Annotated in this window: 205 protein-coding genes, 7 tRNA genes, 3 rRNA genes and 1 pseudogene (1 of these 216 running past the window's edge); 96 read left to right on the forward strand and 120 right to left on the reverse strand. The window is 66.1% G+C overall.

Annotated elements, in window-relative coordinates; translation table 11 throughout:
• From kdsB to rpsT, 6 genes are all read left to right on the forward strand, one after another.
• Window positions 1-651 carry the 3' portion of a 3-deoxy-manno-octulosonate cytidylyltransferase gene (gene kdsB, locus CAL26_RS17020; RefSeq protein ID WP_094848016.1) on the forward strand. It extends 114 nt beyond the left edge of the window, so 651 of the gene's 765 nt are visible here — the last part of the coding sequence; its start codon lies beyond the left edge, outside the window; its stop codon occupies window positions 649-651.
• Window positions 652-743: 92 nt separating this feature from the next.
• Window positions 744-1397: an adenylate kinase gene (gene adk / locus CAL26_RS17025; protein WP_094848017.1), complete on the forward strand. Its 654-nt coding sequence runs from the start codon at window positions 744-746 to the stop codon at window positions 1395-1397.
• Between the two features lie 24 nt (window positions 1398-1421).
• The gene (locus tag CAL26_RS17030) at window positions 1422-2180 is read left to right on the forward strand and encodes a 3-hydroxyacyl-CoA dehydrogenase (protein WP_094848018.1); all 759 of its coding nucleotides are present in this window, start codon (window positions 1422-1424) and stop codon (window positions 2178-2180) included.
• Between the two features lie 46 nt (window positions 2181-2226).
• On the forward strand, window positions 2227-3804 hold the full coding sequence (gene murJ / locus CAL26_RS17035; RefSeq protein WP_094848019.1) for a murein biosynthesis integral membrane protein MurJ: 1578 nt from the start codon (window positions 2227-2229) through the stop codon (window positions 3802-3804).
• 301 nt (window positions 3805-4105) lie between these two features.
• On the forward strand, window positions 4106-5146 hold the full coding sequence (locus CAL26_RS17040) for a FecR family protein (RefSeq protein ID WP_094848020.1): 1041 nt from the start codon (window positions 4106-4108) through the stop codon (window positions 5144-5146).
• A 101-nt stretch (window positions 5147-5247) separates the two neighbouring features.
• Window positions 5248-5511, forward strand: coding sequence for a 30S ribosomal protein S20 (gene rpsT / locus CAL26_RS17045; protein ID WP_086065801.1), 264 nt, complete (start codon window positions 5248-5250; stop codon window positions 5509-5511).
• Window positions 5512-5653: 142 nt separating this feature from the next.
• On the opposite strand, the gene garL is transcribed toward rpsT, so the two are convergent.
• The 4 genes from garL to CAL26_RS17065 form a co-directional block, all read right to left on the reverse strand.
• Window positions 5654-6418 (reverse strand): 2-dehydro-3-deoxyglucarate aldolase, encoded by a 765-nt coding sequence (garL, locus tag CAL26_RS17050; protein WP_094848021.1) that lies wholly within the window; start codon window positions 6416-6418, stop codon window positions 5654-5656.
• An 87-nt stretch (window positions 6419-6505) separates the two neighbouring features.
• The gene (locus CAL26_RS17055; protein ID WP_256988506.1) at window positions 6506-7627 is read right to left on the reverse strand and encodes an Ldh family oxidoreductase; all 1122 of its coding nucleotides are present in this window, start codon (window positions 7625-7627) and stop codon (window positions 6506-6508) included.
• Between the two features lie 70 nt (window positions 7628-7697).
• A complete protein-coding gene (locus tag CAL26_RS17060) occupies window positions 7698-8399 on the reverse strand; it encodes a FadR/GntR family transcriptional regulator (RefSeq protein ID WP_094849933.1) in 702 nt (233 codons plus the stop codon).
• Between the two features lie 155 nt (window positions 8400-8554).
• On the reverse strand, window positions 8555-9484 hold the full coding sequence (locus tag CAL26_RS17065; RefSeq protein ID WP_094848022.1) for a dihydrodipicolinate synthase family protein: 930 nt from the start codon (window positions 9482-9484) through the stop codon (window positions 8555-8557).
• A 206-nt stretch (window positions 9485-9690) separates the two neighbouring features.
• On the opposite strand from CAL26_RS17065, the gene CAL26_RS17070 reads away from it, so the two are divergent.
• Entirely contained in the window at window positions 9691-10662 is a 972-nt protein-coding gene (locus tag CAL26_RS17070) for a Bug family tripartite tricarboxylate transporter substrate binding protein (protein WP_094848023.1), read from the forward strand.
• 66 nt (window positions 10663-10728) lie between these two features.
• The gene (locus CAL26_RS17075; RefSeq protein ID WP_094848024.1) at window positions 10729-11688 is read left to right on the forward strand and encodes a 2-hydroxyacid dehydrogenase; all 960 of its coding nucleotides are present in this window, start codon (window positions 10729-10731) and stop codon (window positions 11686-11688) included.
• A 24-nt stretch (window positions 11689-11712) separates the two neighbouring features.
• Here CAL26_RS17075 and CAL26_RS17080 read toward each other — a convergent pair whose 3' ends face one another.
• Window positions 11713-12030, reverse strand: coding sequence for a DUF3579 domain-containing protein (locus tag CAL26_RS17080; protein WP_256988644.1), 318 nt, complete (start codon window positions 12028-12030; stop codon window positions 11713-11715).
• A gap of 247 nt (window positions 12031-12277) precedes the next feature.
• Here CAL26_RS17080 and argF point away from each other — a divergent pair, with 247 nt between their 5' ends.
• The gene (argF, locus tag CAL26_RS17085; RefSeq protein WP_094848026.1) at window positions 12278-13219 is read left to right on the forward strand and encodes an ornithine carbamoyltransferase; all 942 of its coding nucleotides are present in this window, start codon (window positions 12278-12280) and stop codon (window positions 13217-13219) included.
• A gap of 78 nt (window positions 13220-13297) precedes the next feature.
• On the opposite strand, the gene CAL26_RS17090 is transcribed toward argF, so the two are convergent.
• Window positions 13298-13906 carry a DUF4286 family protein gene (locus CAL26_RS17090; RefSeq protein WP_094848027.1) on the reverse strand — a complete coding sequence of 203 codons (609 nt, stop codon included), beginning with the start codon at window positions 13904-13906 and terminating at the stop codon, window positions 13298-13300.
• 272 nt (window positions 13907-14178) lie between these two features.
• On the opposite strand from CAL26_RS17090, the gene CAL26_RS17095 reads away from it, so the two are divergent.
• The 3 genes from CAL26_RS17095 (at window position 14179) to argG (ending at window position 18413) form a co-directional block, all read left to right on the forward strand.
• Window positions 14179-15627 (forward strand): amidase, encoded by a 1449-nt coding sequence (locus CAL26_RS17095; protein WP_256988645.1) that lies wholly within the window; start codon window positions 14179-14181, stop codon window positions 15625-15627.
• Between the two features lie 53 nt (window positions 15628-15680).
• Window positions 15681-16994, forward strand: a complete 1314-nt coding sequence (locus tag CAL26_RS17100; protein ID WP_094848029.1) for an MFS transporter — start codon at window positions 15681-15683, stop codon at window positions 16992-16994.
• An 84-nt stretch (window positions 16995-17078) separates the two neighbouring features.
• Window positions 17079-18413, forward strand: coding sequence for an argininosuccinate synthase (gene argG, locus CAL26_RS17105; RefSeq protein WP_094848030.1), 1335 nt, complete (start codon window positions 17079-17081; stop codon window positions 18411-18413).
• 159 nt (window positions 18414-18572) lie between these two features.
• Here the strand turns inward: argG and CAL26_RS17110 are convergent, their stop codons facing one another.
• The 6 genes from CAL26_RS17110 to CAL26_RS17135 all read right to left on the reverse strand — a co-directional run bounded on the left by CAL26_RS17110 (window position 18573) and on the right by CAL26_RS17135 (window position 24605).
• Window positions 18573-20483: a potassium transporter Kup gene (locus CAL26_RS17110; protein WP_094848031.1), complete on the reverse strand. Its 1911-nt coding sequence runs from the start codon at window positions 20481-20483 to the stop codon at window positions 18573-18575.
• Entirely contained in the window at window positions 20480-21505 is a 1026-nt protein-coding gene (locus CAL26_RS17115) for a sensor histidine kinase (protein WP_256988646.1), read from the reverse strand. Before CAL26_RS17115 ends, CAL26_RS17110 begins: the two co-directional genes overlap by 4 nt.
• Window positions 21506-21688: 183 nt before the next feature.
• A complete protein-coding gene (locus CAL26_RS17120; RefSeq protein ID WP_094848033.1) occupies window positions 21689-22360 on the reverse strand; it encodes a response regulator transcription factor in 672 nt (223 codons plus the stop codon).
• Window positions 22361-22432: 72 nt separating this feature from the next.
• Window positions 22433-22903 (reverse strand): ExbD/TolR family protein, encoded by a 471-nt coding sequence (locus CAL26_RS17125; protein WP_094848034.1) that lies wholly within the window; start codon window positions 22901-22903, stop codon window positions 22433-22435.
• Entirely contained in the window at window positions 22904-23782 is an 879-nt protein-coding gene (locus CAL26_RS17130; protein ID WP_094848035.1) for a MotA/TolQ/ExbB proton channel family protein, read from the reverse strand.
• Between the two features lies 1 nt (window position 23783).
• Entirely contained in the window at window positions 23784-24605 is an 822-nt protein-coding gene (locus CAL26_RS17135; RefSeq protein ID WP_094848036.1) for an energy transducer TonB, read from the reverse strand.
• Window positions 24606-24852: 247 nt separating this feature from the next.
• Here CAL26_RS17135 and hisD point away from each other — a divergent pair, with 247 nt between their 5' ends.
• The 10 genes from hisD (at window position 24853) to CAL26_RS17185 (ending at window position 35345) form a co-directional block, all read left to right on the forward strand.
• The gene (gene hisD, locus CAL26_RS17140) at window positions 24853-26175 is read left to right on the forward strand and encodes a histidinol dehydrogenase (protein ID WP_094848037.1); all 1323 of its coding nucleotides are present in this window, start codon (window positions 24853-24855) and stop codon (window positions 26173-26175) included.
• A 2-nt stretch (window positions 26176-26177) separates the two neighbouring features.
• Window positions 26178-26948, forward strand: a complete 771-nt coding sequence (locus CAL26_RS17145; RefSeq protein WP_373454487.1) for an SDR family NAD(P)-dependent oxidoreductase — start codon at window positions 26178-26180, stop codon at window positions 26946-26948.
• Window positions 26945-28036, forward strand: a complete 1092-nt coding sequence (locus tag CAL26_RS17150; RefSeq protein ID WP_094849935.1) for a LacI family DNA-binding transcriptional regulator — start codon at window positions 26945-26947, stop codon at window positions 28034-28036. Before CAL26_RS17145 ends, CAL26_RS17150 begins: the two co-directional genes overlap by 4 nt.
• A complete protein-coding gene (locus tag CAL26_RS17155) occupies window positions 28033-28995 on the forward strand; it encodes a 3-hydroxyacyl-CoA dehydrogenase (RefSeq protein WP_094848038.1) in 963 nt (320 codons plus the stop codon). Before CAL26_RS17150 ends, CAL26_RS17155 begins: the two co-directional genes overlap by 4 nt.
• 48 nt (window positions 28996-29043) lie before the next feature.
• The gene (locus CAL26_RS17160; RefSeq protein WP_256988508.1) at window positions 29044-30042 is read left to right on the forward strand and encodes a Bug family tripartite tricarboxylate transporter substrate binding protein; all 999 of its coding nucleotides are present in this window, start codon (window positions 29044-29046) and stop codon (window positions 30040-30042) included.
• A gap of 31 nt (window positions 30043-30073) precedes the next feature.
• Window positions 30074-30937 carry an isocitrate lyase/PEP mutase family protein gene (locus CAL26_RS17165; protein WP_094848040.1) on the forward strand — a complete coding sequence of 288 codons (864 nt, stop codon included), beginning with the start codon at window positions 30074-30076 and terminating at the stop codon, window positions 30935-30937.
• 58 nt (window positions 30938-30995) lie between these two features.
• Window positions 30996-32000, forward strand: a complete 1005-nt coding sequence (locus CAL26_RS17170; protein WP_094848041.1) for a tripartite tricarboxylate transporter substrate binding protein — start codon at window positions 30996-30998, stop codon at window positions 31998-32000.
• A gap of 44 nt (window positions 32001-32044) precedes the next feature.
• Window positions 32045-33439 carry a 3-isopropylmalate dehydratase large subunit gene (leuC, locus tag CAL26_RS17175; RefSeq protein ID WP_094848042.1) on the forward strand — a complete coding sequence of 465 codons (1395 nt, stop codon included), beginning with the start codon at window positions 32045-32047 and terminating at the stop codon, window positions 33437-33439.
• Window positions 33436-34044, forward strand: coding sequence for a 3-isopropylmalate dehydratase small subunit (leuD, locus tag CAL26_RS17180; protein ID WP_094848043.1), 609 nt, complete (start codon window positions 33436-33438; stop codon window positions 34042-34044). The genes leuC and leuD overlap by 4 nt, the downstream gene beginning before the upstream one ends.
• 122 nt (window positions 34045-34166) lie before the next feature.
• Window positions 34167-35345 (forward strand): iron-containing alcohol dehydrogenase, encoded by a 1179-nt coding sequence (locus CAL26_RS17185; RefSeq protein WP_094848044.1) that lies wholly within the window; start codon window positions 34167-34169, stop codon window positions 35343-35345.
• Between the two features lie 80 nt (window positions 35346-35425).
• Here the strand turns inward: CAL26_RS17185 and CAL26_RS17190 are convergent.
• From CAL26_RS17190 to rnr, 6 genes are all read right to left on the reverse strand, one after another.
• Window positions 35426-35501, reverse strand: a tRNA-Val gene (locus CAL26_RS17190).
• Window positions 35502-35675: 174 nt separating this feature from the next.
• Window positions 35676-35948 (reverse strand): HU family DNA-binding protein, encoded by a 273-nt coding sequence (locus tag CAL26_RS17195; RefSeq protein WP_066637942.1) that lies wholly within the window; start codon window positions 35946-35948, stop codon window positions 35676-35678.
• A gap of 250 nt (window positions 35949-36198) precedes the next feature.
• Window positions 36199-36879, reverse strand: a complete 681-nt coding sequence (locus CAL26_RS17200) for a Fe2+-dependent dioxygenase (protein ID WP_094848045.1) — start codon at window positions 36877-36879, stop codon at window positions 36199-36201.
• 15 nt (window positions 36880-36894) lie between these two features.
• A complete protein-coding gene (locus tag CAL26_RS17205; RefSeq protein WP_094848046.1) occupies window positions 36895-38139 on the reverse strand; it encodes a cystathionine gamma-synthase family protein in 1245 nt (414 codons plus the stop codon).
• 36 nt (window positions 38140-38175) lie between these two features.
• Window positions 38176-38913: a 23S rRNA (guanosine(2251)-2'-O)-methyltransferase RlmB gene (gene rlmB, locus CAL26_RS17210; protein ID WP_094848047.1), complete on the reverse strand. Its 738-nt coding sequence runs from the start codon at window positions 38911-38913 to the stop codon at window positions 38176-38178.
• A gap of 51 nt (window positions 38914-38964) precedes the next feature.
• On the reverse strand, window positions 38965-41379 hold the full coding sequence (gene rnr / locus CAL26_RS17215; protein WP_373454520.1) for a ribonuclease R: 2415 nt from the start codon (window positions 41377-41379) through the stop codon (window positions 38965-38967).
• Between the two features lie 183 nt (window positions 41380-41562).
• Between rnr and CAL26_RS17220 the strand changes: the two genes are divergently transcribed.
• A tRNA-Leu gene (locus CAL26_RS17220) sits at window positions 41563-41647 on the forward strand.
• 163 nt (window positions 41648-41810) lie between these two features.
• Window positions 41811-41895, forward strand: a tRNA-Leu gene (locus CAL26_RS17225).
• Between the two features lie 161 nt (window positions 41896-42056).
• Here CAL26_RS17225 and CAL26_RS17230 read toward each other — a convergent pair.
• Complete coding sequence (locus CAL26_RS17230) at window positions 42057-42494, reverse strand: GNAT family N-acetyltransferase (RefSeq protein ID WP_094848049.1); 438 nt, start codon at window positions 42492-42494, stop codon at window positions 42057-42059.
• A 126-nt stretch (window positions 42495-42620) separates the two neighbouring features.
• Between CAL26_RS17230 and CAL26_RS17235 the strand changes: the two genes are divergently transcribed.
• The 4 genes from CAL26_RS17235 to CAL26_RS17250 all read left to right on the forward strand — a co-directional run bounded on the left by CAL26_RS17235 (window position 42621) and on the right by CAL26_RS17250 (window position 47070).
• Window positions 42621-43565, forward strand: a complete 945-nt coding sequence (locus CAL26_RS17235) for an AEC family transporter (RefSeq protein ID WP_094848050.1) — start codon at window positions 42621-42623, stop codon at window positions 43563-43565.
• A gap of 94 nt (window positions 43566-43659) precedes the next feature.
• Window positions 43660-44937, forward strand: coding sequence for an arsenic transporter (locus tag CAL26_RS17240; RefSeq protein ID WP_094848051.1), 1278 nt, complete (start codon window positions 43660-43662; stop codon window positions 44935-44937).
• A gap of 93 nt (window positions 44938-45030) precedes the next feature.
• Entirely contained in the window at window positions 45031-46692 is a 1662-nt protein-coding gene (locus tag CAL26_RS17245; RefSeq protein ID WP_094848052.1) for an FMN-binding glutamate synthase family protein, read from the forward strand.
• Window positions 46693-46788: 96 nt separating this feature from the next.
• On the forward strand, window positions 46789-47070 hold the full coding sequence (locus tag CAL26_RS17250) for a hypothetical protein (protein ID WP_094848053.1): 282 nt from the start codon (window positions 46789-46791) through the stop codon (window positions 47068-47070).
• Window positions 47071-47171: 101 nt separating this feature from the next.
• Here CAL26_RS17250 and CAL26_RS17255 read toward each other — a convergent pair whose 3' ends face one another.
• A complete protein-coding gene (locus CAL26_RS17255; protein WP_094848054.1) occupies window positions 47172-48563 on the reverse strand; it encodes a sigma-54-dependent transcriptional regulator in 1392 nt (463 codons plus the stop codon).
• A 272-nt stretch (window positions 48564-48835) separates the two neighbouring features.
• Between CAL26_RS17255 and CAL26_RS17260 the strand changes: the two genes are divergently transcribed.
• Window positions 48836-49918, forward strand: coding sequence for a sigma-54 interaction domain-containing protein (locus CAL26_RS17260; RefSeq protein ID WP_256988512.1), 1083 nt, complete (start codon window positions 48836-48838; stop codon window positions 49916-49918).
• 3 nt (window positions 49919-49921) lie between these two features.
• Here the strand turns inward: CAL26_RS17260 and CAL26_RS17265 are convergent, their stop codons facing one another.
• Window positions 49922-50374 carry a PRC-barrel domain-containing protein gene (locus CAL26_RS17265; protein ID WP_094848055.1) on the reverse strand — a complete coding sequence of 151 codons (453 nt, stop codon included), beginning with the start codon at window positions 50372-50374 and terminating at the stop codon, window positions 49922-49924.
• A gap of 275 nt (window positions 50375-50649) precedes the next feature.
• Between CAL26_RS17265 and CAL26_RS17270 the strand changes: the two genes are divergently transcribed.
• Window positions 50650-52128, forward strand: coding sequence for an RNA polymerase factor sigma-54 (locus CAL26_RS17270; protein WP_256988513.1), 1479 nt, complete (start codon window positions 50650-50652; stop codon window positions 52126-52128).
• A 146-nt stretch (window positions 52129-52274) separates the two neighbouring features.
• Here the strand turns inward: CAL26_RS17270 and CAL26_RS28140 are convergent, their stop codons facing one another.
• Window positions 52275-52607 (reverse strand): hypothetical protein, encoded by a 333-nt coding sequence (locus CAL26_RS28140; RefSeq protein ID WP_143277450.1) that lies wholly within the window; start codon window positions 52605-52607, stop codon window positions 52275-52277.
• A 165-nt stretch (window positions 52608-52772) separates the two neighbouring features.
• On the opposite strand from CAL26_RS28140, the gene CAL26_RS17280 reads away from it, so the two are divergent.
• Window positions 52773-53141: a hypothetical protein gene (locus CAL26_RS17280; protein WP_094848057.1), complete on the forward strand. Its 369-nt coding sequence runs from the start codon at window positions 52773-52775 to the stop codon at window positions 53139-53141.
• 114 nt (window positions 53142-53255) lie between these two features.
• Here the strand turns inward: CAL26_RS17280 and CAL26_RS17285 are convergent, their stop codons facing one another.
• The 4 genes from CAL26_RS17285 to CAL26_RS17300 all read right to left on the reverse strand — a co-directional run bounded on the left by CAL26_RS17285 (window position 53256) and on the right by CAL26_RS17300 (window position 56063).
• Window positions 53256-54764: a phospholipase D-like domain-containing protein gene (locus CAL26_RS17285; RefSeq protein ID WP_444876511.1), complete on the reverse strand. Its 1509-nt coding sequence runs from the start codon at window positions 54762-54764 to the stop codon at window positions 53256-53258.
• A gap of 81 nt (window positions 54765-54845) precedes the next feature.
• Window positions 54846-55157 carry a hypothetical protein gene (locus tag CAL26_RS17290; RefSeq protein ID WP_094848059.1) on the reverse strand — a complete coding sequence of 104 codons (312 nt, stop codon included), beginning with the start codon at window positions 55155-55157 and terminating at the stop codon, window positions 54846-54848.
• A gap of 19 nt (window positions 55158-55176) precedes the next feature.
• The gene (locus tag CAL26_RS17295) at window positions 55177-55692 is read right to left on the reverse strand and encodes a hypothetical protein (protein WP_094848060.1); all 516 of its coding nucleotides are present in this window, start codon (window positions 55690-55692) and stop codon (window positions 55177-55179) included.
• A gap of 32 nt (window positions 55693-55724) precedes the next feature.
• Window positions 55725-56063, reverse strand: a complete 339-nt coding sequence (locus CAL26_RS17300) for a DUF883 family protein (RefSeq protein WP_094848061.1) — start codon at window positions 56061-56063, stop codon at window positions 55725-55727.
• A gap of 221 nt (window positions 56064-56284) precedes the next feature.
• Here CAL26_RS17300 and egtD point away from each other — a divergent pair, with 221 nt between their 5' ends.
• The 3 genes from egtD to CAL26_RS17315 all read left to right on the forward strand — a co-directional run bounded on the left by egtD (window position 56285) and on the right by CAL26_RS17315 (window position 58780).
• Window positions 56285-57307: an L-histidine N(alpha)-methyltransferase gene (egtD, locus tag CAL26_RS17305; RefSeq protein WP_094848062.1), complete on the forward strand. Its 1023-nt coding sequence runs from the start codon at window positions 56285-56287 to the stop codon at window positions 57305-57307.
• 27 nt (window positions 57308-57334) lie between these two features.
• Complete coding sequence (gene egtB, locus CAL26_RS17310; RefSeq protein WP_094848063.1) at window positions 57335-58651, forward strand: ergothioneine biosynthesis protein EgtB; 1317 nt, start codon at window positions 57335-57337, stop codon at window positions 58649-58651.
• 52 nt (window positions 58652-58703) lie between these two features.
• Window positions 58704-58780: transfer RNA gene (locus tag CAL26_RS17315), tRNA-Met, on the forward strand.
• Between the two features lie 73 nt (window positions 58781-58853).
• On the opposite strand, the gene CAL26_RS17320 is transcribed toward CAL26_RS17315, so the two are convergent.
• The gene (locus CAL26_RS17320; RefSeq protein WP_094848064.1) at window positions 58854-59204 is read right to left on the reverse strand and encodes a hypothetical protein; all 351 of its coding nucleotides are present in this window, start codon (window positions 59202-59204) and stop codon (window positions 58854-58856) included.
• A gap of 127 nt (window positions 59205-59331) precedes the next feature.
• Window positions 59332-59535 (reverse strand): cold-shock protein, encoded by a 204-nt coding sequence (locus CAL26_RS17325; RefSeq protein WP_086065836.1) that lies wholly within the window; start codon window positions 59533-59535, stop codon window positions 59332-59334.
• A gap of 404 nt (window positions 59536-59939) precedes the next feature.
• Between CAL26_RS17325 and CAL26_RS17330 the strand changes: the two genes are divergently transcribed.
• Window positions 59940-60278 carry a hypothetical protein gene (locus CAL26_RS17330; RefSeq protein WP_094848065.1) on the forward strand — a complete coding sequence of 113 codons (339 nt, stop codon included), beginning with the start codon at window positions 59940-59942 and terminating at the stop codon, window positions 60276-60278.
• 2 nt (window positions 60279-60280) lie between these two features.
• On the opposite strand, the gene CAL26_RS17335 is transcribed toward CAL26_RS17330, so the two are convergent.
• From CAL26_RS17335 to purB, 3 genes are all read right to left on the reverse strand, one after another.
• Window positions 60281-60598, reverse strand: coding sequence for a hypothetical protein (locus CAL26_RS17335; RefSeq protein ID WP_256988514.1), 318 nt, complete (start codon window positions 60596-60598; stop codon window positions 60281-60283).
• A 90-nt stretch (window positions 60599-60688) separates the two neighbouring features.
• Window positions 60689-60919 carry a hypothetical protein gene (locus CAL26_RS17340; protein ID WP_094848066.1) on the reverse strand — a complete coding sequence of 77 codons (231 nt, stop codon included), beginning with the start codon at window positions 60917-60919 and terminating at the stop codon, window positions 60689-60691.
• Window positions 60920-61173: 254 nt separating this feature from the next.
• On the reverse strand, window positions 61174-62550 hold the full coding sequence (purB, locus tag CAL26_RS17345; RefSeq protein ID WP_094848067.1) for an adenylosuccinate lyase: 1377 nt from the start codon (window positions 62548-62550) through the stop codon (window positions 61174-61176).
• A 170-nt stretch (window positions 62551-62720) separates the two neighbouring features.
• On the opposite strand from purB, the gene CAL26_RS17350 reads away from it, so the two are divergent.
• Window positions 62721-63335 carry a glutathione S-transferase gene (locus CAL26_RS17350; protein WP_094848068.1) on the forward strand — a complete coding sequence of 205 codons (615 nt, stop codon included), beginning with the start codon at window positions 62721-62723 and terminating at the stop codon, window positions 63333-63335.
• A 15-nt stretch (window positions 63336-63350) separates the two neighbouring features.
• Here the strand turns inward: CAL26_RS17350 and CAL26_RS17355 are convergent, their stop codons facing one another.
• Both CAL26_RS17355 and mnmA read right to left on the reverse strand, forming a co-directional pair.
• On the reverse strand, window positions 63351-64166 hold the full coding sequence (locus CAL26_RS17355; RefSeq protein WP_094848069.1) for a sulfite exporter TauE/SafE family protein: 816 nt from the start codon (window positions 64164-64166) through the stop codon (window positions 63351-63353).
• A 21-nt stretch (window positions 64167-64187) separates the two neighbouring features.
• Complete coding sequence (gene mnmA, locus CAL26_RS17360; RefSeq protein ID WP_094848070.1) at window positions 64188-65309, reverse strand: tRNA 2-thiouridine(34) synthase MnmA; 1122 nt, start codon at window positions 65307-65309, stop codon at window positions 64188-64190.
• Window positions 65310-65400: 91 nt separating this feature from the next.
• Between mnmA and CAL26_RS17365 the strand changes: the two genes are divergently transcribed.
• The 3 genes from CAL26_RS17365 to CAL26_RS17375 are packed head-to-tail and all read left to right on the forward strand — an operon-like array spanning window position 65401 to window position 68303.
• Window positions 65401-66519 carry a Re/Si-specific NAD(P)(+) transhydrogenase subunit alpha gene (locus tag CAL26_RS17365; protein ID WP_094848071.1) on the forward strand — a complete coding sequence of 373 codons (1119 nt, stop codon included), beginning with the start codon at window positions 65401-65403 and terminating at the stop codon, window positions 66517-66519.
• The gene (locus tag CAL26_RS17370) at window positions 66520-66867 is read left to right on the forward strand and encodes an NAD(P) transhydrogenase subunit alpha (RefSeq protein ID WP_094848072.1); all 348 of its coding nucleotides are present in this window, start codon (window positions 66520-66522) and stop codon (window positions 66865-66867) included.
• Window positions 66864-68303: an NAD(P)(+) transhydrogenase (Re/Si-specific) subunit beta gene (locus tag CAL26_RS17375; RefSeq protein ID WP_094848073.1), complete on the forward strand. Its 1440-nt coding sequence runs from the start codon at window positions 66864-66866 to the stop codon at window positions 68301-68303. Before CAL26_RS17370 ends, CAL26_RS17375 begins: the two co-directional genes overlap by 4 nt.
• Here CAL26_RS17375 and glcF read toward each other — a convergent pair.
• The 8 genes from glcF to CAL26_RS17410 form a co-directional block, all read right to left on the reverse strand.
• On the reverse strand, window positions 68287-69546 hold the full coding sequence (glcF, locus tag CAL26_RS17380) for a glycolate oxidase subunit GlcF (RefSeq protein ID WP_094848074.1): 1260 nt from the start codon (window positions 69544-69546) through the stop codon (window positions 68287-68289). The two genes, CAL26_RS17375 and glcF, sit on opposite strands and share 17 nt — an antisense overlap.
• A gap of 7 nt (window positions 69547-69553) precedes the next feature.
• Complete coding sequence (gene glcE, locus CAL26_RS17385; RefSeq protein WP_094848075.1) at window positions 69554-70663, reverse strand: glycolate oxidase subunit GlcE; 1110 nt, start codon at window positions 70661-70663, stop codon at window positions 69554-69556.
• A 13-nt stretch (window positions 70664-70676) separates the two neighbouring features.
• A complete protein-coding gene (locus CAL26_RS17390) occupies window positions 70677-72179 on the reverse strand; it encodes an FAD-linked oxidase C-terminal domain-containing protein (RefSeq protein WP_094848076.1) in 1503 nt (500 codons plus the stop codon).
• 77 nt (window positions 72180-72256) lie between these two features.
• Window positions 72257-73666: an FAD-binding oxidoreductase gene (locus tag CAL26_RS17395; RefSeq protein WP_094848077.1), complete on the reverse strand. Its 1410-nt coding sequence runs from the start codon at window positions 73664-73666 to the stop codon at window positions 72257-72259.
• Window positions 73667-73817: 151 nt separating this feature from the next.
• Window positions 73818-74888, reverse strand: coding sequence for a 3-deoxy-7-phosphoheptulonate synthase AroG (gene aroG / locus CAL26_RS17400; protein WP_094848078.1), 1071 nt, complete (start codon window positions 74886-74888; stop codon window positions 73818-73820).
• Window positions 74889-74981: 93 nt separating this feature from the next.
• Window positions 74982-75155, reverse strand: coding sequence for a hypothetical protein (locus CAL26_RS28375; RefSeq protein WP_179283383.1), 174 nt, complete (start codon window positions 75153-75155; stop codon window positions 74982-74984).
• A 15-nt stretch (window positions 75156-75170) separates the two neighbouring features.
• Window positions 75171-76628 (reverse strand): metalloprotease TldD, encoded by a 1458-nt coding sequence (gene tldD / locus CAL26_RS17405; RefSeq protein ID WP_094848079.1) that lies wholly within the window; start codon window positions 76626-76628, stop codon window positions 75171-75173.
• An 18-nt stretch (window positions 76629-76646) separates the two neighbouring features.
• Window positions 76647-77474: a carbon-nitrogen hydrolase family protein gene (locus tag CAL26_RS17410; RefSeq protein WP_094848080.1), complete on the reverse strand. Its 828-nt coding sequence runs from the start codon at window positions 77472-77474 to the stop codon at window positions 76647-76649.
• 117 nt (window positions 77475-77591) lie between these two features.
• On the opposite strand from CAL26_RS17410, the gene CAL26_RS17415 reads away from it, so the two are divergent.
• The gene (locus CAL26_RS17415) at window positions 77592-77960 is read left to right on the forward strand and encodes an H-NS histone family protein (protein WP_094848081.1); all 369 of its coding nucleotides are present in this window, start codon (window positions 77592-77594) and stop codon (window positions 77958-77960) included.
• 164 nt (window positions 77961-78124) lie between these two features.
• Here CAL26_RS17415 and CAL26_RS17420 read toward each other — a convergent pair whose 3' ends face one another.
• A complete protein-coding gene (locus CAL26_RS17420) occupies window positions 78125-78775 on the reverse strand; it encodes a DUF4136 domain-containing protein (RefSeq protein WP_094848082.1) in 651 nt (216 codons plus the stop codon).
• 165 nt (window positions 78776-78940) lie between these two features.
• Between CAL26_RS17420 and pepN the strand changes: the two genes are divergently transcribed.
• Window positions 78941-81643 (forward strand): aminopeptidase N, encoded by a 2703-nt coding sequence (gene pepN / locus CAL26_RS17425; protein ID WP_094848083.1) that lies wholly within the window; start codon window positions 78941-78943, stop codon window positions 81641-81643.
• Window positions 81644-81668: 25 nt separating this feature from the next.
• Window positions 81669-82691 carry a class 1 fructose-bisphosphatase gene (locus tag CAL26_RS17430; RefSeq protein WP_094848084.1) on the forward strand — a complete coding sequence of 341 codons (1023 nt, stop codon included), beginning with the start codon at window positions 81669-81671 and terminating at the stop codon, window positions 82689-82691.
• A gap of 92 nt (window positions 82692-82783) precedes the next feature.
• Here CAL26_RS17430 and CAL26_RS17435 read toward each other — a convergent pair whose 3' ends face one another.
• The 3 genes from CAL26_RS17435 to CAL26_RS17445 all read right to left on the reverse strand — a co-directional run bounded on the left by CAL26_RS17435 (window position 82784) and on the right by CAL26_RS17445 (window position 85140).
• Window positions 82784-82999 (reverse strand): YgdI/YgdR family lipoprotein, encoded by a 216-nt coding sequence (locus CAL26_RS17435; RefSeq protein WP_094848085.1) that lies wholly within the window; start codon window positions 82997-82999, stop codon window positions 82784-82786.
• 123 nt (window positions 83000-83122) lie between these two features.
• Entirely contained in the window at window positions 83123-84115 is a 993-nt protein-coding gene (locus CAL26_RS17440; RefSeq protein ID WP_094848086.1) for a quinone oxidoreductase family protein, read from the reverse strand.
• 71 nt (window positions 84116-84186) lie between these two features.
• Window positions 84187-85140: a DMT family transporter gene (locus tag CAL26_RS17445; RefSeq protein ID WP_094848087.1), complete on the reverse strand. Its 954-nt coding sequence runs from the start codon at window positions 85138-85140 to the stop codon at window positions 84187-84189.
• A 144-nt stretch (window positions 85141-85284) separates the two neighbouring features.
• Between CAL26_RS17445 and CAL26_RS17450 the strand changes: the two genes are divergently transcribed.
• The 4 genes from CAL26_RS17450 (at window position 85285) to CAL26_RS17465 (ending at window position 90189) form a co-directional block, all read left to right on the forward strand.
• Window positions 85285-85785 carry a MarR family winged helix-turn-helix transcriptional regulator gene (locus CAL26_RS17450; protein WP_094848088.1) on the forward strand — a complete coding sequence of 167 codons (501 nt, stop codon included), beginning with the start codon at window positions 85285-85287 and terminating at the stop codon, window positions 85783-85785.
• Window positions 85786-85929: 144 nt separating this feature from the next.
• Entirely contained in the window at window positions 85930-87366 is a 1437-nt protein-coding gene (locus CAL26_RS17455; RefSeq protein ID WP_094848089.1) for an efflux transporter outer membrane subunit, read from the forward strand.
• Between the two features lie 19 nt (window positions 87367-87385).
• A complete protein-coding gene (locus CAL26_RS17460) occupies window positions 87386-88579 on the forward strand; it encodes an HlyD family secretion protein (RefSeq protein WP_094848090.1) in 1194 nt (397 codons plus the stop codon).
• A complete protein-coding gene (locus CAL26_RS17465) occupies window positions 88576-90189 on the forward strand; it encodes a DHA2 family efflux MFS transporter permease subunit (protein ID WP_094848091.1) in 1614 nt (537 codons plus the stop codon). The genes CAL26_RS17460 and CAL26_RS17465 overlap by 4 nt, the downstream gene beginning before the upstream one ends.
• A 98-nt stretch (window positions 90190-90287) precedes the next feature.
• On the opposite strand, the gene CAL26_RS17470 is transcribed toward CAL26_RS17465, so the two are convergent.
• From CAL26_RS17470 to CAL26_RS17480, 3 genes are all read right to left on the reverse strand, one after another.
• Window positions 90288-91145, reverse strand: coding sequence for a hypothetical protein (locus CAL26_RS17470; protein ID WP_256988515.1), 858 nt, complete (start codon window positions 91143-91145; stop codon window positions 90288-90290).
• A 536-nt stretch (window positions 91146-91681) separates the two neighbouring features.
• Window positions 91682-92743, reverse strand: coding sequence for a tartrate dehydrogenase (locus CAL26_RS17475; RefSeq protein ID WP_094848093.1), 1062 nt, complete (start codon window positions 92741-92743; stop codon window positions 91682-91684).
• 121 nt (window positions 92744-92864) lie between these two features.
• A complete protein-coding gene (locus tag CAL26_RS17480) occupies window positions 92865-94403 on the reverse strand; it encodes a helicase HerA-like domain-containing protein (RefSeq protein WP_094848094.1) in 1539 nt (512 codons plus the stop codon).
• A 149-nt stretch (window positions 94404-94552) separates the two neighbouring features.
• Between CAL26_RS17480 and CAL26_RS17485 the strand changes: the two genes are divergently transcribed.
• The 7 genes from CAL26_RS17485 to CAL26_RS17515 all read left to right on the forward strand — a co-directional run bounded on the left by CAL26_RS17485 (window position 94553) and on the right by CAL26_RS17515 (window position 99900).
• Window positions 94553-95287 (forward strand): YebC/PmpR family DNA-binding transcriptional regulator, encoded by a 735-nt coding sequence (locus CAL26_RS17485; RefSeq protein WP_094848095.1) that lies wholly within the window; start codon window positions 94553-94555, stop codon window positions 95285-95287.
• 111 nt (window positions 95288-95398) lie between these two features.
• The gene (purD, locus tag CAL26_RS17490; protein ID WP_094848096.1) at window positions 95399-96703 is read left to right on the forward strand and encodes a phosphoribosylamine--glycine ligase; all 1305 of its coding nucleotides are present in this window, start codon (window positions 95399-95401) and stop codon (window positions 96701-96703) included.
• A complete protein-coding gene (hemF, locus tag CAL26_RS17495) occupies window positions 96703-97635 on the forward strand; it encodes an oxygen-dependent coproporphyrinogen oxidase (RefSeq protein WP_094848097.1) in 933 nt (310 codons plus the stop codon). The genes purD and hemF overlap by 1 nt, the downstream gene beginning before the upstream one ends.
• Window positions 97632-98222, forward strand: a complete 591-nt coding sequence (gene nadD, locus CAL26_RS17500; RefSeq protein ID WP_094848098.1) for a nicotinate (nicotinamide) nucleotide adenylyltransferase — start codon at window positions 97632-97634, stop codon at window positions 98220-98222. Before hemF ends, nadD begins: the two co-directional genes overlap by 4 nt.
• A gap of 72 nt (window positions 98223-98294) precedes the next feature.
• Entirely contained in the window at window positions 98295-98690 is a 396-nt protein-coding gene (gene rsfS / locus CAL26_RS17505; RefSeq protein ID WP_094848099.1) for a ribosome silencing factor, read from the forward strand.
• Window positions 98691-98742: 52 nt separating this feature from the next.
• Entirely contained in the window at window positions 98743-99213 is a 471-nt protein-coding gene (rlmH, locus tag CAL26_RS17510; RefSeq protein ID WP_094848100.1) for a 23S rRNA (pseudouridine(1915)-N(3))-methyltransferase RlmH, read from the forward strand.
• A gap of 57 nt (window positions 99214-99270) precedes the next feature.
• On the forward strand, window positions 99271-99900 hold the full coding sequence (locus CAL26_RS17515) for a Maf family protein (RefSeq protein ID WP_094849937.1): 630 nt from the start codon (window positions 99271-99273) through the stop codon (window positions 99898-99900).
• A 60-nt stretch (window positions 99901-99960) separates the two neighbouring features.
• Here CAL26_RS17515 and CAL26_RS17520 read toward each other — a convergent pair whose 3' ends face one another.
• From CAL26_RS17520 to CAL26_RS17545, 6 genes are all read right to left on the reverse strand, one after another.
• The gene (locus CAL26_RS17520) at window positions 99961-101292 is read right to left on the reverse strand and encodes a dicarboxylate/amino acid:cation symporter (protein WP_094848101.1); all 1332 of its coding nucleotides are present in this window, start codon (window positions 101290-101292) and stop codon (window positions 99961-99963) included.
• A gap of 175 nt (window positions 101293-101467) precedes the next feature.
• A 5S ribosomal RNA gene (gene rrf, locus CAL26_RS17525) occupies window positions 101468-101580 on the reverse strand.
• Window positions 101581-101809: 229 nt separating this feature from the next.
• Window positions 101810-104696, reverse strand: a 23S ribosomal RNA gene (locus CAL26_RS17530).
• A 367-nt stretch (window positions 104697-105063) separates the two neighbouring features.
• Window positions 105064-105139 (reverse strand) — tRNA-Ala (locus CAL26_RS17535).
• Between the two features lie 11 nt (window positions 105140-105150).
• Window positions 105151-105227: transfer RNA gene (locus CAL26_RS17540), tRNA-Ile, on the reverse strand.
• 84 nt (window positions 105228-105311) lie between these two features.
• Window positions 105312-106842, reverse strand: a 16S ribosomal RNA gene (locus CAL26_RS17545).
• The 16S, 23S and 5S rRNA genes sit together here with 2 tRNA genes alongside, the layout of an rRNA operon.
• A gap of 603 nt (window positions 106843-107445) precedes the next feature.
• On the opposite strand from CAL26_RS17545, the gene rng reads away from it, so the two are divergent.
• Window positions 107446-108930: a ribonuclease G gene (gene rng, locus CAL26_RS17550; protein WP_094848102.1), complete on the forward strand. Its 1485-nt coding sequence runs from the start codon at window positions 107446-107448 to the stop codon at window positions 108928-108930.
• Window positions 108931-108948: 18 nt separating this feature from the next.
• Here the strand turns inward: rng and CAL26_RS17555 are convergent, their stop codons facing one another.
• The 3 genes from CAL26_RS17555 to msbA form a co-directional block, all read right to left on the reverse strand.
• On the reverse strand, window positions 108949-109509 hold the full coding sequence (locus tag CAL26_RS17555) for a DUF924 family protein (RefSeq protein WP_094848103.1): 561 nt from the start codon (window positions 109507-109509) through the stop codon (window positions 108949-108951).
• A 70-nt stretch (window positions 109510-109579) separates the two neighbouring features.
• A complete protein-coding gene (locus CAL26_RS17560) occupies window positions 109580-111193 on the reverse strand; it encodes a copper resistance CopC/CopD family protein (RefSeq protein WP_179283384.1) in 1614 nt (537 codons plus the stop codon).
• Window positions 111194-111365: 172 nt separating this feature from the next.
• Window positions 111366-113180, reverse strand: coding sequence for a lipid A export permease/ATP-binding protein MsbA (gene msbA / locus CAL26_RS17565; protein WP_179283385.1), 1815 nt, complete (start codon window positions 113178-113180; stop codon window positions 111366-111368).
• A gap of 67 nt (window positions 113181-113247) precedes the next feature.
• Between msbA and CAL26_RS17570 the strand changes: the two genes are divergently transcribed.
• The 3 genes from CAL26_RS17570 to CAL26_RS17580 are packed head-to-tail and all read left to right on the forward strand — an operon-like array spanning window position 113248 to window position 115336.
• Window positions 113248-114264: a glycosyltransferase family 9 protein gene (locus CAL26_RS17570; RefSeq protein ID WP_094848106.1), complete on the forward strand. Its 1017-nt coding sequence runs from the start codon at window positions 113248-113250 to the stop codon at window positions 114262-114264.
• Between the two features lie 14 nt (window positions 114265-114278).
• Window positions 114279-115043 (forward strand): YdcF family protein, encoded by a 765-nt coding sequence (locus CAL26_RS17575; protein WP_094848107.1) that lies wholly within the window; start codon window positions 114279-114281, stop codon window positions 115041-115043.
• Window positions 115043-115336 carry a YkgJ family cysteine cluster protein gene (locus CAL26_RS17580; protein WP_094848108.1) on the forward strand — a complete coding sequence of 98 codons (294 nt, stop codon included), beginning with the start codon at window positions 115043-115045 and terminating at the stop codon, window positions 115334-115336. Before CAL26_RS17575 ends, CAL26_RS17580 begins: the two co-directional genes overlap by 1 nt.
• Before the next feature lie 14 nt (window positions 115337-115350).
• Here CAL26_RS17580 and CAL26_RS17585 read toward each other — a convergent pair whose 3' ends face one another.
• The 6 genes from CAL26_RS17585 to dnaE are packed head-to-tail and all read right to left on the reverse strand — an operon-like array spanning window position 115351 to window position 123475.
• Window positions 115351-116079 (reverse strand): polysaccharide deacetylase family protein, encoded by a 729-nt coding sequence (locus CAL26_RS17585; protein ID WP_094848109.1) that lies wholly within the window; start codon window positions 116077-116079, stop codon window positions 115351-115353.
• A gap of 8 nt (window positions 116080-116087) precedes the next feature.
• The gene (locus CAL26_RS17590; RefSeq protein WP_094848110.1) at window positions 116088-117212 is read right to left on the reverse strand and encodes a glycosyltransferase family 4 protein; all 1125 of its coding nucleotides are present in this window, start codon (window positions 117210-117212) and stop codon (window positions 116088-116090) included.
• Complete coding sequence (locus CAL26_RS17595) at window positions 117209-117985, reverse strand: glycosyltransferase family 2 protein (RefSeq protein WP_094849938.1); 777 nt, start codon at window positions 117983-117985, stop codon at window positions 117209-117211. The genes CAL26_RS17590 and CAL26_RS17595 overlap by 4 nt, the downstream gene beginning before the upstream one ends.
• Window positions 117986-118017: 32 nt before the next feature.
• Complete coding sequence (locus CAL26_RS17600; protein ID WP_094849939.1) at window positions 118018-118866, reverse strand: polysaccharide deacetylase family protein; 849 nt, start codon at window positions 118864-118866, stop codon at window positions 118018-118020.
• An 11-nt stretch (window positions 118867-118877) separates the two neighbouring features.
• Entirely contained in the window at window positions 118878-119978 is a 1101-nt protein-coding gene (locus CAL26_RS17605) for a glycosyltransferase family 4 protein (RefSeq protein WP_094848111.1), read from the reverse strand.
• Window positions 119975-123475 (reverse strand): DNA polymerase III subunit alpha, encoded by a 3501-nt coding sequence (gene dnaE, locus CAL26_RS17610; RefSeq protein WP_094848112.1) that lies wholly within the window; start codon window positions 123473-123475, stop codon window positions 119975-119977. The genes CAL26_RS17605 and dnaE overlap by 4 nt, the downstream gene beginning before the upstream one ends.
• A 141-nt stretch (window positions 123476-123616) precedes the next feature.
• On the opposite strand from dnaE, the gene lpxO reads away from it, so the two are divergent.
• Window positions 123617-124516 carry a lipid A hydroxylase LpxO gene (gene lpxO / locus CAL26_RS17615; RefSeq protein WP_094848113.1) on the forward strand — a complete coding sequence of 300 codons (900 nt, stop codon included), beginning with the start codon at window positions 123617-123619 and terminating at the stop codon, window positions 124514-124516.
• Between the two features lie 33 nt (window positions 124517-124549).
• On the opposite strand, the gene hrpA is transcribed toward lpxO, so the two are convergent.
• Both hrpA and CAL26_RS17625 read right to left on the reverse strand, forming a co-directional pair.
• Complete coding sequence (gene hrpA / locus CAL26_RS17620) at window positions 124550-128527, reverse strand: ATP-dependent RNA helicase HrpA (protein ID WP_094848114.1); 3978 nt, start codon at window positions 128525-128527, stop codon at window positions 124550-124552.
• A gap of 37 nt (window positions 128528-128564) precedes the next feature.
• Window positions 128565-130361, reverse strand: coding sequence for a DUF342 domain-containing protein (locus CAL26_RS17625; protein WP_094848115.1), 1797 nt, complete (start codon window positions 130359-130361; stop codon window positions 128565-128567).
• Window positions 130362-130633: 272 nt separating this feature from the next.
• Between CAL26_RS17625 and CAL26_RS17630 the strand changes: the two genes are divergently transcribed.
• The 3 genes from CAL26_RS17630 to CAL26_RS17640 all read left to right on the forward strand — a co-directional run bounded on the left by CAL26_RS17630 (window position 130634) and on the right by CAL26_RS17640 (window position 133210).
• Window positions 130634-131413, forward strand: a complete 780-nt coding sequence (locus tag CAL26_RS17630) for an SDR family oxidoreductase (RefSeq protein ID WP_094848116.1) — start codon at window positions 130634-130636, stop codon at window positions 131411-131413.
• Between the two features lie 78 nt (window positions 131414-131491).
• A complete protein-coding gene (gene argA, locus CAL26_RS17635) occupies window positions 131492-132847 on the forward strand; it encodes an amino-acid N-acetyltransferase (protein ID WP_094848117.1) in 1356 nt (451 codons plus the stop codon).
• A gap of 90 nt (window positions 132848-132937) precedes the next feature.
• Entirely contained in the window at window positions 132938-133210 is a 273-nt protein-coding gene (locus tag CAL26_RS17640) for an oxidative damage protection protein (protein ID WP_094848118.1), read from the forward strand.
• Between the two features lie 75 nt (window positions 133211-133285).
• Here the strand turns inward: CAL26_RS17640 and phoU are convergent, their stop codons facing one another.
• From phoU to rmuC, 3 genes are all read right to left on the reverse strand, one after another.
• Window positions 133286-134011 (reverse strand): phosphate signaling complex protein PhoU, encoded by a 726-nt coding sequence (gene phoU / locus CAL26_RS17645; RefSeq protein WP_179283386.1) that lies wholly within the window; start codon window positions 134009-134011, stop codon window positions 133286-133288.
• Between the two features lie 168 nt (window positions 134012-134179).
• Window positions 134180-134857: a ribose-5-phosphate isomerase RpiA gene (rpiA, locus tag CAL26_RS17650; RefSeq protein ID WP_094848119.1), complete on the reverse strand. Its 678-nt coding sequence runs from the start codon at window positions 134855-134857 to the stop codon at window positions 134180-134182.
• Between the two features lie 45 nt (window positions 134858-134902).
• Window positions 134903-136291: a DNA recombination protein RmuC gene (gene rmuC, locus CAL26_RS17655; RefSeq protein WP_094849941.1), complete on the reverse strand. Its 1389-nt coding sequence runs from the start codon at window positions 136289-136291 to the stop codon at window positions 134903-134905.
• A gap of 166 nt (window positions 136292-136457) precedes the next feature.
• Between rmuC and CAL26_RS17660 the strand changes: the two genes are divergently transcribed.
• Window positions 136458-137213 (forward strand): YrbL family protein, encoded by a 756-nt coding sequence (locus CAL26_RS17660; protein ID WP_094848120.1) that lies wholly within the window; start codon window positions 136458-136460, stop codon window positions 137211-137213.
• A gap of 45 nt (window positions 137214-137258) precedes the next feature.
• Here CAL26_RS17660 and CAL26_RS17665 read toward each other — a convergent pair whose 3' ends face one another.
• The 14 genes from CAL26_RS17665 to CAL26_RS17730 form a co-directional block, all read right to left on the reverse strand.
• A complete protein-coding gene (locus CAL26_RS17665; protein WP_256988516.1) occupies window positions 137259-137951 on the reverse strand; it encodes a DNA-3-methyladenine glycosylase in 693 nt (230 codons plus the stop codon).
• A 19-nt stretch (window positions 137952-137970) separates the two neighbouring features.
• Window positions 137971-138327: an arsenate reductase gene (locus CAL26_RS17670; RefSeq protein ID WP_094848122.1), complete on the reverse strand. Its 357-nt coding sequence runs from the start codon at window positions 138325-138327 to the stop codon at window positions 137971-137973.
• Window positions 138324-139133 carry an ABC transporter permease subunit gene (locus CAL26_RS17675; RefSeq protein ID WP_094848123.1) on the reverse strand — a complete coding sequence of 270 codons (810 nt, stop codon included), beginning with the start codon at window positions 139131-139133 and terminating at the stop codon, window positions 138324-138326. Before CAL26_RS17675 ends, CAL26_RS17670 begins: the two co-directional genes overlap by 4 nt.
• Window positions 139130-140041, reverse strand: a complete 912-nt coding sequence (locus CAL26_RS17680) for an ABC transporter permease subunit (RefSeq protein WP_094849942.1) — start codon at window positions 140039-140041, stop codon at window positions 139130-139132. The genes CAL26_RS17675 and CAL26_RS17680 overlap by 4 nt, the downstream gene beginning before the upstream one ends.
• Window positions 140042-140046: 5 nt before the next feature.
• Window positions 140047-141174 carry an ABC transporter ATP-binding protein gene (locus CAL26_RS17685; protein ID WP_094848124.1) on the reverse strand — a complete coding sequence of 376 codons (1128 nt, stop codon included), beginning with the start codon at window positions 141172-141174 and terminating at the stop codon, window positions 140047-140049.
• A gap of 5 nt (window positions 141175-141179) precedes the next feature.
• Window positions 141180-142295, reverse strand: a complete 1116-nt coding sequence (locus CAL26_RS17690) for a polyamine ABC transporter substrate-binding protein (RefSeq protein ID WP_094848125.1) — start codon at window positions 142293-142295, stop codon at window positions 141180-141182.
• 84 nt (window positions 142296-142379) lie between these two features.
• Entirely contained in the window at window positions 142380-143099 is a 720-nt protein-coding gene (locus tag CAL26_RS17695) for a 3-deoxy-D-manno-octulosonic acid kinase (protein ID WP_094848126.1), read from the reverse strand.
• On the reverse strand, window positions 143089-143517 hold the full coding sequence (locus CAL26_RS17700) for a group II truncated hemoglobin (RefSeq protein ID WP_094848127.1): 429 nt from the start codon (window positions 143515-143517) through the stop codon (window positions 143089-143091). Before CAL26_RS17700 ends, CAL26_RS17695 begins: the two co-directional genes overlap by 11 nt.
• A complete protein-coding gene (locus tag CAL26_RS17705) occupies window positions 143514-146066 on the reverse strand; it encodes an ABC transporter permease (RefSeq protein ID WP_094848128.1) in 2553 nt (850 codons plus the stop codon). The genes CAL26_RS17700 and CAL26_RS17705 overlap by 4 nt, the downstream gene beginning before the upstream one ends.
• Window positions 146067-146181: 115 nt before the next feature.
• A complete protein-coding gene (locus CAL26_RS17710; RefSeq protein ID WP_094848129.1) occupies window positions 146182-146388 on the reverse strand; it encodes a hypothetical protein in 207 nt (68 codons plus the stop codon).
• Window positions 146389-146632: 244 nt separating this feature from the next.
• Window positions 146633-148003 carry a DNA repair protein RadA gene (gene radA, locus CAL26_RS17715; RefSeq protein ID WP_094848130.1) on the reverse strand — a complete coding sequence of 457 codons (1371 nt, stop codon included), beginning with the start codon at window positions 148001-148003 and terminating at the stop codon, window positions 146633-146635.
• Between the two features lie 59 nt (window positions 148004-148062).
• Window positions 148063-148779, reverse strand: a complete 717-nt coding sequence (locus tag CAL26_RS17720; protein ID WP_094848131.1) for an SDR family oxidoreductase — start codon at window positions 148777-148779, stop codon at window positions 148063-148065.
• 134 nt (window positions 148780-148913) lie between these two features.
• Window positions 148914-149924: a tripartite tricarboxylate transporter substrate binding protein gene (locus CAL26_RS17725; protein WP_179283387.1), complete on the reverse strand. Its 1011-nt coding sequence runs from the start codon at window positions 149922-149924 to the stop codon at window positions 148914-148916.
• 35 nt (window positions 149925-149959) lie between these two features.
• A complete protein-coding gene (locus CAL26_RS17730; protein ID WP_094848133.1) occupies window positions 149960-151174 on the reverse strand; it encodes an alpha-hydroxy acid oxidase in 1215 nt (404 codons plus the stop codon).
• 248 nt (window positions 151175-151422) lie between these two features.
• Between CAL26_RS17730 and CAL26_RS17735 the strand changes: the two genes are divergently transcribed.
• The 6 genes from CAL26_RS17735 to CAL26_RS17760 all read left to right on the forward strand — a co-directional run bounded on the left by CAL26_RS17735 (window position 151423) and on the right by CAL26_RS17760 (window position 156396).
• Complete coding sequence (locus CAL26_RS17735; RefSeq protein ID WP_094848134.1) at window positions 151423-152379, forward strand: LysR substrate-binding domain-containing protein; 957 nt, start codon at window positions 151423-151425, stop codon at window positions 152377-152379.
• A 114-nt stretch (window positions 152380-152493) separates the two neighbouring features.
• Window positions 152494-153474, forward strand: a complete 981-nt coding sequence (locus tag CAL26_RS17740) for a tripartite tricarboxylate transporter substrate binding protein (RefSeq protein WP_094848135.1) — start codon at window positions 152494-152496, stop codon at window positions 153472-153474.
• Between the two features lie 25 nt (window positions 153475-153499).
• Entirely contained in the window at window positions 153500-154144 is a 645-nt protein-coding gene (locus tag CAL26_RS17745) for a flavin reductase family protein (protein ID WP_094848136.1), read from the forward strand.
• Window positions 154145-154185: 41 nt separating this feature from the next.
• Entirely contained in the window at window positions 154186-154803 is a 618-nt protein-coding gene (locus CAL26_RS17750) for a glutathione S-transferase family protein (RefSeq protein WP_094848137.1), read from the forward strand.
• Window positions 154804-154828: 25 nt separating this feature from the next.
• A complete protein-coding gene (locus CAL26_RS17755) occupies window positions 154829-155452 on the forward strand; it encodes a carboxymuconolactone decarboxylase family protein (RefSeq protein ID WP_094848138.1) in 624 nt (207 codons plus the stop codon).
• Window positions 155449-156396 (forward strand): amidohydrolase family protein, encoded by a 948-nt coding sequence (locus CAL26_RS17760; protein ID WP_094848139.1) that lies wholly within the window; start codon window positions 155449-155451, stop codon window positions 156394-156396. The genes CAL26_RS17755 and CAL26_RS17760 overlap by 4 nt, the downstream gene beginning before the upstream one ends.
• A 28-nt stretch (window positions 156397-156424) precedes the next feature.
• Here CAL26_RS17760 and CAL26_RS17765 read toward each other — a convergent pair whose 3' ends face one another.
• From CAL26_RS17765 to CAL26_RS17790, 6 genes are all read right to left on the reverse strand, one after another.
• Window positions 156425-157387, reverse strand: a complete 963-nt coding sequence (locus CAL26_RS17765; RefSeq protein WP_094848140.1) for a LysR family transcriptional regulator — start codon at window positions 157385-157387, stop codon at window positions 156425-156427.
• A 39-nt stretch (window positions 157388-157426) separates the two neighbouring features.
• Window positions 157427-158398: a tripartite tricarboxylate transporter substrate binding protein gene (locus CAL26_RS17770; RefSeq protein WP_094848141.1), complete on the reverse strand. Its 972-nt coding sequence runs from the start codon at window positions 158396-158398 to the stop codon at window positions 157427-157429.
• A 62-nt stretch (window positions 158399-158460) separates the two neighbouring features.
• A complete protein-coding gene (locus CAL26_RS17775) occupies window positions 158461-160845 on the reverse strand; it encodes an acyl-CoA dehydrogenase (RefSeq protein WP_094848142.1) in 2385 nt (794 codons plus the stop codon).
• Window positions 160842-162074: a CaiB/BaiF CoA transferase family protein gene (locus CAL26_RS17780; RefSeq protein WP_094848143.1), complete on the reverse strand. Its 1233-nt coding sequence runs from the start codon at window positions 162072-162074 to the stop codon at window positions 160842-160844. Before CAL26_RS17780 ends, CAL26_RS17775 begins: the two co-directional genes overlap by 4 nt.
• Window positions 162075-162102: 28 nt before the next feature.
• The gene (locus tag CAL26_RS17785) at window positions 162103-162900 is read right to left on the reverse strand and encodes an enoyl-CoA hydratase/isomerase family protein (RefSeq protein ID WP_373454488.1); all 798 of its coding nucleotides are present in this window, start codon (window positions 162898-162900) and stop codon (window positions 162103-162105) included.
• 43 nt (window positions 162901-162943) lie between these two features.
• Window positions 162944-164164: a CaiB/BaiF CoA transferase family protein gene (locus tag CAL26_RS17790; protein ID WP_094848144.1), complete on the reverse strand. Its 1221-nt coding sequence runs from the start codon at window positions 164162-164164 to the stop codon at window positions 162944-162946.
• 162 nt (window positions 164165-164326) lie between these two features.
• On the opposite strand from CAL26_RS17790, the gene CAL26_RS17795 reads away from it, so the two are divergent.
• On the forward strand, window positions 164327-165304 hold the full coding sequence (locus CAL26_RS17795; protein ID WP_094848145.1) for a Bug family tripartite tricarboxylate transporter substrate binding protein: 978 nt from the start codon (window positions 164327-164329) through the stop codon (window positions 165302-165304).
• Window positions 165305-165336: 32 nt separating this feature from the next.
• On the opposite strand, the gene alr is transcribed toward CAL26_RS17795, so the two are convergent.
• Window positions 165337-166482, reverse strand: coding sequence for an alanine racemase (alr, locus tag CAL26_RS17800; protein WP_094848146.1), 1146 nt, complete (start codon window positions 166480-166482; stop codon window positions 165337-165339).
• A 155-nt stretch (window positions 166483-166637) separates the two neighbouring features.
• On the opposite strand from alr, the gene hpnC reads away from it, so the two are divergent.
• The 3 genes from hpnC to hpnE are packed head-to-tail and all read left to right on the forward strand — an operon-like array spanning window position 166638 to window position 169747.
• On the forward strand, window positions 166638-167468 hold the full coding sequence (gene hpnC, locus CAL26_RS17805; RefSeq protein WP_094848147.1) for a squalene synthase HpnC: 831 nt from the start codon (window positions 166638-166640) through the stop codon (window positions 167466-167468).
• A gap of 1 nt (window position 167469) precedes the next feature.
• Window positions 167470-168333 carry a presqualene diphosphate synthase HpnD gene (gene hpnD / locus CAL26_RS17810; protein ID WP_094848148.1) on the forward strand — a complete coding sequence of 288 codons (864 nt, stop codon included), beginning with the start codon at window positions 167470-167472 and terminating at the stop codon, window positions 168331-168333.
• Between the two features lie 19 nt (window positions 168334-168352).
• Window positions 168353-169747 (forward strand): hydroxysqualene dehydroxylase HpnE, encoded by a 1395-nt coding sequence (gene hpnE, locus CAL26_RS17815; RefSeq protein ID WP_094848149.1) that lies wholly within the window; start codon window positions 168353-168355, stop codon window positions 169745-169747.
• A 55-nt stretch (window positions 169748-169802) separates the two neighbouring features.
• Here the strand turns inward: hpnE and crcB are convergent, their stop codons facing one another.
• Window positions 169803-170180 carry a fluoride efflux transporter CrcB gene (gene crcB, locus CAL26_RS17820; protein WP_094849944.1) on the reverse strand — a complete coding sequence of 126 codons (378 nt, stop codon included), beginning with the start codon at window positions 170178-170180 and terminating at the stop codon, window positions 169803-169805.
• Between the two features lie 280 nt (window positions 170181-170460).
• Here crcB and CAL26_RS17825 point away from each other — a divergent pair, with 280 nt between their 5' ends.
• Both CAL26_RS17825 and CAL26_RS17830 read left to right on the forward strand, forming a co-directional pair.
• Window positions 170461-171435, forward strand: coding sequence for a D-2-hydroxyacid dehydrogenase family protein (locus CAL26_RS17825; RefSeq protein WP_094848150.1), 975 nt, complete (start codon window positions 170461-170463; stop codon window positions 171433-171435).
• Window positions 171436-171485: 50 nt separating this feature from the next.
• On the forward strand, window positions 171486-172388 hold the full coding sequence (locus CAL26_RS17830) for a LysR family transcriptional regulator (protein WP_143277451.1): 903 nt from the start codon (window positions 171486-171488) through the stop codon (window positions 172386-172388).
• Between the two features lie 81 nt (window positions 172389-172469).
• On the opposite strand, the gene CAL26_RS17835 is transcribed toward CAL26_RS17830, so the two are convergent.
• The 4 genes from CAL26_RS17835 to alaC form a co-directional block, all read right to left on the reverse strand.
• The gene (locus CAL26_RS17835) at window positions 172470-172979 is read right to left on the reverse strand and encodes an NUDIX domain-containing protein (protein WP_094848152.1); all 510 of its coding nucleotides are present in this window, start codon (window positions 172977-172979) and stop codon (window positions 172470-172472) included.
• A gap of 91 nt (window positions 172980-173070) precedes the next feature.
• Entirely contained in the window at window positions 173071-174480 is a 1410-nt protein-coding gene (gene thrC / locus CAL26_RS17840) for a threonine synthase (protein WP_094848153.1), read from the reverse strand.
• A complete protein-coding gene (locus CAL26_RS17845; protein ID WP_094848154.1) occupies window positions 174477-175781 on the reverse strand; it encodes a homoserine dehydrogenase in 1305 nt (434 codons plus the stop codon). The genes thrC and CAL26_RS17845 overlap by 4 nt, the downstream gene beginning before the upstream one ends.
• A gap of 212 nt (window positions 175782-175993) precedes the next feature.
• A complete protein-coding gene (gene alaC / locus CAL26_RS17850; RefSeq protein ID WP_094848155.1) occupies window positions 175994-177178 on the reverse strand; it encodes an alanine transaminase in 1185 nt (394 codons plus the stop codon).
• Window positions 177179-177346: 168 nt separating this feature from the next.
• Between alaC and CAL26_RS17855 the strand changes: the two genes are divergently transcribed.
• The 6 genes from CAL26_RS17855 to CAL26_RS17880 all read left to right on the forward strand — a co-directional run bounded on the left by CAL26_RS17855 (window position 177347) and on the right by CAL26_RS17880 (window position 183780).
• Complete coding sequence (locus CAL26_RS17855) at window positions 177347-177802, forward strand: Mth938-like domain-containing protein (protein ID WP_094849945.1); 456 nt, start codon at window positions 177347-177349, stop codon at window positions 177800-177802.
• Window positions 177799-178263, forward strand: coding sequence for a peroxiredoxin (locus CAL26_RS17860; RefSeq protein WP_094848156.1), 465 nt, complete (start codon window positions 177799-177801; stop codon window positions 178261-178263). Before CAL26_RS17855 ends, CAL26_RS17860 begins: the two co-directional genes overlap by 4 nt.
• A gap of 81 nt (window positions 178264-178344) precedes the next feature.
• Complete coding sequence (locus CAL26_RS17865; RefSeq protein WP_094848157.1) at window positions 178345-180051, forward strand: PhoH family protein; 1707 nt, start codon at window positions 178345-178347, stop codon at window positions 180049-180051.
• 9 nt (window positions 180052-180060) lie between these two features.
• A complete protein-coding gene (pdxA, locus tag CAL26_RS17870; protein ID WP_094848158.1) occupies window positions 180061-181107 on the forward strand; it encodes a 4-hydroxythreonine-4-phosphate dehydrogenase PdxA in 1047 nt (348 codons plus the stop codon).
• 105 nt (window positions 181108-181212) lie between these two features.
• Window positions 181213-182211, forward strand: coding sequence for a bile acid:sodium symporter family protein (locus tag CAL26_RS17875; RefSeq protein WP_094848159.1), 999 nt, complete (start codon window positions 181213-181215; stop codon window positions 182209-182211).
• 135 nt (window positions 182212-182346) lie between these two features.
• The gene (locus tag CAL26_RS17880; RefSeq protein WP_094848160.1) at window positions 182347-183780 is read left to right on the forward strand and encodes a 3-deoxy-D-manno-octulosonic acid transferase; all 1434 of its coding nucleotides are present in this window, start codon (window positions 182347-182349) and stop codon (window positions 183778-183780) included.
• A 6-nt stretch (window positions 183781-183786) separates the two neighbouring features.
• Here the strand turns inward: CAL26_RS17880 and CAL26_RS17885 are convergent, their stop codons facing one another.
• The 10 genes from CAL26_RS17885 to CAL26_RS17930 form a co-directional block, all read right to left on the reverse strand.
• Complete coding sequence (locus CAL26_RS17885) at window positions 183787-185175, reverse strand: replicative DNA helicase (protein ID WP_094848161.1); 1389 nt, start codon at window positions 185173-185175, stop codon at window positions 183787-183789.
• Entirely contained in the window at window positions 185172-185993 is an 822-nt protein-coding gene (locus CAL26_RS17890; protein ID WP_094848162.1) for a hypothetical protein, read from the reverse strand. The genes CAL26_RS17885 and CAL26_RS17890 overlap by 4 nt, the downstream gene beginning before the upstream one ends.
• A gap of 104 nt (window positions 185994-186097) precedes the next feature.
• Window positions 186098-186553, reverse strand: coding sequence for a 50S ribosomal protein L9 (gene rplI, locus CAL26_RS17895; protein WP_086065930.1), 456 nt, complete (start codon window positions 186551-186553; stop codon window positions 186098-186100).
• Window positions 186554-186566: 13 nt separating this feature from the next.
• Entirely contained in the window at window positions 186567-186839 is a 273-nt protein-coding gene (rpsR, locus tag CAL26_RS17900; RefSeq protein WP_066352664.1) for a 30S ribosomal protein S18, read from the reverse strand.
• 116 nt (window positions 186840-186955) lie between these two features.
• Window positions 186956-187273 carry a primosomal replication protein N gene (gene priB / locus CAL26_RS17905; protein ID WP_094848163.1) on the reverse strand — a complete coding sequence of 106 codons (318 nt, stop codon included), beginning with the start codon at window positions 187271-187273 and terminating at the stop codon, window positions 186956-186958.
• Between the two features lie 65 nt (window positions 187274-187338).
• Window positions 187339-187713: a 30S ribosomal protein S6 gene (rpsF, locus tag CAL26_RS17910; RefSeq protein WP_094848164.1), complete on the reverse strand. Its 375-nt coding sequence runs from the start codon at window positions 187711-187713 to the stop codon at window positions 187339-187341.
• Window positions 187714-187979: 266 nt separating this feature from the next.
• Window positions 187980-188795 (reverse strand): GTP cyclohydrolase FolE2, encoded by an 816-nt coding sequence (folE2, locus tag CAL26_RS17915; RefSeq protein ID WP_094848165.1) that lies wholly within the window; start codon window positions 188793-188795, stop codon window positions 187980-187982.
• Window positions 188796-188902: 107 nt separating this feature from the next.
• A complete protein-coding gene (gene dxs, locus CAL26_RS17920) occupies window positions 188903-190792 on the reverse strand; it encodes a 1-deoxy-D-xylulose-5-phosphate synthase (RefSeq protein WP_094848166.1) in 1890 nt (629 codons plus the stop codon).
• A 45-nt stretch (window positions 190793-190837) separates the two neighbouring features.
• Window positions 190838-191749: a polyprenyl synthetase family protein gene (locus tag CAL26_RS17925; RefSeq protein ID WP_094848167.1), complete on the reverse strand. Its 912-nt coding sequence runs from the start codon at window positions 191747-191749 to the stop codon at window positions 190838-190840.
• A complete protein-coding gene (locus CAL26_RS17930) occupies window positions 191746-192027 on the reverse strand; it encodes an exodeoxyribonuclease VII small subunit (RefSeq protein ID WP_094849946.1) in 282 nt (93 codons plus the stop codon). The genes CAL26_RS17925 and CAL26_RS17930 overlap by 4 nt, the downstream gene beginning before the upstream one ends.
• A 283-nt stretch (window positions 192028-192310) precedes the next feature.
• Here CAL26_RS17930 and CAL26_RS17935 point away from each other — a divergent pair, with 283 nt between their 5' ends.
• From CAL26_RS17935 to CAL26_RS17945, 3 genes are all read left to right on the forward strand, one after another.
• Complete coding sequence (locus CAL26_RS17935; protein ID WP_094848168.1) at window positions 192311-193465, forward strand: aromatic ring-hydroxylating oxygenase subunit alpha; 1155 nt, start codon at window positions 192311-192313, stop codon at window positions 193463-193465.
• A gap of 136 nt (window positions 193466-193601) precedes the next feature.
• Complete coding sequence (locus tag CAL26_RS17940) at window positions 193602-193904, forward strand: ArsR/SmtB family transcription factor (protein ID WP_094848169.1); 303 nt, start codon at window positions 193602-193604, stop codon at window positions 193902-193904.
• An 85-nt stretch (window positions 193905-193989) separates the two neighbouring features.
• Window positions 193990-194964 (forward strand): zinc-dependent alcohol dehydrogenase family protein, encoded by a 975-nt coding sequence (locus CAL26_RS17945; protein WP_094848170.1) that lies wholly within the window; start codon window positions 193990-193992, stop codon window positions 194962-194964.
• Window positions 194965-195021: 57 nt separating this feature from the next.
• Here the strand turns inward: CAL26_RS17945 and CAL26_RS17950 are convergent, their stop codons facing one another.
• Window positions 195022-195873, reverse strand: a complete 852-nt coding sequence (locus CAL26_RS17950) for a sulfurtransferase (RefSeq protein WP_094848171.1) — start codon at window positions 195871-195873, stop codon at window positions 195022-195024.
• Window positions 195870-196751 carry a DMT family transporter gene (locus tag CAL26_RS17955; protein WP_094848172.1) on the reverse strand — a complete coding sequence of 294 codons (882 nt, stop codon included), beginning with the start codon at window positions 196749-196751 and terminating at the stop codon, window positions 195870-195872. The genes CAL26_RS17950 and CAL26_RS17955 overlap by 4 nt, the downstream gene beginning before the upstream one ends.
• A gap of 191 nt (window positions 196752-196942) precedes the next feature.
• Here CAL26_RS17955 and htpX point away from each other — a divergent pair, with 191 nt between their 5' ends.
• Window positions 196943-197821: a protease HtpX gene (gene htpX, locus CAL26_RS17960; protein WP_094848173.1), complete on the forward strand. Its 879-nt coding sequence runs from the start codon at window positions 196943-196945 to the stop codon at window positions 197819-197821.
• Window positions 197822-197884: 63 nt separating this feature from the next.
• On the opposite strand, the gene CAL26_RS17965 is transcribed toward htpX, so the two are convergent.
• Entirely contained in the window at window positions 197885-199276 is a 1392-nt protein-coding gene (locus CAL26_RS17965) for an L-serine ammonia-lyase (RefSeq protein ID WP_094848174.1), read from the reverse strand.
• Window positions 199277-199494: 218 nt separating this feature from the next.
• Between CAL26_RS17965 and CAL26_RS17970 the strand changes: the two genes are divergently transcribed.
• Complete coding sequence (locus CAL26_RS17970; protein ID WP_094848175.1) at window positions 199495-201156, forward strand: Na/Pi cotransporter family protein; 1662 nt, start codon at window positions 199495-199497, stop codon at window positions 201154-201156.
• Window positions 201157-201218: 62 nt separating this feature from the next.
• Here the strand turns inward: CAL26_RS17970 and CAL26_RS17975 are convergent, their stop codons facing one another.
• Window positions 201219-202010, reverse strand: a complete 792-nt coding sequence (locus CAL26_RS17975; protein WP_094848176.1) for a dienelactone hydrolase family protein — start codon at window positions 202008-202010, stop codon at window positions 201219-201221.
• 185 nt (window positions 202011-202195) lie between these two features.
• Window positions 202196-204913 (reverse strand): DNA polymerase I, encoded by a 2718-nt coding sequence (gene polA / locus CAL26_RS17980; protein ID WP_094848177.1) that lies wholly within the window; start codon window positions 204911-204913, stop codon window positions 202196-202198.
• On the opposite strand from polA, the gene CAL26_RS17985 reads away from it, so the two are divergent.
• The 10 genes from CAL26_RS17985 (at window position 204912) to CAL26_RS18030 (ending at window position 212630) form a co-directional block, all read left to right on the forward strand.
• Window positions 204912-205595: an LOG family protein gene (locus tag CAL26_RS17985; protein ID WP_444876512.1), complete on the forward strand. Its 684-nt coding sequence runs from the start codon at window positions 204912-204914 to the stop codon at window positions 205593-205595. The genes polA and CAL26_RS17985 overlap by 2 nt on opposite strands.
• Window positions 205596-205844: 249 nt before the next feature.
• On the forward strand, window positions 205845-206717 hold the full coding sequence (locus CAL26_RS17990; protein WP_094848178.1) for an urease accessory protein UreD: 873 nt from the start codon (window positions 205845-205847) through the stop codon (window positions 206715-206717).
• Window positions 206718-206736: 19 nt separating this feature from the next.
• Window positions 206737-207039 (forward strand): urease subunit gamma, encoded by a 303-nt coding sequence (ureA, locus tag CAL26_RS17995; protein ID WP_086065947.1) that lies wholly within the window; start codon window positions 206737-206739, stop codon window positions 207037-207039.
• Window positions 207040-207104: 65 nt separating this feature from the next.
• Entirely contained in the window at window positions 207105-207707 is a 603-nt protein-coding gene (locus tag CAL26_RS18000) for a HupE/UreJ family protein (RefSeq protein WP_094848179.1), read from the forward strand.
• 37 nt (window positions 207708-207744) lie between these two features.
• Window positions 207745-208050 carry an urease subunit beta gene (locus tag CAL26_RS18005; RefSeq protein ID WP_086065949.1) on the forward strand — a complete coding sequence of 102 codons (306 nt, stop codon included), beginning with the start codon at window positions 207745-207747 and terminating at the stop codon, window positions 208048-208050.
• A gap of 16 nt (window positions 208051-208066) precedes the next feature.
• Window positions 208067-209770, forward strand: coding sequence for an urease subunit alpha (gene ureC, locus CAL26_RS18010; protein ID WP_094848180.1), 1704 nt, complete (start codon window positions 208067-208069; stop codon window positions 209768-209770).
• A 31-nt stretch (window positions 209771-209801) separates the two neighbouring features.
• Entirely contained in the window at window positions 209802-210536 is a 735-nt protein-coding gene (gene ureE, locus CAL26_RS18015; RefSeq protein ID WP_094848181.1) for an urease accessory protein UreE, read from the forward strand.
• A complete protein-coding gene (locus CAL26_RS18020) occupies window positions 210508-211200 on the forward strand; it encodes an urease accessory protein UreF (protein WP_256988647.1) in 693 nt (230 codons plus the stop codon). The genes ureE and CAL26_RS18020 overlap by 29 nt, the downstream gene beginning before the upstream one ends.
• A gap of 48 nt (window positions 211201-211248) precedes the next feature.
• On the forward strand, window positions 211249-211875 hold the full coding sequence (ureG, locus tag CAL26_RS18025) for an urease accessory protein UreG (protein WP_094848183.1): 627 nt from the start codon (window positions 211249-211251) through the stop codon (window positions 211873-211875).
• Window positions 211876-212030: 155 nt separating this feature from the next.
• Entirely contained in the window at window positions 212031-212630 is a 600-nt protein-coding gene (locus tag CAL26_RS18030) for a nitroreductase family protein (RefSeq protein ID WP_094848184.1), read from the forward strand.
• 122 nt (window positions 212631-212752) lie between these two features.
• Here the strand turns inward: CAL26_RS18030 and CAL26_RS18035 are convergent, their stop codons facing one another.
• From CAL26_RS18035 to scpB, 9 genes and pseudogenes are all read right to left on the reverse strand, one after another.
• Window positions 212753-213754 carry a tripartite tricarboxylate transporter substrate binding protein gene (locus tag CAL26_RS18035; protein WP_094848185.1) on the reverse strand — a complete coding sequence of 334 codons (1002 nt, stop codon included), beginning with the start codon at window positions 213752-213754 and terminating at the stop codon, window positions 212753-212755.
• A 191-nt stretch (window positions 213755-213945) separates the two neighbouring features.
• A complete protein-coding gene (gene typA, locus CAL26_RS18040; protein ID WP_094848186.1) occupies window positions 213946-215772 on the reverse strand; it encodes a translational GTPase TypA in 1827 nt (608 codons plus the stop codon).
• 10 nt (window positions 215773-215782) lie between these two features.
• Entirely contained in the window at window positions 215783-216520 is a 738-nt protein-coding gene (gene truB, locus CAL26_RS18045) for a tRNA pseudouridine(55) synthase TruB (RefSeq protein ID WP_094848187.1), read from the reverse strand.
• Between the two features lie 36 nt (window positions 216521-216556).
• Entirely contained in the window at window positions 216557-216958 is a 402-nt protein-coding gene (gene rbfA, locus CAL26_RS18050) for a 30S ribosome-binding factor RbfA (RefSeq protein WP_086065957.1), read from the reverse strand.
• 16 nt (window positions 216959-216974) lie between these two features.
• A complete protein-coding gene (gene infB, locus CAL26_RS18055) occupies window positions 216975-220139 on the reverse strand; it encodes a translation initiation factor IF-2 (protein WP_094848188.1) in 3165 nt (1054 codons plus the stop codon).
• A gap of 115 nt (window positions 220140-220254) precedes the next feature.
• Window positions 220255-221736, reverse strand: coding sequence for a transcription termination factor NusA (nusA, locus tag CAL26_RS18060; protein WP_094848189.1), 1482 nt, complete (start codon window positions 221734-221736; stop codon window positions 220255-220257).
• A complete protein-coding gene (gene rimP / locus CAL26_RS18065) occupies window positions 221733-222221 on the reverse strand; it encodes a ribosome maturation factor RimP (RefSeq protein WP_094849948.1) in 489 nt (162 codons plus the stop codon). Before rimP ends, nusA begins: the two co-directional genes overlap by 4 nt.
• A 249-nt stretch (window positions 222222-222470) precedes the next feature.
• Window positions 222471-224258, reverse strand: a pseudogene (gene rluB / locus CAL26_RS18070) (23S rRNA pseudouridine(2605) synthase RluB); the annotation flags it as partial.
• An 803-nt stretch (window positions 224259-225061) separates the two neighbouring features.
• Window positions 225062-226204 (reverse strand): SMC-Scp complex subunit ScpB, encoded by a 1143-nt coding sequence (scpB, locus tag CAL26_RS18075; RefSeq protein WP_094848190.1) that lies wholly within the window; start codon window positions 226202-226204, stop codon window positions 225062-225064.
• Between the two features lie 79 nt (window positions 226205-226283).
• Between scpB and CAL26_RS18080 the strand changes: the two genes are divergently transcribed.
• Window positions 226284-226360, forward strand: a tRNA-Met gene (locus CAL26_RS18080).
• Window positions 226361-227013: 653 nt separating this feature from the next.
• On the opposite strand, the gene CAL26_RS18085 is transcribed toward CAL26_RS18080, so the two are convergent.
• A complete protein-coding gene (locus CAL26_RS18085) occupies window positions 227014-228057 on the reverse strand; it encodes a CobW family GTP-binding protein (RefSeq protein WP_306437111.1) in 1044 nt (347 codons plus the stop codon).
• A 5-nt stretch (window positions 228058-228062) separates the two neighbouring features.
• Window positions 228063-228443: a RidA family protein gene (locus CAL26_RS18090; RefSeq protein WP_179283389.1), complete on the reverse strand. Its 381-nt coding sequence runs from the start codon at window positions 228441-228443 to the stop codon at window positions 228063-228065.
• Window positions 228444-228485 lie beyond the last annotated feature (42 nt).

A 228485-nucleotide genomic window follows, 5' to 3' on the forward strand; every position in this document is an offset into this window, starting at 1 on the left:
TTGTCCGGCGCCAGCCGCGTACTCGTGGCGACCGACGACCACCGCGTGGCCGACGCCGTGCGCCAGCACGGGCATGAGGCCCTGATCACCCGCGGCGATCATGCCACCGGCACCGACCGTCTGGCCGAAGCCGTCGATCTTCTGGCTCTGCCCGACGATGCCATCGTCGTCAACGTGCAGGGCGACGAGCCGCTTATCGAACCGGAGTTGATCGATGCCGTCGCCCGCCTGCTGGCGCGGCGGCCGGACGCCGCCATCGCCACCTGCGCATCGCCCGTGGCCGATGCCGCGTCCCTGTTCAACCCGAACATCGTCAAGGCCGTCTGCGCCGCCGACGGACGCGCGCTGTATTTCTCGCGCGCCCCGATCCCCTGGGCGCGCGATGCGCTCGCGGACGGCGAAAGGCGTATGGCGGTGGGACTTCCGGCATGGCACCATGTAGGCCTCTATGCGTATCGTGCCGAATTCCTGCGCCGCTTCCCCCACCTGCCCCAAGGCACGCTGGAACGCTACGAAGCGCTCGAACAACTGCGCGCGCTCGAGCACGGCTACACCATCCTGATCCACCAGGCGCCGCAGGCGCCGGCGGCCGGCGTCGATACCCCGGCCGACCTGGAACGGGTGCGTGCGGTCTACGCAAATCGGTTATAAGGGTTCGACCTTTGTCACACCCGTGGGCAGGCCCCATGGGTGATACGGCATAATCGGGCCCAGCACAAAAATGACACTCATCAGGAGCTTCTATGCGTCTCATCCTGCTCGGCCCTCCCGGCGCCGGTAAAGGCACCCAAGCGGGTTTCATCACCCAGCAGTTCGGCATACCGCAGATTTCCACGGGCGACATGCTGAGAGCGGCCGTCAAGGCCGGCACCCCGCTGGGACTCGAGGCCAAGAAGATCATGGACACGGGTGGCCTGGTTTCCGACGAAATCATCATCGGCCTGGTACGCGACCGCCTGCAGCAGCCCGACTGCGCCAACGGCTATCTGTTCGACGGCTTCCCGCGCACGATCCCGCAGGCCGACGCGCTGAAGGATGCCGGCGTCAAGCTGGACTACGTCGTCGAAATCGAGGTCCCTGAAGAAGACATCATCGAGCGCATGAGCGGACGCCGCGTGCATCCCGCCAGCGGCCGCAGCTATCACGTGCGCTTCAACCCGCCCAAGGCCGAAGGCAAGGACGACGTTACCGGCGAAGCCCTGGTCCAGCGCGACGACGATCGCGAGGAAACCGTGCGCAAGCGCCTGTCGGTCTATCGGGAGCAGACCCGTCCGCTGGTGGACTACTACGCCGGCTGGGCAAAAACCGACGCCAGCGCCCCGCGCTACCGCAAGATCTCCGGCGTCGGCGCGGTCGAGGAAATCCGCGCGCGACTGTTCGCCGCCCTGCAGAACTGAGCTCACCAGGCAGCCTAGCGAATCATGGAAATCGCCAATAAGGTCTTTATCGTCACCGGCGGCGCCTCGGGCCTGGGCGCGGGCACGGCCCGCATGCTGGTGTCCCACGGCGCGCGCGTGGTCATCGCCGACGTCCAGGACGAAGCAGGCGGCACGCTGGCCGCCGAACTCGGCCAGCGCTACGTGCACTGCGACGTCACCCAGGAAGCCGACGCCCAGGCCGCGGTGAACGCGGCCACCGAACTCGGCCCACTGTTCGGCCTGGTCAACTGCGCCGGCATCGCGCCGGCGGGCCGCATCGTCGGCAAGAACGGGCCGCACGCGCTGGACCTGTTCCAGAAGGTGATCGGGATCAACCTGATCGGCAGCTTCAACATGATGCGCCTCTGCGCGCAGGCCATGACGGCCAACGCGCCGGAACCCACCGGCGAGCGCGGCGTATTGATCAACACCGCGTCCGTCGCGGCTTTCGACGGCCAGATCGGCCAGGCCGCCTATGCGGCGTCGAAAGCCGGCGTGGCCGGCATGACGCTGCCCATCGCCCGCGACCTGTCCAAGGTCGGCATACGCTGCATGACCATCGCGCCCGGCATTTTCGGCACGCCCATGATTTTCGGCATGCCGCAGGAAGTGCAGGACTCGCTGGCCGCCAGCATCCCCTTCCCCGCCCGCCTGGGCCGGCCGGAAGACTACGCCAAGCTGGTGCACAGCATCATCACCAACGACATGCTGAATGGGGAAACCATCCGCCTGGATGGCGCCATCCGCATGCCGCCCAAGTGATATCGCGCCCCACCCGTAACGCCCGTCCGTCTTCACCGTCCGCACCATGAGCCTGTTGCGATCGGCCGCCACGGTCAGCAGCTTCACCTTGCTGTCCCGTATCGCCGGCCTGATTCGCGACATGCTCATCGCCCGCGCCTTTGGCGCCGGGCCGCTGACCGACGCATTCTGGGTCGCCTTTCGCATTCCCAATCTGCTGCGGCGGCTGTTCGCCGAAGGCGCGTTCGCGCAGGCGTTCGTGCCCATCCTGGGAACGGTCCGTACCCAGCATGGCGACGCGCACGTGCGTACCTTGCTGGACCGGGTCGCCCTGCTGCTGACCTGCGCGCTGATGGTGCTGACGCTGGTCGGCATCGCGCTGGCGCCGTGGGTGGTCACGGCGATGGCCAGCGGCCTGCGCGGCGAAGCGGGCACGCAGGCCTTCGACGCGGCGGTCTGGATGACGCGGATGATGTTCCCGTACATTCTTTGCATGTCCCTGGTGGCGTTCGCGTCCGGGGTATTGAACACCTGGCGTCGCTTCGCGGTCCCGGCTTTCACGCCGGTGCTGCTGAACCTGTCCATGATCGCGGCCTGCCTGTGGCTGGCGCCGCGCTACCACCCGCCGGTCTATGCGCTGGCCATCGGCGTGATGGCGGGCGGCGTGCTGCAACTGGCCATCCAGTGGGTGGCGCTGGCGCGCCTGGGCCTGGTGCCGCGCTACAGCCCGCACGTGCGAGAAGCCTGGTCGGATCCCACCGTGCGGCGGATCCTGAAGCAGATGCTGCCGGCCATCGTCGGCGTGTCCGTGGCGCAGATTTCGCTTCTGATAAACACCAACATCGCCACCTGGCTGCCGCCGGGCAGCGTGACCTGGCTCTCCTACGCGGATCGGCTGATGGAGTTCCCCACCGCACTGCTGGGCGTTGCGCTGGGCACCGTGCTGCTGCCCAGCCTTTCCGCCGCCAATGCGCGCAACGACGCCGCCGCCTACAGCGCGCTGCTGGATTGGGGCCTGCGCTTGACGCTGCTCCTGGGCTTGCCTGGCGCGCTCGGCCTGGCGCTGCTTTCCGATGGCGTGGTGGCGACGCTGTTCCACTACGGCGCATTCGGCGCGCACGACGTCCTGCAAACGCGCATGGCGGTCATGGCCTACTCCGTCGGCTTGATCGGCCTGCTCGCGGTGAAAATCCTGGCGCCGGGTTTCTACGCCCGCCAGGACATCCGTACCCCGGTCAAGATTGCCATCGTCGCATTGATCGCCACGCAGGCGCTCAACCTGGTGCTGGTGCCTCGCCTGGCGCACGCGGGCCTGGCCCTGGCCATCGGCCTGGGCGCGTGCCTGAACGCCCTGCTGCTGCTGACCGTCCTGCACAGGCGCGCCGTCTACCGCCCCAGCCCCGGCTGGCTCCCGTTCCTGCTGCGCCTGCTGCCCGCGCTGGCCGCCCTGGGCGCCGTCCTGCTCTACGCGGACGCCCGCCTCGACTGGATTGCCCTGCAGGCGCGCAGCTGGACCCGCGTGGGCCTGCTCGCCACCGTACTGGCCGCCAGCGGTGCCGCCTACTTTGGCGTGCTGTTCCTGTGCGGTTTCCGCCCGCGCGACTTCAGCCGGCGCTCGGCCGCGGCCTCCGCCGAGGCGGCCTGAGCATCGGTGTTGTATCCGCAAGACATCGAGGGGAAAATCCCGCGTGGCGGCAGAGCAAGGCTCAACGCGCGGGCTGAACACGCGGGTCTAGTCCGCGGGCCTAGTCCTTAAGGGCTTTAATAAGGGTCTTATAGGGGTCTTATAGGGGTCATAAGGGCCCGAAAGCAGGCCGGACGTCGCGCGCTCGCCGGATTTTTTGCTTACTTCACTGGCGAATTGCCCCTCTTCTTGATAAAACGCTTTAATATTTACAATTCGACACCCTTGCCGGCTACCGGACGCCGGTTCTTTGGAAGCCACTTTGGATCAGGACGCCACCCCGGACAAATCGACGCCCGTCGCAGACCAGGTCGTAAACTGGCTGCTGCTGCTGCGTTCGGGCCGCGCGTCGCAGTCCGACTACGCGGATTTCCTGGCATGGCGCGCGCAGAATCCCATGCATGAAAGCGCGTGGCAGCAACTGACGTCCGCGCTGGGCTCTTCCTTCGGGCGCCTCAGCGACTTCTATCCCATCGGGTTTTCCACCTCGAACAGCCGGCCGCCCCTGACGCCCGCGATGGCGGCGTATCGTTCGACGCCACGCACCCCGCTGCCTCCGGCGCCCGTCATCAACCCGGCGCGCCGGCGTTTCGTCGCAAGCGGCGCCGCCGCGGTGACCGCCGTGCTGGTGGGCACCGCGGTACTGAACGAAATTTATCCGCTGCACAACCTGACCGCCGACGCCGCCACGGCCACGGGCGAACGACGGCTCTATATGCTTTCCGACGGCAGCCAGATGCTGCTGGACGCGCGGTCCCGCGTGCAACTGGATTTCGCGGGCGCCCAACGCAATGTGCGCCTGCTCGAAGGTGCGATCACCGTATCGGTCGCCCATGATCCCAACCGGCCCTTCGTCGTCACCACGGACCAGGGCACGGTGCGGGCGCTGGGCACGCGGTTCATGGTGCGCCAGCAGGCCAGGCGTTCACTGGTGGTCGTGCATGAACACGAAGTCGAAATCCAGACGCTGGAAAAAGCGCGCGGCGTCATCGGCGCCGGCATGGGCGCGCGCTTCGACGACGCGCGCGTCGACTCGCCCCGGGCCGAACTGCTGGCGGACGCGGCCTGGGAAACAGGCTGGATCGCCGTCCGCAATCGCCCGCTGGCGGACGTCATCGCCGCGCTGCGCCCCTACCGCGGGGGCATCCTGCGGGTCTCGATGGCGGCCGGCGGCCTGCCCGTCACAGGCCAGTTCCCGCTGGATGACACGGACGCCACCCTGGACACCCTGGAACAGAACGTGCCGATCAATGTCCGGCGCTACACGCCCTGGCTAGTCACCATAGACGTCGTGCAGGCGTGAGTCAGCACCACGCGGTTACGCGCCTAATCTCGCGTCAGGCTTGCTTTTCGGCGCGACCTTGCTAAAATGTTGAGCTTTGCCGAATTTCTAACTGACTCTACATGGCCAATACTGCCCAAGCCCGCAAGCGCGCCCGCCAATCGGTGGAGCGCAACAAGCACAATTCCAGCCTGCGTTCCATGCTGCGCACCGCGATCAAGCGCGTTCGCCAGGCCGTGGAAGCCGGCGACAAGACGGCTGCTGCCGCTGTGCTGCAAAAGGCGACCAGCGTGATTGACCGCGTCGCCGACAAGAACATCATCCACAAGAACAAGGCTGCTCGCCACAAGAGCCGTCTGGCTGCCGCCGTCAAGGCGCTGGCCTGATACGCCTGTTCTGATCGGATAGCCGCCCCCTTCGCTGGGGTGGTGCCGGCTTACGCGCAAGATCCGCAGCGCCGCCGGTTTCCATCGGCAAAAAGAAAAGGACGCCAGCTGGGCGTCCTTTTTTTGTTCCCACCGTGCCGGCCTATCGAAACGCGTCCCGCAGGGCGAAGGTCGCCTGCTTGAACACGCCCAGGTCGGTACCGACGGCCACGAAGTGCATGCCCATGTCCAGGTACCGTCTCGCATCCGCGGGAACGGGGGCGAGTATGCCGACGGCCTTGCCGTGCGCGCTGGCGCGTTCATACAGATGGCGAATGGCGGCCTGGACCTCGGGGTGCGATGGATTGCCGATATGCCCCAACGCCGCCGCCAGATCCGACGGGCCGATGAAGATGCCGTCCACGCCTTCGACGGCGGCGATGTCGTCGACCGCATCGATGCCCGGGCGGCTTTCTATCTGCAGCAGCACGCAGATATTCTCGTTGATCGACTGCAGGTAGTCCGGCACCGTGCCGAAGCGGTTGCTGCGTTGCAGGCCGGCCACGCCGCGCATGCCGGCGGGCGGGTAGCGCGTGGCGGCCACCGCCCGGCGCGCCTCGTCCGCGGATTCGATGAAGGGAATCAGCAGGTTGTAGAAGCCGATGTCCAGCAGCCGCTTGATTTCCACGGGATCGTTGATCGTCGGCCGCCCTACCGCCGCCGATTCGCTGCCCTGCAGGGCCTGCAGCTGCTGCAGGAACATCGGCACGTCATTGGGCGAATGCTCGCCGTCCAGCAGCAGCCAATCGTAGCCGGCCAGCCCCGCCAATTCGGCGGTGATGTGGCTGGCCATGCTCATCCAGAAACCGATGACGGTCTCGCGGGCAAGTATGCGTTGGCGAAAACGATTGGGTATGGGTGAAGTCATCCTGGTCCTTCCTGGATAGTGCCGGCGCGGGAGCCCTGCGCCATGGATACCGGCGCGCCCCGCCGGCGGAGGGAGTCACGTCCTCGATCACCCTTGTGCCAAAGGCTCCAGCACGTAGCGGGCGTTGCAACGCTGGCAGATGTCACGCAACCGCGTATCCAGGGCCGCCGGGATCGGTATGCCGTGGGCTTCGCGATGGATACGTGCCTGCGCTTCCGGTTCGCCGGCCACCAGCACCGGGACGTCGGGCCGTGCCGGCGGCGTGTCGTGCATGGCGTCGATCATGTCATCCAGGTCCGCCTCGAAGGATCCCGCGTCGCGGAACGCATCGGGATTCAAGGCCAGGAAAAAATGCCCGATGTTGTCCGGATCGCGCGGGCCGCGGCGCCTGGCATGCAGCGCGGCGAAGCCGCTGCCGCTCAGTGTCGAACCCAGGATCTGCGCCATCATCGCCAGGCCGTATCCTTTGTGGCTGCTCATGGCCGGCGTGCCGCCCAGCGGGGTGAGCCCGCCGTCCGGGTGCGTAAAGATGTAAGCCATGGCCTGCGCCGCATCCGTGACCGGTTCGCCGCGCCCGTCGATCGCCCAGCCTGGCGGCAGCGCCTTGCCATGGAAGTCGTACACCTTGACCTTGTTGGCGGCCACCGTGGTCGTCGCCATATCGAGCACGAAGGGCTCGTTCTGCGCCGCCGGCGCGGCGAAGGCGATGGGATTGGTGCCCAGCATGGGCATGGCGCCGCCGGTCGGCACCATGATGATGCCGTTGGCGCTGCTCGTCACCAGCCCCACGACACCACGCCGCACGGCAATGCGTGCGTAGACGCCGGCCGCGCCGAAGTGATGGGAGTTGCGCACGGCCACCGCGCCCACGCCATGACTCAGCGCCTTGTCCACCGCCAGATGCATGGCCTGCGCGGCCACCGGATAGCCCAGTCCGCCCATGCCGTCCAGCAAGGCGGACGCCACGCCGTCGCGCACGACGCGCGGCCGCGCGTCGATCGCCAGCGTGCCCGCTCGGACTTTGTCCTCATAACTGGGCAGCATGGAAATGCCGTGCGAATCGATCCCCAGAAGATCGGTTTCGGCCATCAGCGCCGCGGCGGTATCCGCCAGGTCCCGCTGCATGCCCCAGGCCGTCAGCACCAGCACGATCTGCTCGCGCACCGATCGCGCCGATGCGCGAAAGCCCGCTGTTTGTTCGCTTACCACTCCCTGTCTCCTTTCTTATGTAGGCAGCGTTCGCGAGCGCCGCCGCCGACTCCGTTGCGCGCGCGGGCCTTCAGTCGCGTTCGCGATCCACCAGGCGGTGGCGCGCCTGTCCCAGGTGGAACTGCATGGCGGTGCGCGCGCGCTCGCCGTCCTGCTCGCGTATGGCCGCGAGAATGCTCGCGTGTTCGTCCATCACGCGCTCCGCGCGCTGCCGTGAACCGGTGCGCGTCAGGTTCAGCGACAGGCGCATGAAGCCCTGTATGGATTCGTGGATCGTTTCCAGCACGCCAGGGAAGAAATCGTTGCCGCTGGCTTCGGCGATGCTGGCGTGGAAAGCCAGGTCCAGCTGCGCGGACACCTGGCCTTGCGCCAGGCCTTCGGCGAACGCCTTGTGCGCCTCGACGATCTTGTTCAACTGTTCGTCGGTGCGGCGCAGCGCCGCCAGGCGCGCGGCGTCGCCTTCCAGCGCGACCCGTACTTCCTGCGCGCGCAGGTAGGCACCGACGTTCTGTACGTCGCCAAAGGTCTTCAGGCGCGGCGCCGGCTGATGGATGACGAAGGTGCCCAGGCCTTGGTACGCGCTGACCAGCCCGTCGGCCCGCAGCCTGAGCAAGGCTTCGCGCACGACCGGGCGCGACACGCCGAATTGTTCGCAGATTTCGTGCTCGGACGGCAGCTTGTCGCCTACGTTGAGATCGCCCGAAGCGATGCGATCGAATATCTGCCCGTACAACTGGTCGCCCAGTCGGACGCGTTGGCCGCGATCCAGCATACGCGCGCTATCGATACCCACGACGACATCGACCGGACGAGCGCCGTCCGCATCGTGCGGACGTTGTTTGATGGACACGTCGCTCTCCTTTTGATCAAGGATCCATCGTACGCGATCGCCCGTACCGGCGGCCGTGGAATCCCCCGGCCGATCGGTCAGGCCGCGAGCGCATCGCGATCGCGCGCCAGCAAGGCGCGCGCGACAGGCGCCACACGCTCGCGCTCAGCCGGAGTCAAGCCGGTCAACAAGGGCAGCATGGGGCCCATATCGGCGATGCCCGCGAGCGTGACCGCATCGTGCAGGACGCGGATGGGGCTGATGGCATCGCGGCAATCCTCCAGCGGCATATAAGCGGCCCGCACGCGTTCGGCTTCCGGCAAGCGGCCCTGCCGCAGCAGGTGCAGCAATTGCATGGAGCCGCGCGGGGCGATGCACACCGAACCCGACGTGAAGCTTTGCAGTCCGAAGTCGCGGCAGTGAACGATGGCAGGCCGCTCGCCGATACCGCTGACCACGAGGCGTGGATCCACCGCTTTCAACAGGGCGGACAGGTAGGGATCCTGCAGCGGGTCCTGCCGCACCACCGCGTACTTGACGGCGACGATGCGGCCTTCTTCGACCAGGCGTCCCAGCGTCGACGGCGCGATGTAGTCGGACGCCTTGATATACACCACGACCGGACGGGAAATGGTGTCGCTGAAGCGGCGCACCCCATCGGCCAGGCCCGCGTCCGTGTAGGGAAAGGACATGGGCAGCAGCATGGCCGTCGGAAAGCTCCGCGTCTTCAGAATGGCGGCCTGGTCCATCAACTTGCCGTAATCGGGGCCCGCCGAAGGCAGGATCCAGGTGTCGGGACCGGCCTGTTCCGCCAGGAAATCCAGGATGCGCGCGTACTCGCTGACCGCGACGTTGTAGAAGTTCGCATTCCCGCCGTACATGATGCTGCGTACGCCGCCGTCTTCCAGATGCCGCAGCAGGGCCGTGTTCGCATGCGCATTCAGGCTGAGATCGGCATTGCGGGCAAGGGGTGGAACCGCGATCACCGAACGACGCAGGTCGTCCACCGTCACTGGCGTGGTCTTCATGGGGCTACTCCTCTGGCGTCGAGAGATACGCGGGTACGGCAACGCAATGCGGCACAGGCGTCCGCTGTGCGGGCAGTATACTTGGTTGACATATAGCGGTCCAATACATATAGTTGTTTTACAAGCATGTAGTCGGACAACTGACAAAAGTGAAGCCGCGGCTCGCCGCCGATATCGACGACTTCACCATAAACCGGAGACAACTCATGACCACGCCTATGCGCGCCCTCGCGGCGACCGCCGCCCTTGCGCTCGCCGCCGCCTTCCCCGCCGCCGCCAAGTATCCCGACAAGCCGGTCACCGTCATCGTTCCCTTCGTCCCTGGAGGATCCTCGGACATCACGGCGCGCGCCGTCCTGCCGGGCATGAACAAGCTGTTCGGCCAGACTTTCCTGGTCGAAAACAAGCCGGGCGCCAATGGCTCGATCGGCGCCCAGGCGCTGGCGCGCGCGACGCCGGACGGCTACACGATGATGGTGGGTTCCATCGGCACCTTCGCCATCAACCAGGCGCTGTACAAGGACTTGTCGTACAACCCGAGCAAGGACTTCAAATTCCTGACGATGGCGGTGCGCAATCCCAACGTGCTGGTGGCGTCGCCCAATTTTCCGGCCGCGAGTGTCGCCGACCTGATCGCCTATGCCAGGAAAAATCCGGGCGCGGTGTCCTACGCCTCGTCCGGCACCGGCTCGTCGGACCACCTGTCGGCGGTGCTGTTCCGCCAGAAAACCGATACGTCGGGCGTCGATGTCCCTTACCGCGGCGGCGGCGCGGCCATCAGCGACCTGATGGGCAATCAGGTGAATGTCTCGTTCCAGAACCTGGGCGCCGTGCTCAATCACATCAAGGCCGGCAAGCTCAAGGCCCTGGCCACGACAGGCGACCAGCGCATCCCGGAGCTGCCCGACGTGCCGACCATGGCGCAGGCAGGCGTGAAGGACATGATCGTCTATTCCTGGCAGGGCTTCGCCGTGCCCGCCGCGACGCCGGCCGCCATCGTGACCCAGTTGTCGGACGGCCTGCGCAAAACGCTGCGGGATCCCGCGGTGGAAAAGACGCTGCATGGCCTAGGCTTCGAAGTCGTCGCCGACAGCCCCGAAGCCTTCACGAAATTCCAGCAGGCCGAGGTCAAGCGCTGGCAGGACGTGATCGCCAAGAGCAATATCAAGTTGGAGTAAATTAGCCGCTCCCGCTTCCAGGCGCCCGGCGACTAGCGGACCGGGCGTCCCCATCGGACGTACTCAATGACCACCAAGCATCGCATCATCCAGGTCGGCTCCTATGCCGGCTCTCCCACCGCGAACGCACGGCTCGCGCAGGATTACGACGTCGTCGAGCTGTGGAAGTATCCGGACCGGAAAGCCGCCCTGGCCGAACACGGCAAGGGTGTGGATGTGCTGGTCACCTCCGCCAATTTCGGCTGCACGGCGGAGATGATCGACGCCCTGCCCGACCTGAAGGCGATATGCAGCTGGGGCGTGGGCTACGAAACGATAGACGTCCAGGCCGCGCAGCGGCGCGGCGTGCAGGTCAGCAACACGCCTGACGTATTGACCGACTGCGTCGCCGATCTGGCCTGGGGCCTGATGATCGCCTCGGCCCGCCGCATCGCCTACGGCGATCGCTTCGTGCGCACCGGGCGATGGGGCCAGGTACATGGCAGCATTCCGCTGGGCAGCCGCGTCAGCGGCAAAAAATTGGGCATCGTCGGCCTGGGCCGCATCGGCCAGGCGATCGCCAGGCGCGGCGCCGGCTTCGACATGGACGTGCGCTATCACAGCCGCAACAAGCGCGACGACGTTTCCTACGCATACGAAGCGTCGCTGGTGGACCTGGCGCGCTGGGCCGATTTCCTGGTCGTGGCCACGGTGGGCGGCCCCGGCACGCGCCACCTGATTTCGCGGGAAGTCCTGGAAGCGCTGGGTCCGCAAGGCACCGTCATCAATATCGCGCGGGGCCCGGTCATCGATGAAACGGCGCTGGTCGAAGCGCTGCAATCCGGCAAGCTCGGCAGCGCGGCGCTCGACGTGTTCGAGCATGAGCCCAAGGTGCCGGATGCGCTGAAGGCGAACGACAACGTGGTGCTGCTACCCCACATCGGCAGCGCGACCTACGAAACGCGTCGGGAGATGGAAAACCTGATGATCGAAAATCTGCAGGCCTTTCTTCAGACCGGCAAGGTGATCACGCCCGTCACGGAATAAGCAATCGGAACGGCGGAATCGCCATCACGACGGATGGCCGATTTCGCGTTCCTCGGTTTTCAGCCGGTTGTCCTTGGCGAAGTCCATGACGAACTTCCAGGCCAGGGGTTCGAGATCGCGCAGGCGTTCGTCCACGACGACACTGCTGTGGCCATCGATGATGACGGGCAACACGTAGGGCGAATAATAGAGCGGGCTGGCGGGCGCACTGCCCGGAGGCCGGAATTGCGCCATGACGCCGGCCAGCCGCTCGGCCCAATCACTGGGGCGAAAACGCTGGCCTTCTTCCGTAACACCGAGGATAACGATTTGTCGCACGCGGAATACCGTTGGTTCTGCTATCGGCGACGGGCGCTGCGCGCCGTCAGGTGACCGGCCGCGACGCCCGGGTCGCGATGCCGATTGTATATGATTGCTGCTTGGCAGCATTGTATTCGGCCTATCGCCTCGCGGTCGAACAGCTGGCATTCTTGCGGTTTTCCCGCGCTTTTCCACGCATCTCCGCCGTGACCGTCGTTTTTTAAAAAAGAACGGGCATAATGAGGCGCCCCGCCGCCAGTGGGCGGGACCAACGATGTGCAGACCGACCATGACAACAGCAAGCACCCAGAACGGCCCCCTGCGCCACTTCCTGCAGTTCCGTGATTTTTCCGCCGCTGAAATCGACTATGTGCTGGACCGCGCGCGCCTGATCAAGGACAGGTTCAAGCGCTACGAACCGCACATGACGCTGCACGATCGCACGCTCGCCATGGTGTTCGAAAAGGCCAGCACGCGCACGCGTGTGTCCTTCGAGGCCGGCATGTACCAACTGGGCGGATCCGTCATCAACCTGACGTCCAACGACTCCCAGCTCGGACGCGCGGAACCGATCGAGGACACCGCACGCGTCATTTCGCGCATGGTCGACATCGTCATGATCCGCACCTTCGAGCAGACCCGCATCGAGCGGTTCGCCTCGCATTCCCGCGTACCGGTCATCAACGGCCTGACCAACGAATTCCACCCCTGCCAGATCCTGGCCGACATCTTCACCTACGTCGAACACCGCGGCCCCATCCGCGGCAAAATCGTGGCCTGGGTGGGCGATGCCAACAACATGTCCTATACCTGGTTGCAGGCGGCCGAAATGCTGGGATTCACGCTGCACGTGTCGACCCCTTCGGGATACGAACTCGACCCCGTGCGCATCGGCACCCCGTCGGCGACGGTGCTGCGGCAGTTCAAGGATCCCATGGAAGCCTGCCGCGGCGCCCACCTGGTCACGACCGATGTCTGGACCAGCATGGGCTACGAAGCGGAAAACGAACAGCGCCGCGCGGCCTTCGCCGACTGGTGCGTGGATGCCGACATGATGGCCGTGGCCGCCGCCGATGCCATCTTCATGCACTGCCTGCCCGCGCACCGGGGCGAGGAAGTCACGGGCGACGTCATCGACGGCCCGCAAAGCGTGGTGTGGGACGAGGCGGAAAACCGCCTGCACGTGCAGAAGGCCCTGATGGAATTCCTGCTGCTGGGCCGCCTGTCGTAGTATCGGGCCGGGCGTGATGGCCCGGCATCGAGCGGCTGGCCGCATCGCGGGCCATCCGTTCAACGCGAGCGTGTACTTTCAGCCGATGGCCTTGAACATGGTGCGCTTCGTATTGCGAAACGACGGACGCACCCGATCGCTCCAGGCGCTGGCGCGCACGGCCAGCCAAGGTGGACTGCCGAAGGTCTCGACACTCTCCAGGTCATAACACGCGTGATAGCGTGGCGACGACTCCGCGCAAGCGTAGCGTTCCGCCCGTACCGTACCTGGCACGCCAGCCAGGCCGGGCAAGTGTTCCTGGTCGTACCAGTCGTTCAGATCCTGCTCCGCCTGGGGCAACACATCCGTCTCCACGACGTAATGCCACGGTGCGGGACGTTCGCGGGAAGCCCCCGGCAGGTCCGCCAGGCGCCGCAGCCACTGCGTTCTGGCATCCGGATACAGGCCCGCCACCCGCTCCCGCATGGCAGAAAGCGCTGCCTCGGCGCCATCCCGGGGCAACCGGCAATAGACATAGGTTTCCGCGGCCTCGACCGCCGCATACCCCTGGATGACCACGTGCGCCAAGCCCGCGCGCAATTTTTCGGCAAGCGCCGCCAACCGCGCGGCCGACAGGGGTTCGCCGGGGATCTTCAATAGAAGGACATCGGCCCGTTGTCCGGTGATGCCTTGCGGTGTCTCGCTCATCTTTCCTCCAGGAAAACACGCATGGTCGCGCAAGGCGGCCGCGGCGGCAATGCGCACCCCGCGTGCTTTCTCACGGCCTGGACGCGCACGCCGTCGCCGCCGTCCGCGCCCGCCCTGCCGAGTTAGGCTGCCCGGTGCCGTGCGTGGCCCGGATTAACCCTAGATCGGGTGAATCCCGATGCGCTGGGCCATGAATATAGTATACAAAGTACGCTATAAATTTCTCTTCGGAGCATGCTTTGGACGCGGCCACCAACCCTGCCTCGAATGGACTGCGCTACTGGACCTTGTCTCGCAGCCTGCAAGCGTTGAGGCAAGGCGAGGTCACCGCCGAATCGCTTGTGGATGCCTGCGCCGAGGCCTTTGCCGACAGTCATGCGCGGATCAATGCGCTGGTGCTTCAGGACTACGCAGCCGCGCAAGCCCAGGCGCGTCGCGCCGATGCCGCGCGCAAGCGCGGCGAGCCGCTGGGCGCCCTGCACGGCATTCCCTTTTCCATCAAGGAAAGCTTCGACGTCGCCGGCTGGCCGACGACCTGCGGCGACCCCGCGCATGCCGGGCAGTTGGCGGCACGCGATGCCGATGTCGTGCAGCGCCTGCGGGCCGCAGGCGCCATCCTGGTAGGCAAATCCAATGTCCCGCTCCATTTACGTGACTGGCAAAGCTACAACGCCCTCTACGGCACGACACGCAACCCGCGCGACCCGTCCCGCACGCCGGGAGGCTCTTCCGGCGGCAGCGCCGCGGCGGTCTGCACGGGCATGAGCGTGTTCGACGTGGGTTCCGATATCGGCTCTTCCCTGCGCAACCCTGCCCACTATTGCGGGGTCTTTTCGCACAAAAGCAGCCACGGCCTGGTATCGCTGCGGGGCCACGGCATACGCAATACGGATCCCGCCCCCGACATCAACGTCGCCGGTCCTGTCGCGCGGTCCGCGGTGGACCTGGAAATCGTGCTGCGGGTACTGGCCGGGAATGACGGACAGGCCGGCCAGGCGCGTACGCCGCTGCCAGCCGCACCGGACCGTGCGCCCAGCGGGTTTCGCGTGGCAGTGCTGCCCACGCATTCCTTCGCGCCCGTCGATGCGGAGGTTTCCCGCGTCATCGAAGACCTGGGACGGCAACTGCAAGGCCAGGGTATGCGGGTCTCCTGGAACGCCAGGCCGGCCATCGAGGCGGAAGCGCTTTGGCGGACCTACATTTTGATGTTGCGCGCCGCGACCTCGGCCTACATGACCGACGCCGCCTACGAGGCGGCATGCGAACGTGCGGGTCGCGCGGACCCTGCCGACCTGTCCTACGCGACGCTGCAGTATGTCGGGGCGACGCTGGATCACCGGACCTGGCTCAGGCTGGCTGACATCCGGCGCGGTATCGCACAGGCGTGGGCTGATTTCTTCACCGATCACGATGTCTTGCTATGCCCTGCCGCCGCCACGGCGGCCTTCGAGCTGAATGAGCAGGGAGACCCTTGGCAACGCAGCCTGAACGTCAACGGGGCACCCCAGCCCATGACGACCCAATTGTTCTGGGCGGGACATTCTGGACTATGCGGCCTGCCGTCTACCGTCGCCCCCGCCGGACTCACGCCTGCCGGCTTGCCGGTAGGCGTGCAGATCGTCGCGGCACGCTCGCATGACCTGACTTCGCTGCATTTCGCGCAATGGCTGGAGCGGCAGGGCCATGCCTTCCAGCCGCCCACGATCACGCACGCGGCCTGACCCCGCCGCCGCATACACAATCCAATCCACCCACGATACGAAGGGGAAAGGTCATGTTCACCTGGTTCACCGAGTTGTCACGCATGGAGCGCAAGGGCTTCTATGGCGCGTTCCTGGGGCATGCGGTCGATGTCTTCGACTTCATGATCTACTCGTTCCTGATCTCGACCCTGCTTGCGCAATGGAACATGAGCAAGGCCGAGGCCGGCGCCATCGTTACTTACACCCTGGTCTCGTCACTGGTCGGCGCAATATTGGCGGGGGTGCTTGCCGATCGTTATGGACGCGTGCGCGTGCTGCGTTGGACCATCGTTGTATTCGCCTTCGCGTGCTTTCTGTGTGGACTATCGCAGAACCCGCAGCAACTGATGATTTTCCGCATCATCCAGGGACTGGGCTTCGGCGGCGAATCGTCGCTATGCATGGTGCTGGTGACCGAGATGATCCGCAACCCGGCGCACCGCGGCAAATACTCCGGCTTTACCGCCAGCAGCTACTCATTCGGCTGGGGCGCCGCCGCCTTGGCCTATGCCGCCATGTACGCCCTGATGCCGCCCGAATATGCATGGCGCGCCTGCTTTTTCCTGGGCATCCTGCCGGCCCTGGTCGTCATCTATCTGCGGCGGAATCTGGTTGAACCGGAAATCTTCATCGCGGCGCGGTCTGCCGCCGGAAAAGAGCTGCGCAAGCCGGATCCGCTGCGGGTGGTGAAGTCTCCGCTGCTGATCAAGACCGTGCTTTGCAGCCTGCTGTCCGGCGGCATGCTGGGCGGCTACTACGCGATCGCGACATGGCTGCCCACTTACCTGAAAATGGAGCGCGGGCTCTCGGTGTTCGGCACGAGTTCCTATCTGGTGGTCATGATTCTCGGCTCTTTCCTGGGCTACGTGGCAGGCGCCTACGCCACGGACCGCTTCGGGCGCCGGGCCACCTACGTCCTGTTCGCGGTCGGTGCCATGGCCATGGCGCTGATCTACATGCTGATTCCGATTTCGAACACCTCCATGCTGTTCCTGGGATTTCCCATGGGCATTCTCATGCAGGGCATGTTTTCCGGAATCGGCGCCACCCTGTCCGAATCCTATCCCAGCAGCGTGCGCGCGACCGGCTACGGCGTCTCGTATAACGCGGGACGCGTCATCGGTTCGCTGTTTCCGCTAAGCGTCGGCTGGCTGAGCGGCGGCACCCTGGCGCTGGGCGTCTCCATCGCGGTGGTCGCGGGCGTCGGCTATGCCCTGGTGATCGTGTCCGCGCTGCTGCTGCCCGAGACCAATGGACTGGACCTGTCCCGCATCGAGGAAGACGGCGCCGCACCGTCCGACGGATTGGACATCGCGCCGGCGGCGAGCGCCACGCGCGCCGGTTGAGTGCCGCGGGCTCGCCTGGAGAATCACGCAAACGCGGTAAAATGCACGGTTTTCTACCTCCAGGCGACACAAGGCGATAACGTCATGGCAACCATCCTTCAGCACATCCCCGTCGGCCAGAAGGTCGGCATCGCGTTTTCAGGCGGGCTGGACACCAGCGCCGCGCTTCACTGGATGCGCGAAAAGGGCGCCGTGCCCTTTGCCTATACCGCCAACCTGGGCCAGCCGGACGAGCCCGACTACGACGAAATCCCGCGCCGGGCCATGCAGTACGGCGCCGAAAAGGCCCGTCTGGTGGATTGCCGCAGCCAGCTCGTGGCCGAAGGCATCGCCGCGCTGCAAAGCGGCGCCTTCCATATTTCCACCGCCGGCATCACGTATTTCAATACGACCCCGATCGGCCGCGCCGTCACGGGCACCATGCTGGTGGCCGCGATGAAGGAAGACAACGTCAATATCTGGGGCGACGGCAGCACGTTCAAGGGCAACGACATCGAGCGCTTCTACCGCTACGGCCTGCTCACCAATCCGGAACTCAAGATCTACAAGCCCTGGCTGGACCAGGCCTTCATCGATGAGCTCGGCGGCCGCGCGGAAATGTCGGAATACATGCGCCAGTCCGGCTTCGAATACCGCATGTCGGCGGAAAAGGCGTATTCCACTGATTCGAACATGCTGGGCGCCACGCACGAAGCCAAGGACCTGGAACACCTGAATTCAGGCATCCGCATCGTGCAGCCCATCATGGGCGTCGCCTTCTGGCGCGACGACGTCGACGTCAAGCGCGAAGAAGTCAGCGTGCGTTTCGTCGAAGGCCGCCCGGTGGCGTTGAACGGCGTGGAGTACAACGACCCGGTCGCGCTGATGCTGGAAGCCAATCGCATCGGCGGGCGCCATGGCCTGGGCATGAGCGACCAGATCGAGAACCGCATCATCGAAGCCAAGAGCCGCGGCATCTACGAAGCCCCGGGCATGGCCCTGCTGTTCATCGCCTACGAACGCCTGGTCACCGGCATCCACAACGAAGACACCATCGAGCAGTATCGCGAAAATGGCCGCAAGCTCGGCCGCCTGCTGTACCAGGGCCGCTGGTTCGACCCGCAGGCCATCATGCTGCGCGAAACGGCGCAGCGCTGGGTGGCGCGCGCCGTCACCGGCGAAGTCACGATAGAGCTGCGCCGCGGGAACGACTACTCCATCGTCAACACCGAATCGGAAAACCTGACCTACAAGCCCGAGCGCCTGACCATGGAAAAGGGCGAATCCGTGTTCTCGCCGCAGGACCGTATCGGCCAACTGACCATGCGCAACCTGGATATCGTCGATACGCGCGACAAGCTGTTCACCTACGTCAAGGCCGGCCTGCTGGCCCCGTCGGCGGGCGCCGCGCTGCCGCAGCTGAAAGACGAAAAGAAGTAGACCCACCCCCGAAGCGCTGCGCGCTTCCCCCTCTAGGGGGCGACACTGGCGGACCGGCGGAGCCGGATCCGCAGTGTCCCGGATCTGGGGGCACCTGTTTTCTTGACCGCCCGCCGGATCCGCGGTGTCCCCGATTGGGGGCACCTTTATTCCGCGGAGCTAGAGCTCCACCTGCATGCCCATTTCCACCACGCGGTTGGGTGGAATCTTGAAGAACTTGGTGCTGCGGGTGGAGTTGCGCGCCATGAAGGCGAACACCGCGCGGCGCCAGCCGCGCATGGCCGGGCGCTTGGCGGCCACCACCGTCTGCCGCGAAAGATAATAGGACGTGCGCATCGGCTCCAGATCGACTTCCGGATATGCCTCGGCCACTTCGCGCAAGGCTTCCGGCACGTCGGGCTCTTCCTTGAAACCGTAGGTCAGCACGGCCTGCCAGCTGGAAGCGCTCAGCTTGGTCAGCGAAAACCGTTCTTCCGGCGATACATAGGGCACGTCGGCACTGCGTATCGTCAGGAACACCACGTGGTCGTGCAGCACCTTGTTGTGCTTCAGGTTGTGCAGCAGCGCGGGCGGCACGTTGCCCGGATTCATCGTCATGAATATGGCGGTGCCGTGCACGCGCGCGGGCGGGAACTGCTCCAGCTGCTCCATGAATTCACCCAGCGGCTGGCGGTCGCGCTGCTGCTGGCGGCTGAGCAGGTAGCGGCCACGCCGCCACGTCAGCATCAGCGTGAACACCACGATCCCGACCAGCAAGGGCAGCCAGCCGCCCTCTTCCACTTTCAGCGCGTTGGCCGAGAACAGCAACAGGTCGAACACCAGCAGGAAGCCCAGTATGGCCCACCACATGGCGCGGCGCGGCCCGCTGACGGCGGCGCGCGACATCAGCGACAGCAGCAATACGGACGTGGTCAGCATGGTCCCCGTCACCGCGAAGCCATATGCCGCCGCCAGGTTGTCGGAGCTGCGGAACACCACCACCAGCACCAGCACCGCGACCAGCAGCAGCGCGTTGACCTGCGGCAGGTAGATCTGGCCCTTCTCGATCGCGGAGGTGTGCAGGATTTCCATGCGCGGCCAGTAGCCCAGCTGGACGGCCTGGCGCGTCATCGAATACGCGCCGGAAATGACCGCCTGCGATGCGATGATGGTGGCCACGGTCGCCAGGCACACCAGCGGCACGACACCCCACTCCGGCGCGAGCAGAAAGAAAGGATTGGCGATCGCCTTGGGATCGCGCAGCAGCAGCGCGCCCTGGCCGAAATAGCACAGCGTCAACGCGGGCGCGACCATCCAGAACCAGGCGCGGCGGATGGCGCCGCGGCCGAAATGCCCCATATCGGCATAGAGCGCTTCCGCGCCCGTCAGGGCCAGCACCACCGACCCCAGCAGCACGAAACTCGCGCGCGGCGATTCGATGACGAAGTGCAGGCCCCACATCGGGTTCAAGGCCTGCAGGATGGCCGGCGTCTGGAAGATCTGCCATGCCCCCAGCACCGCCAGCGTGGCGAACCACAATCCCATGATGGGACCGAACAATTTACCCATCACGCCCGTGCCATGCGACTGGACCATGAACAGGCCGACCAGCACGACCAGGGACAGGGGCACCACCCAATGTTCGAAGCGGTGCGACACGACGCTGATGCCTTCCAGCGCCGACAGCACCGAAATGGCCGGCGTGATCATGCTGTCGCCGTAGAACAGGGCCGCGCCGAAGATAGCCAGCGCGATCAACAGCATCCGCACCTTGCCCTGCCGTCCGCGTATGGCCAGCTCCAGCAGGGCCAGCGTGCCGCCTTCGCCCCGGTTGTCCGCCCGCAGCACCAGCATGACGTACTTGAACGACACCACCAGCATCAGCATCCAGAACAGGATGGAGAGCACACCCAGCACGTGGGCGGGCTGCAGGTCGCCATATCCCACCAGGCACTGGCGCAAGGTATAGAGCGGACTGGTGCCGATATCGCCGTAGACGACCCCCAGCGCTCCTATCATCAAGGCGGCCTTGGAAGAAGGCGCGTGGTGCGGCGCCGCCAGGGTGGGCGCGCTTGCGGTTCCGGTCGTCATACGTGAATGTCGTGTCGGGTCAATTGAGCGCCCTTGCGAGGACCGGGAAACACCACGGTCAGGCGCGTGCCCGGAAATTCGGGGCGGCTGGAAAGCTTCCACCACGCGCCGTGCGCGTGTGCGATTTCGCGGACGATGGCCAGGCCCAGGCCGGAACCGCCCGCGGTCGCGGCGGGCGATCGGTAAAACGCTTCGAATACCCGGTCCTGGTCCTCGACCGGGATGCCCGGCCCGTCGTCCATGACGGTCAGGCTGGGCGGGTTGTTGCCCACCGTCAGCGTGATCCGGCCGCCGGGCGGGCCGTAGCGCAGGGCATTGTCGATGAGATTGCCCAGCAGTTCATCCAGCAGCAGCGGATCGGCGTCGACCCAGACCGGTGCCTCCGGCGCGTTCAGGTCCAGTTCAAATTGGGCGGCGCGCACCCGCGGTATCCATTCCGCCCCGCTGGCGCGCACCCATTCGCATAGATCGATGCGCACGAAGCTGTCCTGCGGACGGGCATTGGGATCGGCGCGGGCCAGTACCAGCAACTGCTGTCCCAGGCGGATCATCCGGTCGCTGACGGCCTTGATACGTTCGGCGCGGGCGCGCACGTCGTCCGGCAAGGGCCGGGCGAGCATCAATTCCGATTCCAGCCGCAGCCCGCTCAAGGGCGTGCGCAGCTGATGCGCGGCGTGGCCGATGAAGCGGCGCTGCGCCGCCAGGGACGAGTCCAGGCGCGCGAGCAGATCGTTGGTGTGCAGTACCAGGGGCTCCATCTCGGCGGGGACGCCGGCGACTTCCAGCGGCTGCATATCGTCGATCGAGCGTTGCCGGATCTCTTCCGACAGCAGGTTGACGGACCGCAGGCCGGAACGCACGCCATGGACGACCACCCAGGCGAACAGCGACATCAGGATGATCTGGCCGACCACCATCAGCAGGAAGAAATCTTCCAGCTCCCAGAGGGTCATGTCGATCTTGTGCGTCATGACCCATGTCAGGGCCAGGTCCAGCAGGACGAGCAGCAGGATGGCGGGCAGCAGCCGCACCACCAGGTAACGCGCGAGCGATCCCCGGGGAAGAAGCAGACCAGACTGGAACGAGCGCTGGACTTGCGGGCTGCTACGGGTGCGATCGGACGGGATATCCACGGTCATGTTCGTAGGCGAACCCGGCCGGACGACCCTGTCCGGGTTTCTTGGTCACCGCGCGGAAGCCGGCTTTCAGGCCGCTTCCACATCCAGCAGGTAGCCGAAGCCGCGCACGGTTTGAATACTGGCACCCGTGCCTTCCAGGCGCTTGCGCAGGCGGTACACGTAGACTTCCACCGCGTTTTCGCTGAAATCGGCGTCCCAGGCGGACAAGGAATTGACGATCTGCCGCTTGGTGACGACGCGACCGACGCGCGCCATCAGCATTTCCAGGACGGAAAGTTCACGCACGGAAAGCGACAGGCGTTCGCCGTGGACGCGGACTTCGCGCCCAACGGTGTCGAAAACCAGGGGGCCGACTTCGACCAGCGGCTGCGCCTGCCCGCTGCGCCGCCGGAAAAAGGCGCGCACCCGGGCGGCAAGTTCGGGCAGTTCGAAGGGTTTGGTGACGTAGTCGTCCGCCCCCGCGTCCAGCCCGGCCACGCGGTCTTCAAGACCGTCGCGCGCCGTGAGTATGAGCACCGGCACCTGATTGCCGTCCACCCGCAGTTGGCGCAGGACGTCCAGGCCGCTCATGCCGGGAAGGTTGAGATCGAGCAGAAGCAGATCGTAAGGTTGGCCCGCCAGGGCGCCCAGAACCTTGTCGCCGTCGGTGAGCCAATCGACCGCATACCCCTGGTCGGCCAGAAACTCCTGCAGCGCATGGCCCAGGGTTGTGTCGTCTTCGATTACGAGTACTCGCATGGCGCGATTCTAGCGCGATCCGACCCGCAACGCGTCAAGGTTCCGGGCCGCCGATACGAAAAATTTCGTCAATCAACGGGCGGGCGCCGGCGCCGCGCCCTGGGCGGGCGTGCCAGCCGGCGTGGCCGGCGCGGGGTTGGTCACGAAGCCGATACGCCCCAGGCCGGAGCGGCGCGCCGCGCCCATGACCTTCGCCAGGGTTTCGTAACGGGTATTCAGGTCGGCCCGGATGCGGAGCTCGGGCTGGGGCTGCCCGCCGGCCGCCGCCGCGAAGCGACTGGCCAGTTCCGCCTCCAGGACGGGCTGATCGTCCCAGAACAGCTGCCCATTGGCATCGATCGCCAGATCGATGGTCTTGGGCTCTTCCTTGACCGGCTCCGCGCTGACCTGCGGCATATTGATCCGGATCGAATGGGCCAGCAATGGGGCGGTGATGATGAAAATCACCAGCAGCACCAGCATGACGTCGATCAGCGGCACCATGTTGATTTCCGACATCGCGTGCCCGCCGGAACCCTTGTTGTCGAATCCGCCGAAGGCCATTTACTCGCTCCCACGCACCGGATGCGCGCCGGTGCGGCGCATCGCCCGTACTTTGCCGTCCGACAGGGCCACCTGCTGACCCGTGGTCAGGAATGCGAACAGATCGTGCGCGAAGGCGTCGAGCCGCGACAGGAAAACGCGATTCTTGCGCACGAAAGCGTTATAGGCCAGCACCGCCGGAATGGCCACCGCCAGGCCCAGGCCGGTCATGATCAGCGCCTCGCCCACCGGGCCGGCGATACGGTTGATGGTGACGCCATCGGCCATGCCGATGCCCACCAGGGCGTGGTAGACGCCCCACACCGTGCCGAACAGGCCGACGAAAGGCGCGGTGGACCCGACCGAGGCCAGTACGGTCAGCCCGTTTTCGAGCTTGGCGGTTTCTTCGTCGATCACCTTGCGCATCGTGCGCGTCACGAACTCGCCATTGGACCCCGCCTCGGAAAGCGTCACGGCGCCGTACTTGGCATGGTGCGCCTGCGCGTGCATGGCGTGGGACGCCAAGTGCGAGAACGGATCGCGCGCGCCATGCGTGGCGATTTCGTTTTCGACCTGCTCCAGCGAACTGGAGCTCCAGAACTTGTTGAGGAAATCCTGCGAACGCTTGCGGATCATGGCGCTGTTGATCGCCTTGACGACGATCAGGTACCAGGTGATCAGGGACATCAGTAGCAGGATGACGAACAGCGTCTTGCCGACGACGTCGCTCTGCGCGACGAAATGCATGATGCCCATGTCGGGCGTCGGCAGCGGCGCGGCCGCCCCCTGCATGGCGGGCGCCTGCAGCGCCGTCCCGGCAGCCTGCCCCGCGCCGGGGGCAGCCGGCGCGGCGGGCGTGGCCTGCGCCAGCACCATGGCGATGTGGTGTGCGATGGACATCTCAGTTCCTTATATTGAAATCGAACGGAATACGTGCCTGGACCGTATAGGCGACGCCGTTGCGCGTATAGGGCTTGAATCGGACCCGGCGCACGGCATCCAGCGCGGCTTCGTCCAACCGGGGGAAACCGGAAGACGCCACGACCGTCGCTCTTTCGATCACGCCCTGGGGGTTGACGACCACCAGCACCGTCACCCGGCCTTCTTCCCGGCGCCGCTTCGACGCCATGGGATAGACCGCGGACGGCCCCGCGCCCAGATACTCGATGTTGGAGACGGTTTCGGGCTGATCGCGTGGCGGACCCTGGCGCGGCGCCTGGGTCGTCGTGGCGCCATCGGGCGCGCCGGTGGGTGGCGAAGGCGGTGCCGGCGGCGGCTCCACGGGCTTGGGCGGCGGCGTTTCCTTGACCGGCTGAGGCTTCGGCTTGGGCTGTGGCTTGGGCTTCGGTTTGGGCTTGGGCGCGGGCTCCACCGGCTTTTCGATGACGGGTTCGGGTTCCGGCTCGGGCTCGGCTTTTTCCGGCGGGGTCGGATCCGGTTCGGGCTGGGGCTGGACCTGCGGCTCCGGCGGCGTGGGCGGCTGAACCTCGGGTTTGGGCGGTTCGGGCGTCTCGGGCGCCTTCGCGACCTGCGGGACTGGCGCTTCCACCACGCTGACCATGATGGGCTGGCTTTCCGGGGGAAGCGGCACCACCTCCTCGGTGGAGAGCATGGCGCCCGCGACCACGGCATGCACGGCCACCACGACGATTCCCGCTCCCAGCCTGACGCCCAGGGAAGAATTCGACGATGTGGACCAACTGCTTCGTTTGTTGCTAGGCATGAACCAGCCCGATGCCCTGTCTTGAGTTGAACCTCGAGCCGCCGAGGGAACAGGCGGTTCGGAATGAGTCCGACATGCTATCTCAAATAGGAATTATTCGCAAAATCATTCGAGACTAGGAACACAGATGGTCGGGGAGGCCGCCCGCCCCCTTTCCGGCCAGGGCTAGGGAAACCACTTAGTTTGCATACGAATGCATAGTCCTTAGCCTGCATACGTATGCAAACTCCACGCTCAGGAACCCGACATGATTCGCTATCTCAAGCGCGGCCGTGACGCGCAGACCCGCGCCGATGACGACACCGCCGTCCGCAATACCGTGGAAGGCATCATTCGCGATATCGAAAGCCGCGGCGATACCGCCGTGCGTGAATACAGCAAGAAGTTCGATAAATGGGAACCGCAGGAATTCCGCCTGTCGCGCGCCGCCATTGAAAAGGCCATGAAAAGCCTGTCGGCCCGCGAGCTGGAGGACATTCGTTTCGCGCAGGCGCAGATCCGCAATTTCGCGCAGATCCAGCGCGATTCCATGAAGGATGTGGAAGTGGAAACCCGCCCCGGCGTGTTCCTGGGCCATCGCCACATTCCCGTCAATGCCGTGGGCTGCTACATACCGGGCGGCAAGTATCCGATGCTGGCGTCGGCCCACATGAGCGTGCTGACCGCCAAGGTTGCCGGCGTCAAGCGGGTGATCGCCACTGCCCCGCCCTTCCAGGGCGAACCGCATCCGGCCATCGTGACCGCCATGCACCTGGCCGGCGCGGACGAGATCCTGGTCCTGGGCGGCGTGCAGGCGGTCGTGGCGATGGCAGTGGGCACCGGCAGCATCGCGCCGGTCGACATGCTGGTGGGGCCGGGCAATATGTTCGTGGCCGAGGCCAAGCGGCAGTTGTACGGCCGCGTGGGCATCGACCTTTTCGCGGGGCCCACCGAAACGCTGGTCATCGCCGACGACTCGGTCGACGGTGAATTGTGCGCGGTCGACCTGCTGGGTCAGGCCGAGCACGGGCCCACGTCCCCCGCCGTGCTGCTGACCGATAGCGAGGCCTTGGCCAAGGCCACCCTGGCCGAAATCGACAAGCAGCTGCAGCGCCTGCCCACCGCCGACATCGCGTCCAAGTCATGGGCGGAGTTCGGCGAAGTCATCGTGTGCGACAGCCGCGAGGAAATGCTGCAGAAGGCCGACGAGCTGGCCTCCGAGCACGTACAGGTGATGACGCGCGACCCGGACTGGTTCCTGGACAACATGACCAACTACGGCGCCCTGTTCCTGGGCCCGCGCACCAACGTCGCCTTTGGCGACAAGGTCATCGGCACCAACCACACGCTGCCCACCAACAAGGCCGCGCGCTATACCGGCGGCCTGTGGGTCGGCAAGTTCCTGAAGACCTGCACCTTCCAGCGCGTGACGACGGATGCGGCCAGCGCCGAGATCGGCGAGTACTGTTCGCGCCTGTGCCATATGGAAAACTTCGCCGGCCACGGCGAACAGGCCAACATCCGCGTGCGCCGCTACGGCGACCGCGCCGAGGTGCCGTGGTACGAGCCCGTGGCGGAGTTGCAAAAGTGACAATGGCGATGCAGCTGCCCGCCTTCAGCGGCTTCCGGCTGGACGGCAAGCGCGCCCTGGTCACCGGCGGCGGCCGGGGCCTGGGCCTGGCATCCGGCGTGGCGCTTGCGCGGGCCGGCGCCCACGTCACGCTGGCGGCAAGGTCGGCGGCGGAACTGCAGGCGGCCCGTGATGCCATCCGCGCCGAAGGCGGCAGCGCCGACTTCATGGTGCTGGACGTGACCGACCCGGCCGCCGTGAAGCGCGAGATCGACAGCCGGGCGGCCTTTCATGTGCTGGTCAACAACGCCGGCATGAACCGGCCCAGGCTGTTGACCGACACGCCCGACGAAGACATCGACGCGGTGTTCACGCTGAACGTGAAGGCGGCGTTCTACGTGGCGCGCGAGGTGGCGCGCGGCCTGCAGGCGCAGGGCCTGCCGGGCTCCATCATCAACGTGTCTTCGCAGATGGGGTTGGTGGGCAGCCCGCGCCGCACGCTGTACTGCGCCAGCAAGCACGCGCTGGAAGGCATGAGCAAGGCCCTGGCCTGGGAGCTGGGGGCCGCGGGCATCCGCGTCAATACCTTGTGCCCCACCTTCATCGACACGGCGTTGACGGCTCCCATGTTCGCGGATCCGGCGTTCCGCAATTTCGTGATCGACAGGATCGCCCTGGGCCGGCTGGGCCGTGTCGAGGAAGTCATGGGGCCGATCGTATTCCTGGCCAGCGACGCGTCCAGCCTGATGACCGGCAGCGCACTGGTGCTGGACGGCGGGTGGACGGCGGCATGAAGGCCAAGGTGAACGCCCACGACGTTGCGCGCCTGGCGCAGGTGTCGCAGTCCGCCGTCAGCCGCGCCTTCACGGAAGGCGCGAGCGTGGCGCCCGACACGCGCGAACGCATCCATGCCGCGGCCCGCAAGCTGGGCTATCGTCCCAACGCCATCGCGCGCAGCCTGATCACGCGGCGCAGCCGCATTATCGGGCTGGTCATGAGCTACCTGGAAAACCAGTTCTATCCGCTGGTGATCGAACGCCTGTGCCAGGCGCTGAAGCAGGACGGCTACCACGTGCTGCTGTTCATCAGCGAGACGGAAGACGCCGACAACGTGCTGAGCGAGATCCTGCAGTACCAGGTGGACGGCATCGTCATGGCGTCGACCTCGCTGTCGTCCGAACTGGCCAACGACTGCAACACGGCCGGCATACCCGTGGTGCTGTTCAACCGCGTGGCCAAGATGGATCCGCTGGGCGAGTATTCGACCAGTTCGGTCACCTCGCAGAACCATGAAGGCGGCAGGCTGGTGGGCGAACTGCTGGCACGCACGGGGCATCGCCGCATCGCCTGCCTGGCCGGATCGCCAAATGCATCCACCAGCAGGGACCGCGAGGCGGGACTGTGCGAAGGCCTGGCCGCCGCGGGCTTGCAACTGTACGCGCGGGCGGTAGGCAACTACGACTTCGCGCAGGCGCGGCAGGCGGTGCTCGACCTGTTCAGCGACCCTGCCAGGCGCCCGGATGCGCTGTTTGCGGCCAACGACCACATGGCCATCGCGGCGCTCGAAACCCTGCGCAGCGAGCTGGGCCTGCAGGTGCCTCGCGACGTATCGGTGGTGGGTTTCGACAATGTGACCCAGGCCGGCTGGCCTTCGTTCAACCTGACCACCGTGCAGCAGAACGTCGACGAGATGGTCGAGGCGACGCGCACCATCCTGTTCGACCAGATCGGCGGCCACGTGTGGGCGCGCCGGGTCGCCGTGCCGTGCGTGCTCGTCGAGCGCGGCACGGTGCGGGTGCGCGAAGCAGGCGGCGAAAACACGGACCAGGATGGTCCCGCCGCGGCCCGGTCCGCCAGTAAGAATCGCAGGAAGACACTATGAACCAGGATGTGCATACGCTATGCCATGGCCGCCCCGTGGCGGTCGTCGGCGCCGGCCTGGTCGGCGCTGGCTGGGCAATCGTCTTCGCCCGCGCGGGCTTGCGCGTGAAGATGTTCGACACCGACCCGCGGGTTCTGGGCAACGCTACCCCGCTGATCGAATCGCAACTGGGCGCGCTGCGCCGCCACGGGCTGATCGACGAAGAGCCCGCCGCCGTGCTGGCGCGCATCGCCCCGGCGGCCACGCTGGCCGAAGCGGTTGAAGGCGCGAGCTACGTGCAGGAATCCGTGCTCGAACGCGTGGACGTGAAACGTGAATTGATGATCGCGCTGGATGCGCTGCTGGCGCCCGACGCGGTGGTGGGCAGCTCCACGTCCGGCATACCCGGCTCGGCATTCGCCCTGGACCTGTCGATCTCGCCACGCGTGCTGATCGTGCATCCGGTGAACCCGCCCTACCTGGTGCCGGTGGTCGAACTGGTGCCGTCGCCCCAGACGGCGCAAGCCTCCGTCCGGTCCACCGACGCCCTCATGCAGGCCGTGGGCCAGACAGTGGTGCACGTGCGCAAGGAGGTGGAAGGCTTCGTGCTGAACCGCCTGCAGGCCGTGCTGCTGCGCGAAGCCTGGGCGCTGGTGCAGGAAGGCGTGGTCAGTTGCGAAGACGTGGACAAGACCGTGCGTGACGGCCTGGGCTGGCGCTGGTCGTTCATGGGGCCGTTCGAAACCATAGATCTGAATGCGCCCGGCGGCGTGGCCGATTACGCCGTCCGCCTGGGCCCGCTGTACCAGCGCATTGCCGACTCCCGCAGCCATGCGGAGATGTGGGATGCCGGCCTGATCAGCCAGGTGGAAGGACAACGGCGCCAGCACCTGTCGCATGACGAACTGGAATCGCGGCGCGCGTGGCGCGATGAACGACTGATGGAATTCGCCGCTGCCCGCCGCAGGGGCGAATCCTAGATTCCATAGCGCCCCAAGCCCCATACAAACATAACAACGGAGACATCGATGACGCTTACCCTTGCCATGCCGGCCCGCACCCGCCGTCACGTATTGGGCCTTGCACTGGCGCTTGCCGCCTGTCTGCCCGCGGCCCACGCGCTAGCGGACTACCCCAGCCACCCGATCCGGCTGATCGTGCCCTTCGCGACCGCCGGCGTCACCGACACCAGTGCGCGCCTGGTCGCCGAGAAGCTGGGCCAGGAGCTGGGCCAGACCGTGATCGTGGAAAACAAGCCGGGCGCCGCGGGCAACATCGGCACCCAGATGGTGGCGCAGGCCGAACCCGACGGCTACACCCTGCTGCTGGGTTACGACGGCACGCTGGTGATCAACCCCAACGTGTATGCGAAGGTGCCTTTCGATCCGGTCAAGAGCTTCGCGCCGATCGGCAAGATCGGCGACGCCATCCTGCTGATCGCCGCCAACCCGAAGCTCGGCGTGAAGGACCTGAAGGGCCTGCTGGAATACGCCCGATCCACGCCGCAGGGCGTGTCCTACGGCAGCGCGGGCACGGGCAGCACCACCCATCTGGCGGGTGAGATGCTGCGCCAGCGCACCGGCATTCCCATGACCCATGTGCCCTACAAGGGCGGCGGCCAGGCCTTGATCGACGTCGTCGGCGGCACCTTGCCGGTCACCTTCGCCGCGGTCACCGGCGCCATGCCTTTCGTCAAGGGCAAGCAGATCGACGCCATCGCCGTCACGTCCGCCGAGCGTGCGCCGTCGCTGCCCGAGGTGCCCACGCTGATGGAGTCCGGCGTGAAGGACTTCGAGATCAACTCGTGGGTGGGGCTGCTCGCCCCCGCGCGCACGCCCCGGCCGGTCATCGACAAGCTGAATGGGGCGCTTCAGAAAGTGTTGAACGACCCGGCGATGAAGGAGCGGCTGGCGCAACTGGGCATCGTGGCCACGCCCGGCACCCCGGAAGCCTACGGGCAAGAGATCGTGCGCGACCTGGCGAAGAACAAGGAAATCGTCAAGGCCGCGAACATCAAGCTGGATTGAAGCTGTATCACCGATACCAACAGGAGGCCCCATGGCCAATCCCATACTTCGACAGAAACTCTCCACCGGGGAATTCATCGTCATCCCCGGCGTGCAGGACATGATCGCGACCGTCATGGCCGACAAGGTCGGCTTCGACATTCTCTACGGCACGGGCTATTGGCTGACCGCGTCCAGCCTGGGGCTGCCGGACGCCGGCATCGCCACGTACACGCAAATGGTGGACCGCATGCGGACCATCACGCGCACCTCGAAGGCCGCGCTCATCGCCGATGCGGACACCGGCTACGGCGGCCTGCTGAACGTGCACCATACGGTGCGCGGCTACGAAGACGCGGGCGTCACCGCCATCCAGATCGAAGACCAGGAATTCCCCAAGAAGTGCGGCCACACGCCGTTCAAGCGCTGCGTGCCCGTGGAGGACATGGTCGAGAAGATCAAGGTGGCCTGCGAAGCGCGCCAGGACAAGGAGAACTTCCTGGTCATCGCCCGCACCGACGCGCGCGCCAGCCTGGGCGTGGACGATGCCATGCGGCGGCTCGAGGCCTATGCCGAGGCGGGCGCCGACATCCTGTTCTTCGAGGCGCCCCAGAGCGAGGAAGAAATGCGCCGCGCCTGCGAGGCGTTCGACAAGCCCATGATGGCCAACATGGCCGATGGCGGCAAGACGCCCATCCTGCCGGCGTCCGTGCTAAAGGAAATCGGCTATTCGCTGGCCATTTTCCCCGCCATGACCAGCCTGGTGGCGGCCGCCGCCATGGAGAAGGCGCTGCGCCACCTGAAGGAAGCCGGCACCAGCCTGTCGCCCGACATTCCCATGACCGACTTCAACGAATTCTGCAAGCTGATCGGATTCGAGGAAGTGTGGGATTTCGAAAAGCGCTGGGCCCGTTAGACATCGCGCACCAGCCAGACATCGCGCATCCAAGACCAACTCAAACAAGGAGACAACCATGACTTCCAACGCACCTAGCCGCGCCTTTCATTTGCACATCGGCGCGCTGTTCCGCGTCGCCGCCCTGGGCACGGCGGCCTCGTTGTGCGCCGTGGCCGCCGCCTCGGCGCAGGCCGCATGGAAACCCGACCGACAAGTCACCATCGTGGTGCCCTACGTGCCCGGCGGCGGCACGGACGCCAGCGCGCGCGCCACCGCGAAGCTGCTGGGCGAGCAATGGGGCCAGCCGGTGGTGGTGCAGAACATGCCGGGCGCCGATGGCCTGATCGGCACGCGCCACGTCATGGAAGCCAAGCCCGACGGCTACACCCTGCTGCTGCAGACGCCGGCCATCGTGCTCACCAAGCACACGCCGGCCTTCAGCGGCGCCGATCCGCTGACCCAGTTGGTTCCCGTGACCAACGTCGCCCAATCGCCCGGCGTGATCGTGGCCAACGGCAAGTTCCCCGCCGCCTCGCTGCCCGAGCTGATCAGGCACTGCAAGGCCGCGCCCACGCCCTGCTCCATGGGCACCGGCGAAAACGTGGCCAAGCTGTTCGGCCAGCAGTTGAAGGCCGAAGCCCTGCCGAACCTGATCGTGGTCAACTACAAGGGCACCGCCGCGATCATTACGGACATGATCGCCAACAACGTGAACTTCGCCGTCACGGGCGTGGCCTCGGCGCTGCCGTATCAGAAATCGGGGCAGCTGAAGATCGTGGCCAACCAGGGCAAGCATCGTTTCCCGCTGGCGCCCGACGTGCCCACCGTCATTGAGACTGGCATGCCGGAGTACGAGTACACCACGTGGTTCGGCCTGTTCGCGCCCAAGGGCACGCCGCCGCAGGTGACGCAGGCCATCTATAGCGCGGTGAAAGAGGCCATGCGCAGTCCCGACCTGCAGAAGTCCATCGCCACGGTGGGCGCCGAACCGCTGGTGAATACGCCTGCCGAGTTCGCCGCCCAGGTGCAAGGCGAGGACCAGCGCTTCACCGCGCTCGCCAAGCGTTTCCCGCTGGACTGATCCATGCTGAAGGCCGACCGGCGGCCCGATAACCAGGAAAGAAGATGAGCAAGCAGACCTTATTCGACAAAGTCTGGGATGCCCATGTCGTGGACGAACTGCCGGACGGCACCACCGTCCTGCACGTCGACCGGCATCTCATGCATGAACTGACGTCGGTGGACGCAGTCGCGGCGCTGGAGCGCCGCAACCTGCCGCTGCGCAACGCGAACCTGACCTTCGCCAACCTGGACCACGTGATCTCCAGCGCGCCCGGCCGGCGCGCCGGTGACGAAGCGTGGAGCACCGCGGCGGTGGAGACCTTCCGCCGGCAGTCCGCACAGCTGGGCATCGACCTGTTCGACCTGGACGATGGCCGCCAGGGGATCGTGCACGTGACCGGGCCCGAGCAGGGACTGTCGCTGCCCGGCACCACGGTGTTCTGCGCGGACAGCCACACCTGCACGCACGGCGCCTTCGGCGCGATCGGCATGGGCATGGGTTCTTCCGAGCAGGTGCAGGTCATGGCCAGCCAGACGCTTCGCCAGCGCAAGCCGCCGGTCATGCGCGTCATGCTGCGCGGCACGCCCGCGGCGGGCACGACGGCCAAGGACGTGATCCTGCACGTGATCGGGCAATTGGGGGTCACGGGCGCGCAGGGCCATGCGGTGGAGTATGCCGGCCAGGTGGTCGAAGGCATGGGCATGGAAGCGCGCATGACGCTGTGCAACCTGAGCATCGAGCTGGGCGCGCGCGTGGGCATGATCGCGCCGGACGACACCACCTTCGAATACCTGCGCGACCGCCCCTACGCGCCGCGCGGCCAGGACTTCGATGCGGCGGTGGAATACTGGCGTACGCTGCGCAGCGGCGCCGATGCGGTGTTCGACCGCGAGGCCGTCGTCGACGTGGAAGGCATCGGCCCCCAGGTCACGTGGGGCACCACGCCCGAACAGGTCATCCGCATCGACGGGATCGTGCCGGACCCCGCCGCCGAGGCCGACCCGCAGCGCCGCGCCACCGCGCAGGCCGCGCTGGACTACATGAAGCTGCGGCCCTTGCAGCCCCTGGCGGGCACCCGCATAGACCGCGTGTTCATCGGGTCCTGCACCAATAGCCGCATCTCCGACCTGCGCGCCGCCGCCGAGGTAGCGCGCACTGGACGCGTGGCGCCCCATGTGCGCGCCTGGGTCGTGCCGGGTTCGCTGCTGGTGCGCCGGCAGGCCGAACGCGAAGGCCTGCACCGCATTTTCCTGGACGCGGGCTTCGAATGGCGCGAGCCCGGCTGTTCGATGTGCGTGGGCGCCAACGGCGACATGGGCGCGCCCGGCGAGCGCTGCGTGTCCACGTCCAACCGCAATTTCGTCGGCCGCCAGGGGCCGGGCGTGATGACCCACCTGGCCAGTCCGGCCACCGCCGCCGCATCGGCGCTGGCGGGCGAAATCCGGAGGCCGGCATGAAGGCATTCGACGTCTGCACCGGCCATGCGGCCGTGATCGAACGCAACGACATCGATACCGATGTCATCGTGCGCATCGAGCGCATCGCGCAATTGAAGCGGGGCGAGTTCGCACCCTGGGCTTTCGAGATCTGGCGCTATCGGCCGGACGGCAGCGAGAACCCGGACTTCGTGCTGAACCAGGAGCCCTTCCGGTCGGCGAATATCCTGATCGCGGGCCGGAACTTCGGCTGCGGCAGCTCGCGCGAAATGGCGGTCTGGGCGCTGGACGAGTTCGGCATCCGCTGCGTGATCGCGCCCAGCTTCGGCGATATCTTCCACAACAACTGCCTGCAGATCGGCGTGCTGCCGGTGCGGCTTTCCGCCGAACGGATCGAGCCCTTCGCGGCGGCGGCCAGGCAAGAAATCCCCATCACGGTGGACTTGCGCGATTGCGCCGTGCGCCTGCCCGACGGCACGTCGGCGACGTTCACGCTGCCCGAGTCGCAAAGAACGGCGCTGCTGAGCGGGCTGGACGACGTGGACATGGCGGTGGCGCGGGAAGACCGCATCGCGGCGTTCCAGGCGGCCGACCGCCAGCGCCGGCCGTGGGCCTATCCACGCTGATCGGGCTGTACTGCCCCACATGGGCGCGATACATTGACGCCGACGTGGTGAAGCCGACATGGTGACGCGGACATGAGCCGGCGCGTATACCGACGCGCCGCGGCCATCGGCGGGAGACAATGATGATGACCTTCACTTTCAACACGGTGCCCAGCATCCATGCGGAATACGGTGCCGCGCGGCGCCTGGGCCAGATCCTGCGCGAGCGCTTTCCGGCCGCCGCGCGCATCGCCGTGATCACCGACGCATTCCTGCTTCGCAGCGGCCTGCTGGGACCGGCACTGGACAACCTGGCCGCGCATGGCTGGGACGCGACGGTGGTGGACGACGTGATCGCGGATCCGCCCGAACACGTGGTGCTGACCAGCGCACATCGCGTGCGCGACAGCCGTGCCCAGGTCGTGCTCGGCCTGGGCGGCGGTTCGTCGATGGACGTGGCCAAGCTGATCGCGGTGCTGAACGGCGGCGAGCAGCCGCTGCACGAGATGTACGGGGTGGGCAACGTGCAAGGTCCCCGCCTGCCCCTGGTGCTGATGCCGACCACGGCGGGAACGGGCTCGGAAGCCACGGCCGTCTCCATCGTGACCACCGGTGAAACCACCAAGAGCGGCGTGGTCTCGCCCGTGCTGTATCCGGACATGGCGCTGCTGGACGCCGAACTGACCATCGGCCTGCCCGCCGCCATCACGGCGGCCACCGGCATCGACGCCATGGTGCACGCCATCGAGGCCTATACGTCGGCGCGCCTGAAGAACCCCTTGTCCGACATGCTGGCCGCAAAGGCGCTGCGCCTGCTGAGCGACAACCTGATCACGGCTTGCGAACAGCCGGGCAATCGCGCGGCGCGCGAGGCCATGCTGCTGGGCGCCACGCTGGCCGGCCAGGCCTTCTCGAACGCGCCGGTCGCCGCGGTGCACGCGCTGGCGTACCCGCTGGGCGGCCATTTCCACGTGCCCCACGGCCATTCCAATGCACTGGTGCTGATGCCGGTGCTGCGCTTCAATGCGCAGGCAGCGGCGCCCTTGTACGCGGAGCTGGCCGATATGGTGGGAGCGGGCACGACCGTGGCATCCGCCACGCCCGCAGAAATCGCGATGGCGAAGACCGACGCCTTCATAGCCCATCTGGACGGATTGATCGATCGTACGGGCATCAAGCGCCGCCTGCGTGACGTCGGCGTCAGCGCCGCAGACCTGCCCCGCCTGGCCGCGGACGCGATGCTGCAACAGCGCCTGCTGGTGAACAACCCACGGCCGCTGCAAGAGGCGGACGCATTGGCGATCTATGGGGCGATACTGTAGGGGATACTGCGCGCAGCATCCTTGGTTTTCAAAAAACCATGAAAATCAAGGATTTGAATGATGGGACAGTGGGGGGGCAGTGGTGGGTGCTACAGGGGTCGAACCTGTGACCTACGCCTTGTAAGGGCGCCGCTCTACCAGCTGAGCTAAGCACCCCGGGGAATGAGTGGGGCCACTCTTGATGCCTTCGCGGAGCCAGCCGCGAAGCGCGAATTATAGCGATCGCCCGGCAAGGCCGCAAACGAGTCATCCGCAACAACGCAGGCGGCCGCTGCCGGCCATGCGTTCAGTGATATCCGTGCCGCCGGGCGATCATGATCGAGCGATCGATCAGTTGACTGCGTCCTTCAGGGCCTTGCCGGCGCGGAACTTCGGCACCTTGGCCTTTTTGATTTTGATGCTTTCACCGGTGCGGGGATTGCGACCGGTACGTGCTGCACGGGACGACACGGCGAACGTGCCGAAACCAACCAATGTTACGGTGCCGCCCTTCTTCAACGTCGACTTCACGGCGCCGATCAAGGCGTCGAGCGAACGGCCCGCGGCCGCCTTCGAAATATCGGCCTTGCTGGCGATGTGGTCGATGAGCTCAGTTTTGTTCATGCAGGATTACCCCTCACAGGTATGGTGCCCTGGGGACCGCGCGGCGATCGGCAAGGCATTCGAACGACTTCTTCTTGAACGGTTTGCATGACAAACCGCGACGCTTAAATTGCTACGCCGCCCATGATCCTGCCGGCGTTGAGCGGGCAAACCAGGAGCGACGTAGAGGCGTATTAGGCACCGGCGACACAAGGCTGTCAAGAAAAAATCCGCCGAAAACCCGCGTAGTTACTCGCTTTGCGTCGTGATGCTACACGTCGACCCAGCGCCGCAGCAGATTGTGATAGACGCCGGTCAATTGCACCAGCGAAGGGTGTTCCTTTACGTCCTGCGTCAGTCTTTGAATCGCGACATCGAGCTCGAGCAGCAGCGACCGCTGCGCGTCCTCGCGCACCAGGCTCTGCAGCCAGAAGAAGGAACTGATGCGCGCGCCGCGCGTCACTGCATTGACACGATGCAGGCTGGTGCCTGGATAAAGCACCATATGGCCCGCCGGCAGCTTGACGCTGCGCGGACCATATACGTCATCGACGACCAGTTCGCCACCGTCGTAACTATCGGGCTCGGACAGGAACAGGGTCGCCGACAGATCGGTGCGTACGCGCTCCGCGCTGCCGGGAATCGGCCGCACCGCGTTATCGACGTGGTAGCCGAAGTTCTCGCCGCCTTCATAACGGTTGAACAAGGGCGGAAAGATCTTGCGTGGCAAGGCGGCCGCCATGAACAGCGGGTTGCGCGCCAGCCGTTGCAGGACCAGATTGCCCATCTCCTGCGCCAGCGGATCGTTCTCCGGCAACTGGCGGTTCTGCTTGACCTGCGCCGACTGGTGGCCGGCCGTGACCTTGCCATCGACCCAACTGGCGGCTTCGAGCCGCCGCCGCATTTCCGCGGCCTCGGCACTGGTGAAAACTTCGGAGATTTGAATCAGCATCGCGGAGCTCCTGGCTCAGGTGTTCATACAGGCGCGCAACGCCTGGTCGAAATCACCCAGCAGGTCTTCTTCGTCCTCGATGCCGACGGACACGCGTATGAAGCTGTCGGCAATGCCCATCTGCGCGCGCCGCTGCGCGCCCATTTCGTAGTAGATGGTATGCGCGGCGGGCAAGGCCAGGGTCCGGGTGTCGCCCAGGTGCGTCGCCAGGATGACGACCCGCAGGCGATTGAGGAACCCGAAGCAATCGATGCCGTCCACCAGCTCCACGCCCATCAAGGCGCCGAAGCAGCCATCGAACAGCTCCGCCGCGCGCGCATGTTGCGGGTGCGACGGCAAGCCCGGATAAAACACCTTGGCCACGCCGGGATGCGCGTCCAGCATGCGCGCCAGCGCCAGCGCGTTGTCGCAGTGCTTGCGCATGCGCAGCGCCAATGTTTCGGAGCCGACGGCGATGCGGTGCGCGGCGTCGGCCGCCAAGGTGCCGCCCATGTCGCGCAGCCCTTTCTTCTTGATCTGCAGCAAGCCCCAGCCGGTCGGCGGGCCCTTGCGATAGGACTCGAAGATGTTCGGATAGCCCGACCAGTCGAACAGTCCCGTGTCGGTGATCGTGCCGCCCAGCGCATTGCCATGGCCGCCGATGTACTTCGACAGCGAATTCATGACGAGCGACGCCTGCACGTCGATGCCGCGCAGGATCCATGGCGAAGTCAGGGTATTGTCGACCAGGTAGACCAGCCCGCGGTCGCGGCAGAGGCTGCCGATGGTGACCAGGTCGGCGACCTGCGTGCCCGGGTTGGCGATGGTCTCGACGAACACCATGCGCGTATTGGGCCGCAAGGCCGCCTTCACCTGTTCGGCGTCGGTGGCGTCGACGAAGGTGATCTCCACGCCGAGTTCGACCAGGGTTCCGAACAGGCTGTTGGTATTGCCGAAGATGAACTGGCTGGAGACCAGGTGGTCACCCGCGCGCAGCAGCGTCGTGAAGACCGCCGCCAGCGCGGCCATCCCGGTGGCGAAACTGACGGTCGCCACGCCTTTTTCCATTTTGGTGACGCGCGCCTCCAGGGCGGCCGTGGTCGGCGTGCCCTGCCGTGCATACGTATAGCCCGACTTGCCCTGGAACACCGCCGCCAGCTCCTGCGCGTCGGCATAGCCGTACTCGGAAGAGACATGGATGGGCTTGTGGACCGCGCCGTGCTCGACATCGTCGCGCCGATCGGAATGAAGAATGGTGGTGGTGAAGCCGGATTTATCCATGATCGCGCGCGCCGAATTCGGGGAAGACCGGGGATTTTACCCCTGGCGCTGACGCACGGTTTCGTACAGGCAGACGGCGCTCGCCACGCTGACGTTCAGGCTTTCCACCGAACCCAGCATCGGTATGTGCACGAGCTCGTCGCAGGTTTCGCGCGTCAGCCGCCGCATGCCCTCGCCTTCGGCGCCCATCACCCAGGCCATGGGCCGGCGCGCATCCACGCCGTGCATGGGCGTGGTCGCCTGGTCGTCGGTGCCCACCAGCCAGACGTCACGGTCCTTCAGGGCCCGCATGGAACGCGCCAGGTTGGTGACCATGATGTACGGGACCGTATCCGCCGCGCCGCAGGCGACACGCTGCACCGTCGCGTTCAATCCGACCGCGCGGTCGCGCGGCGCAATGACGGCATGCACGCCGGCGGCATCCGCCGTACGCAGGCAGGCGCCCAGATTGTGGGGATCCGTCACGCCATCCAGCACCAGCAGGAATGCCGGCTCTTCGATTACGTCCAGCACGTCGTCGATGTCCGCGGCCAGCTGGGCCGGCTCGGCCAGGGCGATGACGCCCTGGTGCCGAGTGCCGCGCGCCAGGCCTTCCAGCCGCTCCACGGGGACGGGGTGGACCTTGCAGCCGGCCTGTCCGGCCTGCTCCACCAGCGACGCCATGCGTTTGTCGCGCCGCGAGGCCTCGACGTAGATCTCCTTGATCGAGGACGGCGCGTGGCGCAGGCGCGCCACCACCGCGTGGAACCCTGCCAGAACCTGGGTCGACGCCATGAAAAAATACCTCTCTTGTAACTACCCCGCCCGGCTCGGGCGGGACCATGCTCAGCGGCGCTTGCGGGCGGCCGATTGGGTGGAAGCCTGGACCTGCCGCGCCGCGACGCGGTCGGCTTTCTTGGCTTCCGCGCGCCGCACCTTGGCGGTCTGGCCCTTCAGGGCCTTGGGCTTGGCGCCCGCGGCTTTCTTGATGCGGCGAGGCGGTTCTTCCGGCCCGCGTTGCGCGGCCTTGCGCAAGGACTCGAAGCTGGTGCCCTTGACCAGCCGGAATTCGATGCGGCGGGCTTCCAGGTCGACGCGCGCCACCTGCACCTGGACCTTGTCGGTCAGGCGGTAGCGCATGCCGGTACGTTCGCCGCGCAGCTCGTGCAGCGCGTCGTTGAACTGGAAGTACTCGCCGCCCAGTTCCGATACGTGGACCAGGCCTTCCACATGCAGCGTGTCCAGCGTGACGAAAATGCCGAAGCTGGCCACGCCCGTGACCGTGCCGCTGAAGTCTTCGCCGACGCGTTCCTTGACGAACCAGCACTTCAGCCAGGCCTCCACGTCGCGCGACGCATCGTCGGCGCGGCGCTCGCTGGAGGAAAGCAGCAGGCCGAGCTTTTCCCAGATGGCGTGCTCGTGCTCCTTGTGGGCACGGCCGATCACCACGGGCTCGTCGTGCAGGGACGGCACGTAGCGTTGGCCCGCCAGCAGCGCCTTGATGACGCGATGGGTCAGCAGGTCCGGATAACGCCGGATGGGCGAAGTGAAATGCGTATACGCCGGATAGGCCAGTCCGAAGTGACCGACGTTCTCGGGGCTGTAAACCGCCTGCTGCATGGAGCGCAGGCACATGGTCTGGAGCAGCGGATAATCGGGACGCGCCCGCACGCTGTCGAGGAATTCGCCGTAATCCTTGGCCGTGGGCGTATCGCCGCCGCCCAGCGTCAGGCCCAGCGTGCGCAGGAATTCGCGCAGGGATTGCAGGCGATCGGGCGTGGGGCCTTCATGGATGCGGTACAGGCCGGGATGCTTGCTGCGGGCCATGAAATCCGCGGCGCAGGTGTTCGCCGCCAGCATGCATTCCTCGATGAGCTTGTGCGCATCGTTGCGCACGACGCCGACGATCTGCTCGATGCGGCCAAGCTCGTTGCAGACGATCTTGGTTTCCACCGTATCGAAATCGATGGCGCCGCGCTTGCGCCGCGCCTGCGCCAGCAACTGATACAGCTCGTACAGGTTCTGCACCTGCGGCATGACGCCCGCCATCGCGGCGGCCGTGGGGCCGCCGGGCTGCTGCAGCGCGGACCAGATATTGGTGTAGGTGGTGCGCGCATGCGAATGCATGACGGCGTTATAGAACTGATAGGCGGTCACCGTGCCGGCCTTGGCGCCGCTGGCGGGGATGACCATGTCGCAGACCAGCACCAGCCGGTCGACCTGCGGATTCAGCGAACAGAGGCCGTTGGACAGGTTCTCCGGCAGCATGGGAATGACGCGCCGGGGGAAATACACGCTGGTGCCGCGTTCGAGCGCGTCGTCGTCCAGCGCGTCGTTGGGGCGCACATAATGGCTGACGTCGGCGATGGCCACCAGCAGGCGCCAGGCGGGGCGCTTGCGCTGGCCCGAGCCCAGCTCGACGGCTTCGCAATACACCGCGTCATCGAAATCGCGCGCGTCCTCGCCGTCGATCGTGATGAGCGGGACGTCGCGCAGATCGACGCGGTCTTTCAGATCCGTTCTGCGTACGGAATCCGGCAGGCGGGCCGCCTGCTTGCGCGCGGGCTCGGTGAATTCGACCGGAACGTCGAACTTGCGCACCGCGATTTCGATTTCCATGCCGGGATCGTCGATCTCGCCCAGGACTTCGGCGACGCGCCCCAGGGGCTGCGTGTGCCGCGTCGGCTGCTCGATGATCTCGACCGACACCACCTGGCCATGCTGCGCGCCATTGGTATCGCTGGGCGGAATCAGGATGTCGTGCTTGATGCGCTGGTCTTCCGGCACGACGATGGACAGGCCATGCTCATGCAGAAAACGGCCGACCAGCTTGTTGGTACGGCGTTCGATGACTTCGACAATGGTGCCATCGGGCTTGCCGCGATACTCGCCGCTGGGCTTGACCAGCACGCGATCGCCATGCAGCACCTTGAGCATTTCGCGCGGCGAAAGGAAGATATCCGGTCCGCCGTCGTCGCGGACCAGGAAGCCGAAGCCGTCCCGGTGGCCCTGCACCCTGCCCGCCACGAAGTCCAGCTTGGTGGCCAGCAGCAGCACGCCCTTGCGATTCGGCAGGAGCTGGCCGTCGCGCTCCATGGCGGCCAGACGACGATCGAAACCGACGGAGGTCTCCGGCCGGGTGACACCCATGCGTTCCGCGAGTTCGGCCGGCGATAGCGGCGCACCGGCGGAGCGCAAGGCGCGCAAAATGGCTTCACGGCTGGGGACGTCGGGATCGAAATCGGGTGGCGCCTCTGGCACGACCGTGGGTCTGTTCTTGTTAGCGGCGTCGTCGCTCGATCGTTTTGCCAAAGTCGAAATTCCTGTTTATAATGCGCAGCTTCTGTGTTTCACAGAGGTGTTTACGTAGATACGGTTTTCGCAAAGATCCGCGGCTTTCAGTCCGGTAACTGTGCAAAAGCGGTATTCTAACGAAAATACAGTGCCCAGGTGGCGGAATTGGTAGACGCGCATGGTTCAGGTCCATGTGCCGCAAGGTGTGGAGGTTCGAGTCCTCTCCTGGGCACCACGAATTCGCAAACCCCCGATGTGGAAACGCATCGGGGGTTTTGTTTTTCCGGGGGTTTTGTTTTTCCGCCCAGGCTTGCCGCCCACTTGCAGCGTCCGGAAAAAGTGTGCATAATCGCGCCTCTTCGTTGCCACGGTGTTGATTGCGGCGGCGAATGAATCGGGCCCAGGTGGCGGAATTGGTAGACGCGCATGGTTCAGGTCCATGTGCCGCAAGGTGTGGAGGTTCGAGTCCTCTCCTGGGCACCACCCCGATCTCGCGTAGTCACGGCGGAAACGCCGTGATGATCGGATCAAGGATCGACAGCGATCGATCGGAACGACAAGTTCGAATGGCAGGCCAGAAACCCCGTAGACACGTGCTGACGGGGTTTTTTGTTGCCCGCCGCCCTTGGCGGGGGCGGCGCTTCTCAGGCGGAAAGCGTCCTGGCCATGGCCACGTGCGGAATGCCTGCCTCCATGAACTCGTCGCCCTCCACCACGAAGCCCTGGCCTTCATAGAAACCGCGCGCATGGGTCTGCGCGTTCAGCATCAGTCTGCGGTGGCCGCCCGCCCGCGCCGCCTCCACCAGAGCCTGCAACAGGCGCGCGCCCACGCCCAGGCCACGCGCACGGCGGTGCACCGCCATGCGGCCGATATGGCCGTCGGGGAGCAGCCGGCCCGTACCGAGCGCCGCCCCATCCGCGTCGTAAGCCACCGCGTGCACGCAAACCGCGTCGTATTCGTCCATCTCGATTTCCGGCGGCACGTTCTGCTCCAGAACGAATACCGCATGGCGCACCGCCCCGGCATCGTCCCGCAGACGTGTCCAATCGCCGACGACGACGGTGATCGATGGCTGGCTCATCCTGCTTTCCTTCCTGCAAACGAAACCCCGATTTTCGCCAGCGCCGGCCGGCGAGGCAACTGGCGCGACGGCGCCAGGCCGCCCGGTGGCTTTAGAATGGGCTCCTTTTTTCAACCGATATTCCACATGCACGCCGTTGCCACCGCCGCCCTGCCGGTATTCGCCTTGATCCTGGTGGGCTGGCTGGCCGCGCGCAGGCGGCTGATGGGCCCGTCGGCGAGCGACGTCCTGAACCGCTTCGTCGTGTATCTGTCACTGCCGGCGCTGCTTTTCCGCGCCATGTCGCAAGTGACCTGGGACCAGTTGGCGCACGCGGGCTATGCGCTGTCCGTCATCGGCGGCATCGCCGCGGCTTTCGCCGTCGCCCTGATCGCGCATCGCGGCAGGGGCACGCCCTTGACCGACGTCAGTATCGAGGCCCTCAGCAACTCCTACGCGAACGTCGGTTTCATGGGCATCCCGCTATGCCTGGTGGTGTTCGGCCAGCCGGGCCTGGCGCCCGTCATCGTGGCGACGTTGATGACGGCCTGCGTGCTGTTCGGCGCGTCCATCGCGCTGATCGAAGCGGACCAGCGGCAGGGCCAGCATATGGGCAAGACCTTTGCCAAGGTGGGCGGCGCGCTGATACGCAACCCGCTGGTGGCATCGCCCCTGCTGGGTTTCGCCTGGTCGGTCAGCGGCGTGCCGCTGCCGGAATCCATCGACCGGTTCCTGGTCCTGCTGGGCAATGCGGCGAGTCCCTGCGCGCTGATCGCCATCGGCCTGTTCCTGGCGCAGACGGAAGCCGGCGCGGACGGTACCGCCGTCGCGCGCGTCGTCACCACCAAGCTGCTGGTGCAACCGGCCGTGACGGCCGTGCTGGCCTTCGGCGTCTTCTCCATGCCGCCGGTATGGGCCTGGACGGCGGTGCTGATGGCCGCCCTGCCCATAGGCACCGGCCCGTTCATCCTGGCGCGGCTGTATGGGCGCGACGCTCGCCTGGCATCCCGAACCATATTGCTGTCGACGCTGGTGTCGGTCCTGACGATTTCCGCGCTGGTCGCATGGATAGAGGCCCACGGCGTGCGTTAGCGCCGCGGCGCTGTCCCGCCAGCATTCGAATGCGTGCCAGACCACCCGCCCTTTCTTCCGCCGCTCTCTTTCACACCCTGCCCGCCAACCCGCCATGATCGCAGCCTGCATCTTCATATTGACCCTTGCCCTGGTCATCATCCAGCCGCGCGGCCTGGGCGTGGGCTGGAGCGCAGCGGGCGGCGCGATCCTGGCGCTGGTGCTGGGCGTGGTGCACCTCGGCGACGTAGCCGAGGTCTGGCACATCGTCTGGAATGCGACGGCCACCTTCATCGCCATCATCATCACCAGCCTTATCCTGGACGAAGCGGGCTTCTTCAAGTGGTGCGCCTTGCACGTGGCCAAATGGGGCCGCGGCCATGGCCGGCGCTTGTTCGTCCTGATCGTGCTGCTGGGTGCGATGGTCACCGCCCTCTTCGCCAACGACGGGGCCGCCCTGATCCTGACGCCTATCGTCATGGAAGTCCTGCTGGCCTTGGGTTTCGGCGCGGGCGCATCGCTCGCGTTCGTGATGGCGGCCGGTTTCATCGCCGACACGGGCAGCCTGCCGCTGATCGTGTCCAACCTGGTGAACATCGTCTCGGCGGACTTCTTCGACATCGGCTTCGCACGCTATGCATCGGTCATGGTGCCGGTCAACTTCGCGGCGGTGGCGGCTTCGCTGGCCATGCTGGGCCTGGTCTACAGGCGGGCCATCCCGCGCCATTACGACGACGGCCAGCTTCCCGAACCGCGCAGCGCGATACGCGATCCGGCCACCTTCCGCGCCGGATGGATCGTGCTCGCCCTGTTGCTGGCCGGCTTTTTCATACTGGAGCCCATGGGGATACCGGTGAGCGCCATCGCCGCGTGCGGCGCGCTCGGACTGCTGCTGGTCGCCGGGCGCACCCATATTGTCGGCACCCGGCGCATCATGCGCCATGCGCCCTGGCACATCGTCGTGTTCTCGCTCGGCATGTACCTGGTCGTGTATGGGCTGCGCAATGCCGGCCTGACGGCCTACCTGACGAGTTTCCTGTCATGGTGCGCGCAGGGCGGTGTCTGGGGCGGCGCATTCGGCGCGGGCGTCGCCGCCGCGACGCTGTCTTCGGTCATGAACAACCTGCCGGCGGTCCTGGTGGGCGCCCTGTCCATCGCCGACGCGTCGGCGACCGGCGCCGTGCGCGAAGCCATGATCTATGCGAACGTCATCGGCAGCGACCTCGGGCCCAAGATCACCCCGATAGGCAGCCTGGCGACGCTGTTGTGGCTGCATGTCCTGGAGCGCAAGGGCATGCATATCGGCTGGGGGTATTACTTCCGCATCGGCGTGGTCCTGACCGTTCCCGTCCTGCTGGCCACCCTGGCGGCGTTGGCGTGGCGTTTAAGTTGAAACGCCTGACGGACACGGCTTTCTGTTATGGTGAGCCGCGTTTCGATCCCACGGCCGGCAACAGGCGGCCGATATCCGTCAGGAAGCAGAAAAATGTCCTGGTTCGCCATCAGGTTTTCCACTTTGGCATTCGTCCTGGCCGGCGCGATCGGCACCGGCGCGCTGGCCGCGCTGTCCTCGCTGGCATGGCTATGGGCAGCCGTCCCGCTCTGCGCGCTCGCGGTCCTGGGCATCTACGACGTGGTGCAGACGCATCACGCCATCCGTCGCAACTACCCTATCCTGGGTAACCTGCGTTTCCTGTTCGAGGCCATCCGCCCGGAAATCCGCCAGTACTTCCTGGAAGACGATACCAACGCAACGCCCTTTTCACGGGCACAGCGCTCCATCGTGTACCAGCGGGCAAAAAAGCAGGTGGACAAGCGTCCCTTCGGCACGCAGGAAGAGGTCTACAACGACCGTTATGAATGGATGAACCATTCGCTGGCGCCGACGCACGTCGCCGACAGCGATTTCCGCGTCACGATAGGCGGGCCCGAGTGCAGGCAGCCTTATTCGATGTCCGCATTGAATATTTCCGCCATGAGTTTCGGCGCCCTGTCCGGCAACGCCATCACGGCCTTGAACGAAGGCGCCCGTATCGGCGGCTTCGCCCACGACACGGGCGAAGGCGGCATCAGCCCCTATCACCGCAAGCCGGGAGGCGCGCTGGTCTGGAATATCGGGTCCGGTTATTTCGGCTGCCGCGACGAGCAAGGCAATTTCTCGGCGGAAGCATTCATCCGCAATGCGCGCGATCCGCAGGTCAGGATGATCGAGATCAAGCTCTCGCAGGGCGCCAAGCCCGGCCATGGCGGGATCCTGCCCGGCCCCAAGGTGACGCCCGAAATCGCCGCGACGCGCGGCGTGGCGCCCTGGAAGGATTGCAACTCGCCGGCGGGACATAGCGCCTTCGATACACCCATCGGCCTGATGCGCTTCGTGGCCAGGCTGCGCGAATTGTCCGAAGGCAAGCCGGTGGGCTTCAAGCTTTGCGTCGGCCATCCCTGGGAATGGTTCGCCATCGTCAAGGCCATGCTGGAAACCGGCATCACGCCGGACTTCATCGTCGTCGACGGCGCCGAAGGCGGTACCGGCGCCGCGCCGCCCGAATTCGTCGATCACGTCGGCACGCCCCTGCGCGAAGGCTTGCGCCTGGTACACAACACGCTGGTGGGTGTGAACCTTCGCGATCGCATTCGCATCGGCGCGTCCGGCAAGATCGTCACGGCTTTCGACATGGCGCGCACCATGGCGCTGGGCGCGGACTGGTGCAACGCGGCCCGTGGCTTCATGTTCGCGATAGGCTGCATCCAGGCGCAGTCCTGTCACACCGACAAGTGCCCCACGGGCGTTGCCACCCAGGACCCGGTGCGGCAACGCGCCCTGGTGGTACCCGACAAGGCGCAGCGCGTGGCCAACTTCCACGCGAATACGCTGCACGCACTGGCCGAGCTGCTGGGGGCGGCGGGATTGACGCATCCCAAGGCGCTGCGGCCGCATCACATCGCGCGCCGCATTTCGCCATCGGAAGTCCGGCTGCTGTCAGCCATCTTCCCGGAGCTGGCGCCGGGCGAACTGCTGGAAGGAAAATTTCGGCACAAGGTGTTCGAGACCGGTTGGGCGATGGCGCGCGCGGACTCCTTCCAGCCTGCCCAGGACATCACGACCGTGCAGGCCCTGGCCGACAGCCCTCCCGAGGCAGTGCCGGCCTGATCGCGCGCGTCGGGCGGCCGCGGGGCACAGTGCTTGCGTCGAGCTCGCCATGCGCGGCGTCACCATGCCGCGGTTCGACGCATCAGGAGGACTTCCATGGCAACACGATATAACCCCGACGCCGATCTCGCGGGCGCTTCCCTGCCCGGCCACGGCAACCGCGCGCTGGGCCCGAGCGACTCATCGGATTCCGCGAGTGACCTGGGCCCCGGCGCGCCGGACACCGATACGGATTCCAACGGCACCGGTGACCGCGCCGACGTGGAAGGCGAGCCGGACGGCCCGGTGGCCGACGATATCGCGATCGACCGCATTGTCGGCGAAGAGGAAGCCGGCCTGGCCCACACCCGCCCCAACCCCACCCGCAACGGCGGGTGAGACGCAGACCCGGCCTGGCGACGTATCGCCAAGGCCGGGCCAGGACTTGCTCGGAAAAAGGCCTTGGTCTGGGGGGACCTGGCCCGGACCTGCCCGCGACCTTACTTGGCGGTACGGCCCACGGATTCCGGCTTCCCGCCTTCGCCGTTCACCTTGGGAAAGTGTCCCGCGGCGGCGTACTCTTCCAGCCGGTTGTAGAGCGTCTTCAGGCTGATGCCGAGTATTTCGGCGGCATGCTTCTTGACCCCGCCGCACTGCTCGAGCGTGGCGAAAATCAAACGCCGATCCGCGTCGGCCAGCGGCACGCCCACCGGCACCGTGATCTGCGAACCCGTGGCGGTCTTTTCCGGCGACATCTGCAGGGGGACGATACCCGCGCGGATCTCGTTGTCGTCAGCCAGGATGAAGGCGCGATGCACGTAGTTCTTCAGCTCGCGCACATTGCCCGGCCAGCTGTGATTGCGCAGGCTTTCCAGCGTGTCCACCGCGAATTTCTTGTCCGCCCCACGCTCCTTGTTGAGCATGTCCAGGTAGCGCTGGGCGATCAGGATGACGTCGTCGCCCCGCTCACGCAAGGGCGGCAACTCCACCGGGAACACGTTCAGGCGGTGGTACAAGTCTTCGCGCAGCTTGCCTTCGGCAACGGCCTCCTCGGGGCTGCGGTTGGTCGCCGCCACCACGCGCACGTCGCTGGCGATTTCCCGGTTCGTGCCCACCCGCATGAACAAGCCGGTTTCCAGCACCCGCAGCAGCTTCACCTGCAGGTCGATGGGCATTTCGGTGATTTCGTCCAGGAACAGCGTGCCCCCGGCCGCGCGTTCGAAATAACCCTTGTGCTGGCGGTCGGCCCCGGTAAAGCTGCCGCGCTCGTGGCCGAACATTTCGCTTTCGATCAGATTGGGCGAAATCGCACCGCAGTTGACCGGCAGGAAGGGGCCTTTCTTTCTTCCGCTGAGCTCATGGATGGCCTGGGCAGCCAATTCCTTGCCCGTGCCGCTGTCGCCCATCAGGAATACCGTGGCCTCCGTCGGGGCCACCTTGGCGATCTGCCGGTAGAGCTGCTTCATGGGCTGCGACCGCCCCAGCATTTTGCCGAAACGATCTTCGTCCTCGAAGGGGCCTCCCCACGGGGACAGATCAGCGTTGCGGGGCATGCGCCCCAACACCATTTTCAGCCGCTGGATATTGACCGGCTTGAGCAGATAATCGATGGCGCCCAGCCGCAGGGCATCCACCGCGCTTTCCACACTGGCGTGGCCGGTAATGAAGACGACATCGACATTGGGCGAGCTCAGGGCCTGGAAAATATCCAGGCCGCTGCCATCGGGCAATTGCAGGTCGGACAGCACCAGGTCCGGCGACTGGCGCAGGATCTGGATCTTTGCCTCGCGCAGATCGCTGGCTTGGGCTACGGTGAACCCTTCGTCCTTGACGATTTCAGCCAGCGCGGTCCGCACTGGCGATTCGTCATCGACGATCAAAACATGTGGCATGCGCAGTTCCGTGAAGTTCGCTTTCTTTCTGGTTTATAAAAGCATGGGGCGCAATGCGCGCGCCGCGAGTCTTTTATTCTAGCCTCCGCCGGGCGCGACCTGTATCGCGTGTAAGAGCGAGGGCGGTGCATAATGCGGACCATTCGCGGCACCGAAGCTTATCGTGCGCCGTTTTACCGAAACGTAAACAATTCGTACAGTTAGCTAAGATTTTCATCTACTTTCAAGTGCTTGCAACGGCGAGTATTCCGGGTAAGTAGGATTCATCAGATATGCAGCCCAACAATATCGCGGGCGCCGGCCCCCGGCGCCCGGCAGCCAAACGAGCCAACAAGGAAATGGGAAGTTCCAACGCCAGCGCGGCAACGCGCCCTGGAGGCCGCGCCGACCCGGCCGCCTTTCCCGATCCTGCGTCCATGGGGAAATGCGACGCCATGCGCAAGCTGGCCGAGCAGATCGACAAAGTGGCCGGCACCGACGCCAGCGTGCTGATCGTCGGGGAAAGCGGCACCGGCAAGGAACTGGTGGCACGGGCCATCCATGGCGGCAGCACCCGCTCAGACCAGCCCTTCGTGCCGGTGAACTGCGGCGCGATCCCGGCGTCGCTGATCGAAGCGGAACTGTTCGGGCATGAGAAAGGCAGCTTCACCGGCGCCATCGCCCAGAACATCGGTTATTTCGAACACGCCAGCGGCGGCACCCTGTTCCTGGACGAAGTCACCGAAATGCCGCTGGACATGCAGGTGCAACTGCTGCGTGTGCTGGAAACCGGCACCTTTCACCGGGTGGGCGGCCTGCAGCCCGTGAAGGTCAACGTGCGCATCGTTGCGGCCACCAACCGCGACCCCTATACCGCGGTCAACGAAGGCCGTTTCCGCGAAGACCTGCTGTATCGCCTGGCCGTCGTGCCGCTACGGGTGCCGCCGCTGCGCGAACGGCTGGACGACGTCCCCTATCTGGCGCAGCGCTTCCTGGACGGTTTCAATGCCGCCGAAGGCACCAGCAAGACCTTCTCCAAGCGCGCGATGGAAACGCTGCAGGGCTACGACTGGCCCGGCAACGTCAGGGAATTGAAGAACACCATCCATCGCGCCTACATCCTGGCCGACAACGTGGTGGAAGTCGCCGGGCCGGCGCTGTCGCGCCGCCAGCCCAAGGCCCAGGTGGCGCAGGGCACGCTGAAGATGGCGGTGGGCACCTCGCTATTGCAGGCCCAGCGCGAACTGATCCTGGCCACGCTGGCCCACCACCAGGGCGACAAGCGGCTGACGGCCCGCACGCTGGGGATCAGCCTGAAGACCCTGTACAACCGGCTGGGCACCTATGACGGCGGCGCCCCGACCCATACGGGTTAGGCGTCAGGACCAGTACGGGGGCTGCCCGTAGTATTCGTGGATACCGGCCGCCCATGACGGGTCGGCCATCCGCGGCCAGTTGTCCTTGTCGAAACCGGCCGCGTTGCGCATCCGCTCCAGATCGATATCCAGCAGGAAGCATTTGCGATCGGTATCCAGGGCCAGCGCACCCCAGGGAATGGCGAACAGCTTATCGCCTATCCCCATGACCCCGCCTCGTACCAGCACCGCGTAGGCAATGCGTCCGGTCGGCACGTCGATCATGATGTCCTGCAGGGTGCCGAGCTTTTCTCCGGACAGGTTCAGCACGTCATTGCCTTCCAGCGTCGCGGCCGCCATGATTTCGGGGCCTGGTCCGACGCTGGATTTCTTCGCCGATCCCACGATGCGGGTTTCGGCGGGCGATCCCGCCGCGGCGGCGCGCGGCGGCGGTACGGTGTCACGGCCATGATCCATATTGCTCTCCTGCACTAAACCGTAAGGCCAGCCACCAGCCTGGAACTTTTACATGAGCTGGTAATTCCGTCTGGCAAGAAGCCACCCTCACGCACCCTCGGCGCGCGCGACTATCCGGGGCCAGCATACGGCGTGCCTTGAAAACCCAATGAATACGCGGGTTTGCCAAAACGCAGGCGCACGCACACCCCCTGACAAAAAGTTGGCACGCACTTTGCTTTTGTCTTCTTGAATGGGATGGACGTTTCATCCCTGCAGTTAAACGGAGACAGCAATTGGCACATCAAGCCACGTACGAACTCAGGGCGCGTCAGCAGACCAGCCTGACGCCGCGGCTCCAGCAATCGGTGAAACTGCTGCAGATGTCCGCGCTGGAATTCACCCGCGAAATCGAGCAAGCGCTCGCAACCAATCCTTTCCTGGAAGAAGGCGACGACGACACGGCAGGCTCGGACGCCGCCAGCAGCACGGCCACCCATACGGACGCTGTGCTGAACGACACCCTGGCCAGCACGGCCGAGCTGCAGGCGCCCGCGATCACCGAGGCGCCGCCGGAAGTCGTGATCGAACTGCCTGAGCTTCCCGACATGCAATCCGAGTACTCGGGCGACTACCCGGCCGCACGTGCCTCCGGCGACGGCGACAGCGACGTCGGCCAATGGGCGCGCAGTACCGAGGATCTGCGCGACCGCCTGTGCAGCGAACTCTGCAGCTATCGCCTGGCGGAGCGCGACCGGCTGATGGCGGAATACATCATCGAAGGACTCGACGAAGAAGGCTACCTGCGCACGGACCTGACCGAACTCGCGGGGGAAGGCGTATTCGACCCGCCGCCGGAACGCGAAGAATGGGAAGTCGCGTTGAAGCTGGTGCAGCAGCTGGATGTCCCCGGCCTGGCCGCGCGCAACCTGGCGGAGTGCCTGAAGCTGCAGCTGGTCGCGATGGACGGCGACACCCCGGGCCGCGATCTGGCGCTGCACATCGTCGAGCATGAGCTGGAACGCCTGGGCAAGCACGATTTCTCGGGCCTGGTGCGCGCCTGCCAATGCAGCGACGACGCGATGCGCGAAGCCTGCGCGCTGATCCGCCGGCTGGATCCTCGCCCCGGACTGCGCTACGCGCAAGACGACTCAAGCTACGTCGTACCCGACGTCGTTGTGCAGAAGTTCAACAACCAATGGATCGTCACGCCCAATCGCGCGGCGATGCCGCGCGCGCGACTGCATCGCGCGTACGCGGACCTGTTCCGCAATGCACGCTACAGCGACCGCTCGCCCATGGCGCAGGAACTGCAGGAAGCCCGCTGGCTGATCCGCAACGTGGAGCAACGCTACAGCACCATCCAGCGCGTCGCCGAAGCCATCGTGCTGCGGCAGCAGACGTTTTTCGAGTATGGCGAAATCGCCCTGCGTCCGCTCATGCTGCGGGAAATCGCGGATGAGCTGGAGATCCACGAGTCGACCGTCTCGCGCGCGACCAGCAACAAGTACATGGCAACGCCGCGCGGGATTTTCGAATTCAAGCACTTCTTCTCGCGCGAGCTCTATACCGATACGGGCGGCAGCTGCTCGGCCGCTGCCGTGCGGGCGCTGATCAAGGAAATGATCGATGGCGAAGATGCCTCGACTCCCCTGTCGGATGTCGATCTCGCCCACCTGCTGGGCCAGCAGGGCGTGGTCGTCGCGCGCCGCACGGTCTCCAAGTATCGCGGGCAGTTGAAGTATCCGCCCGCCGACATGCGCCGTCAGTACTGAAGCTGCCGGCACAGGGGCGCGCGCCGCGTCGTCACGTCATCACGACGACGCGACGACGACACAGGCGGCAAATGAAAACGGGGCGCCGCGGCGCCCCGTTTTCAATGCCTTGCGCCGCCGGACGGCAGCGCAGGGCACATGGCGGATTAACGCTTCCCCGTATCGGTATAGGGCGCACCGCCACCCTGCGTCGGCGACACGTTGGTGTTCTTCATGTCGGAAGGCAGGCGCGGCTCGCTTTCCTTGCGCAGGTCGCTACCCGACGTGTCGCGATTGACCGGCGCGGTGCCGGACGGTTGCGACGCATACGGCGCCGGGGCGGGCGTGCCGGGCGGCACCTTGTCGTTGTTGGGCGGCGTCGCGGTCGTATCGTTGGGCGTCGTCGACGGCGTGGTCGGCGCGTTCTGCTGCGCCAGCGCAGCACCGGAGCCGCAGGCCGCGGCAAGAATCAACATGGAGGTGAGTCGGCTGATCTTCATTCTGCTCTCCTATCAAGTGTGGCGAGTAAGGACCCGTGGTACAGCAAACCCTATGCCCATGACACATCACGTTCGCGCAATGCTCAGGTACACCGCTTGCGGTACAGCAGCCAGGTCCAATCGTGGACCGGGCAGACGCCTGATATAAACAAAGGAGTAAGCATCATGAACGTGATCAAACTTTCGCTGAGCGCCATTGCCTTGAGCATCCCCGCCGTCAGCTTCACTGCCTACGCGCAAGCGCAGGCGCCGATGACCAACAAGGAAATCGATGCACAGTACAAGGCCGACGAAAAGAAGTGCGATGGCTTGAAGGGCGATCAGAAGGACGTGTGCCAGAAGCAAGCCAAGGCCACGCGCGATAACGCCAAGGCCGACGCCAAGCAAGCCAAGGAACAGGCCGAATCGCGCCACGACGCCACCAAGAAGAAGCGTGATAACGACTACGACGTCGCCAAGGCCAAGTGCGACACGATGTCCGGCAATGCCAAGGACACCTGCATGGCCGACGCCAAGACCCGCTACGGCAAGTAAGCAGTACCGGTCTCACATGCAAAAACGGCCAGCATTGCGCTGGCCGTTTTTCTTTTCTGCCGCCGCTGATTCACCGAATCGGCATCTCATTGTTCAATCATGCCGGCCGTTTTTTCAAAGCCAGCGTTCGAACATCCTGGAGATGGACTCCATGAATCGATCGCGGATGCCGCGGTCTTTCCACGCATCCGGCTCGATACGCTGCGCGTGCGCCACGTCGTCGGCAAAGAGACCTTCCATCTGTCGGCCGAAACGCGGGCCGATGATCACGGCATTCAGTTCGTAGTTCAGGGCGAAGCTGCGCCAATCCAGATTGCTCGATCCCACCGTCGACCAGACGCCATCGATCACCGCGGTCTTGGCGTGTAAAAACGCATCGCGCCGCTCGTAGATTTTTACGCCCGCTTCGAGGAGCTCGGAGTAGTACGAACGTCCCGCGTGGAACACGAGTGAAGAATCGCTGAAACCGGGCAGGACCATCGCCACATCGACGTTGCGGCGCGCGGCGTCGGCCAGCGCGCGCACGAAGGCCGGATCCGGAACGAAGTACGCCATGGTGATATGGATGGACCGCTGCGCGCTCTGTATCGCCGACATGAAGGTCAGGTAAAGCGTGTAGCCGTCGCGATCGCCCGGGCGGTTGGCGATGATGCGCACCAGCAGATCGCCCTGGCGATCGGCTCGCGGATAAAACTCGCGCGGGTCCAGCGGCGGACCATGCTGGCTTTCCCATCCCGCCTGCATGACCCGTTCGATCTCGGCCACCGCGGGTCCTTGCACGCGTATCTGCGTATCCCGCCAGGGCGCTTCCTTGGGGTCGGGCGCATTGTCCGCGTCGGCCGAGCTTCCACGCAGTATCGACGCCGACGAGCCCGACGACGGCGAAGACTCGTACACGCCACTGATGTTGATGCCGCCCAGGAATCCGGTCTTGCCGTCCACCACCAGCAGCTTGCGATGATCGCGATTGTTGGGCGACCAACCCGCGCGAGCCTCGACGGGATTGATGGGATTGAAGACCACCACCTGTACGCCAGCGTCCCGCATCCGGTCGAAGAAGGCCTTGGGTGTGCTCAGGGTACCGACGCCATCCACCATCAACGCGACCGGCACGCCTTCACGCCGCTTCGCGATCAGGGCGTCCGAAAACCGCTGCCCGGCTTCGTCGGCGTCGAAGATATAGCTTTCCATGTGCACGTACTGGCGCGCGCCCCGTATGGCGGCCAGCATTTCGCGGTAGGTGCTGGGCCCGTCGGCCAACAGCTCGACGCTGTTGCCGGCGGTCAGGGGCGACCCGCTGATGGCTTCTTCCACCTGCAGGTGGCGCGCCAGAAAGCCGGCGGTCTGGGCATCCATGTCGCCCGGCTCGAAATGCGTCGAAGGGGGCCCTGCTTTCTCCAGCCCCTTGACGATGGCCTGGCTGCGTTGATAGCTGAGCCAACCGGAATCGGTCGCGATCCGTATCTGATCGCGTGGCATTGCACCGTCGCCGGTATCGGGCACGGTGGCGCAAGCGCCCAGGGCAAAAACAACCACCACGAGCCAGCCGGCTCGCCATAACCGTTTCATATCGTTTTTCTTTTTATGCGGAACGATGCAAGCACCGCCCCGTCGTGTCCGCATCGATCGGGGCGGCTGTAGTGTCGATCCTATTGAGTCTGGAGGGGCGCGGATTCGCCGCGCGCGCGACAGCGGCTGGCTTCCCTACTTTTTCTTGTTATCGGCCGAGGTCGCTTCGGACGGCGCGGCCTGCCGCGAGCCGACACGGCGCTCGGCGTCCTCTTTCTTGGGAAAGCCGAAATCGCGTGTCTCGTACTTGCCCTGGTCGTAGTCGCCCTTGTATCCGCCCTGGTCTCCGGGCTGATACCCGCGGTCCTGCGCCGCCTTGTCCCAATCCTGCTGCTTATCGAGTTCATGCGCGACGCGCTGCGGCCCCTCGCGGCCCTTCGATTGCGGCTGATCGGTGGCCTGCGCGTCCGCGGGCTTGTCATGTTCGTCGGTGCGTCCGGCTTTCATCGTAGTCTCCCGTACTCGTTCAAATCGGAAATCCGGTCCGCAGGGAGGTTCGCATGTCCTCGCGGCCTCGGATCAAATCCGCCACGATATGGCGTTGACGCAGGCGCTCCATGCTGCGCCCGCCGGCATCGCGCAGCAATTGGGCGCCTTTGTCCTCCTGCCCGGCCTGGGTCACCACGGCGACGAATGCAGCCTGCGTGGGCAGGCGCCCGTCGCTGTACCGACGACGTTCGAACCGCGCGAACAATGTCGCCACCAGGTAACCGAACAAGGCGCCCACCGCGGCCACCAGGACGATGTAGGCGTCCGGCACGTTCATCGCCACCGCCGCGGCGACGCCGACCGCAGCGCCCGCCGCGCCCAGGGCCGCCGCGCGCGCCATGGCGGCGTGCACGAGCTGCCCTGGCCAGCGCTCGCTTTCCGCGGCGCGGAAAACGCAGACGGCGTCCTCGCGAAAGCCGTCACCCACCAGGGCGTGCGCGGCGCTAGCGGCGTCCGGCAAGGTTTCGAATCGTGCGACCAGTATCACAGGCATGATGACGTCTCGTGGTCGTGGCAGCGATCACGTCAACGACGATCGCCGCCCGAAGACAGGCAGGCGCCCAGCAGCAAACCCACGAGGGCGGCGATGCCTATCGACTTCCAGGCATTTTCATGAACGTATTCGTCCGTGGCGTCGGCGACCACCCGATAGCGCTCGGCGGCGGTGTTTTCCCACGATCCCGCCATGGTCCGCGCATTCTCCAGCTGCGTCTTCAGGCGTTGGCGGGCGCGCTCCACTTCTTCTCCGGTGTAGGAGGCCGTGGAGCGGAGCAATTCTTCCGTTCCGGCCATCAGCTCTCTCAGGCTGGTCGTGACCCTGTCCTTGCTTGCCAGGAGTTCTGCGCTATGGGAGTTCGAGTTCATGGTCTCTCCTTGGAAAAAACCCTTGCAGGTGACAAAGGGGACGGCGTACCGTATGGCCCATTGTCGAGCTTGGCGATGGCCAGAGCCCTTTGCAATCGCAACGACAGGTAAAGCGCTATTTCAGCGCGACAGTAATGCCACATCCCCGGCGCGCCCCCTCTGGGAACGAGGGTTGCTCACGATCGAGCTTGGCCGGCATCAGCTTCCGACAAGGACTTCGCATGCGTTCTCCCTCGTATTCGCCCTCTTCCCTGCCCGAAACCGCCACGTCCGTCGCGGCCCCCGAGGCACGATCCGCGGAACCGCGCTTTCACCAGGGCCATGTAGAGAACACCGAAACGGTAAGAAAAGAGTTGCTCGAAGGACTTGCGAAGCCACAAGCGGAAATCAGCCCCAAATTCCTTTACGACGAACTGGGCTCCAGCCTGTTCACCGCCATCACCCTGTTGGACGAGTACTACCCCACCCGTTGCGAGAACGAGATTTTCGCCCGTCATTCGGCCGAGATCGTTGCGCACGCCGGCCCGACGCGGACCCTGATCGACCTGGGCGCCGGCGACTGCGCCAAGGCCGAACGTTTGCTCGCGCACATGCACCCCACGCACTACGTGCCCATCGATATCTCTGTCGATTACCTGAAAGCGGCCGTCAAGCGTATCGCGGACCATTATCCGGAACTGGACATCACCGCGTTGGGCATGGATTTCTTCAACGACCTGACCCTGTCGGACGACGTTCATCCCGAGCAACGCACCTTCTTTTATCCGGGGTCCAGCATCGGCAACCTGCCGCCGGCGCAAGCGGCCGACCTGTTGGCCAGTATTCGCCGCCAGTGTGTCGACGGTGCTTTGGTCATCGGCGTCGATCTGGTCAAGGCGCGCGAGATACTGGAACCGGCCTATGACGATGCGGTGGGCGTCACCGCGGCTTTCAACCTGAATATGCTGCGCCACGTCAACCGGATCCTGGGCGCCAATTTCGATCCGACGCAATGGCGTCATGTGGCGTGCTTCAACGAAGCGCGTTCGCGCATGGAGATGCATCTACGCGCCCGCGTCGCGACGACGGTGACGTGGCCCGGCGGCCAACGACGCTTCGAGCAGCACGAAAACATCCACACCGAGGATTCGTACAAATACCGGCCGCACGCATTCAAGGCAATGCTGGCGCGCGCGGGCTTCGGCCAGATCCGCTACTGGACCGATGCGCGCGAATGGTTCGCGGTATTCTGTGCCCGCGCCTGAACCCATTGCGGCAACACACGAAATAGCATGGACACACCTCAAATCGCGACGCGCACGACCCTACCCGCGGACCAGACCCGCTCGCCCCTCCTCGCGCAGTACCAGACCGTGCGTGATGCCAGCCAGGCGCTGGCCGCACCGCTGAGCGCCGAGGACTGCCAGGCCCAGTCCATGCCGGACGCCAGCCCGGTCAAATGGCATCTCGCGCATACGACGTGGTTCTTCGAAACCTTCCTGCTGCAGCCGCACCTGCAGGGCTATCCGGTTTTCCATCCGCGTTACGGCTTCCTGTTCAACTCGTACTACAACGCCATCGGCGAGCGGCATCCACGGCCGCAGCGAGGCCTGCTCACGCGGCCGCCGCTGGAGGACATACTCGCCTATCGTGCGCATGTCGACGCGGGCATGGCGCGCCTGATTCCTCGCATCAGCCATGATGCGGAAATCGCCGCGCTGGTCGAACTCGGCTTGCACCACGAGCAGCAGCATCAGGAATTGATCCTTACCGACGTCAAGCACCTGCTGTCATGCAACGCGCTGCGGCCCGCGTACGCCGAAACGGCGGCGCCCAGGACGACCGGCGCCCCGCTGGTGTCGGTCACGTCGCAATCCTGGCTGGACCATCCTGGCGGCATCGTGCCGCTGGGCCATGAAGGCACGGGATTCTGCTTCGACAACGAGACGCCGGCGCACCAGGTGCTGCTGCGGCCGTTCAAGCTTGCCCGGCGGCCCGTCACCCAGGGGGAATACCTGGACTTCATGAAGGACGGCGGCTATGCCCGCCCGGAACTCTGGCTGTCGTTGGGGTGGGACACCGTGCGTACGCAGGGCTGGCAGGCCCCGCTTTACTGGGAAGACGTCGACGGCGAATGGCAGGCCTTCACGCTGCGCGGCATGGAGCCGATAGACCCGCACGCCCCCGTTACCCACATCAGTTATTTCGAGGCGGACGCCTACGCCCGCTGGGCCGACGCGCGCCTGCCCAGGGAAGCCGAATGGGAGCAGGTCGCGCGAGCGATCGATCCCATGGACACGCAGGCGAACCTGGTGGAGTCCGGCCACTTCCACCCGCGCGCCGCCACGGCGGGCCCGGCGAACGCGCCGCTGCAGATGTTCGGCGACGTCTGGGAATGGACGGCCAGCCCTTACGAGCCCTACCCCGGTTTCGCGACCGCGGCCGGCGCGGTCGGCGAGTACAACGGCAAGTTCATGTGCAACCAGTACGTGCTGCGCGGCGGCTCCTGCGCCACGCCGCGGTCGCACATCCGCGCCACGTACCGCAACTTCTTCCCGCCCGATGCGCGCTGGCAGTTTTCGGGTCTGCGGCTGGCACGGGACGCCTGAGCGGATTTGGCAAACGGCAAATCGCCATGCTAGAATCGCGTTCTTTCCTCAAGGCGCATTAGCTCAGCCGGTTAGAGCGACGGAATCATAATCCGCAGGTCCCCTGTTCGAATCAGGGATGCGCCACCAAAGAATGCTCAAAAGCCCCCACCTTCGCGTGGGGGCTTTTTGTTTCGTCCCGGGCTCCCGGGTCCGGCGAGCCCTAGGCTTGCGGTCCCGGGTAAATCATCTTGTCCAGCTTGCGATAGAGAATGGCCACACAGATGCCCAGCAGCCCGCACACCGCGGCGATACGCACCAGCAGATTCAGCTCGATCACGGTCAACGTATGCGGAAGGTAGCGCTGCACCAGCGACGACGGCCCCCACAATCGCAGCCCTTGCGGGATCATTACGATCAGCAGCCATCCCGCCAGGTCGGCGAGTCCGACCCGCACGCGCGCGAAGCGCGTCTGCCGCAGCAGCCGCGCGGCGGTGCCCGCCCAAGCCGCGCCTGCGATGGCCGACCAGATAGCGGTGCTCAGGGCCGCCCCCAAGGTGCCGCTTGTCATCATTTCCGCGCTCCTTACGCGATCGAAGAGCGCATTATCGCGGAGGAACGGGTGGAGAGATCAAGGAGGCTGGCAACAAAAAGCCCCGCACGAGGCGGGGCTTTCTGGTCAAGAATTCATGCCCGAAGCATTACATGACCCTGATCTTCGTAGCTTGCGGACCCTTGGGACCGGTGGCCACTTCGTATTGCACGCGCTGGTTCTCTTCGAGGGAACGGAAGCCGTTGCCCTGGATTTCGGAGAAGTGCGCGAACAGGTCCTTACCGCCCGACTCGGGGGTGATAAAGCCATAACCTTTTTCAGAGTTGAACCACTTGACGACGCCGGTTTCCATACCGAATTTCCTTGCATTTACAATGGGCACGAGGCCCGGGATACGAGAGATTCAAGCTAGGGCCAAGAACAATAGCGGAGACCGGGAAGAACTCTGAACTGTACACAGATCGCGCTGCTTGAAAACCTCAACGACACTATGAACGTGGCGTTCATTTAAGTCAAAACATTTTCCCGGGTGCACGCCGCGATGTGAAACCAATTGCTACATCGCAGCGCATACGGCGGCGCCGCTCTTACGCAGCGTTGCACATGAACATTGTGAAGAAGGAACGAATAGGAATTGCTCTGCAGCGGGCGCGCGCTTTGCGGCTTGAATACGACTCGGCTATTCCGCGGCAACCGTCCGCCATATAGACCACCCGCCCCACTTCATAATGCCGACACGGCAGTAAAAGGTTAATCATGAGCATTATCAGTGCCCACACCGGCGACCTGGCTTCCGGTATTGTCCTGCGCACCACGCTGGATGGCGAGTTCATCCGCAGCTACGTCGTGGTAAGCCCGCCCGACCTGGACGTAATCGCCGATATCGTGCCGCGTTCGGAGGTCGAAGCAGGCGGCCAGATCCACGCCACCGCGGTAAGCGGCCCGGAGACGGCGGCCGAACAGATCGGCGATGTCCTGGACAATATCAATCCAGGAGACATCGCCGTTTTCCTGTGCGCCGATACTCCCGCATACGAAGCCGCATTGCAGCTTTTAGGCTACGACCCGGCGCGCCCCGATACTGAATTGCATTGAATTCAATACAAAGCGGGCGTCGACGCGGGTACCTGATAAACCCTCACGCCAGCACGCGGCGTATTTTCGGCGGGCGTATATTGCGGCTTGGCGCCACCCTGGATCGGCGCCAGGCGAAAACCCAGATCCATACCCCAACGATCCGTTTCGCGTATCCATTGGGTATGGCAGCAGGAACAGCGAAAGCGATCTTCCCGATGGTTTTCACGGCGCTTTTCCGTGGGGCGCACAAAGCCTTCATGCACCAGATTCTGGTGGGCCTGCAGTCCGGGCGTTGCTAGCGTAATGCTCTGGCAAGGAAGGCACATCATGGCGCTCATTTTCTTCTCCAATTTGGGTAACTAAGGCGGTAAAAGGCAGGACAGAGGTGTACGCCGGCTCGCCCGCGGCGGGCCGGCGCGGGAAATGCTTCAGGTATCGGACGGGAAAGGCGCGGGCTCCAGCTCTTCCAGTGCGGCACGGCCGTCCAGGATCGTTTCGTCGACCGAAGGAAATCCCACGGGAGACTCGATGCACTGCACGCGCGGCTCGCCCAGGCGGCGGTCCTCGATCAGGATCTTCCAGCTGTATCGGCCTTGCCCATCCGGATCCACGGTAAGGGTTGCGCCCCAAGCGTTGAAGGTTTTTGCGAAAACTTCCATTGCGTATCGCCCAACAGGTTGTTGCCGGGGGTATCGCAAGCAGCGTGCCTGAGGTCATTCAGCGCGTGTTTCCCTGGGAAGCGGGTCGGCCCGGAGCGCTCTGGGAATTAGGGACGTGGTTAATCAGCGGCAATGCTGGCGAATCGCACAGACACAAAGCCTTTAGGAAATGCAACGTTCCTGGACATCACAGGCGGACAGGCAAACAAAAAGGCCGGCAAGTTTGCCGGCCTTTGCACAGGAGGATGACTTTTTTACAATGCCCGGGCCAGGTCGGCCGCCAGGCCGATGTAGGAACGGGGCGTCATGTCCAGCAGCCGCGTCTTGGCGTCCTCGGGCAGGGCAAGGCCCTGGATGAACTCTCGCAAGGCGGACTGGGTGATGCCCTTGCCCCGGGTCAGCGCCTTCAACTGCTCATACGGTTGCGGCAGGCCGTAGCGGCGCATCACCGTCTGGACGGGTTCGGCAAGGACTTCCCAGCAGCCGTCGATGTCCGCGTCGATCGCCGCCGTATTGACCTCGAGCTTGTCCAGCCCCCGCAAGCAGGCATCCCATGCCACCATGCAGTAGCCGAACGCCACGCCCAGGTTGCGCAGCACCGTCGAATCGGTCAGGTCGCGCTGCCAGCGCGAGACGGGGAGCTTGTCGGCCAGGTGGCGCAGCATGGCGTTGGCCAGGCCGATGTTCCCCTCGGAGTTCTCGAAGTCGATCGGATTGACCTTGTGCGGCATGGTCGACGAGCCGACCTCGCCTTCCTTCAGGCGCTGCTTGAAATACCCCAGCGACACATAGCCCCATACGTCACGGTCCAGGTCCAGGACGATGATGTTGGCGCGCGCCACGGCGTCGAACAAGGCGGCCATCCAGTCATGCGGCTCGATCTGGATGGTGTGGCGATTCTGCGTCAGGCCCAGACCTTGCAGGACGCGCTGGCTGAACGCCGGCCAGTCGACTTCCGGATAGGCGGAAAGGTGGGCGTTGTAATTGCCCGTGGCGCCGTTCAGCTTGGCCAGCGGCTGCACCGCGCGGATGGCGTCCAGCGCCCGGCCCAGCCGCGCGGCGACATTGGCGAATTCCTTGCCGAGCGTGGTCGGGCTGGCGGGCTGGCCATGGGTGCGCGACAGCATGGGCTGGTCGGCATAGGCGACGGCCATCGCCGCCAGCTTGTCGCGCACTTTCTGCAGTGTCGGGACCAAAACACCGTTGCAGGCGCGCGACAACATGAGCGCATGCGAGGTGTTGTTGATATCTTCCGAAGTACAAGCGAAATGTATGAACTCCGCGGCACGGGATAACTCGACGTGATCGGCCACCTTTTCCTTCAGCCAGTACTCCACCGCCTTGACGTCATGGTTGGTGACGCGCTCGATTTCCTTGATGCGGGCGGCGTCGGCTTCGGTGAAACCGTCGACGATGGCGCGCAGGCGTGCCTGGGCATCGGCGGAAAAGCGGGGCAACTCGGGCAGTCCGGCGTCGGCCAGGGCAGCCAGCCAGGCCACTTCCACTTCGACGCGGTGCGCCATGAAACCGGCTTCGGACAGCAGTCCGCGCAGGGCGTCGCCGCGCGAGGCGTATCGGCCGTCCAGGGGGGACAGCGCATTGAGCGAACTGAGGGCGGGGGCTATATGCATGAGCAGGGTAAAGAACCGGAACGAGTATTGAAAACCGCGGAAAAGCGGCGCGATTTTATCATCCGCGGTTCCGGCCCCCTGGCCGCGGCCCGCCGGTCGCGTCAGCCGCGTTCCGCCGTGGCATCATCCTGCTATACTGCCGCCCGCTTTCCGACTATGACCGTGCATCCATGAAACTGATAGGCTCCCTTACTAGCCCGTACGTACGTAAGGTACGGATCGTCATGGCGGAGAAGAAACTGGATTACCGCTTTGAACTCGAGGACGTCTGGTCCGCCGAGACGAAGATCCAGCAATACAACCCGCTGGGCAAGGTGCCCTGCCTGGTCATGGAAGACGGCGGCGCGCTGTTCGATTCCCGCGTCATCGTCGAGTATCTCGACACCCTCTCCCCTGTTGCCCGGCTGATTCCCCAGTCCGGCCGCGAACGCGCCGCCGTGAAGTGCTGGGAAGCCATCGCCGACGGCGTGCTGGATGCCGCCGTGGGGATCGTCAAGGAAAGGCAGCGTCCGGACGCCGTCCGCAACGAAGAATGGATCGCCCGCCAGTACGGCAAGATCAACGCCAGCCTGGACGCGATGAACAAGAGCCTGGGCGAGCATGCCCATTGCATGGGCATCAACCACAGCCTGGCGGATGTCGCCGTGGGTTGCGCGCTGGGCTACCTGGTTCTGCGTTTCCCGGACCTGGACTGGCGCGCGGGCCATGCCAACCTTGCCCGCCTGTTCGACAAGCTGTCGACGCGGCAGTCCTTCATCGATACGGCGCCGCCCACGCCGGCGTGAGCGGCGCCCGCGGTATCAGCTGAACGCGCGCCAGGCCTTGTAGGCCATGAAGATAGCCAGGGCGAAAAGCAGATAGGCGAAGATGCGCTTGACCGTCGCGACCGGCAAGGTATGCGCGGCGCGCGCGCCCAAGGGCGCGGTCAACACGCTGGTGCACACCAGCGCCAGCAAGGCCGGCCAGTAGATATAGCCCAGCATGCCCGGGGTGTGGCCGGCTTCGCGCAGCCCCGACACCACATAGCCGGTGCTATTGGCCAGGGCAATGGGAAAGCCCAGTGCCGCCGACGTCGCCACCGCGTTGCGCAGGGGCACGTTGCACCAGATCATGAAGGGCACGGAAAGAAAGCCGCCGCCCGCCCCCACCAATCCCGAAATGAAGCCGATGCCGACCCCGGCGGCTGACGTGCCGACGACGCCAGGCATCTGGCGCGAAGGCTTGGGCTTGGTGTTGCGCAGCATCGAGTAGCCGGAATACAACACGAAGACGGCAAAGAAGGCCGACAACCAGCCGGTGTGCAGGGCCGCGAATACCGCCCCGCCCGCCAGCAGCCCGCCGACGATCAGCCCGGGCGCCATGGCGAAGGCGATGCGCCAGATCACCGCGCGCGCCGCGTGATGGGCGCGCACGCTGGAAACCGAGGTGAACAGGATAGACGTCATCGACGTGGCGATGGCGGCGTGCACGATGAGGTCCTCGTCCATGCCTTGCCAGCCGAAGATCATCGTCAGGAAAGGCACCAGCACCATGCCCCCGCCGATCCCCAGCAGACCCGCCGCGAAACCTGCGCCCGCCCCCAGCAGCAACAGGCAAATCAACATCGGAATATCCACGTCCCGCTCCCATCGTTATGATCATTGGGACGCGATGATACCGCCTCCCAGGCAAATGTCACCGTCGTAAAGCACAGCCGACTGGCCCGGCGTGACGGCCCACTGCGCTTGCGGGAAGTCCAGCGTGAAAGCGCCGCCTTCGGCGCCGCGCAGCGTGCATGCCGCATCGGATTGGCGATAGCGCGTCTTGGCGGCATAGTCCCCGCCGGCCGGAGGATGGCCGGCGATCCAGCTCGCGTCCTGCGCGGCCAGGGAGCGGGACAGCAGCCATGGATGATCATGGCCCTGCACCACATAGAGCGTGTTGCCCGGCAGGTCCTTGCGCGCGGCATACCAGGCTTCGGCGGTGCCGTCATCGCGCTGGCGTCCCTTGACGCCCCCGATGCCTATGCCCTTGCGTTGGCCCAGCGTGTAGAACGACAGGCCCGTATGGGTGCCCACGCGCTGGCCTTCGGGCGTCAGGATGGGCCCGGGCGCCGTCGGCAGATAACGGTTCAGGAATTCGCGGAACGGACGCTCGCCGATGAAGCAGATGCCGGTGGAGTCCTTTTTCGCGGCGTTGTGCAGGCCGATTTCGTGGGCGATGCGGCGCACCTGGGTCTTGGGAATTTCGCCCAGGGGGAACATCGTGCGGGACAGCTGAGCCTGGTTGAGCCGGTGCAGAAAATAGCTCTGGTCCTTGGTGCCGTCCAACGCCTTCAGCAACTGATAGCGGGTGCCGTCCGGGGTCTCGACGGCCCGCACGCGCGCGTAATGGCCGGTGGCGATCAGATCCGCGCCCAGGCTCATGGCGTGATCCAGGAAGGCCTTGAACTTGATTTCGGCGTTGCACAACACATCGGGATTGGGCGTGCGACCCGCCGAGTATTCGCGCAGGAATTCGGCGAAGACGCGGTCCTTGTACTCCGCCGCGAAGTTCACGGCCTCGATATCGACGCCGACCCGGTCGGCGACGCTGGCGGCGTCCAGCCAGTCCTGGCGCGTCGAACAATACTCGGAGTCGTCATCGTCTTCCCAGTTCTTCATGAACAGGCCGATGACTTCGTAACCTTGTTGTTTGAGGAGCCAGGCCGTCACGGAAGAATCGACGCCGCCGGACATGCCGACGACGACGCGGCCTTTGGTTGGAGCAATGGAGGACATAAGACGCATTTTACCCGGTGGTTTCACTGAGGCCACGGACGGGCAAGTCGTGTATAAGTGTCAGCGGCCCGATATCCGACGAGGAGAACGCATGCGTATCGGAATACCGCGAGAGACCCTGGAGGGGGAAACACGCGTTGCGGCGACACCCGAGACCGTCAAGAAGTACGTGGCGGGCGGCAATTCCGTCATTGTGGAACGCGGGGCCGGGGAAGCCGCGCGCTATCCCGACCAGGCGTACGAGGCGGCCGGCGCCACTCCCGGCTCCAGGGCCGACGCCCTGGGCGCCGACCTGGTGCTGACGGTACGGATGCCCGACGCGGGCGGCCTGGCGGCGCTCAAGCCCGGCGCCATCCTGGTCGGCATGCTGGACCCTTTCGACAGCGAGGGGCTCGCACGGCTGGCGGCCACCGGGGTCACGGGCTTCGCCCTGGAGGCCGCGCCCCGCATTACCCGGGCGCAAAGCCTGGACGTCCTGTCGTCGCAGGCCAACCTGGCCGGATACAAGGCGGTCCTGCTGGCCGCCCACTACTACGGCCGGCTGTTCCCCATGATGATGACCGCCGCCGGCACCCTGAAAGCCGCGCGCGCGGTGGTGCTGGGCGCCGGCGTCGCCGGCCTGCAGGCCATCGCGACGGCGCGGCGGCTGGGAGCGGTGGTGGAAGCATCCGACGTGCGGCCGGCCGCCAAGGAGCAGGTCGAATCGCTGGGCGCGAAGTTCATCGACGTGCCGTTCGAGACCGATGAAGAACGTGAAATCGCGCAGGGCGTCGGGGGTTATGCCCGTCCCATGCCGGCAGCCTGGATGGCCCGCCAGGCCACGCTGGTGTCGGAGCGCTGCAAGCAGGCGGACATCGTCATCACGACCGCGCTGATTCCGGGACGTCCCGCGCCCACGCTGGTGTCCGCGGAAACGGTGCAGGCGATGAAGCCCGGCTCGGTGCTGGTGGACCTGGCGGTCGAGCGTGGCGGCAACTGCCCCTTGTCGGAAAAAGGCCAGGTGGTGGAAAAGCATGGCGTCACGCTGGTCGGGCTGACCAACCTGCCCGCGCTGGTGCCCACCGACGCCTCCGCGCTGTACGCGCGCAACGTGATGGATTTCCTCAAGCTGCTGGTGGACAAGGACGGCGCGCCGGCCATGCAGCGCGAAGACGAGATCGTCGCGGCCTGCCTGGTCTGCGAAGCCGGCAACGTGGTTCGGAGGTCCTGAATGGAAGCCCTGAGTCCTACCCTGATCAACCTGATCATTTTCGTCCTGGCGGTCTACGTGGGCTACCACGTGGTCTGGAACGTCACGCCGGCCCTGCACACGCCGCTGATGGCGGTGACCAATGCGATATCGGCGATCATCATCGTCGGCGCCATGCTGGCCGCCGGCCTCACGGAAGGCGGACTGGCGCGCGGCATGGGCGTGCTGGCCGTGGCGCTGGCCGCGGTGAATGTCTTCGGCGGCTTCCTGGTCACGCGGCGCATGCTGGAGATGTTCAAGAAGAAGGAGCGCCCCGCCCCCGGCGCGACGGCTGTTGCCACGACGGCGGCAAAGAAGGAGACGCGATGATCTCGCTGAACGTCGTTACGCTGCTCTATCTGCTGGCGTCGATCTGCTTCATCCAGGCGCTGAAAGGGCTGTCCCATCCACGGACGTCCCGCATCGGCAACGCCTTCGGCATGGCGGGCATGGCGATCGCCGTGGTGACGACCGGCGCGCTGATCGTCGGGCTGGCCGGGCCCGGCATCGCCGGCCTGGGACTGGGCTGGGTCTTGCTGGGCCTGCTGATCGGCGGCACCGCGGGCACCATCATGGCGCGCCGCGTCGAGATGACGAAGATGCCGGAGCTGGTCGCCTTCATGCACAGCATGATCGGCCTGGCGGCGGTCGCGATCGCGGTCGCCGTGGTCGCCGAACCGCACGCCTTCGGCATCGCCCCCATGGGCACCGCCCTGCCGATGGGCAACCGCGTCGAGATCTTCATCGGCACCTTCGTCGGCGCGATCACGTTTTCGGGATCCGTCATCGCGTTCGGCAAGCTGTCCGGCAAGTACCGCTTCCGCCTGTTCCAGGGCGCGCCGGTGGTCTTTCCGGGGCAGCACATCGTCAACCTGGCGTTGGCGCTGATCATGCTGGGCTTCGGGGTGGCTTTCGTATTGAGCGAAGGCTGGACGCCTTTCATCGCGATGACCGTCATCGCCTTCGTGCTGGGCGTGCTGATCATCATCCCGATCGGCGGCGCGGACATGCCGGTCGTGGTATCGATGTTGAACAGCTATTCGGGCTGGGCGGCGGCAGGCATCGGGTTTTCGCTGAACAATCCCATGCTGATCATCGCGGGTTCGCTGGTGGGATCGTCCGGCGCCATCCTCTCGTACATCATGTGCAAGGCGATGAATCGCTCGTTCTTCAACGTGCTGCTGGGTGGTTTCGGCAATGGCGGCGGCGCCGCCGATGCCGGCGCCGCGACGCAGCAGCGCAACGTCAAGTCAGGCAGCGCGGAAGACGCGGCCTTCCTGATGACGAACGCCGAAAGCGTCATCATCGTGCCGGGCTATGGCCTGGCGGTGGCGCGCGCGCAGCATGCGCTGAAGGAGCTGGCGGCGAAACTGACGGCGAAAGGCGTGACGGTGCGCTATGCGATCCATCCGGTGGCGGGCCGCATGCCGGGCCATATGAACGTCCTGCTGGCCGAGGCCGAGGTGCCGTACGACCAGGTGTTCGAAATGGACGATATCAATGGCGAGTTCGGCCAGACCGACGTCGTACTGGTGCTGGGCGCGAACGACGTCGTCAATCCCGCCGCCAAGAACGATCCGCAGTCGCCGATCGCGGGCATGCCCATCCTGGAAGCCTACAAGGCACGCAACATCATCGTGAACAAGCGTTCGATGGCGGCCGGCTACGCCGGCCTGGACAACGAACTGTTCTACATGGACCGGACGATGATGGTGTTCGGCGACGCCAAGAAAGTCATCGAGGATATGGTCAAGGCTGTGGAGTAGCGCCGGCGGCCGGGCGGGCGGTTCGCAGCCGCTCGTCCAGCACCTCGATCCAGTGGCGCACCGGTGTGGCGGTGCCGCTCTGCAGATGCGTAATGCAGCCGATATTGGCGGACAGGATCACGTCCGGCCCCACCGGCGCGATCGCCGCCAGCTTGCGGTCCCGCAGCGACGTCGCCATGTCGGGATGCATGACGGAATACGCGCCCGCCGAGCCGCAGCACAGGTGCCGGTCCGCGAAGGGCTGGAGTTCGAAGCCCAGGTCCGCCAGCAGGGTGTCGACCAGGGGCCGCAAGCCTTGCCAATGCTGCAGGGTGCAGGGCGGATGGAAGGCCGCCCGCATGGGCACGTGCGCCCAGCGATCCCGCAATTCGCGCGCATGCGGCGCGACGATCTCCGAGATGTCGCGGACCATGGACACGATACGCGCCGCGCGGTCGGCGTAGGCGGGATCCTTGCGCAGATGGTGCGCATATTCCTTGACCATGGCGCCGCAACCCGACGCGTTCATCACGATCGCCTCCACCCTGCCGCTCTCGACCAGCGGCCACCATGCGTCGACGTTGGCGCGCATCTGCGCCAGCGCGGTTTCGCTGTCGTCCAGATGCAGATTGATGGCGCCGCAGCAGCCACCTTCCGCAAGCACCATCGCGCCGATACCCAGCGCGTCCAGGACCCGTATCGTGGCCGCGTCGATGGTGGGCATCATGGACGGCTGCACGCAACCGGACAACATGATCACCTGGCGGCGATGGCCACGGCCGTCCGGCACGCTGCCGACGGCGCGCGGCTCGGGCACCTTGGCGCGCACGGCGGCCGGCAATAGCGGCCGCAAGGCCTTGCCCAGCCGCATCGCCGGCGCGAACCAGCGGGAGGTCAGGCCCTTGCGCAGCAGCGTGCGCTTGATGCGCTGGCCCCAGGGGCGGCTGACCCGTTGTTCCACCAGGCCGCGGCCGATGTCGATCAGGTGCCCGTATTCGACGCCCGACGGGCAGGTGGTTTCGCAATTGCGGCAGGTCAGGCAGCGGTCCAGATGCATCTGCGTGGACTGGGTGGGCTCGGCGCCTTCGAGCATCTGCTTGATCAGGTAGATGCGGCCGCGCGGGCTGTCCAGTTCGTCGCCCAGCACCTGGTAGGTGGGACACGTGGCGGTGCAGAAACCGCAATGCACGCAGCGGCGCAGGATGGCGTCGGCCTCGCGGCCATAGTCCGTATCGCGCGCCCAGGAAGCAATTTGGGTTTGCATGATGTCCCTATAGTTCCGGCACCAGCCGGCCCGGATTGAACAGGCCGGAAGGATCGAGCTCCTGTTTCAGCCGGCGCGTCAGTATCGCGATGCCGGGCGACAAGGGCTGGAAAACCCCATCGGCGGGAAGGTCGTCGCGCTGGGCGGCACGGAACAGGGTGGCGTGTCCTCCCCTGCCCTGCGCGGCGCTGCGTATCGCCGCGGGGTCATGCCGGCCGCTGAGCCAGCGCTGGCCGCCGCCCCATTCGATCAAGGTGGGGCCGAGCCGCAGCGGCGCCGTCGCGGGTGGCACGGCGATACGCCACAAGGGCCGGGACCGGTCGAAGAATGCGTGGGTCTGTTCGCGAACCGAGGACCAGAATGCCTGCGCCTGGTCTTCATCCAGGGGCTCGCCGCCGATGCGCACGCGCGCCGCGTCGATGGCGGGCGGCGCGCCCGACAGGCGGACCCGGATATGGCCGTCATCGGCGCTGTCGTCGGGAATCCAGCACGCGGCGGACACCGGCATGGGCAGGCGGCGCCAGGTCGCGAACGAGGCCAGCGCGGCGCCTTCGGTCGCCTGCAGCATGAGCGTGGTTTCGGCGACGGGGCACGGCAGCACCTTCAGCGAGACTTCCAGCAGCACGCCGAAGATACCCAGCGACCCCGCCAGCAGGCGCGATACGTCATAGCCGGCAACGTTCTTCATGACTTCACCGCCAAAGCTCAGGACCCGGCCGTGGGAGTCGAGCACGCGCGCGCCCAGCACGAAGTCGCGCACGCCGCCTGCCGCCATTCGGCGCGGGCCCGCGAGGCCCGCGGCCACACAGCCGCCCACGGTGGCCGACGACTCGTAATGCGGCGGCTCGAAGGCCAGCATCTGGCCTTGCGCAGCCAGCTCGGCTTCGAGCTCGCGCAGCGGCGTGCCGGCGCGCACGGTCACGACGAGCTCCGAAGGCTGGTAATTGACGATGCCGCGGTAGGCGGTGACGTCCAGCAGGCAGTGCCCGTCTTCCGGACGCAGCGGCCGATGATTGCCATAGAAGGTCTTGCTGCCGCCGCCGCAGATGAACAGCGGCTTGTGTCCGGCGCGCGCCGTCATGACCTGGTCGCACAATTCCGACAGGACGAAATCCATGACTACCCTGTGATCAGAAGCGGGACAGATCCGGGAATCGGAGCTCGCCGCCATGTACGTGCATCTTGCCGTACTCGGCGCAGCGAGCCAGGGTGGGAATCACCTTCTGCGGATTGAGCAGGCAGTGCGGATCGAAGGCCCGCTTCACGGCGAGGAAGGTATCCAGTTCCTCGCGCGAGAACTGCACGCACATCTGATTGATTTTCTCCATACCCACACCGTGCTCTCCCGTCACGGTGCCTCCTACTTGTACGCACAGTTCGAGTATCGCGACGCCGAATTTATCGGCGCGCTCGGTCTCGTCCGGCTTGTTGGAATCGAAGAGGATCAGCGGATGCAGATTGCCGTCCCCCGCATGGAACACGTTGGCGCAGCGCAGTCCGAACTCGTCTTCCATCTGTTCGATCGCGTTCAGCACGCGAGCGAGGTGCCGCCGCGGAATGGTGCCGTCCATGCAGTAATAGTCCGGCGACACGCGGCCGGCCGCCGGAAAGGCATTCTTGCGGCCCGCCCAGAAACGCAATCGCTCGGGTTCCGAGGTGGACACCTGCAGGCGCGTCGCGCCGGCGTCCTGCAGCACCGCTTCCATGCGCGCCATTTCATGGGCGACTTCTTCCTGCGTGCCGTCCGACTCGCACAGCAGGATGGCCTGCGCGTCCATGTCGTAGCCGGCCTTCACGAAGGGTTCGACCATGTGGATGGCCTGCTTGTCCATCATTTCCAGCCCGGCCGGGATGATGCCCGCGCCGATGACCCGCGTGACCGCGTTGCCGGCGGCCTCGACGCTGGGAAAGCTGGCCAGCACCACCTGCGCGCATACCGGCTTGGGCAGCAGCTTGACCGTGATTTCGGTGACGATGCCCAGCATGCCCTCGGAACCGATGAAGACCGCGAGCAGGTCCAGGCCGGGCGAGTCGGGCGCCTCGCTGCCGAGTTCGACGACGTCGCCGTCTATGGTGACCAGGCGGACGCGCAGGATGTTGTGCACGGTCAGCCCGTACTTCATGCAGCGGACGCCGCCGGAGTTTTCCGCGACGTTGCCGCCTATCGAACAGGCGATCTGGCTGGACGGATCGGGCGCGTAGTACATGCCGTAGGCCGCGGCGGCCTCCGAAATCGCCAGGTTGCGCACGCCGGGCTCGACCACGGCCAGGGCATTGTCGGGGTCGATGCGCTTGACGCGATTCAGCTTCGACAGGCCCAGCAATACGCCCTGGCTGTGCGGCATCGCCCCGCCCGACAGGCCCGTGCCCGCGCCGCGCGGCACTACGGGCGCGCTGAGGCGGTTGCAGACACGCATGACCTGCTGCACCTGGGCTTCGGTCTCGGGCAGGCAGACGACGGCAGGCAAGGCCCGATAGAGCGACAAACCGTCGCACTCATAGGGGCGCATGTCCTCTTCCCGATACAGCACGCAATGCGCCGGCAGGACGGCCTGCAGCGCCGCCACCAGCTCCGGCACCGCCGGCGGCGCGGCCTGCGCATCCGTGAGGTCAGTCTCTACCAGGGTATTCATGCTTCAAAGATAGCGCGCGCGCGGCGATCGCACAGGCAGGGATTTACCCCAACGCAGGAAAGGCCGTTGCGCGGCCGCTACCACGAGAAAATCTTGCCGGGGTTGAGGATGTTGTTGGGGTCGAAAGCATGCTTGAGGCCGCGCATCAGGGCCAGGGCGTCCTGGCCGTGCTCCTCCAGCAGGTATCCCATCTTGTGGAGGCCGACGCCGTGTTCGCCCGTGCAGGTGCCGTCGGCCGCGATGGCCCGGTGGACCAGGGCGTGGTTGATGCGCTCCGATGCGTCCCATTCGTCCTGGCTGTCGGGATCCAGCAGCATCAATACGTGGAAATTGCCGTCGCCGACATGGCCGACGATGGTGAAGGGGAAAGGCGCATCGGCCAGGTCGCGCGCGGTTTCCCGCACGCAATCGGCCAGGGCGGAAATCGGCACGCAGACGTCCGTGGTGCTGGCGCGACAGCCGGGCCGCAATTGCAGGCCGGCGAAATAGGCATTGTGGCGAGCCGCCCACAGGCGGCTGCGGTCTTCCGGTCGGTGGGCCCACTCGAAATCCATCCCGCCATGGTCGTGGACGATGGCCTGGACCAGGTCTGCCTGCTCTTGCACGCCGGCCGCGCTGCCATGGAATTCGAACAGCAGCAGCGGCGTTTCGCGCAATTCCAGCTTGCTATACCGGTTCACGGAGCGCACCGCGTGTTCATCCATGAATTCCACGCGGGCCACGGGTACGCCGGCCTGCATGATCTGGATGACGCTGTCCACGGCATCGCCCAGCGTGGCGAAATTACAGACCGCCGCGGAAACGGCTTCGGGCTGGGGATACAGCTTGACCGTCACTTCGGTGATGAGGCCCAGCGTGCCTTCGCTACCGACGAAAATGCGCGTGAGGTCGTAGCCCGCGGAAGACTTGGGCGCCCGGCTCGCCGTGCGCAGCACGCGCCCGTCGGCGGTGACGACCGTCAGCGACAGCACGTTTTCGCGCATGGTTCCATAGCGGACGGCGTTGGTGCCGGACGCGCGCGTGGCCGCCATGCCGCCCAGGCTGGCATCGGCGCCCGGATCGACAGGGAAGAACAGCCCGCTGTCGCGCAGGTGTTCGTTCAACTGCTTGCGCGTCACACCGGCCTGCACGGTCGCGGTGAAATCCTCCGCGTGCACCGCCAACACCGCGTTCATGCCCGAGAGGTCCAGCGTGATCCCGCCCTGGACCGGCAACAGATGCCCTTCCAGCGAGGATCCCGCGCCATAGGCCACGATGGGCACGCGGTGCTCGTTGCAGATGCGCGCCACCGCCGCGACTTCTTCCGTGGTGCGGGCGAAGATCACCGCGTCCGGCAGCACGTCCGGATACGGCGATTCGTCATGCCCATGGTGTTCACGTACCGCCTGCGCCGTCGACAGACGGTCGCCGACGACCGCCCGCAGGGCATCCAGGCAGGCCGCCGGGACGGGACGCCGCAGCCAGGAGGAATCGGTCATGTCGTTCATATGTTTACCCGAACCCTGTTTATCCGAACCATATTTATCCGAACCATATTTATCCGAACCATGTTTATCCGAACCGCTTTATCGGAACCGCTTTATCCGAACCCGACATGCCGCCATTCTACGCCCGCCATCCGGCGCGGATCCGCGCCGCTTATTTGCCGCTGATGGTTGCGCGGCGGCGTTCCTGCACCGCGGCGGCCAGGCCTTCCAGCAATTCCACGGAGGCATCCCAATCGATGCATCCATCGGTGATGCTTTGCCCATAGGTCAGGGGTTTGCCGGGAATCAGGTCCTGGCGTCCGGCCAACAGGTGGCTTTCGACCATCAAGCCGACGATACGAGCATCGCCGCCGGCGATCTGGCGGCCGATATCCTGCGCGACCAAGGGCTGATTCTGCGGATTCTTGCTGCTGTTGGCGTGGCTGGTATCGATCATCAGCCGCTGGGCCAGACCGGATTTCGCCAGATCCTGGCTAGCCGCGTCGATACTGGCGGCGTCGTAGTTGGGGGTTTTGCCACCGCGCAGGATGACGTGGCAATCTTCATTGCCGGCGGTCGACACGATGGCGGAAACCCCGCCTTTGGTGACCGACAGGAAATGGTGCGGCTGCGACGCCGCCTTGATTGCGTCGACCGCGATTTTGACATTGCCGTCGGTGCCGTTCTTGAAACCGACCGGACACGACAGGCCGGACGCCAATTCCCGATGCACCTGGCTTTCGGTGGTGCGGGCGCCGATCGCACCCCAGGAAACCAGGTCGGCGATATATTGCGGCGTGATCATGTCCAGGAATTCGCAGCCTGCCGGCAGGCCCAGCGTATTGATTTCCAGCAGCAATTCCCGGCCGACGCGTATCCCCTTGTTGATGTTGAAGCTGCCGTCCAGATCGGGATCGTTGATCAAACCCTTCCAGCCGACGGTGGTGCGCGGCTTTTCGAAATAGACCCGCATCACGATTTCCAGGTCCCCCTTCAGCCGATCGCGTATCGGCTTCAGCCTGCCGGCGTATTCGAGCGCCGCCTTGGGATCGTGTATGGAGCACGGACCGATAACCACGGCCAGACGATCGTCCATGCCGTGCAGTATCCGATGCAGGGCCTGGCGCGCCGAGTAAACGGTGTCCGACACCGACTGACTGCAGGGGAATTCGCGCATGACATGCGCGGGCGGCGTCAGTTCCTTGATTTCTCGGATACGCAGGTCATCGGTATTGTGCGACACGGTGGTGCTCCTTCCTGGGGTACGTTGCCAGGCTGGCGGACATGAAAAAAGCCGCCAGTTCGCTGGCGGCTTTTTTGAGGGGATTCGCTAACTTCAGTCTGCGCGCAACCCTTCCTCCGCCAGCGGCATCGGAAAGCCATAAAAATAAAATCGAGCGGCGGAGCCGCCCAGGCGGTGGTTGCTTGCAAAAGTCATGAAAAGTGCCGCGGATTTGCCGCGCAGAATGACATGGCGGCAAATCCTAGCACAAAAACCGTTGGCGGTCATGGCGGCAAGCCGAATTCAGGCCGTCCCGCCCACGGTCAGGCCATCCATGCGCAGCGTGGGCATACCGACCCCGACCGGCACGCTCTGGCCTTCCTTGCCGCAGGTGCCGACCCCGGAATCGAGCCGCATGTCGTTGCCTATCATGCTGACGCGGGTCATGGCGTCGGGGCCGTTGCCGATCAACGTGGCGCCCTTGACCGGGTAGCTGATTTTGCCGTTTTCGATCATGTAGGCTTCCGAGGCCGAAAACACGAACTTGCCGCTGGTGATATCCACCTGGCCGCCACCGAAATTCACGGCATACAGCCCGCGTTTCACCGATGCCAGGATTTCCTCCGGCGGCGTATTGCCCCCCAGCATATAGGTGTTGGTCATGCGGGGCATGGGCAAATGCGCGAAGGATTCACGCCGTCCGTTGCCCGTGGCGCCGGTTTTCATCAGGCGCGCGTTCATGGTGTCCTGCATATAGCCGCGCAGGATACCGTCTTCGATCAGGACATTGCGCTGCGTGGGATTGCCTTCGTCGTCCACGTTGAGTGAACCGCGGCGGTCGGGCAAGGTACCGTCGTCGATCACCGTGACGCCCTTGGAGGCCACGCGCTCGCCGATGCGGCCGGCGAAAACGCTGGACCCCTTGCGATTGAAATCGCCTTCCAGGCCATGGCCTACCGCCTCATGCAGCAGGATCCCGGGCCAGCCGGAGCCCAGCACGACAGTCATTTCACCTGCCGGGGCGGGCCGCGCATCCAGGTTCACCAGGGCCTCGTGCACCGCGTGTTCGACATACCCACGCATGATTTCGTCGGTGAAATAGCCCAGGCCGGTCCGGCCACCGCCCCCGGCATGGCCCATTTCCCGGCGGCCATCGCGTTCCACGATAACGGTCAGCGACAGGCGCACCAGGGGCCGTACGTCCGCGGCCAGCCGGCCGTCGCTGCCGGCCACCAAAATGACGTCGTATTCCGCGCCCAGGCCCGCCATGACCTGTATGACGTGCGGATCGCGCGCCCGCGCCATGCGCTCGATGCGTTCCAGCATGGCTACTTTGTCGGGTGCGCTCAACGTGAGCAAGGGATCGACGGCCGGATACAGGTCATGGGCCAGCGACGCGCCCTGCGCGCGCACCTTGGCCTTGCCGGCGCCCTGGCGCGCGATGCCCCGCACCGCGCGGGCCGAGGACAGCAAGGCGTCGGGAGACAGTGAATCGGAATAGGCGAAGGCGGTTTTTTCGCCGCTGATCGCGCGCACGCCCACGCCCTGTCCGATGGAAAAGCTGCCGGTCTTGACGATGCCTTCTTCCAGGCTCCAACCTTCGCTGCGCGTGTACTGGAAATAAAGATCGGCGTAATCGACCTTGTGCGTGAATATTTCGCCCAGCGCGCGCGCCATGTCGGCTTCGCTCAATCCCCAGGGGTCGAGCAAGACGGATTTGGCGGTCGCCAGGGCTTGGATGTCAGGGTCGGTTATTTTCATATCGGCAACTCTCGGGATTTACATGACGCGGTGGCGCAGCGCGGGCAGAGCTGTACGCACCTCGGCCAGCCGTGCGGGATCTATGTTACCCCCTGCCACGCCGGGCCCTTCCGGCAGGACGTCGACAATCTCGCCCCAGGGGTCGATCAGCATGGAATGCCCCCAGGTGCGGCGTCCGTTGGGGTGCACGCCGCCCTGGGCCGGCGCCAGTACGTAGCACTGGTTTTCGACGGCCCGCGCGCGCAGCAGCAATTCCCAATGCGCCTTGCCGGTCGTATACGTGAATGCGGCCGGCACGACGATCAGGTCCACCTGGCCCAGCGCCCGATACAACTCCGGGAACCGCAAGTCATAACAGACCGACAGGCCCACCTTGGCGAAAGGCGTATCCACCGTACGCACCTCGGTTCCCGGCCGTATGGCAATCGACTCGTCATACGACTCCTGGCCACGCCGGAAATTGAACAGATGGATTTTGTCGTACCGGACCAGCGCTTTCCCGTCAGGTCCATATACCAGCAAGGTGTTGTAGACCCGCGCCGCGTCGGGACTCACGAATGGCATCGTCCCGCCAACCAGGTAAATACCATGGCCGCGCGCCTGGTCCGCCAGAAACTCCTGTATCGGACCGGCGCCCTCGGTTTCCCGGATTGCCAGCTTGTCGTGATCTTTTTGTCCCATGAAGCAGAAATATTCTGGCAATGAGACTAATCGGGCACCGGATTCGGCCGCTTTTCCGATTAATTGGGACGCAGCATCCAGATTTTCCCTGACGATGGGCGTGCTAACCATCTGGATTGCCGCCACGCGGGTGGATGTCGAAGGGGGAGTGGAAGGAGAGTTCATCGGAAACAAATAGATTCAAGAATTCCTGGGATTATCCCCAACTCGTTTTATGCTATTGTCGACAAAATAACTATAATCGGGGCGGAAAATCAATTCCATAATAAGGAACGATATACCATGCCAAGAGAGACCTACTCCGCGCAGCAAGCCAGGATCGAAAAAGAGATCGATAAGCTACGCAAAAAGTCTGAGGCGCTGCAGATGAAGCGTCGCAAGCCCGTAGTAGCCTCCATCGTTCGTTCGATGCGTGAATACAGCATCACGCCCGAGGAAATCGCCGCCGCCTTCGGCAAGCCCGCCACGCGCCGTGGCCCGGTCCGCAAGAGCGCCGCGGGAGCATCCGCCGCGCCCGCCAAGCGCGCGGTTGCGCCGAAATACCGTCACCCCGATACCAAGGAAACCTGGAGCGGCCGGGGCAAGCCGCCGCGCTGGCTTACCGCGGCCGAAGCCGCGGGCGCGACGCGCGAAACCTTTCTCATCCAATAAAGGGACCGTTGCCGTCCTATCGACGGCTGACGATCCGGTTGACGATTCCTGCCTTGCCAGCCCCACGCCACAGCGCGGGGCTTTTTCTTTCGCGAGAATAAAACGCGTGCCGTTGCCTTATGCCTGGGCTTATGCCTTATGGCCTTGAGACGGCATGCCGCGCCCTATCGACCCATGGTATAGCGGACCTCCCGCTCTGAACCGTTGTTCGCGGGGAAGTTATCGAAGATAGCGCGTACCAGATAAGGCATCACCGCCAGCAGGCGGTCGTTGCCGGACACGCTATAGGCGGTGGCGCGATAGACTTCCTTGCCGCCCTGGCTCGCATCGCGTATTTCCACGGTCAAGGCATTGCGGTATGCCACCGAAGGCGTATCGACCCAATCGGGTCCCCACATTCCGGGCCCCCACGGGCTGCCCCAATAACGGCCGCCGTAGAAACCCGGCCCGTAGCCGCCATAAAAGTAAGGATCAACCGGGCGCCGGACATTTACCTGCGTCTGCGTCACGCCGTATTTGAACGATACGTCGAACCGGGCGGGCTGCCCCGCCTGCGCTTCCACCAGTCCGGTCGGGCTGATGCCGCTGCGCACCATATCCTGGAAACTCTGGTACTCAAGATTGTTATTCTGGCTGGGGTCGGCCGGCACGAAACGATAACGCTGGCCCGTCGCGCCCGCCGGCCAATCCTGGAACGACGTCACTCGCGCCGACACGGTGGGTGTGGTCGCGCATCCGGCAACCAGGCCCGCCAGCAGCAGAAGGGCCAACGCCTGAGCAAAGCGGAGGATGCGGGATGAATCGGCTCGGTACATAAAATCTCCTGCGAAACGGCGAGGCGTCGCCGATCTCGGACAAGCATCATAATGGCTGTCCATGCCGTTGGACAGGAAACCGGAAGCAAAGTTTTGCGGCTTGCGGCAAGGGCGCGGCGCAAGCCCGACCTACAATACGTCCAACCCATCACGATAGGCCAGGCCATGCGTACCGAAAGCTCCGTTACCGTCTACCGCAAGGATTACCAGCCCTACCCTTTCGATATCCCGGAGGTCGCGCTGGCGTTCGATCTCGATCCGGAAGCGACCACGGTGACTTCCCGGCTGGCGGTGCGGCGCCGCGCCGGCCACGAAGGCGCACCGCTGCAGCTGGACGGCAGCGAGCTCGAACTGGTGTCGGTGGCCGTGGACGGCCGCGCACTGGGGCATGGCGAGTACAGCGTGGACGAACATATGCTGATGCTGCCCAACCTGGGCGCCAGCGCCAGCATCGAAATCGTCAGCCGCTGCAGGCCGTCGGCGAATTCGACCTTGATGGGGCTTTACGTGTCCGGCGGCAACTTCTTCACGCAATGCGAGGCGGAAGGCTTCCGGCGCATCACGTGGTTCGCCGACCGTCCCGACGTCATGTCGCGCTACCGCGTGACCTTGCGCGCGGGCAGCGAATATCCGGTGCTGCTCAGCAATGGCAACCTGCTCGAGCAGCGCACCCTGGCGGACGGGCGGGCCGAAGCCGTGTGGGAAGATCCGTTTCCCAAGCCGTGCTACCTGTTCGCCTTGGTGGCCGGACGCCTGACGCACCGGGAAACGCGACTGAAGACCGCCTCCGGGCGGGAGGTCCTGCTGCAGGTCTATAGCGATCCTGGCTCGGAATCGAAAACCGAATGGGCGCTGGAATCGCTGGTGCGATCGGTGCGCTGGGATGAACACCGGTTCGGCCTGGAACTGGACCTGGATCGCTTCATGGTGGTCGCGGTGCGTGATTTCAATATGGGGGCCATGGAAAACAAAGGCCTGAACATATTCAATGCCGCGTATGTCCTGGCCGATCCCGACACCGCCACCGACGCCAATTACGAAGCGATCGAGGCCGTTATCGGCCACGAATATTTCCATAATTGGACGGGCAATCGCGTCACCTGCCGCGATTGGTTCCAGCTCAGTCTCAAGGAAGGGCTGACGGTATTCCGCGACCAGGAATTCAGCGCCGACGTGATGGCCGATGGCATGGACGCGCAGGCGGCCGCCAGCGCGCGCGCGGTCAAGCGCATCGACGACGTCGTCACGCTGCGCGCGGCGCAGTTTCCGGAAGACGCCGGACCGATGGCGCATCCGATACGTCCGGAAAGCTATCAGGAGATCGGCAACTTCTATACCGCCACGGTTTATGAAAAGGGCGCCGAAGTCATCCGCATGCAGCACACATTGCTGGGCGAAGCCGGATTCCGCGCGGGCATGGACGAGTATTTCCGCCGCCACGACGGCCAGGCCGTGACCTGCGACGATTTTGTCGCCGCCATGGAATCCGTCTATAGCCGCCAGCATCCTGGGCGCGATCTGCAGGTGTTCCGCCGCTGGTACAGCCAGGCCGGCACGCCGCGCGTCGCGGTCGACCTCCAGTATGACGCGGACGCGCGGCGCTGCACGGTGACGCTGTCGCAGCGATGCGCCCCGGTCGGCGTGGAGAAAAACGCGCCCCCGGCTGGCGGCAAGAAGCCTTTTCACATCCCGTTCGCCGTGGGTCTGCTCGACCGCGACGGACAGCCCATCGCGCTGCGCATGGATGGCACGGAAAGCGAAACGGTATTGCTGGAACTGACGCAGGAGCGCCAGCAGTGGGTATTGGAGGATATTCCCAGCGCGCCCGTGCCCTCGCTGCTGCGCGGCTTCTCGGCGCCGGTGATTGTGGAATATCCATGGAGCGACGAAGAGCTCGCCCTGCTGTCGGCCCACGACACCGACCCGTTCGCGCGCTGGGAAGCCGGGCAGGAACTGGCCACGCGAGAGATCCTGCGCCTGACCGCGGCCCGGCAGGCGGGTGAGCCACTGCAGAGCAGCCCCGCTTTCATCGCGGCGTGGCGTGCGCTGCTGGAAGACCCGCGGCTGGATGCCGCCTATCGCGCCCGCGCGCTGTCCCTGCCTTCCGAAAAAACCTTGGCGGAACGCATGGCCGCGATGGACCCGCCGTCGCTGGCGGCCGCGCGTGACTTCCTGCGCGACGAGATCGGCACGCAGTTGGCCAGCCTGTGGCGCAAGGCGTTCGCCGACAGCCAGACGCCGGGCCCCTACAGCCCGGCGCCGGAACCCGCCGGCAAGCGCGCGCTGAAAAACATGGCCTTGAGCCACCTGCTGGCAAGCGGCGACGCCCAGGCCGCGCAATGGGCGCTGGACCAGTACGAACAGGCGGGCAATATGACCGACCGCCTGGGCGCCATGACCGCCCTGGTGAACTACGGCGACGAAGACGTCGCGACGCGCACGTTGAGCCACTTCTACGAACAATGGCAGCATGACCCGCTGGTCATCGACAAATGGTTTGCGCTGCAGGCCACCGCGCGCGCCACCACGGTCGACACCGTGCGTGGCCTGATGGCGCACCCCGCATTCACGTTGCGCAATCCCAATCGCGCCCGCGCGCTGGTATTCCAGTTCTGCCTGAATAATGCGCGCGGCCTGCATGCGGCCGATGGCTCCGGTTATCGCTACTGGCAGGAACAGGTGCTGGCGCTGGATGCGTTGAATCCGGAAGTCGCCGCCCGGCTGGCGCGCGCCATGGACAACTGGTCGCGCTTCGTGCCGTCCTTGCGGGAGCCGATGCGCGCAGCCTTACAGGCCGTGCGGGCCCATGACGGCCTGTCCCGCAACGTGAGCGAAATCGTATCCAAGGCGCTGGAACTGGCTGCCTGAAAATCGTGTGTTCTAGGAGAACCTTTTGAAACGTAAAACCCTGACTCAGTATTTGGTCGAGCAGCAGCGCGAAGCCCAGGCCGTGGGCCCGGAAGTGCGGCTGCTCATCGAAGTGGTGGCCCGCGCCTGCAAGGCGATCAGCCATGCCGTCAGCAAAGGTGCGTTGGGCGGGGTCCTGGGCAGCCTGGAATCCGAGAATGTGCAGGGCGAGGTCCAGAAGAAGCTGGACGTGCTGTCCAATGAAATCCTGCTCGAAGCCAACGAATGGGGCGGCCACCTGGCCGCCATGGCATCGGAGGAAATGGAAACCATCCACCTGATTCCCAACCGCTATCCCAAGGGCGAATACCTGCTGTTGTTCGATCCGCTGGATGGCTCGTCGAATATCGACGTCAATGTATCCATCGGCACCATTTTTTCGGTATTGCAGGCGCCGCATGACACGCATGGCCAGCCGGTCACGGAAGAAGATTTCCTGCAGGCCGGCAACCGGCAGGTTGCCGCCGGCTATGCCGTCTACGGGCCGCAGACCATGCTGGTCCTGACGGTCGGCAACGGCGTGATCGGCTTTACCCTGGACCGTGAAATGGGATCCTGGGTATTGACGCATGAAAACATGCAGATTCCGGCCGACACCAAGGAATTCGCCATCAATATGTCGAACATGCGCCACTGGGCGCCGCCGGTGAAGCAGTATGTCGACGATTGCCTGGCCGGCAAATCGGGACCGCGCGGCAAGGACTTCAATATGCGCTGGGTGGCGTCGATGGTGGCCGACGTCCATCGCATCCTGACGCGCGGCGGCGTTTTCATGTACCCCTGGGATGCGCGCGAGCCTTCCAAGCCGGGGAAACTGCGGCTGATGTATGAAGCCAATCCCATGAGCCTGATCGTGGAACAGGCGGGCGGCGCGTCCATCAACGGCACGCAGCGCATCCTGGATATCGAGCCGACCCAGTTGCACGAGCGCGTCAGCGTGATATTGGGCTCGCGCAATGAAGTGGAAATGGTCGCCCAATACCACCGCGACCACGGCGACGCGCGGTAGATACCCGCGGCACCAAGCAAAACCGGCACCCCAGGCGCCGGTTTCGTTTTCCCGGACGGGATAAAGTTTTCCCGACGGGATAAATACAGGCCTTACTTGACCTGTTCGATGGACTTCACGTCGTCCTTGTTGATCTGGACGTCGCGGCCGTTCTGCTCGTACTGGTACATGCCCGACTTCTTGTCGTAATCCGGCTTGTCCGGCGTCACGATTTGCGAACCGTCCCGCGTGTTCACGACCGAGGGCGAAGAGCACCCGGCCAGAATGGCAACCGCGGCAAACGATATAGCGCTCAATTTAAGAGTCATGTCATCTCCTTGCATGATGGACACGACCAATTTATCGAACGCGCGACACGGTGGCAGTGACCGGATGTGCAGAAAGTGCGAGCATCTGTTAATCGCGATCCTCGCACTTTCGCGCCGCCTGCTTCAGTTATCCAGCATGAGCACGGTAGCGCCCGTGGTCTTGCGCGAGGCAAGCGCCATCTGCGCGTCGGCCGCCTGTGCCAGGGGATAACGCTGGTCGATACGCATGCGTATCTTCTTCTTCAGCACCAGGCCGAACAATTCGTCCGAAGCCGCCTTGAGCTTGGCGGGCGTATTGACGTGCGGGCCCAGGGACGGCCGGGTCAGGTAAAGGCAACCCTTCTGGTTCAGGATGCCGACATTGACGCCGGTGACCGGACCGGACGCATTGCCGAAACTGACCATCAAGCCGCGCGGCTCGATGCAATCCAGCGAGATTTCCCAGGTGTCCTTGCCGACGCCGTCATAGACCACCGGCACCTTCTTGCCGCCGGTCAACTCGAGCACGCGCTCGACGACATTTTCACGGGAATAATCGATGGTCTGCCACGCGCCATGGGCGCGCGCGAGTTCGGCCTTTTCCGGGCTGGACACCGTGCCGATCAGTTTGACGCCCAAGGCCTTGGCCCATTGGCAGGCGATCAATCCCACGCCGCCGGCGGCCGCGTGGAACAGGATGGTTTCCCCGCCCTGCAGGCGGTAGGTCTGGCGGAACAGGTATTGCACCGTCAGGCCTTTGAGCATCATCGCCGCCGCTTCGTCGAAGCCGATGCCCTTGGGCAGCTGGACCACATTGGCGGCCGGCACATTGCGCATTTCGGCATAAGCGCCCAGCGGGCTCTGGCCGTAGGCGACGCGGTCGCCCTTCTTGATGTGCGTGACGTCGCTACCGACCGCTTCCACCACGCCCGCGCCTTCGAAGCCCAGGCCGTGGGGCAGCGGGTGCGGGTACAAGCCGGTCCGGTAATAGATGTCGATGAAATTCAAGCCGGCGGCGTGCTGGCGCACCGTCACCTCGTTGGGACCGGGCGGAGGCACCTCCACGTCAACCAACTTCAGGACTTCCGGGCCGCCGTGGGCCTCCAGCTGGATTGCCTTGACAGTATTGCTGACCATACACGCTCCTTCTTTGTGTTCGTCGGGGTTGAGAGTTGAATCATCGATACGCGGCGCGGCCGCGCGGCGTTTCAATTTTTCTTCGACGCGGCCGGGCGACGGGCCGTCAATACGAATACGCCCGCCAGCACGAAAGCGGTGCCCGCCAGCTGCCATGCGGTGACCGGCTCGCCGAGAAACCAGAATGCCAGGAACAATACCGATACGGGACCCAGCATGCCCAGTTGCGCGGCCAATGGCGGGCCGATACGGGATACGGCGGCCATGATCATGAACACCGGCAGGACGGTGTTGACGGTGGCATGGATCAGCGACAAGCCATAGAAGCCCAACGGCTGGATCAGCGCGCCGGGGGGATGTACCAGGAAGAACTGCACCAGGCAGGCGATGCTGGACACCGACATCGCGTATGCGGTCAGGCGCATCGGCCCTACCCTCTTCACCAGTTCACCCGAACCGATCAAATACAAGGCATAGGAAAAGGCCGAGCCAAAGACGAAGGCCGAGCCGAGCAGCACGGCGCTGCCGCTGGTCTGCGCCATGTCGTGGGCGAAAACCAGCACCACGCCCAGGTAGGACAGCAGCAAGGCCAGCCACTGGCGGCCGGCGATGGGCCGCTTCAGCCAGAAGGCCGTGATCAGCAACACCAGGGTGGGCGCCAGGAACAGGATCAGCCGCTCCAGCCCGACGCTGATATAGCGCAAGCCCAGGAAATCCAGAAAGCTGGACAGGTAGTAGCCGATCAGTCCCAGCAGCACGACCTTGAGGCACTCCTTGCGAGTCAGCACCGGAATCTCGCCCCGGACGGCCCGGCGCGACTGCCGCCAGGCAATGAAGGCGAAGAAAGGCAGCGAAAACAGCATGCGGAACGCAATCAGGGTGACCGCGTCCACGCCGTATTCATAGGTGAATTTGACGACGATGGCCTTGCCGGAAAACAGGATGGCGCCCAGGGCCGCCAAGGAAAAGCCCGCGGCACGGTTGGAGAAAGCGGGCGCGGCGGGTGTTGCGACGGTGGAATTCATGGCGCGATTTTATGTGGCGCCCGCGGGTCTTTGCACGGCATTTCTGGCGCACGCGCGTGTTACGCGCCGCCCGGCCCCGGCAGTCAGCCTATCGTCAGAAAACTTAACTTGACAATAACTGTCTAGGCAATTAACTTATTCGACATGAATACAGAACCCATTGCCCCGTCAGACGAATCGCCACCTTACCGTTGCGACCGCACCCGGGTCGAGGACAACCCCGGTTACCTCATCCGTCTGGTCTTCAATTCCCTGAATCGGGCCTTGGACCAGGAGATGGCGCCGCTTGGCCTGACGGCAACCCAATGGCGTCCCGTCGCCATGGTGGCACTGGGGCGCGCCGATACCGCGGCTGAACTTGCCCGCCTGAACGAAGTCGATACCGGCGCGATGACGCGCACGCTGGACCGGCTGGAAGCCAAGAAACTGCTACGCCGCCAGCGCAGCGAGCAGGATCGCCGGGTCATCAAGATCGAGCTGACGGAAGAAGGCGAAGCGATGGTGCGGGAGATCCCGATGAACATCTCGCGCACGCTCAATCACTATCTGCGCGGGTTTTCCGAACATGAGGTCGAACTGTTGACGCATTTCCTGCGCCGCATGCTGGCCAATGGTTCGGCCCCGGTCCCGCCACCCAAGGGCTAGCGCGGGAGCCTGTTTTTTTCGCCCAATTAGCTGTCTAGTCAATTAATAACTGGTCAATCAAATGACAACCCGCTTACACCCGTTTCTTCGCCGCGAAACGCCTGTCCAGCTTTCCATCGTCGTCGGCACCCACTGCTAATCGCTATGAAACGCCTCTCTACTTTGCTATTGGTGATCGCCTTGAGCGGTTGCGCCTTCATGGAGAAAGGACCCACGCCCGTGGCCGAGCTTACGGAGCAGAAACTGGGCCTGTCGGACCAGGCGGCCGCCTGGCCGACGACGCAGTGGTGGCAGCGCTACGGCGATCCCCAACTGGATGGCCTGGTGCAGGAAGCGTTGGCGAACAATCCGTCCATCAGCGCGGCGCAGGCCCGGCTGGCGCAGGCCAATGCCGCCGTCAGCGGCGCCCGTGCCCCGCTGCTGCCCCGCGTGGATGCCAACTATTCGCTGCAGCGCGAACACATCTCCAAGACGTACATCTATCCGGATCCGCTGGGGGGATCGGTGCAGAGCGACAACAGCCTGGGATTGAACTTCAGCTATGAGCTGGATTTCTGGGGCAAGAACCGCTCCGCCCTGCAGTCCGCCCTGTCGCGCGAACAGGCGGCCGAGGCCGACAGGCAGGCGGCCCGCACGATGTTGTCCAGCGCCATGGTGCAGAGCTACCTGAGCCTGCAGAACGCCTTCGCCCAGCGCAAGGTGCTCCAGCGCATCATCGCGCAGCGTGACGACGCCCTGTCCATCACGCGGCAGCGTTTCAGCGCCGGCCTGGATACCCAGGTGGAGGTCAAGCAGGCGGAATCGCAGCTGGCCTCGGCCAAGGTGCAGGCCACTCAGGTGGAGACCACGCTGGCGCAATTGCGCAACCAGGTCGCGGCGCTGGCCGGCGCGGGTCCGGCGCGCGGCCAGAGCCTGCAGGAAACCAACCTGACGGTGCCGGCGGGCGGCCTTCCGGCTTCGGTCCCGCTGGAATTGCTGGGCCATCGCGCCGACGTCGTCGCCGCGCGCTGGCGCGCGGAAGCCGCCCGCAAGACCATCGATGTGGCCAAGGCGGACTTCTACCCCAACGTCAACATCACCGCTTTTATCGGCTTCCAGGCCCTGGGCACCAACAATCTGCTGCAAGCCGCCAGCCACGCCGCCAACATCGGCCCCGCGATCTCCCTGCCGATATTCCATGGCGGCGAACTGAACGCGAACCTGGCCGGCCGCCGCGCGGACACCGACCTGGCGGTGTCGGACTACAACCAGACCGTGCTCGATGCCGTCCGGCAGGTCGCGGATGCGCTGGACGCCTTGCGGCTGATCGACCGTGAAACGGTGGAACAGCGCCAGGCGCGCGAGTCCATCGACGCGGCATACGACCTGGCGGTGAACCGCTACAAGGCCGGGCTGGGCAACTACCTGACCGTGCTGGTGGCGCAGAACGACGTGCTGACGCAGGCCCGTCTGGAAACGGATCTGCGCTTCCGCGCCTACAAGCTGGACGCCGAGCTGGCCAATGCATTGGGCGGCGGCTACGTGCCGGCGCCCGCCAATGCGGAGCTCGCCCAGCAGGACACCTCGAACACTACCCATTGAAGATCATCGGACCGACGTCATGAATGCCCCTCAAACTTCCAATCCCAAACGCAAGCGCCTGATGCTGATCGCAACGGGTGTGTTCGTGCTGCTCGCCATCGCCTACGGTGCCTGGTGGTGGCTGGTCGGCTCGCATTTCGAAGACACCGACGATGCCTATGTCCACGGCAACCTGGTGCAGATCACGCCCCAGGTGCCCGGCACCGTGGTGGCCATCGAGGCCGACGATACCGAGACGATCGAAGCGGGCGCGCCGCTGGTTCGCCTCGACCCGTCCGACACCGACATCGCCCTGCGCCAGGCCGAAGCCAAGCTGGCGCAGACCGTGCGGCAGGTGCGCACGCTCTACGTCCAGAACGACGCCCTGGCGGCCGACATCGCCGTGCGCAAGGCCGATCTGGAACGTGCGCAGGCCGACCTGACGCGGGCCCGCAGCGACCTGGCGCGTCGCCAGACGCTGGCCAAATCGGGCGGCGTCAGCGGCGAGGAAATTCTGCACGCGCAGACGACGCTGAAGTCGGCCGAGTCCGGCGTGGCGCAGGCCCAGGCCGCGCTGGAAGCCTCCAAGGCCAAGCTGGCGACCAACCAGGCCCTGACGCACGGCACCACGGTTGAAAACCATCCGGACGTACGCGAGGCCGAAGCCGAGCTGCGCAACGCCTGGCTGGCGCAATCGCGCACCGTGCTGCCGGCGCCGGTCACCGGCATGGTCGCGCGCCGCAGCGTGCAGGTCGGCCAGCGCGTGGCCCCGGGCAATACCTTGATGAACGTCGTGCCGCTGGACCAGGTCTGGGTGGAAGCCAACTTCAAGGAAGGCCAGCTGCGCGAGATGCGCGTGGGCCAGCCGGCAACGCTGACGGCCGATCTCTACGGCGGCAGCGTCACCTACCATGGCAAGGTCATCGGGCTGGACGCGGGTACGGGTAGCGCATTCGCCCTGCTGCCGGCGCAGAACGCCACCGGCAACTGGATCAAGGTCGTGCAGCGCGTGCCCGTGCGCATCGCGCTGGATCCGCAGGAGCTGAAGGCGCACCCGCTGCGGATCGGCCTGTCCATGGACGTCGAAGTCGACCTGAGCAAGAAGGACGGCGCGTCGGTCACCGAACAGACGCCGCGCGCGGAGCCGGCGCTGGCGACCAAGGCCTTCGAGCCCGACCACACACAGGTCGACGCCATGATCCAGAAAATCGTTCAAGAGAACCTCGCGCAATGAATCCCGCCAGCAACGCCGACGATGCTCGCGCCGACGCGCCGGCCGCTCCGGCCGAGCAGCGGCCGGCCAGCTATCCGCCCCTGGAAGGCAGCCTGCGGGTGATCGGATCCATCGCGCTGTCGACGGCGGTGTTCATGAATGTGCTGGACACGTCGATCGCCAACGTGTCCATCCCGACCATCTCCGGCGACCTGGGCGTCAGCACCAGCCAGGGCACATGGGTCATCACGTCCTTCGCGGTGGCCAACGCCATTACCGTGCCCCTGACCGGCTGGCTGACGCAGCGCTTCGGCCAGGTGCGCCTGTTCGTGACGTCGACGCTGCTGTTCGTCATCGCGTCGTGGCTGTGCGGTTTCGCGCCCACGCTCGAAACCTTGATCGCGTTTCGCGTGCTGCAAGGGGCGGTGGCGGGCCCGATGATTCCCTTGTCGCAGACGCTGATGCTGGCCAGCTTTCCCAAGCAGAAGGCAGGCATGGCGCTGGCGGTCTGGTCGATGACGACGCTGGTGGCGCCGGTGGCGGGACCGCTGCTGGGCGGCTGGATATCCGACAACTATTCATGGCCCTGGATTTTCTATATCAACGTCCCGGTGGGATTGATCGCGGCCTGGTTCAGCTGGCGCATCTACAAGGACCGTGAGTCGGTCACCCACAAACTGCCCATCGACAAGGTCGGCCTGGTGCTGCTGGTGGTGTGGGTCGGCGCCATGCAGATCATGCTGGACAAAGGCAAGGAACTGGACTGGTTCCAAAGCCCGACCATCATCGGACTGGCCGTGGTGACGGTGATCGCGTTCGTCTTCTTCATCATCTGGGAGCTGACGGAACACCATCCCATCGTCGACCTGCGTTTGTTCAAGGGACGCAACTTCACGATAGGCGCCGCGACGCTGGCCATCGCCTACGGCGTGTTCTTCGGCAACGTGGTGCTGCTGCCGCTGTGGCTGCAAAGCAATATGAACTACACCGCGACCGATGCCGGCATCGTGACGGCGCCGGTAGGAATACTGGCCATCGTCCTGACGCCCGTGGTCGGCCGCATGCTGGCCACGCGCGATCCGCGGCAGATCGTCACCTTCGCTTTCTGCGTCTTCGCGCTGGTCTGCTATATGCGCGCCAGCTTCACGCCGCAGACCGACATGGGCGCGTTGATGATCCCCACGATCATCCAGGGCGCGGCCATGGCGGCCTTCTTCGTGCCGTTGACGTCCATTACGCTGTCGGGACTGGAGCCGTGGCGTATCCCGGCCGCCGCCGGACTGTCGAACTTCTGCCGCCTGACCGCGGGCGCCTTCGGCACGTCCATCGCCACCACGCTGTGGGAAAACCGCGCCACGCTGCACCATGCGCGGCTGGCCGAGACGGCGGTGCCCGGTTCGCATGCCTATGACCAGATCATGCACGGCCTGTCGACGCTGGGCATGTCGGCGAGCCAGGCGCTGCACACCTTGAACGGCATGCTGGATACCCAGGCGTTCACGATGTCGGCGCTGGACGTCTTCTACGGTTCGGCCATCGTGTTCCTGCTGCTGACCGGGCTGGTGTGGTTCGCACGCCCGACGCGCGCCAAGGATGCGGGCGCGGCGGAAGCCGCCGCCGGCGCCCACTGAGCAAAGGCGGTCCGGCGCCGCCACCGACCCAAGGAAAAGGCCCCCGGTCGCATGCAGCCTGCTGCACGCCACCGGGGGCCTTTTCCATGGCGGCTGGTTCAGGAAACCAGCGTGCGCCAATCCAGTTTGGGCATGATCCGATCCGACAGGGCGCTGTTCAGCGACAGGTTGAACACGTCGACGCCGCGCGCCTTGAGCAAGGCGGCCGCATGCGAGAAGGACGGTTCGATCAGCCGATCGAAATTGCGCACCAGGCGGCTGTTCTCCGGCTGGGCTTCCTTGTAGAAGCGGCGTGCGCCGGAGAATCCCAGGTCCAGGCCGTGCATATAGATGCGGCCGACGCCGCCCGCCACCAGGATCTGCAGCGCGGCATAGGCCACGGTATCGGCATCGAACACCCCGCTGGCCAGGTCGAAGCTATAGCCCAGCGAACGCTGCGAATCGAAGAGCGACAGCGCCGGGTTGGCCTGGGCCATGGCGGACAGTTCTTCGGGATTGAAATGCGGCAGATAGGCGCGTTCGGACACGACTTCGATGACGCAGACGCGGCAGCGGTAACGTTCCGGCCAAGGCATGCCCTGGACCATGTAGCGCAGGACATCCGGCGTGACGAACAAGGTCAGATCGCGTTCGACGACCTCGCGCATCAGGTCGATGCGGCGGCGCACGAAATTCTGGTCGATCACGCAGTAATAGCGGAACGGGATGTCGAATTGGCGCGCCAGGGAAATCGAGCCATTGACGCCCATGGCCGCCTTGATCGGCAGCTTGTCGCACTGGATTTCCCCGACCGACGGCCCGCTCAGTATCACGTGCACCGTGTCGTGGCGTTCGTCGAACGCATCCTGCAACGGCGTCACCGGGACGGCGTGGCGGAAGGCCGAAAACGCGTTGATCGCGCCCTGTTCGTCGCGCGCGATGGACACGTAAGGCCACAGGTGGCGATTGTGCTGCATGCGGCGGCTGCGGAACAGCGCGTAGAACTTGCGCCAGAACCGGTCAAGCGGCTTATCCCCTACCGTGCCATCGTCGGCGACAGCAACGCTACCGCTTTCGGGAAGCAGTGGCGCCTTCCCCGCAACCAGGGAATCCGCGTTGTCGGCAGCCAAACTTGTGGAAGATAACAATGCCAAACTCGAACGTGAGGGCGCAAACGTACAAAAATGTACAGCGCGATCTGGAAGTACCGGGGACGCAGCACGGAAATCCGCGCTCGGCCGTAGTTAAACTATACCTTCCCGGCGCAGTCAATAGTTTGAAATTCCCGAGGAATTTACAAACTTCCGGGGCCCTGACGGGACCTTGCGGCTTCTATGCCGCAGCAAAAAAAGGGACGCCCCAACCATAGCACGTATCGCCCTGCATTGGCTTGGGAACATCCTTAGGGCCAATGTTTACATTTGCTTGCGGCGGCCTCTCACGGGGGCCTCTCGCGGGCGCCTCTTGGGGGCCGCCTGCGCGGCGCCCCTTCGGCAAGCCCCTTCGGCGCCCCTCAGGCGAGCCGTTCGGCGACCGCGCGGCCGACATCTTCCGTGCTGGCCTGCCCATTCATATCGGGCGTGCGCGGCCCGTTCGCCAGGACGTCCTCGATCGCCGCGACCACCGCGGCGGCGGCGTCCGGATAGCCCAGGAAATCCAGCATCAGGGCGCCGCTCCAGATCTGCCCGATCGGGTTCGCGATGCCCTTGCCGTAGATGTCGGGCGCCGACCCGTGGACCGGCTCGAACAGGGACGGGAACTTGCGCTCCGGATTCAGGTTGGCGGAAGGCGCGATGCCGATGGTCCCGGTGCAGGCCGGGCCCAAGTCGGAAAGAATGTCGCCGAACAGGTTGGATGCCACGACCACGTCGAACATGTCGGGGCGCTGGACGAAGTGGGCGCACAGGATATCGATGTGGTACTTGTCCCAGCGTACGTCCGGGTAGCGCTGCGCCATTTCGGCAACTCGCTCGTCCCACCACGGCATGGAGATGGAAATGCCGTTGGACTTGGTGGCCGCCGTCAGATGCTTGCCGCGCTTGCGCGCCAGCTCGAAAGCGAACTTCAGGACGCGCTCCGCGCCGACGCGGGTAAAAACGCTTTCCTGGATGACGATTTCGCGGTCGGTGCCGGCAAACAGCTTGCCGCCGCTATTGGAATACTCGCCTTCGGTATTTTCGCGAACGATGAAGAAATCGATGTCGCCGGGCTTGCGGTTGGCCAGCGGGGAAACCACGCCCGGCATCAGGCGAACGGGGCGCAGATTGATGTATTGGTCGAAATCGCGGCGAAAGCGGAACAGCGAGCCCCAGAGGGCTTCGTGGTCCGGCACCGCGTCGGGCCAGCCGATGGCGCCAAAGAAGATCGCCTCGTGCCCGCCGATCTGCGCGGCCCAGTCGTCGGGCATCATCTTGCCATGCCGGGCGTAGTAGTCGCAGCTCCAGTCGAAATGGTCCCATTGGAAGTCGATGCCGAACTTCGCCGCGGCGGCGTCCAGCACGCGCAGCCCTTCCGGGACGACCTCCTTGCCGATACCGTCGCCGGGGATTACCGCGATTCTGTGTTTCTTAGCCACGCCGAGTCTCCATATCCATGTGTTGTCGTTGATCTTCGTTGACGTTCATCGATGTCCGTCGATATCCGCTGGTGCCATCACGCCCGCCATTATCGAACAAACGGCAAGGGGCGGGACAGGATCAGCGGCGTCGCGACCCCAGCAGAGAGCCGAGCACGCCACGCACCAATTCGCGCGCGACCGAGCGCATCGCGGTTTTCGCCATGGTCTGCACCACGCCGTCCCGGCGGCCGCCGCGCGGGCCGGTGGAGCCGAACAGAACGTCGTTCAATCCGTCCATCACCCCGCCGCCCTTGCTTTCCGTGCCGGGAGCGCCTGGCGTGCCGGCCGGCCGGGCGGGCGCATCCGCCGGACCGGCGGGCCCGGCCGCGCGGCGGCCCAGGACCTCATAAGCCGAGTCCCTGTCCACCGCCTGCTCGTACTTGCCTTTCACCGGCGATCCCGCGCGCAAGGCCTCGCGCTCCGCGGCGGTGGCGGGCCCGATGCGGCTGGCGGGCGGCGCGATCCAGGCGCGCTGCGTGACGCCAGGGCGTCCTTTTTCGTCCAGCAGCGACACCAGGGCCTCGCCTACGGCCAGCTCGGTGATGGCCTGCTCCAGATCGAGTTGCGGATTCGGCCGCATGGTCTGCGCCGCCGTGCGCACCGCTTTCTGGTCCCGCGGCGTGAACGCGCGCAGCGCGTGCTGGATGCGGTTGCCCAGCTGTCCCAGCACGGTTTCCGGAATATCCAGCGGGTTCTGCGTCACGAAGTACACCCCGACGCCCTTGGACCGGACCAGGCGGACGACCTGCTCGACCCGGTCCAGCAGCGCCTTGGGCGCGTCCTCGAACAGCAGGTGCGCCTCGTCGAAGAAAAACACCAGGCGCGGCTTTTCCGGATCGCCGAGTTCGGGCAGTTTTTCATAGAGCTCGGCCAGCAGCCAGAGCAGGAAAACGGCGTAGAGGCGAGGCGCCTGCATCAGCTTGTCCGCCGCGAGGATGCTGACCACGCCGCGGCCTTCGCCGTCCACGCGCATGAGGTCGGCGATGTCCAGCATCGGTTCGCCGAAGAAATCGTCGGCGCCCTGCGACTCCAGCCGCAGCAATCCGCGCTGGATGGCGCCCACGGTCGCGGCCGACACGTTGCCGTAGCGCGTCTTGAGTTCGGCGGCGCGGTCGGCGACGTCCTGCAGCATCGCCCGCAGGTCCTTCAGGTCCAGCAGCAGCAGGCCTTCGTCGTCGGCGACCTTGAAGACCATGGACAACACGCCTTCCTGCGTGTCGTTGAGTTCCAGCATGCGCGACAGCAGAAGCGGGCCCAGGTCCGACACGGTGGCGCGCACCGGGTGGCCCTGCTGGCCGAAAACGTCCCAGAGGATGGCCGGCGTCGCGCCCCAGGCGGGCTCGTCCAGGCCCAGCGTGTCCAGCCGCTGGCGCAGCTTGGGACTGGGGACGCCGGCTTGCGAGATGCCGGTCAGGTCGCCTTTGACATCGGCCAGGAAGACCGGTGTACCGATGCGCGAGAACTGCTCGGCCAGCACCTGCAGCGTGACGGTCTTGCCGGTGCCGGTGGCGCCGGTGATGCAGCCGTGCCGATTGGCCATGCCGGGCAGCAGGCCCAGGTCCTGGCCGTCGTGCCGTGCAACCCGCAGGACGGGTGGCGATGGAGCGGTGTCTGGCATGGCGGTCTCCCGTTGAATTTGGCGCGGCCGGGGCGCGGGCCGCCCGGGCATTCTCCGCCCCACCGTGCAAGCACGCAACATGTCGGCCGCACCGCGCGGGGACGGCACGGTAAAATGGCCGTCTTTGCCTCAACCTTATTCGGAAAGCCATGGCCGGACACAGTAAATGGGCCAATATCCAGCACCGCAAGGGGCGCCAAGACGCCAAGCGCGGCAAGCTGTGGACCAAGATCATCCGTGAGATCACCGTTGCCGCGCGGGCGGGGGGTGCCGATCCGGAAAGCAACCCGCGCCTGCGGCTGGCCTGGGACAAGGCCACCGACGCCAACATGCCCAAGGACAACATCCAGCGCGCGATCCAGCGCGGCGCAGGCGGCGCGGATGGCGACAACTATGAAGAAGTCCGCTACGAAGGCTACGGCGTGGGCGGCGCGGCGGTGATCGTCGACTGCATGACGGACAACCGGACCCGTACGGTGGCCGAAGTGCGCCATGCATTCGCCAAGAACGGCGGGAACCTGGGCCAGGAAGGTTCCGTCGCCTTCATGTTCAAGCACTGCGGCCAGTTCATCTTCGCGCCCGGCACGCCGGAAGACAAGGTCATGGAAACCGCGTTGGAAGCCGGCGCCGAAGACGTGATGACCGACGCTGAAGGCGTGATCGAAGTCGTCTGCGCGCCCGCCGACTATGCCGCGGTGCGGCAGGCCTTCGAAGCGGCCGGCATGAAGGCGGAAATGGACGGCGTCATCATGAAGGCGTTGAATGAAACCGAGCTCACCGGCGAGGACGCGGTCAAGATGCAGAAGCTGCTCGACGCCCTCGAAGGACTGGACGACGTGCAAGAGGTCTACACCACGGCCGTCCTCGATGAAACCGGCGCCTGATCCTTACAGGGCCCGCCCCGCGCGGGTCCGACCCTGCCGGCCGCCGTCCTGGCAGCTCGCCGCGCGCGGGCCGTCCGCCGGCCCATCGTTTTCCTATCTATCCCATCCATTATGAAACTCCTGGTTATCGGTTCGGGCGGCCGCGAACATGCCCTCGCCTGGCGGCTGGCGCAGTCGCCGCGCGTGCACAAAGTATTCGTGGCACCCGGCAACGGCGGCACACAGCACGGCAGCCTGCAGAATGTCGCGCTGACCAATGCCGACGAACTGGCGGACTTCGTCCAGCGCGAAGGCGTCGCGCTCACCGTGGTGGGCCCGGAAGCGCCCCTGGCCGCGGGCGTGGTCGACGTATTCCGCGCCCGGGGCCTGAAGATCTTCGGCCCGACCAAGGCGGCGGCGCAACTGGAAAGCTCGAAGGATTACGCCAAGGCCTTCATGGTGCGGCACAACATCCCCACCGCGCGCTACCAGACCTTCACCGACCCGGCGCTCGCGCATGCGTATATCGACCAGGAAGGCGCGCCCATCGTCATCAAGGCCGACGGCCTGGCGGCCGGCAAGGGCGTGGTCGTCGCCACCACTGTCGACGAGGCGCATGCCGCGGTGGACGCCATGCTGGGCGACGGTTCGCTGGGCGCGGCGGGCGCGCGCGTCGTGATCGAGGAATGCCTGCAGGGCGAGGAAGCCAGCTTCATCGTGATGGTGGACGGCCGCAACGTGCTGGCGCTGGCGACCAGCCAGGACCATAAGCGGCTGCAGGATGGCGACCAGGGTCCCAACACCGGCGGCATGGGCGCCTACTCGCCGGCGCCGGTCGTCACGCCGGAAATGCACCATCGCATCATGCGCGAAGTCATCCTGCCGTCGGTGCAGGGCATGGCGCGCGACGGGCTGCCCTATACCGGCTTCCTGTATGCGGGCCTGATGATTGCGCCCGGCGACGATCCGGACCGGCCCATCAAGGTCCTGGAATACAACTGCCGCATGGGCGATCCGGAAACGCAGCCGATCATGATGCGGATCAAAAGCGACTTCGTCGATGTCGTGGAACATGCGATTGCCGGAACGCTGAACCAGGCGGACATCGTCTGGGACCGGCGCACCGCCCTGGGCGTGGTGCTGGCGGCGCACAATTACCCCGGTACACCTCGCATTGGGGATGTGATCTCCGGCTTGCCGGAGGACGCCGCCGACTGCATGGTTTTCCATGCCGCCACGCGCCTGGACGGCGATCAGATCAAGACCACAGGCGGTCGCGTCCTGTGCGTGACGGCCCTCGGGGATTCCGTGCGCATGGCGCGCGAGCGCGCATACGAAACCGTGGAGCGGATCGCGTTCGACGGCCGCCAGTACCGTACCGACATCGGCTGGCGCGCCCTCAAGCGCGTACCGCCCAAACCCAAGGCAACTACCTGATGAACGCCGAACCCGCCTCCCTGCCCTTCGAGTCCGCCGTCGAATCCGCGCGCGACTATTTCGCCAACCTGCAGGCGCGCATCGTCGCGAGCCTGGAACAGGTGGATGGCACGGCATTCCGCACGGATACGTGGGAACGGCCGGAAGGCGGCGGCGGCGTTTCGCGCATGCTGGAAGGCGGCCAGGTGTTCGAGCGCGCCGCGGTGCTGTTCAGCCACGTCATGGGCAGCAACCTGCCGCCTTCGGCCAGCGCGCGACGGCCCGACCTGGCGGGACGGCCCTGGCAGGCCATGGGCGTGTCCCTGGTGCTGCATCCGCGCAATCCCTACGTGCCGACCGTGCACATGAATGTGCGCCTGTTCGTCGCGCCCGCGCGCCATAGCGGCGAAAGCTCGGCCTACTGGTTCGGCGGCGGCATGGATCTGACGCCCTACTACGCCTTCGAAGACGACGCACGCCACTTCCACCGCACCTGCCGGGATGCGCTTGCCGCGCATGGCGACGAGTACTACCCGCGTTTCAAGCAGTGGTGCGACGAGTACTTCTACCTGAAGCATCGCGGCGAAACCCGGGGCATCGGCGGCATATTCTTCGATGACCTGGCCGAACCCGGTTTCGACGCCTGCTTCGCGCTGGTGCGCGACGTCGGCGATGCTTTCCTGCATGCCTACATTCCCATCGTGGAGCTGCGCAAGGACGAGCCGTATGGCGAACGGGAGCGTTCCTTCCAGGCCTATCGGCGCGGACGCTACGTCGAATTCAATCTGGTGTACGACCGTGGCACGCTGTTCGGCCTGCAATCCGGCGGCCGCACCGAATCCATCCTGCTGTCCATGCCGCCGGTCGCGAACTGGCGTTATGACTGGAAGCCCGAGCCCGGCACGCCGGAGGCCGCGCTGGCGGGATTTCTCGTGGCCCGGGACTGGCTTTGAATCGCATCGGCCTGCTCGGCGGGAGCTTCGATCCGATCCATATCGCCCATATCGCGCTGGCGCGCGCCGCGTTGCGCGAACTTCACCTGTCGCAGGTCCAGCTGATCCCTGCCGCCGCGCCGTGGCAACGGCAACCGTTGCAGGCGACCGCCGAGCAGCGCTGCGAAATGGTTCGCCTGGCGATCGCCAGCGAGCCGGGCATCGTGCTCAACACGATGGAAATCGACCGCGGCGGCCCGACCTATACCGTGGACACCGTCGGCGCCCTGCCGCCCGGGCCGCGCTACGTCTGGTTATTGGGATCGGATCAGCTGGCCAATTTCTGCACCTGGCGCGATTGGCGCACCATCGTCGAGCGGGTGGACCTGGCCGTGGCCGTGCGTCCCGGCGCCCCAATGGATCCCCCGGCGGACCTGCGGCAGCACCTGGCCGCCCTGGGCCGGCAGGTGGAAACCCTGCCGTTCGCGGAAATGCCTGTCTCCGCATCCGCCATCCGCGAGCGCCTGGCACGCGGGTTGCCGGTCAATGACCTGTTGCCGGAGCCGGTTTGGCGCTATATCGGCGCCCATCAGCTCTACCGTGACTAGGCGTGGCTGCTTTCCAACGATGTGTAGGCACTGGCACGCCTAAACCCACGACCGGGGGTTATAGTTGCGACCATGGAAATACAGAAATTACAGCGCGCCGTGATTGACGCCCTCGAAGACGTCAAGGCGCAAGATATCAAGATCTTCAACGTCACCCACCTGACCAGCCTGTTCGACCGCGTCGTCATTGCCAGCGCAACGTCGAACCGGCAAACCCGTGCCTTGGCGTCCAGCGTCGCCAATCGTGGCCGCGCCCTGAAATTGTCCGTCACCGTGGAAGGCGAAGACACCGGCGAATGGGTCATCGTGGACTTGGGCGATATCGTCGTCCACGTCATGCAGCCCGCCATCCGCGAGTACTACAACCTGGAAGAAATCTGGGGCGGCAAGCCGGTGCGCGTCAAGCTGTTGCCGGAATCCTCGCGCACGGTCATGTCCGGCGCGACGTACGACGAAGACGATATTTGAGCGCGAATCCAGCACGCGATGAATCCGCTGCCACGGTCCGGATCCTGAAACCGTGAAGCTGATCGTCATCGCGGTCGGGAACCGGATGCCGGCGTGGGTGGAAACGGCGTGGGACGACTATGCGCGCCGCCTGCCGCCCGACTGCGCGCTCGAACTGCGCGAGGTCAAGCCCGAGCCGCGCACCAGCGGCAAGACGCCCGCGCAGATGATGGCCGCGGAAGCCAAACGCATCGAAGCCGCCGTCCCCCCGGGTGCCCTGCGCATCGCACTGGACGAGCGAGGACGCGACCTGACCACGGCGGCCTTGGCCAAGAGCCTGGAGCAATGGCGCGGACAGGGGCGCGACGTCGCCTTCCTGGTCGGTGGCCCCGACGGGATGGATGCGACGCTGAAATCCTCCTGCGACGGACTGATCCGCCTGTCATCCCTGACCCTGCCCCACCCCATGGTGCGCGTGCTGCTGGCCGAACAGCTTTATCGGGCCTGGGCGATCCTGTCGAATCACCCGTATCATCGGGCCTGAGCGCCGTCGCCCAGTCGGCTTATTGCACGCCTGATTTGAACGCCTGATTTGAACGCCATGCCGTCCGATTCCCATCCCGCATCCCCATCCGATCCGCGCCTGTATCTTGCGTCGGCCAGCCCGCGCCGCCGCGAATTGCTCAACCAGATGGGCCTGGCGCATCGGGTCCTCGAGGTACCGGCGCCGCCGGGTGAAGACGAACCCCGGCACGCGGGCGAACCGGCCGCGGATTATGTCCGCCGGACCGCGCGCGAAAAAGCCGTGCGTGGCGAGCGCTATCGCCAAGAGCAAGGCCTGCCGCCCCGGCCGCTGCTGGCCGCCGATACCACCGTCATCCTGAATGGCGACGTGCTGGGCAAACCGCTGGGCCGCGACGACGCCATCCGCATGCTCGCGCGCCTGTCGGGCGCCTGCCATGAAGTCCATACCGCCGTCGCCCTGATCGCGCATGACCGGCTGCATGAGAAAGTCTCGGTCACGACCGTGCGCATGCGGGCGCTGGACGCCGATGAGATCGCGCGTTATTGCGATAGCGGCGAACCCTACGGCAAGGCCGGCGCGTATGGAATACAGGGGCTGGCGGCCGCCTTCATCGAACGTATCGAAGGCAGCTATACCGGGGTGATGGGACTGCCTCTGTTCGAAACCGCGGCGCTGCTGCGGCGGGCCGACATCATCCTGCCCTGATAAGCAAAATGCCTCGACGCGTTTCGGCATCGAGGCATCCGGACCGCGATTTCGAAATCGTCAGCGGCCTACGGCGGCGGGTTCCGATATCTGTGTGGACGCCGGCGCGGGACGCCCGTTCAGCGCGGCGTCCAGGGCGTCCTTGTCCAATTGCCCTTCCCAACGGGCCACCACCACCGATGCCGTGGCGTTGCCGACCAGGTTGGTCAGCGCCCGGCATTCGGACATGAAGCGGTCCACGCCCAGGATCAACGCCATGCCGGCGACCGGCAGGCTGGGCACGACAGACAATGTGGCGGCCAGCGTGATGAAACCGGAGCCCGTGACCCCGGCCGCGCCCTTGGAGCTGAGCATGGCGACCAGCAGCAGCAGGATCTGGTCGCCCAGCGACAGATGGATGTCGCAAGCCTGGGCGATGAACAGCGCCGCCATCGTCATGTAGATGTTGGTGCCGTCCAGGTTGAACGAATAGCCGGTGGGCACCACCAGGCCCACGACGGACTTCGAGCAACCGGCGCGTTCCATCTTCTGCATCAGGCTGGGCAGCGCGGCTTCGGAAGAACTGGTACCCAACACCAGCAGCAACTCTTCGCGGATGTAGCGCACCAGCTTGATGATGGAAAAGCCGTTGTAGCGCGCCACCGCGCCGAGCACGATCAACACGAACAGGATGGCCGTGCCGTAGAACGTGCCGACCAGCGCGGCCAGGTTGATCACCGACTTGATGCCGTACTTGCCGATGGTGAACGCCATCGCGCCGAAGGCGCCGATGGGCGCCGCGCGCATCAGGATGGCCACCATCTTGAAGATGGGATGCGCCAGCGCGTTCAGCAGATTCAGGATCGGCTTGCCGCGTTCGCCGACCAGGGCCAGCGCCACGCCGAACAACACCGAGACGAACAGCACCTGCAGGATATCGCCCGTGACGAACGGTCCGGCCAGCGAACTGGGGATGACGTTCATCAGGAACCCGGTGACGGTCGTGTCGTGGGCCTTGGTGACGTAATCGGCGACGGCCTTGTTGTCCAGTGTGCGCGGATCCACATGCATGCCCGCGCCCGGCTGCACCAGGTGACTGACCAGGATGCCGACGATCAGCGCGATGGTGGAGAACACCAGGAAGTAGATGAAGGCCTTGCCCGCGACGCGGCCCACACGCTTGAGGTCGTTCATGCCGGCGATGCCGGTACTGACGGTCAGGAAGATCACCGGCGCGATGATCAGTTTCACCAGCTTGATGAAACCGTCTCCCAGCGGCCGCATGGCTTCCGCGGTGTCAGGCTTGTAGTACCCGAGAAGGATGCCGATGACGATGGCGACCAATACCTGCACATAGAGAATCTGATAGAACTTCTGCTTCCGCGGTACCGCGGTTTGATCTATTTCGATCATTGCTCATCCACTTATTTTCTGTCGTATGGCGTCGTGCTGACCGCGAGCGCGTGCTCGTTGCGCGCCTGCGCGGATTATCGCACTTCATGCGCCGGCCCGGCGGCGCCCGGCGTGGAAATGTGAATTCCAAAAGCAAAACCCCGCTGCAGCGTGCAGCGGGGTTTTGGGGATAAGAGCCTGACGATGACCTACTTTCACAGACGTCCGTCCACTATCATCGGCGCGAAGGCGTTTCACTGTCCTGTTCGGGATGGGAAGGAGTGGGACCACCTTGCTATGGTCGTCAGGCGTAAAGGGTTGCGCGGCGCGTGCGCTCGTGTGGGAGCGTTCGCGTCACGCCAATCTGGGAGAAGCACGCCTGGCGCGCTGTTGGCGCGGGCCAGGTCGAGGGTATTGGGGGGTGCTGCGTGGTACTGCTTGGTGTTGAATTCGGGTTGGGATTGCGGGCACATTCGCAAGCATCATGGCTTTATGCAAGCCGCTTGCTTTGGATGGTGCTGTCAACCATCAGGGTTATAGGATCAAGCCGCACGGGCAATTAGTATCGGTTAGCTTAACGCATTACTGCGCTTCCACACCCGACCTATCAACGTCCTGGTCTTGAACGACCCTTCAGGGGGCTCGAGGCCCCGGGATACCTAATCTTCAGACGAGTTTCCCGCTTAGATGCCTTCAGCGGTTATCTCTTCCGTACATAGCTACCCGGCAATGCCATTGGCATGACAACCGGTACACCAGAGGTACGTCCACTCCGGTCCTCTCGTACTAGGAGCAGGCTCCGTCAAGTATCCAACGCCCACGGCAGATAGGGACCAAACTGTCTCACGACGTTTTAAACCCAGCTCACGTACCTCTTTAAATGGCGAACAGCCATACCCTTGGGACCGGCTACAGCCCCAGGATGAGATGAGCCGACATCGAGGTGCCAAACACCGCCGTCGATATGAACTCTTGGGCGGTATCAGCCTGTTATCCCCAGAGTACCTTTTATCCGTTGAGCGATGGCCCTTCCATTCAGAACCACCGGATCACTATGTCCTGCTTTCGCACCTGTTCGACTTGTCAGTCTCACAGTCAAGCACGCTTATGCCATTGCACTATCAGCACGATTTCCGACCGTACCTAGCGTACCTTCGAACTCCTCCGTTACGCTTTGGGAGGAGACCGCCCCAGTCAAACTGCCCACCATGCACTGTCCCCAACCCGGATAACGGGCCAAGGTTAGAACCGCAAACAGACCAGGGTGGTATTTCAAGGTCGGCTCCACCGAATCTGGCGACTCGGTTTCCGCGCCTCCCACCTATCCTACACAGGCCGGTTCACAGTCCAATGCAAAGCTACAGTAAAGGTTCATGGGGTCTTTCCGTCTAGCCGCGGGTAGATTGCATCATCACAAACACTTCAACTTCGCTGAGTCTCGGGAGGAGACAGTGTGGCCATCGTTACGCCATTCGTGCAGGTCGGAACTTACCCGACAAGGAATTTCGCTACCTTAGGACCGTTATAGTTACGGCCGCCGTTTACCGGGGCTTCGATCAAGAGCTTGCACCCCATCACTTAACCTTCCGGCACCGGGCAGGCGTCACACCCTATACGTCGACTTTCGTCTTTGCAGAGTGCTGTGTTTTTAATAAACAGTCGCAGCCACCGATTCTCTGCGACCCCATCATGCTCAGCGCGCAGGCGCCTCACACTACCGGGGCATACCTTCTCCCGAAGTTACGGTATCAATTTGCCGAGTTCCTTCTCCCGAGTTCTCTCAAGCGCCTTGGAATATTCATCCCGTCCACCTGTGTCGGTTTGCGGTACGGTCTCGTACAGCTGAAGCTTAGAGGCTTTTCTTGGAACCACTTCCAATCACTTCGCGAGACATGCTCGCTCGTGCCACACCCTTGAGTCACGCGCCCGGATTTGCCTAAGCGCCCTCTCTAATGCAGCAACAGGGACATCCAACACCCTGATGATCTTCCGCAATCCGTCCCCCCATCGCACTGTACGATGGTGCTGGAATATTAACCAGCTTCCCATCAGCTACGCATCTCTGCCTCGCCTTAGGGGCCGACTCACCCTGCGCCGATGAACGTTGCGCAGGAAACCTTGGACTTACGGCGAGGGGGCTTTTCACCCCCTTTATCGCTACTCATGTCAGCATTCGCACTTCTGATACCTCCAGCAACCCTTACGAGTCACCTTCACAGGCTTACAGAACGCTCTCCTACCGCGTACACCCTAAAGTGCACACCCGCAGCTTCGGTTTATCGCTTAGCCCCGTTACATCTTCCGCGCAGGACGACTCGATCAGTGAGCTATTACGCTTTCTTTAAAGGATGGCTGCTTCTAAGCCAACCTCCTGACTGTCTAAGCCTTCCCACTTCGTTTCCCACTTAGCGATAATTCGGGACCTTAGCTGGCGGTCTGGGTTGTTTCCCTCTTGAGTCCGGACGTTAGCACCCGGTGCTCTGTCTCCCAAGCTGGACTTGCGGGTATTCGGAGTTTGCCATGGTTTGGTAAGTCGCCATGACCCCCTAGCCATAACAGTGCTCTACCCCCCGCAGTCATACTTGAGGCACTACCTAAATAGTTTTCGGAGAGAACCAGCTATTTCCAGATTTGTTTAGCCTTTCACCCCTATCCACAGCTCATCCCCTAGTTTTTCAACACTAGTGGGTTCGGTCCTCCAGCACGTGTTACCGTGCCTTCAACCTGGCCATGGATAGATCATCTGGTTTCGGGTCTACACCCAGCGACTAAAATCGCCCTATTCGGACTCGCTTTCGCTACGCCTTCCCTATCCGGTTAAGCTCGCCACTGAATGTAAGTCGCTGACCCATTATACAAAAGGTACGCCGTCACCCCACAAGGAGGCTCCGACTGTTTGTATGCATACGGTTTCAGGATCTATTTCACTCCCCTTCCGGGGTTCTTTTCGCCTTTCCCTCACGGTACTGGTTCACTATCGGTCGATCACGAGTATTTAGCCTTGGAGGATGGTCCCCCCATCTTCAAACAGGATTTCACGTGTCCCGCCCTACTTCTCTTACGCCTAGTTCCACGCATTGCATTTCGCCTACAGGGCTATCACCTGCTACGGCCGGGCTTTCCATCCCGTTCGACTATACAACGCGCTAAATCGTAAAGGCTCTTCCGATTTCGCTCGCCACTACTTTCGGAATCTCGGTTGATTTCTGTTCCTCGAGTTACTGAGATGTTTCAGTTCACCCGGTTCGCTTCCTGGAGCCTATGTATTCAGCCCAGGATACCGTCTCGCGACGGTGGGTTTCCCCATTCGGATATCTGCGGATCAATGCTTGTTTGCCAGCTCCCCGCAGCTTTTCGCAGGCTACAACGTCCTTCATCGCCTGTGATCGCCAAGGCATCCACCATATGCACTTAGTCGCTTGATCCTATAACGCTGATGGCTATAGAACTCTTCCAAGCAACCGTCTTGCTCTGACATGATACTTTGCGTTTGTGCCGTTCAAATTCACTTGAGTTTGAACTACTAATGCAATCACAACCCGTATTCAACGACGCATTTATCGCCATATCGATATCGCTATCAATACAGACAATAAACACACCGCCAATACTTCTCGTTGTGCTTCTTCCAGATTGTTAAAGAACGAATAAAACTGTCGAGTCAAAAACTCAACGATCAAGGCTCGTAAGCCATATCGAGGTATTTTTCGATATCGCTTCAAACACTGATCGTTGAACTCTTTCCGCGGACCCTTCGACGCTGCACCCGCCTCGTTTATCAAACAAGGCAATTGGTGGAGGTGAACGGGATCGAACCGATGACATCCTGCTTGCAAAGCAGGCGCTCTCCCAGCTGAGCTACACCCCCAGATAAAACCTTGGTGGGTCTGGTTGGATTCGAACCAACGACCCCCGCCTTATCAAGACGGTGCTCTAACCGACTGAGCTACAGACCCAATTCGCATCGGATCCGCTTTCGATCCAGTCTTAAACAACAACCGATAAGTGTGGCCGCTTGACAAACGCACGCGCTTGCTCTGAAAGGAGGTGATCCAGCCGCACCTTCCGATACGGCTACCTTGTTACGACTTCACCCCAGTCATGAATCCTACCGTGGTAATCGCCCTCCTTGCGGTTAGGCTAACTACTTCTGGTAAAACCCACTCCCATGGTGTGACGGGCGGTGTGTACAAGACCCGGGAACGTATTCACCGCGACATGCTGATCCGCGATTACTAGCGATTCCGACTTCACGCAGTCGAGTTGCAGACTGCGATCCGGACTACGATCGGGTTTCTGGGATTGGCTCCCCCTCGCGGGTTGGCGACCCTCTGTCCCGACCATTGTATGACGTGTGAAGCCCTACCCATAAGGGCCATGAGGACTTGACGTCATCCCCACCTTCCTCCGGTTTGTCACCGGCAGTCTCATTAGAGTGCCCTTTCGTAGCAACTAATGACAAGGGTTGCGCTCGTTGCGGGACTTAACCCAACATCTCACGACACGAGCTGACGACAGCCATGCAGCACCTGTGTTCCGGTTCTCTTGCGAGCACTCCCAAATCTCTTCGGGATTCCAGACATGTCAAGGGTAGGTAAGGTTTTTCGCGTTGCATCGAATTAATCCACATCATCCACCGCTTGTGCGGGTCCCCGTCAATTCCTTTGAGTTTTAATCTTGCGACCGTACTCCCCAGGCGGTCAACTTCACGCGTTAGCTGCGCTACCAAGGCCCGAAGGCCCCAACAGCTAGTTGACATCGTTTAGGGCGTGGACTACCAGGGTATCTAATCCTGTTTGCTCCCCACGCTTTCGTGCATGAGCGTCAGTGTTATCCCAGGGGGCTGCCTTCGCCATCGGTGTTCCTCCACATATCTACGCATTTCACTGCTACACGTGGAATTCCACCCCCCTCTGACACACTCTAGCCCGGTAGTTAAAAATGCAGTTCCAAGGTTAAGCCCTGGGATTTCACATCTTTCTTTCCGAACCGCCTGCGCACGCTTTACGCCCAGTAATTCCGATTAACGCTTGCACCCTACGTATTACCGCGGCTGCTGGCACGTAGTTAGCCGGTGCTTATTCTGCAGGTACCGTCAGTTACGCCAGGTATTAGCCGGCGCCGTTTCTTTCCTGCCAAAAGTGCTTTACAACCCGAAGGCCTTCATCGCACACGCGGGATGGCTGGATCAGGGTTGCCCCCATTGTCCAAAATTCCCCACTGCTGCCTCCCGTAGGAGTCTGGGCCGTGTCTCAGTCCCAGTGTGGCTGGTCGTCCTCTCAAACCAGCTACGGATCGTCGCCTTGGTGAGCCGTTACCCCACCAACTAGCTAATCCGATATCGGCCGCTCCAATAGTGCGAGGTCCGAAGATCCCCCGCTTTCCCCCGTAGGGCGTATGCGGTATTAGCTACGCTTTCGCGTAGTTATCCCCCGCTACTGGGCACGTTCCGATACATTACTCACCCGTTCGCCACTCGCCACCAGACCGAAGTCCGTGCTGCCGTTCGACTTGCATGTGTAAGGCATCCCGCCAGCGTTCAATCTGAGCCAGGATCAAACTCTTCAGTTCAATCTCTGTTTCGTACAACCCAAGGTCCATCGACCCGGGCTGTCTTTCGCTTAGCGCTCTCAAAGGAAGTGATAGAACCCAGACGATCTTGCGACCATCTGATTCCTGACACTTACTTCTGTGAGCACTTGATTTCTTCGGCCCCGGCCGCCGTGCGCTCGAACGTTACCGTCCAAACACCACTTCGGCTCGGGTGCGCCTACATCCATCAAGCGCCCACACTTATCGGTTGTTAGTTTTTAAAGAGCAGTCCTGCTTGCTGTCACCGCGGCGCTCGGCTGGTTTGCCTTGCGTCGCTGCTGTGTCAGCAGCAGAGAAACGAGATTATGAAGGCTTTTTTTGGGGCTGTCAAATCAGCGTCGCATTATCTTGCTTGGCTTCTCTGACCCGCGGCGCCAGCGCTACGCTCGCTCCGCAACTTCCTCTCGCCTTCGCTTCAGCAGCGAAGGGGCGCGACTATAGCACAGAGTTTTGCGGCGTGCCGGCGACGCGGGTAATCGCGCCTGACGCGCTGCTTTATGGATAGACTTCGGCTGATGTGCAGAAGTTGGCGCTACGGCGCCCTTCCCGCACCTTGCATTCAAACAGACGATAAAGCCAGCCATGCCCGCCACCCAACCTGACGTATACGAAGACATCCTCATCAACGTCACGCCCTTCGAGACCCGCGTGGCGGTGGTCGCGCAGGGCTCCGTGCAGGAACTGCACGTGGAGCGCAGCATCCAGCGGGGCCACGTCGGGAACATCTACCTGGGCCGCGTGGTGCGCGTGCTGCCCGGCATGCAGAGCGCCTTCGTGGATATCGGCCTGGAACGCGCGGCCTTCATCCACATCGCCGACCTGCGCGAGAACCGCGCCGAACGCAGCCAGGGCTTGACGCCCACGCCGATCGAGAAGCTGTTGTTCGAGGGCCAGACCCTGATGGTGCAGGTCATCAAGGATCCGCTGGGGACCAAGGGGGCGCGGCTGTCGACCCAGATCAGCATGGCCGGGCGCATGCTGGTCTATCTGCCGCACGATCCGCATATCGGCATTTCGCAGAAGATCGACTCGGAAAACGAACGGACGCAGTTGCGCGAACGCCTGAGCGCCCTGATGCCGGAAGACGAAAAAGGCGGCTTCATCGTCCGCACCCAGGCCGAGGGATCCACGGACGAGGAACTGCGCGCCGACCTGGACTACCTGCGCAAGCTGTGGAGCAGCGTGCAGGCGGCCGCCCGCAGCCATCCGGCGCCCACCGTGCTGCACCAGGACCTGACGCTGGCGCAGCGCGTGCTGCGCGACATGGTGGGACCCCACACGGGCACCATACGCGTGGATTCGCGCACCACTACCGCCGAATTGCTGGAATGGGCGCGCGTGTATACCCCTTCGGTGGTGGACCGCATCCATCACTACAGCGGCGAGCGCCCGCTGTTCGATACGGCCAACGTGGACGATGAAATCCAGCGGGCGCTGTCGCGCCGCGTGGACCTGAAGTCCGGCGGCTACCTGATCGTCGACCAGACGGAAGCCCTGACCACGGTGGACGTGAACACGGGCGGCTTCGTGGGCGGACGCAATTTCGACGACACCATCTTCAAGACCAACCTGGAAGCGGCGCAGGCCATCGCGCGGCAGCTGCGGCTGCGCAACCTGGGCGGCATCGTGATCCTGGACTTCATCGATATGGAAGACGCGGAGCATCGCGAAACGGTGCTGGCCGAGCTGCGCAAGGCCCTGGCGCGCGACCGCACGCGCATGACGGTCAACGGATTCACGCAGCTGGGCCTGGTGGAGATGACGCGCAAGCGCACGCGCGATTCGCTGGCGCACCAGTTGTGCGAATCATGCCCGACCTGCCAGTCGCGCGGACACGTGCGCACCGCGCGCACCATCTGCTACGAAATCCTGCGTGAAATCCTGCGCGAGGCGCGGCAATTCAATCCCAAGGAATTCCGTATCCTCGCTTCCCAGCAGGTGGTCGACCTGTTCCTGGAAGAAGAAAGCCAGCACCTGGCGATGCTGGGAGACTTCGTGGGCAAGACGGTGTCGCTGGAAGTCGAGGCGACCTATACGCAGGAACAGTACGACCTGATCCTGATCTGACGCCCTGCCGGGGCCGCGCTAGCCGGCGAAACCGCCCTGCTCCAGAAATGCCTGCTCCTGCGCCGTCGAGGCGCGGCCGAGCAGCGCGTTGCGATGGGGAAACCGGCCGAAGCGGGCGATGATGTCGCGATGCAGAATGGCGAAATCCCTGCTGCGGACATCCAGGCGCTGCGCCAGCTGCACCGAGAGCGCCTGGTCGTCCGGGTCTTCCGAATGCTCGAACGGAAGATAGAAGAAGACCAGCATCTCGGCTTCCACCTGCCTGTCCAGTCCCTGTTCCACCGCCTGCCTGGCGAAGAATCGCGCCAGGGGATCGGTGGCATACATATGCGCGGTGCCGCGGTAGGCGTTGCGGGGATACTGATCCAACAGGATCAGCAGGGCGAGCACCCCTGGCGCCGTGGCCGCCCAATGATCCAGCGCGCGGCGCGCGGCTGCCAGATGCAGCGCCGCGAATTGCCCGGAAAACGCGGCGTCGAACGAGGCGTCCTTGGCGAACCATTTGCGCGGGCCCGCATCCTTCCAGAATTCCAGGACCTTGGCGGCGTCGGCCGGCAGGTCCTGTTGCGTGTTCGACATGACGCTGGCTCCCCCACGTTGATGACGGCCAGATTATCGGCCAGATTATCGGCAATCCGGGGCGACGGCTTCAGCGGGCCGTCTGGCGGGCCGCGTCGATATGGGTGCGCCCTTCCAGCGAAATGCCGCCGCGCCCCGGCACCAGGGCCTGGACCACGATGCGCCATTCTCCCGTGATGACCAGGGGGACGTCGTCGACGACCCACATTCCGCGAGCGTCGCCGTCCGCGGGACGGGCCGGTCGAACGATGCCTTCGATGCCTATGCGCGGCATGGAGAAGGTGGTGGTCAATTCCCTGGGTTGCAGCGGGCTGCCGTCATTCGCCGTGATGGCGATGGTCACGCGCGCATGGCCGTTCGAACCCGGAACGACGTGGGCCTCTCCCGCGCCGCCGGCGCCCCGCAGCGCCACCGTATCGTGCCGGACCGGCATGGACAGGGCTTGCGGCTCGGCCAGCGGCGGGGCGAAGCGCCACAGCGTGACCGCGAACAGGATGGCGAGGGCCAGCGCGATTTCCCAGCGTATGTTGAGGACCAGGGCGCGCAAGGCGTCCAGATTCCCGCGCAAGGCCGCGGCGGTCCATCGCCATCGGTTGGCCGCGCCCAGGGCCAGCAGCGCCAGCACGAGCGCCAGCTTGGCCAGCAGCACCCTGCCGAAGTACGTGCGCCACAAATCCGCCGGTTCCCGCAATTGCCACCACGCCAGCACCAGGCCGGTGGCGACCAGCAGGACGACGATGGCCAGCGCCGCCCTGGAAAAGCGGCGCAGCGGCGTTTCGCCATACCCCGCCAGCAGCAGGATCGGCAGGCAGGCCAGCGCCCCGAGCCAGGTGGAAGCCGCAAGAATGTGAAGGAACACGGCGATGCGCGAGGCCATGCCGGACGTGGCCGTGGCCGCATGCCCGCTGGACGCCAGCGCCAGGCCCAGCAGGAGCATGGCCAGCGACGCCAGGCCGCGACGCCCGCGCGCCGAAGCCACGACACAAGCGAAAATCCCCGTCAGCACGGCGGCTTCCGCGATCAAGACCAGCCCGCCGTAGGATGTGCTCATGGCCGCGCTCCAGCAGGCGCGCGTGATCACGGCCGACCAGGGCGCCCCGAGCGCATCCAGGCCTTGCAGGCCCAGCGACACCGGCGCGGCGACGGCCGCCACCAGCAGCGCGGGCAGGTGCTTGCGGCAGCCGCCCGCTTCGTATTGCGCCGCCCAGGCATCGAAGGCCACGCCGCCGATGCCGAACATCAGGCCCGCCAACAGCGCGAGCGAGACCACGATGATGGCCGGATAGAGCAAGGGCGCGTGGTAAGGCGGCGCGGCGGCGCGGGCCTGGCGATCGGGCGTCCCCACGACGAAGTTCAGGGTGCCGCCCACCGGATGGCCGTCGGCGGAGGCGACGCGCCAGCTGAAAAGATAGCTGCCCGCCGGGGCTTGCGGGGGCACTCCCACCGACAGTGTCGTGTCGCGGATTTCGGCCTGGTCCAGTTGCACCGTCTGGCCGCCGGGGCCCAGCAGGGTGAGTACCAGCGGCGCGACCGGTTCGCTGAAGGTCAGGATGAGGTCGCGCGGCGGCGCGACGAGGACGGTGCCGTCCGCCGGCACGATTTCCATCAATTGCGCATGGGCGTGCGCCGTGGCGGACAGCACGGAAAGGCATGCGAGAAAAAAGGCCGCCGCGATTCGTCTCATGACGAGGATCCTGACTCGGTTGGGGCGGCAGTATCCGCTCAGCCCGCCGGTTGGGCAGGTGGCGAAACTGCGCGCGCCCGTCATTCTATCCATCAGGAGACAGGCTTGTCGCATTTAGTGACGAGCCTGGCGACATCCAACAATATCCGGCGCCGTTCGGCGCCGTCCGTTGCTATTCGGCGTCGCGGAACTGCATGCGGTAGAGCGAGGCGTACAGGCCGTTGGCCGCCAGCAGTTCTTCGTGACGGCCCTGCTCCATGACCTTGCCGGCGTCCAGGACCACGATGCGGTCGGCGTTCTGCACGGTGGAAAGCCGGTGGGCGATCACCAGGGTGGTGCGACCCTTCATCAGGCGCTCCAGCGAAGCCTGCACCTGGCGCTCGGATTCGTTATCCAGGGCGGAGGTGGCTTCGTCCAGGATCAGGATGGGCGCATTCTTGATCAGCGCCCGCGCGATGGCCAGCCGCTGGCGCTGGCCGCCGGACAGGCGCGCGGCGTTTTCGCCGACCGGGGTGTGGATGCCCTTGGGCAGGCCTTCGACGAAATCGCGCAGGTTGGCGGCTTCCAGGGCTTCCAGCACCTGCTGGTCGCTGGCCTGGCCCAGGGCGCCGTAGCCGACGTTGACCGCGATGGTGTCGTCGAACAGCACCACGTCCTGGCTGACCAGCGACAGATGCGAACGCAGGCTGCCGAAGCTCAGGTCCTGGATGTCGATGCCGTCGATGGATATCCGACCGGCGGTCGGATTGACGAACCGCGGCAACATGTTCACCAGCGTGGTCTTGCCGCTGCCGGATCGGCCCACCAGGGCCACCGTTTCGCCGGGATTCACGACGAACGAGACATCGCTGACCGTATCGCGGGCGGCGTCGGGGAACCGGTGGCACACGCCGCTGAATTCGACCTGGCCGCGGATCGGCTCGGGCAGCGTCCGGGTGCCGGTTTCTTGCTCGGGGACTTCGTCGATCAAGGTGAACACGCTTTCGGCGGAAACCAGCATGCGCTGCATGCGGCCGGCCAGATTGGTCAGCCGCTTGACCGGGTCGAACAGCTGCGCCAGCGAGGCCATGAAGGCGGCGAAGCTGCCGGCCGTCAGCGTGCCGGCATTGGCCTGGCCCAGCGCGACGGCAATGATCCCGGCGACGGACAAGGCGATGCAGACCTGGGTCAGGGGCGTCATCGCGGCGTCGGCGATGGCGCTGCGCATGGCGAAGCGGCGCAGGCGCGAATTGACGTAGCCGAAACGGCTGCGTTCGTATTCGTAGCCGTCGAACAGCTTGATGACACGCTGGCCGTCGATGCCTTCGCCCACCACGCGCGTGAGTTCGGCATTCATGTTGACCGTGTCACGGTTGATCTTGCGCAGGCGCCGGATGAAGACGCGGGCGATCAGCACGGAGACCGGCAGCATGACCAGGATGATCAGCGTCAGTAGCCAGGACATGTACAGCAGCACGCAGATGAGCGCCACCACGACCAGGCTTTCGCGCACCAGCACGGTGATGACGTCGGTGGCGTAGCCTGTGACGTTGCCGGCATCGATGGTGAACCGGTTCAGCAGGCGGCCGGTATCGCCCCGCTTGAACTGCTCGTCGGGCAGCCCGAGCAGCCGGTCGAACATTTCCTGGCGGATGCCGCGCAGCACGTTGTTGGCCACCCAGGCCAGCAGGTAGTCGCTGAAGAAATTGCAGATCCCGCGCAGGAGGATGAGGCCCACCACGGCCAGCGGGATGGCCCAGACATAATAGGGCTTGTCGCCGCTGAAGCCGTCGTCCAGCAGGGGCTTCATGATGACGGCCAGCGTCGGTTGGGTGCCGGCGGCGCCGGCCATCAGCAGGACCGCCAGGAACAGGGCCTTCCAGTGGGTGCCGACGCGCGAATAAATACGTTTCCAGAGCACGGCCTTGACCGGATGCGATCCGGACGGCCTGGTGCGATTGGCAGAATCCAAGAAATCTCTCGCTTTTATACAATCCGTGCAGGGCATTGTACCGTCGGCCGCATGACAGCCCGGGGCGGTTGCGGTGTTCTTCACATTGCTGATTACCTCTTTTATGCCATCCATCACGCGTCTGTATGTGCGGCTGCCCAATTGGGTAGGCGATGTCTGCATGAGCTTGCCTACCCTGCGCCTGCTGCGCGGCGCCGGGCTGCCGCTCGTCCTGTGCGCCCGCCCCTGGGCCAGGGATCTGCTCGCCGGCGTGGCCGGCCAGGACGACTTCATCGCCATGCGGGGCGCGTTCTGGCAGGACCGCGGCGCCGTGCGCCAGCACGTGCGGCAGGCCGGCAGGGGCGGCGTGGCGCTGGCGCTGCCGGATTCCCTGTCCAGCGCGGCGGCCTTCCGCCTGGCCGGGCTGCCGGTGGCGGGCTACCGCGACGACGGCCGCAGCCTGCTGCTGCGCTGGCCGGTGGACAAGCCCGCCGCGTCGCTGCACGCCGTGGAGTCCTGGTATTACCTGGCGCGCCAGGCGCTGTTGCGCTGGGGGCTGCCCGCCGGCGACGCGGCGCCCGCCGCCGAGCTCGGCCTGGCCCTGACCGCGGCGCACCACGCGCAGGCGCAGGCCACCCTGGACGGCGCGGGCCTGGGACAGGCGCCCTTCGTGCTGATCGCGCCGACCGCGACCGGCCTGCATCGGGGCCGCAACAAGGTGTGGCCCGGATTCGCCGAGCTGACCCGCGCATTGCAGGCCCGCGGCGTCCGGGTGGCCATGTGCCCGCCCCCCGCCGAAGTGGAAGCCGCCCGGACCAACGCGCCGGACGCCCTGCTGCTGCCGGCCGTGGGCCTGGGCGCCTATGCCGCGCTGACCACCCGCGCGGCGCTGGTCATATGCAACGATTCCGGGGTGTCGCACGTGGCGGCCGCCACGGGGGCGCGCCAGATCACCCTGTTCGGCGTCACGCAGCGCGAACGCACCGGGCCGTGGTCGGCGTCCGCGCATTGCCTGGGGTCCGACCAGGGCTGGCCAGGCGTGCAGGAAGTCCTGGGCGAAGCGGAAGCGCTGTTGAATGCCGGGACTGCCGGCATGGGCGGCCGGACGCCGCATGAATTGACAGGCGCGGCGCCGGCCTGAACAATTGTCGCGGTATGTCTATCGTCAGTCTTCTCGCTTATCTGATCATCCCCCTGTATTTGTGCCTGACGCTGGTGGGCCTGGGCGTGGTGCTGGCGTTGTTGCGCTGGCGCAGGACCGGCCTGGCGCTGGCGCTGATCGGGGCGGCCTGGGCCTATGCCTGGTCCCTGCCCGCCACCACGCTGTGGCTGGGCGGCATCCTGGAAAGCGAATATCCCTATCGGTCCCCGGCGGAACTGCCGACCGCCGACGCCATCGTGGTGCTGGGCGGCAATATCGCCAACGACCGCGCGAACTGGTTCCTGCCCTACGAACGCGAGACCGCGATCCGGCGCTTCCAGACCGCCGAACAGCTGTACGACGCCGGCCGGGCGCCCAGGATCGTCCTGTCGGGCGGCGCCTTGAGCGGAGACGTCAGCGAGGCCGAGGGCATGGCCCACGCGCTGCGCCAGTCCGGCGTGCCGCGCAGCGCGATGATCCTGGAAAACGACAGCCGCACGACGTATGAGAACGCCATCCTGACGGAAGGCCAATTGAAGGAACACAACATCCGCACGGTGTTGCTGGTGACCTCGGCCCTGCATATGCCGCGCGCGATGGCGGCATTCCGCAAACAGGGCGTGACGGCGATTCCCGCGCCATCGCAACCGCAGATCGAGCTGCCGGCCTCGCCGCGGATTTCGCCCTGGCTGCCGGACGAGCGGGCGTTCGACGGCAGCCGCTCCATCATCAAGGAGTACACGGGGCTCTTCCTGTACTGGCTGCGGGGCTGGATCTGATGGACGCCTCCCCCGTCTCCTGCCGGCCGGGCTGCGGCGCCTGTTGCATCGCGCCGTCCATCACGCGTCCGCTGCCGGGCATGCCCGCGGGCAAGCCGGCCGGCGTACGCTGCGCGCAGCTGACCGACGACATGCGCTGCGCGGTATTCGGGAAACCGGAAAGGCCGGATTTCTGCGGCGGCCTGCGGCCGGCGGCGGATATGTGCGGCCCCGATCGCGGCCACGCCATCGCGTGGCTGACGCGCCTGGAAGCGGCGACCGCACCCGCGACCGCGCCCGCGCCCACGCCTTGACGCCCGCGCCGCCCCTACCAGCGGCGGCGCTTGCGATCTTCGGCGGACGTCAGGGTCTTGCGCAGGAAGGACAGCAGGCCCGTCGAGCCCGCCACCAGTACGCGCGGCAATCCCATCGGGTTATCCTTGGCATTGGCCAGGCCGCGCTTGGTCAGCGTGGCATTTTCGTAGCCGGCCTCGCGCGCCATGGCCATGACGGCTTCGTTGTATTCGCCGTAGGGATAACAGAATGCCGTGACCGGGCCGCCCAGCGCGTCTTCGAGTTCCTGGCGCGACGCGCCGATCTGGCGCCGCGCCTCGTCGGGCGCGAGCTGCGGCAGGTGCACGTGATCGAGGGTGTGCGAGCCGACCTCGTTGCCGGCGGCCGCCCATTCGCGCATTTCCGCCGCGGTCATGAGCGGCGATGGCGGCACGCCCTGCGCATGATCCCAGACGTTGCTGCCGCCGAACTGGCGGGCGACGAAATAGTTGGTGGCGGTGAAGCCGCACTGCGCCAGCACGGGCAGCGCGTTGCGGTGCACGTTGCGGTAGCCGTCGTCGAAGGTGATGCCGAACACCTTGCCGCTGCGCTCGCCGCGCAGATACGGCATCAGCTCGCGCATGGACAGGCCGCGATAGCCGAAGCGGCGCAGCCAGGACATCTGCCGCTCGAAATCGGCCGTGTCCACGGTCAGGCCGCGATATGGCGTGTCGCGCGGCGGCAGCGGGCCGACCTGGTGGTACATCAGGATGGGGATAGCCATGGCGGCGATTATAGGTTCGGGCGCCGGGCCCCCAGCGTCGCCAGGTAGACCCCGAAGGTCGCGTCGACGAAGGTGGACAGGTTGAATTCGCGCAGGCTTTTCGCGCGCGCCGCCGCGCCCATGGACAGCACGCGCGACGGATCGGCCAGCATGCCGCGCAACACCTCCGCGATGGCGCGCGGGTCGCGCGCCGGCACGATCCAGCCGTCGTGGCCGTCGCTGACGTTCTCGGGCAGGCCGCCGGCGTTCGATACCAGCGCCGGCAGGCCCAGGGACATGGTTTCCCGGCAGGCGAAGGACAAGGCCTCGCGGTAGGACAGCACGAAGCCGACGTCGCAGGCGGCCAGCACGGGCCGCACGTCGTCCAGCAGACCGGGAAATACCACCTGGTCCTGCACGCCCAGCGCGCGCACGCGCGCCATCTTCTCGTCATTGGGCGGGTCGCCCGCCACCAGGACGCGGAAGCGCTGGCGTTCTTCCGGCGCGAGCTGCGCCAGGCCAACCAGCAGATCGAGCCAGCCCTTGTCGTAGTCCGTTCCGCCGGAGCTGCCCAGCAGGATCTTGCCGGGGGCCGTGGGGCCGAAATATTTTTCGCGCAAGGCGGGACGCAACGCGTCGGACGGCGGCGCGAAGTAATCCGTGTCGATGCCATGGCGGATGGTGGCGATGGGCAGCCGGCCATAGGGCGACCGCCGCAGCAGTCCGGCGACGAACTCGCTGACCGCGATGACGCTGTCCGTGCCGAAGCGCGCGCGCATGCGATGTCCCACGGTATCGAGCGGCAGGTCGTTGTGCTTGGTGAAGACGATGGGCGGACGCCGCATTCCGAGGGTGGCGATCATCGCCAGCCGATGGTCCGTCGATCCGTTCACGTGGATCAGGTTGTAGCGTTCGGTGCGGATCAGGCGCCGCAAGGCCGCCGATTCGCCAAACAGCGCCGCCGCGCGCGAACGAAAAGGAATGTCCACCGCGCGCACGCCGGACAGTTCTCCGGCATAGCGGTACAGCCGGCTGGTGCCCGGCGTGGCGACGGTGATGTCGTGCGCGTGCCGCAGCCCACGCGCCAGGTTCATGATGTAGGTGACGTGCCCCCCGCCATTGCGCGGATGGAAGTTCGTGTAAAGGATTTTCAAGGGCGGGGAGCGCCGTCGCGGCGCGCGTTTTCGGATAGGAACATCAGCTTGGCATAGCGGAAGAAACTGCCCGCCGCCGCCGTCACCGCCAGGACCAGCCCATGGCGGCCGTCGAGAAAGCCACGCCGGATCAGGTAGATGCGGATGAAGGTCCAGAAACCATGCCCCAGCGCGCCGAAGATGCCGGTGCGCTTGCCGCGCGCATGCATCATGGCCGCCGCGTCGGAAGAATAGCGATTGACCTTGTTGACCAGCGCGTCCAGGTGCGGATACGGGTAGTGCAGGAAATGGCCCTGCAGCCGGCCGATGGCGCCGGGCCGCGCGGGCACCACTTTTTCATGCACCGCGGCGTCGCTGAAGCGCGCCGCCCCGCGACGGAACAGGCGCAGCACGTGATCGGGCCACCAGCCGCTGTGGCGGATGAAGCGGCCGCAGAAATCCGACAGCCGGGCGATTTCGTAGGCGTCGAATTGCGGGGCCGCGATGGCCTGCTGGATGGCGCTGGCGAGTTCCGGCGTGACGCGTTCGTCGGCATCGATGGACAGCACCCATTCGCCTTCGGCCAGGTTCAGCGCGCGATTCTTTTGCGGACCGAAGCCGGGCCAGTCGTGGGTCTGTTCCACGGTCGCGCCCATGGAGCGCGCGAGTTCGACGGTGTTATCGGTGCTGCCGGAATCCACCACGATGAACTCGTCGGCGAACGCCACCGAGTCCAGGCAGGCGACGATATTCGCCGCCTCGTTCTTGGTGATGACGATGACCGAAAGCTTCATGCGCGGACCGTCGGTGACCTGCGGCGCGTCGTTCATGCGCGTCCCCTGAGACGGCGTTTCCAGGCCTTCCAGGCGTGGTAGCGCGGGCCCCAGAAGGGATGGCCGCCCAGCCACAGCCGCCGCGCCAGCCAGCGGCCCGGCTGATCGCGCACCGCGAAACGGTAGATGTGTTCGGGATCCCCGCCGGCCACGTTCTGGCCCAGGGCATCGGTGGTGTAGAAATAACGGAAGTCCGCCTGGCGGCCGGCTTCCAGGTAGTCGGCGTCGAAATAGCCTTGCGGCCAGCAGAGGTGCGGACTGTGCTCGCCCAGGCGATCGGCCAGCACGGCACGCGACTGACGCAGTTCTTCGGCGATGCGGTCGCGCTTTTGCGCGCCATCGTCGCCGCAGACCTTGTCCCAGCGCGTGTGGGTGTGCGTATGGCTGTGGAACTCGAAGGTGCCGGCCGCGCGCATGGCTTCGATCTCGCTCCAACGCGCCATGACCTGGTCGGCGCGCTGGTCGGCGATCGCGGCCTTGCAGGCGGCATGGTCGGGTACGGGCGGCGCGCCCGCCTGCCCCGCCACCGGCCGGGCCGGGCCGTCGCCGATCCAGCCGGTGACGATGAACATGACGGCGTGCATGCCGTAGCGATGCAGGATGGGATGCGCGTGCACCCAGTTGTCCAGATAGCCGTCGTCGAAGGTAATCAGCACGGACTTTTCAGGGGCCGGCTCGCCGGCCAGGTGGGCGGCGAAACGATCGGCCGTCAAGGCGGTGTAGCCGTCCCGCGCCAGACGTTCGATCTGGCTTTCGAAATGCGCGGGCGTGGCGGCGATCATGCCGCCCGCGGGGGTGACGTGGTGGTACATCAGCACCGGCACGTTGTGCGCGCGACGCAGGCCCTGTGGCTTCATCGCCGCCGCTCCGCCAGCCATTTGCGGTAGATGATTTCGGTGCGTTCCGCCAGCCGCTGCGGCGAGAATATGCCTTCTTCGCGGATCATGCGGCGTCCGGCGTCGCCCATCTGGCGCCGCAGCGCCGGATCGTCGATCAGGCGCCGCAGCGCCTCGGTCAGCGCGGCCTGGTCCTTGGACGGCACCAGGAAGCCGCTGACGCCGTCGCGGAACATTTCGGAAACGCCGCCCACATTGGTGCCCACCACCGGCAGGCCGCTGGCCTGTGCTTCGACATACACGGTGCCGGACGCCTCCTGTTCGGTGGCCAGCGCGAACAGGTCGAAGCCGGCCAGCAGGTTGGGGACGTCGCGGCGCGTTCCCATCAGATGGATGCGCGACTCCAGGCCCAGTTCGCCGATGTAGGCCTGCACGCGTTCGAAGGTGGGCGAACCGCTGCCCACGAACACCAGGTGCAGGTTGGGCCGCGTGGCCATCAGCGGCCGCATGGCATCGATCAGGGCGATATGGCCCTTGGCCGGGCGCATGACGGCGACACAGCCCACGACGATATCGGTATCGGCCAGGTTCAGTTCGTCGCGCAGCGTGGATTTCTCGATGGGCGGCGGCGGCACGATGGGCGAATACAGCGTGGCGACGCGCTCGCGCGGCACGCCGCGCGTGATCAGGTATTCGCGCACATGGTCGCTGACGGTGGTGACCCGGTGCGGCAGTATGGTGTAGGACCACATCGATCCGACCTTGCTGGCGAGATGGCGGGTACGCACGATCAGCGGCGTGCCGGCCATGCGCGCCGCCGGCGCCGCGATCACGGTGTCGCGGCGGCTATGGGTATTCAGCACGTCGAACCGGCCTTCGCGCAGGATGCGGCGGATGGCGGCGATGCCCTTGAAATAATTCGGCACGCCGTCCATGTCGACCTGGTGGACCTTGAAGCCTTCGTCGCCCAGCCGCTTGACCAGCTGCGCGCGCGATTGGCAGATGGCTTCCATGTGATGGCCACGCTCGCGCATGGCGATCATTTCCTTGAAGATGCGATGCTCCTGCCCGCCGAACGCCACCGCGGCCTCGGAATGGACGATGCGTAGAGGTGTCATGAGTAGGAGATCTCCACGCCTTCCGGGCGGGTCCATTCGTTCAGGCGGTCCAGCAGCGCGTCGGCCATGCGGACCCGCCAATCCTCGCCCAGCCGCACCGTGCAGAGGAAATTGCCGCGGGTGTAGACGACTTCCACCGGCGTGCCGGGTATGCCGTTTTCCGGTTCGGCGCGGTAGGGATTGAGCAGCTTGCGCAGGTGTTCCGCATCGGCATTGCCGTTCAGGCGGATGCGCAGCGACCGCGCGCGGGCCTCGCGCGCCAGCTGCAGGTCGAACAGCGATTCCGCGACGATGCGCATGCCGCCGGAGTATTCGTCATTGCTGACCTTGCCGTGGACGATCAGCAGCTGGTCTTCGCGCAGCCGGTTGCGATGCTTTTCGTAGAGCTCGTTGAAGATGGAGATTTCCACCTGGGCCGTGCCGTCGTCCAGCACCGCGAAGACCATCTTGCCGCGCCGCGTCATCATGGCGCGCACGCCCGACAGCACGCCGCACATCCATTGCGGTTCGCGCTGCGGTTCCAGGCGCGCCAGCGTCATGGGAACGATGCGGCGGACCTCGTCGCGCCAGGCATCGAACAGATGGCCGCTGAAGTAATAGCCCAGCGCCGACTTTTCTTCGGTCAGGCGCGTGTGCAGGTTCCAAGGCGGCACCTTGGCCAGTTCGCTGGCGACGACGTCGCTGCCGTCGTCATCGCCGAACAGCGAGACCTGGTTGGCGCTGCGCGCGGCCTGTTCGGCGGCTTCCATCGCGGTGGGCACGGAAGCCAGCAGCGCGGCGCGGTTGGACTCGATGCCGTCGAAGGCCCCGGCCTTGATCAGGGCCTCGATGGTGCGGCGATTGACCGAATGCTTGTCGACGCGGCGGCAGAAGTCGAACAGGTCGCGGAACGGGCCGCCTTCCTGGCGGGCGCGGACGATGTCTTCCACGGCGCTCTGGCCGGTGCCCTTGACGGCGCCCAGGCCATAACGCATGGTGCGCGGCGGCAGGCCCTTGGCGGTGCGTTCGTCCGCGACGGGTTCGAAGCGATAGCCCGACGCATTGACGTCCGGCGGCAGCACTTCCACGCCGTTGTCCTTGGCATCGCGCCAGAAGGTCTGCACCTTGTCGGTATCGTCCATATCGGACGACAAGGTGGCGGCGAGGAATTCCGTCGGATGGTAGGCCTTGAGCCAGGCCGTCTGGTAGGAAATCAGCGCGTAGGCGGCCGAGTGCGACTTGTTGAAGCCGTAGCCCGCGAACTTTTCCATCAGGTCGAACAGCTTGACCGCCAGGTTGGGATCGTGGCCCTTGGCCGCGGCGCCCTGCTGGAACAGCTCGCGGTGCTTGGCCATTTCCTCGGGCTTTTTCTTGCCCATGGCCCGCCGCAGCAGGTCGGCGCCGCCCAGCGAGTAGCCGCCGAAGATCTGCGAGATCAACATCACCTGTTCCTGGTAGACGATGACCCCGTAGGTGCTCTTGAGCGTGCTTTCCAGGTCGGAATGGAAGTAGTCGACCGGAGCGCGCCCGTGCTTGCGGTTGACGAAGTCGTCCACCATGCCCGATTCCAGCGGACCGGGGCGATAGAGCGCCAGCATGGCGATGACGTCTTCAAAGGTATTGGGCCGCAGCTTTTTCAGCAGCTCCTTCATGCCGCGCGATTCCAGCTGGAACACGGCGGTGGTGTTGGCGTCGGTCAGCACCTTGTAGGCCGCGGGATCGTCCAGCGGCACGGCCATGATGTCGAAGTCGCGCTTGTTCTCGTTGAACTGGCGCACGTAGCGCACGGCCCAATCCAGGATGGTCAGGTTGCGCAGGCCCAGGAAGTCGAACTTGACCAGGCCGGCGGCTTCGACGTCGTCCTTGTCGAACTGCGACACGGCGCTGTTTTCCTGCCCGGGCTGGCAGTACAGCGGGCAGAAGTCGGTGAGCTTGCCGGGCGCGATCAGCACGCCGCCGGCGTGCATGCCGATGTTGCGCGTCAGGCCTTCCAGCGGCTGCGCCAGATCGACCAGCCCGCGCACTTCTTCTTCCTGTTCGTAGCGCTCCTTGAAGGCGGGCTCATCCTTGAGCGTGCGTTCCAGGGTCCAGGGATCGGCCGGGTTGAAGGGGATCAGCTTGGACAGGCCGTCGCAGAACAGGTACGGCATGTCGAGCACGCGTCCGGCGTCGCGCACCACCGCCTTGGCGCCCAGCGTGCCGAAGGTGGCGATCTGGCTGACGGCATCGCGGCCGTACTTTTCCTTGACGTAGTCGATGACGCGTTCGCGGTTGTCCTGGCAGAAGTCGATGTCGAAGTCGGGCATGGACACCCGCTCCGGATTCAGGAAGCGCTCGAACAGCAAGTCGTAGCGGATGGGATCCAGGTCGGTGATGCCCAGGGCGTACGCGACCAGCGAGCCGGCGCCCGAACCCCGGCCCGGTCCCACCGGCACGCCGTTGTTCTTGCCCCAGTTGATGAAGTCCTGCACGATCAGGAAGTAACCCGGGAAGCCCATCTGGATGATGGTCTTGCACTCCCAGCGCAGGCGTTCGAAGTAGGCGTCGCGCTTGGCGTTGCGCTCTTCTTCGTTGGGGAACAGGAACTGCAGGCGCTTTTCCAGGCCCTGCTCGGACAGCTGGACCAGATAGTCGTCCAGGGTCACGCCTTCCGGCGTCGGGAAATTCGGCAGGCGCGGCTTGCCCAGGACCAGCGTCAGGTTGCAGCGGCGGGCGATTTCCAGGGTGTTGGCCAGCGCCGAGGGCACGTCGGCGAAGCGCCGCGCCATTTCGTCGCTGTCCAGCATGTACTGGTCGGCGGTGAAGCGGCGCACGCGGCGCGGATTCGCCAGGATTTCGCCTTCGGCGATGCAGACGCGCGCCTCGTGCGCCTGGAATTCATGCTTGTCCAGGAACTGGATGGGATGCGTGGCGACCACCGGCAGCCTGCAGTCGCCCGCCAGGCGCAGGGCGGCCTGGACATAGGCTTCGTCGCCGTCCATGCCGGCGCGCTGCAGTTCGATGTAGTAGGCGTCCGGGAACGTCTCGGCCCACTGGCGCGCCAGGGCTTGCGCCTGCGCGATATTGCCGGTTTCGAGCGCCTGGCCGACGTCGCCCGCCCGGCCGCCCGACAGCACGATCAGGCCGGTGGCCTGCTGCAGCCATTCGCGCCGGACTTCGGCGCGGCCCTTGTGCTGGTTGGTGAGATAGGCGCGCGACAGCAGCTCGCACAGGTGCAGGTAGCCCTCGCGGTTGCGCACCAGGACCAGCATGCGGTGCGGCTTGTCCCGCTCGTCGTCGTTGGTCAGCCAGATGTCGCAGCCGGCGACGGGCTTGATCCCGGCGCCGCGCGCGGCCTTGTAGAACTTGATCAGGCCGAACAGGTTGGACAGGTCCGTCAGCGCGACGGCGGGCTGGCCGAGCTTGGCCGCCCGCTTGACGAGGTCGGAGATACGGACGGTGCCGTCCACCACCGAAAACTCGGAATGGACGCGCAGATGGACAAACGGGGACGGGGCGATGACGGCTTCTTCTGACATGACCGCGATTGTACTCAGCGGACCGCCCCGCCGGACCGTCCCGGACCACTTTCCGCCGCCCCGCGGGTGTCATCGCGGCGCCAGCTGTGCAAGAATAGGCGGTTACCCGATACTTTCCGCGTCTTGCGTCATGAAATGGCTATGAAATGGCTGATCCCCGGCATCTGGCTGGCATCCATCCTGTACGGGCACTATCGCGGCCGCGTGCGCCTGGCCTGGTCGCGCGTATTCCTGGACCATTCGGTGCTTCTGGCTCCGGTCAACGCCTTCATGGTGCTGGCTTCGCGCGTCCCCACCACGCCCTATGTGTCGGCGCGCGAAATCCCGGAACTGCAGGTGCTGCAGGACAACTGGGAAATCATTCGTGACGAAGCGCTGCAGATGGCCGAGCTGCGCCGCATCAAGGCGGCGGAACGCCACGACGACATCGGCTTCAATTCCTTTTTCAAATACGGCTGGAAGCGCTTCTACCTGAAGTGGTACGACGCCCGCCACCCGTCGGCCGAAGCACTGTGTCCGCGCACGGTGGCCCTGCTCAAGACGCTGCCCAAGGTCAAGGCGGCGATGTTCGCCGAACTGCCGGACGGCGGCAAACTGAATCCGCACCGCGATCCGTTTTCCGGTTCGCTGCGCTATCACCTGGGGCTGGCCACGCCCAACGACGACCGTTGCTATATCGACGTGGACGGCGAACGCTACAGCTGGCGCGATGGCGAAGGCGTGGTGTTCGACGAAACCTATATCCACGAAGCCCACAACCAGTCCGGCCAGAACCGCATCATCCTGTTCTGCGACGTGGAACGGCCGCTGCGCTGGCGCTGGGCCGAAGCCTTCAACGGCTGGTTCGGCCGGGTGGTGATGTCGGCCGCCAGTTCGCCGAATGACGACGGCGACAAGACCGGCGCGATCAACCGCCTGACGCATGCGCACTGGCGCATGGACCAGGTGCGCAAGCGCTTCAAGGCCTGGAACCGGCCGCTCTACAAGGCCATCAAGTGGGGCCTGGTGGTGCTGGTGGTCGGTGCCTTCGTCTGGATCTGACCGGCCGGGTGGCGCCCCGGCGGCAACGCCGGTTCAGCGGCGCATCGATTCCCATGACTTCTGCAGGCGCTTGACCGACACCGGCACGGGCGTACGCAATTCCTGCGCGAACAGCGCGACACGCAGCTCTTCCAGCAACCAGCGGAATTCGTCCAGCCGCGGATCGGCCGCGCCCTTCAAGGCGGCGCGGGCGCGCTGGTATTGCGTCAGCAAGGGCGCCATATCGGCCATCAACCGCTGGTCGCGCGCCGGATCGGCGCGCAGCTTGTCGACGCGGGCGACGGCGGCCTTCAGGTAGCGCGGGAAATGCGCCAGCTGCGCGTACGGCGTGTCGCGCAGGAAACTGGGCGGCACCAGCGCGCCGATCTGCTGCTGCAGATCCGCATAGGCGGCCGCGTGGCCCTTGGCCTGCGGCAATTTACGCTGCAGGGCTGCCCATTCCGTCAGCACGGCGGCGGTCAGCCGCGCCACTTCCTGCGCCAGCAGGCCCAGGCGGCCCTTGCCTTCCAGGCGGCGGGCTTCGAACGCTTCCTGGTCGACCGGCCAGGGTTCGGCCAGGCAGGCCCGCTCCAGTGCGCAATCGATGATCTGGTCGCGCAGCGTTTCCTGGCTGCCCAGCGGCATGAAAAGCATGCTCATGCGGGTCAGGTCCGGCAGGTTCTTTTCCAGGAACTTGATCTGCTCGCGCAGGCCCAGCCGGAACAGCCGCAGCAGGCCGGCCTTGTGGTGCCGGCGGGCTTCGTCCGGATCGTCGAAGACGTCCAGGTCGCAATGGGTGCCGCGATCCACCAGGGCGGGATAACCGATCACGGACTGGCCCTTGCGCTTGATCTCCATGATTTCCGGCAGCGGGCCGAAGGACCAGGTCGTCAGGCCATCCTGGGCCAGCGCCTGCGCCACCTGCGTGTCGCGCGCGGCCAACTGCTGGAAATCGGCCTGCGCCTGGCGTCCGAATTCCGCCTTCAGCGACGCCAGGTTGCGGCCGGCGGCCAGCATGCGGCCGTGCTCGTCCACCACGCGGAAATTCATGAACAGGTGTGCCGGCAGGGTTTCCAGCTTGAAGTCGGCCGGCGCCGGGCGCACCTGGACCTGCTGCCACATGTCGGCGGCCAGCGCGTCGAGCAGGCCTTGCTGCGGGTCGCCCAGGCGGTCGAACCAGCGGTCGTAGAAACCGGCCGCATAGTCCGGCAAGGGTACGCAGTGGCGGCGGATCTTCTGCGGCAGGGATTTGAGCAGCAGCTGGACTTTTTCCTTCAGCATGCCGGGCACCAGCCATTCGCAGCGCTGCGGATCGATCTGGTTCAGCGCGAACAGCGGCACGGCGAGCGTCACGCCATCGCGCGGCGAGCCGGGCTCGAAGTGATAGTCGAGCGCCATGGTGACGCCCTGCCATTCCACCTTCTTGGGAAAGACCTCGGTAGTGATGCCCGCGGCTTCGTGGCGCATCAGGTCGTCGCGCGTCAGCAGCAGCGCGTCGGCGGCGGTCTTGTCCAGGCCGGCGTACCACTTTTCCAGGGTGGCGGTCTGGCTCATCCCGGCGGGTATCTGGCGATCGTAGAAGGCGACGATCAGGGCCTCGTCGACCAGGATGTCGGGCCGGCGTGCGCGATGTTCCAGCTTTTCGATCTCCGCGATCAGGCGGCGATTCTGCGCGACGAAGGGCAAGCGGGTGTCGATCTCGCCCGGCACCAGGGCTTCGCGGATGAAGAGCTCGCGCGCATGCTGTGGATTGATGCGGCCATAGTGCACGCGGCGGCCGGCGTAGATGACCAGGCCGTACAAGGTGGCGCGCTCATTGGCGACCACCTGCCCGGCTTTCTTTTCCCAACGCGGGTCGGACCAGTTGCGGCGCAGCAGGTGCGCGGCGGCCCGTTCTATCCAGGTGGGCTCGATGCGCGCGACGCAGCGTGCGTACAGGCGCGTGGTTTCCACCAGTTCGGCGGCGATGATCCAGCGCCCCGCCTTCTTGGCCATGCGCGAGCTGGGGTGGATGTAGAAACGGATATCGCGCGCGCCCTGGTAATGGCCGCCTTCGTCGCTCTTGTAGCCGATGTTGCCGAGCAGGCCGCTCAGGAGCGCCATGTGGATCTGTTCGAAGGTGGCCTCGGTCTGGTTCAGGCGCCAGCCCTGCTCGCCCACCACCGAGGCGAGCTGCGTATGCACGTCGTGCCATTCGCGCAGGCGCAGGGGCGAGAGGAAGTTCTGCCGCAGCAGGCCGACGAGCTTGCGCTGGGACGCCTTGTGCTGCACCTGTTCGCCGTACCAGCGCCACAGTTTCAGGAAGGACAGGAACTCCGACTTGTCGTCGGCAAACTTGGCGTGGGCGTTTTCGGCGGCCTCCTTTTCCTGCATGGGGCGGTCGCGCGGGTCCTGGATCGACAGCGCCGACGCGATGATCAGCATTTCCGTCAGGCACTGATGTTCGCGCGCCGCCAGGATCATGCGGCCGATGCGGGGATCCAGCGGCAGGCGCGCCAGTTCCTGGCCCGTGCGGGTCAGGGCGTAGGCGGGACCGGCGCCGTCGCCCCCGTCGGCCTCGTCAGGTTCGGTGCGCTGCACCGCCTCGATCGCGCCCAGCTCCTGCAGCAGGTGATAGCCATCGGCGATGGCGCGGCCCGGCGGGGCTTCGACGAAGGGGAAGTCCTCGATATCGTCGAGCTTGAGCGACTTCATGCGCAGGATCACGGACGCCAGCGAGGAACGCAGCACCTCGGGATCGGTGAAGGGCGCGCGGGCGTTGAAGTCGGCCTCGTCATACAGCCGTATGCAGACGCCGGGACCGACGCGGCCGCAGCGGCCGGCGCGCTGGTTGGCGGACGCGCGGCTGATGGCTTCGATGCGCAGCTGCTCGACCTTATTGCGCCAGGAGTAGCGCTTGACGCGCGCCAGGCCGCTGTCGACGACGAAGCGGATGCCCGGCACGGTCAGCGACGTTTCGGCGACGTTGGTGGCCAGGACGACGCGCCGGCCGCTGCCGCGCGGCCGGAAGATCTGTTCCTGCTCGGCCTGCGACAGGCGGGCGTACAGCGCCAGCACTTCAGTGCCCGCGGGATGCCGCTTGCGCAGCGCTTCGGAAGCCTCGCGGATTTCGCGTTCGCCGGGCAGGAACACCAGGACGTCGCCCGGACCGTGGCGCGCGCACTCGTCCACGGCGTCGACGATCGCGTCGACCAGGTCGCGTTCTTCGTCGCCGGCACGTTCGCGCGCCGAGCGGGAGGCGGCTTCTTCTTCGGTTTCTTCCGGGCGGACGGGGCGGTAGCGGACTTCGACGGGGTATAGCCGGCCCGAGACTTCGATCACCGGCGCGGGCCGCTCCGGCCCGGCGGCGAAGTGCCGGGCGAAGCGTTCGGCGTCGATGGTGGCCGAGGTGATGATGACCTTCAGGTCGGGCCGGCGCGGGAGCACGCGCTTCAGGTAGCCGAGCAGGAAATCGATGTTCAGGCTGCGCTCGTGCGCCTCGTCGATGATCAGCGTGTCGTAGCGCTTGAGCAGGGGATCGCGCTGCGTTTCGGCCAGCAGGATCCCGTCGGTCATCAGCTTGACGGCGGCATTGGGGCCGGTGCGGTCGTTGAAGCGCACCTGGTAGCCGACGATCTCACCCAGCGGGGTGTCCAGCTCTTCCGCGATGCGGCGCGCCACCGAGGTCGCGGCCAGGCGGCGCGGCTGGGTGTGGCCGATCATGCGCGTGCGGCCACGGCCCAGGTCCAGGCAGATCTTGGGCAGCTGCGTGGTCTTGCCCGAGCCGGTTTCGCCGCTGACGATCACCACCTGATGTTCCTGGATGGCGCGCGCGATCTCGTCGCGCCGCGCGCTGACCGGCAGGTCTTCGGGATAGCGGATGGGCGGGATGACGCGCGGCGTGGCGGCGGGCCTGGCCGCGGACGCGGCGGTTGCACGCGATGCGGCGGTTGCCGCCGTTGCGGACGATGCTGGCGATGCAGACCCGGAAGGCGCGGCCGCGCCGGGCGCGCCCCGGCCGCGCCGGGAGGGAGTTTGAGGCTTGACGGTCATTTCCGCGATTATAGTTTTCGCGGGACCGCCCTCCCCGCTAGCGGATGATCAGCTTGCCGTCCGACAGCTTGGCGGTGCCGCCGGGCAGGTCCTCGGTCACGGATTCATGGCGATTGACCACCTGCAGCTCCACGCCGCCATGGATCTTGCGCGACGCGTGGATCACGGCGTCTTCGGCGACGGTGTCGTCGGCGGACAGGCGCCGTTCGCGCGCATCGACGCCGGCCAGATCCTTGACCAGCTTGGCGTGGGTCTGCACGGCGCGCTCGCCGATGCCATTGGCGGCTTTTTCCGGATTCTTGCGCAGGAAGATCAGCAACTGCTCCAGCTTGCCCTTTTCTTCCTGCAGCCGTTTGCGGGTGCGCTGCAAGGCTTCCTTCTGCGCCTGCGCATGCGGATTGACGCCGACCTGGATGATGGTCTTGACGCCCGCCATGGTGCCCAGCGTGGCGGCCCGTACGCCGCGCAGCGCGCGCACCTGCCCGCCGTTGATGTTGCCCTGCGTGGATCCCTTCGCGCCCACGGTCACCGTATCGCCGGCGTTCACCTCGCTCTGCCGGATCTCGCTTTCGACCTGGACGTCCTTGCCGGCGTTGATCGAGGCATTGCCGATGAAGCGCGCCTTGACCGAGCCGCGCGCCGTCACCTGCGCCAGGCGGGTGGTGGGTTCGCCGGTGGTGGCGCCTTCGGCCGCGCCCATGATGCCCCCCTTGACCACCACGTTGCCGCCGGCATCGATGTGCGCGGCTTCCACGGTGCCGCTGACCAGCACGTCGCCGCTGACCTTGACCGACATGCCGGTGGTGACGTCGCCGCGTACCTGCAGGGTGCCTTCGAAATTGATGTTGCCGGAGTTCAGGTTGACCGCGTCCACTTCGACGACGGGGTTCACCGATACGCCGCAGGGCAAGACCGAAGGCGCGCCGTCGATGGCGGCGACCAGCACGTCCGGATCGTTGGGGTCGCGCACGACGCCCGTCAGGTGGTCGTCGTAGGGCAGGTCTTCCGGCGCGGGCGCGGGCGCGGGATTGCGATAGACGTCGATGCCATCGGTCCCCGCCGTGCCGGGAATCCGGCGCATCAGCGGCATGCCGGCCTTGACCAGGACCAGGCTGCCCATGGAGCGATAGTCGACCAGCGCGTTCTCGTCCACGTCGGCGGCCGCGTGGCGCGCCAGCAGGCTTTCGAAGCGGGTGGGCGCGCCCGCCTTGGGCGGGATGCCCGAGGCGATCAGGACGTCTTCCGCCACGCCGCCTTCGACCGTCTGCAGCAGCAGCTGCTCATCCAGCCCGTAGACGATGCCCTGCTGCGTCAGCGCGGCGCGCACGTCGCCCAGCTGGATGCCGCGGCCGCCCCGGGCGGGATGCAGGGTCAGGTAGACCTGCAGCTTGTCTTCGGTGACCGTCAGCTCGAAGGCGCCATCGACGACCTCGCCGATCACCGCTTCGACAACGCCGTCGCCGAGATCCGCGGCGGCGGGCGTGGCGTCCGGCTCGTGGTGGTCCATCAGTTCCAGCGCGGCGCCCAGCCGCGCGGCATTGGACTCGATCGCCGCCAGCTCGCCGGAGACTTCCTGCACGGCGGACGAGGCAGCCGCCACGGCGGTGCCGGCTTCGCGCAGGGCGTCCGCGCTGATGCGCGCCGCGGCTTCCTGGCAGCGCGCCAGGAAGCCGGCCACGGCCGCGCTATCCAGCGCATCCGGTGTCCAGCCGCGCGCCGCCAGGGCGGCCTGAAGCATGTCGCTGTCGGGCGGCTCCGCCGCCGCGGCGGCTCGAAATCCCGCGCGCAGCTCACGGGTAGCAGGATCCAGGGTCAACCAATAGGATTGCGTCACTGCCGTGTATCCTCGAGAAATTACCGACGCGCAGACGACGGCGTGTCTTCGTGTCGGCTTGGAATCATTGTTGGACCCGAAGGGTTCATGCGTGTCGACAGAAAGGGCTCAGCGCGTATTTCAAAATATTAACGGGCAAACTTCAAGTTGCGACCCTTTTTTTCTAAAAATTAGGTAATTTTTCCTTAGCTACCGGGACACGCCTGCCGTCGGGAGAAAGATTCAGCTTTCCGTCAGCATCGTATCCCCCTCCATCGTCTAGGAGTCGTTACATGGATCTGGGTATCGAGGGCCGTACCGCGCTGGTGTGCGCATCCAGCAAGGGCCTGGGCCGCGCGTGCGCGCTGTCGCTGGCGCGCGAAGGCGTGCGGGTGGTGATGTCGGCGCGCGGCGCCGATGCGCTGGAAGAAGCCGCCGCCGCGATCCGCGCCGAAACCGGCGCCACCGTGACGACCGTGGCCGCTGACGTCACCACCGCCGAGGGCCGCGCGCGCCTGCTGGCGGCCTGTCCGCAGCCGGACATCCTGGTGAACAACGCCGGCGGGCCCAAGCCGGGCGATTTCCGCGAATGGTCGCGCGACGACTGGATCAAGGCGCTGGACGCCAACATGATCGCGCCCATCGAGTTGATCAAGGCCACCATCGACGGCATGATCCAGCGCCGCTTCGGCCGCATCGTCAACATCACGTCGGCGGCCGTGAAGATGCCCATCGACCACCTGGGCCTGTCCAATGGCGCGCGGGCCGGCCTGACCGGCTTCGTCGCCGGCCTGGCGCGGCAGGTCGCCGAGCACAACGTCACCATCAACAATCTGCTGCCCGGTCCGTTCGAGACGGACCGCCTACGCGGCACCGCGATCGCCACGGCGCAGAAGACCGGCAAGTCGGTCGAGGACATCCTGGAAGCGCGCAGGATGACGGTTCCGGCGCGGCGCCTGGGCGACCCGGCGGAGTTCGGCGACGCCTGCGCTTTCGTGTGCGGCGCCCGCGCCGGATTCATGACCGGCCAGAATCTTGTGCTGGACGGCGGAACCTATCCAGGCACGCTGTAGCGCGATCACTATAATTTCGCGATTCAACCCAGGTTACGCCTGGCCGCCCTACTTCGTTTTACGGCTTTCATACGCACCATGCCCGACCTGGATCAAGACACCGTTTCAGCCCTGGAAGCACCCGAGTTCGCCGCCGCGCAATTCGTGCGCTGGTTCCGTGAAGTCGCCCCCTACGTGCACGCGTTTCGCGGCAAGACCTTCGTCGTGGCGTTCGGCGGCGAACTGATCCAGGCCGGCGCCTTGAATACCCTGGTGCAGGACCTGTCGCTGCTGTCGGCGCTGGGCATACGGCTGGTGCTGGTGCACGGCTCGCGGCCGCAGGTCAACGAGCAATTGCGGCTCAAGGGCTTCAGCCACCAGTTCGACCGCGGGCTGTCGCCCACCGACGCGGCGTCGCTGGAATGCGCCAAGGAAGCCGCCGGCGAAATCCGCCTGGACATCGAGGCGGCCTTCAGCCAGGGGCTGCCCAATACGCCGATGTCGCATTCGCAGATCCGCGTCATCTCGGGCAACTTCGTCACCGCGCGGCCCACCGGCGTGATCAATGGCGTGGACTATCGCCACACCGGCCACGTGCGCAAGATCGATGTCGACGCGATGCGCTTCGCCATGGAAAAAGGCTCGGTGATCCTGCTGTCGCCCTTGGGATTCTCGCCCACCGGCGAGGCCTTCAACCTGGCCATGGAAGACCTGGCGACCAGCGTCGCGGTGGCCTTGCGGGCGGAAAAGCTGATCTTCCTGTCCACCACGGAAGGCGTGCGCAACGAGGACGGCAGCATCGATACCGAACTGGCGCGCGTGGACGCCGATGCGCTCCTGGCCAAGGGCGGGCTGGACGAGGACACCGCGCTGTTCGTGAAGTACAGCTCGCAGGCGGTCAAGCGCGGCGTGGCGCGCGCCCACGTGGTGCCCTTCGGCCTGGATGGCAGCGTGCTGCTGGAAATCTTCACCCACGACGGCGTGGGCACCATGGTCGTCGAGGACACGCTGGACGACCTGCGGCCGGCCACGCTGGACGACGTGGGCGCCATCCTGAGCCTGGTGGAACCGCTGGAAGCCGACGGCACGCTGGTGCCGCGCGGCCGCAGCAACATCGAACGCGACGTCGAGAATTTCACCGTGCTGGAACACGACGGCGTGATCTACGGGTGCGCGGCCCTGCATCCCTATCTGGACGACCAGATGGCCGAAATGGCCTGCCTGATCGTGCATCCGGAATGGCAGGGTTCCGGCGAAGGCGAGCTGCTGCTGCGCCACATGGAATCGCGCGCGCGGGCCCTGGGCGCCAAGCGGCTCTTCGTGCTGACGACGCGCACCTCGCACTGGTTCATGAAGCGCGGCTTCGTACAGGGCGGCGTGACCGATCTGCCGCGCGACAAGCAGCAGCACTACAACCGCTCGCGCAACAGCCTGGTGTTCATCAAGCGGCTGTAGAGCAAGGACATGCACGGCCGGCCGCGCGGGCGTCCGGCCAGCGCGATTCGGTAAAATCGCCAATCCAACTTTTTTACGGCAGCAATACCCATGACCCGTACCGTTCATTGCGTCAAACTGAAGCGCGACGCCGAAGGGCTGGACTTTCCGCCCTATCCCGGCGAAATCGGCCAGCGCATCTGGCGAGAGGTCTCCAAGGAAGCGTGGGAAGAATGGAAAGGCATCCAGACCCGGCTGGTCAATGAGAACCGCCTGAACCTGGCCGATGCCCGCGCCCGCAAGTATCTGCAGCAGCAGATGGAGCGCTTCCTGTTCGAAGACGGCACCGTCGAAGCCCAGGGCTTCGTACCGCCTTCCGCCTGACGCCGGCGCCCAAATAAAAACCCCCGATGGCCGCTTTTCCGCTTGCGGCCATCGGGGGTCTTTTTTCGCGCCTGACTATTCCGTGGTTTCGGTGCTTTCCTCTTCGCCGCGGGCCTGGCGCTCGGCGTTCTTGGCGCCGGTGTGCCGCACGTCCGCGCCGCGCACCATGTAGATCACGCGTTCCGACATGTTCTTCGCGTGGTCGCCGATCCGCTCCAGCGCGCGGGCGATGAAGATCAGGTCGATCGACGGCGTGATCGTGCGCGGATCCTCGATCATGAAGGAAATCAGCTGGCGCAGCGCCGCCTTCCATTCCTTGTCCACGTCCTTGTCGTTGCGAACGACCTGCGCCGCCTGCACCGGATCGAGCCGCGCGAAGGCGTCCAGCGACTGCCGCAGCATCGAGCCGACGCTGTGGCCCATGTGGCGCAGGTCCACCATCGGCAGCGAACGGATTTCGCCATCATGGATGCGGCGTGCGACGGTGGCGATTTTTTCCGCCTCGTCGCCCGAGCGCTCCATATCGGTCAGCATCTTCGACACCGCCAGCAGCATGCGCAGGTCGATGGCCGTCGGCTGGTGGCGCGCCAGAATCTGGCTGATGCGCTGGTCGATGTCGACCTCGTAGCGATTGACTTCCTTTTCGCGTTCGCGCACCTTGTCGACCAGGTCCAGGTCGCCGTTGGCCAAGGCATCGACGGCGTCCTGGATCATGGCTTCCACCACGCCGCCCATCGCCAGAAATTGCGAACGGACGCCTTCCAGGTCGGCATCGAATTGTTTGTTAGTGTGCTCGGTCATCCGGGCTCCCTGCGGGGTTAACGACGGTTCCATTGCCATGCGAGCCTCCAAGAAACGCCATTCGGAAGTCCCCAGGCCGCATCGGTCGGCTAGGTTATGACTCCCATGTGACAGGATTATGAATCGTCCGGCCGGCCGGGTGTCACCCACAGCGCGGCCGTGCGGCGCCTACTGGCGTACCAGGCGCCGTATGCCCTGCTGCGTGGCGAGCAGCGCGATATCGGCGCCGGGCTGCGTGAACAGGCCGCAGGTCACGACGCCGGGCAGGTTGTTGATATGCATTTCCAGCGCCGGCGCATCGGGGATGTCCAGGCCCGCCACGTCCAGGATGACGTTGCCATTGTCGGTGATGAAGCCATCGCGCAACACCGGACGCCCGCCCAGCGCGGCCAGCTTGCGCGCCACCGCGGCGCGCGCCATGGGAATGACTTCCACCGGCAGCGGGAAAGTGCCCAGGCGTTCCACCAGCTTGGACTCGTCGGCGATGCAGACGAAACGGTCGGCCACGGACGCGACGATCTTTTCGCGGGTCTGCGCGCCGCCGCCCCCCTTGATCATGTGCAGGCGGCCATCGATCTCGTCGGCGCCGTCGACGTAGATCGGCATGTGCTCGACGTCGTTCAGGTCCAGCACGGGGATGCCCAGCGCGGCCAGGCGGGCGGCGCTGCGTTCCGAACTGGCGACGGTGCCGCGCAGGCGGCCCTTGAACCGCGCCAGGCCGTCGATGAAGAGATCGGCGGTGGAGCCGGTGCCGACGCCGATGATGACGTCCGGGCCGGCGACTTCGCCGACGATTTCCAGGGCGGCCGTGGCGGCCTGCTGCTTCAATTCTTGCTGGCTGAGCATAAGAGCACTCGTTAGATGGGTTTCAAGTTCGCGCAAGGCGGGATGCTACGCCGATCGCGCGTCTTCGTCGTCCCGCGCGGCGGACGGGTCGTCGGGCAGTTGCGCGAACGCCGTGGCCGCCGCGTCGTCGGGCAGGGCTTCAACGGCCTTGAGGCTGCGCAGCATCGCGCGGGTGCGTGTTTCGGTCTGGCCTATCTTGGTGCTGGCGGTCTCCAGCGTGCGCTTGACGCCGGCCAGGGCATCGCCGAAACGGCCGAATTCGGTCTTGACTGCGCGCAGCACCTGCCAGACTTCCGAGGAGCGGCGCTCGATGGCCAGCGTGCGGAAACCCATCTGCAGGCTGTTCAGCAGCGCCGCCAGATTGGCCGGGCCGGCCACGTTCACCCGCAGGCGATGCAGCTTGTCGATCAGGCCGGGGCGCCGCAGCACTTCGGCGTACAGGCCTTCGGTGGGCAGGAACATGATGGCGAAATCCGTGGTGTGCGGCGGCGCCACGTACTTGTCGGAGATGGCGCGGGCCTGCAGTTCGATCGCCTTGGCGAGCGCCGCGGCGGCCACCCGGGCGGCGTCGGCATCGGCCGCCTGTTCGGCCTCCAGCAGGCGTTCGTATTCCTCCTTGGGAAACTTGGCGTCCAGCGGCAGCCAGACCGGCGCGCCGTCGTCGGCGCGCCCCGGCAGGCGGATGGCGAATTCGACGATGGCGTCGCTGCCGGGCACCGGCTTCACATTGCTGGCGTATTGTTCCGGCGCCATGCTGTCTTCCAGCAGGCGCGCCAGCTGCACCTCGCCCCAGGTGCCGCGCGACTTCACGTTGGTCAGGACGCGCTTGAGGTCGCCGACACCGGACGCCAGGGTCTGCATCTCTCCCAGGCCCTTGTGCACGGCCTCCAGCCGTTCCGACACCAGCTTGAACGATTCGCCCAGGCGCTGCTCCAGGGTGGCATGCAGCTTTTCGTCGACGGTGCGCCGCATTTCCTCGAGCTTGCCGGCGTTGTCGGCCTGCAGCGCCATCAGGCGTTGATCGACCGTCTGCCGCACTTCCTGCAGCCGGCGGTCGTTCATGTCGATCAGGCGCTGCACCTGCTCGCCGAATACGGTGCTGAATCGCCCCAGTGATTCGGCCGATTCGCTGCGCGAAGCCTGGGCCTCGCGCGCCACGCCGTTGCGCAGATCTTCCAGATGCCGGCCCAGCTCCAGGCGCAGGCCGCGCATGGCGTCACCCATTTCCGCTCGCAGCGCCCGCTGGCTTTCCGCCAACTCGCCGCGCAGCGCGCCGGCCAGGCGTTCCTGGTCGGCCAGCACCGCCGCCAGATTATCCGTCCCTTTTTTTGACCTGGCGGCATTCCAGGCGGCCAGCCCCGCCGCGAGCGCGGCGAACAGGGCCGCTCCGGCGGCGGCCCACACCCATAGCACAATGTCGCTTTGCGGCAACATGGTCTCCCCAATTACCCAGGCCGCATTGTAGGGCGTACGCCACATTGCCCAAGTTTTCCTTTCCGGGCTGGTTCCAACCCGTCAAACTACGGACATCGTCGAATTTTCGTCATGGAACTGTGGCACCAGCAGAAACAGAACAGCCGCAGCGCCCCAGGCCATTCCTATGAGCATCGTCGCCCTGCCAGTCCGGCGTGAGACCGTCGCCGTGCCGCTGCACGCGCAACCCGCGCCCGCCGAGCTGCACCTCCATACCCAATTCCGGCTGCTGGACCTGGCCGGGCTGCGGCCGATCGCCTCGGGCGCCGAACGGCTGGTGTATCAGCATCCCTACGACCCTGCCCTGCTGGTGAAGGTGATCGACTTCCCGGCCATGGCGGAACATCTCAGCACGCGGCCGCTGCGCCGCTGGCGCAAGCACCACCAGCGCGAAGGCGCCTACCGCAACCACGTCGCCGAACTGGCCGAGTACACCGCTGCCCAGAACGCCGCCGCCGGCCGCTGGAAAGTGCCCATGGCCCGCGTCCTGGGCCTGGCCCAGACCGATATGGGGCTGGGATTGCTGGTCGAGAAGATCACCGACGGCAAGGGCGGCCTGGCGCCGACGGTCGAACAGATCGTGCGCGAGCGCGGCCTCGACGAAAAACTGGCCCGTGAGCTGGATTATTTCTTCGACACGCTGGCGGATCACCACATCATCCTGAACGACGTGTCGGCCCGCAACGTGGTCGTCGGACAGAACGCCGACGGCGAGACAGGCATGTACCTGATCGACGGATTCGGCTCCAAGCAGGCCGTGCCGGTGTTCGCCTACAGCAAGGCCTTGAATCGCCAGCGCATCCTGCGCAAGTACCACAGGCTGAAGGCCAAGCTGGTGCTGCGCAGCGAGGCGCGCGCCCGGTTGACCGAACAGAATCGCTGATCTCAGGGGAAAGAGCGCGGAGCGCCGAGAGAAAGCCGGAGAGGGTCAGGACCGCAAGGCCTGACCCTTGCAAGGCCTCCCCTGCCGCGTCACCCAGTCATAGTCGCGCCCCGCCATCTGCCCACGCCGCAGCGGATTGCGGGTGCAGAACGGCGCGTAGGCGGGATCCACGAAACGGTAGGGAAGATGCGCGTCGCGGCCTTCGGGTATGCCCAGCCGCACGGTGCGGATCAGCCTGGACGGGCGCGCACCGATATCTTCCACGAAGAAGACTTCCGGATCGAAATGCCCGCCATCCCAATCCGGCACCTTCAGGCCCAGTGATCGGCACAGCAGGGTCTGGCCCGCGCACAGGCGCTGCGGCGGCCGGCTGCTGCCCTGGGCGTCCGGATTCAGCGCCTGCATGCGCGCCAGCGACTCTTCGCCGGATACCGCGTCGACCCACGGATGGGCGGACTTGATCAGGACCGCGTTGCCCGGTCCGCCCGCGCTGATGTTCAACGAATCGCCGCCACGCGCGTAGTACATATAGATCGCGCCGCCATCCATGAACAGCGCGCGGCGCTTGTGGGTGTAGCCCAGCGAGGCGTGGCTGCCCTTGTCGTGCAGGTAATAGGCTTCCGTTTCGATGATGCGCGCCGACAGCCACAGGCCCTGGTGCCGGCGGCGCAGCACCATGCCGATGAGCTCGCGGGCCACCTGGCAGGCGTCCCGATCGAAGAACGAATCTGGCAGCATGGGGCCGCCGGTTCCGGTGTCAGGCAAAACGTTCCGTGTAGCGTTTTTCCGAAAAACCGACGCTGACGGCGCCATCCGGCGTGACGGTGACCGGGCGCCGCACCAGCGCCGGATATTCGGCGATCAGGGCCTGCCATTCGCCGTCGCTGGCCACCGCCTTGCGCGCTTCGGGCAAGGCGCGCCAGGTCATGGACGTCCGGTTCACCAGCTTTTCCCAGCCGCCCACCTGCTCGGCCCACTGCTTGAGGGTGCCGGCGGCCACGGGATGGTCGCGGTAGTCGACGAATTCATGCTTGACGCCGTGTTCGTCCAGCCAGGTGCGCGCCTTGACGCAGGTGCTGCATTGCTTGAGGCCGTACAGGACGGTCTGTTTCATTGGGTCCCCTTCAAGGCGGCGCGCCGCTGCAGGTGGTTGGCCGCCACCACGCACACGCCGACGATCAGAATGAAAAGCGCCGCGAGCGCATTGACCTCCGGCTTCAGGCCCAGGCGTACCCGCGAAAACACTTCGATCGGCAGCGTGGTGTAGCCGGGGCCGGACAGGAAGGACGACAGGATCACGTCGTCCAGCGACAGGGTAAAGGACAGCAGCCATGCCGACGCCAGCGCCGGCGCGATCAGGGGCAGCGTGATGGTGAAGAACACCTTCAGCGGCGTGGCGCCCAGGTCCAGGGCCGCTTCTTCCAGCGATCGGTCCAGGTCGCGCACGCGGGACTGGATGATGACGGCGACGAATGCCATGCAGAAGGTCGTATGGCCCGCCCAGATCGTGAACATGCCGTTTTCCGGCCAGCCGATGGTGGTGCGCACTTCCACGAACATCAGCAGCATGGAGATGCCGATGACGACCTCCGGGATGACCAGCGGCGCGCTCAGCATGCCGATGTACAGCGAAAAGCCGCGGAAGCGGCCCATGCGCGCCAGGACGTAGCCTGCCCAGGTGCCGATGATGGTGGCGGCGGTGGCCGCCAGCGCGGCGATGCGGAACGACAGCCAGGCGGCGCTGAGCAAGGCGTCGTCGCGGAACAGCGAACCGTACCACTTGAACGAAAAGCCGGACCACGACGTGACCAGCGGTGAATCGTTGAACGAAAACGCCACCAGGCTCAGGATGGGGATATACAGGAAGGCGAAGCCCAGTCCCAGCGCCAGCGCGCGCATACCGCGATGAGGCCCCTTCATTGCCTGGCCCCCCGGCCCGGCTCGACCTGCCTGACCTGGTTGTACTGGAACAGCGCCAGCGGGACCAGCAGCAGCAGGACCATCACGCAGGTGACGGCCGCGGCCATGGGCCAATCGGCGTTGTTGAAGAATTCGCTCCACATGACGCGGCCCATCATCAGCGTATTCGCGCCGCCCAGCATTTCGGGAATCACGTACTCGCCCACGGCCGGGATGAACACCAGCATGGCGCCGGCGATCACGCCGGGCCGCGACAGCGGCACGGTGATCTGCCAGAAGGCCTGCCAGGGCCGCGCGCCCAGGTCGTAGGCGGCTTCCAGCAGGCGCAGGTCCATCTTCACCAGGTTGGCGTACAGCGGCAGGATGAAGAACGGCAGGTAGGAATACACCATGCCGATATAGACGGCCAGGTCGGTCCGGTAGATTTCCAGCGGCTGCGAAATGATGCCCAGCGCCAGCAGCAGCTTGTTGAGCAGGCCGTCGTTGCGCAGGATGCCGACCCACGCGTAGACCCGCAGCAGCAGCGAGGTCCAGAACGGCAGGATCACGCCCAGCAGCAGCAGATTGCGCGTGGCCGGGGCCGAGCGGGCGATGTAATACGCCATGGGATAGCCGATCAGCACGCAGCACAGGGTACTGATGGCGGCGATCTTGACCGAGCTCAGGTAGGTGGCCAGATAGAGGCTGTCGGTGAACAGCAGCGCGTAGCCGCGCAGGTGCAGGCTGAAGTTCAGCGCTTCGTCCTTGAGCTCCAGCAGCGGCGTATACGGCGGCACGCCGAACTGCAGGTCGGCGAAGCTGATCTTGAGCACCAGCAGGAACGGCACCAGCAGGAACAGGGCCAGCCAGGCGTACGGCGGCACGATGGCCAGCGCGCGCGGCGACGGCAGCAGGCGGCGCAGCGGCATGATGTTCATGAGGGCAGCACCGTCGCGCTGTCGGCGTCCCAGGCCACGTAGACTTCTTCGTGGACGGCCGGCGCGTCGTCCTGCGCGAACACGCGGCGCGGCACGGTGGCTTCGACCGTCATGCCCGAATCCAGGCGGATGTGGTACAGCGCGTAGCTGCCCATCCAGGCCATGTGGGTGACGGCGCCATGCGCCCAGTTGTAGATGCTTTCCGGCTGCTCGCGCGACACCACGATGCGCTCGGGGCGGATCGATACGTACACCTGCATGCCCAGCGGTTCGCTCACGCCATGGCTGACGTACAGCTGGCGCGACAGCTGGTCGGATTCGATGGCGACGTGGTCGGGTTCGTCGACCACGATGGTGCCCGAGAACAGGTTGGTGCTGCCGATGAAGCCGGCGACGAAGCGCGAATTGGGGAACTCGTAGACGTCCTGCGGCGTGCCGATCTGGACGATCTGGCCTTCCGTCATGACCGCGAGCCGGTTGGCCATGGTCATGGCTTCTTCCTGGTCGTGCGTCACCATGATGCAGGTCACGCCGACCTGTTCCAGGATGCGCACCAGCTCGATCTGCGTGGCCTGGCGGATCTGCTTGTCCAGCGCCGACATCGGTTCGTCCAGCAGCAGCAGCTTGGGGCGCTTGACCAGGCTGCGCGCCAGCGCGACGCGCTGCTGCTGCCCGCCGGACAACTGGTGCGGCTTGCGGCGCGAATAGCCGGCCATCTGCACCAGGTTCAGCGCCTCGAACACGCGATCGTGGATTTCCGCGCGGTCCACGCCTTCCTGCTTGAGCCCGAAGGCCACGTTGGCTTCCACCGTCATGTGCGGGAACAGCGCATACGACTGGAACATCATGTTGACCGGGCGCCGGTACGGCGGCATGTCGGTGATGTCCTCGCCGTCCAGCAGCACCTGGCCGGAGGTGGCTTCCTCGAAGCCCGCCAGCATGCGCAGCAAGGTGGACTTGCCGCAGCCCGAGCTGCCCAGCAGGGCGAACAGCTCGTTGCGCCGGACAGACAGGTTCACCGACCGCACGGCGACCGTGTCGCCGAAGATTTTCACCAGATCCGACACGCGCACGAATTCATCGGAATCCGGCACATGGGAGGCCGCATAACGGCTGTCATTCATGATGCTCAACGCCCGGACTTCAGTTCGGCCCACATGCGGGTTTGCAGGCGCAGGATGTTGATGGGTTGCGCCTTGATGACGTACAGCGTCTTGGAAACGTCGGCCGGCGGATAGATCATGGGATTGTCGGCCACGTCCTTGACGACGTACTTGCGGGCTTCCTTGTTGGCGTTGGGGTAGAACATCTTGTTGGTGATCGCCGCGTGCACCTGCGGCGTCTCGATGTAGTTGATGAACTTCATCGCGTTGTCGGGATGCGGCGCGTCCTTGGGCACGGCCATGACGTCGAACCAGGCGGGCGCGCCGCCTTGCGGGATGAAGTAATTGACGTCGAAGGTCTGCTTGTTCTGGCGGGCCCGGTCGCGCGCGATCATGACGTCGCCGGAAAAGCCGTACACCATGCACAGGTCGCCGGAAGCCATTTCATCGATATAGCCCGACGAACTGAACTGGCGGATGTACGGACGGATCTTCTTGAGGACCTCGAAGGCGGCCTTGTAGTCGTCCGGATTGCTGCTGTTGGGATCCTTGCCGATATAGTGCAGCACGGCCGGGAACACCTGGGCGGCCTCGTCCAGCACGGAAATGCCGCAGTCCTTGAGCTTGGCGGCGTTTTCCGGCTTGAACAGCATGTCCCAGCTGTTCAGCGGCGCATCCTTGCCCATGATCTGCTGGACCTTGGTGACGTTGTAGCCCAGGCCGTTGGTGCCGTAGCCCCAGGGCACGAAGTACTTGTTGCCCGGATCGACCTGCGCCACCAGGGCCATGACCTCGGGATCCAGGTACTGCAGGTTGGGCATCTTGGCCTTGTCCAGCGGCTGGAACAGGCCGCCCTGCAGCTGGCGCGAGGCATAGTGGGTGGACGGGACGACGACGTCGTAGCCGGACTTGCCGGTCAGCAGCTTGGCCTGCAAGGTGTCGTTGTTGTCGTAGGTGTCGTAACGCACCTTGATGCCGGTTTCCCGCTCGAAGCCGGGAATGGTGTCGGGCGCGGTGTATTCGGCCCAGTTGTAGACGTTGACGACGTTTTCCTGCGCCTTGGCCGCCCCTGCCACCGCCAGCGCCGCCAAAGCCAACGCCGCGTAGCGTGCACCCGCGATTGCACCCGAGTTGATACCCATGTCCCAGAGCCCCTTGCGAAGAAAATTATTGCGGGACGGTGCCCGCGCGCAAAGGCAAAATGATAATTCGTTTTCCTGCGGGAGTCAGGCCGGCGCCCGCGCCATCCGCGCCCTGTAGGAATGGTCCAATTTCTGGAAGAAAGCCAGCCCCGCCGCCCCCGCGACTTTTTCCAGCGAACGGCGCAGCCGTTCCATGTTGCGGCGTTGGCCGGCGCGGGTCACCCCGCCCTGCCGGCCGCGGTCGAAATCGATGATCCAGGCCTTGCCGCGCGCGTCCACCAGGATGTTGTACGCGTTCAGGTCGGCATGCCAGACACCGGCCTGGTGCATGCGCGCGATGGCATCGGCCGCCACATCCCACACCGGCTGGTCCAGCAAGGCGGCCAGCGGCCGCACGTCCGGCAGGCGCGCCACCAGGATGGCGGCCTCGTAGCCCAGGCGCCCCACCCGCCAGTATCCCGCGGCCAAGGGCGCGGGCACCGGCAGGCCTTGCGACGCCAGCGATTCCAGCAGCTGGAATTCCATGAAGCAGCGGGTGCGCGCTTCGCCCAGCCATACATAGCGCTGCCGGCTGAGCCGCGCGATCATGCCGCCGCGGCGGTAGTGGCGCAGCACGCCATGGCCGAAGCCGCCGTCCACGAACCAGGCGGCCTGGCGGCCGCCCACCTGTACCGGGCTGGCGTGCTCACCATACCCGACGGGATCGAAAAGTTCCGGGCCGGGCTGCGCGATGCGCGCCGCGTCGAAGCACATGGCGCCGGGCCGCGCGCCATCCCACGCCAGCCGGCGCACGTCAGCCGGCACGGTTGCGCATCCAGTCCGCGGTGCCATGGAACGCATGGAGAAGACGATCCGCCAGGGGCGTGGGCACTTGCAGGTCCAGCATGGCGCGGCCCATGCAGGCCACCCACTGGTCGCGTTCGATCTCGCCGATGGAAAACGGCAGGTGGCGCGCACGCAGGCGCGGATGGCCGTAGCGCTGGACGTAATGATCCGGGCCGCCGAAATAGCCGCACAGGAACAGGAAGAGCTTTTCGCGCGCGGAATCCAGGCTCGGGCCGTGGGCTGCCCTCAGCGCGGTGAAGTCTTCTTCCATGTCCATCAGGTCATAGAAACGGTTGACCAGGGCGCGCACGGCGTCCTCGCCCCCCAGCAGTTCGAATATCGTGCGGGTATGGTCCAGGGGTTCGAAGATGGGTTCGACCCGCGTGGTGGTAGTCATGTTGCTTCTCTCAGGGTGACCAGCGGCGGCGTGCGGAGTACGCCGCGCAAGGCCCACGCGCCGCCGGCCCAGGCGCCCAGCATGCCCGCGGCGGCGCCGGCCAGCCATGGCCACAGGCTGAAGGTGACGTCGAAATCGAAGACCCGCTGCGACAGCGCCCAGGCGACCGCGCTGGCGCCCGCCGCGGCCAGCACGCCGGCCAGCCCGCCCACCGCCAGCAGCTCGATGAGCTGGGCGCGCGCCAGTTGCTGCCGGGTGGCGCCCAGGGCGCGCAGCACGGCGGCTTCGCGCACGCGTTCATCGCGCGTGGCGGCAAGCGCCGCCGTCAGCACCAGGACGCCGGCCGCCAACGTAAAGCCGAACAGCAGTTGCACCGCCTGCGCGACCTGGTCCAGCACGTCCTGCAACTGGCGCAGGATGGCATCCACGTCGAACACGGTCAGGTTGGGGAAGCGCTGGACCAGTTCAGGCAGCAGGCTGGCCTGCCCCGGCGGCAGGCGGAAAGACGTGATCCAGCTCTGCGGCGCATCCGCCAGCACGCCGGGCGACAGCATCGCGAAGAAATTCGCCCGCATCGTGTCCCAATCCACGCCGCGCATGCTGGTGACCGTGACGTCGACCTGCTGCCCCGCGATGTCGAAGGTCAGCTTGTCGCCCATGTTCAGGCCCAGGGTGCGGGAGATGCCGGACTCCATGGACACCTCGCGCGAATCCGGCGCCATCCATCGGCCCGCCTGCAGGACGTTGTAGGACGGCATGCGATCGGCGTACGACAGGTTGAACTCGCGGTCCACCAGCCGGCGGGCGCGATCTTCCGTGTAGTCGGCCGAGGATACCTGCCGGCCGTTCACCGCGACGAGCCGGCCGCGGATCATGGGAAACAGCGTGACGTCGGCCACGCCGGCGCCCGTCAGCGCGGCGGCGACGGCCTCGCGCTGGTCGGGCTGGATATTGATCAGGAAGCGATTGGGGGCGTCCGGGGGCAGCGTGCGCTGCCAGCCGGCGATCAGGTCGGTGCGTGTCATGGCCAGCAGCAGGAGCGCCATCAGGCCGATGGCCAGCGCGCACACCTGCGTGACCGTGGCCGCGCGCCGGCGCACCACGCCCGCCAGCGCGAAGCGCAGGGCCGGCATGCCGTTGGCGGCGCGCCGCACGCGAGCCAGGGCCTGCACGCACAGCCAGGCGACCAGCGCGTAGGCCGCGAAAGCGCCCAGGAAGCCGCCGGCCACCACCGCGCCCAGTTGCACGTCGCCGGCGAACCACCAGATCAGCAGCGCGAAGCCGATGGCGCCCACGGCATAGCCCAGCACGCTGCCCATGCGCACCCCGGCGGCATCGCGACGCAGGACGCGCGCGGGCGGGACATGGCGCAACTGGGCCAGGGACGGCAAGGCGAAACCCAGCAGCAGCCACATGCCGGTGGCCAGGCCTTGGGCGGCGGGGATGACGGACGGCGGCGGCAGGTCCACGCCGGCCATGCGGCCCAGCATGGACAACAGCCCCAGGTGTACGACATAGCCCGCGAGTCCGCCGAGTACCGATCCGGCCAGTCCGACCAGCACGAACTCGACGGACAGCACGCGCGTCACCTGCGATTGCGTGGCGCCCAGGCAGCGCATGACGGCGATGCCATCCCGATGACGCAGCATGAAGCGCGTCGCGGCCAGGGCCACCGCCACGGCGGATATCAACACGGCGAGCAAGGCGACCAGCGACAGGAAGCGCTGCGCGCGATCCAGCACGCGGCGGATTTCCGGCCGCCCCGACTCGACCGTGGCCAGGCGCTGGCCGCGCTGCAGATGCGTGTCCAGCCACTGCTTGTACGCGGATACCGCCGGCGCGTCGCCGGCCGCGAGCAAGCCGTAGTCGACGCGGCTGCCGGGCGCCAGCAGGCCCGTGGCGGGCAATTCGTCGGCGCGCATCAGGACGCGCGGCGACAGGTTGACGAACGACATGCCGCGGTCGGGTTCGTAGGTAACGACCCGCGAGATGCGGAAGCGGCTGTCGCCCAGCGCGATGGTGTCGCCCATTTTCAGGCGCAGCGCGGCCAGCAGCTGCGGGTCGACCCAGACGGTGCCGCGTTCGGGTATGCCTCGCGTGGCGCTTTCCGCGCCGGCGGGCCCGGCGGCCGTGCGCAGGCTGCCGCGCAGCGGATAACCGTCTTCCACCGCTTTCAGCGAGACCAGTTGCGCCGCCTGGTCGGCCGACGCCATGGATGGAAATTGATAGGTGTGGACCAGCCGCAGCCCCTGGTCCAGGGCCTGGCGCTCGAAGGCCGGCGGAATGGGTTCGTCGGCGTCCAGCACGATGTCGCCGCCGAGCATCTGGGCGGCATCGCGTTCCAGCGCGCGACCGACGCGATCGGCCAGGAAGCCGACACTGGTCACCGCCGCCACGGCGACGATCAGCGCGACCAGCAGCAGCCGCAACTCGCCCGAACGCCAGTCGCGCAGCAGCGTGCGCGCGCCGAGCCGGATGTCGGAAACCAGGCCTGTGGCGGCGGCCGCGGGAACGGCGGCGTATGGACGAGCGGCGGATGTATCGTGCATGACCCTATCGTAACCTGACAGTTCGCTGGCTAAGGCAAAAAAGGAAAAAGGCGAAGCTCCCTCTCGGAAGCTTCGCCCCTGGGACTGCCACAGCGCGGGAACGGGCCCGGGCTTACTACTTGGCCGCAGGCGTTGCCGGCGTCGCGGGGGTCGCCGACTTCTTGGCCTTCGTGCTGGATTTGGCCTTGTGCTTGTGGGTGGTCGTCTTGGCCGGCTTGGCAGTGGTGCCGGCGTCGGCGGCGAACACCGCCGGGGCGGCGGTCAGACCCAGGCACAGGGCGGACGCGGTCAAAAACGTAGCAATACGGGAGCGGTTCGTCATTTAAAAACTCCAGATTAAGCAAGGCCACGTGGCCTCATCCCACGGGCACGGCCGGTTGCCGTGATCCCCGTACAGCCTTGGAGCAAGCACCCTTGCGAAGGTTTCACGACACGCAAAAAAAATTGCATGATCTGCGATTTGGACATAGTTGCGGACGATGAGGCGGGCTTTTCCTTCATCTCGCTTTCAGGTTGCCGTCCGCATGCTGAAAGCGCGACGCCGGACGGACCAATCAATCCGCGCGCTACGCGTTCTTCAATCTGTCCAGCGCATGTTCCAGGCGATCCACGGCCCATACCTCCAAGCCTTCGATCGGCTGGCGCGGCGCGTTGGCCTTGGGAATCAGCGCGACGCTGAAGCCCAGCTTGGCGGCTTCGCGCAGGCGCTCCTGGCCGCGCGGCGCGGGACGGATTTCGCCGGCCAGGCCGACTTCGCCGAACGCGACCAGGCCGCGCGGCAAGGGCCGGTCGCGCAGCGACGAGATGATGGAAAGCAATACCGGCAGGTCGGCCGCCGGCTCGGTAATGCGCACGCCGCCGACCGCGTTGACGAAGACGTCCTGGTCCGACGTAACCACGCCGGCGTGCCGATGCAGCACCGCCAGCAGCATCGCCAGGCGGTTGCTTTCCAGGCCCACCGTCAGGCGCCTGGGATTGGAGCCCTGCACGCCGTCGACCAGGGCCTGGATCTCCACCAGCAGCGGACGCGTGCCTTCCTGCGTGGCCATCACACAGGAGCCCGCCACCTGGCGATCGTGCTGCGACAGGAACAGCGCCGACGGATTCGCCACGCCGCGCAGGCCGCGATCGGTCATCGCGAAGACGCCCAGTTCGTTGACGGCGCCGAAGCGGTTCTTGAAGGCGCGCACCAGGCGGAAGGACGAATGCGTGTCGCCTTCGAAATACAGCACGGTGTCGACGATGTGTTCCAGCACCCGCGGGCCCGCCAGCGCGCCATCCTTGGTGACGTGGCCGATCATCACGATGGCGATGCCGGTCTGCTTGGCCAGCCGCGTCAACTGCGCGGCGCATTCGCGCACCTGCGATACCGAGCCGGGCGCGGCGGTGAGTTCGCCGCTGTACAGCGTCTGTATGGAATCGATGACGGCCACCGAGGGTTTCTGCTCGGTGACGGCGGCCTGGATGGCTTCCAGGCGGATTTCCGCCAACAGGTTGACGTTGCCGGTGCTCAGGCCCAGGCGGCGCGCGCGCAGCGCGACCTGTTCGGCCGATTCTTCGCCGGTCACGTACAGCACGTTGGCGCTTTCGGACAGCGAGGCCAGGGCCTGCAGCAGCAAGGTGGACTTGCCGATGCCGGGATCGCCGCCTATCAGCACGACGGCGCCGGCCACCAGGCCGCCGCCCAGCACCCGGTCGAACTCTTCCAGTCCGGTGGGTTGGCGCGGCACTTCGCGCGCTTCGATCTCAGCCAGGCTGCGGACGGGGCTGGACGCCGCCAAGGGCGCGTAGCGATGCGAGGCGGCCGCCGCGGGGGCGGCGGTTTCCAGGGTTTCCGACAGGGTATTCCAGGCGCCGCAATGCGGGCACTTGCCCTGCCATTTCGGGCTGGTGCCGCCGCATTCGGCGCAGACGTAGACGGTTCGGGATTTGGCCATGCCGGAAGTGTACCGGCATGGCGATCGGCGGCGGCCGATGCGCGCCGCCGGAAACGCGCCTAGCGTCCCGCGATGCTGCCGCCGCCATCCACCGCCAGGATCTGGCCGGTGATATAGCTGGCGTCGTCGGACAGCAGGAACGCGATCGCCGCGGCGACGTCGGCGGGTGCGCCGATACGCTTCATCGGGATACCCGACAGGATGCGCTTTTCGGCATCGCTGCCGACCGGACGGCTGGCGCGGAACAGTTCGGTTTCGATGGGACCGGGCGACACCGCGTTCACGGTGATGCCGTATTCCGCCAATTCGAGCGCCCAGCTGCGCGTACACCCGACCAGGGCGTTCTTGGCGGCGGAATAACTGGTGCGGTCATAGCCGCCGTGGATGGCGCGGCTGACCACATTGACGATGCGGCCGGCGCGCCGCACCTTCATCGATTCGACGAAAGCCTGGGCCACCTGCACGGCGACGCGCACGTTCAGGTCCAGCACGTTGTACAGCGACGCCAGTTCGATGGCGCCCAGGGGCTGGGGCAATACCAGGCCGACGTTGTTGACCACGGCGTCGACCGGATACTTGTCGCGTATTTCGCGCAGCGTTTCTTCCGTCTTGCCGGCGTCCGACAGATCGCAGGCATAGAGATAGCCCGGAAAATCGACATCGCCGGTGTGGCGGGCGATGCCGACGACATGGCAACCCATGTCCGCCAGACGGCGCGTCAACGCCCAACCGATTCCCTTGGTGGCGCCCGTTACGAGCACGCATTTATCTTTCATGATCTACCCTCGACAACATACCGCATACCGCCAAAGCACCGAGTAGACCACCAACCGGACCGTCTGTCTTGGGTTTCGTAACAATTAGGCGAGGCAGGCTGGCGCCATCGGGCGCTGGCGCCCCGCCCCGCAGCTCAATCCACCGACGCGTGCGATTCCTGGACGATGGCGCGCCACCGCGTGATCTCGTCGGCCAGGAATTTCTTGAAGAATGCCGGCGATTCGTTCATCGGCGCCATGCCCAGGTCCTCGAAGCGCTGGCGCAGCTCGGGCTCCGTCATGGCCTGGTTGACCGCCTTGTTCAGCTTGTCGACGATGGCCTGCGGCGTGCCGGCGGGCGCGACGATGGAATACCAGGTCGCCACGTTCATACCCTTGACGCCGGCCTCTTCCATCGTGGGGATGTTGGGCACGGCGGGAAAGCGCTTGGCGCTGGTGATCGCCAGCGCCCTCAACTGGCCGCTTTCGATCAGCTGCTTGCTGCTGGGAATGTTGATGAAGGTGAAGTCCGCCTCGCCGCCGATGACGGCGGTGAGCGCCGGGGCGGATCCCTTGTACGGAATATGCGTGGCGTCGAAACCTCCGATCTTCTTGAACAGTTCGCCGGCCAGGTGCTGGGTACTGCCGCTGCCCGCCGACGAGAAGTTCAGCTTGCCCGGGTGCGCCTTGCCATAGGCGATCAGGTCGCTGACCGACTTGACGGGCAGCTTGGGATTGACCAGCAGCAGGTTGGGCGCTTCGGCGAAGATCGCGACCGGCTCGAAATCCTTGACCGCGTCATAGTCCAGCTTCTTGTACAGCGTGACGTTGATCGCCAGCGCCGTCGACGACAGCGACAGCGTGTAGCCGTCCGGCGCGGAGCGCGCGACATACGAGGCGCCGATATTGGTACCGGCGCCGGGCCGGTTTTCCACCACGATATTGCCGTGGATGATCTTCGCCAGCTCCTTGGCGAGCAGCCGCGCCGCGACATCGTTGCCGCCGCCGGGGGCGTAGCCGACCACCAGCTTGATCGGATGGTCGGGGTACTTGTCGGCGGCCGAGGATTGCGCCTGTGCGGTCACGGCGGCGGAGGCCGCCAGCAACGAACAGCCGACCAGCGCGGCCTTGAAGGAAAAGCCTTGCAGGGGTAAGCGGAACTTCATGTTCAACATCTCCGTGTGTAGTGTTGTTCTGATATTCAAAGGGAACGGGCAGACGGCCCGGCCGCGAGCAGCACGCCATCGGCCCGCGCGTGCGCGAGTTCGGCGATGGCGTTGTAGCCGACCATGCCCAGCGCGCGGAAAACCTCATCGCGCAGCAGCTTGGCGGCGTGCAGCACGCCAGCCTCGCCAGCGACGACGTTGGCGAAATTGAACGGCCGGCCGACGAAGACGAAGTCCGCGCCCAGAGCCAGCGCCTTGATGACATCCGTGCCGCGCCGGAAGCCGCCATCCACCATCACCGGGATGCGCGAGCCCGAGCTCTCCAGCGCGGCGATGACGGCCGGCAGCATGCGGACGGACGACGGACTGCCGTCCAGCTGGCGCCCGCCGTGGTTGGAGACGATGATCCCGTCGGCGCCGCGATCGCGGGCGATGCGGCAATCCTCGGGATGCAGCAGGCCCTTGACGATCAGCTTGCCGCGCCAGGATTCCCGTATCAGGGAAAAGCGCTCCCAGTCCATATGGTCCTTGGGCGCGTGGTCGCGTATCGCCGTCGCGGAAATGATCGGCGCGCCGCGGGTCGCGAAGGAATTCTCGAAATGCGGCATGCCGGTGCGCAGCAGCGTGCGCAGGAAGACCTTGGTCAGCCAGCCTGGGTGCGACAGCCCGTCCCAGGCCAGCGACAGGCTGGGCCGCAGCGGCGTGGTGAAGCCGGCGCGGACCTGGTTTTCCCGGCTGGCGCCGACGAAGGTGTCGAAGGTCAGGACCAGCGTCCGGTACCCGGCCGCCTTCACGCGCTCCAGCAGCGGCGTCGTACGCTCGATATCGCCGGGCAGATAGGCCTGGAACCAGGCATCCGGATTGGCGGCGATGACGTCTTCCATGCGTATCGTCGACGTACCGCTGACGATCATGGGGATATGGAAGGCCTGCGCGGCGCGCGCCAGGGCGACGTCGCCGCGGTAGGCGGCCAGCGCCGACAGGCCCATGGGGCAGATGCCGAAAGGCGCCGACCACTGTTCGCCGTACAGATTGGTGGCCACGGATCGCCGGGACACGTCGCGCATCACGCGGGTCACCAGCAGATGCTCGTCGAACACCGCGCGGTTCTCCCGCAGGGTGTGCGTGTCTTCGGTGCCGCCGGCGACGTATTCGTAGACGGCGCGCGGCAGGCGGCGCCGAGCCTGCCGCTGAAAATCGTCGAGGGAAAAAACGCGCTCTAGTGCCCTGGGTCTGCTCTGCGATGCCATCGATGTCTCGGCCCGGGACGATCCGATGGCCGCGAGCGCCTCGCAACCGCTGCGTGGTGTCTCCGGCCAAAGGTTCGCGCGAGCGCCTTTTTTCTACTTATCTCAAGGCTGGCTAGTGTGCCGGCTTCGCCTGGAACGCGCATTCGGCCTCGCCAAACGGCTGTTAGGCGCAAATGAACGGGGGTGCCCGGAATGCTATGCTTGCGCCGCCGGGCAGCCCCCGCCGAGGCGCCAGGCCAACGACTTCCATGGAACTCAGACAACTTCGATCCTTCGTCCGCGTGGTCGAGCTCAGCAGCATGGGACGGGCCGCACTGGAACTGGGAATCGCCACCTCCACGCTCAGCCAGCAGATCAGCCAGCTCGAAAGCGAACTGGCGACCAGGCTGTTGCAGCGCCGATCGACCGGGGTTTTCCCGACCGAAGCCGGACTGGATTTCTGGCACCAGGCGCAGGTGATCCTGCGGCAGGTCGACGCCGCGGCGGCGGTGGCCCGGCAAGGCAGGTTTTCCGGGCAGGTCAGCATAGGCATGGCCACCACCACGGCGGCGGTCCTGACGGTGCCGCTGCTGTCGGTCATGCGGGAACGCTATCCCGCCGTCCGCGTCCGGATCGTCGAGGGCCTGACCGCGCACCTGGCCGCCCTGCTCAATTCCCGCCAGCTGGATCTGGCGCTGCTTTTCGAAGCCTACGATCCCAAGCGCTGGAGCGTGACGCCGCTGGTCGATGAAACGCTCTTCGTGGTGGCCCGCAAGGACCTGGCCGGCCTGCCGCCCGCGCTGGCCACGGCCAAGAGCGTCCAGGTCGGGCAGATCGGCGACCTGCCCTTGATCATGCCCGGCAACAGCCACGCGCTGCGCGACCTGATGACGGCCAGCTTCAACGCGGTGAAACTCAGCCCCAACGTGGTGCTGGAGATCGAAGGCGCCCATAGCCTGATGCGCGCGGTGCGCGCGGGCCTGGGCGCGACGGTGCAACCCGGCGCCGTGTTGTCCATGCTGGCGCCGGATGGCAAGACCATGGCGGACGACAAGCTGCTGCGGGCAATACCGATCGAGGATCCGTCGATGCGCAGGCGCTGCCTGCTGGCCAGCTTTTCCGACGACGAGCTGTCGCCCTCCGCGCTGGCGACCCGGGTGACGCTGGTGCAGCTGGCAAGACAGCTGGTGCAGGACGGCGTCTGGCGCGGCGCGACCATGCTGTAGGCGCCGCGGGCGCGCGGCCGCCTTGCATACCTGAATTGCCACCCCGGGCATAGCTTGCCGGGGCCCCGCCGCCTACGATGCCCTCCATCAAGATAAGAATGACAATGGAGGCAAATGCGAACCGCATCTGCGCTGGCGCTGCTGGCCGCGATCGCCCTGTCCGCCGCCGGGCCGGCCGGCGCGGCAAGGGCGGCGGACGGCTATCCCGCCCACGCCATTACGCTGGTCAATCCCTATGCCCCCGGCGGACCCGCCGACATCGTGGCGCGCAGCCTGGCGCGCGGCCTGGAAAAGCGCCTGGGCCAGCCCGTGGTGGTCGAAAACAAGCCGGGCGGCGGCGCGTCGATAGGTACCGGCTTCGTCGCCCGCGCCAGGCCCGATGGCTATACCCTGCTGCTGGGAACGTCCGCGGGCCACGTGGTGACGCCGCTGATGCAGAAGACGCCTTATGACGGCGTACGCGACTTCGCCTTCGCGTCCGTGGTCGCCATCCAGCCCATCATGCTGGCCGTGAATCCCGCGCGCGGAATCAGGACCGTCGCCGACCTGATCGCGCGCGCCCAGGCCAACCCCGGCAAGCTGAGCTACGGCTCGGCGGGCGTGGGCGGGGCCACGCACCTGGGCGGCGAGCTGTTCCAGCAGGCGGCGCACATCCAGCTGAACCACATCCCCTACCCCGGCGCATCGCCCGCCATCAATGACGCCGTCGGCGGGCAGCTGGACATGGTGTTCCTGAATCTTTCGGCCAGCCTGCCTTTCATCCGCCAGGGGCGCCTGCTGCCGCTGGCCTATGCCGCCGACCGGCGTTCGCCGCTGCTGCCTCAGGTGCCGACCCTGGACGAGGCCGGCGTGCACGGCGCGCAATCGGCCACCTGGTACAGCCTCGCCGCGCCGGCCGGCACGCCCCCGACCATCGTGCAGCGCCTGAGCGATGCCGTGCGCGGCGTGAACGAGGACGCCGATTACCGGCGGGTGATGGAAGAACAGGCGGTGGAGCTGATGGCGCTGACGCCCGGCCAGGCACAGGCCTATGTGGAAAAAGACCGCGCCGACATGCGGACGCTACTGGGCAGGCTGGACCTGCTGGCGAAATGAACGGGCGCGGCGGGCGGGAAACGCGATGAACTTCGACTTCAGCGAACTGGCGTCGGCCGATGCCTTCAAGCTGCTGTCCAGCGTGGTGGTGCCGCGGCCCATCGCCTGGGTGGTGACGCAATCGGCCGGCGGCCGGATCAATGCCGCGCCGTTTTCCTTCTTCAATGTGGTCAGCAGCGATCCGCCCATCGTGGCGCTGGGCATAGGCCCGCGCGGCGGACAATTGAAGGACACGTCGCGCAATATCCTGGCCACGCGCGAATTCGTCGTCAACGTCGCGTCGGCGGGTCTGGGGCCCCAGATGACCCACACCAGCCTGGACTACGTGGCGGACGTCGATGAACTGGCGAAAGCGGGCCTGAGCACCGCGCCATCGCTGCGCATCAAGCCGCCCCGCATCGCGCAGAGCCCGGCCGCGCTGGAATGCCTGGTCTGGCAGATCCTCGAAGCCGCGCCGCAGCGGATTATCGTGTTGGCGCGCGTGGTCGCCATGTACCTGCGCGACGACGCCTTGCTGGACCCGGGCAAGTACTACGTGGATACGCCGGCGCTGCGGCTGCTCGGCCGCATGCACGGCGCCGGCTGGTATGCCCACACGGACCATCTTTTCCAGATGCCGGCGCCGGATGCCGCCGACGATCCGGCGGTGCGGCCGCAGCAGGGGCACTGACACATGAGCCACCGCCAAAACGCTGTTGACAGGAGATCCGCATGAAGCTGCATTGGTCGCCACGTTCGCCTTTCGTGCGCAAGGTCATGATCGTGCTGTACGAGGCAGGCATCGAAGACCGCGTGCAGTGCGTCCGCACGCCCGTCGCGATGGACAAGCCGAATCTCGACCTGGTGCGCGACAACCCGCTCATCAAGTTGCCCACGCTGGTCCTGGACGACGGCACGTCGATCTACGATTCCCGCGTGATCTGCGCCTATCTGGACGAACTGGCGGGCGCCGGCCTGGTGCCGGCCGAACCGCGGGCGCGCCTGACGGCGGAGCGGCGCCAGGCGCTGGGCGACGGCCTGCTGGACGTGCTGCTGCTGTTCCGCCAGGAGCGCAACAAGCCGCCGTCGCGGCAGACGCCGGAATGGCTGGACGCGTTCGCCTTGAAACGAGACGCGGTGCTGAAGGCGCTGGAACGGGAAGCGCCGGCGCTGCGGGAAACACGCTTCGACCTGGGCCTGATCGCCATCGGCTGCGCCCTGTCCTATCTGGATTACCGCTACGCCGACCTGCCCTGGCGCGACGGCCATCCCGCGCTGGCGGCGTGGCATCGTGACTTCTGCGCGCGCCCGTCCGTGGCGCGTACGGCGCCCGACGACGCAGCGGCTTGAAACGGACGACAAGCAAGGACATCACATGAGTCGCATCCCCTTCCCGACCCCCGATACGATGACCGCGGCCCAGCGGCAGGTCTACGACCGCATCGTTTCGGGCCCGCGCGGCCGCCTGGTCGGCCCGTTGCGCGCCGCCTTGCACAATCCCGACCTGGCGGACCGCTGGCAGGCGCTGGGCGCCCTGCTGCGCTTCGGCACCAGCCTGCCGCCGCGCGTCAGCGAACTGGCCATCGTGGCGACGGCACGGCGCTGGAACAGCCAGATCGAATGGCACATCCATGCCCAGGCGGCCGCCGATGCCGGCATTCCCGCCGCCGCGCTGGAGGCGATACGCGACGGGCGTACACCGGCCTTCGACACGCCGGCCGACGCGATCGTCTACGAATATGCCCGCCAGTTGCAGGAAACCGGACAGGTTGCGCCCGCGCTGTACGCGCAGGCGATCGAGCACTGGGGCGTGGCCGGCGTCGTGGAGCTGACCGCCGTCATCGGCTACTACACGATGGTATCGATGACCCTGAACGCCCATGAAATTCCCATGCCGGACGATGCGCCCGATCCGCTGCGGGTGCCGACGGAAGCCGGCCAGCCAGCGCTGACGCGGCTGCCGCGCTTACCGGAGCAAGCCGGCGGAGACGGCCGATGAGCAGGGCAACCCCGCCGCATACCGGCGATGCCCGCGGTGGATCCGGCCAGGCGCCGGCCTATGTCCCGGACACGACGGAAACGCCGCGCATGCCGGGGCGGCCGCGCCACGTGCTGATGCCTGGCGCCTGCGATGCGCACTGCCATGTGTTCGGGCCGTACGACCGCTTCCCGCTGCAACAGCCATCGTCCTATGCGGCGCCGGACGCGCCGGCCGAGCGCTACCTGACCATGCTGGACACCCTGGGTGCGCAACGCGGCGTGCTGGTGCAGCCCGCGCCCTACGGCACCGAGCCGGCGGCCCTGCTGGATGCGCTGCGGCAAGGCGCGGGCCGCCTGCGCGGCGTGGCGGTGGCCGATCCGCGGGTCGGCGACGCACAATTGCGGGCGTGGTCGGAAGCCGGCGTGCGCGCGCTGCGTTTCGTCGAGGCGCGCGATCCGGCGGGACGACTGTTTCCCGGCAGCGTCGGCTTCGACCAGATCGCCGCGCTGGCGCCGCGCATGAAGCAGCACGGCCTGCACGCGCAATTATGGGCGCCGTGCGACGTCTATGCGCGGCATCTGCCGGCGCTGGCGGGATTGGGACTGACGCTGGTCATCGACCATCTGGGCAGCCTGGTGCCGGCACGCGGTCCCCAGGATGCCGTGTTCCAATTGCTGCGCGGCCTGCTCGCCGATGGCGCCATCTGGATGAAGCTGACGCTGTGCCGCGTCGGCACGGCGCCGGATTATGCCGATGCCCGCTATCTGCACGACGCCTACACCGCCGCCAATCCGGATCAAGTGCTGTGGGGCTCCGACTGGCCCTATGTGCGGATGGGCGACAAGGCGCCCGCGGCCGATGCCTTGCTGGACCTGGCCTGGGATTGGTTGGGCAGCGATGCGCTGCGCCGCAAGGTGTGGGTGGATAACCCGGCGCGGCTGTACGGGTTTGCCGCGGGTTAGCGCCTGGGGCGGCGCGGACGCGGCGGTTTTACTCGCTGACGTGCCAGACCCCTTCCCCGCCGATCTCGCGCGCCAGCACCTCGATCTGCGCGGCGACTTCCATGACTGTCCGGCCCGGCCCCTTGCTGCGCGAATATGCCATCGAAATGATGCGCCCCAGCGCCGGATCGCGCAGCGCGGCCACGCTCAGGCGGCCTTCGTGCACCTCCTGCCAGACGGCGTGCAGCGGCAGCACCGTATACATTTTTTCGTGCTCGACGATGGACTTCATCAAGGGCAGCGAATCGGCTTCGATCAGCGGCGCGATGGTGATCTTGCGGGCGCGCGCGAGTCCGTCCAGCGTATTGCGCAGCCCGTTGGGCGCGCCCGGCAGGATGAAGGGCAGCCCGTCCAGCGCATCGAAGGAGATATCCCCCGCGCGGGTCAGCGCGTCGCCCGCCGCGCCCACCAGATAGGACTCCACAAAGGCCAGCGGCGTCTCGCCGGGCGGGCACTTTTCACCGTAGCGATACAGGATGGCGATATCCACCCGGCTGTCGGTCAGCCATTCCTCTATCTGGCCGCTCGATCCTTCGAAGATCCGCAGATGCACCTTGGGATAATGTTCTCGCAGACGCGAAAACAGCCGCCGGATCAGCGGGTGGGCGGTGGACGGCAACAGCCCCAGGCGGACCTCGCCGGCCGGTTCGCGCGCCTGGCCGTTGACTTCCAGTTCCAGGCGTTCGGCGTCTTCGAGCAGTGTCCGCACCAGCGGGAACAGGCGTTCGCCGACTTCGGACAGGTGCACGCCGCGGCCGGTGCGGTTGAACAGCCGCGCGTTGCATTCGCGCTCCAGCGCGTTGATGCGGCGGCTGAGCACCGACTGGTCCTGGTCCAGATGCAGCGCGGCGCGCGTGATGCTGCCCAGTTCGGCGATGGCGACGAAGGCGCGCCATTTATGCAGGTCGGCGGTCAGGTCCAGGCTGGGTCCCGCGGCTTTGGGCGTAGGCATGGTGGCTGTCGGAAGGAATAGGCGCACACACTATACGGCCTATTGCAGCCCCAGCTTTCCGCGGCGTATCACCTCCCCCCATTTGCGCGATTCGGATTCCATCAGCTGCCGGTACGCGTCGGGGCTGGTGGCTTGCGGCACCGCGCCCTGCTCGATGATCCTGGCGCGCAGGGCCGGATCCCGCAGCGACTCTCCGATGGCCTGGGCCATCCGGTCGACGATGGCGGCCGGCGTCCCCGTGGGCGCGATGACGCCATAGTTGGATTCGACCTCCACGCCGGCCAGCCCCACCTCCCTGGTGGTCGGCACGTCCGGCAGGCCGACGAAGCGGTCGGCGCTGCCCACCGCCAGGGCGCGCACCTTGCCCGCCTTGATCAGGGCCAGCACGGCCGAGGCATCGGCGGGGAACATCTGCACTTCGTTGGAGAGCAGCGCGGTGACCGCCGGCGCCGCGCCTTTGTACGGGACGTGCATGATCTGTATGCCCGTCTGTTGCTTGAGCAGTTCGCCGGCCAGGTGCGGCGTGGTGAGATTGCCCGCCGAGCCGTAGTTGTACTTGCCGGGATCCTTGCGGGCGGCGGCGATGAAGGCCGGCAGGGTCGTTTCCGGGATGGACGGGTTGACGACGAAGACCACCGGGATGCGCGCGACCAGGGACACGTAGCGGATCGCGCCGACGTCATAAGGCACTTTCATGGCGTGCGGCAAGCCGGAGATGGCGCCCGGGACGCCGAAGCCGAAGGTGCTGCCGTCCGGCGTGGCCCGCACCGTGGCGTCCACGCCTATGGTTCCGGAAGCGCCAGCCTTGTTTTCCACGACCACGGGCTGCCCCAGCTTCTGTCCCAGCGTGGGCGCCAGCAGCCGGGCCAGGTTGTCGACGGAGCCGCCGGGCGGATACGGCACGATCAGGCGTATGGGCTGGCTGGGCCACGCATCGGCGGCGCCGGCCGCGAATGCGGGGACCGCGGCCAGGGACAGCAAGGCGGCCAGCAAGGCGCGGCGTTTCTTCATGGACTCGTCTCCTCGTGCCCTGCGGGCTTATGGTGCTTATGGTGCTTCCGGTGCCCGCGCTATCAGGCGCCGTCCATGCCCAGCACATGCTTGGCGTAGATGTTGCGTTGTATCTCGTTGGTGCCGCTGAAAATGGTGGCCGCCAGCGCATTGACGTAAGGCGCCAGCACATGGCTTGCGCCCGTGTCATCGTCCAGCGCGGCGCCGCCGTATTCATCGGCGGCCTGTATCAGCAAGGCCCCCAGGCGTTCGTGCGTCTCGGTGGCCCATATCTTCAGCAGCGACAATTGCGGCGGCAAGGGCAGCCCCGCGCGCGCGATGTCGGCATATCCCTCGTACATGGCCGTCAGGTCGGCCACGTCCAGCCGCAGCTCGGCCAGGCGGTCATGGAAAGCGGCATCGGCCAGCAGGCCGCGCTGCCGCGCGCGGGCATGGATCTGCTGCAAGGCATGATGCGCATGCTTGGGGCTGCCGCTGAACAGCCGTTCGAAGCCCAGCAGTTCCTTGGCGACGCTCCAGCCGCCATTCAAAGGACCGACCAGGTTGGCGAGCGGGACGCGCACCTGGTCGAAGAACACTTCGCAGAATTCCTCGTGGCCCGCCAGCGTGCGGATCGGCCTGCGGCTGACGCCGGGGCTGCGCAGGTCGACCAGCAGGAAGCTGATGCCGGCCTGCTTCTTGACGGTGGTGTCGGTCCTGACCAGCATGAACATATGGGTGGCGTCCTGCGCGAGCGTGGACCACGTCTTCTGGCCGGTGACGACCAGCGCGTCGCCATCGACGACGGCGGCGCAGCGCAGCGCCGCGAGGTCGGAGCCCGCGTCCGGTTCGGAATACCCCTGCGCCCATACGTCCTGGCCGGAAAGGATGCCGGGCAGGAAGCGTTCGCGCTGTTCCTGCGTGCCATGGCGGAACAGGATGGGACCGAGCATGATCAGCCCCTGGTCGGGCGCGCGTGCCACGCCATGGCGTTCGGCCTCTTCGATGAAGGCGATCAGACGGCCCGGCGTGAGCGCCATGCCGCCATATTCGCGCGGCCACGACGGCGCGATCCAGCCCTGGCGCGCCAGGGTGAAATACCACTCCTTGATCTCTTCCCAATGCAGGCGGCGCGGCATGTGGCGCAGGCGTTCCGGATAGTGCGCATGGAAGAAACGCCGCAGCATGGCGCGGAAATCGGCCTCGGGCATGGCGTTCCAGTCGGCATCGCGCGGGAAGGCTTCAGGGGCGTGGGCTTCCCGCGCTTGCGCGGGCATGTCCGGCTGCCCGTCGGGCGCGGCATCCGCCGGCGCGCCGCCGTCGCGTATGGGCGGCGCGAGCGCCCCATAGCGCTGCCGGTGGGCGGTCGCGTTGCCCAGCCAGGCGGACTGATGCAGCGCGCCGCGCAGGTACAGGCTGACGTCGCATTCGTCGGTATAGCCGATGGCGCCGTGCAACTGCACCGCCAGGCGGGCGGCCTCCAGGCCGGCGCGCGCGGCGCGCGCCTTCACGCGGCTGGCCGACGCGCGCGCCGAGGCTTTATCCGCGGACGGCAATTCCTTGAGCGCCGCCCGCAGGCTGGCGGCGGCCAGCTCCACCTGCATCGACGCGTCCACGACCCGATGCTGCAGGGCCTGGAAGGACGCCAGCGGCCGGCCGAACTGCTTCCGGGTGTTGAGGTATTCGACGGAGTCGGACAGTACCTGCCGCGCCGCGCCCACCATTTCCGCCGACTGCATCAGGCGTCCCAGGTCCAGCGCGGCATCGATGGCATCCAGCACGCCGCGCCGAGCCAGCAACGCGTCGGCCGGCAGCGCCACCGCCTCGAAAGACAGATGGCAGGCGCGCGTACCGTCGGCGCGGACGTACGGCCTGGCGATTACGCCCGGCGTATCCGCGGGCACGTAGAACAGCGCGGGTTCCTGTTCGCCATCGGCCGTCACCAGCCAGCCGTCGACGCCGTCCCCCGGTATGACGTGGCGTTTCTCGCCGTTCAGGACGTGGGCGCCCTCGCGCCAGGTCACGCTGACGCCGAACGCGCCGGCGCCCTCGCCGGCCTCGAGCTGGCCATCGGTCTCCTGCCACGCCAGCGACGTGATGCGGCTGCCGGCGCAGACGTCGGCCAGCAGGCGTTGGCAGGCGGGCGCGCCATCGTCGCCTTGCCCCAGGCGCTGGAGCAGCGCGGTGGGCAGCACGGCGGCGCCGACCAGCGGCTCCGGCAGTTGGACGCGTCCCGCTTCTTCCATGACGGCGGCCATCGCGGACCAACCCAGGCCCAGTCCGCCCTGGTCCTCGGGCACGGACATGCCCAGCCAGCCGACACCGGCGATCTCGCTCCAATAGCGACGGTCCGGCACGCCCGCCGCGCGCTTGCGCTGCCGCTGGTCGCGGCGGCGCAGGAAGTCGCGGGCGCTGTCGCGCACCTCTTCGATCAATGCGGCGTCGGGGGCATGGGTCTCGGGGCTCATACGACGCCCTCCGCCCGCAGGGCCGCGATATCGCTTGCGCTCAGGCCGAGTTCGCCGGCAAGCACGGCGTCCGTGTGTTCGCCCAGCATCGGCGGCGGCAGGCCTTCCTGGATGGGCGTACCGGAAAAATGAATGGGATTGCGGATGTACGGCATGCTGCCCAGGCCGGGGTGCGCCATGCGTCCCAGCACGCGCCGGTGCCGGACCTGCGGGTCTTCGAAGACCTGATCCATCGTGTAGATCGGACCGCAGGGCACTTTGGCGCGCGCCAGGGCGGCGTTCCAGTCGGCGACCGTGCGCGCGCGCAACGCCGGCTCGATCAGCGCGGAAAGCTCCGCCTGCGCCGCCGCGCGCAGCGGATTGGTGGCGAAGCGCGGGTCATGCGCCAGGGCCGGCAGGCCGATGGCGTCGCAGAAGGATGTGAACTGCGAGTCATTGCCCACCGCCACCATCAGGTGGCCATCCTTGCAGGCGTAGGCTCGAAACGGCGCGGTGATGGCCGAGGACGTTCCCGTGCGCGGCGGCTGCTGGCCGTTGGCCAGGTAGTTCATGCCGATGTGGGACATGGCGGCGATCTGCGCATCCAGCAGCGCCAGGTCGATATGCTGGCCCAGGCCGGAAACCTGGTCGCGGTGGCGCAGGGCGGCCAGGATGGCGCAGACCGCGTAGAAGCCGGCGGTCAGGTCCGAGACCGAATAGCCGACCTTGACCGGGCCGGCGCCAGGTTCGCCATCGGGAATGCCGGTCACGCTCATCAGTCCGCTCATGGACTGGAATATCGGGTCGTAGCCCGGCAGACGGCTGTAAGGACCGTCCTGGCCGAACCCGGTGATGGAGCAATACACCAGCCGCGGATTCAGCGCCGCCAGGGCCGCGTAGTCCAGGCCATGGCGCCGCAGGTCGCCGGCCTTGAAGTTCTCGATCACGATGTCGGCGTCCAGCGCCAGCCGGCGCAACAGTTCCTGGCCGCGCGGATGCGCGATGTCGATGGTCAATGAACGCTTGCCGCGGTTCATCGCCACGAAAGACGATGTCTCGCGCGGCGGCGCGGCCGGCACGGGACCATCGACCGGCATCGGATAGCCCTGGTGGCGCACGTCGTCGCCGCGCCCGGGCCGTTCGACCTTGATGACGTCGGCGCCAAAATCCGCCAGCATCTGGCCCGCCCAGGGGCCCGAGAACACGCGGCTGAGGTCCAGCACTTTCACGCCATCGAGCGGCCCTTTCATGATGTCTCCTTGTGGGTGCAAGCCGGTGCTAGCGGCCCTTGAACACCGGGGCGCGCTTTTCCAGGAACGCACGGCGCGCTTCCTGCGCATCTTCGGTGCGGGCGATCGCCGCGGTCATGTCCTGTTCGTAGCGGTAGCCGTCGCGCAGGCTCATGTCCTCGATGGCGTTCAGGGTCTGCTTGGCCAATATCGACGCCAGCGGACTCTTGGAAGCCAGTTCGCGCGCCAGGGCCATCGCTTCGTCCATCAGGGACTCCGCCGGCACGGCGGCCTCGACCACGCCCAGGCGATAGAGCTCGTCGCCATCGACGCGCAAGCCGGTCAGCATCATGCGCCGCAGGCGCGAATGGCCGAATAGGCGCATGCCGTGCCGCCCGCCGCCCAACAAGCCCACGTTGATTTCCGGCAAGCCGACCGTGGCGGTCGACGCCGCGACCAGGATGTCGCAGGACGCCACGATGGCCAGGCCCGCGCCCAGGGCCGGGCCATTGATGGCGCACACCACCGGCTTGGCGCATTCGCGTATGGCGTGAAAGCATTCACGGGTGCGGCGCGAATGCTGCGGCAGGTCGCCCGGACCCTGGATCGTGCTGGCGCGATTCTTCAGGTCGGCGCCCGCGCAGAAATTCTTGCCCTGTCCGGACAGCAACACCGCGCGCACCTCAGGCGTTTCGGAGATGCGGTCCAGCAGCCACGTCAGTTCGTTCATCATCTGCGTGGACAGCGCGTTCACCGGCGGATTGGCCAGCAGGATGACGGCGACGCCGTCGTCGACGGTCACGTCCAGGGCGGTGTAGGGACCGGTCAGGGCTTCGGGCATGCTCATGGTGGCGTATTCCTGCGGGTGTAGTCGGTCTTCGGCCGGCGGCTCAGATCACTTTGCGCGCGCGCAGCGCCTGGATGCGCGCGGCATCCAGGCCCAGCCCGCGCAGCACTTCGTCGGTGTGTTCGCCCAGCAGCGGCGGCGCGCGATCCACGCGCAGCGCCGCGCCGCCGAAGCGCAGGGGATTCATGACCTGCGGCACCGATCCCGCAACCGGATGCGGCAGGTGGCGCAGCATGCCGCGATGCACGACCTGGGGATCGTCGAAGACCTCCGGCACGGAATTGATGGAGCCCGCGGGCACGCCGGCCTTCTTGAGGCTGTCCAGCCAGTCGGCGCGCGGCCGCTGCGCGAAGATGGCGTCCAGGATGGGATCCAGGCTCTCCTGGTTCCTGACGCGCTGTCCGTTGGTGGCATAGCGTTCGTCGTTCGCCAGCGCCGGCTGCCCGATCACGCCGCAGAGCGCGACGAACTGCGCGTCGTTGCCGGCGACGACGACGATATCGCCATCGGCGCAGTGAAACGTACGCTGCGGCTGGATGTTGGGATGCGCGGTGCCGGTACGGCGCGGCACGCGCTTGCCCAGCAGGAAATTCATCGCCTGGTTGGCCAGCAGGCCAACCTGCACGTCCAGCATGGCCACGTCGACATATTCGCCCCGCCCGGTCTGCGTGCGCCGCAGCAGCGCGGCAACGATGCCCAGGGCCGCGTACACGCCGGTGCTCAGGTCGACGATGGGAACACCGACCTTCTGCGGACCGCCGCCGGGCTTGTCGTCGCGTTCGCCGGTCACGCTCATCAGGCCGCCCATGGCCTGGATCAGGAAGTCGTACGCCGGCTCCGCCGCGCGCGGGCCGGTCTGGCCGAAGCCTGTCACGGAGCAATACACCAGGCGCGGATTGATCTTCGACAAGGCCTCATAGTCCAGCCCCAGGCGCGCCAGGGTGCCGACCTTGTAGTTTTCCAGCACCACGTCCACATCGGCGCACAAGGCCTTGACCAGGTCCTGGCCTTCGGGCGTCTGCAGGTCCAGGGTAATGGAGCGCTTGCCGCGGTTGGTCGCCACGAAATAGGCGCCGTCGGCGGTGTCGTTGCCGGATTCGTCCTTGAGGAACGGCGGTCCCCAGGAACGCGTGTCGTCGCCGCGGCCCGGCCGTTCGACCTTGATCACGTCGGCGCCCAGGTCCGCCAGGATCTGGCTGGCCCACGGGCCCGCCAGCACGCGGCTCAGGTCCAGCACCTTGATATTCGATAAAAGCGGCTGCAAGGCCTACCCTCCCGATCTCGATCAGGGGCCAGTCTAGGAAGCCGGGCGCGGCCCGGGAACTGCCCGGCACCGCAAAGCTGTTATGTGCGTGGCGCTACAGCGCGCGGCGGCGCAAGCCGGTATCGTCGTTGCTGATGCCGCATCACCATAAAAGGAGACAACATGAAAAAACGTGCATTGCTGCGGACCGCCATGCTGGGCCTGGCGCTTTTCGGCGCGGCGGCCACGGCCGGCGCGGCCTCGGACTACCCCGACCACCCATTGCGGATGATCGTGCCGTTCACGCCGGGCGGCGGCGCCGACCTGACCGCGCGCATGATCGCCGAGCCCCTGGGCAAGGTATTGGGGCAGCCGGTGGTGGTGGAAAACAAGCCGGGCGCCGGCGGAACACTGGGGGCCACGCAGGTGGCGCGCGCCGCGCCCGATGGCTACACCATGCTCTACACCACCCCGGGGCCGCAGATCACCAACCCCTATCTGATGAAGAGCCTGCCTTACGATCCGCGCAAGGACCTGGTGGCGGTGTCCAAGCTGGCCGTAGTGCCGGGCGTGCTGATCGTCGGCAAGCGCCTGCCGGTATCCACGGTCGCCGACCTGGTCCGGTACGCCGCCGCGCATCCGCACGACGTGCGCTTCGCCAGCGCCGGCATCGGGTCGAGCAGCCATCTGGCGGGCGAACTGTTCAAGGCCATGGCGGGCGTCGAGATCGACCATGTGCCGTATGCCGGCACCAGCATCGCCTTGCGCGACGTGCTGGGCGGCACGGTGGAAATCGCGCTGGACAGCGTGGCGGTCTACCTGCCCTATATCCAGTCCGGCGCGGTAAAGGCGCTGGGCGTCACGACGCCGTACGAACTGCCCATGCTGCCTGGCGTCCCCCCCATCGCCAAGGACCTGCCGGGCTTCGACGCGGCGCCCGTCAATTACCTGACGGTGCCCGCAGGCACCCCGCCCGCCGTCATTGCCAGGCTGAACGCCGCGGTGGTGGAAGTGCTGCAATCGCCCGAGGTGCGCAAGCGCATGCTGGATATCGGCGTGCTGCCGGAAAGCAGTACGCCACAGGCCATGGCGGCATTGATCGACGCGGAAGCCGCAAGGTGGAAGAAGGTGATCGAAACGTCGGGCGCCCGCCTGGACTGAGCGCGCCGCCCCGCGATCACGCGATGGTGCGATCAGGCGATGGTGCGCACGGGCACGCGCTGCGCCAGCGCGCACAGCAGCTCGTAACCGATGGTGCCGGCCGCCTGCGCCACTTCGTCCACCGACGGGCCGTCCGCGCCCCACAGTGAAACCGGCGCGCCGATACCGGCGCCTGGCACGGGGGTCAGGTCCACCGCCAGCATGTCCATGGACACGCGCCCGAGCACGCGCGTGCGCGTGCCGGCCACGACGACGGGCGTACCCGTGCCCGCATGGCGCGGATAGCCGTCCGCATACCCGCATGCGACCACCCCGATGCGCATGGGCGCGTCCGCCGTGAACAGGGCGCTGTAGCCCACCGCGTCGCCCGCGCGCAGGTCCTGCGTGGCGATGATGCGCGAGCGCAGCGACATGGCGGGCTTCAGGCCGAAGGATGCGGCATCGGCGTCGGCGAAAGGCGAGGCGCCGTACAGGCAGATGCCGGGCCGCACCCAGCTTTCCTCGCCCGGCCGCGCCAGCGCGATCCGCGGATCGCGCAGCGTCGCGGCGGAGTTCGATACGCTGACGGGCCCCGGCAGGTCGCCCGCGACACGCTCGAAAACCGCCATGGGCGCCGCCACGCCGGCGGGCGCGTCGGCACTGGCGAAATGGGTCATGCGACCGACGTTGCGCAGGATGCCCAGTCTGGACAGCTCGAGCGCGCGCGCATGGGCGGCGCGATAGGCGTCGGGCGCGAAACCCAGGCGATTCATGCCGCTGTTGAGTTTCACATAGACGTCCAGGGGATGATCCGGCCGGGCATGTGCCAGCATGTCCAGCTGTTCACGGCAATGCACCACCGTCGACAGGCGGTAGCGATCGGCCAGATCCAGGTCCGCCGGTTCGAACAGGCCTTCCAGCAGCAGGATGGGACCGGCCCAGCCGGACTCGCGGCACTCGATCGCTTCCGCCAGGTCCAGCATGGCAAGGCCATCCGCCCGCGCAAAGCCCTGTACGCCCTGCGCCGTGCCGTGGCCGTAGCCGTGCGCCTTGATGACCGCCCAGACGGACGGCGCCATCCATGGCGTGCCGTCCGCCGTGGATGCCGCGGCGGCGGCCTGCTGCAGATGACGGCGGACGACGGCAAGATTGTGCGCGAGCGCGGAAACGGAGATGGTGACGGAAATCGGTCTTGGCATTGCGGCTATCCTGAGGCCAGACAAGTCTACCCGATAGGCCTTGCCCGCACGCGCCGCCCGGCGCGGATCCGGGCCACGTGTTCGGGGCGGAAATCAACGCCCCTGCCGAACGATAAAATGCCCGATTGCATGGACAGGGCCCACCATCCGCCGCTATGGCCGTCGATCACTACGAAAACTTCCCCGTCGCTTCGCTGCTGCTGCCGCGCCGCCTGCGCGCGCCGGTGCGCGACATCTACCGCTTCGCGCGCAGCGCCGACGACATTGCCGATGAAGGCAGCGCCGACGACGCGCAGCGCCTGGCGCAGCTGGAAGCCTATCGCACGGAATTGCACCGCATCGCGCAGGGCAAGCCGGGCGCGCGTCCGGTGGCCGATCCCGGTCTGGGCGCGATCTTCGATCCGCTGGCGGCGACCATCGCCAGCCACCAGTTGCCCATCACGCCGTTCTATGACCTGCTGTCCGCCTTCGAACAGGACGTGCAGGTCAAGCGCTACGCCGATGAGCCCGCGCTGCTGGACTATTGCGCGCGCTCGGCCAATCCGGTGGGCCGCCTGATGCTGCACCTGTACGGCGCCGCCGACGCCGCCAACGTCCGCGACGCGGACGCGATCTGCACCGGACTGCAGCTGGTGAATTTCTGGCAGGACGTGCACATCGACTGGCGCAAGGACAGGGTCTATCTGCCGCAGGACGCGCTGCGCCGCCATGGCGTGACCGAGCAGGACATCGCCACCTGCAAGCTGACGCCGGCCTGGGAGTCGCTGATGCGCGACATGACGGACCGCACGCGCGCGCTGTTACACTCCGGCGCTCCGCTGGCCCGCCGGCTGCCCGGCCGCATCGGCCTGGAGCTGCGCCTGGTCGTGCAAGGCGGACTGCGTATACTGGAACGCATCGAGCGCGCGCGCTACGACGTGTTCATGAATCGCCCGGAACTGGGCGCGAGGGATTGGGGCGTCATGATGTGGCGCGCTTTCAGCTGACATGACTCCCGACGAATATTGCCAGGACAAGGCCGCCAAGAGCGGCTCCAGCTTCTACTACGCCTTCCTGTTCCTGCCGCCCGAACGGCGGCGCGCGATCACGGCCCTCTACGCCTTCGGCCGCGAAGTCGACGACGTGGTGGATGAAGCCACCGACGCATCGGTGGCGCGCATCAAGCTGGCGTGGTGGCGTACCGAGATCGACCGCCTCTTCGGCGGCGCGCCCGAGCATCCCGTGACGCGCGCGCTGCAGCCGCATCTGCAGGCCTACGGCATATCGCGCGACCGCATGCTGGCGGTGGTCGACGGCATGGAGATGGACCTGGACCAGACGCGTTACCTGGACTGGCCGGGCTTGCGCAAGTACTGCTGGCACGTGGCCGGCGTCATCGGCGAGATGTCGGCGTCCATCTTCGGCTACACCGATCCGTCCACGCTGGTCTATGCCGAAAAGCTGGGACTGGCGTTCCAGATGACCAACATCATCCGCGACGTCGGCGACGATGCGCGGCGCGGCCGCATCTATTTGCCCATCGAGGACCTGCAGCGCTTCGAGGTCAAGGCGGCGGATATCCTGAACGGCCGCTATTCCCCCAACTTCAGCGCCTTGATGGCCTTCCAGGCCCAGCGCACGCGCGAGCTCTACAAGGAATCCATGTCGGCGCTGCCCGAGGCCGACCGGCGCGCGCAGCGGCCCGGCCTGATGATGGCGGCGATCTACCATGCCCTGCTCGATGAAATCGAGCGCGACGACTGGCAGGTGCTGCACCAGCGCATATCGTTGACGCCGCTGCGCAAGCTGCTGCTGGCGTGGCGCACCTGGGTGGGCGGCGGGCGCGGGCTGGTGCGCCGCCTGTCGCGATGAAGACGAGGCGAGGCGCGCGATGAGAACCGCCGTGGTCGGCGCGGGCTGGGCGGGCCTGGCGGCGGCGACGGCCATGCGCGAGGCCGGCTGCGACGTCACCGTCTACGAAAGCGGCCATACGCCCGGCGGCCGCGCGCGTCGCGTGCCCCATCCGCCACACGACGGCGCGGCGGCCTTCGACGGGCCGCTGGATAACGGCCAGCACATCCTGCTGGGCGCCTATGCCGATACGCTGGCGCTGATGCGCCGCCTGGGCCGCGACCCGGACGACTTGTTCCTGCGCCTGCCCTTGTGCCTGGCTTCCCTGGACGGCAGCTTCCGCCTGGCCGCGCCGCGGCTGCCGGCGCCCTGGCACGCCGCCGTCGCGCTGCTGCGCGCGCGCGGACTGTCCTGGAGCGACCGGCTTGCCAGCCTGCGGCTGATGCGGGCGTTGCGTGCCGCGGGCTGGCGGGTGCCGCCGGGCGAGACCGTCGGCGGCCTGATGCAGCGCCACGGCCAGCCGCGCGGGGCCGTGCGCCTATTGTGGGAACCGCTATGCCTGGCCGCGCTCAACACCCCCGTGGCGCAGGCCTGCGCCCAGCTCTATGCCCATGTCCTGCGCGACAGCCTGGGCGGGCCGCGGGCGGCGACGGACCTGCTGCTGCCACGCGTGGACCTGTCGGCGCTCTGGCCGGACGCCGCCGCCGATCGCTGCCGGATGCGCTATGGGCATAGCGTGCGGGCGGTGACGCCCGCCGCCGGCGGCATCGACATCGATGGCGAGCGCTATGACGCGACCGTGGTCGCGGTGCCGCCACACTCGGCCGCGCGGCTGTTCGCGGGCGGGCCGGCGCGGGAACTGGCCGTCGGGCTGGACGCCCTGCCGCACGCGCCCATCGCCACGCTCAACCTGAAGCTGCATGCGCCGTGGCGCCTGCCGCATCCCATGATGATGCTGGCCGACGCACCGGCGCGCGGCCACCATGGGCAGTGGATCTTCGATCGGACGGCGCTGTCCGGGCGAGCTCGCGGTGAGCTTCACGGTGGCATGCCGGCGCCGGGTGGCGCAGACATCCCCGGAGACGTGCACGCGCCGGGCGGCGCCGATATCACGATCGTCGTCAGCGCCGCCATGGCGCTTGCCGGACAGGACAGGCAGGCCGCCACGGAAGCCCTGGTCGCTCAGGTCCGGGAACAAGCCGAGCGCGCCGGCCTGCCGCCGATGCCTGCCGTCGCGGGGTCCGCCCTGCTGATCGACAGGCGCGCCACCTTCCTGGCCAACCCGGGCTTGCGGCGCCCCGGGCAGCGCACGCCGTGGCCCCGGTTGGCGCTGGCGGGCGACTGGACGGACACCGGCTATCCCGGCGTGCTGGAAGGCGCCATCCGCAGCGGCCAGGCCGCCGCGGCGGTCATCCTGGAACAGCCGCGCCGCTAAAGCAGGGCGCGATCGCGCCGGTCATCGACATCCGATGCAACCGCCCGCCGAGCGATCAGGCCAGGCTACGCACCGTATACAGCCCCGCCGCCGTCAGCAGTAGCGAACCCGCCAGGCTGGCGCCCGCGTACAGTAGCGCGGTACCGTAGGCGCCTCTTTCCACGAAGCCCACGGTTTCCGCGGAAAACGTCGAAAACGTGGTGAGGCCGCCCAGGAAGCCGGTGATGCAGATCAGGCGTATCCACGCGGGCCACTCGGGATGCCCGGCGACCAGGGCGACCATGACGCCGATCAGATAGCCGCCCACCAGATTCGCCGCCATCGTTCCCCAGGGCCAGGTCCCGGCGTTGAAGAACAGGCCCAGCACCCAGCGCAGCCAGGCGCCCAGGGCGGCGCCGACGCCGACGGCAAGAATATTCCCGTAAGTGAACATGACGTCCATGCGCCCAACCGCGCATCCAGTGGAAACCAGCGCGGATTATCGCAATAAATGCCGGCGGAGCAAGGCCGCCGCGATCCGCGATGCGCCCGCCGGCGATGGCGGCCCGGGAGCCCGATCCGCTCGTGCCCGACGCGCCGCAATTCCACAGGATGGAAACAGCGGGCGTCGGGCGGGCACGCCCTCCTCTACACTGCCCCCTACCGCGGACACCCACCCGCCGGCAGGCGGGAACGGCCGGTGATCGCCTCAGAAGGATGTGGAGACAGCCCCCATGCGTATTGCCATCCCCGACGACTACCAGGACTGCGTACGCAGCCTGGATTGCTTTGCCCGGCTCGCCGGCCACGACGTCGCCATCTACCACGACAACGTCAAGGACGTCGACGCGCTGGCCGAACGCTTCCGCGATGCCGAAGCCATCGTCCTGACGCGCGAACGCACGCAGGTCGGCGCGGACCTGCTGCGCCGCCTGCCCCAGCTGCGCCTGATCAGCCAGATCGGCAAGGTGGCGCCGCATCTGGACGTGGCGGCATGCACCGCGCATGGCGTGGCGGTCGCCGAAGGCTCCGGCTCCGGCGCGGCCACGGCCGAACTCGCCTGGGCCTTGATGCTGGCCAGCCGCCGGCACCTCGTCGCGGAAGCGAATCGCCTGCGCGCCGGCCTGTGGCAGGGAACGCTGGGACAGGAACTGCGCGGCCAGCGCCTGGGTGTCTGGAGCTACGGCCGCATCGGCAAGCAGGTGGCCAATTACGGCCGAGCCTTCGGCATGAAGGTCTGGGTGTGGGGCGGCCCGGGCTCCACCGCCCAGGCGCGCCAGGACGGTATCGAGGTCGCGCCCAACCGCGAGTCGTTCTTCGCCGACAGCGATGTCCTGACCCTGCATCTGCGCCTGGGGGCGTCGACACAGGCCGCCATCGGCGCGGCCGATCTCGCGCGCATGAAAACCACCGCGCTGATCGTCAATACCAGCCGCGCGGAGCTGATCGCGCCCGGCGCGCTGGAAACCGCGCTGCGCGCCGGCCGGCCCGGATACGCCGCGGTCGACACCTTCGAATCGGAACCCATCCTGGGGGCGGACCATCCCCTGCTGCACCTGCCCAATGCGCTTTGCACGCCACACCTGGGCTTCGTCGAGAAGGACAACTACGAGGCTTACTTCGGCACGGCCTTCGACAACATCAACGCCTTCTGCGCGGGCACGCCCACGCATCTCGTGAACCCGGAAGTGCTGCGCACCGAAGGCTGAATCGGTTATAGATACGGTCCTGGCGCCCGGTGGCGCCGCGGACGGCGATCTTGCACTTTTCCCTGGTAGATATCGAGTATTTCCTGGCGGTGGTCAGGCACAACCACTTCGGCCGCGCCGCGACCGCCTGCAACGTCACGCAGCCTGCCATCACCAAGGCGCTGCGGCGGCTGGAAGATTCCGTGGGCGCCATGCTGTTCGAGCGTGGCGCCCACGGCGCCCGCCTGACCGGCGAAGGCGAGGTCTTCCACGAATACGCGCGCCGTCTCAGCCTGCAGCACGAGGAACTGGCCAAGGTATCCGCCGACCTGCGCGCCCACCATTCGGGCCTGCTGCGGATCGGGCTGACCAATCCGGCCGGCGACAGCGAGGTCGTACGCGCGCTGGCCGAAATGGTGCGCCGGCGGCCGGCGATGCGGCTGCGCCTGGTCATCGGGAAGTCCGACGCGCTGAACATGGCGGTGGAGGCCGGCGAACTGGACGTCGCGGTCGTGCCCGCCGCGCCCGGCACCACGTTCAGCTGCGAGGCCCTGACGCTGGGCCAGGACATCGTGCGCGTCGCCGCGCGCGTCGGCCACCCCGTCTTCCAAACCGTGCAACCCGGCCTGGCCGCGCTGCAGCCGTATTCCTGGGTCATGCCGAGCCGCGAGAGCGCGGCGCGCAAGGCCATTACGCACCTGCACGAAGAAGCGGGCCTGCCCGAGCCCACGGTGATGGTGGAAGCCGAATACATGTCCGACGCGGTACTGGGCATCGTGGCCAGCACGGACCTGGTCGCGCTGGCGCCCAGCACCAGCCTGCGTCCTTGGGCCGGGCTCATCATGCCCATCCCGGTGGCCGGCTTGATGATCGCCCGCCGTACCGTGTTGCTGTCCCGGCCGGGCGGCCACTGGTCCGCGCTGATGGAGCTGCTCCGGGACCTGCTTGGGACCGGCCGCGCGGAACATCCCTGAACGCGCACGCCGGCCTTTGCCGGCGCGTGCCGGGCCAGCATGTTGCCGGCGATTGATCGCGCGGACGCGGCGTGCCTGGCTTCAGCCCTTCAACAATTGCGCCAGGCGGTCGAGCAGCGGACGCTGGCTTTCCAGTATTTTTTCGTGCGCGCGCGGCAGGCTCAGCCACGCGGCGCGGTCGACTTCCGGAAAGACCTGCACGCGGCCGCTGCGCGGGGGCCATTCCATTTCGAAGGTGTTGCTGCGCAGCGTCGCGGCGTCGAACTCGCCCGCCACGGCATAGGCGATCACGCGCTTGCCGCCGCGCTGGACGATTTCACCCAGGGGGATGAGCGGCTCGCCGGGCGGGCTGCCCAGTTCTTCGTGGAATTCGCGGACAGCGGCGGCGCGGGGGTCTTCACCCGGGTCGATTTCACCCTTGGGGATGGACCAGGCGCCGGCTTCGCGGGCGCGCCAGTAAGGCCCGCCGGGGTGGACCAGCAGGACAGATACCTCGGCGTCCGGCCTGTACCCGTGGCCCGTTGCGGAATCCGTCCGGGCGTCCGTCCGTGATACGCGATACATCAGGATGCCCGCACTTGCCTTCGCCATGGCTCACCTCGCACCCATCGCGTACGCCTGAATGGCCGGCCGCACCTGGCCGGCCGCACCTGGCCGGCCGCACCTGGCCGGCCGCACCGCACTACAGCAGCGCGTGCGCCTTCACATAAGCCTTCACGGCTTCCGCGTCGCATTCCATGACCTGGACCCGCTGGGGCAGCGACTCCAGGTCCGCCAGTCCCGCCGGCGGCGGCACAGGACGCCCCAGGGCTTCCTGGATCGTGTCGGAAAACTTGGCCGGCAGCGCCGTTTCCAGCACCAGCATGGGCACGCCCGGCTCGACATAGTCGCGCGCGACCTTGACGCCGTCGGCGGTGTGCGGATCGATCAGCACGCCGGCCTCGTCATAGGTGGAGCGGATGGTGGACAGGCGGTCGGCATGCGTGCTGACGCCGCCGACGAATCCATATTCGGCTTCGAAGGACGGCTGCAGCGCCGACAGGTCGAACTGGCCGGTCTCCGCCAGTTCGCGCCACAAGGCCTTGACGCGCGCCGCGTCGCCGCCCATCAGGTCGTAGACGAAGCGCTCGAAGTTCGAGGCCCGCGAGATATCCATGGACGGGCTGGACGTCGCATACGTGTCGACGGCGGACCGCGGCCGGTAGATCCCCGTGCGCAGGAATTCCTCCAGCACGTTGTTCTCGTTGGTGGCCAGCACCAGGCGCCGCACCGGCAATCCCATGCGCCGGGCGATATGGCCCGCCAGGATGTTGCCGAAGTTGCCCGACGGCACGGCGAAGGACACTTGCTGGTCCACGTGCGTGGTGGCGCGCAGCCAGCCGTGGATGTAATAGACCACCTGCGCGGCGATACGCGCCCAGTTGATCGAATTGACCGCGCCCAGGCGGCAGGCAGCCTTGAATTCCAGGTCGCCGGCCAGCAGCTTGACGATGTCCTGGCAATCGTCGAACACGCCGCGCACGGCGATGTTGTGGATATTGGCGTCCTGCAGCGAATACATCTGCGCGCGCTGGAACGGGCTCATGCGGCCTTGCGGCGACAGCATGAACACCGCCACGCCCTTCTTGCCGCGCAGCGCGTATTCCGCCGCCGATCCGGTATCGCCCGACGTCGCGCCCAGGATATTCAGCGTGGTGCCGCGCTTGGCCAGCACGTATTCGAAGACCTGGCCAAGGAACTGCATGGCGATGTCCTTGAACGCCAGGGTCGGGCCATCGGACAGGCCCAGCAGGCTCATGCCCCCGGCCAGCGGCCGCACCGGCACGATGTCTTCGCTGCCGAAAATCTTGTCGGTATAGGCGGCCCGCGTCAGGCGGTGCAGATCTTCCGCCGGGATATCGTCGGCGAACAGGCGCAGCACCTCGAACGCCAGATCGGCGTAAGGCAGGCCGCGCCAGCCTTGCAGGGTCTCGGCGGACAGCCGCGGCAAGGTCTGCGGTATGGCCAGCCCGCCATCCGGCGCCAGGCCTTCGAGCAGGATGTCCGAGAAAGCCAGCGGCGCCATGCCGCCACGCGTGGATACGTACTTCATGACAGGGTCTCCATGCGGATGCGCGTGACCCGCGAACGCACGAAAGGCAAGCCTTCGATGCGGCCGATGGCGGTATTCACCGCGCCTTCCACGGCTTGATGCGTCAGGAAGATGATGTCCGCGCCGCCGATGTGCGACGGCTGCTGGATCATGGAGCCGATCGAGATCTTGTGTTCGGCGAGGACGCGGGCGATGTCCGCCAGCACGCCGGGCTGGTCGTCCACGCGCAGCCGCAGGTAATACGACGTCGACACCTGGTCGATCGACAGGATGGGCGTGTCGGCCATCGCATCCGGCTGGAAAGCCAGGTGCGGGACGCGATTGCCCGGATCCGCGGTGTGCAGCCGCGTGACGTCCACCAGATCGGCCACCACGGCGGACGCCGTGGGTTCTTCGCCGGCGCCCTGCCCGTAGTACAGCGTGGGCCCGACCGCGTCGCCGCGCACCAGCACCGCGTTCATCGGGCCTTCGACGTTGGCCAGCAGGCGTTCGGACGGGATCAGCGCGGGATGCACGCGCAGCTCGATGCCGTCCGGCCGGCGTCGCGTCATGCCCAGCAGCTTGATTCGATAACCCAGGCGTTCGGCGTGCGCGATGTCTTCCTGCGCCAGCGCGGAAATGCCTTCCACATAGGCCTTGTCGAACTGGACCGGCACGCCGAAGGCCAGCGAGGCCAGCAGCGTCAGCTTGTGGGCGGCGTCGACGCCTTCGATGTCGAACGTGGGATCGGCTTCCGCATAGCCCAGGCGCTGCGCTTCGGCCAGGACTTCGGCGAAAGGCTGGCCGCGGGTGCGCATTTCCGACAGGATGAAGTTGGTGGTGCCGTTGATGATGCCCGCCACCCATTCGATGCGGTTGGCGGTCAAGCCTTCGCGGATCGCCTTGATGATGGGGATCCCGCCCGCCACCGCGGCTTCGAAGGCCACCATCACGCCGCGCGCCGAGGCCGCGGCGAAGATCTCATTGCCGTGCTTGGCCAGCAGCGCCTTGTTCGCCGTGACCACGTGCTTGCCCTGCGCGATGGCTTCCAGCACCAGCTCGCGAGCCAGGGTGTCGCCGCCGATCAGCTCGACGACAATCTCGATTTCCGGATTGCGCACGACCTGGTAAGGGTCGGTGGTAATCGCCGCCGCGTCCCCCACGCGGCTGACCGCCTTGGCGGCATCGCGCACGGCGATATGGCTGACTTCGATGCGACGGCCCGCGCGCCGTGCGATTTCTTCGGCGTTGCGCGACAGCACCGTGAAGGTACCCCCGCCCACCACGCCCAGGCCCAAAAGGCCCACCTTCATGGGATTCATTTTCAGTTATCCATCAACTCTTACATCGTTCGCCGCACAAAACCGTACCCCGCCCGTACCCCGCTACCCGTGACGCCGCGGATCCGGGTCTCCCGGTCCGCTGGCGTCGCCCCCTTGAGGGGGAAGCGCGCAGCGCTTCGGGGGTGGGCCTTCCCGCCGGTCCGCTGGCGTCGCCCCCTTGAGGGGGAAGCGCGCAGCGCTTCGGGGGTGGGTCAACCTCTTCCGTCCTTGCGGAACATCTCTTTAATGCCGCGCACGGCTTGTCGCGTGCGCTGCTCGTTTTCGATGAGCGCGAAGCGCACATAGTCGTCGCCGTATTCGCCGAAACCGATCCCCGGCGAAACGGCGACCTTGGCGTCGGCCAGCAGGCGCTTGGAAAATTCCAGCGAGCCCTGGGCCTTGTAAGGCTCCGGAATCTGCGCCCAGATATACATGGACGCCTTGGGGATTTCCACGTTCCACCCGGCCTCATGCAAGCCGCGGGCCAGGACGTCGCGGCGGCTGCGGTACTGCTCCACGACCTGCTTGACGCATTCCTGCGGACCATCCAGCGCCGCGATCGACGCCACCTGGATGGGCGTGAACGTCCCGTAGTCGTGATAGCTCTTGATGCGCGCCAGCGCATGCACCAGCTCGCGGTTGCCGACCATGAAGCCGATGCGCCAGCCGGCCATGTTGTAGCTCTTGCTCATGGTGAAGAACTCGACCGCGACGTCGCGCGCGCCGGGCACCTGCATGATGGACGGCGCCACATAGCCGTCGAAGCAGATATCGGCGTAGGCCAGGTCGTGCACCACCAGGATGTCGTGTTCCTTGGCCAGCGCGACCACGCGTTCGAAAAAGCCCAGGTCCACGCACTGCGCGGTCGGATTGCTGGGAAAGCCCAGCACCATCATCTTGGGCTTGGGGATGGATTCGCGCACCGCGCGCTCCAGTTCCTCGAAGAAATCCACGCCCGGCGTCATGCGCACCGAGCGGATATTGGCGCCGGCGATCACCGCGCCATAGATATGGATGGGATAGCTGGGGTTGGGCACCAGCACGGTATCGCCGCGATCCAGGGTGGCCAGCATCAGGTGGGCCAGGCCTTCCTTCGACCCGATGGTGACGATGGCTTCGCTGTCCGGATCGATATCCACCGCGTAGCGGCGCTGGTACCAGTCGGAAATCGCCTTGCGCAGCCGGGGAATACCCTTGGAAACCGAATAGCCGTGGGTATCGGGCCGGTTGGCGGCTTCGACCAGCTTGTCGACGATATGCCGGGGCGTGGCGCCATCGGGATTGCCCATGGACATGTCGATGATGTCCTCTCCGCGGCGCCGTGCTGCCATTTTCAATTCGGCCGTGATATTGAAAACGTAAGGCGGCAGGCGCTCGATGCGCGAGAAGTTCCTCATGACGGGAATCCTTGATGCGGGGAAGGGAATTAGGGGCTAACCCGATAATCTAGCCGATGGCGGGCAAGCCGGCAAATGGCGACAAAAAAGCCCTTTTGCCCCGTGTTGAGCGCGCAACATGCGTGCATTGCGATGCGCTATCATCCCGACAACAAGCCGGAGTCCTTATTGAAGCTGCATACTGAGCCTGCGTCGGCACTGAATACCGTGACCGCTTACGGTCCCGGGTATATCGAAGTCAACCTGGTACGTTTTTCCCACGCGGTCTCCTTCGGCCCCGAAGGCGCCGTCGCCGAATGGCCGGTCAAGGCGGCTGACCAGATCACTTCCGCGCTTTTGCGCCGGGCCGCCGGCCTGCCCGAACCGGTCAGCGATCCGCTCGCGTTCCTGGACGAGCCCGACACCGCCCCCGCGCTTCCGCCCAACGCCCCCGAAGTCCTACTCATCGGCACCGGCGCCCGCCAGCGCTTCCTGCGGCCGGACGTCCTGCGTCCGCTGCTGAAGGCGGGCATCGGCATCGAAACCATGGACACCCAGGCGGCCGCACGTACCTACAACATATTGATGTCGGAGGGCCGGCGCGTCGTCGTCGCCCTGATTCCGACCGGAGAATCCGAAGAATGAAGCCGATCATAGGCAAACCGGCCCCGCTTTTCACCGCTGAAAGCACCATCGGCTCCATCAGCCTGGAACAATGCCGCGGCCGCGCCGTGGTGCTCTACTTCTATCCCAAGGACAACACGCCCGGCTGTACCACGGAAAGCCAGGATTTCCGCGACATGCACGCCGACTTCCTCGCCGCGGGCTGCGTCGTGGTCGGCATTTCGCGCGACTCCCTCAAATCCCACGAGAACTTCCGCTGCAAGTACGAGTTGCCCTTCCCCTTGATCGCCGACCCCGAAGAAACCGTGTGCAACCTGTTTGGGGTCATCAAGCAGAAAAACATGTATGGCAAACAGGTGCGCGGTATCGAGCGCAGCACCTTCCTGATCGATGCCTACGGCGTATTGGTGCAGGAATGGCGCGGAGTCAAGGTTCCGGGCCATGCCAAAGAAGTCCTGCAAGCCGCCAAGAGCATCGGTTGACCGATTTCACGCAGTCCGGGGCCCGTCCGTGGGCCCCGCTTAGTCAGGCGATATTGCCGGCCCCCAAAGGAGAGTGACTCCATGCCGCTTCCCAAGTTGCCCACCCGTCCCGCCGCCATCCTGACCTTCCCCTCGGGCGAAGCCGCCCGCAACACGCCGGCCGCCCGTGCGGCCCAACCGCGGGCCGACGAGCCGGAAAGCGAAATCGTCCAGCCCCAGCTGGCCGGCATCGCCGCGCCCCAGACACAGGCCCGGGCGCCAGGCAAGTCCCCCGCGCGCAAGGAAGCAGGCCGCAAGGCCACCGCCGAGCAGCCCCAGCCGGCGCCCGCCGCCGCGCCGGTGCTGCGCGCCGCCCCCGTCCCGTCGACCGGGCCGTCCCGCAAGACCCGCGCGCGCACCGAAACCGGCGTCCGCAAGCTGTTCGTGCTGGACACCAATGTGCTGCTGCACGATCCGACGTCCCTGTTCCGCTTCGAAGAACACGACATCTTCCTGCCGATGATGACGCTGGAAGAACTGGACCACCAGAAGAAAGGCATGTCCGAAGTGGCGCGCAACGCCCGCCAGGTCAGCCGCTCGCTGGATGCGCTGGTCAGCGACACCGTCAAGCTGGACGAAGGGCTGGCGCTGAACGCGCTGGGCAACAAGGACGCCGCCGGCCGCCTGCTGCTGCAGACCACGGCCATCCACAGCACCCTGCCGTCAGACCTGCCCATGGGCAAGGCGGACAACCAGATCCTGGGCGTCGTGCGCGCCCTGCAGGAAAAGTACACCGACCGCGAAGTCGTGCTGGTGTCCAAGGACATCAACATGCGCCTGAAGGCGCGTGCGCTCGGCATGGCGGCCGAGGACTACTTCAACGACCACGTCCTCGAGGATTCCGACCTGCTCTACACCGGCGTGATGCAGCTGCCGGAGGACTTCTGGAACAAGCACGGCAAGGACGTCGAATCCTGGCAACAGGGCGGCACCACCTTCTACCGCATCAGCGGGCCGCTGTGCGCGCAATTCGTGGTCAACCAGTTCGTCTATTTCGAAGGCCAGATGCCGCTGTACGCGCAGGTGCGCGAAGTCAGCGGCAAGACGGCCGTGCTGGCCACGCTGCGCGACTACACGCATGGCAAGAACAATGTGTGGGGCATCACCGCGCGCAACCGCGAACAGAATTTCGCGCTGAACCTGCTCATGAATCCCGAATGCGACTTCATTTCGCTGCTGGGGCAGGCGGGCACCGGCAAGACCCTGCTGGCGCTCGCGGCGGGCCTGACGCAGGTGCTGGAAACCAAGCGCTATACCGAAATCATCATGACCCGCGTCACCGTCCCGGTGGGCGAGGACATCGGCTTCCTGCCGGGAACCGAAGAAGAAAAAATGCTGCCGTGGATGGGCGCCCTGGAAGACAACCTGGACGTGCTCAACATGGGTGACGGCGACGGCAACGGCGATTGGGGCCGGGCCGCCACCATGGATCTCATCCGCTCGCGCATCAAGGTGAAATCGCTGAACTTCATGCGCGGCCGCACCTTCCTCAACAAGTACCTGATCATCGACGAAGCGCAGAACCTGACGCCCAAGCAGATGAAGACGCTGGTCACTCGGGCGGGCCCCGGCACCAAGGTCATCTGCCTGGGCAACATCGCGCAGATCGATACGCCGTACCTGACGGAAGGCAGCTCGGGCCTGACCTATGTGGTCGACCGCTTCAAGGGCTGGCCGCACTCCGGCCACGTCACCCTGCAGCGCGGCGAACGCTCCAGGCTGGCCGACTACGCCGGCGACGTGCTCTAGCAGGCAGGCATGAAACAGTCCCTGCCCGTCGGCATCACCATGGGCGACGCGGCCGGCATCGGGCCGGAGATCGTCGTCCAGGCCTTTGCAAAAGGCCTGGACGCGCCGGCGATCGTCTACGGCGATGCCGGCGCCCTGCGCCGCGCGGTGCAACTGCTGGGCGCGCGCCTGGAAGTCGAGGAAATCCCGGGCGCGGCGCAGACCGGCCAGATCGGCCGAGCCAGCGATGGCGGCGATGCCGCGCACGCCGGCTCGCCCGGGCTCGCCGCGCCGCGCGCGGGCGTCATCCAGGTCGTGGCCTGCCATCCTCCCCTGCCCGCCGATCTCCCGCCCGGCCAGGTCGACGCGCGCGCCGGACAGGCCGCCTACGCATACGTATGCGCCGCCATCGACGACGCGCTGGCCGGCCGCATCCGCGCCATCGTCACCGCGCCGCTGAACAAGGCGTCCATGCATGCGGGCGGCGTCGATTATCCGGGCCACACGGAGATCCTGGCCGAACGCAGCGGCACGCAGGACTTCGCCATGATGCTGGCCAACCGCGAGCTGCGCGTGCTGCTGGTCACCATCCACGTGGCGCTGGCCGACGTGTTCGCGCGCATCACGCTGGAATCGGAACTGCGCGCCATCCGGCTGGCCCACACGGCCTGCCGGCAGATGGGCATCGCGCGGCCGCGCGTGGCCGTGGCCGGCCTGAATCCGCATGCCGGCGAACACGGCAAATTCGGCCGCGAGGAAATCGACGTCATCGGCCCGGCCATCCAGGCCGCGCGCCAGGAAGGCATCGACGCCAGCGGTCCCTGGCCGGGCGATACGATATTCATGCGCGCCCGGCGCGGCGATTTCGACATCGTCGTCGCGCAATACCACGACCAGGGCCTGATCCCGGTCAAGTACCTGGGCGTGGAAGAAGGCGTCAACGTCACCGTCGGCCTGCCTTTCGTGCGCACCAGCGTCGACCACGGCACCGCCTTCGACATCGCATGGCAGGGCGTCGCCGACCCCACGTCGCTGATCGTCGCCTTCGACCTGGCGCTGGCCATGACAGGGCACTGAAAGAATCACAGATCGGTCCGGTCTACAATAAGCGCCGTCTGATTTTTCCCATCCCGGCCGGCTGGCGCGGTTCGCGCGTGGCATGACCGTTCAACGTCGCAGCTCATGAACCGCTTCACTCGCTTTTTGCCGGACCGCTTTCTGCTGTTCCTGGTCACCACCGTCGTCCTCGCCAGCTTCTTCCCCGCGCACGGCCGCGGCGTGCCGATCTTCAACAACATCACCAATATCGCGGTCGGCCTGCTGTTCTTCCTGCATGGCGCCCGCCTGTCGCGCGAAGCCATCGTCGCCGGCATCACGCACTGGCGCCTGCACGGGCTGATCTTCACGACCACCTTCATCCTGTTCCCCCTTATCGGCCTGCTGCTCAAGCCGGTGCTGATGCCGCTGGTCACGCCCGAGCTCTACCTGGGCATCATGTTCCTGTGCTGCCTGCCCGCCACCGTGCAGTCGGCCATCGCCTTCACGTCGATGGCGCGCGGCAACGTGCCGGCCGCGGTCTGCAGCGCATCGGCGTCCAGCCTGCTGGGTATCTTCATCACCCCCCTGGCCGTCGGCCTGGTGGTGGTCAACGCCGGCAATGCCCCGGTGTCCTTCGACGCGGTCGGCAAGATCATGCTGCAGCTGCTGCTGCCCTTCGTGCTGGGCCAGGTGCTGCGGCGCTGGATCGGCGCCTGGGTGCACAAGCGCAAGTCGCTGCTGAAGATCGTCGACCAGGGCTCCATCCTGCTGGTCGTCTACACGGCGTTCTCGGAAGCCGTGAACGAAGGCCTGTGGCACAACACCCCCGTCCCGGCGCTGCTGGGCCTGATCGTCGCCTGCGCGGTGATCCTCGCCGTGGCGCTGCTGGTCACCGCCGTGGCGGGCCGCGTCATGGGCTTCAGCCTGCCGGATCGCATTACGCTGATGTTCTGCGGCTCGAAGAAAAGCCTGGCCAGCGGCATCCCCATGGCCCAGGTGTTGTTCGCCGGCCACGCCGTGGGCGCCATCGTGCTGCCGCTGATGATGTTCCACCAGATCCAGCTGATGGTCTGCGCGATGCTGGCCGGCCGCTTCGCCAAGCGTCCCCCCGATGGCGACGGCCATGGCCATGGCGACGACTGAGCCGCGCGCCACGCTGTAAAGATCCGGACACACGGCTGTAAAGTGGCTGACACGCCGCTGTAAATCGGCCGACATGCATGCGGTGCATGCTGGACCCCGCTCATCCGATATGGGCAATCCCCGGGGGCCGCCAGCATGAACCGCACCATCTATGCCTGTCTTCTGCGCGCCAGCGCGCCTGCCCTTGCCGCCCGCGCGCTGGCGAAGGGCAGATCCGACCCCTTGTACGGCACCGCCTTATGGGAGCGCTTCGGCTTCGGCTATGCGCTGCCGACCAGCGGCGTGGCGCCCGTCTGGGTACACGCGGTCAGCCTGGGCGAGACCCGCGCCGCGCAGCCCCTGGTGCAGGAACTGCTCCGGCGCCGCTGGCCCGTCGTCCTGACCCATGCCACGGCGACCGGCCGGCGCGAAGGCGGCCGCCTCCACGGCGCCGCGATCGATGCGGGCCAACTGCGCCAAGCCTGGCTGCCCTACGACACGCCGGGCGCGTGCCGCCGATTCCTCGAAGAAGTCGCGCCGTCCTGCGGGATCCTGCTGGAACGCGAAATGTGGCCCGCCATGGTCCACGAGGCGAACGCCCGCGGGATCCCCATGGTGCTGGCCAGCGCACGCCTGTCGGAACGCTCGGCGCGCCGCGGCCGCTATGTGGGCCGCGTGTTGCGCGAGGCCTATGCGGGGCTCGACCGCGTGCTGGCGCAGACGGAACAGGACGCGGCGCGGCTGCGGGCCTGCGGCGCCCGCGACGTCCAGGTGTGCGGCAACATCAAGGTCGACATGGCGGTCTGCGCCGAGCAGATCGCATTGGGCCGGGCCTGGCGCCGCATGTGGGGCCGCCGCGTGGTGGTGATCGCCAGTACCCACGAAGGCGAAGAAGCCGCGTTCCTGCAGGCCTACGCGGGGCAACTCGGGAATGGTGGGGATGCCGGGCGAACCGGACCGGCAGGAAGCGCCACCGCAGCCGGTGCCGGAGCCGAAGCCGAAGCCGGAACTCGCCAGGATAGCGAATCGCCCCTGCTGATCATCGTGCCCCGCCACCCCGGCCGTTTCGACGCCGTCGCCACGCGGCTGGCGCACAGCGGCCTGCGCTGGGTGCGCCGCAGCGCCGTCGACCTGTTGCAGCCCTTGCCCGCCGGCACGCAGATCGTGCTGGGCGACAGCACGGGCGAATTGTTCACCTACTATGCCGCCAGCGACGTCGCCGTCGTCGCGGGCGGTTTCAGCGCCGCGGGCGGACAGAACCTGATGGAACCCTGCATGGCCGGCACCCCCGTGGTGGTCGGGCCGCATGCCGGCAACTTCTCCCAGGCGACACAGGACGCGCTGTCCAGCGGCGCGGCCCTGCGTGCCGCGGACGCCGGCAGCGCATTGAACACCGCCATCGCCCTGCTGGATAACGCCCCGGCCCGCGACGACATGATCGCCGCCGGCCGGACGTATGTGGCTTCCCACAAGGGTGCGACCGAGCGCATCCTGGGCGCGGTGTCGCAACTGATGGTCGAACGCGGCCTGGTGCCCGGCAAGGTGGGCGCGGTCGCGCACAGCATCCCGGCCCTGCAGTTCCTGATCTAGCCAGTCTCAGTACTGCGGCCCGGAAGTGAAGTTCAGGAAGCGCGTGCTCATGCCCTGGAAGGTCAGCCGCACCGTGCCGATCGGCCCGTTACGCTGCTTGCCGATGATGATCTCGGCCGTGCCCTTGTCCGGCGAATCGGGGTTGTACACCTCGTCCCGGTAGATGAACAGGATCACGTCCGCGTCCTGCTCGATGGCGCCGGATTCCCGCAGATCGCTCATCACTGGGCGCTTGTTGGGCCGCTGTTCCAGGCTGCGGTTCAACTGCGACAGGCCGATCAAGGGGCAGTTCAGCTCCTTGGCCAGGCCCTTCAGCGAACGGCTGATTTCCGAGATTTCGGTGGCCCGGTTCTCGCCGCTGCCGTTGCCGGACATCAGCTGGATATAGTCGATGATGATCAAGCCCAGCTGGCCGCATTGGCGCGCCAGCCGGCGTGCCCGCGCGCGCACTTCCATCGGGCTCAGCGCCGGGGTTTCGTCGATGTAGACCTGGGCGTCCTGCATCAGCTGCACGGCGTGCGTGACGCGCGGCCAGTCCTCGGCGATGAGCTTGCCGGTACGCATGCGGTGCTGGTCCAGCATCCCGACCGAACCCAGCATACGCATCGCCAGCTGCACCGCGCCCATTTCCATGGAAAACACCGCCACCGGCAAGCCTTGCTCGATGGCGACGTGTTCGCCGATGTTCATGGAGAACGACGTCTTGCCCATGGAAGGCCGCCCTGCGACGATGACCAGGTCGCCGGGCTGCAGGCCGGACGTCATCTTGTCCAGGTCGGTAAAGCCGGTGGGCACGCCGGTGACATCGGATTCGTTATCGCGGTGATAAAGCTCGTCGATGCGCTCCACCACCTGCGTCAGCAGGGGTTGGATTTCCTGGAAGCCGGCGGCGCCGCGCGCGCCTTCCTGGGCGATCTTGAACACCTTGGACTCGGCTTCATCCAGGATCTGGCGTGCTTCCTTGCCCTGCGGGTTCAAGGCGGCCGACGAGATCTCGTCGGCGATGGTCACCAGCTTGCGCAGCGTCGCGCGCTCGCGCACGATTTCCGCATAGCGACGGATATTGGCGGCCGACGGCGTATTGTGGGCCAGCGAATTCAGATAGGCGATGCCGCCGACGTCTTCGGACTTGCCGGCACTGACCAGCGATTCGTGCACCGTGATGACATCGGCGGGCCGCGCAAGGCCGATCAGGCGGGCGATGTGCTGCCAGACCAGGCGGTGGTCGTGCCGATAGAAATCTTCCTCGATCAATACGTCGGCGATGCGGTCCCACGCCGCATTGTCCAGCAACAGGCCTCCCAGCACGGATTGCTCCGCCTCGATGGAGTGCGGCGGGACGCGCAGGTAGTCCAGCGTGTTATCGGCGGCTTGAGGATTCAAAGGTTCATTCATGGTCGCAACGCATCCGCAACGCGGAAAAAGCCCTGGACGTCGCGCGACCGCAGCACTCCCAGCAACGGTCGCAACGGCCAGGCAACCCCGCGCAGGAAACGGCCCAGCCGCAACAGGCGGGCACGCACTTCGGGATCTGGATTGACTTCAAAGTAGGACTTCAGCATAACCTGCCCCAGGGTCGGCATGATCGCCGTGGGCAGCTTGCGCATCGAAAGCACCGACGCCACCATCTGGAAAAGATCGTAGGCCTGTCCCAAGGGGCGGGACAGGGCTTCGCCGATGTTTTCCTCGAAATCGATGCGCCACATCTCATCGCCGCGCACGGTCAGGTTGCGGATCTGGGCGCCGCCGTGGCAGAAGCCCCGCCGGTGGAATTCCGCCAGGTCGCGGCCGGCCCAGGCGGCGAGCGCCACGCGGGACTCATCGCTGCCATGGCGTATCAGGTCGTTCAGGTCGATGCCCACGTGTTCGAGCACCAGCAGGCCGGGCTCGTGCCACCAGATGTCGGGGACGCGGCAATCCGCGGCGCGCAGCTGGCGCAGGCGTTCTGCCTCGTAATCGACGCCATTTCGCAAAAGCACACGAGGGCTGGGGAATTCGCCCAGCACCACCTTGCAACCGGCGGCCAGCAGCGCCGCGCGCGTGTAGCGCAAGGCGTAGCTGACCATGCCGCGCACGCTGGGACGGCGATACTTGACCACGAACTGGACACCGTCGACGGTGGCTTCGTCCACCGACGGCAGCGGCGCCTGCCTGGCGCGCGCCAGCCAGTCGTGAAGACCCGGCGGAGGGGATACGTGTTCGGGCAAGGTCACGCGGGCTCGGTAGAGGGAGATAAAAAAAGCCGGCGCGGAGCCGGCTTCTCTTTTGCCGCAGGGCGGTCACTGGGCAAAAGCCGTGGCCGCCGTCGCGGCGGCCATCAGGACATTTCGCCTTCGACCACGACAGTGACTTCCACCACCACGTCGGCATGCAGCCCGATTTGCACGGGATACTCGCCGATGGCCTTCAGCGGGCCGGCGGGCAGGCGGACGTTGGACTTTTCCACCGTATCGTAGCCAGCCTTGTGCAGGGCGGCGGTGATGTCGGCGCTGGTCACGGAACCGAACAGGCGGCCGTCGACGCCGGCCTTCTGCTGGATCTTGATCTGCTGGCCGTTCAGGCGGTCAGCGACGCCCTGGGCGGCGGCCAGCTTTTCAGCCTGGACCTTTTCGAGTTCGGCGCGACGCGCTTCGAACGCTTCCAGGACCTTGGGCGTGACACGCTGGGCCTTCTTCTGCGGGATCAGCCAGTTGCGGGCGAAGCCGTCGCGAACGCGGACTTTATCGCCCAGGTTGCCCTTGCCGGGCACTTTTTCGAGCAGGATCACTTCCATCGCGATCTCCGGATCAATTGTGGTTGTCGGTGTAGGGCAACAGCGCCAGGAAGCGCGCGCGCTTGATGGCGGTGTCGAGCTGGCGCTGGTAGTGCGCCTTCGTACCGGTCAGGCGAGCCGGAATGATCTTGCCGTTTTCCTGGATGAAGTCACGCAGCGTGTCCAGATCCTTGTAGTCGATCTCTTCCACGCCCGCGGCCGTGAAGCGGCAGAACTTGCGGCGCTTGAACAGCGGGTTCTGCTGCGTGAATTTGCGTTTTTCCTTGCGCTTACCGAAGAAAGCCATGATGTGCCTCTTGATTCGTGTGGGTCATCGACCCGTAATCTTTACCTGAGCGGAGCGGTGACCGCTCCATCGTTCCCGTACCGCGACCGCTATGCCACCCGGCACCCAACCCGGCATCAACCCACCAGCGGATCCTGCCCCGCCGCCCCCCGCGTCACGCGCTGGAGATGCAGCTTCAGCTTGACCGCCCCCTGGCGTACCGGCGCCAGGAAGCCTTGCACCCGCAGCGAATCGCCGAGCCGGACATCGGCCAGCATCAAGGCCAGATCCCCCAACGCCACCGCCTGTATCGTCAGTTCGACGCGGCGCGGATGGCCTGCCTCGATCACTTCCGACGCATGTTCCAGCAGCATTTCCAGCACGGGGATGCCGGCCGGGGTGTGGCGCAACGGTTCCCTTTCGAGTACCTGCGCGCTTAATGCCGTTTCATTCATCGCTTGCCGGCCGGGTTGCCGGTATGGCGGGCCGCCAGGCCTGCCGTCTATGCCGTTCGAGCGGTTTACTCAGCCGGAGTGGCAGCCGCTTCCGCGGACGCCTTGCGGGCTTCTTCACGCTCGACCGACTTCATCATGATCGAGGCGCCGGTCTGGGCCTTCTTGGTCTTGATGACCAGGTGGCGCAGGACAGCGTCGTTGTAGCGGAAGGAATGCTCCAGCTCGTCCAGCGTGGACTGGCTGCATTCGATGTTCAGGCACACATAGTGGGCCTTGACCAGCTTCTGGATCGGGTAGGCCAGTTGGCGGCGGCCCCAGTCTTCCAGGCGATGCACGCTGCCGCCCTGGCCGGTGACCAGCGACTGGTAGCGTTCGACCATGGCAGGCACTTGCTCGCTCTGGTCGGGATGGACAATGAACACTACTTCGTAGTGACGCATGGGTAAAACTCCTGGTGGATGTCCCGGCGCGGATCACCAGAATCCTGGTGAATCCAATCCCGAAGAGAACAAACCTGGGATAAGCCGGGGGACAGCCCGCCGCCCGAAAACACGGACGGTCGAGCAGGAAAGCCGTCGATTATCGCCCGAATCCGACGATTGCGCAAGTTCACACGGGCGCGTCGCGCCCGTGCAACGGCCGTGGCCGTGGCCGGCCGCGGGACCGCTCAGGGCGCCTAAGAGGACCTGAGGAGGCCTCAGGGGCCTCAGAGGGCCGCCGGCCCCGTCCCTTCCACGACCGCATACGCGGAGTGGTTGTGGATGGATTCGAAATTTTCGGCCTCGACCCGGTAGGCGCCGACGCCGGTGCGCACCGACAGCCGCGCCGCCACGTCGCGGACCAGGTCCTCGACGAACTTGGGATTGTCGTAGGCGCGCTCGGTGACGAATTTTTCGTCCGGGCGCTTGAGCAGGCCCCAGACTTCGCAGGAACCTTCATCCTCGATCAGGCGGATGATTTCCTCCACGCCGACGTCGTCGCCGATGCGGGCGGCCACCGTCACGTGGGAGCGCTGGTTGTGCGCGCCGTATTCCGAGATCGCCTTGGAACAGGGGCACAGGCTGGTCAGCGGCACCTGCACGATCAGTTCGAACTCGACCTGCTCCCCGGCGGCCCGCGCGACCCACTGGATCTCGTAGTCCATCAGGCTCTGGACCCCGGACACCGGCGCCGACTTGTTGATGAAATAGGGAAACGCCGCCGTGATGTCGCCACGCTCGGCATGCAGCAGCGGCAACATTTCACGCGCCATGGCGCGGAAGGACGCCGGCGTCATCGGGGTGCTGCGGTATTTTTCCAGCAGCGCCACGAAGCGGGACATGTGCGTGCCCTTTTCCTCCGCCGGCAGGGCCACCGTCAGCGTCCAGTTGGCCACCGTGGCCATGGCGCCGCCATCGGCGGCCTGGACCAGCATCGGATGGCGCACGCCACGTATGCCCACCCGCTGGATGGGGATGTGCCGCGTATCGGCCGAACTCTGCACGTCCGGCATGATGAGGGCGGAATCGATCGGGGAATTCATAGATCTGGCCTGTGACAAACGGTCTGCCTGAGCGCCGTCCAAAATGTCGATGGACCTGCATTATCGCCCAACCCAACCCTGGCGCCCGGGAAAACCCTTTTCCCTACTCAGCCCCGGTTCACCTTGGCCAGGGGCCGCGCCAGCAGGTCGCCGAAACGCGCGCGCACCGCGGCCTCGATGCCGGGGGCATCCAGCCCGACGCCGGCCAGCAAGGCATGCTGCTCGCCATGATCGATGAAGCGATCCGGCAATCCCAGCTGCAGCACCGGCAGGTTGATCCCGGCGCCATTCAAGGCTTCGCATACCGCGCTGCCGGCCCCGCCCATGATGGCGCCCTCTTCCACCGTCACCAGCGCGTCGTGGCCACTGGCCAGTTCGTGCACCAGCGCCTCGTCCAGCGGCTTGACGAAGCGCATGTCCGCCACCGTGGCGCCCAGCGCTTCGGCGGCTTTCTCCACCGCGGGCAGCAGCGTGCCGAAACACAGGAAGGCGATGGTCGCGCCGTTCCGGCGCACCACGCCCTTGCCCAGCGGCACGTCGTCCAGCGTCGCCGGAACGGCGGCGCCGCGGCCGCCGCCGCGCGGATAGCGCACGGACGCCGGGCCCGCATGGCGGTAACAGGTGGTCAGCAGCAGGCGCGCCTCGGCCTCGTCGGAAGGCGTGGCCACGACCATGTTCGGTATGCAGCGCAGGTAGGCGATGTCGTAATTGCCGGCGTGCGTGGCGCCATCGGCGCCCACCAGGCCGGCGCGGTCCAGCGCGAAGGTCACGTCCAGGTTCTGCAGCGCCACGTCGTGGATCAGTTGATCGTAGCCGCGCTGCAGGAAGGTCGAATAGATCGCCACCACCGGCTTCTGCCGCTCGCATGCCAGGCCGGCGGCGAACGTGACGGCGTGCTGTTCGGCGATACCGACGTCGAAATAGCGCGACGGAAAACGCCGCTCGAATTCCACCAGCCCGCTGCCTTCGCGCATCGCCGGCGTGATGCCGACCAGCTTTTCATCCTGGTCGGCCATATCGCACAGCCATTGCCCGAAGACCTGCGTGAAGGTCAGCTTGGACGGCGCCTTGGCCGGCACGATGCCGACTTCCAGATCGAACTTGCCCGGGCCGTGATAAAGCACGGGGTCGGCCTCGGCCAGTTTGTAGCCCTGCCCCTTGCGCGTCACCACGTGCAGGAACTGCAGGCCCTGCAAGGCCTTCAGGTTCTGCAGCGTCGGCAGCAGCGCGTCCAGGTCGTGGCCATCGATGGGGCCGACATAGTTGAAGCCGAATTCCTCGAACAGCGTGGCGGGCGTCACCATGCCCTTGGCATGTTCCTCGAAGCGGCGCGCCAGTTCGAGCACCGGCGGCACGTGCTGCAGCACCGCCTTGCCGACGTTCTTGGCAGCCGCATAGAAGCGGCCCGACATCAACCTGGCCAGGTAGCGATTCAAGGCCCCCACCGGCGGCGAGATCGACATGTCGTTGTCGTTCAGGATCACCAGCAGGTTGATGCCCGGCGTGACGCCGGCATTGTTCATGGCTTCGAAGGCCATGCCGGCCGACATGGCGCCGTCGCCGATCACGGCGATGTGCTGGCGCGCGATGCCCGCATTGCGCGACGCCACGGCCATGCCCAGGGCCGCCGAGATGGACGTCGATGAATGCGCCGTGCCGAAGGCGTCGTACTCCGATTCGCAGCGGCGCGGAAATCCCGAAATGCCGTCCGCCTGGCGCAGCTTGGCCATGCCTTCGCGGCGGCCCGTCAGGATCTTGTGCGGATAGGATTGATGGCCGACGTCCCAGACGATGCGGTCATGCGGCGTATCGAATATGTAGTGCAGGGCCAGCGTGAGCTCGACCGTACCCAGGTTGGACGACAGATGGCCGCCGGTGCGGGACACCGACGTCAGGATGAAGGCGCGCAGCTCATCGGCCAGCTTCTTCAGCGAGCGCCGGTCCAGCCGCCGCAGGTCCGCCGGGCTATCGATGGCTTCCAGGAATTCAGTGGTCATGCTTTTCGCAACCAAGGTCGTGGACCGCGCGCGCCGCCAGGCGCCTCAACGGTCCCGCAATACGATGAAATCGGCCAGTTCCGCCAGCCGGGCACGCCCTTCGCCCAACGGCACCAGGGCCTGCAGGGCGGCCTCGCGCAGGTCCTGCGCGAAAGCGCGCGCCTGCTCCAGGCCCATCAGCGAAACATAGGTCGGCTTGTTGTCGGCGGCATCCTTGCCCGCCGTCTTGCCCAGTCTGGCCGAGTCCGCCGTCACGTCCAGAATATCGTCCACCACCTGGAAAGCCAGGCCGATCGCCTGCGCGTAGTCATCCAGGGCCTGCCGCGCGCTGGAGCTGGCGCCCGACACGATACCGCCCAGGGCCACGCTGACCGCCAGCATGGCGCCCGTCTTCATGCCATGCATGGTCTGCAGCGCTTCGCGATCCAACTGCCGCCCCACGCTTTCCAGGTCGATCGCCTGCCCGCCCGCCATGCCCATGCTGCCGGACGCGCGCGCCAGCGCCCGCGTCGCCTGCACCACCAGCGCGGGCGCGATCGGCATTTCCGCCAGCAATTCGAAGGCCAGGGGCTGCAAGGCATCGCCGACCAGCATGGCCGTGGCTTCGTCGTACTGCACGTGGGTCGTCGGACGGCCGCGGCGCAGCGTATCGTCGTCCATGCAAGGCAGGTCGTCGTGCACCAGCGAGTAGGCGTGGATCAACTCGACGGCCGCCGCGGCGCGGTCCAGCGAGGCTTCGACGGCCATGACATGGCCGCTGATCGGGCAGGCCTGACCGGCGGCATACACCAGCGCCGCGCGCACCCGCTTGCCGCCCCCGAGCACCGCATAGCGCATCGCGTCATGCAGGCGCGCGGGCACGGCGTCGGCCGGCGGCAGCAATTCGTCCAGCGTCCGTTCGATGTGGTCGGCGCGGCCGGCCAGCCATTCCTGGAAAGCGAGATGGGAGTACTTCATCCGTTCGATTCGTCATCCAGGGCGCCCGGATCGAGCGGACGCAGCAGGTCGCCTTCCAGCACGCGGACCTGCTGTTCCGCCTGAGCCAGCCTTTCCTGGCAGATGCGCGTCAGCTCCACGCCGCGCCGATAGGCCGCGAGCGACTCTTCCAGCGGAAGGGAACCGTCCTCCATGGCCGCGACCAGGGATTCGAGTTGCGCCAGGGCGGTTTCGAAGTCCTGGGGCAAGGCGGACGCGGCGTTGCCTGTCGCGGCCCGTCCGGTCGTGGTGGAAGGAATATCGTGCGGATCGGCTTGCGTGGGGGCCAAGCGTGTCTCCGAATAAAACTGCCGTGAATAATCATGGAATTGTACGAGATCGGGAACCGAGGGGTCGGAGACACGCCGCCACGCAATAAGTCATGAAATATGGAAGGGCAGGCTTTCATCCAAACGGCGCGCGGGCACGCTTGTAGCGGCTGGGGTACAATGCTTATTCAAATTTCGATCGGCCAGCCCGATTTTTCTTCGCGCCAGAACGGATTCGTGCCGTCCTGGCTTTTTTATCCGAGCGGAGGGAATCATGACCGACATTGGTCGGATGGCGCAATTCGTGCCAGCTCGCACCCAGCTACCCGTCAGCGCCTATTTTGACGAAGCCCGTTTGCAGCGCGAGCAGGAAATCATTTTCCAGCAATCCGCGCTGTACGTCGGCCATCGCAAAATGGTTCCCGAAGTTGGCGATTGGCGTACGCTGGTCCAGGAAAAAGGCGGACGCGCTCTTGTCCACACACCGCAGGGTATAGAACTTATCTCAAATGTCTGCCGCCACCGCCAGGCCCTGATGCTTGGCGGCGTGGCGGGCAATGTCACGGGCGCCGATACGGCGGGCAATCTGCGGGCGACCGGGGGCAACATCGTCTGCCCTCTCCATCGCTGGACCTATAGCGCCCAGGGCGAGCTGCTGGGCGCGCCTCAGTTCGACAGTACGCCCTGCGCCCGGCTGGACCGTTTTCGCCTGCGCGATTGCCATGGCCTGCTGTTCGAAGGCCCGCGCGATCCGCTGCAGGACATCGGCGGGCTGTTCGGGCGTCCCGAATTCGATTTCGGCGACTACGTGCTCGATCGCGTGCAGATCCACCAATGCAACTACAACTGGAAAACCTTCATCGAGGTCTACCTGGAGGACTACCACGTCGGGCCCTTCCATCCCGGCCTGGGGCGTTTCGTCACCTGCGACGACCTGGCCTGGGAATTCGGTTCCTGGCACAGCGTGCAGCGCGTCGGCGTGCACCAGGCGCTGGCCCATCCGGGATCGGACGTCTATCGCGCCTGGCATGACCGCGTGCTGGACTTCCGGCAAGGGGCGGCCCCCGATTTCGGCGCGGTCTGGGCAACCTACTTCCCGACCCACATGATCGAGGTCTATCCGCACGTACTGGTGCTGTCCACGCTGCACCCGCGCGGGCCGCAGGACACGCTGAACGTGGTGGAGTTCTACTACCCGGAAGAAATCGTCGCCTTCGAACGCGAATTCGTCGAGGCGCAACAAGCCGCCTATATGGAAACCGCGGTGGAAGACGACGAGATCGCCGAACGGATGGATGCGGGCCGCAAGGCCTTGATGGAGCGCGGCATATCCGAAGCCGGTCCCTATCAATCGCCGATGGAAGACGGCATGCAGCATTTCCACGAATGGTATCGGCGCATCATGGCGGAAACGGATCCGCATCCGTGATGCAGGAACATGGAAAACGCCAGGGCTCCCCGGCGTTTTTTTTTCGCTCGGTTTTTCGCTCGACCTGGAGCGCGGCCCTGCGCCATGGCGGCAGCCCCCGTATTGACATATCGGAAAATTCCGATATGATCGCGCCATGGATTTGCTCGAAGCATTCAAAGCCCTCTCCAACCGTACACGCCTTTCCATCCTGCAAGGGCTGAAAGATCCGGCGAAGAACTTTCCTCCGCAGGACGAAGGTGACGTCGATACGGTGGGAGTCTGTGTCAGCAGTATCCAGGAAGGCGTCGGCCTGTCGCAATCCACGGTGTCCGATTATCTTGCCACGCTGCAACGTGCGGGGCTGGTGGAAGTCCGGCGCATCGGTCAGTGGACGTACTACAAGCGGAACGAAGCAGCCATCCGTGCGCTCGCCGACGCCATAGGGAAAGAGCTGTAATCGTCGAGCGGACTTTTTTCATCCTTTTTCTACCCCAATATATCGATAATTCTCGATATCCCTTTTTCCAGAAACGAGGACAGCAATGCAAGCGATCGTACTCACATCATTTGGCGGACCGGAATCGTTCGAACTCCGCGACGTGCCCAAGCCGGCGCCGCAGGCGGGCCAGGTCCTGGTCCGCGTACATGCCAGTTCCATCAACCCATTGGATTACCAGGTGCGAAGGGGCGACTATCCCGATCTGGTGCGGCTGCCCGCCATCACCGGGCACGACATATCGGGCGTGGTCGAAGCAGTCGGGCCGGGCGTGACGACCTTGTCCCCCGGCGACGAAGTCTGGTACACCCCGCAGATATTCGACGGGCCGGGAAGTTATGCCGAGTACCACGTCGCGGCCGCGAACATCGTCGGGAAGAAGCCGGCTTCGCTGAGCCATCTGGAGGCGGCAAGCCTGACCCTGGTGGGCGGAACGGCGTGGGAGGCGCTGATCGGACGCGCGGCGCTGAGAGTGGGCGAGACCATCCTGATCCACGGCGGCGCGGGAGGCGTCGGCCATGTGGCGATCCAGGTCGCGAAAGCCGTGGGAGCAAGGGTGCTCACGACCGTACGCCAGGCGAACGTCGAGTTCGCCCGAAGCCTGGGGGCTGACGTGATGATCGACTACGAAAACGAGGATTATGTCGACGCCGTCATGCGCGAGACGGCGGGCCGCGGCGTCGATGTCATCTTCGACACCATCGGCGGCAACACCTTGGCCCGCAGCGCGGACGCGCTGGCGCAGCTGGGCCGCGTCGTCTCGATCGTCGACATCGCGCAGCCACAGAATCTCATTCAGGCCTGGGCCAGGAACGCGAGTTATCACTTCGTCTTCACGAGACAGAACCGCGGCAAGCTCGATGAACTGAGTACTTTGGTGGAACGCGGCCAGCTGCGGCCGCACGTAGGCGCGGTTTATGCACTTGCCGATATTCCGCTCGCCCATGCGCGGCTGGAGAGCGCGAACAACGGCCTGCAAGGGAAGATCGCGATCGCGATCGACCCTGGCCTTGTCCCCTGAGCCATTCGGCAAGCCGACCGGCAAGCCATCCGGCGAGCCATCCAGCAAGTCGTGGGATCAGCCCTTTTCCCGCGGCCGGGACGGGTCGCTGATCCACTCGCTCCAGGAGCCCGGATACAGGCGCGAGCCGGGCAATCCGGCGACTTCCATCGCGAACAGATTGGCCGACGCGGTGATCCCCGAACCGCACTGGTGGACGATGGACGACGGCGCCCGATCGCCCAGCACGGCCAGGAATTCCTGGCGCAGCCGCGCGGGCGACTTGAAGCGGCCATCGGCGTCCAGATTGTCTGTGTAAGGACGATTCAGCGCGCCGGGAATGCGCCCGGCTTCCGGATCGATGGGCTCGACTTCGCCGCGATAGCGCGGCGCCGCGCGCGCATCCACCACGGTAAACGACGGCTCGCGCAGGTTCGCCAGCACGGCGTCGGCGTCCACGGCGTCGACCAGCGACGCGCGCGCCGTCGCGGTGGCCGCGGCAGCCGGAGCAGGCGCCGCGCCGCTTTCCACCGGCAGGCCGGCAGCGTTCCAGGCCTGCCAGCCGCCGTCCAGCACGGCCGCGCGGTCGTGGCCGATCCAGCGCAGCAGCCACCACAGGTGCGCCGCATACTGGCCCCCGCTGGCGTCGTAGGCCACCACCAGGGTCCGCGGTCCCACGCCATGGGCAGCCATCAGCCCGGCCAGCGCGCCGGGGTCCGGCAAGGGATGGCGGCCGTTGCGGCCGGTATGCTCGCCGGCCAGGTCCTTTTCGTTGTCCAGGAAACGCGCGCCGGCGATGTGCGACGCCTCGAACTGGCGGCGCCCCGCCGAGAAATCGCCCAGGTCGTGCCGCACGTCGAAGACACGCACGTCGGCGTCGTCCAGGCGGCCCGCCAGTTCGGAAACGGACATCAGGTGGGTCGAGGTCATGCTTTTTTCTCCCGTATGGCCGCGGCCATGGCCCGCGACTCGCGCATCGTCCGCCATATCGACAACAGCCCGGCGGCAATGATCAAACCCATGCCGATCCAGGCAATGTCGTCCAGATTTTCCTGCCAGAACGCCATGCCCAGGACGGCGGCGAAGATGATGGTGGTGTACTGCAACGCGGCCGTCAACAAGGCCGACCCGAGCCCGAAAGCGCGCGTCACCGCCAGTTGCCCGAACAGGCCCGACAGGCCGATGCCCGTCAAGGCGATATAGCCCTGCAGATCGGCGTCGCCCCAGCCCTCGGCACTGAGACCGACGACACTGGTGATGCACACCCCGCAGGAGAAGAACAGCACGGTGCGCCATTCGGGCTCGCCGATGCGGCCCAGTTCGCGGATCTGCATCATGGCCACGGCGGACGTGCCGCCCGCCGTCAGGCCCAGCAGCGCCGCCAGCCATTGGTCCTGCCCGATGCTGGGGCGCAGGACGGCGATCACGCCGAGAAAACCGAGCGCCACCGACAGTATGCGCACCATGTCCCGCTGCGCCCCGCCCCAGCCCAGCATCCAGGCGGCGATGAACAGCGGCGAGGTATACGACAGGCTGATGGCGGTGGCCAGCGGCAGGTGCGCCAGCGCGAAGAAACCCAGCCACATGGAGCTGACGCCGGCCAGGTTGCGCCACAGGTGGGGCTTCCAGCGCGTGGGGAGGATGGAATGGCGCCCTGCCCGGGCCCAGGCGAGCAGCAGGACGACCGACGGCAGGCCACGAAACAGCACGACCTGCGACAGGGAGGCTTCGTGCTCGGTGGCCAGCTTCACGCAGGACCCCATGATGGCGAACATGAAAGACGCCAGCAGCATCCAGAGAGCCTGCATGGAAGGGAACCGGGACCGTCAGGTGACAAGGAAGCGATACTATACTCCGCCGTGGCCTCGGCGCCGGCTTGTTCCGCGCCGCCGTGATGCCGCGCGGCCCCGGTCCGGCCGCGGTATGCTCGCGCGCCGCGGAACCTGGACGCCACGGGGCCGTCAAAGCTACATCGCTCGCAAAGGGATCATAAAAAACCATGAAACGTATCGTTCTATTCGTGCTGACCAACCTGGCCGTCATGGTGGTTCTGTCGGCCACGCTTCGCATCCTGGGGGTCGACCGCTTCCTGACGGCCAATGGGCTGAACATCAATGCCCTGCTGGTGTTCTCGGTGGTGGTGGGCTTTACCGGCGCCATCATTTCGCTGCTGATGAGCAAGACCATGGCCAAGTGGAGCACGGGCGCCCACGTGATCGACCCGAACGCGCCGCGCAGCCAGAACGAAGCCTGGCTGCTGGAGACCGTCCACCAATTGGCTGACCGCGCCGGCATCGGCCGGCCCGAAGTCGCGATCTACGAAGGCGCGCCGAACGCATTCGCCACGGGCGCGTTCAAGAACGACTCGCTGGTGGCCGTCAGCACGGGCCTGCTGGAAAGCATGACCGAAGAAGAAGTCACCGCCGTCCTGGGCCACGAAGTCGCCCACATCGCCAATGGCGACATGGTCACGCTGACCCTGATCCAGGGCGTGGTCAATACCTTCGTGGTGTTCCTGGCCCGCGTGGTCGGCTACTTCATCGACAAGGCGGTGTTCCGCAACGAACGCGGCACCGGGCCGGGCTATTTCGTGACCGTGATCGTCTGTGAAATCCTGTTCGGCATCCTGGCGTCCATCATCGTCGCGTGGTTCTCGCGCCAGCGCGAGTATCGGGCCGACGCGGGTTCGGCGCACCTGCTCAGTTCACGCGATCCCATGATCCGCGCCCTGGCGCGGCTGGGCGGCCTGGAAGCGGGCGCGCTGCCCAAGACCTTCGAGGCGTCCGGCATCACCGGCGGCGGCGCCATCAGCGCGATGTTCGCCACGCACCCGCCCATCCAGCAACGCATCGCCGCGCTGCAGCGCGTGCCGCTGTAATTCCGGCCACGGCGCGATCGGCAACCCCGGCCAGTTCCCGTCCACGGGGGCTGGCCGGATGGCCTAGCATTCGACGATATTCACCGCCAGGCCGCCGCGCGCCGTTTCCTTGTACTTGATCTTCATATCGGCGCCCGTTTCCCGCATGGTCTTGATGACCGAATCCAGCGAAACGTAGTGCTGGCCATCGCCGCGCAGGGCCATCCGCGCCGCGTTCACCGCCTTGATCGACGCCATCGCGTTGCGCTCGATACAGGGAATCTGCACCAGTCCGCCCACCGGATCGCAGGTCAGGCCCAGGTTGTGTTCCATGCCGATTTCCGCGGCGTTCTCGACCTGCGACACGCTGCCGCCCAGGACCGCGGCCAGGCCCCCGGCCGCCATGGAGCAGGCGACGCCGACTTCGCCCTGGCAGCCGACTTCGGCGCCGGAGATCGACGCATTGAATTTGTAGAGCAGCCCGATGGCCGCGGCGGTGAGCAGGAAATCATGGATGCCCGCGCGCGTGGCGCCGGGCACGAAGCGATCGTAGTAATGCAGCACGGCCGGGATGATGCCGGCCGCGCCGTTGGTCGGCGCGGTGACGACCCGGCCACCGGCGGCGTTTTCCTCGTTGACCGCGATCGCGTACAGGTTCACCCAGTCCATGACCGACAGCGGGTCGGATAGCGTGCGCTCGGCGCGCTGGGTCAGGCTGCGATAGAGATCCGGCGCGCGGCGGCGCACCTTCAAGGGTCCGGGCAGTTCGCCATCCGCGCCGGGGTTGTCGATGCCGCAGCCGCGCGCCACGCAATGCTGCATGACGTCCCAGATGCGATCCAGGCCCGCCCGTACGTCGTCTTCGCCGCGCCACGCCAGTTCATTGCGCATCATCAGCTGGGCGATGCTCAGGCCGGATTCGGCCGTCATCTCGACGAGCTGCCGGCCAGTGCGGAAGGGATAAGGCAGTTGGTCGTGCGCCGCGATGACCTGGGCGTTCGGCGCCCCGGCCGTCACGACGAAACCACCGCCCACCGACAGGTAGCGTGCTTCGCGCAAGGCGTTGCCGGCGGCATCGAACGCATGGAATTTCATCCCGTTGGGGTGTTCCGCCATGGCTTCGCGGCGATAGAACAGCAGATGTTCTTTTTCGATGAAGGGCACGCGGTGCGTGCCCAGCAGCGGCAGCTCGCGGCTGGCGCGCACCGCCTGCAGCATGCCGGCGATGGCCGTGGGATCCACGGTGTCCGGGGCTTCGCCCATCAGGCCCAGCAGCACGCCCTTGTCGGTGCCGTGGCCCTTGCCGGTGGCGCCCAGCGATCCGTAGAGTTCGGCGCGCACCGCCGCGACGGCGGGCAGCAGGCCGTCGCGCTGCAGGCCCTGCACGAACAACAGCGCGGCGCGCATGGGGCCCACCGTATGCGAACTCGATGGACCGATACCGATCTTGAACAAATCGAAAACAGAAACCGCCACGATGGCTCCGCAAGCATCTGTCCGGAAACCCGTGTCCCGGCACGTCGCTATGATAGCTGGCGGCGCCACCCGCATCCCCGCGCCGCCACCCGCCGGGCGCCACGCCGAATGAGAACGTTTTCAACGCCCGCGTCCCCCAGGCGTGGAACCATGCGATCATTGGGGCTGGCCCGTGCTGCCCAGCCGGTCATTCAACCATTCCTTCCCTGCGCAGACGTATGTCCGGAATCCTTACCCTGCTCGATTTTGCTGGCTATGTGGCCCTGCTCCTGTGGGGCGTCCATATGGTCCAGACAGGCGTGCAGCGGGCTTTCGGCGCGGCCCTGGGCGCGGTGCTGGGCCGCGCGCTGGGCACGCGCCTGCGCGCGTTCGCGGCCGGCCTGGGCATTACCGCCGCCCTGCAAAGCAGCACGGCCACGGGCCTGATGATCACCGGCTTCGCGGCCGGCGGCGTAGTGGGCCTGGTGCCGGCGCTGTCGGCCATGCTGGGCGCCAACGTGGGCACCACGCTGATCGTCCAGCTGCTGTCCTTCGACCTGACGTCGCTGGCGCCCATCCTGATCCTGTTCGGCGTGTGGATGTTCCGCCGCTATCCGCCCGGCCGCACGCGCGACCTGGGGCGCGTCTTCATCGGCCTGGGGTTGCTGCTGATCTCGCTGCATTCGCTGGTGGATCTGTTCGCGCCTTTCCAGACCGCGCCGCTGCTGCGCGTCCTGCTGCAGGCCCTGGCCAGCCAGCCCGTGGCCGCCATGCTGGTGGCCGCCGCGCTGACCTGGGCGGCGCATTCCAGCGTCGCGGTGGTGGTGCTGCTCATGTCCATGGCTTCCCATCACCTGGTCAGCCCGGAAGCCGCCTATGCCATGGTGCTGGGCGCCAACCTGGGCACGGCCGTCAATCCGATGATCGAAGGCGTGACGGGCGATGATCCGGCGGCGCGCCGCCTGCCGCTGGGCAACATGCTGACCCGCGTGGCCGGCGTGATCGTCGGCCTGATCCTGCTGCCCTGGGTCGGCGCCTGGATGAATGCCCTGACGGACGACCCGGCGCGCGCCGTGGCCAATTTCCATACGCTGTTCAACGGGATCGTCGCGCTGATCTTCCTGCCGCTGCTGGTGCCGTACGCGGCCCTGCTGACGCGCTGGCTGCCCAAGCGCATCGATCCGGACGATCCCGCCCGCCCGCAGTACCTGGACGAATCGGCGCACGATATTCCGGCGGTGGCGCTGGGCAACGCGTCGCGCGAGGCCCTGCGCATGGCCGATATGCTGCAGACGCTGCTGGTGCTCGCGCGGGCCGGCTACAAGCGCGACAACCGGCACCGCCTGCCCCAGGCCAAGCAGCTGGACGCCGCCATGGACAAGCTGGAAACGGCGATCACGCTGTACCTGGCGACGCTGGATCGCGAAAGCATGACCAAGGAAGACGTCCAGCGCATGGAAGAAATCGTGGCCTTCGCGAGCAATGTCGGCCATGCCGCCGACATCGTGTACAGCGGCCTGTTGAACCATGCCACGCGCCTGCGCAAGCAGGGCTGGAAGCTGGCGCCGGACCAAAGCGAGCAATTGGACGAATCGCTGGGACAGCTGTTGAACAACGAACGGCGCACCGCGGCGCTGTTCGTCAACGCCGACCTGCGCCAGGCCCGCGCCCTGGCCGGCGAAAAGGAAAGCTTCCGCGCGCTGGAAGCCCAGGCGGCGGAAGCGCATCTGCAGAAGATCAAATCAGGCCAGGTCGAACAAGCCGAAATCGGCCAGCTGTACCTGGATATCCTGCGCGACGTGAAAGGCGTGAATTCCTATCTGGTCGGCGCCGCCGCCTATCCCGTCCTGGCCAAGGAAGGCGAACTGCTGCCCAGCCGCCTGCGCGAATCGTCGAACTGAAGTGGACGCGCCGGCGGCCGGCGCGCGCGTGCTCCAGCCTTGCTCCAGACTGGCTGCAGCGCTTACTTCAGATACTGCGCGAACCAGTCGCGCATTCTCTGCCAGCCATCCTGCGCATCCTGCTCGTTGTAGCTGGGCCGATAGTCGGCCAGGAAGGCGTGTCCTGAATCGGGGTAGACCACGAACCTGGACGCCTTGGCGTTGTCATTGCCTTCGGCCAGCCGCTGCTTCATGGTTTCCACGTCTTCCAGCGGAATGCTGGTGTCCTTGGCGCCATACAGGCCCAGCACCGGGCCGTGCAGCTCCTTGGTGACGTCGACCGCGTTGCGCTTGATCAGCGGGCCGTGGCCCTGCGTGAGCTTGCCGTACCAGGCCACGCCGGCCTTCACCTTGGGACTGTAGGCCGTGTACATCCAGGTGATGCGGCCGCCCCAGCAGAAGCCGGTGATGCCCACGCGTTCGGCGTCGCCGCCCTGCTGCGCGGCCCAGGCCACGCTGGCGTCCAGGTCGGCCATGACCTGTTCGTCCGGCACCTTGGAAACGATGTCCTGGATCAGCTTGGGGATGTCGGTGTAGGTGGACGCATCGCCCTGGCGTTCGTACAGGTTGACCGCGATGGCGAAATAGCCTTCCTTGGCCAGCCGCCGGCAGACGTCCTGGATGTGTTCATGGATGCCGAAGATTTCCTGCACGACGCAGATGATGGGCACATCGGTCTTGCCCTCCGGCACGGCGTAGTAGGCGGGAATCGTGCCGTCCTTGACGGGCAGGTCGATCAGGCCGTGCGTCAGGCCTTGCGGGCTGGTGTGGATCGCGGTGCTCTGCACGGCACCCGCGGCGGGCGAAAAACTCATGGCGGTATCCTCTGGCTTTGGGGTTGGGCACATGGTGCGTCACGGCGGGGCGCGCCGCCCAGGCGCCGTCCCGACGATTATGCCGCGCATTGCCTTAATGCGTGCTGGCACCCGCATTCCGGGACCCGCGGGCGGGTACAAGCCCGCCGGCCCCCACATGGCGGGACCCTGAGGCCTGGCACGTGCTAGTGCGCCTGTTCCCAGTTCTTGCCGACGCCCACTTCGGCCACCAGCGGCACGCGCAGCTGCGCCACGTTGCACATCAGGCCGGGCAGTTCGGCGCGCACCTGGTCGACTTCCTGGTCGGGTACTTCCAGCACCAGTTCGTCATGCACCTGCATGATCATGCGCGACAGCAGGCCTTCGCGCGCGATCCATTCCTGCACGGCCACCATGGCCTTCTTGATCAGGTCCGCCGCGGTGCCCTGCATGGGCGCATTGATGGCGGCGCGTTCGGCGGCCTGCCGGCGCGGTCCCGAGCCGCCGCGGATCTCCGGCAGCCACAGCCGCCGGCCGAAGACCGTTTCCACGTAGCCCTGCTCGCGCGCCAGCACGCGCGTCGATTCCATGTATTGCGCCACGCCTGGATAACGCGCGAAATAACGATCGATGTACGCCTGCGCCGCGTCACGCGTGATGCCCAGGTTGGACGCCAGGCCGAACACGCCCATGCCATAGATCAGGCCGAAATTGATGGCCTTGGCGGCACGCCGCTGTTCCCCCGCGACCGCCTCCAGCGGAACGCCGAAGACTTCGGACGCGGTGGCCCGGTGGATGTCCTCGCCCGCGGCGAACGCCCGCTGCAGGTTTTCGTCGTCCGACACGTGCGCCATGATGCGCAGCTCGATCTGCGAGTAATCGGCCGACATCAGCACGCCGCGCTCGGCGATGAAGGCTTCCCGCACGCGGCGGCCCGCCGGCGTGCGGACCGGAATGTTCTGCAGGTTCGGTTCGGAAGATGCCAGCCGCCCGGTGATGACCGCGGCCTGCGCGTAATGGGTGTGCACACGGCCGGTGGCCGGGTTGATCATGCGCGGCAGCTTGTCGGTATACGTGGACTTCAGCTTGGACAGGCCGCGGTATTCCAGCAGGACCTGCGGCAGCGGATAGTCCTGGGCCAGCTTGCTCAGGACTTCCTCGTCCGTGGACGGCGCGCCGCTGGCCGTCTTGCGGACCACGGGCAGCTGCATGCGGCCGAACAGGATCTCGCCCAGCTGCTTGGGGGAATTCAGGTTGAAGGGTTGGCCGGCCAATTCGTAGGCGCGCTGCTCAAGGGTCAGCATTTCCTGCCCCAGCGCCGTGCTTTGCCGCATCAGCTCGTCGGCGTCGACGCGCACACCCGTGCGTTCGATTTCCGTCAGGACCTCGGAGACCTGCAGCTCCAGCTTGTAGATATGCTCGAGGCCGGCATCGGCGCTGACGCGCGGACGCAGCAGATGATGCATCTGGATCGTGAAGTCGGCGTCTTCGGCGGCATAGTGGCCGGCCCGCTCCACCGGGACTTCATCGAAGCAGATCTGGCTGGCGCCCTTGCCGCACAATTGTTCGTAGGTGATGCCGCTGCGGCCCAGCCACCGCTGCGCCAGCTCCGCCAGGCTGACGCTGCGGTGGGACTCCAGCACATACGCCTGCAGCATCGTGTCTTCGGCGATGCCCGCCAGCCGTATGCCTTCGTTGCGCAGCACGTGGGCGTCGTACTTGGCGTTGTGCAGCAGCTTGGGCACGGCGGGGTCTTCCAGCCACGCGCGCAGCCGCGCCAGCACTTCGTCCTTGGGCAACTGGTCGCCGGCTTCGGGCCCGCGATGCGCGACCGGGATATAGCAGGCGATGCCGGGCTCGATCGAGAACGACATTCCCACCAGGCGCGCCTGCATTTCGTCCAGCGACGTGGTTTCGGTGTCGAAGGCGGCCAGCGGCGCGGCGCGCAGCTTTTCCATCCATGCATCGAAGGCGGCCCAGTCCGTAATGATCTGGTAATCCACCTGTTCGGGCGCGGCGGGACGTTCGGGCGCGACGCGCGAATCGCCCGTCGGCACGCGTTCGGTTTCGCCGCTGACTTCGCGCAGCCAGGTCCGGAAACCATAGCGCTCGTAGAGCTCCAGCAGCGCTTCCTTGTCCTCTTCCTGCGCCACCAGCGCTTCCGGTCCGGACATGGTGCCGCTCAGGTCGCAATCGCGCCGCACGGACAGCAGCTTGCGCGTCAGCGGGAAATTCGTCGCGGCCAGGCGCAGGTTGTTGCCGGCGACGCCCTTGATGCCGTCGGCCGCTTCCAGCAGCTTGTCGACCGAACCGTACTCGGACAGCCATTTGACGGCCGTCTTCGGGCCGACCTTGTCGACACCCGGCACGTTGTCCACCGCGTCGCCGATCAGCATCAGGTAATCGACGATGCGCTCGGGCGGCACGCCGAACTTCTTGACCACGCCGGCGGGATCCAGGGTTTCGCCGGTCATGGTGTTGACCAGCGTGACGTGGTCATCCACCAACTGGGCCAGGTCCTTGTCGCCGGTCGACACAATGGTGCTGATGCCATGTTCGGTGGCGATGCGCGCCAGCGTGCCGATGACGTCGTCGGCTTCCACGCCTTCGATGGCGAACACCGGCCAACCCAGCGCACGCACCACGTTGTGTATGGGCTCGATCTGGACCGCGAGATCCTCGGGCATGGGCGGACGGTGCGACTTGTAATCGGGATACAGGTCGTCACGGAAGGTCTTGCCACGGGCATCGAAAATGCAAGCGGCATATTGCGCGTCGTAATCCTGTTTCAGTTTACGAAGCATATTGACGACGCCGTACAACGCCCCCGTCGGCTCCCCCTGCGCGTTCCGCAAGTCAGGCATGGCATGATAGGCGCGGTACAAATAGCTAGAACCGTCAACCAGCAACAGGGTTTTATTCATGGTCAAAAAGGAAGATGGCAGGGAGACTCCCGCCGGCAGACAAATACCGGTGATTATGTCAGAGATACTGACCGCGGCTGACGCGCTGCGCGAGCTGGGTCCGGCCGTCAGCGTGTTCGGCAGCGCGCGCATCAGTCGCGAATCGCCGTACTACAAACAAGCGGAGGCATTGGCGGCGGCCCTGGCCCAGGCCGGCTTCGCCGTGATCGCAGGCGGCGGGCCCGGCATCATGGAAGCGGCCAATAAAGGCGCATTCGAGACCGGCGGCACCAGCGTCGGCCTGAATATCGTCCTTCCGCACGAAGCGAACAATAATGCCTACCAGACCATCAGTTTGATGTTCGAGTATTTCTATGCGCGCAAGGCCACGTTCTTCATGCACAGCTTCGCCTACGTCGCGCTGCCCGGCGGTTTCGGCACGTTGGACGAGCTGTTCGAAGCGCTGACCCTGGTGCAGACAGGCAAGGTGCCGCCCGCCCCCATCGTGCTGATGGGCAAGGACTATTGGCAGGGCATGGTCGACTGGATGGCCAAGACCGTGCTCGGCAATGGCATGATAGGCGCCCACGACCTGGAGCTGTTCATCGTCGAGGACGACCCGCAGATCGTCGTCAGCCGCATCGTCGACTTCCACGCCCGCTACCTGTCGCCGGAGCAGTACGCCCCTTCCCTGCCGGCGTAGGCGCGCCCCGCGCCGCACCGAAGAATGGCGTCCGCGACGCGAGTTGAGATACCTTGGTGCACAAATGCCGCAATATAGTGCACATTTATGCATCAAATTGGTGCATTTGTAGCCAGGGCGGCGGCCCCGCGCGGCGATTGATATGGCACGGGTTTTGCATTCTGTTGCGCGATTGCCACTGGCGCCTGCGATCACGTCCAGGACGCCAGCGCCCTGGAACCCGTCTTGCCATCCGATATACGCCCTGACATGGACGCTCTCAGCCCCATCGTGGAGGCCCCGCACGCGGGGGGCTGGCTGGCGACCCTGGGCCTGGGGCTGGCGCGCCGCCACGACCGCACCGTGCTGGCCCGGCGCCGGCACGTCGGTCCGCTGACCGTCCAGAAACCGCTCTATCCCGAGCCCGACGCCGCCATCTGCCACCTGACGCTGCTGCACCCGCCGGGCGGCCTGGCCAGCGGCGACACGCTGCGCCTGGACATCGAACTGGACGCCGATGCGCACGCGGTCATCACCACGCCCGGCGCGACCAAGTGGTACAAGGCACACCCCGCCCATCCCTCGCGGCAGGAACTGACCATCCGCGTCGCCGACGGCGCGCGCCTGGACTGGTTGCCCCTGGAGAACATCTACTTCGACCATAGCCAGGCGCACCAGCGCATGGACGTCAGCGTCGGCGCCGGCGCCAGCGCGCTGGGCTGGGACGCCGCGCTGCTGGGCCGGCAGGCGTCGGGCGAGACCTGGTCCGCCGGCCAGGTGCGCAACGACTTCCGGCTGCTGGACGGCGCCGGCCGCCTGCTGTGGACGGAACGCCAGCGCCTTACGGCGCGGGCTGCCCTGCGCGCGGCCCCGCAGGGCCTGGCCGGCATGCCCGCCTATGGCACGCTGTGGGCCGTGGGCGGCGCCTGCGACGCCACCCTGGCGGAAGCGCTGGCGCCCGACCTGCCCTTCGACAGCGGCCTGCGCGCGGGCGCCACCAGCCCCATGCCCGGCGTGCTGCTCGTACGCGCCGTGGCCACGCACATCGAACCGTTGCGCCATCTGTTCGCCGCCCTCTGGCTGCGCCTGCGGCCCCTGGTGCACGGCGTGCCCGGCCGCCCCCTGCGCCTCTGGGCCACCTGACATATCCCCTGGACTCGCCATGAAGCTGACGCCCCGCGAAAAAGACAAGCTGCTGATATTCACCGCCGCCCTGCTGGCCGAAAGGCGCAAGGCGCGCGGCCTGAAGCTGAACTACCCGGAAGCCGTCGCCTATATCAGCGCCGCGCTGATGGAAGGCGCGCGCGATGGCCGCACCGTGGCCGAACTGATGGATTACGGCACCACCCTGCTGACCCGCGAAGACGTCATGGAAGGCGTGCCCGAAATGATTCCGGACGTACAGATCGAGGCGACCTTTCCCGATGGCACCAAACTCGTCACGGTGCACAACCCCATAGTCTGAGCGACCCGCGCGCCGGCCTGCCGATGGCCGCGCCGCCACCCATAGCCGATGGAGAACACAAAGAGATGAACCAACCGTCACGCATCGCGGCGATCGCCGCATGGCCCGCCCTGCTGCTGGCCGGGGCCGCCAGCGCCCATCCCTTGCAGGAGCATATCGCCGAGGCGGCCGGCATGGCGTCCAGCGCCATGGCCGGCATGCTGCACCCCTTGAGCGGCGCGGACCACTTGTGCGCCATGATCGCGGTCGGCCTGTGGAGCGCCATGACGGCGCGCCGCGTCTGGGTCGCGCCGCTGTCCTTCGCGGCGGTGCTACTGCTGGGCGCCCTGTTCGGCCTGGCGCGCGTGCCCATGCCCGCGGTGGAACCGATGATCGCCGCGTCGCTGCTGGTCCTCGGCCTGCTGGTGGCGGCGCGCGCCCGGCTGCCGGAATGGGCAGGCGCCGCCATCGCCGCGCTGTTCGCATTCTTCCACGGTCATGCCCATGGCTACGAACTGCCCGAGACGGCCAGCGCGGCCGCTTATATCGCCGGCTTCATGGCCGCCACGATAGGGCTGCATTGCGCCGGCATCGGCGCGGGAATGGCGCTGCGCCGCGCGCATGCGTGGCTGCCGCGCATTGCGGGTCTGGGCGTGGCGCTGTACGGCGTCGTGCTGCTGGCCGCCTGAACCACGCTGATCCACGCTTGATCCAAGGAGCGCGACCATGATTCCCGGCGAATTGCTGGTGGACGACGGCGAGATCGAACTCAATGCCGGCCGCCCCACCATTACCGTCACGGTAGCCAATACCGGCGACCGGCCCATCCAGGTCGGCTCGCACTTCCACTTTCACGAAGTCAACGACGCCCTGCAGTTCGACCGGGCGGCGGCGCGCGGCTTTCGCCTGAACATCACGGCCGGCACCGCCGTCCGCTTCGAACCGGGACAGACGCGCACGGTCGAACTGGTCGCCCTGGCGGGCGAACGCGCGGTCTACGGATTCGCCGGCCGCGTCATGGGCAAGCTGTAAGGACGGGAGCATACGCATGAGCGTAAAAATCGGCCGCCGCGCCTATGCGGAGATGTTCGGCCCCACCACGGGCGATCGCCTGAGGCTGGCGGATACCGAACTGCTTATCGAAATCGAGCGCGACTACACCGTTTACGGCGAAGAGGTGAAGTTCGGCGGCGGCAAGGTGATCCGCGACGGCATGGGCCAGTCGCAACGCATCGGCGCCGACGTCGCCGACACCGTCATCACCAATGCCGTGATCCTGGATCACTGGGGCATCGTCAAGGCCGACATCGCCTTGAAGAACGGCCGCATCCAGGCCATCGGCAAGGCCGGCAATCCGGACATCCAGCCCGGCGTCACCATCGTCATCGGGCCAGGCACCGAGATCATCGCGGGCGAAGGCAAGATCGTCACGGCCGGCGGGATCGATGCGCACGTCCATTTCATCTGCCCGCAATTGATAGACGAAGCCTTGTCGTCGGGCCTGACCACGCTGTTGGGCGGGGGCACCGGACCGGCCACGGGCACCGCCGCAACCACCTGCACGCCGGGCGCCTGGCACATCGAGAACATGCTGGCGGCCGCCGACGGCTGGCCCATCAACATCGGGTTGCTGGGCAAGGGCAACGCCAGCCAGCCCGCGCCCCTGCTGGAGCAGATCGACGCCGGCGCCATCGGCCTGAAGCTGCATGAAGACTGGGGCACCACGCCGGCGGCCATCGACTGCTGCCTGGACGTGGCGGAACGCACCGACACGCAGGTTGCCATCCACACCGACACCCTGAACGAAAGCGGTTTCGTGGAAAGCACCGTGGCGGCGTTCAAGCATCGCACCATCCACACGTACCACACGGAAGGCGCCGGCGGCGGCCATGCGCCCGATATCCTGAAGGTGGCGGGCCTGCCGAATGTGCTGCCCTCCTCCACCAATCCAACCCGGCCGTACACCGTCAATACCGTCGACGAGCATCTGGACATGCTGATGGTGTGCCATCACCTGGATGCCGCGATCGCCGAGGACGTCGCCTTCGCGGAGTCGCGCATCCGCCGCGAAACCATCGCCGCGGAAGACATCCTGCAGGACCTGGGCGCGATCTCGATGATTTCCAGCGACTCGCAGGCCATGGGCCGCATCGGCGAAGTGATCATGCGCACGTGGCAGACGGCGCACAAGATGAAGGTGCAGCGCGGCGCCCTGCCCGGCGATGGCCGGGCCGACAACGCGCGCGCCAAGCGCTACGTCGCGAAGTACACGATCAACCCCGCCATCACGCACGGCATGGCGCACGAGATCGGCTCCGTCGAACCGGGCAAGTGGGCGGACCTGGTGCTGTGGGATCCGGCCTTCTTCGGCGTCAAGCCGGACATGGTGCTCAAGGGCGGCATCATCACCACCGCGCTGATGGGCGATCCCAACGCGTCCATCCCCACGCCGCAGCCGGTACACTACCGGGAGATGTTCGGCACGCGTGCCGGCGCGCTGGCGCGAGGTTCCCTGACCTTCGTATCGCAATCGGCCTACCAGGCCGGCATCGCCGCCAGGTACGGATTGTCCAAGCGCGTGGTACCCGTCCATGGCATCCGGGGCGTACGCAAATCGCACATGGTGCACAACGACTGGCAGCCGCACATCGAAGTCGATCCCGAAACCTATCGCGTCCTTGCCGATGGGCAGGAATTGATTTGCGAGCCCGCCCGGGTGCTGCCCATGGCGCAACGCTATTTCCTGTTCTGATCCCTGGGGCGCGTCCTATGTGCAGACTCGCATGAGACGTATAGAAAAAGTCGTGGGCCGCGGGCAGGCCGTCGCCAAGGCCTTGCTGCGGCGCGCGCCGACCCTGACGCTGCCCTTCGAATCGCGCAGCCGCAGCCGGCTCGCCGCGACGCTGGACAACGGCGACGAAGTCGCGCTGTTCCTGCCGCGCGGCACCGTGCTGCGCGACGGCGACGCCCTGGTGGCCGACGATGGCGGCCTGATCCGCGTGGTCGCGGCGCCGCAGCCGGTGCTGCGCGCGACCTGCGTGGATCCGCACGTGCTGCTCCGCGCGGCCTACCACCTGGGCAACCGGCATACGCCGGTGGAAGTCGGGCCGGATTACCTGCAGCTGGAGCATGACCCCGTGCTGAAGGATCTGCTGCTGCGCCTGGGGCTGAGCGTGGTGGACGTCGAAGCGCCGTTCGAGCCGGAAGCCGGCGCGTATGGCGGCGGCCACAAGCACGGGCATGACGAAACCTTCCAGGAGGATTACGCGCTGGCCCAGTCGGCGTACCGGGAACGGCATGGACACGATCATGATCATGGTCATGCGCACAAGCATGGGCACAATCATGACCATGAACATGGACATGAGCACGGCCATGAACATGCCCATGCCCATGGCCATGACCACGGGCACAAGCACGGGCATGCGCACGAACATGACCATGGGCACGAACATGCGCACGATCATGACCACGAGCACGGGCACGAGCATGACCACAAGCATCGGCACAAGCACTGAACTCATCGCCCTGCTGCACCTGGCGTCGCCGGCACTGCCCATCGGCGCCTTCAGCTACTCGCAGGGCCTGGAAGCCGCCATCGAAGCGGGCGTGATCGCCAACGCCGACGACGCGGGGCGCTGGATCGCCCATGGCCTGGACATCGTCGCGGATGGCGAAGCCGCCCTTCTCGGCCAACAATTCCGCAACTGGGCCGCCAACGACACCCAGGCCGTCGCCGGACTGAACGCATGGCTGCTGGCCATGCGCGAATCCGCCGAGCTGCGCCAGGAAACCGAGCAGATGGGCTGGTCGCTGGCCCGCCTGCTGGAAGAACTGCAATGGGGCGACTCGGCAGGCCGCGCCGCGCTGCGCGGCATGCAGCCGCTCAGCCTGCCCACCGCCTACGCCTATGCCGCGCAACGCGCCGGCGCCGCGCTGGAAGACTGCCTGGCCGCCTGGCTGTTCGCCTGGGCGGAAAACCAGGTGGCGGCCGCCCTGAAAGCCGTCCCGCTCGGCCAGGTCGCCGGCCAACGCATCCTGTTCGGCCTGCATGGCGCCATCCAGGCCGCCGCACGGCGCGCGGCGGCCACGGCCGAAGAGGACGCCTCGACCTTCTCACCGCTGCTCGGCATCCTGTCGGCACGCCACGAAACCCAGTACTCGCGCCTTTTCCGCTCGTGACGGCGAGCGGACGCACACGACGAAGCAGCATCACCAGGATCCACGACCATGAACCAGCGCACCAAGAAGAATCCCCCCTTGCGGGTCGGCATAGGCGGCCCCGTCGGCTCCGGCAAGACGACCTTGACCGAAATGCTGTGCAAGGCCATGCGCGACACGTATGACCTGGTCGTCATCACCAACGACATCTACACCAAGGAAGACCAGCGCCTGCTCACGGTCGCCGGCGCCCTGCCCGCCGAGCGCATCATGGGCGTCGAAACCGGCGGCTGCCCGCACACCGCCATCCGCGAGGACGCCTCCATCAACCTGGAAGCGGTCGATCGCATGCTGGGACGCTTTCCCGACGCCGACATCGTCTTCATCGAGTCCGGCGGCGACAACCTGGCGGCCACCTTCAGTCCGGAACTCTCGGACCTGACGATCTACGTCATCGACGTGGCCGGCGGCGAGAAAATTCCCCGCAAGGGCGGCCCCGGCATCACCAAGTCCGATCTGCTCGTCATCAACAAGACCGATCTGGCCCCGATGGTGGGCGCGTCGCTGGCGATCATGGAAGAAGACACCCGGCGCATGCGCGGCGCGCGGCCTTATGTCATGAGCGACATGAAGGCGGGCGCCGGGCTGGGCGATATCGTCCGCTTCATCGAGCAACGTGGCTTGCTGGCCGCGTGACAACGGCTACCGACCGTACCGGAGCGGCCCGCCCTGTTTACCACTTACATGAAACTGAAAACCCTACTGCCCCGCGGGATGCACTTTACCTGCGCGCCAGGGATGGGATCATGCGCACATGCGATTCGTCGCACTCTTTAAAAGGAATTTTTGCCATGGATAACGCCTTTCTCGAGGCCCTGAAACGTCGCCGCACCCAGTATGCGCTGGGCCGCAACCTGCCGGTGTCGCACGAAGCGGTCACGACGCTCATCCAGGAAGCCATCAAGCACACGCCGTCGTCGTTCAATTCGCAGAGCTCGCGCGCGGTCATCCTGTTCGGTGCGCAAAGCATCAAGCTGTGGGACATCGTCAAGGACACGCTGCGCAAGATGGTGCCGGCCGACGCCTTCGCGGCGACCGAAAAGAAGGTCAACGGCTTCGCGGCGGGCGCGGGCACCGTGCTGTTCTTCGAAGACCAGGACGTCGTCAAGGGCCTGCAGGAAAAATTCCCCCTGTACTCCGATAACTTCCCCGTATGGTCCGAGCAGGCCGGCGGCATGGCGCAACTCTCCGTCTGGTCGACCCTGGCCAACGTCGGCATCGGCGCCAGCCTGCAGCATTACAACCCGGTCATCGACGAAGCCGTGGCCAAGGAATGGAACATTCCCGCCAACTGGAAGCTGCGCGCTCAGATGCCCTTCGGTTCCAATGAAGCGCCGTTCAACGAGAAAACCTTCATGGACGACGCCCAGCGTTTTCGCGTGCATCATTAAGTCCTGAAGGCACGGTTTCCGAACCGACGAGCCCGGCACATGCCGGGCTTTTTTCTTGCCGTCACGATGGGGAAAAGGCCAACGTCAGCGGGGCTTGATATCGCGGTCTCGGCCCAGGCCAACTACCCGAGCTTGATGTCGCGCTCGCGGATCAGCGTCGTCCATCTCTCTGTTTCCTCCGCAATCAAGCGTGCGAAAGTTTCCGGCGTGTTGGGCTGCAGGGGCGCCACATAGCCCTGTGCCATGAATGCATTTTGCAGGCGCCTGTTCAACAGGACTCTGTTCGCGCAGTCGTTCAGCTTCGCAATCAGCTGGGGAGACGTTCCCGCCGGTGCCAGCAAGCCCAGCCAGGTTTCCATGTCCACGCCGAGGACGCCGGATTCCTCCATGGTCGGGACACCAGGCAGGGAAGGCACCCGTTGCCGGGCCATGACGGCAAGTGCTCGCACGGCGCCCGTCTTTAAATGAGGAAGCACGCCAGCCAGGGAGAAGACCAGGAGATCGACGCGTCCGCCGACGAGGTCGACCATCGCGGCCGCCCCGCCCCGATAAGGTACGTGCAGCAGCTTGGTTTGCGACTCTGCCTGGAACAGCTCACCCAGCAGGTGGGTATCCGACGCGACGCCGGTCGATGCATAGGTCAGCATTCCGGGATGCGCTTTCGCCAGGGAAATCACGTCGCCGATCGACGCGATAGGGCCCTGCGCCGACGTCACGATTACGTTCGGCATCCGCGCGAGCAAGCCGATAGGGACGAAGTCACGCGACATATCGTAGTCGAAGTGGCTATACATCGCCTTGTGCAGCGTATTGGAACGCGTGCCGATATATAAGGTATTGCCATCCGGTGCGGCCCGCGACACGAACTCGGCCGCGATATTGCTGGCCGCGCCAGGCTTGTTCTCGACCACGATGTCCCGGCCGAGCGGCTGCGCGAAGTGTGCGGCCAGCAGGCGCGCCAAGGTATCCGCGCCGCCGCCGGGGGGATAACCCACCACCAGGCTAATGGGCCGTCGCGAAGCCGAACCGTCCACATCGTCAGCCAGTACGTTCATGGGCAACACTCCACTCAACACGGAGAATGCTGCGAGTTGGCGTTTGCGAAAGTTGATCTCCGTTTCCATGCGACCTCATCGTGGAAGTATTGATGGCTGGGGGCAGGCCCCAAACGGCTGGATCAGTGCCCTGTTACGGCGGTGAGTTCCCTTGATTCCAACGTTCAGAACAGATGCGCGGGCGACGACGACCAGGCAATCGCGAGATGGCAAAAAAAAGCCTGCCGGAACGGCAGGCTTTGGGGGCGATACGAGACCGGTCAGGCGACCGCGCGCGACATGCGCTTGCGTTCGTTTTCCGTCAGGTAGCGCTTGCGCAGGCGGATCGACTTGGGGGTGACTTCCACCAGCTCGTCGTCGTCGATGAATTCCACCGCGTATTCCAGCGACATCTGGATCGGCGGAACCAGGCGGACGGCTTCGTCGGTGCCCGAGGCGCGGATGTTGGTCAGCTGTTTGCCCTTGATCGGGTTGACGACCAGATCGTTGTCGCGGCTGTGGATGCCGATGATCATGCCTTCGTACAGCGCGTCCCCGGGGTTGACGAACATGCGGCCGCGGTCCTGCAGCTTCCACAGCGCGTAGGCCACGGCTTCGCCGTTGTCCTGGCTGATCAGCACGCCGTTACGGCGCTCGCCGATGCTGCCTTCGCGGGCCGGCGCGTACTCGTCGAAAATGTGGCTCATCAGTCCCGTGCCGCGCGTCATCGTCAGGAACTCGTTCTGGAAGCCGATCAGGCCGCGCGCGGGAATGCGGTATTCCAGGCGGGTGCGGCCGCGCCCGTCGGGCTGCATGTCCAGCAGGTCGCCCTTGCGGCGGCCCAGTTCTTCCATGACGCCGCCCTGGTGCGCGTCTTCCACGTCCACGGTCAGCAGTTCGAAGGGTTCGTGGCGCACGCCGTCGATTTCCTTGAACACCACACGCGGCCGCGAAACGGCCAGCTCATAGCCTTCGCGGCGCATCGTTTCCAGCAGGATGGTCAGGTGCAGTTCTCCCCGGCCCGACACTTCGAACACGGTATCGTCGCCGGTATCGCGCACGCGCAGCGCGACGTTGGACTTCAGTTCGCGATCCAGGCGGTCGCGCAACTGGCGGCTGGTGACGAACTTGCCTTCCCGGCCCGCCAGCGGCGAGGTGTTGACCATGAAGTTCATGGTCAGCGTGGGCTCGTCGATACGCAGCATGGGCAGCGCGTCTTCGGCGGGCGAGGACGCATCCATGACCGTGCAGCCGATGCCGATGCCTTCGATGCCGTTGATCAGGACGATGTCGCCCGCTTCCGCCTCGGCGACCACTTCGCGCTCCAGGCCCTTGAATTTCAGCACCTGGTTGATGCGGCCCTTGCCGCTTTCGCCGTCGGGACCGAAGCGGTACTGGACGTCCATGCCGCTGCGGATGCGGCCGCGGTTGACGCGGCCCACGCCGATCTTGCCGACGTAGCTGCTGTAGTCCAGCGAAATGATCTGCAGCTGCAGCGCGCCGTTGGGGTCGTCGTTACGCTGCGGCACATGCTGCAGGATGGCCTCGAACAGCGGGCGCATATCGCCTTCGCGCACGTCGGCCGTCATGCCGGCGTAGCCGGACAGGCCCGACGCGTAGATCACCGGGAAATCCAGCTGTTCCTCGGTCGCGCCCAGCTTGTCGAACAGTTCGAAGGTGGCGTTGATGACGAAGTCCGGACGCGCGCCCGGGCGGTCGATCTTGTTGACCACCACGATGGGCTTCAGCCCCAGGGCCAGGGCCTTGCGCGTGACGAAAATCGTCTGCGGCATCGGGCCTTCCACAGCGTCGACCAGCAGCAGTACGCCGTCGACCATGGACAGCACGCGTTCGACCTCGCCGCCGAAGTCCGCGTGTCCCGGGGTATCGACGATGTTGATGTGCGTACCCTCGTATTCGACCGCGCAGTTCTTGGCCAGGATGGTGATCCCGCGTTCCTTTTCCAGGTCGTTCGAGTCCATGACGCGCTCGGTCACGGCCTGGTTTTCGCGGAAGGTGCCCGATTGGCGCAGCAGCTGGTCGACCAGCGTGGTCTTGCCGTGGTCGACGTGGGCGATGATGGCGACGTTGCGCAAGGCGCGAGTCATAAAAGATCCTTTAAGGTGAGGCGGGCGCCAGGCCCGCCGGCAATTCATTCAGGGGCAGCAAAGCCTGCTTGGGGTCGGCCATGGCCTGCAACGCATCCAGCGTGACCGCGCCGTCCAGCGCGAACGGTCCCACCTGGGTACGGCGCAGGGCCACCAGATGCGCATGGCAGCCCAGCGCCCGGCCGATGTCCTGGGCCAGGGTACGTATATAGGTGCCCTTGCTGCACAACACATCTATTTCCGCCGTCATGCCGTCGCAGCTCAGCAAGTCGACGCGATGCAAGGTCACCTGTCGGGCCTCGCGTTCCACTTCCACGCCGGCGCGCGCGTACTCGTACAAAGGCTTGCCGTCGCGTTTCAGGGCGGAATACATGGGCGGAATCTGCGTGATGGTGCCCACGAAACGTGACAGCACATCGCGCAAGGCGGTCTCGTCCACCCCGGTGAAACTCTCCGGGGCGCGCGCCACGACGTTTCCGGTCAGGTCGCCGGAGTCGGTTTCCTCGCCGAAGCGCAACGTGGCGCGATAGCCCTTGTCCGCGCCCAGCATCACGCCGCACAGCTTGGTGCCCTTGCCCATGCAGCACACCAGCAGGCCCGTGGCGAACGGATCCAGCGTGCCGGTATGGCCCGCCTTGGCGGCGTCCAGCGTGCGGCGCGCGCGCTGCAAGGCGTGATTGCTCGACAAGCCTTCGGGCTTATCCAGCAGCAGGACACCGTCGAGCATCAGCCCGCGTCGTTTGGCCATCGTCTTATCCGAGAAAAACGCCGTGACGACAGCCCCTCAGGACTGGTCTTCCGGTTCGTCGGGCTCTGCCCGGTAGGAACCGGGCTGGTTGGCACGATCGATCAACTGCGACATTTCAATGCCGCGCGCGACCTGCTCGTCATGGAAGAACCGCAGCGTCGGCACGGTATGGATATGCAGCATGCGGTACAGCTGCGAATGCAGCCAGCCCGCCTTGTCATTGAGCAAGCCTTCGGCGACGGCCGGTTCCGCGCCCAGCACGGTGAAGTACACCTTGGCGTGCGCGTAATCGGGCGACAGCTCGACACCGGACAGCGTGATCAGCCCTGCCCGCGCGACGTCGAGTTCGCGCTGGATCAGTCCGGCCAGATCCTTCTGGATCTGGTCGGCCAGCCGCAGGTTGCGGCCGGGGATCGCTTTGGATTTATGACGGCTCATACTGAGCGCGCGATGCTTACAGCGTCCGCGCGATTTCCTTGATCTCGAAGACTTCCAGCTGGTCGCCCACCTGGATGTCGTTGTTGCCACGCAGCGTCAAGCCGCAATCGAAGCCGGCCTTGACTTCGCGCACGTCGTCCTTGAAGCGGCGCAGCGAATCCAGGTGGCCGGTCCACGTAACGACGTTGTTGCGCAACAGGCGGACCTGCGAATCGCGACGCACCACACCGTCGAGCACCATGCAACCGGCGATATTGCCCACGCGGGAAACCGTATAGATCTCGCGGATTTCCACCAGGCCGATGATCTCCTCGCGCTTTTCCGGCGCCAACATGCCCGACATGGCCGCCTTAACCTCATCCACGGCGTCGTAGATGATGTTGTAGTAGCGCAGGTCGATGCCGTTGCCATCCGCCAGCTTCTTGGCGCTCTGGTCGGCGCGCACATTGAAGCCGATGACGACCGCGTTGGACGCGATGGCCAGGTTGACGTCGCTTTCCGAGATACCGCCCACCGCGGCGTGCACGACCTGCACGCGCACTTCTTCGGTGGACAGCTTCTGCAAGGCGTTGACCAGCGCTTCCTGCGAACCCTGCACGTCGGTCTTGACGATCAGCGCCAGGGTCTGCGTGCCTTCGCCCATGTTGTCGAACATGGATTCCAGCTTGGCGGCCTGTTGGCGAGCCAGCTTGACGTCGCGGAACTTGCCCTGACGGAACAAGGCGATTTCGCGCGCCTTGCGTTCGTCGGTCAGCACCATGAGTTCGTCGCCGGCGGCCGGCACGTCGGTCAGGCCCTGGATTTCGACAGGGATGGACGGACCGGCGGCCTGCACCTGCTTGCCGTTCTCGTCCAGCATGGCGCGCACGCGGCCGAAGCTGGCACCCGCCAGCACGACGTCGCCACGCTTCAGCGTACCGCTCTGCACCAGGATGGTGGCCACCGGACCGCGACCCTTGTCCAGGCGCGCTTCGATGACCAGGCCCTTGGCGTGGGCGTTGACGGGCGCCTTGAGCTCCAGGATTTCGGCCTGCAGCAGGACGTTTTCCAGCAGATCGTCGATGCCCGCGCCAGTCTTGGCCGACACGTTCACGAAAGGCACGTCGCCGCCGTATTCTTCCGGCACGACTTCTTCCGCGACCAGCTCCTGCTTGACGCGCTCGGGATTGGCGTCGGGCTTGTCGATCTTGTTCACCGCCACGACCAGCGGCACGCCGGCGGCCTTGGCATGGTGGATGGCTTCACGCGTCTGCGGCATCACGCCGTCGTCCGCGGCCACCACCAGGATGACGATGTCGGTGGCCTTGGCGCCGCGCGCACGCATGGCGGTAAAGGCTTCGTGGCCCGGGGTATCCAGGAAGGTGACCATGCCGCGATCGGTCTCGACGTGATACGCGCCGATGTGCTGCGTGATCCCGCCGGCTTCGCCCGCGGCGACCTTGGCGCGCCGGATGTAATCCAGCAGCGAGGTCTTGCCGTGGTCGACGTGGCCCATGACGGTGACCACGGGCGCGCGCGGCAGCAGTTCGGCTTCCTCGCCTTCGGGCGCGGTTTCGTCCAGGAAGGCTTCCGGGTCGTCCAGCTTGGCGGCGATGGCCTTGTGGCCGAGCTCTTCGACCACGATCATGGCCGTTTCCTGGTCCAGCACCTGGTTGATGGTGACCATCTGGCCCAGCTTCATCAATTGCTTGATGACTTCCGCGGCCTTGACGGACATCTTGTGCGCCAGATCGGCCACGGTGATGGTTTCGGGCACGTGGACTTCGCGCGCGATGAATTCCTGCGGCGCCTGCTCCACCGAACCGCCGCGACGGTCGGATTGCTGGTTGCGGCCACCACGGCCACTGGACTTGCCGCCGGCCTTGCCACCCGCGCGCCAGCCATCGCGGCTGGGCGCGCCGGCGGGCTTGTCGGCCGGCTTCTTGCGCGCGCTGTCGTCCGTCCAGGTCGACGAGACTTCGGCGGTCTTGATGGTCTTCTTGGTGCCGGTACCGGGCGCCGGCTTGGCGTCCTTCTTGGCGCCGCCACCGGGCTTGGCCGCGGGCTTGTGCAGCGTGCCGGACAAGGCGGCGGCAGCGGCCGCGGCCGGCTGTTCCGGCTCGGGCGCGCGCAGCACCTTGCGCGGACGGTTCAGCATTTCGCGCAGCGCGGCGGCTTCGGCCTCGGCGGTACGGCGGGCTTCGTCGCGTTGCGCCGTGCTCATCGTCTGGGCGGGCGAGGCGGCGGGCGGCGGTCCACGGCGGGCGTCGCCAGGGCGCGGGCCCTTCGATACGGTGGGCTTGGGCGCGACGGGCATGCCGGGACGCTGGCGATCGTCCTGGCCGGCCGGCGACGGCGCGGCGGCGGGCGATGCCTTGGATGCAGCGGGACTTTCGGTTTCAGGCTTTTCGGAAACCGCGGTGATATCTGACGTGTTCACGGACTCTTGCGGGACAGCTTCGACCGGCGGCTCGGCGGCGGGGCCGGCGGCGGCTGCCACGGGTGCCTCGTGTTCGGGTTCCGGCTGGATGGATACGGGCGCGGCCTGCGGTTCCTGCGCGGTCGCGGTTTGCTCGGCGACGTCCGGCGTGGCGGCGGAATCGTCCGCCGGCGCCGGCGTTGCCGCTTCGGCGACAGGCGCGGGCGCCTGGGGCTCGGTCGCGGCGGGCGCGCTGGCTTCGACAACCGGCTCGCTGGCTACGGGTTCTTGCGTCGCCACCGGCGTCTCGACGGTGGCCGCCGGGGAAGCGGCCGCCGTGGTAGCGGCCGCCGTGGTGGCGGGCGCGGCATTGGCGGCCGGCGCGGCGGTTTCAGGCGCGGGCGTGGCAGCGGGCGTGGTGGCCGGCTGTTCAGCCGCATCGGCCTGGGCACGCGTGGCGGCGGCTTCGGCGGCCAGTTCGGCCGGATCGCGCTTCACGAACACACGCTTCTTGCGCACCTCGACCTGAATCGTGCGCGAACGTCCGGTGGCATCCGCCTGGCGGATTTCCGACGTCTGGCGACGCGTCAGCGTGATTTTCTTGCCCTCGGCGGCCCCGCCATGCGCGCGGCGCAGCGAGTCGAGCAGTTTCGCCTTGTCGCTGTCGGTGACGGCATCGTCCACCGATTTGAGGTCAACGCCGGCCGAGCGCAGCTGGTCCAGCAGCACATTGGCAGGCATTTTCAGCTCGGTAGCGAACTGGGCGACGGTATTGCTCGACATTAGGCTTTCTTCCTGTGTACGGCGATATAACAATATGACTTTGCGCAATCCAAAAAAACAAGTTCGGGAAGGCCTCCGGGCTGGATCGCCAGGCGGGGCCCTTCCCCCGGTACCGCTACTTTTCCTCGTTGAACCAGTGCGCGCGCGCCCGCATGATGAGCTCGCTGGCCTGGCTTTCGTCGAGGCCCGAGATTTCGGCGAGCTCATCCGTGGAGAGCTCGGCCAGGTCGTCGCGGGTATGCACCTTACGCTCGGCCAGGCTCGCGGCCAGTTCGGGCGTCATGCCTTCGAGTTCGAGCAGGTCCTGCGCGGTTTCGATACGCTCTTCCTGGGCGATGGCTTCGGTCAGGAGGGCGTTGCGCGCGCGGGTGCGCAACTCGTTGATGGTGTCTTCGTCGAACGCTTCGATTTCCAGCAGTTCCTGCATGGGCACGTAGGCGATCTCTTCGAGACCCGTAAAGCCTTCATCGATCAGGATGTCGGCCACTTCTTCGTCGACGTCCAGCTTGTTCATGAAGGTGCCGCGCAAGGCGGAACGTTCGACTTCCTGCCGGTTCTGGCTTTCTTCCGGCGTCATGATGTTGATCTGCCAGCCCGTGAGCTCGGAAGCCAGGCGTACGTTCTGGCCCTTCGCGCCGATGGCCTTCGGCAGGTTTTCCTCGTCGACCACCACGTCCATGGCGTGCTTGTCTTCGTCCACCACGATGGACTCGACATTCGCCGGCGCCAGCGCGCCGATGACGAACTGCGCGGGATCCTCGGACCACAACACGATGTCCACCTGTTCGCCGCCGAGCTCATTGCGCACGGCGGTCACGCGCGAACCGCGCATGCCGACGCAGGTGCCGATCGGATCGATGCGCTTGTCGTAGGCGATGACGGCGATCTTGGCGCGCACACCGGGATCGCGCGCGGCGGCCTTGATCTCCAGCAGGCCCTGTTCGATTTCCGGCACTTCGTTTTCGAAGAGCTGGCGGATGAATTCCGGCGACGTGCGTGACAGGATCACCTGCTGGCCACGCGCCGCATGGTCGATGCGCAGCACGTAAGCCCGCACGCGGTCGCCCACGCGCATGTTTTCCTTGGGGATCATTTCCGAGCGCGGCAGGCGGGCTTCGATCTTGCCCGTTTCGATGATGGCGTCGCCCTTGTCCATGCGCTTGACGGTGCCGGACACAATGGTTTCGCCACGTTCCAGGAAGTCGTTCAGCACCTGTTCGCGTTCGGCGTCGCGGATCTTCTGCAGGATCGCCTGCTTGGCCGCCTGCGCGCCGATACGGCCGAACTCGATGGGTTCCAGCGGTTCTTCGATGTACTCGCCGACCTGGATATTGGGCACGGCTTCCCGCGCGTCGGAATACATTTCCTGCTTGTCGGGTTCCTGCAGCCCCGCTTCATCGGGCACGACGAGCCAGCGACGGAAACCTTCATGGCTGCCGCTGTCACGATCGATGGAAACACGGATGTCCGCGTCTTCCTTGAAGCGCTTTTTCATGGCCGAAGCCAGCGCGCTTTCCAGCGCTCCGAACACCACATCGCGCGACACGTTCTTTTCGCGCGCCAGAGCGTCGACCAACAGAAGAATTTCGCGACTCATCGCTTTTTGCCTTTGAAATCCAGGACCGGATCCAGCTTGGCGCGCTCGACTTCGTCAAACGTAAAATTCACCACCTGGATATCGTCCTTCTTTGCCTCAAATTCCACGCCGAAAACCGCTTTGCCCTGATCCTGCTCCGGCGCTTGCGCGGACGCGACCAGGGTGCCGGTAAAGACCTTGCGGTTTTCCACGGCCTGCCGCAGCTTGACTTCCACGCGCTGTCCCGCGAAGCGAATGAAGTCGGCTTCGGTGCGCAGCGGGCGATCCACGCCGGGCGAACCGACCTCCAATCGCTTGTAATCGATGTTTTCGACTTCGTAGACCCGCGACAATTGGCGCGAAACCTGCTCGCAATCTTCGATGCGCACGCCTTCCGGGCGGTCGATCGTGACGCGCAACAGGCCGAGCGCGGCCCGCTCGACGTCGACGAGTTCGACGTCCATGCCGGACAGCGCTTCCTGGGTCAATGCGAATAAATCAGCCATATACTCGAAAAAAATGGGCTGCAAGCCCAGCCCATTCGTTATTACTCTTATTACGTGGTTTCGCGTGGCATCGCCTTTTCGGTAGAGCCACGGCTTTAGCCATGGCCACCCAAGGACAACTATCGGGCCAACCATCGGTCCGAACACGCGACCGCAGCAAACCAGCCCACGAAACCAGCTATCCTACCACAAATTAGGCAAAATTGCCTGATGCGTCCAGGGTTTACGTATTCGGGGCCGGACTGCTACCTACCTTGATCCGCGGCCGCCCCGTCCCCCGATCACGCCCAGGCGCGACTCGTGGGCCGCCGCGCCGCGCGGCTGCCAGTCGTCGCCGCGGCCACCACCGCCGCCACCGCCACCGCCGCCACCCGGACGCGGCCCCTTGGGATTGCCGTTGCCCCGCTTCTTGCCGGGAGCGGCATTCTTTCCGGGTGCGGCACCCTTGCCGGGCCGGCCGCGCTGCGGCCCCTTGCCTGGCGCGCCAGGATGGCCCTGCCCCGCCTGGCCCTGCCCTGCGTGGTTGCCGGGATTCGCTCCCGCGGCATTCACCGCCGCGCCGTTGCCGCCGCCCGGCTTGCCCTTGCGCCCGGATTTTCCGCGCGCCTGATGCTGCCCGCCCGGCGCATGGCCCGCGGCCTGCCCGGAACCCTGGCCTTGGCCCTGCCCTTGTCCGGGACGCTTGCCCGGCCCGCGCCGCTGCTTGCCGCCACGGGCAGCGCCGTCATTGCCCATGGGATGTCCGTTGGCATAGCCACCGGTCACCAGCAGTCCGGTCCCGAAGGGATCGGACGGGTAGGACATGCCGCCCAGCGGATTCTTGGCCGCGCGGCCGCCACCCTGCAGCTTGCCGCGGCGACCGATGCGGGCGCCGTTCATGCCATTGTTCTGCAAGGTGCCGAAGCCCGGCGGCAGCGCGCTGTCGTGCGATTGGGGCTGCTTGGGCCGCCGGCCGCTTTCGTCGTCGTCGCGCAGCAGGCCGAGCTGCACCATGAGCGCGGTGACCAGATTGGGGTCGAGCTCTTCCCAGCGGCCGCGCCGCAGGTTGCGCGGCAGGACGACATCGCCGAATCGCGTCCGGATGAGCCGGCTGACGGTCACGCCTATGGCCTCGAACATGCGGCGCACTTCGCGGTTGCGGCCTTCGTTCAGCGTGACGCGGTACCAGCGGTTGCTGCCTTCGCCGCCCAGGTAGTCCAACGACCCGAACGCGGCCTTGCCGTCGTCCAGGTCTATGCCTTCGACCAGGGACGCACGCTGCGCGGCGTCCATCTCACCCAGGACACGGACGGCGTACTCGCGTTCCGCGCCATACCGGGGATGCATGATGCGATTGGCCATATCGCCCGACGTGGTGAAGATCAGCAGGCCTTCCGTATTCAGGTCCAGGCGGCCCACCGACAGCCATTTGCCGGTGCGCAGCTTGGGCAGGCGCGCGAAAACGCTGGCGCGTCCGCCCGGATCGTCATGGCTGACGATTTCGCCGGCGGGCTTGTGATACAGGATCACGCGCGGCGGCTTGCGGGTGTTGACGCGCGTGATCAGCTTGCCGTTGACGCGCACCTGATCGCCAGCGGCGACGCGCTGCCCGATATGGGCGGGCTCGCCGTTCACGGACACGCGGCCGGCGACGATCAGCTCTTCCATTTCGCGCCGCGAGCCTATGCCCGCGTCGGCCAGCACCTTGTGCAGCTTGGGCATCACGGCTTCGCTGTTCAGGTACTTGTTCAGCCGCTGTTCCATGCGGGCAGTCTTGTCGAGGTAGGCCAGGGCCTGTTCGGCTTCCCGCTCGTTACCCGGGGACACGGCCTCGGCATCGGCGGCGGCGGAGCCATGCGGCTGCATTGCCGCGCCGGCCTCCGCCGTGGATTCCGCGCCCGACACGGCATCGCCGCGACGGCGGCGGAAAGGCGTGCGCAGCTTGCGGCCCTTGCCGCGGTTGCCCGGCGCGGGCGCTTCGCCTTCCGCCGCGACGCCCGTATGGGCGGATGCGGCGTCGGGTTGGCTGGATGCCGCGCCGACCTCGTCACCGAAGGAAGCGGGCGCACTTTCGGATCCGTAAGAGGACGGCGTGCCTTCGGACGTCCCCCGTTGTGCCTGGGAGGGGGCGCGGGTAGGTGCGTGAGTAGGTGCGTGGGAAGGTGCGTCGGCCGGTGCGTCCGCGGCATCCGCCGCGTGCCCCTGGAAGCCACTTCCGGCTTGCGGGGCGACGGCGGATTCAGCAGTTTTGCGTCTGCGGGGGCGTTTGGGCGGCTCGGCTTCGGCCGGCTGCGCCACCGCGGACGGCGCGGCTGTTTCGGCCGGACCATCCAGAGGCAGCGCGGCCTGGTCCGCGTCCGACGCGCGCGGTTTGCGGGCGCGGCCGCGCGGTGCTCGCGTGGCGGCCGCATCGCTCGCGGCCTGCTCCATCACATCGCCGCGCGGCGCGCTGTCGGCCGTGGCTCGGGGGGCGTCACCGGGGACGTCGGCAACCGCTTCGCCAGCCCGTGCACCGCGCGGTGTGCGCGTGGACGTGCGGCTTGCGGTCTTGCGCGCGGTTTTCCGCGCGGGCGCCGTGGGCTGCGCATCGCCGGCGGATTCGGGCGGAGCGCCAGCCGATTGCGCGCTGGCCGGCGCGTCGGCGGCCGGCGCGGCCTCGTGAGCGCTGGCGGCGGGATCGGTCCTGGCGCGCGCCGGGCGGCGGGCGCGGGGACGCGGCGCCGGCTTGGCGTCCGCGGTGGCTGCGCCAGCGCCGGCGTCCTGCGTGGGTGCGCCGGGCGTAGCCGCCGCGCCTTTGTCGCGCTGATCCATGACATCGTCCTGCACGTTCTTATTGATACTCACTGGGACTACTCCAGAATTCACTCTTTACGCGGCGCGCCGGGCGCGTCGTCATTGTCTTTGTCGGTCTGCCCGGGAGGGATTTCGGGCGTCTGGCCGGGCACGGGCGGTTCGATTTCGGGCGTCGGATCGGTGGGTTCGATCTCGGGGCTTCCACCGGGCGGCTCGATTTCGGGATGCTGGCCGGGCGGCGTGATTTCAGGGCGATGGCTGCCAGGCTCGATGGTGTCGTGGTCGGGGACGGGAATTTCGGGCTCCTCCGGCGTGGGGCCGGTGGCGGCCCGCATATCGGCCGCGGCGGTTTGCAGGCCTTCCGTATCAGCGTCGGCTTGAACAGGATCGGCTTGAGTTTCGGTTTCAGCGTCGGCTTGGGTAGCGTCCGCTTCGGTTTCGGTATCCGCGTCGGCTTGGGCAGCGTCAGCTTCGGTTTCGGTTTCGGTTTCAGCGTCGGCTTGAGCAGCGTCCGCTTGAGTTTCGGTTTCCGCGTCGGCCTGGACGCCGTCCGCGTGGGTTTCAGTTTCGGCGTCGGGTTGGGCGGTGTCGGCTTGCGCCTCCGCCTGAGCTTCGGCCTGCGGTTCGGCCTGCACATCCGCCGCGATGGCGATGCCGCCGGTCAGATCCAGCCCTTCCAGCGCCGCCATGGCGCCACCCGGTTCCAGCGGCGGCAGCTCATCCAGCGCGCGCAGCCCGAGATCATCGAGGAACTGGCGCGTGGTGCCGAACAGGGCCGGTCGCCCCGGGGCGTCGCGATGGCCGATGACTTCGATCCAGCCGCGATCCTCCAGGGCCTTCACGATCTGCGACGACACGGTCACGCCACGGATATCTTCGATATCGCCGCGCGTCACCGGCTGTCGCCATGCCACGATGGCCAGGGTCTCCAATACGGCGCGCGAATATTTGGGAGGCTTCTCAGGGCTGAGTCGTTCGAGATAGCGCTGCATGGCGGGACGGCTCTGGAAACGCCAGCCGCCGGCCAGCGATATCAATTCGAGTCCGCGGTCTCTCCACGCGGCTTGCAGGCTTTCCAGCAGGCTGTCCAGGCGGTCGTTATCGATACCGTCATCGTCGGTAAACAGCCTGCGCAACTCGCCACGCGGCATGGGTTGCGGCGCGCACAACAGCGCCGTTTCTATCACCAGGGTTGCCTCGCTATCGTTCATCGATATGTCAATTCATCGGGGTTGGAAAGGCCTTCGACTTGCCAAGGCTGAAAAACTGAAGTAATATTTCTTTCTCAGACGCGGGGTGGAGCAGTCTGGCAGCTCGTCGGGCTCATAACCCGAAGGTCGTAGGTTCAAATCCTGCCCCCGCAACCAAACAGTACGCAGACAAGGCTTGGCGAATCCGCCAAGCCTTTTTTGCTTTGCGGGCCGGGAAAGCGCTTCGACAAGCATCGAGGTTTCGGCAAGCAAAGCGATTTCTGCACGCATCGGGGCTCCCGCATGCATCGGGGCTTCCGCAAGCACCGCGCCGCTCGAATCGAAATCGAAACGGGCACAGGCAAGCGCGCTACTCTGCCATGTGGCACGAGCCTGCGCGACACCGATACACGTCTGTGCGTAAGCAGCCGCTGACCGCGGCTTGAACCCGAAAAACGCTAGCAAGAAAACCTCGGCCAAGAAGGCTGGTTTGCGATACCAAGCGGTGCCGAGGAATGCAAGCGCAACCCCGAACCGAAAATGCCGAAAGGAACGATATGGCAACGGAGACGGACGGACAGTATCCGCGTAGCCCTTGTAGGGATACCTGGTGCGGCATCTAAGAAGTGAACTGAGCCGTCCGGCATTACCCCGAATGTCGGAGCGTCTTTTTATTGCCGTTTTAACCCTGCGTGTCGACGGAGTGGCGAAAGCGGGCGCGATACACGCGAAACACCCGCAACAGTCTAGCGGGGCATGCCCATCTTTGGCCGTCTGTGATCAAGCCAACCGCCTGCAGGAACCTACAAATTATACCCACATTAACGGTTTCATAGGAGAAAAATCCCCGGGGCGAGATGGTGTTGGATGCGCGCATCGAGCGCCGCGCCATCGATACCGCGGGCGATGAAAACCAGGCGCGCGTCTTCCCTGCCCTCGGGCCATCCGGACAGGGGCAGGATGGGATAAAGCTGGTCGTGCACGCCGTGCACCGCGCTGGGCGCGGCATCCCCATCGAAGCGGACCAGCCCTTTCATGCGCAGCAGCGACTGGCCCAACTCCCCTTGCAGCGCCGAGATGCCGCGCACGAAAGCCGCGCGCGGCACCGATGGCGGCAGCGCCAGCGTCGCGACCGCGACGTCGTGCGGCGGCCGCGCGGACATGGCGCCGCCGGACCGCAGGACGCCCAAGCCAGGGCCCGCCAGCCACGACGCGCCCCCTGCCCCGCCGGCGCCCGACGGACGCGCGCGGTACGGACGCTCCCCCAGCAAACCGTCAGGCAAGGCGCCGCTGGCGTCCAGCACGTGCACATGGGCCGTCGGATTGACTTGCGACACGGCCAGGCGGGCCGCCTCCCGTTCAGCGGCGGACGCCAGGTCGGCCTTGCTGATGACCACCTCGTCCGCCAGCGCGAGCTGTTGCGCGGCCTCGGGCTGGTCGTCGATCTGCGCGGCGATCCGCTGCGCGTCGGCGACCGCGATGGTGCCGTTGTAGACGTACCGTTCGGCCAGGAAGGGCTCGTGGCGCAGCGTGAACAGGATGGGCGCGGGGCTGGCCAGGCCGCTGGTTTCGATCAGCACGTGCGGGAAAGGCCGGATGGCGCGGCGCAGCGCCAGCAGGAACAGGTCGCGCAAGGTGTCGACCAGGCCACCGCGCACCACGCAGCAGATGCAGCCACCGGCCACGACCCGGACGTTGTCACTCACATGGCGCACCAGGTGATGGTCCACGCCTATGCTGCCGAACTCGTTGATGATCACGGCCGCCTGCGCGTACCGTGGGTCGCCCAGCATGCGGTTCAGCAACGTGGTCTTGCCGCTGCCCAGGAACCCGGTCAGGACGGTGACGCCGATACGGGCGTCGGGCGTGCCCACAGCGGTCAAGGGCAGACCGCGACCGCGTTCACTTCGATCAGCGCGCCGTAGTGCAGCGCCGTCGTGGGAACCACGGTACGCGCCGGCCGCGCGTCGCCCATCACCGATTCGTACACGGCATTGACCTCGCCCCACAGCGAGACGTCGGGGATAAAAATCTGCACGCTGACCAGATTGGCCAGCGACGTCCCGGCCGCCTCCAGGATCGCGCGCACGTTTTCCAGGCACTGCCTGGCCTGCGCCGCCATGCCGTCGGGCAGGATGCGTTCGCCGCCTGGCGCATAGGGCAACTGGCCGGAGACGAAGACAAAGCCATTGGCCTTGATGGCTTGCGAGTAATGCCCCGCGGGCAGCGGCGCGTCGATGGTCTGGATGCGTTCGATCATGGTGGATGACGGGGTAGGTAAAGGGGTGTACCGCAGGGTGTA

The sequence above is a fragment of the Bordetella genomosp. 9 genome (genome assembly GCF_002261425.1).
Taxonomy (GTDB): Bacteria; Pseudomonadota; Gammaproteobacteria; order Burkholderiales; family Burkholderiaceae_B; genus Bordetella_C.

Excerpts from the sequence above, each read along its gene's own strand:
- adk (WP_094848017.1), top strand. The coding sequence starts at position 744 with ATGCGTCTCATCCTGCTCGGCCCTCCCGGCGCCGGTAAAGGCACCCAA.
- CAL26_RS17030 (WP_094848018.1), top strand. The coding sequence starts at position 1,422 with ATGGAAATCGCCAATAAGGTCTTTATCGTCACCGGCGGCGCCTCGGGC.
- murJ (WP_094848019.1), top strand. The coding sequence starts at position 2,227 with ATGAGCCTGTTGCGATCGGCCGCCACGGTCAGCAGCTTCACCTTGCTG.
- rpsT (WP_086065801.1), top strand. The coding sequence starts at position 5,248 with ATGGCCAATACTGCCCAAGCCCGCAAGCGCGCCCGCCAATCGGTGGAG.
- garL (WP_094848021.1), bottom strand. The coding sequence starts at position 6,418 with ATGACTTCACCCATACCCAATCGTTTTCGCCAACGCATACTTGCCCGC.
- CAL26_RS17060 (WP_094849933.1), bottom strand. The coding sequence starts at position 8,399 with ATGCTGGATCGCGGCCAACGCGTCCGACTGGGCGACCAGTTGTACGGG.
- CAL26_RS17065 (WP_094848022.1), bottom strand. The coding sequence starts at position 9,484 with ATGAAGACCACGCCAGTGACGGTGGACGACCTGCGTCGTTCGGTGATC.
- CAL26_RS17070 (WP_094848023.1), top strand. The coding sequence starts at position 9,691 with ATGACCACGCCTATGCGCGCCCTCGCGGCGACCGCCGCCCTTGCGCTC.
- CAL26_RS17075 (WP_094848024.1), top strand. The coding sequence starts at position 10,729 with ATGACCACCAAGCATCGCATCATCCAGGTCGGCTCCTATGCCGGCTCT.
- argF (WP_094848026.1), top strand. The coding sequence starts at position 12,278 with ATGACAACAGCAAGCACCCAGAACGGCCCCCTGCGCCACTTCCTGCAG.
- CAL26_RS17090 (WP_094848027.1), bottom strand. The coding sequence starts at position 13,906 with ATGAGCGAGACACCGCAAGGCATCACCGGACAACGGGCCGATGTCCTT.
- CAL26_RS17100 (WP_094848029.1), top strand. The coding sequence starts at position 15,681 with ATGTTCACCTGGTTCACCGAGTTGTCACGCATGGAGCGCAAGGGCTTC.
- argG (WP_094848030.1), top strand. The coding sequence starts at position 17,079 with ATGGCAACCATCCTTCAGCACATCCCCGTCGGCCAGAAGGTCGGCATC.
- CAL26_RS17110 (WP_094848031.1), bottom strand. The coding sequence starts at position 20,483 with ATGACGACCGGAACCGCAAGCGCGCCCACCCTGGCGGCGCCGCACCAC.
- CAL26_RS17120 (WP_094848033.1), bottom strand. The coding sequence starts at position 22,360 with ATGCGAGTACTCGTAATCGAAGACGACACAACCCTGGGCCATGCGCTG.
- CAL26_RS17125 (WP_094848034.1), bottom strand. The coding sequence starts at position 22,903 with ATGGCCTTCGGCGGATTCGACAACAAGGGTTCCGGCGGGCACGCGATG.
- CAL26_RS17130 (WP_094848035.1), bottom strand. The coding sequence starts at position 23,782 with ATGTCCATCGCACACCACATCGCCATGGTGCTGGCGCAGGCCACGCCC.
- CAL26_RS17135 (WP_094848036.1), bottom strand. The coding sequence starts at position 24,605 with ATGCCTAGCAACAAACGAAGCAGTTGGTCCACATCGTCGAATTCTTCC.
- hisD (WP_094848037.1), top strand. The coding sequence starts at position 24,853 with ATGATTCGCTATCTCAAGCGCGGCCGTGACGCGCAGACCCGCGCCGAT.
- CAL26_RS17145 (WP_373454487.1), top strand. The coding sequence starts at position 26,178 with ATGGCGATGCAGCTGCCCGCCTTCAGCGGCTTCCGGCTGGACGGCAAG.
- CAL26_RS17150 (WP_094849935.1), top strand. The coding sequence starts at position 26,945 with ATGAAGGCCAAGGTGAACGCCCACGACGTTGCGCGCCTGGCGCAGGTG.
- CAL26_RS17155 (WP_094848038.1), top strand. The coding sequence starts at position 28,033 with ATGAACCAGGATGTGCATACGCTATGCCATGGCCGCCCCGTGGCGGTC.
- CAL26_RS17160 (WP_256988508.1), top strand. The coding sequence starts at position 29,044 with ATGACGCTTACCCTTGCCATGCCGGCCCGCACCCGCCGTCACGTATTG.
- CAL26_RS17165 (WP_094848040.1), top strand. The coding sequence starts at position 30,074 with ATGGCCAATCCCATACTTCGACAGAAACTCTCCACCGGGGAATTCATC.
- CAL26_RS17170 (WP_094848041.1), top strand. The coding sequence starts at position 30,996 with ATGACTTCCAACGCACCTAGCCGCGCCTTTCATTTGCACATCGGCGCG.
- leuC (WP_094848042.1), top strand. The coding sequence starts at position 32,045 with ATGAGCAAGCAGACCTTATTCGACAAAGTCTGGGATGCCCATGTCGTG.
- leuD (WP_094848043.1), top strand. The coding sequence starts at position 33,436 with ATGAAGGCATTCGACGTCTGCACCGGCCATGCGGCCGTGATCGAACGC.
- CAL26_RS17185 (WP_094848044.1), top strand. The coding sequence starts at position 34,167 with ATGATGACCTTCACTTTCAACACGGTGCCCAGCATCCATGCGGAATAC.
- CAL26_RS17195 (WP_066637942.1), bottom strand. The coding sequence starts at position 35,948 with ATGAACAAAACTGAGCTCATCGACCACATCGCCAGCAAGGCCGATATT.
- CAL26_RS17200 (WP_094848045.1), bottom strand. The coding sequence starts at position 36,879 with ATGCTGATTCAAATCTCCGAAGTTTTCACCAGTGCCGAGGCCGCGGAA.
- CAL26_RS17205 (WP_094848046.1), bottom strand. The coding sequence starts at position 38,139 with ATGGATAAATCCGGCTTCACCACCACCATTCTTCATTCCGATCGGCGC.
- rlmB (WP_094848047.1), bottom strand. The coding sequence starts at position 38,913 with ATGGCGTCGACCCAGGTTCTGGCAGGGTTCCACGCGGTGGTGGCGCGC.
- CAL26_RS17230 (WP_094848049.1), bottom strand. The coding sequence starts at position 42,494 with ATGAGCCAGCCATCGATCACCGTCGTCGTCGGCGATTGGACACGTCTG.
- CAL26_RS17235 (WP_094848050.1), top strand. The coding sequence starts at position 42,621 with ATGCACGCCGTTGCCACCGCCGCCCTGCCGGTATTCGCCTTGATCCTG.
- CAL26_RS17240 (WP_094848051.1), top strand. The coding sequence starts at position 43,660 with ATGATCGCAGCCTGCATCTTCATATTGACCCTTGCCCTGGTCATCATC.
- CAL26_RS17245 (WP_094848052.1), top strand. The coding sequence starts at position 45,031 with ATGTCCTGGTTCGCCATCAGGTTTTCCACTTTGGCATTCGTCCTGGCC.
- CAL26_RS17250 (WP_094848053.1), top strand. The coding sequence starts at position 46,789 with ATGGCAACACGATATAACCCCGACGCCGATCTCGCGGGCGCTTCCCTG.
- CAL26_RS17255 (WP_094848054.1), bottom strand. The coding sequence starts at position 48,563 with ATGCCACATGTTTTGATCGTCGATGACGAATCGCCAGTGCGGACCGCG.
- CAL26_RS17260 (WP_256988512.1), top strand. The coding sequence starts at position 48,836 with ATGCAGCCCAACAATATCGCGGGCGCCGGCCCCCGGCGCCCGGCAGCC.
- CAL26_RS17265 (WP_094848055.1), bottom strand. The coding sequence starts at position 50,374 with ATGGATCATGGCCGTGACACCGTACCGCCGCCGCGCGCCGCCGCGGCG.
- CAL26_RS28140 (WP_143277450.1), bottom strand. The coding sequence starts at position 52,607 with ATGAAGATCAGCCGACTCACCTCCATGTTGATTCTTGCCGCGGCCTGC.
- CAL26_RS17280 (WP_094848057.1), top strand. The coding sequence starts at position 52,773 with ATGAACGTGATCAAACTTTCGCTGAGCGCCATTGCCTTGAGCATCCCC.
- CAL26_RS17285 (WP_444876511.1), bottom strand. The coding sequence starts at position 54,764 with ATGCGGACACGACGGGGCGGTGCTTGCATCGTTCCGCATAAAAAGAAA.
- CAL26_RS17290 (WP_094848059.1), bottom strand. The coding sequence starts at position 55,157 with ATGAAAGCCGGACGCACCGACGAACATGACAAGCCCGCGGACGCGCAG.
- CAL26_RS17295 (WP_094848060.1), bottom strand. The coding sequence starts at position 55,692 with ATGCCTGTGATACTGGTCGCACGATTCGAAACCTTGCCGGACGCCGCT.
- CAL26_RS17300 (WP_094848061.1), bottom strand. The coding sequence starts at position 56,063 with ATGAACTCGAACTCCCATAGCGCAGAACTCCTGGCAAGCAAGGACAGG.
- egtD (WP_094848062.1), top strand. The coding sequence starts at position 56,285 with ATGCGTTCTCCCTCGTATTCGCCCTCTTCCCTGCCCGAAACCGCCACG.
- egtB (WP_094848063.1), top strand. The coding sequence starts at position 57,335 with ATGGACACACCTCAAATCGCGACGCGCACGACCCTACCCGCGGACCAG.
- CAL26_RS17320 (WP_094848064.1), bottom strand. The coding sequence starts at position 59,204 with ATGATGACAAGCGGCACCTTGGGGGCGGCCCTGAGCACCGCTATCTGG.
- CAL26_RS17325 (WP_086065836.1), bottom strand. The coding sequence starts at position 59,535 with ATGGAAACCGGCGTCGTCAAGTGGTTCAACTCTGAAAAAGGTTATGGC.
- CAL26_RS17330 (WP_094848065.1), top strand. The coding sequence starts at position 59,940 with ATGAGCATTATCAGTGCCCACACCGGCGACCTGGCTTCCGGTATTGTC.
- CAL26_RS17335 (WP_256988514.1), bottom strand. The coding sequence starts at position 60,598 with ATGAGCGCCATGATGTGCCTTCCTTGCCAGAGCATTACGCTAGCAACG.
- CAL26_RS17340 (WP_094848066.1), bottom strand. The coding sequence starts at position 60,919 with ATGGAAGTTTTCGCAAAAACCTTCAACGCTTGGGGCGCAACCCTTACC.
- purB (WP_094848067.1), bottom strand. The coding sequence starts at position 62,550 with ATGCATATAGCCCCCGCCCTCAGTTCGCTCAATGCGCTGTCCCCCCTG.
- CAL26_RS17350 (WP_094848068.1), top strand. The coding sequence starts at position 62,721 with ATGAAACTGATAGGCTCCCTTACTAGCCCGTACGTACGTAAGGTACGG.
- mnmA (WP_094848070.1), bottom strand. The coding sequence starts at position 65,309 with ATGTCCTCCATTGCTCCAACCAAAGGCCGCGTCGTCGTCGGCATGTCC.
- CAL26_RS17365 (WP_094848071.1), top strand. The coding sequence starts at position 65,401 with ATGCGTATCGGAATACCGCGAGAGACCCTGGAGGGGGAAACACGCGTT.
- CAL26_RS17370 (WP_094848072.1), top strand. The coding sequence starts at position 66,520 with ATGGAAGCCCTGAGTCCTACCCTGATCAACCTGATCATTTTCGTCCTG.
- CAL26_RS17375 (WP_094848073.1), top strand. The coding sequence starts at position 66,864 with ATGATCTCGCTGAACGTCGTTACGCTGCTCTATCTGCTGGCGTCGATC.
- glcF (WP_094848074.1), bottom strand. The coding sequence starts at position 69,546 with ATGCAAACCCAAATTGCTTCCTGGGCGCGCGATACGGACTATGGCCGC.
- glcE (WP_094848075.1), bottom strand. The coding sequence starts at position 70,663 with ATGGATTTCGTCCTGTCGGAATTGTGCGACCAGGTCATGACGGCGCGC.
- CAL26_RS17390 (WP_094848076.1), bottom strand. The coding sequence starts at position 72,179 with ATGAATACCCTGGTAGAGACTGACCTCACGGATGCGCAGGCCGCGCCG.
- CAL26_RS17395 (WP_094848077.1), bottom strand. The coding sequence starts at position 73,666 with ATGAACGACATGACCGATTCCTCCTGGCTGCGGCGTCCCGTCCCGGCG.
- CAL26_RS28375 (WP_179283383.1), bottom strand. The coding sequence starts at position 75,155 with ATGACCGCCAACGGTTTTTGTGCTAGGATTTGCCGCCATGTCATTCTG.
- tldD (WP_094848079.1), bottom strand. The coding sequence starts at position 76,628 with ATGAAAATAACCGACCCTGACATCCAAGCCCTGGCGACCGCCAAATCC.
- CAL26_RS17410 (WP_094848080.1), bottom strand. The coding sequence starts at position 77,474 with ATGAACTCTCCTTCCACTCCCCCTTCGACATCCACCCGCGTGGCGGCA.
- CAL26_RS17415 (WP_094848081.1), top strand. The coding sequence starts at position 77,592 with ATGCCAAGAGAGACCTACTCCGCGCAGCAAGCCAGGATCGAAAAAGAG.
- CAL26_RS17420 (WP_094848082.1), bottom strand. The coding sequence starts at position 78,775 with ATGTACCGAGCCGATTCATCCCGCATCCTCCGCTTTGCTCAGGCGTTG.
- pepN (WP_094848083.1), top strand. The coding sequence starts at position 78,941 with ATGCGTACCGAAAGCTCCGTTACCGTCTACCGCAAGGATTACCAGCCC.
- CAL26_RS17435 (WP_094848085.1), bottom strand. The coding sequence starts at position 82,999 with ATGACTCTTAAATTGAGCGCTATATCGTTTGCCGCGGTTGCCATTCTG.
- CAL26_RS17440 (WP_094848086.1), bottom strand. The coding sequence starts at position 84,115 with ATGGTCAGCAATACTGTCAAGGCAATCCAGCTGGAGGCCCACGGCGGC.
- CAL26_RS17445 (WP_094848087.1), bottom strand. The coding sequence starts at position 85,140 with ATGAATTCCACCGTCGCAACACCCGCCGCGCCCGCTTTCTCCAACCGT.
- CAL26_RS17450 (WP_094848088.1), top strand. The coding sequence starts at position 85,285 with ATGAATACAGAACCCATTGCCCCGTCAGACGAATCGCCACCTTACCGT.
- CAL26_RS17455 (WP_094848089.1), top strand. The coding sequence starts at position 85,930 with ATGAAACGCCTCTCTACTTTGCTATTGGTGATCGCCTTGAGCGGTTGC.
- CAL26_RS17460 (WP_094848090.1), top strand. The coding sequence starts at position 87,386 with ATGAATGCCCCTCAAACTTCCAATCCCAAACGCAAGCGCCTGATGCTG.
- CAL26_RS17465 (WP_094848091.1), top strand. The coding sequence starts at position 88,576 with ATGAATCCCGCCAGCAACGCCGACGATGCTCGCGCCGACGCGCCGGCC.
- CAL26_RS17470 (WP_256988515.1), bottom strand. The coding sequence starts at position 91,145 with ATGCAGCACAATCGCCACCTGTGGCCTTACGTGTCCATCGCGCGCGAC.
- CAL26_RS17480 (WP_094848094.1), bottom strand. The coding sequence starts at position 94,403 with ATGCCAGACACCGCTCCATCGCCACCCGTCCTGCGGGTTGCACGGCAC.
- CAL26_RS17485 (WP_094848095.1), top strand. The coding sequence starts at position 94,553 with ATGGCCGGACACAGTAAATGGGCCAATATCCAGCACCGCAAGGGGCGC.
- purD (WP_094848096.1), top strand. The coding sequence starts at position 95,399 with ATGAAACTCCTGGTTATCGGTTCGGGCGGCCGCGAACATGCCCTCGCC.
- hemF (WP_094848097.1), top strand. The coding sequence starts at position 96,703 with ATGAACGCCGAACCCGCCTCCCTGCCCTTCGAGTCCGCCGTCGAATCC.
- rsfS (WP_094848099.1), top strand. The coding sequence starts at position 98,295 with ATGGAAATACAGAAATTACAGCGCGCCGTGATTGACGCCCTCGAAGAC.
- CAL26_RS17515 (WP_094849937.1), top strand. The coding sequence starts at position 99,271 with ATGCCGTCCGATTCCCATCCCGCATCCCCATCCGATCCGCGCCTGTAT.
- CAL26_RS17520 (WP_094848101.1), bottom strand. The coding sequence starts at position 101,292 with ATGATCGAAATAGATCAAACCGCGGTACCGCGGAAGCAGAAGTTCTAT.
- rng (WP_094848102.1), top strand. The coding sequence starts at position 107,446 with ATGCCCGCCACCCAACCTGACGTATACGAAGACATCCTCATCAACGTC.
- CAL26_RS17555 (WP_094848103.1), bottom strand. The coding sequence starts at position 109,509 with ATGTCGAACACGCAACAGGACCTGCCGGCCGACGCCGCCAAGGTCCTG.
- CAL26_RS17560 (WP_179283384.1), bottom strand. The coding sequence starts at position 111,193 with ATGAGACGAATCGCGGCGGCCTTTTTTCTCGCATGCCTTTCCGTGCTG.
- msbA (WP_179283385.1), bottom strand. The coding sequence starts at position 113,180 with ATGCCCTGCACGGATTGTATAAAAGCGAGAGATTTCTTGGATTCTGCC.
- CAL26_RS17570 (WP_094848106.1), top strand. The coding sequence starts at position 113,248 with ATGCCATCCATCACGCGTCTGTATGTGCGGCTGCCCAATTGGGTAGGC.
- CAL26_RS17575 (WP_094848107.1), top strand. The coding sequence starts at position 114,279 with ATGTCTATCGTCAGTCTTCTCGCTTATCTGATCATCCCCCTGTATTTG.
- CAL26_RS17580 (WP_094848108.1), top strand. The coding sequence starts at position 115,043 with ATGGACGCCTCCCCCGTCTCCTGCCGGCCGGGCTGCGGCGCCTGTTGC.
- CAL26_RS17585 (WP_094848109.1), bottom strand. The coding sequence starts at position 116,079 with ATGGCTATCCCCATCCTGATGTACCACCAGGTCGGCCCGCTGCCGCCG.
- CAL26_RS17595 (WP_094849938.1), bottom strand. The coding sequence starts at position 117,985 with ATGAAGCTTTCGGTCATCGTCATCACCAAGAACGAGGCGGCGAATATC.
- CAL26_RS17605 (WP_094848111.1), bottom strand. The coding sequence starts at position 119,978 with ATGACACCTCTACGCATCGTCCATTCCGAGGCCGCGGTGGCGTTCGGC.
- dnaE (WP_094848112.1), bottom strand. The coding sequence starts at position 123,475 with ATGTCAGAAGAAGCCGTCATCGCCCCGTCCCCGTTTGTCCATCTGCGC.
- lpxO (WP_094848113.1), top strand. The coding sequence starts at position 123,617 with ATGAAATGGCTGATCCCCGGCATCTGGCTGGCATCCATCCTGTACGGG.
- hrpA (WP_094848114.1), bottom strand. The coding sequence starts at position 128,527 with ATGACCGTCAAGCCTCAAACTCCCTCCCGGCGCGGCCGGGGCGCGCCC.
- CAL26_RS17630 (WP_094848116.1), top strand. The coding sequence starts at position 130,634 with ATGGATCTGGGTATCGAGGGCCGTACCGCGCTGGTGTGCGCATCCAGC.
- argA (WP_094848117.1), top strand. The coding sequence starts at position 131,492 with ATGCCCGACCTGGATCAAGACACCGTTTCAGCCCTGGAAGCACCCGAG.
- CAL26_RS17640 (WP_094848118.1), top strand. The coding sequence starts at position 132,938 with ATGACCCGTACCGTTCATTGCGTCAAACTGAAGCGCGACGCCGAAGGG.
- phoU (WP_179283386.1), bottom strand. The coding sequence starts at position 134,011 with ATGACCGAGCACACTAACAAACAATTCGATGCCGACCTGGAAGGCGTC.
- rpiA (WP_094848119.1), bottom strand. The coding sequence starts at position 134,857 with ATGCTCAGCCAGCAAGAATTGAAGCAGCAGGCCGCCACGGCCGCCCTG.
- rmuC (WP_094849941.1), bottom strand. The coding sequence starts at position 136,291 with ATGTTGCCGCAAAGCGACATTGTGCTATGGGTGTGGGCCGCCGCCGGA.
- CAL26_RS17660 (WP_094848120.1), top strand. The coding sequence starts at position 136,458 with ATGAGCATCGTCGCCCTGCCAGTCCGGCGTGAGACCGTCGCCGTGCCG.
- CAL26_RS17665 (WP_256988516.1), bottom strand. The coding sequence starts at position 137,951 with ATGCTGCCAGATTCGTTCTTCGATCGGGACGCCTGCCAGGTGGCCCGC.
- CAL26_RS17670 (WP_094848122.1), bottom strand. The coding sequence starts at position 138,327 with ATGAAACAGACCGTCCTGTACGGCCTCAAGCAATGCAGCACCTGCGTC.
- CAL26_RS17675 (WP_094848123.1), bottom strand. The coding sequence starts at position 139,133 with ATGAAGGGGCCTCATCGCGGTATGCGCGCGCTGGCGCTGGGACTGGGC.
- CAL26_RS17680 (WP_094849942.1), bottom strand. The coding sequence starts at position 140,041 with ATGCCGCTGCGCCGCCTGCTGCCGTCGCCGCGCGCGCTGGCCATCGTG.
- CAL26_RS17685 (WP_094848124.1), bottom strand. The coding sequence starts at position 141,174 with ATGAATGACAGCCGTTATGCGGCCTCCCATGTGCCGGATTCCGATGAA.
- CAL26_RS17690 (WP_094848125.1), bottom strand. The coding sequence starts at position 142,295 with ATGGGTATCAACTCGGGTGCAATCGCGGGTGCACGCTACGCGGCGTTG.
- CAL26_RS17700 (WP_094848127.1), bottom strand. The coding sequence starts at position 143,517 with ATGACTACCACCACGCGGGTCGAACCCATCTTCGAACCCCTGGACCAT.
- CAL26_RS17705 (WP_094848128.1), bottom strand. The coding sequence starts at position 146,066 with ATGCACGATACATCCGCCGCTCGTCCATACGCCGCCGTTCCCGCGGCC.
- CAL26_RS17710 (WP_094848129.1), bottom strand. The coding sequence starts at position 146,388 with ATGACGAACCGCTCCCGTATTGCTACGTTTTTGACCGCGTCCGCCCTG.
- radA (WP_094848130.1), bottom strand. The coding sequence starts at position 148,003 with ATGGCCAAATCCCGAACCGTCTACGTCTGCGCCGAATGCGGCGGCACC.
- CAL26_RS17720 (WP_094848131.1), bottom strand. The coding sequence starts at position 148,779 with ATGAAAGATAAATGCGTGCTCGTAACGGGCGCCACCAAGGGAATCGGT.
- CAL26_RS17725 (WP_179283387.1), bottom strand. The coding sequence starts at position 149,924 with ATGAAGTTCCGCTTACCCCTGCAAGGCTTTTCCTTCAAGGCCGCGCTG.
- CAL26_RS17730 (WP_094848133.1), bottom strand. The coding sequence starts at position 151,174 with ATGGCATCGCAGAGCAGACCCAGGGCACTAGAGCGCGTTTTTTCCCTC.
- CAL26_RS17735 (WP_094848134.1), top strand. The coding sequence starts at position 151,423 with ATGGAACTCAGACAACTTCGATCCTTCGTCCGCGTGGTCGAGCTCAGC.
- CAL26_RS17740 (WP_094848135.1), top strand. The coding sequence starts at position 152,494 with ATGCGAACCGCATCTGCGCTGGCGCTGCTGGCCGCGATCGCCCTGTCC.
- CAL26_RS17745 (WP_094848136.1), top strand. The coding sequence starts at position 153,500 with ATGAACTTCGACTTCAGCGAACTGGCGTCGGCCGATGCCTTCAAGCTG.
- CAL26_RS17750 (WP_094848137.1), top strand. The coding sequence starts at position 154,186 with ATGAAGCTGCATTGGTCGCCACGTTCGCCTTTCGTGCGCAAGGTCATG.
- CAL26_RS17755 (WP_094848138.1), top strand. The coding sequence starts at position 154,829 with ATGAGTCGCATCCCCTTCCCGACCCCCGATACGATGACCGCGGCCCAG.
- CAL26_RS17760 (WP_094848139.1), top strand. The coding sequence starts at position 155,449 with ATGAGCAGGGCAACCCCGCCGCATACCGGCGATGCCCGCGGTGGATCC.
- CAL26_RS17765 (WP_094848140.1), bottom strand. The coding sequence starts at position 157,387 with ATGCCTACGCCCAAAGCCGCGGGACCCAGCCTGGACCTGACCGCCGAC.
- CAL26_RS17770 (WP_094848141.1), bottom strand. The coding sequence starts at position 158,398 with ATGAAGAAACGCCGCGCCTTGCTGGCCGCCTTGCTGTCCCTGGCCGCG.
- CAL26_RS17775 (WP_094848142.1), bottom strand. The coding sequence starts at position 160,845 with ATGAGCCCCGAGACCCATGCCCCCGACGCCGCATTGATCGAAGAGGTG.
- CAL26_RS17780 (WP_094848143.1), bottom strand. The coding sequence starts at position 162,074 with ATGAAAGGGCCGCTCGATGGCGTGAAAGTGCTGGACCTCAGCCGCGTG.
- CAL26_RS17785 (WP_373454488.1), bottom strand. The coding sequence starts at position 162,900 with ATGAGCATGCCCGAAGCCCTGACCGGTCCCTACACCGCCCTGGACGTG.
- CAL26_RS17795 (WP_094848145.1), top strand. The coding sequence starts at position 164,327 with ATGAAAAAACGTGCATTGCTGCGGACCGCCATGCTGGGCCTGGCGCTT.
- alr (WP_094848146.1), bottom strand. The coding sequence starts at position 166,482 with ATGCCAAGACCGATTTCCGTCACCATCTCCGTTTCCGCGCTCGCGCAC.
- hpnC (WP_094848147.1), top strand. The coding sequence starts at position 166,638 with ATGGCCGTCGATCACTACGAAAACTTCCCCGTCGCTTCGCTGCTGCTG.
- hpnD (WP_094848148.1), top strand. The coding sequence starts at position 167,470 with ATGACTCCCGACGAATATTGCCAGGACAAGGCCGCCAAGAGCGGCTCC.
- hpnE (WP_094848149.1), top strand. The coding sequence starts at position 168,353 with ATGAGAACCGCCGTGGTCGGCGCGGGCTGGGCGGGCCTGGCGGCGGCG.
- crcB (WP_094849944.1), bottom strand. The coding sequence starts at position 170,180 with ATGTTCACTTACGGGAATATTCTTGCCGTCGGCGTCGGCGCCGCCCTG.
- CAL26_RS17825 (WP_094848150.1), top strand. The coding sequence starts at position 170,461 with ATGCGTATTGCCATCCCCGACGACTACCAGGACTGCGTACGCAGCCTG.
- CAL26_RS17835 (WP_094848152.1), bottom strand. The coding sequence starts at position 172,979 with ATGGCGAAGGCAAGTGCGGGCATCCTGATGTATCGCGTATCACGGACG.
- thrC (WP_094848153.1), bottom strand. The coding sequence starts at position 174,480 with ATGAAGTACGTATCCACGCGTGGCGGCATGGCGCCGCTGGCTTTCTCG.
- CAL26_RS17845 (WP_094848154.1), bottom strand. The coding sequence starts at position 175,781 with ATGAATCCCATGAAGGTGGGCCTTTTGGGCCTGGGCGTGGTGGGCGGG.
- alaC (WP_094848155.1), bottom strand. The coding sequence starts at position 177,178 with ATGAGGAACTTCTCGCGCATCGAGCGCCTGCCGCCTTACGTTTTCAAT.
- CAL26_RS17860 (WP_094848156.1), top strand. The coding sequence starts at position 177,799 with ATGAAGCCGATCATAGGCAAACCGGCCCCGCTTTTCACCGCTGAAAGC.
- CAL26_RS17865 (WP_094848157.1), top strand. The coding sequence starts at position 178,345 with ATGCCGCTTCCCAAGTTGCCCACCCGTCCCGCCGCCATCCTGACCTTC.
- pdxA (WP_094848158.1), top strand. The coding sequence starts at position 180,061 with ATGAAACAGTCCCTGCCCGTCGGCATCACCATGGGCGACGCGGCCGGC.
- CAL26_RS17875 (WP_094848159.1), top strand. The coding sequence starts at position 181,213 with ATGAACCGCTTCACTCGCTTTTTGCCGGACCGCTTTCTGCTGTTCCTG.
- CAL26_RS17880 (WP_094848160.1), top strand. The coding sequence starts at position 182,347 with ATGAACCGCACCATCTATGCCTGTCTTCTGCGCGCCAGCGCGCCTGCC.
- CAL26_RS17885 (WP_094848161.1), bottom strand. The coding sequence starts at position 185,175 with ATGAATGAACCTTTGAATCCTCAAGCCGCCGATAACACGCTGGACTAC.
- rplI (WP_086065930.1), bottom strand. The coding sequence starts at position 186,553 with ATGGAAGTGATCCTGCTCGAAAAAGTGCCCGGCAAGGGCAACCTGGGC.
- rpsR (WP_066352664.1), bottom strand. The coding sequence starts at position 186,839 with ATGGCTTTCTTCGGTAAGCGCAAGGAAAAACGCAAATTCACGCAGCAG.
- priB (WP_094848163.1), bottom strand. The coding sequence starts at position 187,273 with ATGAATGAAACGGCATTAAGCGCGCAGGTACTCGAAAGGGAACCGTTG.
- rpsF (WP_094848164.1), bottom strand. The coding sequence starts at position 187,713 with ATGCGTCACTACGAAGTAGTGTTCATTGTCCATCCCGACCAGAGCGAG.
- folE2 (WP_094848165.1), bottom strand. The coding sequence starts at position 188,795 with ATGAATTCCCCGATCGATTCCGCCCTCATCATGCCGGACGTGCAGAGT.
- dxs (WP_094848166.1), bottom strand. The coding sequence starts at position 190,792 with ATGACCACTGAATTCCTGGAAGCCATCGATAGCCCGGCGGACCTGCGG.
- CAL26_RS17925 (WP_094848167.1), bottom strand. The coding sequence starts at position 191,749 with ATGAAGTACTCCCATCTCGCTTTCCAGGAATGGCTGGCCGGCCGCGCC.
- CAL26_RS17935 (WP_094848168.1), top strand. The coding sequence starts at position 192,311 with ATGACCGACATTGGTCGGATGGCGCAATTCGTGCCAGCTCGCACCCAG.
- CAL26_RS17940 (WP_094848169.1), top strand. The coding sequence starts at position 193,602 with ATGGATTTGCTCGAAGCATTCAAAGCCCTCTCCAACCGTACACGCCTT.
- CAL26_RS17945 (WP_094848170.1), top strand. The coding sequence starts at position 193,990 with ATGCAAGCGATCGTACTCACATCATTTGGCGGACCGGAATCGTTCGAA.
- CAL26_RS17950 (WP_094848171.1), bottom strand. The coding sequence starts at position 195,873 with ATGACCTCGACCCACCTGATGTCCGTTTCCGAACTGGCGGGCCGCCTG.
- CAL26_RS17955 (WP_094848172.1), bottom strand. The coding sequence starts at position 196,751 with ATGCAGGCTCTCTGGATGCTGCTGGCGTCTTTCATGTTCGCCATCATG.
- htpX (WP_094848173.1), top strand. The coding sequence starts at position 196,943 with ATGAAACGTATCGTTCTATTCGTGCTGACCAACCTGGCCGTCATGGTG.
- CAL26_RS17970 (WP_094848175.1), top strand. The coding sequence starts at position 199,495 with ATGTCCGGAATCCTTACCCTGCTCGATTTTGCTGGCTATGTGGCCCTG.
- CAL26_RS17975 (WP_094848176.1), bottom strand. The coding sequence starts at position 202,010 with ATGAGTTTTTCGCCCGCCGCGGGTGCCGTGCAGAGCACCGCGATCCAC.
- CAL26_RS17985 (WP_444876512.1), top strand. The coding sequence starts at position 204,912 with ATGGTCAAAAAGGAAGATGGCAGGGAGACTCCCGCCGGCAGACAAATA.
- polA (WP_094848177.1), bottom strand. The coding sequence starts at position 204,913 with ATGAATAAAACCCTGTTGCTGGTTGACGGTTCTAGCTATTTGTACCGC.
- CAL26_RS17990 (WP_094848178.1), top strand. The coding sequence starts at position 205,845 with ATGGACGCTCTCAGCCCCATCGTGGAGGCCCCGCACGCGGGGGGCTGG.
- ureA (WP_086065947.1), top strand. The coding sequence starts at position 206,737 with ATGAAGCTGACGCCCCGCGAAAAAGACAAGCTGCTGATATTCACCGCC.
- CAL26_RS18000 (WP_094848179.1), top strand. The coding sequence starts at position 207,105 with ATGAACCAACCGTCACGCATCGCGGCGATCGCCGCATGGCCCGCCCTG.
- CAL26_RS18005 (WP_086065949.1), top strand. The coding sequence starts at position 207,745 with ATGATTCCCGGCGAATTGCTGGTGGACGACGGCGAGATCGAACTCAAT.
- ureC (WP_094848180.1), top strand. The coding sequence starts at position 208,067 with ATGAGCGTAAAAATCGGCCGCCGCGCCTATGCGGAGATGTTCGGCCCC.
- ureE (WP_094848181.1), top strand. The coding sequence starts at position 209,802 with ATGAGACGTATAGAAAAAGTCGTGGGCCGCGGGCAGGCCGTCGCCAAG.
- CAL26_RS18020 (WP_256988647.1), top strand. The coding sequence starts at position 210,508 with ATGACCACAAGCATCGGCACAAGCACTGAACTCATCGCCCTGCTGCAC.
- ureG (WP_094848183.1), top strand. The coding sequence starts at position 211,249 with ATGAACCAGCGCACCAAGAAGAATCCCCCCTTGCGGGTCGGCATAGGC.
- CAL26_RS18030 (WP_094848184.1), top strand. The coding sequence starts at position 212,031 with ATGGATAACGCCTTTCTCGAGGCCCTGAAACGTCGCCGCACCCAGTAT.
- CAL26_RS18035 (WP_094848185.1), bottom strand. The coding sequence starts at position 213,754 with ATGGAAACGGAGATCAACTTTCGCAAACGCCAACTCGCAGCATTCTCC.
- typA (WP_094848186.1), bottom strand. The coding sequence starts at position 215,772 with ATGACTCGCGCCTTGCGCAACGTCGCCATCATCGCCCACGTCGACCAC.
- truB (WP_094848187.1), bottom strand. The coding sequence starts at position 216,520 with ATGGCCAAACGACGCGGGCTGATGCTCGACGGTGTCCTGCTGCTGGAT.
- rbfA (WP_086065957.1), bottom strand. The coding sequence starts at position 216,958 with ATGAGCCGTCATAAATCCAAAGCGATCCCCGGCCGCAACCTGCGGCTG.
- infB (WP_094848188.1), bottom strand. The coding sequence starts at position 220,139 with ATGTCGAGCAATACCGTCGCCCAGTTCGCTACCGAGCTGAAAATGCCT.
- nusA (WP_094848189.1), bottom strand. The coding sequence starts at position 221,736 with ATGAGTCGCGAAATTCTTCTGTTGGTCGACGCTCTGGCGCGCGAAAAG.
- rimP (WP_094849948.1), bottom strand. The coding sequence starts at position 222,221 with ATGGCTGATTTATTCGCATTGACCCAGGAAGCGCTGTCCGGCATGGAC.
- scpB (WP_094848190.1), bottom strand. The coding sequence starts at position 226,204 with ATGAACGATAGCGAGGCAACCCTGGTGATAGAAACGGCGCTGTTGTGC.
- CAL26_RS18090 (WP_179283389.1), bottom strand. The coding sequence starts at position 228,443 with ATGATCGAACGCATCCAGACCATCGACGCGCCGCTGCCCGCGGGGCAT.